Source organism: Endoryza foliicola (assembly GCF_050589245.1).
GTDB lineage: Bacteria > Bacteroidota > Bacteroidia > Chitinophagales > Chitinophagaceae > Endoryza > Endoryza foliicola.
Genome location: NZ_JBOBEW010000007.1, coordinates 57672 through 288357, shown reverse-complemented (window position 1 = coordinate 288357; position 230686 = coordinate 57672). Strand labels below are relative to the sequence as shown.

Genomic DNA, 230686 nt, shown 5'->3' with positions numbered 1-230686 from the left:
CATGATTTTACGTGTCATTCTTGCTTTAAGCATCTTCCAACTCATTTCTTGCTACGACGAAACCCCTCCAAAAAAGGAAAAAGGCAAAGAAGAAGCTTCTGATTTCGTTTTTCAAGAAGCCTTTGTTTCAGGATCTGATACCGGTGTAGTAGACCTTACCAATTTAACCGAAGCCAAAATTTCCACCCTTTTGTGTCAAGAGTGGAATCTCAAAAAAATTGAAGGCAGTTCCGATGAAAGCCAAGTTTGGACAAAGGACAATGAAAGAATCTTTCCGGGCTTTGTGTTTTTCCCCGATTCGATAGTGGTAGAAAACCCTCACGATAAAAAGAGAATTGGTACCTGGACGGCTGTCTCTTCTCCTGAAGGCGCAGAGCTGCAGTTGACATTTTCGGGTGGCGTAAAAAGAATCTTGCTTTTAAAGAATGTGACTGCTAAAACACTACTTATGCAGGAAGTTCAATCCGGAAAGGAGCCCAAAAAATGGATCATGGAAGCAACCGGAAAAGTGTTGCAAAATTATAAGGACAATCCTTTTTACCCTGATCATATCCAATGGATGTTTCGCCCAAAGAAGAAGGAATCGGATGCAGAATTGTTTAGCCGAGTAAGAGCCATGGTGTGGTTTTATGGACTCTACTATCGTTACAATATCAAAATGAATGCAGACGTGATTACTTACAAAGGCTTGCCTGAAGTGTTTGTTTGGTATAATAGAGGGATAGGACTCCCGGAAAAAGGACTTATTGAAACGAGCTTTGTAAACTGCTTCTATAATAAAGATCAGGCAAATAAGGCCTACGATTTTCTTAGAAAGTTGCTGGTAGATTACGAATACAAGTGGCCCAAGAAACAAAACGTGTGGCTTTACGCAACTCACGATGTATTAGGTCAAATGGTGCATAAAATCGACAGCCTACAGCGCTTTTAACTTTGCGATGGTGTCTATTTGATTTTCAGATTTGAAAACGGTGTTGCCGGCCACTAGTACATGTGCACCTGCAGCCAATATCTCTGCTGCATTGCCTAAAGTTACACCGCCGTCTATTTCAATTTTCACATTCAAACCACGATCGTCAATCATTTTTCTGAGTTGACGAATTTTGGTTAATGTATGTGGAATGAAACTCTGACCACCGAAACCGGGGTTTACGCTCATGATGCAAACAAGGTCAATATCAGCGAGAATGTCTTCTAATAAATTCACCGGTGTATGAGGGTTCAAAGCAACGCCTGCCTGCATGCCAAGACTCTTGATCTGTTGGATATTTCTATGTAAATGAGTGCAAGCTTCGTAGTGAACTGTTAAGATATCGGCACCTGCTTTTTTAAAAGCTTCTGCATATTTTTCAGGTTCCTCGATCATTAAATGCACATCGCACACTTTAGTAGTGGCTTTGCGAATGAACTCAATGATCATGGGGCCAAAACTGATATTCGGAACAAACCTGCCATCCATTACATCTAAATGATACCAGTCTGCTTCGCTTTTATTCAACATATCACAATCTGCTTGCAGATTCAAGAAGTTAGCTGATAATAGGGATGGTGCAATGATGGCCATAACAGTTCTAAAATTTTCGCAAAGGTAGGGGTAATTATTTCAAATTTTTAAGGCGCTCTTTTGCTTCATTGAAATCTTCATCTAAAGCAATGGCTCTTTGATAGTTAAGCTGAGCCTCTTCTTTTTGGTTTTGTGCTTCGTACACTCTCCCCATCCAAAAATAAGCGTCGGGGTTCGTGTTCGATACGGTTGCTGCTACTCTAAATGCATCGAGTGATTGCTCGTATTTTTTCTGGTCGAAATAGCACAATCCTTTTTCTAAATGAGCGTCTATAAAGGTCCAGTCGAGTTTAATGCAAGTCTCAAATTCTTTTAATGCAGCATCGCACTGTTTGTGGTCAGATAAATAGGTTCCTTTCAAGAAATGAGCATCTACCAATATAGAACTGCTGTCGTGGGCAATGATATCATCGCAAATAACCAAGGTTCTTGGATTTCCTTGATTTGAATAAATATTGGCAAGTGCTTGACCGGTAATGGCCAGCGGCTGTAAAAAATAAGACTGTTCCAGCGCGGCAATAGCAGCAGCCGTATCTTTTAAACGCATCAGAATGATGCCTTTTTCATAATAAGCCATGAAATTGCTGCTGTCTTTCGAAATAATAAGATCGTATTGTTCCAATGCCTCTTTCCGTTTTCCCATGATGGCATAAAGTTCACTGATGCGACGCGTGAATTCTTCGTTTTCAGGGAATTTTGCTTGGCAGTTTTTCAATAGTTCGAGTGCTTCACTCAACTTGTTAGTCAATATCAAATTGGAAGCATATTCTATGCCTACGGCATCTGTTTGAGACAATTCCCAAGCTTTCTTATAATCGGCTGTGGCCAATGCATGCATTTTGCTTTGAGACAAGAGCAAGGCACGATTGAGGTAATATTTGAAATTGTCGGGAAACTGCTTGATACTGTCTGTATACACTTTGTAAGGCATTTCGCCGAGGATTGAAGTGTCGGGTTTTTCTTCGTTTGAACAAGAGCTGAAAAATACAGCACTTGTAAGCGCCACCAGCAGGGTTGATAGAAGTAATCTGGATTTCATGCCGCAAATCTAATCGATTTTAGGGGAGCCTTGTGACAAAAAAATTACAATTCACCCTCATTTTAGAAATATCTTTGCAAATTATCGACCTAAATAAGTTAAATAAACTAGATATGACGAAAAAATGGGCCCTCATCCCTGTTTTGGGTATGCTGATCATCGCAGCCATGGCATTCAAGAAATCGACCGTTATTGCTCCCAACAAAGCTTCTTTTGCCGATACCCTTCAGTACCCTGAAGAAAAGCATTTCAAAAATCTACAGCAGCTCACTTTTGGTGGCGACAATGCCGAAGCCTATTTCAGCTTCGATAACAAATGGATCATCTTCCAAAAAACCAATCCAAAAGAAGGAATTACCTGTGATCAAATGTTTATCGGAAAGGTTCCCGCCTTCGGTGAAAAATTTGAATACAAATTGGTGAGCACCGGAAAAGGAAGAACTACTTGTGGTGCTTTTTTAAAAGATGGCAAGCATATCATTTATGCGTCTACCCATTTAGGTGGTTCCGATTGCCCTCCAACTCCGGATCGTTCAAAATATGGCAATAAGTACATTTGGCCTTTGTATGCCTCCTATGATATTTTCATGGCCGATTATAACGGTAAAATTGTAAAACAATTGACCAAATCGCCGGGTTACGATGCCGAAGCAACGATATCTCCCGACGGAAATAAAATGGTGTACACCAGTACCAAGGATGGGGATATTGAATTGTATGTTATGGACTTGAAATCAGGAAAGGAAAAAAGAATCACCAATCATTTAGGTTACGATGGTGGTGCATGGTTCAGTCCCGACGGAACAAAATTGATTTGGAGAGCTTCTAGTCCGAAAACAGATGCTGAAATCAAAGAATACAAAGATCTTTTGGCAGAAGATTTGGTTGCTCCAACCAATATGGAAGTGTGGATCGCGAATGCCGATGGAAGCAATGCAAAACAAGTTACTTCTTTTGGACAAGCCAATTGGGCGCCTGCTTACATGCCCGATAACAAACACATCATTTTTGCATCCAACCACGAATATAAAAGAGGATTTCCCTTCAATTTGTACATCATAAACGAAGATGGATCCGGTTTAACTAAAATTAGCCGGGATAAAGGGTTTGATGCCTTCCCCATGTTTAGCTATGATGGAAAGAAATTCATTTTCTGCAGCAATCGTAATAATGGTGGAACGAGAGATACGAATATATTCCTTGCTGATTGGGCGGAGTAATTATTAATTAATAATTAAGAATTAATAATTAATAATTGGGCACTGGAGGGAGTGTGTTGCTTGATAATGGGGTGCCTTGCAGTACGCGCTTGTCTAGCCTTGGAATGGAGGTCCCTGAGCGGAATCCGCAGCGAAGCGAAGGATGAAGTCGAAGGGCCGCTTTCAATGCAACCTTTTCACCGAAGAACTTGATCGTATTCCAGTTACTCAGCAATTCGAATCAATTAATAATTAATAATTGGGGCAGCTTGAAGTGGGGAGAGCAGAGAGGGAATCAGCCTAAGAAGGTCTTAGCAGATTAATTGTATAGAAATTTTGATAATGAACCTGAGGACCACCGCCGATTTATCGCGGTGGTCTTTTTTTTCAATTAATAATTAACAATTAATAATTGATAATTGGGGCAGCTTGAAGTGGGGAGAGCAAAGAAGGAATCAACCTACACGAAGTGGGGTTTAATTCTCAATTCTTAACTATTAATTCTTAATTCTCGCCTATCTTCGTAAAAACTCATCACTATGTATACAGGACTACTGCATTTACACAACCTACTTCGTTGGGTAATATTGATTTTGTTATTGATTAGTATGGTTCAAGCTTTTCAGAAAAGCGAGGGCTTGAAAAAAACTAGTTTGTTTTTATTGATTTCGGCACATATCACTTTATTGATTGGTCTTTATCAATGGGCCGTTGGTGGATTAGGCTGGGCTTTGTTCGAAGCAAATGGTGGCGCCGTTATGAAAGACAGTACCATGCGTTTCTGGGCAGTAGAACATCCTATTTCAATGATTGCAGGCATTGTTTGCATTACCATTGCTAGAGGTAAAGCCAAGAAAAGCAATTTCAAAGCTGCTTCAATTCTTTATGTAGTTGCATTACTATTGATTCTAGCTGCAGTTCCTTGGCCTTTTAGAGAAGTGGGAAGAGCTTGGTTTCCGGGAATGACGAACTAATTAATAATTAAGAATTAATAATTGGGGCAGCTTGAAATGAGGAGAGCCTTGGCCTTCGGCCAAACGTGTTGGAAGATAGCGAGCTAAGAACGAGCCGACAGACGAAAGGCATTTGAGATTAATTTCATAAAAATTTGGGTGAGGAACCCGAGGACCACCGTCGATTTGTCGCGGTGGTCTTTTTTTTCAATTAATAATTAATAATGGGGTTCACCGCAGAGCCCGCGAAGAGCGCAGAGAAGTCGCCAAGGTTTTCGTTGTGCATCTTTGCGTTCTTTGTTACGTTGTGGTAGCGTAAGCTGATCGAATTTTTTTCCTGTTCAAAAAAGAACTTTAAAATAACAAACCCTTTGCGCTCCTTTTTAACTTCTTCCTCTTTGCGAATTCCAAGCAGCGCAGCTGCTCAAAACTTAAAACTTAATAACTCAATAACTTCTCTTGTTATTCTTTCCAACTCAACGTATACCCATCGTTTTCAATTTCAAGAGCCTGTTTGGTTAACATCAGAGGACGGAAAGTGTCGACCATCACTGCCAATTCCTTTGTCTCTTTTGCACCAATGCTTTTCTCTACGGTTCCGGGATGTGGTCCATGTGGGATACCTGCCGGATGTAAAGTAATCATGCCGCGTGTAACGTGTTTGCGACTCATGAAATCACCATCAACATAATACAATACTTCATCGCTGTCAATATTACTATGATTGTAAGGTGCGGGTATGCCTTGCGGGTGATAATCATACATTCTTGGAACAAAAGAACACACTACAAAGGCATTCGTCTCAAAGGTTTGATGAATGGGAGGTGGCATGTGCACACGACCTGTAATGGGTTCGAAATCATGAATAGAAAAAATGTAAGGATAGCAACAACCATCCCAGCCTACTACATCAAACGGATGTGTTCCATAATGCAATCCATAGAGCCAACCTTTCTTTTTTGCTTTTATTAAGAAGTCGCCGGTTTGATCAAATGTTTCCAAATCTTGCGGTCCTCGCATATCACGTTCGCAATACGGCGAATGTTCCATGAGTTGCCCAAACTTGCTCATATAGCGTTTAGGATAACGGATTGGACTAAACGATTCTACAATGAACAATCTATTTGATTCCGTATTGAAGTGAATTTGATAAATAGTACCACGGGGTATCATGATATAATCGCCATAGCTGAAGGGCAATTGTCCGAATTGGGTTTTCACCACTCCCGAGCCTTCATGAACAAAAATGAGTTCATCGGCATCGGTATTTTTATAGAAATAGTCGGTTGTTGATTTTCGAGGTGCAGCCAATACAATATGACAATCATTGTTTACCAGTACAGCTTTGCGGCTCTCTAAGAAATCGTCTTCGGGCTTAATGTGAAAGCCTTCAAATGAGCGGTGTTGCAGCATGCGTTCTTCCGCTATTTCCGGCGCAACATTTTTAGAAGCTTCGGTTCTGATTATTTGAGTAGGAGGGTGACAGTGGTAGAGAAGTGAATAATCATCACTGAATCCTTCTGTGGAAACAAGTTGTTCACTGTACAAGGTTCCATCAGGTTTTCTGAACTGGGTATGACGTTTGTGAGGTATTTGACCTCGCTGAATATAATGTGGCATACAATCGGATTTTTACTTACAAGCAAGGGCAAGTTAATTAGTTAATTTGAGAATTATAGGATGGGGCTTGCTATATTATCGGGTGATGTTATCGTGCCGCCCCTGACAGGCTACGTAACTGGTTCAACGACGAAATATAGCCTAGTTTACGACAGATTCGCCGCGTTACCGCTGCGTTCGCTGCGCCGCCGCGGTTTAAAATTATACTAATTATTGTGCAAGCACCTAACGCCCAAAGCCTAACGCCTAAAGCCTAAAGCCCAAAGCCCAAAGCCTAAAGCCCAAAGCCTAACACCTAAAGCCTAAAACCCTATTTATCCTATCTTGCCTCCTCAAAATAGCTCACGTGAAAAGAATCGGTTTGCTTTCAGATACCCATCATCATATGGATGATCAAATACTCTCGTATCTAGAATCCTGCGATGAAATATGGCATGGTGGCGATTTTGGAACCATTGCAGTAGTAAAGCCATTGCTTTCATTAGGCAAGCCATTGCGCGGGGTATACGGCAATATCGACGGCGCTGATATCAGAAGCGAATTCCCCGAGAATCTCGTGTTTGAGCTGGAAGGAGTAAAAGTGCTCATGCGTCATATCGGAGGGTATCCGCCTCGTTACAATCCCGACACCAAGAAACTATTAAAAGAACACCAACCTAAGATCTTTATCGCCGGGCATTCCCACATTCTCAAAATCATTCACGACCCGGTAATAGATTGTCTGCACCTAAACCCGGGAGCAGCAGGTCACCAAGGCTGGCACACCCTGCGCACCATGATCCGCTTTTCAATTGATGCCGGGAACATTAAAGATGCGGAGGTGATTGAGTTGGGGAGGAGAGGGAGAGGAATTATTAATTAATAATTAATAATTAATAATTGAACATCCTGAATACAGGAACGAGGAGACGAGGATTAGAGGAAACGAGGAAGGGAGGAAATTCGGAGCAAGTGTCATGGCTGCGTTAACGCTGCGATCGCTGCGCCGCCGCGGTGAAAAAAGAAGGAAGAAGGAGAAGGCAGAAAGAACAGGAGGAGGAACAAGAGGAACTTCGCGACTCCTTTGCGTACTTAGCGCACGTTGCGGTGAAGGCCCTCGATGCTACCATTTCTCAAAAAACACCCCATTAACACGGCTTGCTGATTTTTTGATCAAAAAATCGTATATTCAGCTAAACAAAATGCCGTATGATCAAGTTTTCTAACATCAAGCCCGCAGACATTGTAATGGCCGAGTATGAAGGCCAAAAAATGATCGGAACTGTAACGGATCTGAACCGTGAAGACAAGCAAGTGTGTGTAGAAACGGCGGTTCAAGAATTCTGGTTCTCGCCCGATCAATTGCATCCCATCCCTTTAGACGAAACCCAGCTTCAAATGCTCGGATTTCAAAAACAACCCCAAGCCGACGGATCCACCAAGTATCTAAAAGACTCGTTTCGAATTATGGTACCTCCTGGGGGTGATTTTAGTAAAATGGACATTTGGTGGAGGGAAGACCGCCGTCATCTTACCTCAGCCATCGCAGTTCACGAGCTCCAAAATCATTATTACGACATGACCAAGGTGGAGTTAAATCCTTAAAATTCCGCATTTTAGCTTATTTTTGCCCCCGAAAGGGGGCTATTTTCCACAATTGCCTGAAAAATATCCCCATTTTTTTCGGAATTATGGGTGATAATCCTATCTTTGCGCTCCTTAAAAATCTATGGGTAAACAACCGTTAATCAAACAAGATGGTACAATTGTAGAGGCACTTTCGAACGCAATGTTCAAAGTGAAGCTCGAAAATGGTCACGAAATTTTGGCCACCATCTCAGGAAAAATGAGGATGAATTACATTAGAATTCTTCCCGGTGATAAAGTAGGAGTGGAGATGAGCCCGTACGATTTGAGTAGAGGAAGAATCATCTTCCGATACAAGTAAGGAACAACATTGTATTAGGTACCTGTTGGCTAAAACCAACACAAAGCATAAAAAATGAAAGTAAGAGCATCTATTAAAAAGCGCAGTGCTGATTGCAAGATTGTTCGTAGAAAGGGCAAGTTGTACATCATTAACAAAAAGAATCCTCGCTTCAAACAGCGTCAGGGATAAGCGCATGGCCATTGGCCAGTCAACTAATTAAACGATAAAACACAAATAAAGAATATGGCTCGTATTGCCGGTGTAGATTTACCAAAAAATAAGAGAGGCGAAATCGGTCTTACCTATATCTATGGTATTGGCCCAGCTACTGCTAAGTATATCTTAGAGAAATCTGGTATTGATGTAAATAAAAAAGTGAATCAGTGGAACGACGATGAGTTGAACGCTATTCGTAACATCATCACCAATGAGTTCAAAGTAGAAGGTCAGCTCCGTTCTGAAGTGCAAATGAGCATTAAGCGCTTGCTTGATATCGCTTGCTACCGTGGTTTACGTCACCGTAAAGGGTTACCTGTTCGTGGTCAACGTACCAAAACAAACAGCCGTACCCGTAAAGGAAAGCGTAAAACAGTTGCCGGTAAAAAGAAGGCTCCTAAGAAATAATAAGCTGGAAGGCTTAGTAACCGATGGATTTCTGTTAGCAGCGTAAGGGTTGTAAACAGGGTCTGGCGGATGCTAAGCATTCCCTTTTTATATACACCTGTTATTACTGAATCAATTGCGGATACCTTGGGTGTAGGTGGAGGGTTGATTCGGGTTCCTTAATAGGAATTATTTTTTACAAGACTACCTCAGTTTTAAAATGGCAAAAGCACAACAAAACAGCGCGAAAGCAGCTGCGAAGAAAAGAGTAGTGAAAGTGGACGCTTACGGAGATGTTCACGTGAACGCTACCTTCAACAACCTCATCATCAGCATTACTAACAAGAATGGTCAAGTGATCTCTTGGAGCAGTGCCGGTAAAATGGGTTTCAAAGGATCTAAGAAAAACACTCCTTACGCTGCACAGTTAGCAGCAGCAGATGCAGCTAAAGTTGCATTTGAAGCAGGAGTAAAGCGTGTAGACGTTTACGTGAAAGGCCCCGGCGCCGGTCGCGAAAGCTCTATCCGTTCAATTTCACAGTCTGGTATTGAAGTAGCAATGATCAAAGACGTTACTCCTTTACCTCACAACGGCTGTCGTCCTCCAAAGAAAAGAAGAGTTTAATGATAGAAGCAGTGACCGCAATGGCGGCTCACTGTTTTTTCTTTGACATACGGCTCATAATTGCCAGCAATCGCAGGCAGTTCATTTATAAAAAAGGTGACTGATTGATTTTTTACGATTTTTTACTGATCTGCTCACCGAACTAAAAAAAATCGAAATGAAATAAAGTTATGGCACGTTACACTGGTCCAAAAACACGTATCGCCCGTATTTTCGGCGAACCCATTTTAGGTAATGGTAAATACCTTACTAAGAACAGCAACCCTCCCGGTCAGCATGGCCCTTCTAAGAAGCGCAAGGCTCCAGGTGAGTACGCTATTCAGTTGAAAGAAAAGCAAAAAGCTAAATACACTTATGGTGTATTAGAGCGTCAGTTCCGCAAAATCTTCGAAGAAGCTGCACGTTTAAAAGGAGTAACAGGTGAAAACTTGATCAAACTCCTAGAAGGTCGTTTAGACAATACCGTTTATCGTTTAGGTATTGCTCCTTCTCGTCCCGCTGCCCGTCAGTTGGTTTCTCACAAACACATTACTGTAAACGGAGAAGTGGTGAACATCCCTTCTTTCCAGTTGAAACCAGGTGATATTATCAGTATTAAAGAAAAAGACAAGGCAAATACTTCTATCACAAGCGTGTTCCGTGGTAAGAACCAGAAATTTAGCTGGTTAGACTGGAACGAAGCTGAGATGAAAGGTACTTTCGTTGCATTCCCTGAAAGAGAGAGCGTTCCTGAAAACATTAAGGAGCAATTGATCGTGGAATTGTACAGCAAGTAATAGCCTGTTGGCCGAATTGTTCGGTATTACTATCATTCTTAAAAACTAAATCTGATATATGGGCATTTTAAACTTTCAGAAACCCGACAAAATTATCCTGCAAAAAGCAACGGATTTTGAAGCTCAATTCGAATTCCGCCCTCTTGAACCAGGATACGGTGTTACTATCGGCAACGCACTCCGTCGTGTATTGCTGAACTCTCTTGAAGGTTACGCTATTATCGGTATTCGCATTGAAGGTGTTGACCACGAGTTCGCTACCATCAAAGGCGTTACTGAAGATGTACTTGAAATCATCCTGAACTTGAAACAAGTTCGCTTCAAAAAGAAAGTGGATCAAGATGTTTCTCAGGAAAAGATCTCATTGAGCATCAAAAACAGAGCTGAATTCACAGCGGCCAATATTGGAGAAGCTACTCAAAGCTTCGATATTATGAACCCTGAGCTCCTTATCTGTACACTTGATACCTCTGCTAAATTAGATATCGAATTAACCGTTGCTAAAGGCCGTGGTTACGTATCAGCAGAAGACAATAAAGTTAAAGACGCTCCTTTTGGATACATTCCTACCGATTCTATTTTCACGCCAATTAAAAACGTGAAATACGCTATCGAGAATACCCGTGTGGAACAACGTACCGACTTCGAGAAACTCATCATGGAAGTTTCTACAGATGGTACCATCCACCCCGAAGAAGCTGTTAAACAAGCGAGCCGCATTTTGATCCAACACTTGATGATCATCACCGATGAAAACATCACTTTCGATTCTAAAGAAGATAAGAAAGAAGATGTGGTTGATGAACAAATGTTGCAATTGCGCAAGATCCTGAAAACTCCATTGGAAGATTTGGATCTGTCTGTTCGTGCGTTCAACTGTTTGAAAGCTGCGAAAATCAACAGCTTGAGCGAACTCGTTCAATACGAACAAGAAGACCTAATGAAATTCCGCAACTTCGGTCAAAAATCTTTGGCTGAAATTGAACAAGTATTGGCTGAAAGAGGCTTGCACTTCGGAATGGATTTGAGCAAATTGGGAGTAGATAAAGACGAACTGTAGTTAATTAATAATTAATAATTAATAATTGAAGGGCTCTGCCCTTCAGTTGAAATTTGAAAATGTAGATTGCAATTCCTGACACGGTGCAATCGAATAAAACTAAAAGTCATGCGTCACGGAGACAAAATCAACAACCTTAGCAGAACGGCTTCACACCGTAAAGCGTTGTTAACAAACCTCGCTATTGAGCTGATCGCTCACAAGCGTATCGTTACTACTTTAGCGAAAGCAAAAGCTTTGCGCGTATTCGTAGAACCCATCATTACAAAAGCTAAAGAAAACACCACTCACCAACGTCGTGTTGTATTTGGTTACTTGCAGAACAAAGAAGCAGTGAAAGAATTGTTTAGCACTGTTGCTGATAAAGTTGCAGGTCGTCCTGGTGGATATACTCGTATCATCAAATTGGGTCAACGTATGGGTGATAACGCCGAAACTGCGTTGATTGAATTGGTTGATTTCAACGAAATCTACGGTAAAGGAAAAGAAGAAGTTAAGGAAACTGCTAAGAAAACACGTCGTAGCCGCGCTCCTAAAAAAGCTGGTGCCGACGAAGCTGCTGAAACCCCTTCTACTGAAGAAAAATCAGCTGAATAATTCGATGTTGAATTCATTCAATATAAAAGGCCCCGAGTTTTTTACTTGGGGCTTTTTTTTGACTTTTTTAAAGCATTTCAACAAGGTTTTGCACCTTCCTGAACCTTGCTGTGAGAAACTGTTCTTTGTTAAATGGGCTCGCACCCCTAATTTCGCGAAGTTTTAAAATTATGCATATACAACAAGATCCTCCGCCTCCTGCCGTGCTTTTACTGGAAGACGGCACCGTTCACTACGGTACTGCGTTTGGTAAAATTGGAACGACTACCGGTGAAATCTGTTTTAATACCGGAATGACCGGTTACCAAGAAGTATTTACAGACCCTAGTTACTACGGTCAAATCATTATCATGAACAGCGTGCACATCGGGAACTACGGTGTGAAAGACACCGATGTTGAATCTGATTCTGTAAAGATCAGAGGGATGATTGGACGTAACCTAGAAGAGCAATTCAGCCGCAAAATGGCCAATGCTTCTTTGGAAACCTACCTCATTGCCAACAACATCGTTTGTATTGAAGGCGTAGATACCAGAGCCTTGGTAAGTCACGTGCGCGAAAAAGGCGCCATGAACTGCATCATTTCTTCTGAGATCTTGGATGTAGAAGAATTGAAGAAAGAACTGGCCAAATGTCCTTCAATGGAAGGCCTGGAGCTCGCTTCTGTAGTTACAACCAAAGAAGCTTATAATTTGGGAAACCCTGAGTCACCCATTCGCATTGCAGTGATGGATTTTGGAACCAAGCAACACATTCTTCAATGTATGGTTGACCGCGGCGCTTATTTGAAAGTATTCCCCGCTAAAACCAAATTGGAGACCTTGAAAGAATTCAATCCTGTTGGATACTTTATATCGAATGGTCCCGGCGATCCTTCTGTGATGGATTATGCGATCGATACCGTTAAAGCCATTTTAGGCGAGAATAAGCCCACTTTTGGCATCTGTTTAGGTCATCAGCTTATTGCTCTGGCAAGTGGCGTAGAAACGTTGAAATTGCACCACGGCCACCGCGGTTTGAACCACCCGGTTAAAAACCTCAAAACAGGATTGTGTGAAGTAACCACTCAGAACCACGGTTTTGGTGTAAATCCCGATTCTTTGAGCAAAGCCCCCGATGTGGAAGTAACCCATATCAACTTGAACGACGATTCTATCGAAGGTATTCGCTTGAAAAGCAAACCTGCGTTCTCAGTACAATACCACCCTGAGAGCACTCCGGGTCCGCACGATAGCCGTTACTTGTTCGATGATTTCATAACCATGATCAAGCAAACCTTGAATTAATCTATTCGCATCATAACTTTAAAGGCCGTTCTACCAAAGAATGGCCTTTTTTAATTAATAATTGAGGAATTAATAATTAATACTGGAGCAACAGTAGCGATTACAGATGAATGGCATGAAGAACGCATTGTTGATATTTTTAATGATTGTTTTAAGCTTTTCGGGAATGGGTCAAGCTTCAGACTCTTGGAAAACGGCCAGAGCTTTTTTGAGTGCCTACAAATCAGAAGTTCGGAATAGTACGCAGTTACGTGAAATGGGATTGAAGATCCAACAACTGAAAGATACGATGGACAGGGTAAGAGTGGCGTATTTGTGGGTCACGAACAATATTCGCTACGATTGTGAAGGAATGAAAGCAAAGAACTCAAGATGGGCGCTAGACAGTGTATTGAAGAATCGAAAGGCTGTTTGCGCTGGCTATGTAAATGTGTTTCGCAATCTCTGCACAGCTGCAGGAGTGGTTTGTGAAGATATTAGTGGGTTTGGCAGATCGGGATACGAAGATTTGGAATTGAAACTAGATACCGTAAAAACTAATCACACCTGGAACGCTTATCGCGATCAAGGCAAATGGTATTTGGTAGACATAACATGGGCAAGTGGATTTACGGATGATAGTTGCCGTGAGTTCAAAGCCAATAGGAACGATTGGTACTTCAATACCGATCCGGTCAAGTTTCGGTGGGACCATTACCCAACCGAACCCAATTGGCAGCTAACGGCAGATACACTTGCTTGGACCGTTTTCAAGCAGCTGCCTTTATTGAACGAGTTGATCACTGAAACCACTGTAGAAGAGTTTTATCCGGCTTCTATCGTGATCCGAAAGAAAATTGGAGACACCGTACAATTTAAAGTAAGAAGCAAAGAGTATTATCCCTTTGTAAAATTCAGCAGTAGAAAAAATCCCGATTTGAACGAAACGGTGGTTCCCTTTCAGAAGGACGATTGGTATACTGTTACCTATCGCATTCGAAAAGAAGGCAACTACGATTTGCAAGTAGACTTCGTTCCTCAACGCATCATTCCTACCGGAGCAGGAAGAACCTATGTGACGTATCCGGATTTGATTTATAAGGTGGAAGCGAGAGGAGAGTAATTAATAATTAATAGTTAATAATTAATAATGGAACAGCCGGGAGTAATTAATAATTAATTAAGTAATAATTAATAATGAAACAGCCGGGATACAAGAGGGAGGAGGGAGGATGGAAGATGAGAGAAAGAAGAGGGGCAGGAACAGGTGGAATACAGGAACGAGGATGAGAGGAGGCGAGGAAAGAGGAGATAAAGAGAAAGAAGAGGAGCAGGAACAGGGGGAATACAGGAACGAGGAAAGGAGGAGGCGAGGAAAGAGGAGATAGAGAGAAAGAAGAGGGGCAGGAACAGGGGGAATACAGGAACGAGGATGAGAGGAGGCGAGGAAAGAGGAGATAAAGAGAAAGAAGAGGAGCAGGAACAGGGGGAATACAGGAACGAGGAAAGGAGGAGGCGAGGAAAGAGGAGATAGAGAGAAAGAAGAGGGGCAGGAACAGGGGGAATACAGGAACGAGGATGAGAGGAGGCGAGGAAAGTGGAGATAAAGAGAAAGAAGAGGAGCAGGAACAGGGGGAATACAGGAACGAGGAAACGAGGAGACGAGGAAAGAGGAGATAGAGAGAAAGAAGAGGGGCAGGAACAGGGGGAATACAGGAACGAGGATGAGAGGAGGCGAGGAGGGAGGAGATAGAGAGAAAGAAGAGGGGCAGTAGCAGGGGGAATAAAGGAACGAGGAAAAGAGGAGACGTTGAAAGAACAAAAATAGAATAACTGCCTGCGCTGCGAAACCGCTGCGATCACTGCGCCGCTGCGGTGAATGAGAAAAATCGAGAATCGGGATGATGGAAAAGATGATGAATGCAACACAAGCATTCTTCGCGACCACTCTGCGCACTCCGCGCACTTCGCGGTGAACCCAAATCTGTCTCCCAAAAAGTAATTCCGTTTTTTATAGTACTTTCGACAACACAATCAAGAACACACAATGAAGATTGCAATTATCAATGGACCGAATTTGAACTTACTGGGTAAGCGAGAACCCGGCATCTATGGCGCTGAAAGTTTTGAGTCTTTTTTCGAAACCTTAAAAGCCAAGTTTCCTGCTATCGATTTTCATTATTACCAAAGCAATGTAGAGGGCGAATTGATCAACGAATTGCAACGTGTAGGATTCAGCTATGATGGCATTATTATGAATCCGGGTGGATATACCCATACCAGCGTCGCTATTGGCGATTGCATCGCCGCCATTACTACTCCGGTAATAGAAGTACATATCAGTAATGTACATGCGCGTGAAGATTTTCGCAAGCTTTCTCATGTATCAGCCAAAGCAAAGGGTACCATTGCAGGTTTGGGATTGAAGGGGTATGAGTTGGCGGTGATGGCGTTGGATAATTAATAATTAACAATTAATAATTAATAATGAAACAGCCGGCAGTCTACCTGATTAAATATCGGAGGCTAATCTGTGGGAATCTGTAATAATTTGTGTATTCTGTGGTCAAAAAAAGCCTAAAGCCCAATGCCTAATACACAGAACTCAATAACTCAAAACTTGATCTAAAGGGTATCTGTGGTGAAAAATAGGGGGGAGGGTTTTACTTTGGAAGCAGACAAATATTACATGTACTTTTTTTAATAATATTCTTACAATGACGAGGCCCGTTGCGCAGCAACGGGCCTCAATTCTTAATTCTTGACTCTTAATTTACGCTCCGCCGGTTCCTCCATCTCTCACTTTGATCTTCTTCTTTCCTTCATTTTTCTTTTCAAATTCCAGCACTTCTTTAGGCTTTACCGTTTCTTTTTTAGCAGCAGGTGGTGCTGCCGGAGCTGTTTGTGGGGTTTCCAATTTACCAAATTCATACTTTTCAGATCTTATTAAGCCACCATCTGAATTGTAATAACGCCAAATTCCATGTTTCAAAGAAGCCCCTTCATTTTTCACCACTACTTTTCTGTAGGAATCTAATTTATCCAAGTCTTCCACCATAATGGTGTCGTACTGTTTTTCAGGGTTAATGGCTATCCAACTTTGTTCAAGGCGAAGATCACCCATTGAACTAAAGTAGCGGCATACACCGTCTTTCATACCCCAACGGTAATTTTCAATGCCCACCAAATCGCCCATTAAGCTGAATAATTTCCACTCGCCCTCTTTTTTATCGTTCTTGTAATATCCCTCTTCTTCGTAGCCCGGTTCGCCCCTTACGGTCTCGTATCGATGGATCCAAGGACCCTGTTTTCTGCCCTGCATATCCACTCTATTCATGGTATCGCCACTGCTGTTGATCGTGAAGTCTTTCCATTGGCCGAAACCGCTCACGGAAATCAAGAGAAGAAAAGAAAAAATCAAGCGCATGTTTTGTAAGTTTATACAGTTAAAAACGAAATACCTTCCGTTTTATGATACCAAAATTACTGCAAAAGCCCTGCCGCCTTTCCATTTTAACAGGAATTCTAGGTTTGGCTTGTTTTTTCCCGACGTTTGCTCAAATTAAGCCCACATTAGCCGCAGATCGCATGAAAGCGCCTGCCCAACGTACTTTGTTGGAACACAAGTCGATGTTGAAAGAATCGAATTTTAAAAACATTGGACCGTCTATCCAAGGCGGTCGGGTAGTAGATCTCGAAGTAAATGCCGATGATCCTACAGAGTTCTATGTAGCCTATGCTACCGGTGGCTTGTGGTACACCAAAAACAATGGTCAAAGTTTGGTGCCCATTTTCGATTCTGAAGCCATCATGACCATTGGCGATATAGCCGTAAACTGGAAAACCCATACCATTTGGGTAGGTACCGGCGAAGTAAACAGCAGCCGTTCTTCTTATGCGGGAACGGGTGTTTATAAGAGCTCTAATAATGGTAAGACTTGGGAATTCCTTGGTCTTCCCGAAACACATCATATTGGAAAAGTATTGCTGGATCCCAACGACAACAATACTGCATGGGTGGCTGCTCTTGGCCATCTCTATTCGCCAAACAAAGAACGCGGGGTTTACAAAACCACTGATGGTGGCAAAACCTGGAAGCAAACACTTTCAGTTGATGATAACACAGGTGCCATCGATATTGATCTCAACCCATCGAATCCCAAGGAATTGTATGCTGCTATGTGGTACCGTACTCGTAGTGCCTGGAATTTTGTGGGAAGCGGCAAAACAAGTGGAATTTACAAGAGTACCGATGGTGGTGATTCATGGCAGTTGGCAACGGGTGCCGGCTCCGGATTTCCGAGCGGGGATGGTTTAGGCCGAATAGGTCTTGCCGTTTATCCCAAGAATCCCAATATCGTATTTGCAGTGCTCGATAATCAAACTCCTAAGCCGGCAACTACCGGTGCTGTGGCAGATACCAATTTTAAGGTGAGTGACTTTAAAAGCATTACAAAAGAACAATTCGCAGCACTCGATAATAAAAAGCTGGAGAGTTTTTTAAGAAAGAATCGCATGCCTGCAAAGTATACCGCAGCTTCTGTGAAAGAGTTGGTGGCTACCGACAAAGTGGCTCCCAATAGTTTGTATGTTTACTTGGATGTAGACGATGGATTTACCAATACAGGCATTTATGGATGTCAGGTTTACAAAAGTGAAGATGCCGGAAAAACCTGGAAACTCACACACGAGAAAGAGATCGGTATTTTCAGTACGTATGGATATTATTTCGCCAAGATCTTTGTTTCTCCTTACAATGAAAACAAACTTTGGATTGTTGGTGTTCCCTTGCAACTTTCTATTGACGGTGGTAAAACGTTTAAAAGCATTGACAAAGGAAACGTTCACTCCGATCACCATGCTGTATGGGTGAACCCTAAAAGAGATTCGCATGTAATCAATGGGAACGACGGTGGAGCTAATATTACCTATGACGATGGTGATACTTGGTTCAAAATAAATACGCCTCCTGTTGGACAATTCTATTCTGTTATTACTGATGATGCCAAACCTTACAATGTATATGGTGGTTTGCAAGATAACAATGTTTGGTACGGCCCTTCTACACACAAAGAAGACATTGGTTGGATCGACAACGGTGAATACTCTTACAAAGCACTAGTTGGGGGTGATGGTATGCAAGTTCAAGTGGATACCAGAGATAACACCACCGTATATGCGGGAAGTCAATTTGGTAACTATGTTCGAATGAACCGTGTTACACGCAGTGACATGAAGCGCATTCGCCCATCCCATGAATTAGGTGAAGCGCCTCTTCGATTCAATTGGGAAACGCCCATTCTACTGAGCAAGCACAATCAAGATGTATTTTACTACGGTACCAACAAGTTTCACCGTTCATTGAACAAAGCCGAAACTTTAGAAACTCTAAGCGGCGATCTTACCAACGGCAAGAAAGAAGGCAATGTACCTTTCGGTTCTACCACAAGTATTGCAGAATCTCCTTTGAAATTCGGCTTGTTGTATGTAGGTACCGATGATGGTAATATTCATATCTCGAAAGATGGTGGTTATACTTGGAACAAAATCAGTTCTAATTTACCACAAGGTTTATGGGTAAGCCATGTTCAACCTTCGCAGTACAAAGAAGGACGTGTGTTTGTAACATTGAACGGATACCGAAACGACCATTTCTTGCCTTATTTATTTGTAAGCGATGACTACGGTACCACTTGGAAGCAAATAGGAAAAGACCTGCCATTTGAGCCTTTGAATGTAGTGAAAGAAGATCCTAAACAAGAGAAGATATTATACGTAGGAAGTGATGGAGGATTGTATGTAAGCATTGATGGCGGTGCTGGCTTTATGGCCTGGAATGCCGGATTGCCAAAATCCATTCCTGTTCATGATATTGCTATCCAGGTTCGTGAGAATGATATTGTATTAGGTACCCACGGTAGAAGTTTGTTTGTATCGAAATTGACCGCAGTTCAAGAACTGTTGACCAACGCTGAATTGCACCAAAAAAAGCAAGCAGAGGTTGATAAAATGATTTCGGTTGCCAGTGGTGGCGCTGCAAAAGATTTGTTTAGTAGAGAAGGGATTGAGGTAGAATGTCCAACCATTGAACCTCCAAAGAAGAAGAAAAAATAAAGGCCGAGCAGCCTTCAAAGTCCCAAATTCGTCTTATAATGAGCGAAATTTGGGACTTTTTTTATGAAAGGAATCGTCGGTTTGTTTGTGGGGATCTTTGTTTTTAGTTTGGCGCAGGCACAAACCAAGAAGATTTCCGACATTAAAAAAGAATTGGAAGCGTCTGTCAATCCGCCTCTTTATGTAAAATCGGTTTTGAAGAAACGCTTTGTTTTAGATACCGTTCCCATCATTCGAATCGGTCACTTTAATGGATTACCCGATAGCTTGGCGTATCATGGCCAAATTCGAAAAGTATACGGTCCCTATGACAATGGCAAGATTTTGGTGCAAGTATTAGCGAAATTGCCCAATCAGTTTACGCGCATCAGTCAAATTTTTCTTGACACCACCGTGTTGAGTTATGCCTCGGTTGATTCAATTGGGAAATTGTTATTTACAGAATTGAAGGCCGGAAAAATTACGTTTGAAGAAGCGGCCACCAAATGGAGTATGGGTGGTGAAAATGCCACAAAAGGCGATTTAGGATGGGTGGCGCAAGGAGCTTTGATTCCAAAAATTGAACAAGCCATTAAAGGCAGACGGGTAGGAGATGTAGTGGCGTTGTGGACGAAGGCCGGGTTTCATATTATCAAAATCACCGGTGCGCCCAAACAAGATCATGGCTATGCTTTGTTAATGAGAATTTTTCTAAAATAAATAATATGAATATGCGAAAAATAACAATGCTTTTATCAGTTGTTCTATTAGCTGCATGTAGCAAGCCGGGTGATACGGGAAACAGCTGCTATTCAACGGGCCCCGTAACAAATTTGCTCACTGGTGCCAGCGGAACGGTTCGCTATTCCAGTGGTATTGGCAAGTGGACGGTTCAAGCGGCGGTAGCAGGAACCATTGATTCAGTAAATGTTTATATTCTTTGCTCTGATCCTGCGGCAAGTTTTCAAGTAGACGGGAAATCGGTGAAGGTTTCAGGCTCGGTGAAACGAAGTACGTACAAGCCATCGGCAGCTTTGGCCGGGGTGGGGTATTTGAGTTTGGAGTGGACGAGCATAGAGTAGTTATTAATTAAGAATTAAGAATTAATAATTGAACAGCCGGAACTAATTAATAATTAAGAATAAATAATTAATAATTGAACAGCCGGCAGTCAGGTTGAATTAATGGGAGAAGTAAACTTGAAATCGAAAGTTGAAGACAAATTGTAATTGTAAAAATCTTTGCGATTTCTTCGCGGTCTTGGCGGTCTTTGTTGTGAAAAATGTAATCTTAAAATTTCATTCACCGCATCGGAGTTATATATTACCAAAGCCATCTTCTCGAATTAAACCAAGTAGGTAGCCCCTATTTAATTGTATATAAAAGAAGAAGCCATCCCCAGGGATGGCTTCTTCTTTTAAAAAGACTATCGGGATTAGAATCCTTTTTTCTTTTCTTCTGCTTTTTGCATTGGGTTGATACCAGTTGATTGACCGCGTACCGCGCCTTGCTTCATTTTGAAAGCAGCGAATTTGCTAGGAGCCTTAATATCACCCCAACTATTGTTGTTGGTATTGATATCTGCTGTTTCCTTCATTGGATCCAACTTAATGCTCACTACTTCTTTATCTTTCATAAAGGTTTTGGTAACCTTACCTTCATTCAATCTCCAAACCTGAGCAGGAATGCGATCAACTTCGGTTGTACCATCTTTGAAAGTGAATTCAACGATGATTGGCATTACCAATCCACCTTTATTGCTGAAAGTGATTTCATAAAAGTGCTTACCACCAAGTTTCGCTTTTGCCTCTGCATCCAAAGGTTCAGTATTGCTACCTGGAACAGCTACTTCGTACTTAGTAGTATCATAAGCTTCCAATCCTCTGTTGTAACGATAGTAGAAATCTTGCAATGCAGTATCTACATCAGAAGCGAATTTGATGTTTTTATCTTCACGGTTACGGATCTTAGAAATATCATCAAAAGTGCTACCACCAGGCTTAGGCAAGCTTCTCATTTGCTTGCTTTCTCCCACTTGCTGAGGCTCTTTTGTAAGATCAGCAGTGAAATACTTTACTGTATCGATGGCCAAGTCACAAGCATCAGTTCCATAGAACCAACCTCTCCAGAACCAATCGAGGTCTTCGCCGCTTGCATCTTCCATAGTGCGGAACAAGTCGGCAGGTTCAGGATGTTTGAATGCCCATCTGCGTGCATATTCTTTGAACGCATAGTCGAACTGCTCACGACCCATGATGGTTTCGCGAAGAATGTTCAAACCGGTTGCAGGCTTTGTATAAGCGTTTGGACCGAAACCAACGATGTTTTCTGAATTCGACATAATGGGCTCCAATTGGTCTTTAGGAAGCTTCATATAGTCGGTGATAGTCCAAGCTGGTCCACCACGAGTAGGGAATTTGTTATCCCACAATTCTTCTGTAAGGTATTCAACGAAAGAGTTCAAGCCTTCGTCCATCCAGCTCCACTGACGCTCATCGCTGTTGATGATCATTGGGAAGAAGTTGTGACCCACTTCGTGAATAACAACACCCAACATTCCGTATTTCGTTGCTTCACTGTAAGAACCGTCTTTTTCTGTTCTACCGTAGTTAAAACAGATCATTGGGTATTCCATACCGTTGGCTGCTTCCACACTCTGAGCAACAGGGTATGGATAAGGAATGGTGAATTTTGAATAAGTTTTGATGGTATGTGCAACTGCTTTAGAAGAGAACTTACGGTACAAAGAATAGGCTTCTTTACCATAGTAGCTCATACACATAATTTTCTTTCCTTCAACCATTGCAGGGAAACCGTCCCATACAAATTTGCGGCTGCTGCCCCAAGCAAAGTCACGAACGTTATCGGCTTTGAAAACCCACGTTTTCTTAGCTTTTGATTTTTGACCTTCTGCTTTCTTTGCTTCATCCAAGGTAACGATCTCCATAGGCTCTTTTGCAGTTTGGGCTTTTTGCCAACGAGCAAATTGAGCAGGAGTCAATACTTGTTGATAGTTCTGACATTCTCCTGTAGCACCAATTACGTGGTCGGCAGGAACGGTCATTTGAACTTTGAAGTTTCCGAATGTAAGTGCAAATTCACCGCGACCAGTGAATTGGTGGTTTTGCCAACCCTGGAAATCGCTGTAAACGCACAAACGAGGATACCACTGAGTGATGGTAAACAAGTAGTTTCCATCTTCAGGGAAATATTCGTAACCACCACGACCACCTTGAGTCATGCGGTTTCCGATCTTGTAATTCCAGTCGATATTCAATACAAACTTTTGACCGGGCTTCAATGGTGTAGGTAATTCTACCCGCATCATTGTTTTGTTAACGGTGTATTTCAACGGCTTGTTCATTGCATCCGTAACCTTTGTAAGGTTTACACCGTAGCCATTATCAGACTTTGCTTCTTCGAAACGTTCCACCATTTGAGGAGTCATGTTTCTTGGCATCGACTGGCTGTTTTGATAGTTGGCGTTTTTAGTAGAACTGTGTTCGTTCTCGTCCACTTGTAACCACAAATAGTTCAGCACATCCGGAGAGTTGTTGAAATAAGTAATGGTTTCGCTTCCCTTCAACGTTAATTTTTCTTCGTCGAGTTCTGCTTTGATGTCGTAATCAGCCTTTTGCTGCCAGTACTTGGGACCGGGTGCACCGCTGGCCGTGCGGTATTCGTTGGGGGTAGGTAAAATACCGCCCAATTGTTCGAATTTGTTTCCATGGTTGGAACCCGGGTTGTTCTGGATGTTCTGCGCTCCAGCCCAAAGGGCATTCAACATTAGGAAACTTAAAAACACCTTTTTCATTGAATGATGATATTTATTAGGTTAAAAAGGAATACGTTCTAAAGCCATTTTCAGCGAGATTCCTAATACCGCTGAAGACAGGATCATGATCCAATCGCGGTGGGCTAATTTGATCTTCTTAACAAAGACCCAACTTACGCATAATAATGCAGCAACCACTACAATTTGACCAATTTCTAAACCGATATTGAAACCAATGAGGCCGGTGGCCAAACTTTGGTCTTTTGCTAGCATGAATCGAATGGTATTGGCAAACCCCATTCCGTGGATCAACCCAAAAACCAGCGCCAAAATGTAATTCCATTGAATTTTTGATTCCGGCGTTCGAGGCTTGATGATATTTGAAAGTGCAGTTAAAACAATGGTAACCGGAATGGCAAATTCAACCCAATTGTCTGGAAACCGAACAATGTCTAAAACGCTGAGAGCCAGTGTGAGTGAATGACCTATGGTAAAAGCAGTTACTAGTACCAATACTTTTTTCCAGTCGGCCCAAAGATATAAAGCAGCCAAAGCTGCGATAAATAGTTGGTGGTCGAGTGCATCAATGCTGATGATATGATGCCAACCTTCCAGCAAATAGAACCAAAAATCCTGCATAATCTATTTAACAAGCCTTTCAGAAAAAAATCCAGCGAATTCCTATAAAAGTCGTCAAAATAAACAAGAGATTTGTAACACAAAAATTTAGTTGTTCAATGGTTTTCACATTGTATAAAAGGTTAATGAGAGTTGGATTTCTCCTGTTTTTGGTAACTGCCGCCCTAAGCTTTGCCAAGGCTCCCCATCCGTTTTTTGTAAGTGTTACCGAAATGGAGCATAATGCCAAAGACAAAACCGTTGAAATAAGCTGTAAAGTATTCACCGACGATTTTGAAAAAGCCCTTACCAAAATGGCCAATCAAAAGGTGGATCTCTATCATCCTAAAGACAAAACCCAACTCGATAAATGGGTAACGCAATACATCCAAACTCACTTGAATATCATGCTAGATGGCAAAAAGATGCCGCTGCAGTTTGTGGGCTTTGAGATAGAAGACCAATCAACCATCAGTTATTTTCAAATTGATGGTGTGAGCGTCGCTCCCAAAAAAGTAGTTGTAGACAATACTATTTTCTACGATCAAATAGACAAGCAAATCCAAATTGTACATTGCTTGGTTGGAGGAAATAGAAAAAGCAGTCGGGTAGTATATCCTGAAGAAAGATTGGAGTTTTCTTTCTAAGAGAAACAATAATCATTTGAATCAATCGAACGACTAATCAACTAATTTATACTTAGTCTTCCATTGCTTCCATAATCTCACTGGAAGGAATCACCAATACTTTATCGATCCTTTGTGCGTCCATGTCAATGATTTCAATTTTGAAACCTTGCCATTCAAATTTATCACCTGTATGAGGAATGCGTTCTAGTTTATGTAGAATAAAACCGGCCAAGGTGTCAAATTCTTGTTCTCCTTCGTGCATCCATTCTGTTTTTTCAAAGCGACTTAAGAAGTCGTAAAATGGAATCTGCGCATCTACCAAATAAGAGCCGTCTTCTCGCTCCACAATCTCATAATCCTCCACATCTATTTGAGGTAGATCGCCCACAATGGCTTCTAGGATATCATTTAATGTGATCATTCCTTGAACGCTTCCGTATTCGTCTACAATGAAGCAGGCATGTAGTTTTCTCTCTTTAAACTTCTCTAGAAGTTTGTACGCAGTAATGTTTTCAGGCACAAAAAGAGGGGTTTTCATGTACTGCTTAAACGTTGTTAAATCATTAGTAACGTAGAGATCTTTCAACGAAACCACGCCTTTAATTTTATCGATGTCACCTTCGCAAATAGGATAAGCAGAGTGCGGTTCTTTGAGAATTTTTTCGCGGATGCTGTCTTCTGTATCGTCTTCATTGAACCAAATGATATCACTACGGTGCGTCATTAAGGAAGTAATGTTTCGATCTCCCAAATGGAACACGCGTTCAATGATCTCTTGTTCTGCCTCTTCAATAGTGCCCTGTTCCGTTCCTTCACTTATGATGGCTTTGATTTCTTCCTCGGTTACCTGATTGTCTTTTGCTTTTAAATTAAAGATGCTCACAATGAGGTGGGTCGATTTACTCAACAACCAGATGAATGGATAGGTAGCAATACTCACGATGCGCATAGGGGCCGCCATGAATTTTGCGATCCCTTCCGGATTGGAAAGTCCGATTCGTTTTGGAACCAGTTCTCCAAAAATCAATGAGAAATAGGTGATGGATACAACAATTATGGTGGTAGCGAGTGCATTGGCATATTCTGCAACGCCCGGGAAAGATTTAAAATAGGCAACGAGATCTGTTTTAATATTCTCTCCGGAGAAAATACCCGTTAAAATACCAATGAGCGTAATGCCAATTTGAACAGTGCTCAAAAATTTATCAGGATGTTCTGCTAATTTGAGCGCTTCTGCGGCTCTTTTGTCTCCTCTCGAGGCTTGTCCTTCCAGTCTGGCCTTTCGGGCCGAGACCACGGCAATTTCGGCCATTGAAAAGAGCCCGTTAAGCAAAATCAAACCAAATATTATAAAAATTTCCAACATGAATGAATGGGTATTAAGCTACTAATCTAAGACTTCCTACTTGTTTATCGAAGAGTTTCGAGATGAATAATCCAATAAAATAGCCCAAAAGGCCACCGCAAAGTACATCAAAAGGGTAGTGAACCCCAACATATACCTGGGTATAGGCTACTGAACCCGACCAAATAAAGAACAGTGGGGTCCATTTAGAATAGTATTTCAGTGTTTGGTGCAGAAAGCAAGCTTGAGCAAAATAACTCGTGGCGTGAGAAGAAGTGAAGCTCGAGCTTTGAGGACAATATTTAATGAAAAATCTCAATAAAATCGATACATCGGGATCCTGACAAGGCCGAACCCGCATCACCAATTGTTTGATGACCTGACTGCTAATGATATCGGATATTGCTGCGCATAATACCAGCGCTAATGCCCACCAGATCCACTTCTTCGGGTTGTTCATCCCCACAAAAACGATCAGGAACAAGTACATGGGTGCCCAGAAAAGCGGTTCTCTAAAAAAGGGCAAAATGGCGTCAAGCCACGAACTGCTCCAGTTCTGATTAATGTGTACAATCAGCCATTGATCAATGGGTTGAATCTGTTGCCAAAAAGTTAATAGCAGCGGTGCCGCAGGTAAATCCATAGCTGCAAAAATAATATACTTAATTTTATGATTATTTATTTTGCATGAAGCTTTTATTACCCCTTCCCAGAATGATTCGCTGGGTACTTTGGACGGCATTGGTTCTTTTAGTGTGGATGACCCTCCTTCGACTCGCTTTTTTCCTTTATTTCAATAATCAGGGCAATTCCGGAACGGCCATTTGGCAATCCTTTGTATTAGGATTGAGATTCGATTTAAGAGCCGTAAGCGTAATTGGGCTGGTAAGTCTAGTTTTTAGCGCGATTCCTTTTTTTAGTCCCTTTAAAAGCAAGACTCATTTGCGCATCTGGAATTTGAAAATGGGATTTATCTGTTTTGTATTCGTGTTGTTTTACTTCGTGGATCTAGCGCATTATGCTTATTTAAGCCAGCGAATGAACGCCACTGTGTTGAACTACCTTGCAGATGCCAATATTTCTGCAACCATGGTTTGGCAATCCTATCCCATCATTCGCATACTCTTGGTGTTGGTAGTGGCTACCTGGGCATTGAGTTGGGTATTACGAAAAGGATACAGAACAATCTATAATAGCCCCAAACAATCGGCAAAACCTGTTGCAATGGTGATGTTGGTGTTGTTAATGGCCGGCTTTAGTTTTGGTCGACTCAATCAGTACCCCTTGCGCTGGAGCGATGCGTTTGGTTTGGGGAGCGATTATCAAGCCAATTTGGCTTTGAACCCTTTTGAGTCGTTCTTTAATACGCTGAAATTTCGTTCAGTGAATTATGATGAAAAAACATTGGCTGCAGACCGAGCTTTTTTGAAGCCCTATTATGGTTGGGAAAACGGATACGAACGGATTCAAGGTTCCGATAGCGCAAAACTGGTTCACCCCAATATTGTAGTGGTGATCTGCGAAAGCTACAGCGCCTATAAAAGTTCGATGGTTGGAAACCCGTTGAACACTACTCCGTTTTTCGATAGTTTAAGCAAACAAGGCTGGTATTTTGATCGATGCTTCACGCCAACTTATGGAACAGCAAGAGGGGTTTGGGCTACGCTCACCGGACTACCGGATGTGGAATTGCAACAAACAGCCAGTAGAAACCCCGCAGCCGTGAATCAAAATGTGATCATGAATCAATTTAAGGGGTATGAGAAATATTATTTTATTGGTGGCAGTCCAAGTTGGGCCAATATAAGAGGTGTGTTGTCGAACAATATTGAAGGACTTCATTTGTATGAGGAAGAGAATTTAAAGAGCCCACGTTTAGATGTTTGGGGTATCAGTGATAAGAATTTGTTTTTGGAAGCCAATGGCATTTTATCAAAAGAACAAAAGCCTTTTATTGCAGTTATTCAAACAGCCGATAATCATCGTCCTTATTCGATCCCGGATGAAGACACACTTGAGTTTAAACGCAATCGTCCCTCCGAAGCTGAATTAGACGCGAATGGATTTAAAGATCAAGTAAACTATGAAAACAAGCTGAAAGAGTACAATGCATTTCGGTATACCGATTTTACATTTCAGAAATTTATTCAAGCAGCACAAAAAGAGGCTTATTTCAAGAATACCATTTTTGTGTTTGTAGGAGATCATGGCATTCCGGGTGATGTAGGCAAGCTATTGCCACAATCTTGGACTACACATCGCCTCACCTCTGAACATGTTCCTTTGCTTTTTTATGGGCCTGCATTCGTTCAGCCGAAGCGTGAGGCGCGCATGGCTTCACAAGTTGATTTAATGGCAACGGTGGCAGATTTGGCCGGAATGAAAGTACGTAATACTGGTTTGGGTAGAAGCCTGAAAGACAGTACCAAGGCTGATTTTGCGTTTATCTTCAATCCGGAAACACGTCAAATAGGCGTGGTTCGAAATGGTTATTTTTATCGCGAAACATTGAAAACAAATCAGTGGGAAATTGTTTCGGTTATTGATAATAGTAAGGCTCCCGACTCGGTATTGAATGGCAACGTGAAGAATGAATTACAACAGCTCACTCGTTCATTGTATAATACGGCTTCTTACTTGCTCACACATAATAAAAAATAAATCGTATATCCTTACTTGTTATTCGAAAATGCTGCTTCTGGAAAAGGAGGAGCATTTTTTATTCTTAGCCGGAAGATTTGATTTAAATCAGTTCAAGAATGGGAGTTACCAATAAAAAATGCGAAACGAACGACTGTTTTGGTGGATATTTTTTAGAGAAATGTTAATATCTATTTTCTTTTCAACATTTAACTGGCAAATTGGTTGTAGTGGACAATAAATAGTAGAAAATCCAGTTTTTCTTTTCTATTTTTCCGCTAATATTACACCGAATCCATCCTGTAAAATTCCAATCACCGGTTAAGGAGAAAGATAGCAGCACAATAGTAAGTATTAGATTTATTTGTTTAAACTGGGAACTGTGGCATTAATTAAAAGTATTTCAGGTATTAGAGGTACCATCGGTGGATCAACCGGCGACAATTTAACCCCTCTCGACATTGTAAAGTTTTCAGCAGCGTATGGCACATGGTTGTTACAAGCAGGTGCAGGTAAAACTGTAGTTATTGGACGTGATGGCCGTATTAGCGGTTCCATGGTTCAAGAACTGGTAGTGAATACCTTGCTAGGCTTGGGAATTGATGTAATTGATGCAGGTCTTAGCACTACTCCAACCGTTGAAATGGCAGTGATATGGGAAAAGGCAGCCGGTGGGATCATTATCACGGCAAGTCATAATCCAAAAGAATGGAATGCGTTAAAGTTATTGAATTCGAAAGGAGAATTCATCAATGCTGAAATCGGAAAACAAATTCTTGATTTAGCTGCAGCAGAAGCATTCAGTTTTCAAACAGTTGACAAATTAGGTACCTACACTAAGAAGGACGGGTACTTGCAGCAACATATTGATGCGGTATTGAATTATCCTTTAGTAGATGTTGAAATCATTCGTAAAAAAGGACTTAAAGTAGTAGTTGATGTGATCAATTCTACCGGTGCTATTTATGTGCCACCGTTATTGAAGGCATTGGGTGTAGAAGATGTTGTAGTACTGAATGCTGATGTAACCGGTAAATTCTCACACAACCCTGAACCACTACCTGAAAATCTAACTGAATTAAGTGCTGCTGTTAGAAACCACAAAGCACATTTGGGAATTGCAGTTGATCCGGATGTTGACCGTCTCTGTTTTGTTTGCGAAGATGGATCTATGTTCGGCGAAGAATATACATTGGTTGCAGTGGCAGATTATGTTTTGTCGAAGCGCCCTGGTAATACAGTAAGCAACATGAGTAGCACCAAGGCTTTGAAAGAGGTGACCTTGAAATACGGAGGAACTTATTCGCCTTCGGCTGTAGGAGAAGTGAATGTGGTGAATAGAATGAAAGAACTGAATGCGGTGATTGGAGGCGAAGGAAATGGAGGAATCATTGTACCGGATTTGCATTATGGAAGAGACGCATTGATTGGAATTGGATTGTTTTTAAGTGCATTGAGTTACCACAAGAATGGCATTAAAAGTTTCCGTGCAAAGTATCCCGACTATTTCATTTCAAAGAATAAGATTGAATTGGAGAAGGGGTTCGATTTGCCTTCCATATTCGAGAAGATCAAAGTGAAATACAAAAATCAACCTATCAATACTGAAGATGGTTTGAAGATTGAATTTGATACCGATTGGGTACACTTGCGTTCTTCGAATACAGAGCCCATCATCCGTATCTATGCAGAAAGTAGTTTTGAAACAACGGCGAATAATATTGCATTAAGATTGATGCAAGACATTCGGGAGTTTATGTAATTGAACCACAGCTTTATTTAGTTTAAATAGATAGATGAAAGCCCTGCGTATGCAGGGCTTTTTTATTGGTAGGCATAAGAAATGTTTTTAAGATTTTTAGAAAGCCGGTGTAGCGTTCAAAAGGTATCGAGTAATTGATAATCAGTAATTTAAATCTTGATTAGCGGCTTGCTTCAAGTACACTATCCGTACAATTCTTAATCTAAATTCTTAGTACCTTTGCCGCTCAATTAACACCACGGACATGACGCAAAGAATTTATCTTGACAATGCCGCAACCACACCGTTGGATCCCAAAGTGCTGGAGACAATGATGCCCTACTTAACAGAAAAATTTGGAAACCCTTCTTCTATTTATTCTTATGGTAGAGAAACACGTTTGGCAATTGAAACGGCACGTAAGTCGGTGGCTAAAATATTAGGGGCCCATCCCGCTGAAATTTTCTTTACTTCCGGTGGTACTGAAAGTTCAAATACAGCTATTACAGCCGCTGTACGTGATCTTGGATGCACTCATATCATTAGTTCGCCCATTGAACACCACGCTACCTTGTACACAGTGGAAGTTTTGCACAAAAGAGGCGAAGCGGCCCTTAGTTGGGTGAAAATTTTGCCTAACGGGCATGTAGACATGGAGGACTTAGAACTACTACTTGCGTCTACAGAAGAGAAAACCTTGGTAACCTTGATGCATGCTAATAATGAAATTGGTAACATGCTCGATATTCATGCAGTAGGGGAGCTTTGTAAGAAATACAATGCTATTTTCCATTCCGATACTGTTCAAACGGTTGGACATTTCCCCATTGATCTGCGCAACACTCCTGTCCATTTTGTAACAGGAGCCGGGCATAAATTTCATGGTCCAAAAGGAGTAGGTATTTTATACATCAACGAGAACGTGAAGATTCACCCGTATATCAATGGTGGAGGTCAGGAACGCAATATGCGCGCCGGAACGGAGAACCTTTATGGAATAGTAGGCTTTGCAAAGGCGTTGGAGATTGCAACAGCAGGATACGAGCAAGACAGTGCACACATGAATGGCTTAAAGCGCTATTTAATGGAACAACTTACAGCGGCAATTCCCGGTGTAGCATTCAACGGTGATCCTTTGGGAAGAAGTTTGTATACCGTATTGAGCGTGAGTTTCCCCAAAACAGAAAAGTCTGAAATGTTGTTATTCAACCTAGATATCAATGGAATTTGTGCCAGTGGTGGCAGTGCTTGTACCAGTGGCGCCGATCAAGGATCACATGTTATAAGAGCCATCAACAATAACCCCAATCAGGTAACCGTGCGTTTTTCATTTTGTAAGCATACAACAAAAGAAGAGCTAGACAAATTAGTAGCGGTTTTAAAAGAACAATTGTAAGTGCGATACAGTGGAGCATTCCTATAGGAACAGCACCGCATCCAACACTAATAAAAAAGCTCCGAGAACGAACTTCTCGGAGCTTTTCAATTATGTAAAGTTCGGTGTGTTTACTTAACTAGGATTTGACCTCTCACTTCGCCTACTGCATTCGCAGCAGTATGAATGTCGAAGTACAATGCGCCTCTCAATAAATCTTCTTCTTTTATAACCATACCATCAATGAGGAGGGTACCTGTTAGTGATCCTGCTACTGCTGTAGAGAATCCTGAAACAGTTTGAATGGTACTTCCTGAGGCACCTTTCAATGCAGGTCCGTGAACGTGCATAGCGGCTGGTGCACCGCTGAGTGAGTTCCAACTTACAGTGTAGGTTAAAACGCGGGTAGTACGGTTATAGACCAAATTCATGGAGCCATTACCAGCAACGGATTTTGAAGGAACTACTTGGTCACCTCCCATGGGAACAGCAGTTCCTTGGTACAAAGTGATACCCAAATCATTATTACATCCGGCAAGAAACAATGTAGCTGCAGCGATTGCAGTAGATAACAATCTCATAAGTTAGTTTTTAGCGATTCAAATATAGTGTGGATTTGGTAAAAACAGAAAAAAGAAAAGTTTATAAAATTCTTGTTGTAACTAATTGTAAATCATTGACATGTAAGGCATTTAAAAGAACGAGACTGTCTTACTTTATTAAATTCTTGATTTCTTGCAGTTTTAAAAGGGCTTCTACCGGCGTAAGTCGGTTGATATCGATGCCATCCAGTTTTTCTCTGATCTGTTGGAAGGTATCGGTATGAGCATCAAAAATGGAGAGTTGCATTTTTTGAGTGGTGATCTGTTGCACGGCCGCATCCGGAGCATCTTGACGAGCCGATTCTAGTTGCGCCAAAATTTCATTGGCTCGATTGATCAAGCTTGGTGGCATTCCAGCCATTTTCGCAACATGAATACCAAAGCTATGTGTACTGCCTCCGGGCGCTAGCTTGCGCAAGAAGATGACCTTATTGCCAATTTCCTTGTTTGTAATGTGGTAGTTCTTGATTCGTGGGAAACGGTGTTCCAATTCGTTCAATTCATGATAATGCGTTGCGAAAAGTGTTTTCGGTTGTGCTGTGCTGTTGTTTAAGAACTCAACAATACTCCAGGCAATGGAAATTCCGTCGTAGGTAGAAGTGCCCCTGCCAATTTCATCGAGCAAAATCAAGCTACGCTCCGTAATATTATTGATAATAGAAGCAGTTTCGTTCATTTCTACCATGAAGGTACTTTCACCACCACTGAGGTTGTCAGAAGCTCCTACGCGCGTAAAAATTTTGTCGGTAAGTGGAATGTATGCTTCGTCGGCAGGAACAAAGCTCCCCATATGCGCCATTAAAGTGATCAAAGCTGTTTGACGCAGTAGTGCGCTCTTACCACTCATATTTGGTCCGGTAAGAATGATGATCTGTTGTGATTCCCTATCTAAATAAATATCGTTCGAAACATAGGTTTCTCCGGCCGGTAAATGTTGTTCAATAACCGGATGGCGCGCCGCTTTGATGTTTAGAATGCCGTCGTCTTTTAGTACGGGTTGTTTGTATTTATGAATCAGCGCTATTTGGGCAAAGCAAGTAAGGCAATCTAAAATGGCAATTACATGGGCATTTACCTGAATAGGAGCGATGTATTCTTGAAGTTCTTGAACCAGTTCGTCAAACAGTCGAGTTTCAATTTGAAGGATCTTCTCTTCTGCACCGGTAATTTGTTCTTCGTATGTTTTTAATTCAGGTGTAATGTAGCGTTCCGCATTGGTGAGGGTCTGCTTTCGGATCCAATCGGCCGGTACTTTTGATTTATGCGAATTGGTGACTTCCAAGTAGTAGCCAAATACATTATTGTAGCTCACTTTGAGAGAACTGATGCCGGTTCTCTCAGCCTCGCGGGCTTGAATTTGAAGCAAGTATTCTTTGCCACCATGGGCAATTTTCCTTAATTGATCAAGGTCTTCGTTCACCCCTTCTTTTATTACCCCACCTTTTTGAACTGTTGTTGGAGCCGGATCAATTAGCTGTGCTACTATTTTGTCGCGAATGATGCCGCAAGCATTTAAAGAATCGGCCAAACGTTTTAAATACGAATTCGAGGCTTGTAAATTCTTAGTTCTAATTTGCTCGATCAATTGCAATCCTCTTGCGATCTGTAAGAGATCTCGAGGGGTCACTTTTTTTAAAGGTATTTTAGCAGCCAATCGTTCCAGATCACCGGTCGCTTTCATTTGTTGAATCAACTCAGTGCGGTCACCGGTTTCTTTAATGAAATGAGCTACTAAATTGAGGCGCTCTTCAATTTTATGCTGGTCTTTTAAGGGGAGTAATATCCATCTTTTCAACAAGCGTGCTCCCATGGGAGAAACCGTTTGGTCCATGCTTCTTAAAAGTGAGTATCCTTCTCCGTTACCAAGTGGTACTAATTCTAGATTGCGAATGGTAAACCGATCCATCCAGAGATAGTCGTCCTGATCCAACCTTTGTAAAGTGGTTAAATGCTGGAGGTTTGGATGTTCAGTATCTTTCAAGTAATGAAGAATGGCTCCCGAAGCGATGATTCCTCTCGAGAGGTTGTCGATTCCGAATCCCTTTAGGGAATGCGTTTGGAATTGTTTCAACAACGATTCGCGTGCAAAAGCTTCGTCGAAAATCCAAGAATCGAGTGTGTAGGTATAGAATTTATTCCCGAAATTTTCTTTGAAGTACTTTTGAAAGCTGCGTTGGTAAATTACTTCCGCAGGCTTCAGTGTTTGCAACAGTTTATCGATGTATTCAATGTTCCCTTCGGCAACAAAAAACTCACCTGTAGAGATGTCTAAAAATGAAATCCCATGTTTTCCTTCCTCGAAGTGAATGCCTGCTAAAAAATTATTGCTATTGTGTTCGAGGAGTTTGTCGTTAGAAGCCAAACCCGGAGTCACCATTTCGGTAACCCCTCTTTTTACGATCCCTTTGGCTTGTTTCGGATCTTCTAATTGATCACAAATGGCCACACGGAAGCCCGCTTTAACCAATTTGTGTAAATAGGTGTCGAGCGCATGATGCGGAAATCCGGCGAGTTCAGAACTGGCTGCAGCACCATTGTTTCTTTTGGTAAGGGTAATTCCTAGTACTTGAGAAGCATGAATGGCATCTTCTCCAAAAGTTTCATAGAAATCACCCACACGGAACAAAAGTATGGCATCGGGGTAGCGTTGTTTGATAGCCCGGTGTTGCTGCATTAAAGGTGTATCGTTGCCTGATTTCGCCATGGGTCGCAAAAATACGGGATGGTGGCATGACTTGATATACAAAAAGTTGTATGTGAAAAAAAAGGAACCAACGAATTAGTTGTAAGACCCGTATTCTTTAGGTAAATTGCCAACCTATCATTGCACTATGCCATCAAAACTCCTTATAGCCCTATTTTGCTGGGTTTCCTTATCTGTAAGCGCTCAGACCGTTAATTTAACCTCGTCTAATCTTCCGATTGTAGTTATTAACACCAATAATCAGTCAATTCCAAGTGAGCCTAAAATAACTGCCTCCATGGGTATCATTTACAATGGAGCCGGAGTTCGGAATAATATTTCAGATCCTTATAATCATTATAATGGAGCAATCGGAATTGAAGTGAGAGGCCAGTCTTCCCAATCCTTTCCGATGAAAAGTTATTCAATTGAGTTGCGCGATGCTTTGGGCAATTCTCAGGACCTGTCGATGTTAGATATGCCGAAAGAGTCTGATTGGGTATTGTATGCTCCGTTTACCGACAAAACCTTGATGCGAAATGTATTGGCCTACCATTTGTCGAGAAGTTTAGGTCATTGGGCAGCTAGAACCCGATTTGTAGAACTGATCGTTAACAACGACTATAAAGGAGTATATGTATTTGAAGAAAAAATAAAAAGGGTAAATGCCAGAGTAGGTGTTACAAAAATGAGTGCTTCCGATGTAAGCGGTGATGCAGTAACGGGCGGCTATATTTTCAGTCTCGACAAGCAACCCAACGGTTGGTTCTCAAAATATGCTACTCCAAATTCAAGTAATGGAGCCAAACGTCAATTCTCCTACATCTATCCCAAGCCGGGAGATATTGCCACGCAACAAATGGCGTATATAGAATCGGCGGTTGATAAATTCGAGAGTTCATTAGCTGCAGACAATTTCCAAGATCCGTACAATGGCGTTCGAAAATATGCAGACATTCCTTCGTTTATTGATTACTTGATTGTAAATGAAGTATCTCGAAATGTAGATGGATATCGGTTGAGTACCTATCTCCATAAAGATCGTGATAGCAAAAACCCTCGCATTATTGCCGGGCCAGTTTGGGATTATGATTTGGCTTTCCGAAATGCCGATTATTGCAGCGGTAGTAATGTGGAAGGATGGGCCTATATGTTCAATTATGTTTGTCCGGGTGATGGAGCCGGATTGATTCCTTTCTGGTGGCAGCGATTTATGCAACAAGACACGGCTTTTCAGGCGGCGCTTTATTGCAGATGGAAAGAAGTGAGAAAAACCCTTTTATCAAATGATCGCTTGTTTGCTGTGATTGACTCTGCTGTTAATGTGGTGAATGAAGCAAAAACGCGCCACTTTCAACGCTGGCCTATTTTGGGGACCTATGTTTGGCCCAACCCTCAGCCCATTGCCGGTTCCTATCCTCAAGAAATTGAGTATCTGAAATCGTGGTTGAATTCGAGATTGTACTGGTTGGATAATAATATGCCGAATACCGGAACTTGCTACGATTATCCGAAAGATATTCCTCAGAATATTTTGGTAACCATTGCTCCCAATCCGATGCCCAATACAGGCATCATGCAAGTAGCTTCTCGGTCGGCGCAAACCCTCGATTTTTCTGTAACAGATATGATGGGGCGTCAGATCATGCGCCAGCGGGTGTTATTGAATCCGGGATTGAACAATATTCGACTCGATGCTTTTAAATGGGCTAGAGGCGTTTATTTCATCCAAATGGTGACCAATAATGGCGATAAGGTTGCACGCAGAATAGTGCATTAATTGTGCGTTTATTGTAGTCGCATTTCAGCATCTCTAAATAGTTACTACCTTTGCCCCATGAGAAAATGGAGCATGGAAGAATTGGGTCGAAAATCGGTTGCGGATTTTAAAGCAGCCCCCAAACACCCCATTGTGGTAGTTCTGGATAATGTTCGAAGCATGCACAATGTGGGCAGTGTATTCAGAACCGCAGATGGTTTCTTAATTGAAGCCATTTATTTATGCGGTTATACTCCTCAACCTCCTCATCGCGATATTCATAAAACAGCCTTAGGAGCCACCGAAACGGTGAATTGGTCGTATGCACCTACTACACTGGAAGCCGTTCAAGAATTGAGAGCTGCCGGATACAAGGTTTGGGCAGTGGAGCAAGCTCAGAACAGCGTTTCACTTGAAAAATTCACCCTACAATGGACACCGGAACCTATTGCCATCGTAATGGGAAACGAAGTAACCGGTGTTGATGCCGAAGTAATGAAAATTGTAGACGGCTGCATCGAAATTCCACAGTTCGGGTCCAAGCATTCTTTCAATATTAGTATTGCCACCGGCATTGTTTTATGGGAACTGGTGAAGACCACCATCGTCGCTAAACTTCAACAACATTTGTAATATTCACAGCATGAGTGTAGTAAAGAATTATTTGAGTTTGATTAAGTTTTCGCATACCATTTTTGCGATGCCTTTTGCGTTAATTGGATTTAGTTTGGGGATCTATAAGTTGGCAACGATCAACCTCGATCTTTCACAAGACATAGGAATTGAAGATCTGCTTAACCGCAATCCATGGGTCTTATTGCTTTTGGTTGTACTGTGCATGGTATTTGCCAGAAGTGCTGCAATGGCTTTCAATCGCTACCTAGATCGTCAGTTTGATGCGAAGAATCCTAGAACGGCCATTCGAGAAATTCCGGCGGGGATATTGAAAGCGGATAGCGTGCTTTTGTTTACTATCTTTTGCGGTGTTGCGTTTGTTGCCACTACTTGGTTTATTAATCCACTTTGCTTTTATTTATCACCGGTAGCATTAGTAGTAGTCTTAGGTTACAGTTATACTAAGCGCTTTACGGCGCTCTGTCACCTTGTATTAGGCGTAGGGTTAAGTTTAGCGCCTATTGGTGCTTATTTAGCCGTAACCGGTGTGTTCGATTGGTTGCCCTTGCTGTTTTCATTTACGGTTATCTGTTGGGTGAGTGGCTTCGATATTATTTACGCATTGCAAGACGAAGAATTTGATAAGAACAATCAATTGCATTCAATACCGGCTGCTCTGGGTAAAGTGAGGGCGTTGATCGTGTCAAGATCACTGCACATGCTAAGTGCAGGTTTTGTAATTGGAGCGGGCCTATTGGGTGATTTCACCTTCATTTATTGGATAGGAGTGGCTGTGTTTGTTGGGATGTTGGTGTATCAACATAGCATTGTAAAGCCCACAGATTTGAGAAGAGTGAACATTGCATTCATGACAGCCAATGGAATTGCCAGCGTGGTATTTGCAGTATTTGTAATTGCCGATATCTTTTTTGGATAAATAGACACTATGCCCCGAATTGTAGCCATCGATTTTGGAAAAAAGCGTACCGGATTAGCGGTAACCGATCCATTGCAAATTATTGCAACCGGATTAACAACCGTGGCTACTCCCGAAGTATTGAAATTTTTGAAAGAATATACTTCCAAAGAAGAAGTATCGCTTTTTTTGGTGGGTGATCCCAAAAATTGGGATGAAACGGATACGGATGCAACGCCCTTAGTAGCGAATTTTTTACCAAAACTTAGGCGTCATTTTCCAAATATCCCTGTTCAAACTGCCGATGAACGCTATACCTCTAAAATGGCGCAGCAAGCGATGATAGACATGGGGTTGAAAAAAAAGCAGCGCCGTGAGAAGGGCTTAGTGGATGAAATTGCTGCTACCATACTGCTTCAAGAATACCTTCAAAGCCGGGGCTAGATTCGCCCGAAAATTCGTAATTTTGTGATCTATTTCAATTGATTCATACATGATTCTACCAATTGTAGCATATGGCGCTCCGGTATTGAGAGCAATGGCGAAAGATATATCTGCTGACTATGCAGATTTACCAAAGTTGATCGAGGACATGTGGGAGACCATGTATGCCAGTAACGGAGTAGGATTGGCCGCGCCTCAAATCAATCGAGCTATTCGCTTGTTTGTGGTAGACAGCACTCAGATTTTCGAGGGTATGGACGCATCAGAGTTAGCAGAACATCCGGATGCGCCCGGAATAAAAAGAGTGTTTATCAATGCCCATATCGAGAAACTCGATGGCGAATTGTGGAGTTACAACGAAGGCTGTTTGAGTATACCAAAAATTAGGGAAGATGTATGGAGAGAAGAGACAGTTCTGTTGCGATATTGTGATGAGAACTTTGTAGAGAAAACAGAACTATTTGAAGGAATCACAGCTAGAGTTATTCTACATGAATACGATCATATTGATGGCAAACTATTCATTGATCATTTGAAGCCCTTAAAGCGAAAACTTTTGAAAGGCAAACTCGATGATATTTCAAAAGGAAAGATTCGGGTGGATTACAAAATGATGTTCTCAAAATAATTGAATGCCGGTTTTATAACCGGCGTTTTTTTTAATAACACACATGCGACCTCTCCGAAGTTGTATGAATTTCTTTATCCAATTGTAAAGAAGTTAAGGTGCACTAGAATAAAATCTGAGTTATAAGTTTTAAGTTATTTAGTTTTTAAGTTATTGCATTGAGAAGATTTTCCCGCCTACCATAACGCCATTAGTATATATCGAATTTTAAGCCGAAACGCTGTGTATTGCCCCAAACTCAAAAACTAAATAACTAAATCACTAAAAAACTGTATCAAAAACGCCTCTTCTCTAACAACACATTTTGAGTTTCCTCTCTCGCTGCGGCTGCTTCGCAGCTTCGCTCGTTCGGAATGCTTTTTTCTTATTTATGAATTTTTTGTTCTAATAAAAAAGCCTGTCGTAATAGATTACAACAGGCTTTTCAAAAAATATAAAATTAAAAAACCCAAGGTTTATATTTAAAAGTATACAAATTTTCTTTTGAATATTACAACCTAACGCCTAACGCCTAATACCTAACGCCTAAGGCCCAAAGCCTAAAGCCTAATACCTAAGGCCTAAAGCCCAAAGCCTATTTCTTTTTCTTCTTAGGCTTTATGGTATAAATGAGATCAAACCCAACAATATTGAAAGTTCTGTTGTATGATTTCGCATAATCGGGGCGGTAGATGTAGAACACATCCAGCTTCGTTTTGGGGGCTATTTTAAATCGAAGGCCCAACTGGTTTCTTAAATTATCAACAAAATGACGACCACCGCTTTTCATGATGGGTTCTATGGAAGCAAAAGCCGCTACTTTTTTTGATAGTTCATATTTCGCCCCCAATCTCACCCTCCAGTAGAACTCGTCTTGAGTGGCTTTGTTCGCTTCGTCGAAATCTTGCAATTGATTTTGCAACAATACACGCACGCCCCAATCCCATTTCTTTTTTTCTTTTTCATATTCCGCTCCAAAAGTGTATCTGTGATAAGTACCCTTTTGAACCAAGGCTAGTCGGTATTCACCAACTAAATGAACAAATTTGGACACTTTTTTTTGCACACCGATGCTGATATAGGAACCATTATAAGTTTTGAGATTATTGTAAGTTCTTGCCTGATATTCGATATACGGAGTCCATTTTTTGGGTAGGTCAAATTTTAGCGTACCACCCATCCAGCCTTGCCAGTCTTTAGGGTCCGTTTTGGAAGTTTGAGCTATGAGTTGGCTCTGCAGTATAAAGAGTGCTGCTATGGTAAAAAGTTTTTTCATGTTGGTGCTTAGTTTTCGTAGTAGAAAATGGTGATTCTACAGCTGTCTTTTAAAAAGTCGATTTCAGTAATTTCAAATCGGTGAATGTTCAATCCGGTTCTGTTTTTCAGGTCATCGATCAATTCTTTTTCTTTTGCGCTATGAATATTTTGAATGGAATCGTATAAGATTGTTTTGGCACTTTCTCTTTTTCCAAACCAATTACTCTCCATCAGATACGTAATGACCAACATGATGAAACAGATCAGCACCAGATCAAAAGAAGCTGCTTTCGATACGGCTGTGATGAGCCCTAGAGCAATCGAAAGAAAGAGGTAAGTCATGTCTTTCGCTGAAATGCCTTCCGTTCTGTATCGCAACATTGAGAACACCGCAAAGAGACCAAATGCTGCTCCCGTACTCATTTGCACTTGGTTTAGAATATGCGAAATGAAAAAGATGATGATATTGAACAGCACAAAAGTGAGATAAAGATCGGAGCGCTGATAGGTTTTGTAATAGATACCTCTGATAAGGATGATTAAAGATATTAGATCGACCAATAATCGCAAGGCCAACCCATTTTCAAATTCGAAAAAGCTAGAAATATCAAGAAGCAGCATAAAGGTTTTTCAGTTTTAAAATTTTAGAATATAAGGGCTTGAATAGGTTGTGTTTTATTTGCGGATTTAAGGCAATTGTGCCTAGACAATATTTACTTAGCCCACCTTCTCTTTGTCCTAATTTTTTTAAATAAGGGAGCGAAACGGCCTCCATTTTTCCGGGAGCTTTCACTTCTACAATCATCAGTTCAGGAAAATGTATTTTTTGAACAGGATCGGAAGCCTCTAAGTTGAAGTCTAGCGTAACTTTTTCAGTTCCTGTTTTATGGATCAAGCTAATTCTTTGGTACGAAACATTGATTCTCGCCTGAAAAGTATGGGTATTAAAAATGCCATTTGATTCAAAGAAATTTGTATGCACTCCAAGATCCATTGGCAATTCTTCCACCTGTAATCTTGATTTGCTTGTTTTGCCTTTTGCGTTTTTCCATTTTACCTCCAACATCGAAGTAGCCGTTTCAACATAGTTGCGGTATCTTATTTTGAAGCGATGGGCTTTTTGACGTTGATGTTCATGGTAGGTGAACAAATTCGGCGTATCGAAATAGGTGGTTTGATAGGTAAAAAATCTATGGTTGTTGATTGCCAATATCTCGTATTCGTTCTTCAACAGATCGAGCAATTCTTCCATGATAAAGGTTGGGCAGGTGAATTTATAATCCATTCTCGACTGCAGTAATGCAGACTGATTGATCTTCTCCAGGTTGCATGCGGCGAACTCGGAATGTAAATATGGCAAGATATGGTTCAAGGCTATTAGTAACTTTCTTATGCGCTAGGCAGGGAAATTACTCAATTTATTGCGCAAAATCAAGCAATTGCATAGTAGGAATGATAATAATTTGATTTTAAGATTTTGAACGAGGGTAAAATGATAAAACCTTATATTTGAATGCTATTAATTTTCTATATGACCACTGAGGAATTTCAACAGCTACAAGACGAAGTTTATGCAAAACTCAATGAAGGGTTGAATCCTCATTTGTACTACCACAAGGTGGAGCATACAATGGATGTGATGGAGCAAAGCTTGAGAATAGCCATTGCTGAAGGTATTACGGATGCGCACGATTTACTTTTGTTAAAAGTGGCCTGTTTGTTTCATGATACCGGATTCTTGGTAGCTTACAAAGGTCACGAACAAGCATCCTGTGAAATTCTAAGAAAGCGGATGCTCAACAATCCTTTCAGTGAAGAAGATATTCAGAAGATGGAAGGAATGATCATGAGCACACGTATCCCTCAATCGCCCAAAACCTTATTGGAAAAAGTGATATGTGATGCCGATTTGGACTATTTGGGCCGTGAAGATTTTCCAATTATCAGTAAACGATTGTGCGATGAATTGATGGCTCTGGGAAGAATAAAAACTCCTGAAGAGTTTGATCAAATACAGATCTCCTTTTTTGAAGCTCACGAATATTGGACGTTGACTTCTCTTAGCGAACGCGCGCCAGTGAAATGGATCTATTTACAGCAATTGAAGCAAGTATAATTCTAGCATGAGTAAGCGAAGTTTTTGGCTGCGGCTTTTTAATGTTTATCCGAGCGAGTGGTGGGTTGTTAAGCGACTGTACCTGTTGCTTTTTTTACAAGGGGCCGGCGCAGCTTTCTTTTTTACCTCCGGTTTTGCGCAATTTCTTGAAAAGCACCCCGTAACCGATTTGGCATATGTGTTTATGTTATCGGCGGTGATGTTATGGGTGGTTGGATATTTTTATGCTAAGTTCGAGCACAAGCTTTCTTTTCGGCAGTTCAATATTACTGTGTTATTGTTTATGACAATCAGTATGTTGCTGTTAAGAATCGGAAATTTCTACTACGATAATTATTGGTATTACTATATTCTGCTAGGTTGGTTCAATGTTTTGTACATGCTCAATAATTTGAGCTTCTGGGGTATTGCGGCTACGCTTTTTGATCTTCGACAAAGTAAGCGTTTGTTTGCTGTAATAAGTGCAGGAGATATACCCGCAAAGTTCGTGGGGTATACATTGGCCTCGATCTTTGTGAGTTATACCGGAACACAGAACCTCTTGTTCCTTGGATCACTATTTATGTTCGGTGCTTTTATACTGTTTGAAAGAGTGGAGCGAAGTGGTCGATTGCATGCTGCACATCATCATCAAAACCACCATGAGCATCATCACAATAATCACCATGCAGCTCCGAAACCTTTATCGCGCCTCGTTTCTGATTTTACGACCAATAGTTATATCCGTGGCATTGCCATCGTTTCTGTTATGGCTGGTGCGAGCATTTTACTGATCAACTATGGTTTTTATGCAGAAGTAAAAAAAGCTTTTCACGACGATGTGGCGCTGGCCAAATTTATTGCACTGTTTTTTGCAGCCCTACGCGTATTCGCTTTATTTACAAAGATGGTTTTTGCTAGTAGACTCACTTCAAAATTGGGAATTCTGTCAACACTATTGATTACTCCCATTGCCATGCTAATTCTTGTTGCAGCTACCATTTTTGCCGGATGGTTTAGTACCAGCGAAACCATCATGTTTTACTTATTTGGTGTGATTGCCATTTTGGTTGAAGTTCTGAGAACTTCGTTCAGTGCACCGGTTTTGCTTACATTGATGCAGCCATTGGGAACTTTTGAGAGATTGCGCGCTCATAACATTGTAAAAGGAATCATGGATCCTTTTGCTTCATTGTTTTGTGGTCTTTTTTTGTTAACCCTCTTGTTTTTACATCAAAAAATTGGGTTACTCCCCATTTCTTACATGCTGATTGTTTTGGGTGTTGTATGGGTTATTGCCTTGTTCTCCGTTAACAAGCAATACGTTTTACTACTCTTGCATACCATCAGTACGCGTTTCTTCAGCAACGAATCGTTTGAATTGAGAAATGAGCAACTCATGAAAGAGATCTTGCTGAAAATGAATCATGCATCTGATTTAGAAATTCTCAGCATGCTTAGAATGATTATTTCGAATAGCCAACAGATATCTGAATCCATCGTTTTAAAGTTATTGCACCATCCAAGTGAAAAAGTACAGTTAGAAAGTATTCGATTGATTCGTCAGTTCCGTCTCCTAAGCATGTTGGTTTTAGTAAAAGAACGATTGAATGAAGAGTTGAGTCCGGAAATTAAGAAAGAAGCTGTATTTACGCTTGCAGCATTGACCGATCGTTACGACGCAGTACAAACCTATATTGACGCTACTGATCCCGAAATCAAGAAGGCAGCTATTACCGGTTCTTTAATAAGCTTTTCGATAGCGGTACACGGTAGGGCTGAAGCCTGGGTTGATCAAACGCTTAAAGATCATCCTGAAAAGGCGCTGGAATTGCTGGATCTATTGAATACAGTTAAGGACGAATACGGTTACCCTAGTTATGGTCAGTTCCTGAACAGCGAAGATCCTGCGGTTGTGAATGCGGCTTTGCGTTCCATTGGAAAAGCAGTTCATGCTGATGTTCTTTCGGAGGCAGCAAACTTATTTGAATACAATACCAAATTGGTGTCTCAAGCTTTTTTACAAGCGGGCTCAAAGTCATTGATTGAAATAGCTGCTTTATTAAAAAGAGAAGATTTGTCGGTTGATAAAAAGGACCAATTGATCAGTATTTGCGGGAAACTAAATGACCCTGCAGCAGTGGGGGCGGTTTTAATGCCGTTTATGGAAGAACATCCTTATTACACTTTGCCAATTGTGAAGTCTCTTCACCGGGTGAAATATAGATGTACTCATGCCGAGCGTCCGGTTTTGGAAGCCGTGGCCAAACGTTATCAGTCATATGTGGTAGAACTGTATGCAATGTGGAGTGAAATCATCCCGGAACATGATATTGATGGTATGATGCAAAGAGCAATGTCGGCAGAAGTAGACAGTATTCGTGATATGCTGTTACAATTGTTTGAAATGATGTACGAACCTTCTAAAATTCGGGAAGCGAAATATGCGATTTTCTCCAATCAGAAAGAGCGTATTGCCAATGGTTTGGAGCTGATTGAGATAACAGTTAGAAAGGATATAGGAATTTTATTTTCACAACTTTTTGAGCCTCAAGATATTCGTCAAAAGGTTCAGTTCTTAAAGATCCACTTGTCGAAGAATCCGAAACAGGGTCTGAATCATTTAGTGAACAGCGTATTACAAGAAGTACCGATGGATTATATGGACTGGACTAAAGCTTGCTCTCTGTTCATTGGTGCAAAAAGGAGCTATGAAATTGAAAAATCCTACCTTTATAAGTACAGTCAGGTTGAAAATCCTGTGTTGAAAGAAACGGCCGTTTTTGCAATGAAGAACAGTAATAATTGAGTCATGTCTGAACAACCAATAGACCGCCTACTCCTCGTCGAAAAAGTATTGATGTTGAAGTCCTTGAGTATTTTCAAGGACACACCCGAGCCTGTTTTGGCTGATTTAGCGCCTTTGTTATTGGAAGTGGAATTTGAAGCAGGGGTTTCTATTTTTGAAGAAGGTGCGAGGGGCGATTGTATGTATATCATCTATAAGGGTTCAGTACGAATTCACAAGGGAACTCAAGAACTGGCAGTGCTACCCGAAAAGGAGGTTTTCGGAGAGCTAAGCCTGTTGGATACCGAATCTCGGAGCGCCAGTGCTACAGCGCAAACAGACTGTATTCTATTTCGAATTGATCAAGAGCCTTTTTACGAATTAGTGGAAACCAGACCCGAAGTGATGAAAGGATTCGTAAAGATTCTCTGTCAACGACTTAGAGCACAAAATGCACGGTCTATTGGCAAGTAATCGAGAATTGACATAAATCAAATTCCCTCTTCGCATACTCAAAGTATAGTAGGAGATCGTGTATTTGAAGATTTAATGTTCAAATACGCTTAGAATCCGTATTTTAGCATATCCTAGATTCCTACGAAATACTTCTTTGTACTATTCTAACAACGCTAGTCTGTCAAACAACCAAGTCTGAGAATTCAAATCCTTTGTAAAGTCGGTCACTCGATCTCCCGATCCATTAACTAATGCTTTATGAGTTATTCTTTTAAACTGTCTTTAAAAGCAGTTCTTGCTTTTTGTGTATCATTTGTTGCATTTATAGGTAATGCTCAAACTCCCACAACTATTTCGCAGTATGTAATTTTTGGCGGCAATAGCAATTGCCCTAACGGAGTAGGACAGACGCCTTGTTCTAGTCCGGGCTGTGGCGTGTTGATCAATTCTTCTTCCGTAATCAATGGCGGTATCATAGGTTCTTACAATACCATTCGTACCTACGGATCCGTGCAATTGAATTCTTCTGTTATGGCCGGTGGATTGATCCAGTTTTCCAGCAATAACAAACTGAATGGGAATTTATATGCATCAAACCTCATTAATACCACAGGAGTATTGGTGAGTGCTAGCACATCTACCACTATAACAGGAAACTGGAATGTAAAAGGTAATACTACTGTTGGAAGTTCTTCTACTTTTACCGGTTTCATTACACATCCTTCCGGTACTACGTATACAGGACCTAATCCTACTACCGGTAACATCACAGGAACGCCAAGCTTATTGGGATTTCCTTCTTTGCCTGCTGTAACTACATTCCCGGCTGCAGGAACAACAAACATAACATCTACCAGAACCATTACACCTGGTTCCTATGGCACTTTGGCATTGTCGGGTAATAAAACACTTACATTTTCAGGCCCCGGAGTTTATGTGTTCAAATCAATCAAGAACAGTGGTGGTACTAACAATATCGTTTTTGACTTTAAGAATGCTGCCACAGGTGATATCATTATTTATGTTCATGGCGATGTGGTATTGAATAAAGTGAGTACTTCTCTTACCAACGGTGGTGCTGCATCTAGAATATTATTAGAAACGCATGGTAATGGTGTAGAATGCGACGACGATCATACTGCAGCCTTTTATATTGCAAATGGTTCTAGTTCAAACAGTGCTTCTAAATGGATTGGATCTGTTTGGGCACCTTATGCGGCCATTCGTATTGGGAACAGTAGCGGAAATACTACTATTATCGGTGCGCTTTGGAGTGCTACTCAAGTAGCTTTACAAAATGGGGTAAGTGTGGCTTTCAGCCCTTATGTGTTCTGTATTCCTCCTGTTGTCAATGCAGGGCCGAATAAAGAAATTTCATGTGAACAACCAACTGTTGTCTTACAAGGCGCTAGCTCTATTGCAGGAACATATGAATGGACAGCATTAGATGTGCCTGGTTCCATTCTCTCTGGAACCAATACCTTGAGTCCAACCGTTAACGCAGCTGGCAGATATGTGTTGAATGTAACAGTTGCGGGAGGTTGCAGTAGTTCTGATACCGTATTGGTAACGGAGAAATCTTGTATTTTACCTTATTATCCGCCACCTGCCGGAGGTAAAATTGTTAATTTGATTGGTGCTGAATTGAACTCGCTGTATGAGAATTTCGGGTTGGTTACCGATACTGCCAAAACAATTTTTATCATTAAAGGAGACAGTGTTTATATTGAAGTGGTGCCCTTGGCATCCAAGTATGGAGAATTGTTGACATTACTAAAAACTGCTCCATACGGACTGGATAAGATTATAAACGAAAATACCGGAACAACCTTAATTGGATTGTACCCTATTCGAAATTTAAGAAAGCTCGATAGTTTAACAACGCTCATCGATTATGTGCGTCCACTTTTCCCAGGAGTGGGTAAACAAGGGATCGCTACTACCGGTGGTGATGCCGTTATGAGAACCAATATTGTACGCGGTGGATACAACTTGAGTGGTGACAGCGTAAAAGTAGGGGTGATCTCCGATAGTTACAATACTTTGCCGGGTGATCCGGCTCAAACGGATGTGGCCAACGGCGATTTGCCCGGAACAGGTAACCTTGTGAATGGTGAGCCTGTTGCAGTGCTTTTAGATTATCCATTTGGGCAGCGTACCGACGAAGGAAGAGCCATGCTTCAAATTGTTCATGATATCGCTCCTAAAGCCAAGCTGGCCTTTAGAACCGGATTTATCAGTCCTTCCGATATGGCCCTTGGTATTCGTCAATTGCGAGACGCAGGTTGTGATGTGATTGTAGATGATGTAACCTTTATTACAGAACCCTTTTTCCGTGACGGAGTAGTTGCAGGAGCTGTAAATGAAGTAAGCGGTCAAGGTGTAACGTATGTTACGGCGGCCGGTAATTTTGGAAACAAGAGTTATGAAGGCGTGTTCAATGCAACAACACCTCCTTCGGGTTACAACGGTACAGCTCATAATTTTGGCGGAGGAGATATTTATCAGAACATCTCACTAACTCCAGGTACATACACTATTGTATTGCAATGGGAAGATGGGTTCTATTCGCTCGATCAAGGAACCGGCGCACAAACGGATTTGGATATTTTCTTAACCAATAACAATGGCGCTACCTTATTTGGGTTCAACCGAAACAATATTGGTGGTGACCCCGTTGAAGTACTGCCGTTTACCGTAACATCTCCTACAACCACAAATATTTTGATCACAAGAGCGAACGGCACCGGCAATGTTCGTTTCAAATACATTGTATTCAGAGGCGAGGCGGTAATCAACGAGTATCAATCAGGTGGTGCTACTATTGTAGGACATGCGAATGCAGCCGGCGCCATTACGGTTGGTGCAGTTCGATACACAAGAACCCCCGATTATGGCTATGCGAACCCCATGGCTGAATTGTTCTCTTCCTATGGCGGCGTCAACATCAACAACCAGTCAAGAAACAAACCCGATATTACTGCTCCTAACGGAGTAAATACTTCGGTAAACTTTGGAGCATTGGATGTGGAAGCCGACGGTATACCTAATTTCTTCGGTACCTCAGCGGCTGCACCACATACTGCCGGAGCGGCAGCACTAATGATTCAAGCAAAAAAACGTTATTATGGAACAGGATTCGCGCCTGATAGCATTCGTGCTTTGTTGAAAGCTACCGCTATTGATATGAATACACCCGGCTTTGATGTAATGAGTGGAAGCGGGTTGATTCAGTTAGATTCGGCTTTATCGAAATTTGCTTCAGCAAAACCGGAATTGATTCGTTTGGAAATTCCAAATGGCGCTACGCCCGGAGCTACTCCTTTAACCGTAACGGTAAAAGGAAATTATATCAGCGATAGCACAAAAGTATTGTTCAGAGGAAATCCGGTAACCACTACTATTGTGAATGATACTACTGCATTGGCACAAATTCCGGCCTTTACAGGTAACCCTACAATTCAAGCGTTTACGCCCTCTCAAACACCATCGGGCAAAGACGGAGGTATTTCAAATAGTGTCACCTTCTATGATATTGTGAAGAAGAATATTGTGATAAAGGCAGATAACAAGTCGAAAAAATACGGCGAGAAGTTACCCCAGTTTACGGCTAAAGTAACTGTTGACGGGGTGCTCATCGACTCAACTAATTTAACCTTGAAAGACCTCGGAATTGATTCCATCTATTTCCGAACAACAGCCACCAGTACGAGCAATGTTAACAATTATGTGATCATGCCGTCGCTTCGAACATTTAATCCGGAAGATCCTACCGATGCAGGTTATCTTGAATTGTATAACTATGACTCTGTGGGCGGTGTGTTACAGATCAAGAAAATGCCGCTTGTAATCAATCCGAGAGATACACAACTGGTGTACGGTCAAAAAATCGGCAACATTCAATTCAACTATCTCTATGGTGATTCTGCCATCGCTAACGACGAAAAAGCAGGCTTCCTGTCAAATTTAAAAGCCTTGCATGCAGCCAATTTGATTGATACTGCAGTAGCTTTTGTAGACGATCAAGTAGCGATCAACGGCAGGCTATTAACGGCTGCTGATATCAATTCAATGGCCGCCATTACCAGTATCAAGTCGGTTGTGAACATTAAATCCGTGGTAAATATTAAATCGGTGGTAAATGGAGTACCGGTATATGATACTACTAGACTACTCGAAATTTCGCCGAATTCAATCTTTAAATACCAGCAAGACTCTTCTTCTGCAACCTTGATCAATGGCAATGCAGTTGTGAATATCAAGTCTGTGGTAAATGGACAGGCTCTTGTAAACATTAAGTCGGTCGTAAATACTACGGCAATAGTGAACAGTAGTTCTGTATCGGATACCAGCAATGCGAATGTAATTGTGATCATAGATGAAGAGGATGTGAATACAGATCCTTCTTCTGTGATCTTGAGTCCGCTCAAAGCAATTAACATGATTACAGGCTTTACTGCCGGAACGCACTACATTGTTCCCGGAGCCTTGATTTCAGAGAACTTCGATATCAGTTATGGACTTGGAAACTTAGTGGTAACCAAGGCCAGTTTATCGATCAAAGCCAATTCGCAAACAGTGGCTTTAGGAAGCGCCGTTCAACCCTATAGTTCAATAGTGAGTGGATATCAAAGTGGTGACGATTCTTTGAAAGTGTTTGCTGCTCCGATGCAATATCAAATAAAAGCCAGCAATGGTGCCATTATCAGCACAACACCGGTACCTGCAGGAACTTATAGTATTGTACCGGTTCCAAGTTTTAAACAACCGGAGAACTATACTTCTGTAGTTGAAAATGGAACATTGGTGGTAAGCGCTGCGGCATTGAATGTTAAGGCCGACAACAAATGGATGAACCGTGGTGATGCCTTGCCTGCCTTCACTTCAACCATCACAGGCTTTGTAAGTGGAGTGAACAATACGGTGGTTTCCGGACCTACCTATAGTTTATTGCCGGCTGTATGTATCAATCCGGGTGTATATACCATTCGTCCTTCTAATCTTCTATTAGCGGCACCGGGCAACTATATCATTGGTTATACTGATGGGCTGTTGTATGTGAATCCAAAAGGATACGATGCCAATCCGGTAACCGTAGGTCTTACTTGCGTTGAAAAAGTGACCAACCACCCAAGTGGATACGGATATATTGCACATTTCTACTATAACAACTGTAATAGCACGCCGGTATATGTGCCTATTGGAACGAATAATTCTATGACTAGTACCGCTGCATTTGGAGGAACGCAACCGGTATTGTTTAATCCGGGTAGAGGAACATTCGATATCTTCTTTAACGGTACTACTGTAAAATGGACCTTGAGAACCTACGATTGCAATACGTTGGTGGCGAAATCGGTATCTGCAAGCAGTACTTCGTTGAAATGTACAGCGTCAATGATTACAACAGGAGAGGGTGCTGTTCGTTCAACAACTACTGAGGAGGTACCTGTGGTAAGTACTAAATTCAGTACCTATCCGAATCCGGTGAAGCAAACAGTAATCATCACTTTTGCCGATGCGCTTGGTGTTGAGAAGAAAGTAACAGCTGTTTACGATGTTTTAGGAAGAAAGCAAGCGATTGTTTTGGATAAGAAGACGAGTTCCAATACTTTAGCACTCGATTTGAGTGGCTTGAAATCGGGCTGGTATGTGTTGAAAATTCAAGTAGGTGATTCGGTGATGACCACCAAAGTACTGAAAGAGTAGGAGCCGACAGATCGTTTGATGAATTTATGAAACCATTATTCGTTACAACACTGCTTACGTTGACCTGTCTTTTTTCTGTGAAGGCACAGAATATTGACAGCTTAAAAACAGCAATAAATGCAATGGCGCCAGATACCAATAAGGTAATGGCGCTTTTGCAATTAAGTAAGGAGTACTTAAATATAGAGCCAAAGGATGCTATTCCATTTGCCGCTCAGGCTCGTGATTTATCATCTTCCTTATCGTTTTCAAAAGGAGCAGCATTGGCCTACAAGTATATAGGCATCGCCTATTATCAGCAAAGTCAATATATTGAAGCTTTGGAGAATTGGCGACAATCTTTGTCTTATTATGAATCACTGAAAGATCTCACTGGGATAGCTAATATTCAAAGTAATATTGGAGCCATATATCAGAACCAGGGCAACGAATCAAAGGCTTTAGAATACCTTTTCAATTCTTTACGAAACGCTGAACAAGCCGGCGATGAATTTCGAATAGCTTCTGCATTGATAAATATTGGAAGTGTATACCAACACAAAGCTGCCACCTATGATAAGGCAGTTCAATATTATCAACGTGCGCTTCCAATGAGTGAAAAATTGGAAGACAATGATCAAATTGGAACCATTGCCGGAAACATCGGTGAAATTTTTTTAGAGCGTGGTAGAACCGATTCTGCCCTTTATTATTTGAAGCGTGCCGAGAAAGCATTTGAAAACACGGTGGATATTGCCAGTGTGTTGATCAATATTGGAAGAGTATACGAAAACATAAAAAACTACTCCATCGCCCTTCAGTATTATCAAGAAGCCAATAATGCAGCGGTAAAGCTGGATTCAAAGCTTTATGAAACGCGCGCCCAAAAAAGTTTGGGTGCCGTGTATTTTGCCACAAACAATCAGAAGCAAGCATTAGTGGCATATCACCAAGCAGAAAAATTGGCGAATAGTATCAGCTCGAGTTTTGAGCTTAAAGACATCTACAAAGGGTTGGCCAATACCTATGCCCGTCAAAAGAGTTTTGAACAAGCGTATAAATATCAGAATCTGTTACTAGATATTAAGGATACGATTTACAACAAAGAATTGGACATCAAATTGTCGAATTACGAGTTCAATTTTGAAATTGAGAAAAAGCAAAGTCAAATCGATTTGTTGGAGAAAGATCGGGTATTGAAAGAGTTGGACATTCGTCGTCAAAAATTTGCGAAGTATGCATTCATGGCCGGTATTGGTTTGGTATTGATCATTACCGTCATCATTTATCGAAACTATCGAAACAAGGTAAAAGTGAATATTCTCTTGGATAGTCAGAAAGCACAAATTGAAACCTTGTTATTGAACATTTTGCCCGGGGAAGTAGCGAAGGAATTACAACAGGAGGGTCATGCTACACCGCGTTTCTATGAGAAGGTTTCTGTGTTGTTTACCGATTTCAAAGGATTCACTACAATTGCCGACTCCTTGTCGCCACAACAAGTGGTAGCTGAGTTGAACGACTTCTTCTTTGCTTTCGATGAAATAACGGAACGACATGGTATTGAAAAGATCAAAACCATTGGAGACTCGTATATGTGTGCCGGCGGTATTCCTGTAAGTTCAGAAGATCATCCGATTCGTATTGTTAGAGCGGCTCTTGAGATTCAGAAATGTATGATTGAAAAGAACCGCCAACGGGTAGCCAAAGGATTAGATGCATGGGAGATGCGAATAGGGGTTCACGTGGGACCTATTGTGGCAGGAGTGGTAGGTAAGAATAAGTACGCGTACGATATTTGGGGAACCACGGTAAACATTGCCAGTAGAATGGAAAGCAATGGTGCCCCTGGTCAGGTGAACATATCCGAGTCTACCTACGAACTAGTAAAGCATGAATTCATCTGTACGTACAGAGGTAAAATATCAGCCAAAAACATCGGCGAAATTGATATGTATTTTGTTTCCGGAACTAGGGACGGGTCTTCGTTGTCATAATTCCAATCATCATTATTAAGGCGCAAAGCAAAATTACTTGAATGATCAATGATTGATTCATAATCGGTATCGCTTGGGCAGGAGTAATTGATACAAATAGCAAAACAGTGATCAGTCCTCTTGGGGCAATAAATGCCAAAGGATGCAGAGGAAGTTTCGAAATCTTAAGTTGGATAACCCTGATCACCAGAATAGCTGCTACTATCGCAACTGCCCAGCCAATGGTTGCTGTGTTGAGAACTTCTTCTGCTTTTATTAAATAGCCAAAGACAAGGAAAAACAAGGAGCGAATCAAAAAAGTGAATTCAATGGTAATCTCATGGAATTTGTGAACCTCCTTTTCTAAATTATCCGGATCGAATTTATTGATAAAGGAGTAGCGCTTCAATTCATCCAAATTTCCCAGGAACAATCCGAATATCAGTATGAAGATCAACGCCGGTAAATGGTAGGCTTTCGCGATGGTATAAATTAAAATCACCATAAATATAATAGGCAGGAACTTAATATGGTGATTAATGCGCTTGAAAAGAAATGCCAATAATAATGTAGCGATCAAGGAGATGACAACGATCGCAATCAGTTGCAAAAAGAATTCTCCTACCGAAGCTGCGTTGATCATTTCATTCAAGGCAAAAAAATTGAATATGATCACGCCAATAATGTCTGATAAACTACTTTCAAATGTGATGAATTCTTTCGCTTGTTTTGAAAGATTGCGAACGGTTGGAATGGCAATAGCGCTGCTGATAATGCAAAGCGGCAGGGCATTGGTAATACAATCTTTTAGCGGATAACCGGAGTACAAATGAAATGCATAAGCAATTCCACCTCCTAATAAAATAATGGGAATCAAGCTGCCCCAAATAGATTTTCTTACTATACTAAGCTTCTCTTTGTTAAGTTGCAATTCAAGCGCGCCTTCCATCACAATTAAGATCAATCCAACGGTGCCAAGTAAAGGGAGTGTGTCTGAAAGATCAGGGACAGTTATATTCAGAAATTTGGTCAACTCTTTTAAACCATATCCAACAAGTAGTAATAATATGACTGTTGGAATTTTTGTTTTAGGAGCCGTAATGTCAAATAGGTAGGCAACTAAAACGAGACAGCAAAAAGTAATGATAATGGCACTGGTCACAAATAAAAGAGTTGGTTGGCCCTAAAAGTACAAAAATCAAGCCGAGCGGTATCTACATTTCTTAGTTCTTAATGAAAACAGGGCCTAACTGAATTCGGTATTCTGAATCTGTTAATCGATAGGGAATTCCATCTGGCCATTTTTTCAGATAGATGTGAAACTGTTTACCTAGAGGGTCAGACTCTTGATAAACCAGCCATTTGCCGTCTTCACTCCAACTGTGCCATCCTACTGAATTTGTCGTAATGAAGAGTTGCTTTTCTGCCGTTCCATCGGGGCTGATACGGTATATTTTAGTAAGATCTTTTTGTTGACTTACATAACTGATAAATTCACCCGATGGATGCCATTTAGGAGCACCAACTGTAAAGCCTTCCTTTATTTTGGCTTTGGTACTGGTATCGTGGAAGGTTAACTGTTGAATTTTTTTAGTAGAAAGATCATAGCGATACAATTCCGTTTCGGAATAAGGCGAAGGCTTTGCCTTTCTCCCAACAAATGCAAGAGCGTTTTTAGATGGTGACAAGGTTGGTTCCGTTACATGCATTCCGGGTAAAACAAGCCATTCGCGGTATTTTCCGGTTTTAATATTCATCGCTACTAAGACGGATCTTTGAATGTTAGTGGGACGAGTGGCAACTAACAATGTATCTGGCGATAGTTGGCAAATAGGGCCATCGTAGATTTCTAAGGGAGAAATTAGACGTGACTGCAAATTGTTTTTGTTCCATTCAAACAATTGGAAAACGCCTTTCGTATGTTGAAAGTCACTAGCATAGAAAATACATGAATCATTGCTAGCATATGCAAAAGCCATGTCCTTGTTTTGAAGGATCGTACGATTGTTTTGACCATCCATACTTACCAAACGAATGTCCCAATTTGAACCAGTGCTATCGGGTTGAAAAACCGTGTACACTATTTGATAAGGAAGTTTATAAGATTGGGCCCCCGCAAAAAAATGCGCCAAAAATAGTACTGAAAATAGGGCTAGAATCGACTTCCTTCTCATACATCAATATACGAGGGGTAAATTCAAATAGATGGTATTAGAGTTGCATCGCCCATTTGATCCAATCTACGGTTCCGGCGGGTACGCGATTTTTGGGTTGAATTCCGCCAGCATCAATGGGTGCTGTGTCGGTCCAATTCGACTTTGTAATAGGTATGTGTACCGAAAACTTTGAGTAGGGCAAATCAGTACCATTACTCATGCCTTCATAGTCCATCATCCCAAAAGTATTGGTGCCCGCAATGATCGTTTTCTTGCTTTGTTTCGAAAGTTGTAAAAAGTACTCTGTGGAACTTCCGCAAAACTCATCAACAAGTAATATTACTTTCTTAATAGTATTGGCCGGTTGATCATTGGGGAAGAAGGCTCCGGGTATTTGATAGAAACCGGATTGCATTTTTTGAAGCGTATCAAAAGCAATTTGGTACTGACGAAGGATCGACTCGGGAAAGTATTTCTTGTACTCATCAGGAACCGGACCTTTGGCGAAGGGTTCAATTTCCGGGAGTTTTTTGGCTAGGTTCGACTTCGTTATTCTTAAAGATGCCAAAGGTTGATAGATATCAGATGTTTGAATATAAGGCAGAATGCTAACCCACCCGGTACTGCCCCCGCTATTTCCTCTCAGATCGATAATGAGTTTTTCTGATTTGCGAATTGCGGCGTCGTTTTCAGCCGCCACTTGAGCTATCTTTGCATCAGTATTGGAGAAAGTGCCAATTTTAAAATACCCGGTTTGTGCATTCAACTGTTCGAAGTAAACCGGCTTATCGAATCCTTTCCATTGCGCAAAGTCCTTCTTTTCTTTTTTTGTCAACAAGGTTGAATCGGCTCTCGCCCAGCAATTGAAATCCCAGAACTGCAATAAATTGCCATATAGCTTTACAGGCGTTGAAGTACTGGTTCTATTGTTGTAGTCGAGTGCATACCATTTTCCATTCTTGGCAAACAACGTGAAGTAGACGAATCCTGCGGGATATGCATCAGCCGTTCCTTCTAGTTTGTAGCCGATGTAGTTGTTTCCTTTTTTCTCAATACCAATGGTTAGATTTTTATCGGGGTTGACCCAAGTGCCTTCAAATCCTTTTTTTAAGGAAGCTTGTTGGAAATAGGTATTCGACTTTGGGTGAACTACCACGCTATCAATATCGGTTACATCGTAATAAGTAATGTAAAAATGTTTGTCTTTGAAGAACTGAACGTAGGCTGCAAGTATATCGAAGCAAGTTTTATAGCGAGCGACCGCTTTCGATTTTACAAGAAGTGTTTGTTTTAAGTTCGTGTAACCGGCTTTGTTGACAGCAGTTTTAGAAGGGAAACCTGCGTAATTGGTTTCAGTTTCTTTGATCAGTGCGGTTAAATTTTCATAGCAATCGCAAGTTTGAGCCCTTAAAACTAATGCGGCAAAAAGTGCAATGAAAAGAAAGGTTAGTTTTTTTAAAGCAGCAATCATAAAAAAAGGTTTGTTCGGTATGAAAATATACGAACAAACCTTTCTTATTGTTACACTTAGTTGATAAAACTATTCAAATTAATTATTTTTTAAGGTGTAGTGCTATTGAAATAAAGGATCTCAAACGTTTCATGACATACCAGTTAATGAGCGATGAAGCTTTATAAAAGTGTACTCTTTTATCCAAGCGACTCCTCCGACCGATGTTTTGAGTGGGTCCCACGAGGTCCCTGAGCGCTCCGAAGGAGCAGTCGAAGGGTCGAAGTGGGGGCCACGAAAAATATCGAATGTTTAAGAAAAAAATGAGGGGTCATTCCGAACGACTGAGTTTGCAAAGCAAACGAAGGAGAGAGGAACCTCGGAACGGGTTTTGTGGAAAGAATCTGATTTCGAGGCATTGACGCTTCATGCTATTAGTTGCTAGGTTATTGAGTAATTTAGTTGTTTAGTTTTAAAGTTGCTTCACCATTGACTCATGGCGCTCTTGTTCGCGCAAGAATGCAAAAGCACAAGTTACAGCCAGTATCTTGTTCAAAGCCCCAAACTCAAAAACTAAACAACTCAAAAACTCACCAACGAGTTTAGTGAAAAAAAACTGCTTCAAAAGCGCCTCTTCCATAATAACGCGTTTTGAGGTCCCTCTCTCGCTGCGACTGCTTCGCAGCCTCGCTCGTTCGGGATGACACGATTTTTTTAATAACAACCCAGATTTCTCGCATCCTTCTTCAGGCCTGTGGCCTTGCGAAGCATGCTCGAAATGGCTTCGAACATAGTTTTTGGCAGAGATGGACGAATGGTACTTTAAAATGAAATCATTTTAACTATAAAAGAAGTATGCAACAAATCAAATGTAGGATAAAGCAATCTTGCTTATTGATACCACCGGTTTTTCTTGATTAGCCAATAGCAAAACCTGTTATTTTTTAATAACACGCTCGGCCACTCCTTCAAACGTTATTTTAACAGGCTTAATAAGTCCATTTTCATCGAATTCCATTTTTTCCATACAGGTTTCTCTAGAATTGCCGTCTTTTTCAGTGAGGGGTCTTCTGTGATACACAATGTACCATTCATCGGTATTTGGAATATTGATCACTGAATGATGTCCTGCGCCGGTGGCTACTTTGGGATCTTGTTGCAAAATCTTCCCAATTCTTTTAAAAGGGCCAAAAGGAGAGTCTGCTACAGCATAAGCTACACTGTAATCGGGACCGGTCCAACCGCCTTCCGACCACATAAAATAATACTTCCCATTACGCATGAACATAAAAGGACCTTCTACATAGCCTTCGGGAGTAATTTCCTTAAACAGGGTGTCTTTACTAAACGGAATAATAGATTTGAAATCGGGGGCTAATTTGCCAATATTGCAGTGACGCCAACCTCCATAAATAATGTAATAGCTTCCATCTTTATCACGAAATACAAATTGATCGATGGGTTGCGCACCATTGTAGAATTTATCGATCAGTGGTTTGCCTAAGTAGTCTTTATAAGGTCCTTCCGGTTTGTTTGATACCGCAATGCCAATGCCTCCTTTCTCTTGGTCACTTTGAATGTCGTTGGCGCTGAAAAATAGAAAATACTGCTTTTCTTTCTGCACAATGGCCGGTGCCCACATAGCTCTCCATGCCCATTTTATAGCTGCTGTGTCTACAATGTGTTCGTGTTTTTTCCAAGTCACTAGGTCTTTCGAGCTGAAGGCGTCTAAAAATACTTGCTTTGTATAAGGGGCTGAAAAAGTAGGAAAAATATAATACTGCTGGTTGAAAATAGCTGCTTCAGGGTCGGCATACCAACCGGGGAATAAAGGGTTGCCCGATTTTTTCTGAGCGAATGCTGCAATCGAGAGAGTTGTAAACGCGAGCGCAAATAACAGTTTTTTCATGAGCAACTAGTTAAGTTTTTAGTGTTGAGTTTAAAGTTCTTAGTTAAAAGTATCGAGTTTAGTTCATATTTAAAATCACATACTATTTATTCGATCTCAGGGTGTTTAAGAAGTATAAAAATTAGAGCGTTGCAATTTCGGCTGCAATATTCGATCTGGCCTGCTTTTCAAATTTGTCATAGAAATAAGAAGTGTGATAAATGCGTGGCTTTTCGAGAAACGCTTGTAACACTTTTTTGCGTCCCGGTTTGTATAGAAAATCGGGATACAGGGCATATTCTTTTCTGACAGCATGTTTGTAACGGATGTAAATGGATGCTTCTGCACCGAGAATGGCCATATCGGCATCTGTAAATAAGTTGATGCTTTCGTCATGGCTGTAGTCGTGCGTTTTTGTTTTTCTAATGGCGCTATCTATCCATTCAAGATGTGCTGATGCTACCGCATATCTTTTCAAAAAAGCAATGGCTGCTTCGGCACTTAATTCTTCGTTGTGATTCCCGGGAACTTTATAAATGTAATCATGAAATGCTAGAGCGAATAAAAGTGCTTCTTTACTTTTGAAATTAGTAAGCACAGGAACCAGCTGTTGGTAGCAAGCTTCTAAATGTTGAAAGGTATGATAATGTCTTTTCTTACTGACGTATTCTTTTTCTAGAAGGGCCCATACATGATCAGGCGGATCAATCTGCCAACTTTCTGCAGCATCTATCAATGCCTCTTTGAAATGCATTTCAAACATTAAGGAATGATTTCAATTTTATGTCCCATAGATTGCAGCGTTTCTTCAATTAAATAGTAAGGGATTTCGTGATGGGCAATTCGCAATACACAATCGATATCTGCTAAGTCGAAATTGATTTGTGCACCGGGAATTCTTTTTTCAAGAATACCAACTATTAGTGCTGCATCTGAATGAAGACGTACTGTAGTTTTAAATATTTCAATGGTAAGGTTGTCGGTCATAATACGAAGTTATGATATTGTAATATCCATTGTACACCATAGGGGTCAGTAAAACTTCCCACACAAGTTTGTTCATCGGGTGAGTGGGGAGGAGCGTGCTGGGTTCCATGTTTAGACATAGATTGGTAACGTTCTAGTAACTCCGCTTTTGATTGAAAAGAAAGTAGCAAACTGATATTTGTTCCTTTGATGTAGATCTTTTCATCGAGTAAGTCGGTTCCAAAGATTGTCCAAGTATCAAGGACTAGTTTCCCTTGAACTACTTTTTCTCTGAATTGATCTGGAAACTGGCTTGATTCTTTCTGATCAGCTAATACTTGAATGCTCAAGCTTCCTCCCAATTCAGCATGATAGAACTGCAATGCTTCCTTGCAATTGCCGTTGAAATTTAAGTATACTTGAAGGCCATTCATCCGGCTGCTTCTTCCAATTCTTTCAAATCAAATTTTCGCATTTTCATGAAAGCTTTGGCAACTTTCCCGGCATTTGGACCGGTCATCCATTCACCCAATTTTGAAGGAACTACTTGCCAACTCAAGCCAAACTTATCTTTTAGCCATCCACAATTCGATGGCTTTCCGCCTTCTACTAATTTGTTCCAATAGTAATCGATCTCCTCTTGAGTGTCACATGTAATAACGAGGGATACACATTCACTCAAGGTGAAATAGGGGCCTCCGTTTAAGATGAGTAATTCATAACCCGAGATCTTCATTTTTGCCGTCATCAATGTTCCTTCCGGTAAGTGCATTCCTGCTCCGTAATAACTTTTTTGTTCAATGAGTGTTTCAGGAAAAACTTCGCAATAAAAATCTGCGGCTTCTGCACCATTTTGATTGAACCAAAGGCATGGATAAATGTGTGGTGATTTGAATTTCATGGCTATACTATATTAATGAGATTCAATATATGTTTTAAAGGAGTTGAGAATGGCCTGCCATCCTGCCTCTTGCATTTCAACGGGGTTTATTGTTTCCGGATCGAAAGTCTCAGTAATAAATGTTTCGTCTCCGGTTTCATCAAAACTTACGGAACAGGTTCTTCCATCTTCCATCGTATAAGCAAACATTTCATTGGGAACTACTTTCGTATAGGTGCCTCCGAAATCAAATGAGAAAGACCCGTCCTTTGCAGCCATGGTGGTTGAAAACTTACCGCCTTCTCTGAGATCATTACTGGCTTTTGGAGCGTGCCAATCGGCACTAGCCTGACACCATTGAGTGATGTGTTCCGGCAAAGAAAAATAGTCCCAGGCTTTCTTTAACGGGGCGTTTACAAGTACGCTAACTGTAATTGGAGTTGACATATTTTGAAAATTAATGTTCTAATTTAATGCAAACCTAGCCGAAAAAATTTGAACAATATATGTGTGGAAACGACAAAGGAAGGGTGGTTTGCGACAGAATTTGTACATTTATTGATGATAAAAATTGCCATTTTAGTTCCGGAGAGTTGCGTAATGCAAGCAATTGCAGACCCACGCTACCTTTTCAGCGCCGTGAATCAATTCTTACAAGCTCAAGGCAGAGATGCCATTTTTGATGTGAAGTTAGTAGGTGCAGCTCCTCAAGTGGCACTTCAGTTTGGTTCATTTATCGTACAAACCGAAAAGTTATTATCAGATTCTGCTACGTACGATTTGGTAATCATTCCGGCGCTTTTTGGAAACATGCGCGAAGCCATTAAGTTGAATGAAAGAATGGTGCCTTGGATCCAGGCACAACATGAAAAAGGCTCTTCTGTGGCTTCTTTGTGCGTTGGAGCGTTTTTACTAGGAGCCACCGGATTATTGAATGGAAAAAAATGCTCCACCCATTGGGGCTTCTACCAAGAATTTAGAGAGTTGTACCCCGAAGTAACTATTGTAGATGGATCCATTATTACGGAAGAGGGATCTGTTTATTCGAGCGGCGGCGCAAATTCCTATTGGAATCTTTTGTTGTATTTGGTAGAGAAGTATGTGGGTAGAGATTTGGCCATTCTCGCTTCTAAATATTTCGCAATCGACATTGATCGCGACAGTCAAGCTGCTTTCGCTTTGTTTCAAGGCCAGAAAGATCATGGTGATGCTGCGGTATTAGAAGCACAACAAATTATTGAGAAAAATGTAGGAGAAAAATTAAGTGTTGATGAATTAGCCGATAAAGTAGCCATCGGAAGAAGAAGTTTTGAAAGAAGGTTTAAGGCTGCTACCAATAATTCGGTGTTGGAATACATGCAACGCGTGCGAATAGAATCGGCGAAACGACAATTTGAATCTTCGCGAAAGAACATTAATGAAGTAATGTATGAAGTAGGCTATACCGATACCAAGGCTTTTCGAACTACCTTCAAAAAAATAACCGGACTAACGCCGGTTGAATATCGAAACAAGTATGCACAAGCATAAAAAAAGCGGTGAATTTCTTCACCGCTTTTTTCTTACATATAACTTTCCATCGGTTCGCAAGTACAGATCAAATTGCGGTCGCCGTGGGTGTTGTTGATTCTTGAAACTGTTGGCCAGAATTTGTTTTGACGTACATAAGCCAGCGGATACGCCGCTTGTTCTCTGCTATATGAATACGTCCATTCATTGGCAGCTACAATGAACTGCGTATGAGGTGCATTCTTCAATGGATTGTCTTTTTTATCAGAACTTCCATTTTCAATAGCTGCGATTTCTTTTCTGATTTCCAACATCGCATCACAAAAACGATCGAGCTCTGCTTTGTCTTCACTTTCAGTAGGCTCAATCATAATGGTTCCCGGAACAGGGAAGCTCATAGTTGGAGCGTGGAAACCATAGTCCATCAAACGTTTGGCCACATCTTCTGCTTCAATACCTGCCGTGTTTTTGAAAGGACGTAGGTCTACAATGAACTCGTGTGCACAAGTTCCATTACTGCCTGTATAGAGAATGTCGAAATCGTTTTGCAAACGCGCTTTCATGTAGTTGGCATTCAAGATCGCGTATTCGGTTGCCATTTTAACGCCTTCTGACCCTAATAAACGGATGTAGGCGTAACTGATCAACAGAATTGAAGCAGAACCGAATGGAGCCGCACTTACTGCGCCTTGTGGTTTACCAACCGTTCCATCGCCATATATAACGTGACCTGCCAAATGTGGAGCTAAATGCTTTCTAACACAAATGGGGCCCATGCCGGGACCACCACCGCCGTGCGGAATCGCGAAAGTTTTGTGCAAGTTCAAGTGACAAACATCGGCACCAATTAAACCGGGTGATGTTAACCCCACTTGTGCATTCATGTTAGCACCGTCCATATACACTTGGCCACCGTATTGGTGAACGATATCGCAAATTTCTTTTACACTTTCTTCGAAAACGCCATAGGTACTTGGATAGGTGATCATGGTACCTGCAAGCGTTTCAGCATATTGAGCTGCTTTTGCTTTGAAATCTTCTACATCTATGTATCCGTTTTCCAAGGCTTTTACTACAACTACTTTCATTCCCGCCATAACCGCACTCGCCGGATTGGTTCCGTGAGCAGAAATGGGGATCAAAACAACGGTGCGTTGTGTGTCGCCATTAGCTAAGTGGAAATTGCGAATGGCAAGCAAGCCTGCATATTCACCTTGTGCGCCACTGTTAGGTTGCAAACTGCAAGCATCGAAACCTGTAACGGTGCAGAGATACTCGCTCAATAAAGAGGCCATTTGTTTGTACCCTTCAGTTTGGTTAGAAGGTGCAAACGGATGGATCTTGCTCCATTCAGGCCAGCTCAATGGCATCATTTCAGTAGCTGCGTTCAGTTTCATGGTACAGCTACCCAATGAAATCATGGAGGTATTTAAGGAAAGGTCTTTGTTTTCAAGTTGCTTGATATAACGCATCATCTGACTTTCACTGCGGTGTGAGTTGAACACAGGGTGCGTAAGGAATTCAGAAGTGCGGGTGAGGTTTGAAGGAATGTGAACCAACGAAGAATCGTAGTTGATATCGAATGCAACAGGGTTCACCTCGTTTTCAAAACAATTGATCACATCAAACAAGTCGCTGGTACCGGTGGTTTCATCTAGTGAAATACCAACTAAGTTTTTACCAACATAACGTAGGTTAATGTGTTGACGCTCTGCTTTGTCTTTGATGATACTGTTGTCAGCTACTTTTACTGTAATGGTATCGAAGAAAGAATTCGACACCAATTCAAAACCGCGCGATTTTAAACTATCAGCAACGGTTTGCGTAAGCAGGGCTACTCTTTTCGCGATGGCTTTCAATCCGTCGGGGCCATGAAATACTGCATACATCGCAGCCATATTAGCTAAAAGGGCTTGCGCTGTGCAGATATTTGAAGTTGCTTTTTCGCGTTTAATGTGTTGCTCACGAGTTTGAAGGGCCATGCGGAGTGCGCGTTGACCTTTTGCGTCGATGCTCACACCAATGATACGACCCGGAATAGAGCGTTTGAATTCATCTTTGGTGCTGAAAAATGCAGCGTGTGGTCCACCGAAACCTAAGGGAATGCCGAAGCGTTGAGAAGATCCCAAAGCTACATCGGCACCCAATTCACCGGGGGAAGTTAATAATGTAAGCGCTAATAAATCAGTAGCCATTGCTACGTAAGCGCCAACTCCATGCACTTTATCGATAAATGAACGGTAATCTTCAATTGAACCTGCGGCATTGGGGTATTGTACCAAGGCGCCGAAATAAGTAGCGTCGATGGTAGCAGTTTTATAATCACCAATTACCACTTCAATATCGAGTGGTTGCGCACGGGTGATCACCACGTCGATGGTTTGCGGGAAAGTCTGTTCATCTACAAAGAATTTTGGAGCAGTAACCACGTCTGTCTTATTCACTTGGTGGAAGAAAAGGTTCATGGCTTCTGCTGCTGCCGTTGCTTCATCGAGAAGAGAAGCGTTGGCAATGGGGAGTCCGGTTAAATCGCTCACCATAGTTTGGTAGTTCAACAGGCTCTCTAATCGGCCTTGAGAGATCTCAGCTTGATAGGGAGTGTATTGAGTGTACCAACCTGGATTTTCGAAAATATTGCGAAGAATAACTGAGGGGGTAAAGGTATCGTAATACCCTTGACCGATATAGGTTTTATAGATCTTGTTCTGCTGAGAAAGGTCTTTGAGGTGTTGTAACAAAGCCGCTTCGCTCATGGCACCGGGAATGGCCAAAGCATCCTTTTTTTGAATGGCGGTTGGTACGGTTTTTTTGATCAACGCGTCTACCGAGGTTTCACCAATGGTTTTAAGCATAGCTGCTTCAGAACCGATGGTGCCGATATGACGACCTAAAAATTCGTTGGACTGTTGTTGAAATAGGTTCATTTTTAAAGCTTTAGTACAGAACTGAATGTTGACTTTGATGCGGGCCAAAACAGGAACTTTGGCGCGCAAATTTACCGCTTTATTTTGGCACTAACAGCCATTTGTTTAAGGAGTGCAAAAAATGAGGAAAAGAAGGAGAAGGAGAAAGAACAGGAGGAGGGAGAGGGGGGAGAAAGGAAAGAGGAGACGAGGATAAGAGGAGACGAGGATGAGAGGAGACGAGGATGAGAGGAGACGAGGAGGGAGGAAGGAGGAGGGAGGAAGGAGGCGGCTTTTGCGGGAAGGGAGGAAATACAGAGAGGCTGCCAGCGCCGCGATCGCTGCAGTGAAAAATCTATTAATAATTGTAAAGCCGGGAGAACAGGAGGAAGAAAGGAAAGAGGAGAATGGGAGGGTTGGAGTAGTGAATTGGTTGGTGTGATAATTTGAGAATGACATTCCGTGCAAGACCTAAAGCCTAAAGCCTAAAGCCCAAAGCCTAATGCCTAACACCTAAACCACAATACCCACCACTTAAAACAAAAAAAGGCCCCTCAGGGCCAATTTTTCAAAAGATTCAACAAAACTATTTTGGTGCTGTTAGTTCATCCCAAGCGGCAGTAAGTGGACGAGCCAGTCCATCTCCCGACCATTCTGTTTTAAAAGGAAGGGTGGTGGTTTTAATGAATTCTTCCTTGGTTTTACCGGCTTTGATCTCTTTGTCGGTAAAATCCAATACACCATTCAAATATTCACCAAACTTGCTCAGATCTTCGTGCGTTCCCAGAATTTGGTACCCTTCGGCGCTGTGACCAAACACATAGCGCGTTTTCTTGTCCAATTTCTTTTTAGTTTTCTCCAGTACTGTGATCCAATTTTTCATATTGGCGCCTGCGGAGCGGTCAACAAACGGATGGCGGCGATTGAAACACAGATCTCCCATATGGGCAATATTTGAATCTTCGAAATGAACTACACTATCGCCATTGGTATGTCCCGCACCAAAATAATACAGGCACATTCTTTCGCCACCAATGTCTTCGCACCAGGTTTCGCGGTAGGTGCGATCGGGATACAATTGTTTGTCTTCCGATTTTTGTGCGGCAGCCGCGGCCTTTTGATTCACTAATGAATTTTCGTGGGCCAAAACGTGCTTAACTAAGCCCTTGTAAGAAATGTTTCCGCCAGTATGATCGCCATGATGATGGGTGTTTACTAATAATGCGAATCCTTGGTTGCGTTTTTTCAACTCTTCAATCAAATGATTACTTTGATCGGGGAATTGGGAATCTACAACCACTATTCCGTCGGCAGTGAAGTTGAACAAGATGGTTCCTCCTCGCTCCGTAAACACTCCGATGTTTTCAGTTAACATTTGAATTTTCCATGCAGGCTGTTGAAATAAATTGGCGATCAGCTCTTGCTTGGCAAGGGTGAGCGCACCGGCAGTTAGTAGACCGGATCTTAAAAAGAGACGACGGTTCATGGTGGTAGAATTTTAGGCTATTATTACAATGAAAAGACTCATTTGTTTTTTTCAGCAGCCAATAGTCCTTCTAGCACATAATACGTAATCGGACAGAAACTTGCATTCTTTAGCGTTAAGGCGGGTCGTCTGAAGATTACATCTTCATCGGTATACGGAAAACGTTGGCAATCACTAGGCCGCTGATCGTAGATGCTGCAATAATTATCGCTTCCTAAAAATGGACAAGGGCTCGATTTTACTACATAATCCCCTTCTTTATCTAGTACGAGGTAGGTTTCAATAAAGATGCTTTCTTTCATCTTTAAGTACTTACTTATTCGCTTGATGTCGGGTGTTTTAAACCGAGGAGAATAGTTTTTGCAACACGCTGCACAAGACAAGCAGTCAACTTTCTCGAATGCTTCTTCGTGCAAATCGGGCAATTGCTTCAAAATCACATTGCGGTTGGTTCTCTCCAAATACTGTTTGTATTGTTTCGAATGCTCCGCCGATTTCTTCTCCCAGTTTTTCAATCGATCCGACACTGTTCAATGAATAATTAAGGATTAAAAATTAAGCAAAAAACTTGACATGTGAAAAAGAATCTTAAAGTGAGGCTGTGATGCCTTTAATTCAGATGGTTTTGTCAATAATTAAGTTCTTTCAGTCCTTTTGCTTTATACCAAGTTACGATTGTTACAATGATGGTCATACATCCACCAAATAGTACAGAGGGAACAGTTCCCATAGCAGATGCAGCTACTCCACTTTCAAATTGACCCAATTCATTGCTACTATTGATAAAGATAGAATTCACACTCGATACTCTGCCTCTCATTTCATCAGGAACAAAGAGTTGAAATATTGTTCCGCGTATGATCACACTTACTCCGTCAAAAATGCCACTTGCAAACAGCGCGAAGAAACTTAACCAAAACGACCTTGAAAATGCAAATACAATAATGCACACGCCAAACCATGCTACTACTTGAAACAACAATTTGCCTTGATGTTTTTTCAATGGTTTTGCCGTTAACCATGCAATGGCAACAAAATTTCCAATATAAGTGGCCGAAATCAACCACCCCAATCCTTCCGGTCCAACATGTAAGATGTCTTTTGCAAATACCGGCAACAAGGCTGTGGCACCACCAAACAACACAGCGAACATATCTAAACTCATGGCGCCCATCAATGCTTTTTGATTCCAAACAAAATGCAATCCTTCTTTTACACTGTCCCATGTTTTCTTATTACCGGGGTTCCAAACAATTTCCTTTGGTTTAATTAAGCTGAAGAGTAACAAACCTGCCAAAACAAAAGAGCCGCCGATAATGTATGAAACGGTAATGCTGGTATAGCCCAACAACAAACCTGCAAGCGCTGGTCCGGCAACTGCTGCTACCAACCATCCCATGCTGTTAACAGACGCAGCCCTTACTAAATTTTCCGTTGGCACCAATTGCGCTAGAAATGCATTGAAGGCCGGTCCGCTGTAGGCTCTAATAATTCCGGTTCCAAAAATGCAGGTATAGATTAGCCATGAGAATAAACTTGGACTAATCTGTGAACTGATGGAAGGTGCCGTTAATATCAGTAGTAAGATTTCGACTAGAAAATAGGCTGCTAAACATATGACCAAGAGGTTTCTTTTGTTACTGCGATCCACTCTTACACCCGCCGGTAAAGCCAACAAAACCGCAGGGATCACTTCGCTTAATCCAAGCATTCCCAATGCCAACTTACTGCCGGTTTTTTCATACAAGATCCAGCCGAGTAGAACGGGGTTCATGCGCATTCCCGCAATGAATAAGGCGCGTCCAAACAGAAACCATGTAAATTCATAATTGATAATGGGAAAGAGTTTCTTTTTTAGTTCGCTTGCGTCACTCATGGTAATGTAAGATAATGCTGTCCGTGATCGTAGTCTTTTTCCAAGGCTTCGATTATGATGTCCAAATGCTTTTTATTGGTCAAAAAATCGGCATTCGAAGCATCCACGAACAACGTTTTTATATTGTGTTGCTTGATATAGTTGGTATAGGTTTGTTGAATATTGAACAAGTATTCATCCGGTATACTCTGTTCGTAAGGTCTTTGGCGTTTCTTGATGTTTTGCTGCAGTTTTTGAACCGGTGCATGTAAATAGATCAGGATTTCAGGTTGCGCCAATTGAGTGTGAATGATTTCAAACAATTTTTGATACAATCTGAATTCTTCATCCGGCAAATTCACTTTAGCAAATAGCAAACATTTGGTGAACAGATAGTCGGAAATGGTTACTTGCTGAAAAAGATCCTTGGTATGGATCAATTCTTTCAACTGTTTGTAACGCTCTGCCATGAAAAAGAGTTCGAGCGGAAAGGCGAATTGTTTAGGGTTTTCATAAAATTTGGGCAAGAAAGGATTGTCGGCAAATTCTTCCAAAACCAATCGGGCGTTGAAATGTCTTGCCAACAAGTGCGAAAGTGTCGTTTTCCCGGCACCAATATTTCCTTCAATCGTAATAAAATGATACTTCATACTTCATCCACGCTATAGCAGTTCCTAAATCCGGTTGCAAATTACCAAATTCGGTTGGTGTGAGGGCCAGTGGGGGTGGCGTGTGGAAAAGAAGAGTAAATAATTAATAAGTAATAATTAATAATTAATAATGGAACGGCCGGCGAGATCAAGAAAGAACAGGGAGAGGAACAGGGGGAGGGAGGAGGCACGGGGATTCGCTGCGTTGCCGCCGCGGACTTGTCCTGAGCGGTTCCTGAGCTTGTCGAAGGGCGGGCCGAAGGCACAGTCGAAGGACGCTGCGCCGCTGCGGTGAGAAAACGTGAAAAGCCAGAAGAATCGAGACAGCCTATTCTGTTTCTAATTTTCGGGCTTGAAGGGGGTCACTGCAATGGTCTAAAAGTTCCTGCATGCTTTGTTGAAGTACAGGATGAATGAAATGAGGTGCTATTTCAACCATTGGTAACAGTGCAAACCGACGGTTTTGAACTTCCGGATGGGGGATGGATAACTGTGGCAAATGGTAGATTTCTGCATTAAAAAACAGGATATCGATATCAATGATACGAGGGCCGTATTTTTCTTCCCGAATTCGCCCCATATCCAGCTCAATTTGAAGCAAACAGGTCAATAATTCAGGGGCTTCCAGCGGGGTGTCAATTTCAAGTGCCTGATTGAAGAAATTGGGCTGATCGGTCTTCCCCCAAGCAGCCGTTTCGTATAAGGATGAGAGTGTCTTTACCATTCCGGCGCGTTTTTCGATCCATTCCACCGCTTGTTCCATGTTTTTCAGTCGATCGCCGGTATTACCGCCTATCAGAAGATATGCTTTATTCATAATTTACCTACCTTACAGACCTCAAATATCATTGAATTTTGTAATAAACAGGAGATATAAATGAATAGCTTTTTGAAAATATTTCTAGCTACCCTCACAGCCATTTTAGTGGTGGTACTAATCGGGATCTTATTTTTGATTGGAACTGTTTCAAGTTTGGGTTCAAAACCGAAAGAACCGATTGGTGTAAATGCCGTTCTTACAATCGATTTGGCGCAAACTTTTCAAGAGCGTGTGAAAGACGATCCTTTTGGAAAATTAGAATCAGGCGAGTCGTACGACAATCCCTCTCAATTTCAATTGGTGCAATTGATTCGTCATGCTGCAACAGATCCGGCTGTAAAAGGTATTTATTTGAAAGCAGGTGCAAACGGCAATGGATTTGGAACCAGTGAAGACATTCGCGAAGCCCTTCAGTACTTTAAAAAATCAGGAAAGTTTATTTATGCCTATGCCGATGTAATAACACAAGGTGCTTATTTTATAGCCAGTGTTTCAGATAAAGTTTACACCAATCCGCAAGGCGGCCTCGACTGGCGCGGCTATTCCATGAACTATTTTTTCATGAAAGGCTTGCTCGATAAAATGGAAATTGAACCTCAAATTTTCTATGCAGGTCAGTTCAAGAGCGCTACAGAACCTTTTCGTACGAATCAGATGACGGAACCCAACCGTTTGCAAAGCAACGTATTGGTAAATGACCTCTACAATCATTTCTTGGCTTTGGTATCGGCGTCTCGAAACGTAGACACTGCCACTCTTCGGAGCTTGGCTGTGAACCATTCTATCGAAAACGCCGCAGATGCGGTAAAATACAAACTCATCGACGGTGCTAAATACGATGATGAAGTTCGTGCTGAAATCAAAGGAAAGGTAGAGGCTTCAACCATTCAATCGATCAATTTTGTCCCCATCGGAAAATACCTCGAGAATACTTCGATCACTGAAGTAAAATCGAAAGATCGCATTGCTGTTATTTTTGCAGAAGGAGATATCATTGATGGCAAAGCACAGGAAGATGCCATCGGCGGAGATTCGTATCGCAATTTGATCCGCAAAGCGCGGTTAGACGATCAAGTGAAAGCCATTGTGTTGAGAATGAATTCGGGTGGAGGTAGCGCTATGGCCAGTGAAGTAATGTGGCGTGAGTTAACACTTGCAAAGAAATCAAAACCGGTTATTGTAAGCTTCGGTGATGTGGCAGCTTCAGGTGGTTACTATTCAACGTGTACAGCGGATAGTATTTTCGCACAGCCCAACACTATTACGGGTTCTATAGGAGTTTTCAGCATCGTTCCAAATTTGGCTTCTTTCTTCAATAACAAATTAGGAGTAACCTTCGATGGCGTGAAAACAGCGCCCGATGCCGATGCTATGGCTACTTATAAGCCATTGACGCCAATGCAAAAAGCTTGGCTACAAAGAAGTGTAGACAGTATTTATCAAACTTTTTTGGCTCGCGTGGCAGAAGGACGTCACCGAAGCAAAGCAGAAATTGATTCAATCGGTCAAGGCCGCGTTTGGAGTGGCTCAAGAGCTATTGAGTTGGGACTGGTAGATAGAATTGGTGGTTTGAATGAAGCCATTGCTTGTGCTGCTCGGATGGCGAAAATTAGCGAGTATGGATTGCGTACGTATCCTGAACCTACCAAATTTTTTGAAAAGTTATTTGGCTCTTACAAAGAAGAAACGAAGTTGAAGTGGATGAAAGAAGAAATGGGGGCAGAGGCTTTTCAATGGTACCGCTCTGCGCAATACTTAAAAAACTCAATGGGGAAGGCTCAGGCAAAAATGGCGTTTGATGTGGTGGTGGAGTAGGAGGAGAGGAGACGAGGATGAGAGGAACGAGGAGACGAGGAAGCGGAAGAAAGAACAGGGAGAGGAATAGGGGGAATAGGATGCGAGGAAACGAGGATAAGAGGAACGAGGAGCGTGAGTTTTAAATAGTTATTTGGTAATTGTGACGAAGGACCGCCGTCGATTTATCGCGGCGGAGTTTGAAGTGGGTATGAGTTGTAGCAACGCGATTTATCGCGTTGGATTTGGTATGGAAACGAGGAATGAAGATAGAACAATTAGCGAGCTAACGACCCTGTAGAGGTCGTACATCAGTAGAAAAGGTCATTGTGTTCATGATTTGATAAAGATTTATAAATAACAATTGGGTAAATTGTGACCCTATTTAATACATTATAGAATGGCTTCTTACAGCAATATTCGGGGTATGTTGGCGATCACCAAAGCCAGTTTACGTACCGTTTTTCGTAGTCCGCAGGCAGTTTTTTTCAGTTTGTTCTTCCCAATTGTGTTGATCACAATTTTCGGATCTATAGGAAAGGGAGGAGGAGTTTCTGTGGATGTTGCTTTCAGTCCCAGAACAGATTCTACCAATGCAGTATATGCGGCCATTAGTTCAGTTCCAGTATTGAATATCGAAAAGGCCGATACTGCTGAATTAATGGATCGTTTGCGCAAAGGAAGAATTGCCGCGATGATTGAAGTGAAGAAAAAAGCAGGTGCAGCCAATCAATACGATGTTCATTTAATTACCAGCTCGGCAAGTCAGCGCGATATTCCTGTGCTGCAATCTATTCTGAGAGATGTGATCAGTTCTGTTAACGCACAGATGAATCCTGATATGACGAATTATGCAACCGTGAGCAGTGAGATCATTCCAGGTCGTCCTTACAAACAAATTGATTTCTACTTGCCCGGCATGCTCGGATTTTCTTTGATTGGCGCGGCCGTATTTGGTGTAGCTTTTGTGTTGTACTCACTTCGTGAAACCTTGGTGTTAAAACGAATGTATACAACACCCATTAAGCGTGGATATATAATATTAGGGGAGAGTTTGGCTAGAATCATTTTTCAATTGCTGACGGCTGTTGTGATCATCGCATTTGGAAAATTCGCCTATGGCTTTACTTTGGCCCATGGTTGGATCACGTTTGTTGAATTAATGGTATTGTGCTTTCTAGGATTATTGGTGTTTATGGGATTTGGTTTTTTCATCAGCAGTATTGCCAAAAATCAGAACGTGATTCCCATTTATGCCAACCTTTTTATGTTCCCACAATACTTCTTGTCAGGAACTTTCTTCCCGAAAAGTTTATTACCGTCGTTTTTGCAATCAATCATCAAGTTTTTACCCCTTACGGCGCTGAACGATTCAATGCGGAACGTAAGTTTTGAAGGAGCCCATTTAATAGATTGTGGTCAACAAATTGCTATTTTAATTGTTTGGGCTGTATTGATCTATGGATTGGCTGCCAGAAGTTTTAAATGGGAGTAATCTTTTAAGATAGTTTATGCGTATTATTAAATTAGGATTCATTAGTTTGTTAGCACTTGGATTGCTAATCACCTTGCTTTCATTGTTATTACCTTCGCATGTTCGCATTTCAAGGGCCATTACCATTAATAGAGATGCAAGTGCGGTTCGCAAACAAGTAATGGACATCAAACAATGGGCAAACTGGAACGCTTTATTACAGCAGAAAGATTTGAAAAATGGAGAATTCCGAGAAGATGGTTTTAGTTCTGATGAAATGAAGGTTCAGTTAATCGCGAAAGATTCGAATAGAATTGAAACGGAATGGACTCGCAACGGGCAAGATAAAATTATAGGGGTGTTGGAATTAACGCCCTCGGAAGGAGCAACCGTGGTGCAGTGGTATTTCGATTTTCATTTGAAATGGTATCCTTGGGAAAAATTTGGAAGCATTATTTTCGATGGACAAATTGGTCCTCCCATGCAAAAGTCTTTAGATCAACTCGACATGATTGTTCAATAATAAAAACAAAATACATATGAAAAAAGTACTGTTATTAATGACCTTAGCGGTTGGCGTATTTGCCTCTTGTTCTCAAGCACAAAGTCCCAAAGCTGAAGCAGCTTCCGGCGATGTAAAAGTGAAATATGGTCAGCCTTCTAAAAAAGGACGCGAAATCTTTGGTGCCTTGGTTCCTTTCGGACAAGTTTGGAGAACCGGTGCGAATGAAGCTACTGAAATCACTTTTGCAAAGGATACAAAATTTGGTGGACAAGCTATCAAAGCCGGAACTTATTCTTTGTTTTCTATTCCCACAGAATCTGAGTGGACCATCATTTTGAACAGTGAATTGAAGCAATGGGGTTCTTTTGGTTATGAAAAAATCAAAGCGAAAGATGTATTGAAAGTAAAAGTTCCTGTAAAGAAATTAAGTGCCAGTGTTGAAAAATTGACCTTCCGTTTTGAAGGAAGCAATTTGATTATTGAGTGGGACACTACGCAGGTATCGGTGAGAGTAGGATAATTAAAAATTAATAGTTAAGAATTAATAATTAATAATGAAACAGCCGAGTTAATTAATAATTAAGAATTAATAATTAATAGTGGAACGGCCGGCAGTTAGGTTGAGTGATGAAGAGTTTTTGAGTTATTAATTTTTGAATAATTTATTTCGAATTTTTGTGCCGCCGCGATTGATCGTGGCGGTATTTTTTTGGAATAGGTTAGAAGGTTGAAGACTTTTTCTTTCTACACAGTAAAGCCCGTGAAGCCTTACGGCTTACTCAAGGACCAGTGCAGGGTTTAACGTTGCGAACCTTTGCGTTCTTTGTTTCTTTGCGGTAGCGTAAACTGAATGGAATACAGTGTTCACAGCAGTGTCCGCGAACTGCCGCAAAGACATAGCAGAGTTCCCTCTCTGTATTTCCTCAGTCCTCCCTCTTCTTTTTGTATTTCCTCGTTCCTCGTCTCCTTACATCCTCCCTCCTGTATTCCGGCTGTTCAATTATTAATTATTAATTCCTAATTATTAATTATCTCCCTCCTTTTTCCCGCTAAAAGCAGCATTTATCCACAAGTGATTGTCAATAAACACGACAAATACCGCATAATTTTTAAACTTTTTGCGGTTTTTTGCGTTTTTGTTCCGAATTTGGGCGAGGAAATCACCTAAACTAACTGTTGGCATGCTGAAAAAGGAGCGTCAAAACTACATTCTGCATCAGATCAACCTGCACAACAAAGTGTTGACTGCAGATCTTTGTGCAGCCATCGATGTGTCGGAAGACACTATTCGGCGCGACCTCCAAGAACTGTCAGACGAAGGCCGACTGTTTAAAGTGCACGGCGGTGCTCTTTCCCTCTCATTTCATTCTTCTTTTCGGAGCTCCAATATTTACGCCGCGAATGAAAAGCGCGTGATTGCTTCCAAAGCCGTACAACTAATTAAAGACGGGATGTATGTAATGACCACCGGTGGCTCTACCATTCTGGAAATGATCCGAATGTTACCCGAGCAACTCACCGCAACGTTCATCACTACCAGTATTCCGGCAGCAGTTGAATACTTGCAACATCCTAATATCAAATTGATTCAAATTGGAGACATCGTTTCCAAACAAGCACAAATGGCTGTGGGCGGACAAGCGATTCGGCAAATTCGCCAAATTCAAGCCGATCTCTGTATCCTCGGTACCAATGCAATTGACTCACAAAAAGGTATAACTGATAGTGATTGGGAAGTAGTACAAGTGAAGCAAGCTATGATAGAATCGAGCGAGAAAGTAATGAGTGTTGCCATTGCCGAAAAGTTAGACACTGTTCAACGCATCAATGTATGCGAAGCAAAAGATATTGATTTCCTGATCACTGAAAAGCCATCAAATGATCTATCCTTGATTCCTTATGCAAAAGCCGGAATAACGGTTTATTAAAAACTTTAATAATTAGCAATGTTTACAAAATCCATTCAGTCACCAAAACTTCGCGCCGTTCTGAGAGTATCCATGATACTGCTCTTGAACTTTGTGCTTACGGCGGCAGCCTTTGCACAAGTGCGCATTTCCGGGAAAGTGGTGGGCAAAGACAATAAGCCCATTGCCGGAGCATCAGTAACCATTAAGAACACCACATTTGGTACTTCTACAGAAGCCAATGGTTCTTACACATTGAACGCAGAATTGAAGGCCGGAACTTATACTATTGAGTTCTCAGGCGTAGGTTTCAAGGCTTACAGTCAATCGCTACAAATTGGATCAGGCGCCAGTTACACAGTAGATGCGCAATTGAGTGCCGATGCGTTGAATTTAGATGAAGTGGTAGTAACGGGTACTTCTGCCGGAACTACACGTCGTCAATTAGGTAACTACATCAGTTCTGTAAAGGCCGACCAACTTACCAAGGGAGCTTCAGGAAACGTATTGCAAGCCTTGCAAGGTAAAACAGCCGGTGCGCAGATCATTCAAAACAGTGGAGACCCAGCAGGTGGGATATCTGTTCGCTTGCGTGGTATCAGTACAATTTACAGTTCATCGGAGCCTCTTTACATTGTGGATGGGGTAATTGTGAGCAACGCTACCAATCGTGTTACCAATACTCAAAGTGGTTACGACGGAGGTAGATTTGTAGGAACCATCGGTACCAACCGTTTGGCCGATATCAACCCTGCCGATATTGAGCGAATTGAAGTGTTAAACGGAGCCGCTGCTGCAGCGATCTACGGTTCACGTGCCAATGCCGGTGTTATCCAAATTTTCACCAAACGCGGAACCAGCGGAACCCCCACTGTAAACTTCTCTTCTAGCGTAATGGTGAACCAATTGCGCAAGCAAGTTAAAATCAATGAAGCTCCTACGAAGTTTGGAGGATCACCTGATGTTCAAACGCAAGACATCCTTACTCCGGCTTTAACGAATACTACCAATGTAACGCGTTACAATTACTGGGATTATATTTTCAGAACTGGAATTGGTACCGACAATAACATCTCAGTTTCAGGTGGTGCTGCTAAAACGAAATATTATTTATCAGGTTCTTATTTCTCCAATCAAGGTATTGTGGAAGGAACCGATTTCAAACGTTTCAGCTTCCGCTCAAACATTGAACAAACCATCAACAATTGGTTAACTGCCAGCATGGGATTGAACTATGTGAACAGTACTTCTAATGAAAAACCTGATGGTAACTCATTCTTCTCACCAATGAACGGTGTAACCATCTTAGGTAACTTCCATGATATCTGGACACGCGATGCATTGGGTAATATCAAAGCTGTAGGTGAAAGAGGTCGTGTTAATCCCGTTTCTATCATTGAGGATGTAAAGCAACGTTCCAGCACCAACCGTGTAATTTCAAGCTTCTCTTTGAAAGCAAAACCAATGAAGGGCTTGACTATCGACTATACAATGGGTATTGATAACTTTTCACAGCAAGGTACAACCTATATTCCTCCATTTGCATACAACGTGAATACCGCTTTCTGGGGTGGTGGTGCCAGCTTGGATCCAACCTTGAACGGTTATGCAAGTGCTGCTGTGAGCAACTATTTTCAAATCAACAATGAGTTGAATGCAACTTATCAGAAAGAGTTGACGAAAAATATTGCGTCTACTACTCAAGTAGGTTATTCTCAACAATACGAGCGCTCAACCTTCTCACTCGTACAAGGTAGAGGATTGGCTCCTTTCATTGAAACTGTAAACGGTGCGTCTACTATTTTGGCGGGTGCAGATCAGAGAGGAGAATTGAGCATTTCCGGTGGATACCTCCAACAGAATTTCCGTTATAAGAATCAATTGTTCTTAACCGGAGCTGTTCGTGTGGATGGATCATCTGTATTTGCAAAAGAAGAAAGAAACCAAACCTATTTCAAAGTAAGCGGTAGCTATTTGTTGAGCGAGACAGAATATTGGAAGAAACTTCCAATCTCTTCTTGGTTCGATCAACTGAAACTACGTGCAGCGTATGGTCAATCGGGTAACCTTACCGGCATCGGTGCCTACGATCGTTTCAACGCGTATTCTTCAATTGCGTTTGTTGGAAGAACAAGTTTCACCTCAAGTACTATTTTGGCCAATACTCAAATGCGCCCTGAACGCCAAGGTGAGTTGGAAATTGGTACTGATATGAGTTTCTTCAATAACCGCCTCGGATTAACTTTTAACTACTATCAGAAGAAAGTAACCGATTTGTTATTCGACCGCGTAATTGCTCCATCCAATGGTTTTAGCAGCCGTCTCGATAACTTCGGTAGCTTGGAGAACAAGGGTATTGAATTGGTATTAACCGGTTCACCTGTTCGTAATAAGAACTTCAACTGGGATGTAACTTTCATTTACAACCAGAACAGAAATAAAGTATTGAATTTAGGTTCTTCGCTTGCTCAATTCTCTACCAACGCGGGTGCGCCTATTGCCTTGTTACCCGGAGAAGCGGTAGGGGTATTCTACGGAACATTCTTTGCACGTGATGCAAATGGTGGTCAAATAAAGAGCACTGCTGGGATCCCTTTAACAGAAAGAGGAACACAAACAACGGCTGCTTCTTACACTACTTCTCGTGATGCCAACGGATTGCCTACCGGTACTGTATTAAGAAAAATCATCGGTGATCCAAATCCGAAATTCACCGGTTCATTTGTGAACGAGTTGAGTTACAAAAAACTGAACTTGAGAGCACAGGTTGATTTTGTTCAAGGAGTGGATGTATTCAATGCCGACTGGAGAACCCGTCAAGGTGTTGGTAACGGTGAAGTGGCTGAACAAGAACACAAGGGATTGTTGCCTCGCGGTTATATTTCCGGTGTGTATGCTATTGAAGAATGGCGTATCGATGATGGTTCTTTCGTGAAACTAAGAGAGTTGTCGTTGGGATACAATGTAGGTCGCATCAAAGGCTTCGGTGATTTGAATCTTAGTTTGAGCGGTAGAAACTTAATATCATGGGACAACTACAAAGGATTTGATCCTGAGGTAAATGCTGCAGGTCAGAGTACTTTGTTAAGAGGGATTGATTTCGGTGCAGTACCCATCCCACGCACTTTTGCATTCACTGTAAGAGCTAAATTCTAAGACCATTTAAATTTTAGACAAATGAAAAAATCATTCATAAATATTGCACAAGGGTTGGTGTTGGTTGCATTGATTGCTACTACGCCTTCTTGTAAGAAAGATTATACGGATCCTTCTCGTGCAACTGAAGATAAAATTTTCACAACGCCTACAGGTTTAACCGGAGTAACGGTTGGCTTACAGCGTGTTTATTCTTTAGGCAGAGGAAGTTCCTTCTACAATTCGGTTTCCATTGATGCTTTGGTAACCAAGCAAGTAAAAGTATTGAATGCCGGTAACCTAGCTGAAGCCCAATTGGAAACAGGCGGTGTAACTGTTGACGGAACAAACACCATGCTGTTAGGTCTTTGGACTACCAGTAACAAAATCATTTATGATGCCGATAAGGTAATTGCCAATGCAAAAAACCTTACCGATAAAGGATATGCTTCCGGCTTAATTGGGCACGCCACTATTTTCAAAGCCTTGAGCTTGGGCAATATGGCGAATTTCTGGACGCATGTTCCGGATGGCAATGGCGACAAAGTAAACTTTATCACTGCTACTGATGCGTACAATAGAGCCATCACTGCAATTGACGAAGCGTTGGCTGCCATCAGTGCTACTGCTATTTCATCTGCCTTTACGGCAAATATTCCGGCAGGCCTTGATATTCCCAATACTTTAAGAGCATTGAAGGCGCGCTATGCTTTGTATGCAGGAAAATATGCAGATGCTCTTGCTGCCGCGAATTCAGTTGACCTAACAAAGAAATCTACCTTGAATTTCGATGCAGCCAATTTGAATACCATTTTCGAAACTTGTGCTTCTAACTTTAACGTATACCAATCTATTGATTCTACATTAGGGTTACCTGCAGGTATTCAACCAGATTTAGCAGATAAACGCACTTCTTTTTATGTTGGATTGAGTGGTGCTGCTGCATGGCGCTGGGTGATTAAAGGATTTGGTGGAACCAGTACCGCAGCCTTCCCTGTTTATTTACCGGGTGAAGTAACCTTGATTAAAGCGGAAGCCTATGTTCGTCAGTCGAGTCCCGACTTAACGAGTGCATTAACCGAAGTGAACAAGGTTGTGACTAAAACGGCTGCTGCTGATCCTTTGGGTGTGGGTGCTGCCTTGCCGGCACTAACGGGCCCTTATACAGCAGATCAATTATTGACTGAAATTTACAAACAGCGTTGTATTGAGATGTACATGAGCGGACAAAAATTGGTAGACATGCGTCGTTTTGGTAGAGCTACTACCGAGCGTACCAGAAGTTTGATGCCTTTCCCTTTCCGTGAACGTGATAACAATCCGAATACTCCGGCTGATCCAACTTTCTAATATTTGGGTTAAGGATGATCTATAGAAATGGCCGGTCCTTTTTTGGAACGGCCATTCTTCTTTAAAACGTTGGAGTTGAATATTATTTGCTTGCAATACCTTTTAAAAGTATGTAAATGCGAGAACAATTGATCAAGGACAGTTGGAAACTAAATGCTGCTCCTTGGAATAAATTGATTGAAGAGAATGCGTTGGAGTCGAGACGGCTGGTAACCAATCAGGCGATTATTGACGCTGTGATGCAAACCACTCCCAAACAAGTATTGGATATTGGTTGTGGTGAAGGTTGGCTCTGTAGGGCCTTACACGATCGTGGTGTTATCTGCACGGGTATTGATTTTGTGCCCGATTTGATCATTGAAGCCGTTAAGAAAAAGGGCGCCATGTATTTATTGGCGAGCTATGAAGAAATTGCGAGTGGGGGAATATTGCTGCCTTTCTCATACGATACCATTGTGATCAATTTTGCATTGATAGGCGAGGAGAGTGCAAAAAATTTGGTTCACTATCTACCAAAATTATTAAGAGATGGTGGGAGCTTGGTGATACAAACCTTGCACAGTTATTCTCGTCAACAAGCCGGAGACGATATCAGTGGATGGAAACAAGGTTCTTGGGATGGCTTAGGCGATTCTTTTGTGAAGCCATATGAATGGTATTATAGAACCTTGGCCGATTGGCAACATCTCTTTAGTAGTGCAGGATTTAAAAATCTTGAGATCATTGAACCGAAGCACCCTGTTAGTGGAGTGCCGATGAGTTATATTTTTAGTATGAAGAAATAGGAGGTGTTCACCGCCAAGAGCGCGAAGAGCGCCAAGGAGTCGCAAAGTCTTTTACTTTTTTTGACCACAGATATCCGAATTAGTAGAAATTCTCACAGATTAGCCTCCGAATTTCAATCAGCCGATTTTTATTTTCACCGCGGCAGCGCAGCGGCCGCAGCGATAACGCAGCGCTAGCAGTCTCTCTGTATTGGCTCGCTTCCTCGTTCCTCGCTTCCTCGTTCCTCGCTTCCTCGTTCCTCGCTTCCTCGTCTCCTCATTCCTGTATTCCGGCTGTTTCATTATTAATTATTAATTCTTAATTATTAATTACTCCCCTCTCTATCTTTGCCTCATGAATTTATCGCAGAGAGACAGAGCCGTGATATGGCATCCATTTACGCCCCAAAAGCAAATGCCTGATCCTATTGCCGTGGTAAAAGGGGCCGGAGAATTTTTGTACGATGATCAGGGAAATGAATACATTGACGCTATTAGTAGCTGGTGGGTCACTTTGCACGGTCATGCTCACCCTAAAATTGCTGAAGCCCTTTATAAACAAGCGAGTACTATTGAGCAAGTTATCTTCGCAGGATTTACTCACGAGCCCGCCGTTCAATTGGCAGAGAACTTATTACCCTTACTTCCCGGCACTTTTCATAAAATTTTTTATAGCGACAATGGCTCCACCTCTACAGAAGTAGCCATTAAGATGAGTTTGCAGTATTGGTGGAATGTGAATAAGGAGGGAGGAACGAGGAATGAGGAGGGAGGATCGAAGAAAGATCCAGTCTCGAAAGGCGCAGCCGATTCGGGAGGGGAGAGGAACGAGGAAGAAAGAGGAAGGAGAACGAAAGTGTTGGCTTTCAACAACAGTTATCATGGCGATACTTTTGGTGCCATGAGTGTGAGCGATCGTTCGGTGTTTACCCTAGCGTTTCAAGAGAAATTATTTGAAGTAGTATTCATTGATCCGCCAAAGAAAGGGGACTCATTGCCGGATCTGAATTGGAAGGAATTCGCTTGTTTTATTTACGAACCCTTGGTTCAAGGAGCAGGCTGCATGCAGTTTTATGAGAAAGACGGTTTGAATGCCCTTCTTTCCAAATGTAAAGAGCATCAAGTGATTTGTATCGCCGATGAAGTGATGACGGGGTTTCACAGAACAGGAAAACTATTTGCCTCCGAATACTTAGCTCATACGCCTGATATTATTTGTTTGAGCAAGGGATTGACTGGTGGAACCATGGCGCTGGGAGTGACGGCATGTGTAGAGCGCATTTATCAAGCATTTGTGACGGATGATAAGTTGAAGACTTTCTTCCATGGACATTCTTTCACTGCCAATCCACTTGCCTGCACGGCAGCGGTTACCAGTTTGGAATTGTTGCAAGACAGCGATTGTGTTGCTCGCATCGAGCGCATCTGCAAAGCCAATACAGAATTCATTTCATCAATTAAATCGGATGAAGCGTTTGTTCATACTAAGAACCATCGACAATTGGGAACCATTCTCGCTTTTGAAATTACTTCCGGGAAAGACGAATACTTGAATAGCATTGGTACGACCATTACAAAACTGGCTTTGGAGAAAGGAGTGTTTATCCGTCCGCTGGGAAATACAGTGTATATCATGCCGCCGTATTGCATTAGTGAGGAGAGTTTGAAGAAAGTGTATGAGGTATTGAGGGAAGTGGTGAGGAGTGTTCGGTGAGGTAGAGTGGTAAGAGGTGAGTTGTTGAGGCTTGTGCGGCTTCGCTGAAGAGTGCTTCACCGCAAAGTCCGCAAAGAGCCCTTCGACTTGGCCTTCGGCCAGCTCAGGGACCTCGCAGAGAATTCGCTGAGTATTTCGTTGCGAACCGTTGCGTACTTTGTTTCTTTGCGGTATAATAAACTGATTGAAAATTTTTAGTGTTTTTTTACCGCAGCGGCCGCAGCGGCAACGCAGCGAAACCCCGTGCCTCCGAGCCTCCGTGGTTCTGTATTTCCTCGTTCCTCGTCTCCTCTTATCCTCGCTCCTGTTTCGCTGCTGTTCAATTATTAATTATTACTTATTAATTATTAATTATTCTGGCCCGAATCTTGCCTTATCCCCATCGAAACACATTAGAACAACATACTAAGGGTAAGCTTCTATGCGTTATACCTCAAATCCAACGATCAAAATGAAAAACATCGACAAAATCTTCCTACTCGCTACCGTACTCGGATACGTACTTGTGTATGGAATTATCGCCCTCATCGCCTAATCCCTTTATGTAATATTCCTCGCTAGTGCATCCAGCAATAAACCATGCTGTATGACTAGACTGTACGCCCTGGCATTTTGCCTACTCCCCTTTTTGGCTCAAGCTCAAGCTAAAAAGCCCCTTCCCGTAGATTCTAAAATCGAAAAAGTTACTGTTTTCCTGAAAGGTGCCGTTATTGAACGCAGCGCCAAACCGGTGTTAACTGCGGGAACTTCAACCATTGTTATAGGGGGTTTGTCGCCCAAAGTCGACAAACAAAGCATTCAAGTAAAAGCCGATCAAAAGATCACCATTCTTTCCGTAGTACATCAATTGAATTTTCTTAAGGAACAAGAAGCTCGCGAAGAAATTACCGCTATTGAAACACAGAAAAAAGCGATTCAAGAAAAGATGCAGTTGACCATTACTCAAACCAATGTTTTCAAACAAGAGGAAAGCTTGATCATCAAGAATCAGCAAATCAAAGGAGAACAATCCACTTTAAAGGCAACGGAATTAAAGGAAGCGGCCGATTTTCAGCGTCAACGACTCACTGAAATCTATACAAAACTCAGTGAATTGGAAAGAGAGCAACAAAGCTATCTTCAACAGTCTGCCAAACTAGATGCGCAACTAAATGCTGTGAACGACAAAAAGAACAAAGCCACCAGCGAAGTGCTTATCACCATCCAAACAAAAGAACCCATTAGTTCACCGCTCACCCTTACCTATTTGGTGAAAGAAGCTTCCTGGTATCCCACGTATGATATTCGACTCACCGATATAGCCCACCCACTCGATTTCAACTACAAAGCCAATATTAGTCAAAACAGTGGCGAAGATTGGAAAGAAGTGAAACTCTTGTTATCCACCGGCAATCCCAGTGAAGACGGCACCAAGCCCTCCCTACTGCCTTGGTATTTGAGATACAGCGCACCGGTACCAGTAGGAATGATCCTACCCAATAATGGATCCATGAGCAATACCTCTTATGGAAGAATAACGGATGAAACGGGAATGCCAATTATTGGCGCAACTGTATCAATCAAAGGAACTAAAATAGCCACCTCTACTAACAAAGATGGATTCTATTATTTGCAAAACAGTGATCCAAATGCTACCCTAATTGTAAGTTTTGTCGGCTTTGAAACAGCAGAAATCAAAGCCGGATCAAGTATGACAACTTTGGCATTGTCGATGTCAGCAAGCAGATTAGACGAAGTAGTAGTCATAGGCTATTCGTCTTCCGGAAACAGTGATGGATCATCTTATTCCAACAACTATTCTGAAGTGAAAAGGAAGAAAACTCCATCAGCGGTCAGCACAACACTTCTTTACCAACCTACATCAACCGTTTACGAAATTTCACAACCCTATTCTGTTCCCAACGATGGCAAACAATATACGGTTGACATCGATGCCTTTGATATTGACGCACAATATGAATACTACGCGGCGCCAAAAATAGAATCGGCTGCATTTTTAACAGCTAGAATCATCAATTGGCAAGAATTGAACTTGTTACCGGGCGAAGCCAGCTTGTATGTAGAAGGAACTTTTATAGGGAAATCTTTCTTGGATCTTTTTAACGCAAGCGACACACTCAGCTTAAGTTTGGGAAGAGACAAAGGCGTTCAAGTAAAAAGAACCTTACTGAAAGAAAGCAGTCAAAAACGTTTTCTCGGCTCCAATAAAATTGACAGCAGGACCTATGAAATAATGGTTCGCAATAACAAGAACGTAGCTATTAATATTGTGGTGGAAGATCAATTCCCAATCAGCCCTTCCAAAGAAATAGAAGTAGACAACACCAAAGCCACCGAAGCTGAGAAAGACAATGACACGCAAAAACTCACATGGCGTATGACCCTTGCTCCGAAAGAAGATAAAAAGCAAACCTTGAGTTATACGGTGAAATATCCGAAGGAGAAGAATGTGAGAATCGACTGAGAACAATTAATAATTGAACAGCAGCGAAGCAGGAACGAGGATAAGAGGAGACGAGGAACGAGGAAATACAGAGAAGGAAGAGGGGGAAGAACAGGGGGAATACAGGAACGAGGAATGGTAGTGACACTGCCTGCGCTGCGAAAACGCTGCGGGCTTGTCCTGAGCGGTCCCTGAGCTTGTCGAAGGGCGGGCCGGAGGCACAGTCGAAGGACGCTGCGCCGCCGCGGTTAAATAGAAGGGAGGACGTAGGATAAAGGATGTAGGAAATACAGAGGCACGGGGATTCTGTAGAAAAAGAAACCGCAATTTCAGCCACAAAAAAGTCCCGGCCGAAGGCCGGGACTTATATAACTTAATAACTTAAAAACTTAAAACTCACAACTCCCTATGCTACCGCCTTGTTCACCAAAGCAGCTGCTTCGCTCAACAAGATGGCGCTTTGAACTTTCAAGCCGCTTTCTTCGATGAGTTTTTTCGCTTCCTCAGCATTGGTTCCTTGCAAACGAACGATGATGGGTACAGGAATATCACCGATTGATTTGTAAGCATCAATAACCCCTTGTGCAACACGGTCGCAACGAACAATACCACCGAAGATATTGATGAGGATCGCCTTTACTTTAGGGTCTTTTAAAATGATGCGGAAACCGGCTTCTACAGTAGTTGCGTTAGCAGTACCACCTACGTCTAGGAAGTTCGCAGGCTCACCACCACTCAGTTTGATCATATCCATGGTAGCCATTGCCAAACCGGCACCGTTTACCATACAACCCACGTTACCATCGAGTTTTACGAAGTTGAGGTTGAATTTACCGGCTTCTACTTCAGTAGGATCTTCTTCAGTAATATCGCGGAGTTCAGCGAGGTCGGCATGACGAATGAGGGCGTTGTCGTCCAAATTCATTTTACAGTCAACCGCAATGATTTTTTCGTCACTTGTTTTGAAGAGAGGGTTGATTTCAAGCATTGCGCAATCCAAACCAACATATGCATTGTACAAATTGGTTACGAATTTCACGCAGTTCTTGAAAGCTTCGCCGCTCAAACCGAGGTTGAAAGCGATTTTACGCGCTTGGAACCCTTGAAGCGGGCCACCGGGGTGTACCCACTCTTTGAAGATTTTTTCAGGAGTATCATGAGCTACATCTTCGATATTCATACCACCCTCAGTGCTGTACATGATCACATTCTGACCTTTTGAGCGATCGAGGAGGATTGATAAATAGAATTCTTTTACGTCGTTGGGGCCAGGATAGTAAACGTCTTGAGCTACCAATACTTTGTTTACCAATTTACCTGCGGGACCTGTTTGGATGGTCACCAAAGTGCCACCTAAGATATTACCTGCAATGCGTTTGATATCATCGGCTGATTTACCTACGGCAACCCCGCGCTGATCGGTACCTTGGATGGTTCCTTTACCGCGACCACCGGCATGGATCTGAGCCTTTACTACCGCAAAATTGTTGTTGTATTTCGCCTTCAAATCTTCGTAAGCTGCTACTGCTTTGTCGGCAGAGTCTACAGGTACACCTTCTTGAACGGGAACATTGTATTTCTTGAGTAATTCCTTAGCCTGATATTCGTGCAGGTTCATAGTTAATTGTGTTTGTGCGAAATTACTATGATTTGGGCAAAATAAAAATAGGAAAATAGGAAGCGAGGAACGAGGAAATACTGAGAAAGAACAGGTAGAGGAACAGGGGGAGTATAGGAAGGAGGAGGGAAGATGGAGGAGACGAGGAGAAACTAATTAATAATTAACAAGTAATAATTAATAATGGAACAGCAGCGAAGCAGGAGCGAGGAAGAGAGGAGACGAGGAACGAGGAAATACAGAACCACGGGGACTCGGAGGCACGGGGAGTCGCTGCGTTATCGCTGCGACCGCTGCGCCGCCGCGGTGAAATAAGAGGGAATACAGGATACAAGGGGGATGCAAATCCCTCAGGTTCTTTACCAACTTTGCTGTGAACTAATTTTAATTCCACCTATTTTTGCTTCATGAAACTAGACGTCCTCGCTATCGGCGTGCACCCCGATGATGTGGAGCTCGGATGCTCCGGATTATTGCTTATTGAAGCCAACCGTGGAATGAAAACCGGTATCCTCGATCTCACTCAAGGTGAGTTAGGAACCCGCGGTACCGTTGAAACAAGGTATGCAGAAGCTGCCGCCGCCGCAGCTATTTTAAAAGTGCTGGTTCGAGAAAATCTTAAAATGAGAGATGGTTTCTTCAAAAATGACGAAGAACACCAGTTATTATTAATAAAATACATACGTAAATACCAGCCTGAAGTAGTGATCGCCAATGTGTTGAAAGATCGTCACCCCGACCATGGTCGTGCCGGAAACATGATTGCCGATGCTTGTTTCTTATCGGGATTGGCAAAAATTGAGACTTTTAACGATGATGGAACTCCTCAGGAGAAATGGCGTCCTAAAATGGTATTGCATTATTTGCAAGACTGGTATCACGAACCCGATCTTATTGTAGATATTAGTGATGTGTTTGAAGAGCGCATGAAATCGATTCAGGCTTATACTACACAATTCCATACTGCCGCATCTGATGGCACCGGTCCTCAAACTTATATATCGAGTCCCGATTTCTTAGACAGTGTGATTGCTCGTTCGCGTATGCTGGGCAAGCGTATTGGAGTAAAATATGGGGAAGGATTTATTACAGAAAAGAAAATTGGCATTAAGAATTTGGATTCTTTGGTATTGGTGGAAACTTAGGAAGTTTTTGTTGAATTCCTGATTCTCGGTTCACTGCAACGTAGCGAAGACGTCAAAGCCCTCCGTTGTACTCAGGGATCGTTCGCAGAACTAACACCTAAAACCAGGTAGCCGGCCGTTTTAATTCTTAATTCTTAATTGGTCAACTGATTTCAATCATCTTTCTTAAACAAACTGTGCACTATATTTGCATCTTCCTTATCTTTATAAAACACTTTAAAATCAGCTCTTTATAACATTCGTTAGTGTAATCAACTAGAGTATGCTAATGATTTCACAAATCCCGCTAAGGACTTATGTTTTCAGCTGCTGCTGAAATACAATAGAGTACCTTTGCGTTTTATTTAAGTATCATAAGTTAAATTAATGTCTACAGTTAAGTTCGCCAATGTCCCTCATTCCTTCCACGCGGAATTGAAAAAACGTATCTCCAATTATTTTGAAGAAGTAGGAGCTTCTCAAACAGGAAATTACCAGTTGTTTTTGAAAGCCATTGTATTGATGATCGGCTTTGTGGCAGTATATGTGCATCTTGTGTTCTTCACTCCAAATGTGTTCTTTCAAGTTGTTGAAAGCATCATCTTAGGAATTCTTGTTGCTGCCATCGGTTTCAATGTAATGCATGATGGAGCACACGGAAGTTTTAGCAAATACAAGTGGGTGAATGTAATCGCCGCTTTTTCATTGAATATTTTAGGTGGTAACAGCTTTATGTGGAACGTAAAGCACAATGTGATTCACCACGCCTATACCAATGTTGATGGATTGGATGACGACATCGATATCCAACCTTGGATGCGCATGAGTTCTACTCAGCGTCGTTTGAAAATGCACAAATACCAACACTTGTACTTCTGGTTATTGTATTCGTTGTTGTATGTGTTGTGGATTTTCGTACTCGATTATCAGAAGTACTTCAAAGGGAAAATTGGAAGTATGCCTTTGAAGAAAATGACCTTAAACGATCACCTCATTTTCTGGGGCTTCAAATTGTTCCATTTATTCCTCTTCGTTGGGTTACCCATTTATATGGTTGGATTTACGAGTTGGTTGATCAGCTTTTTGATTTTCACATTAGTTGCGGGATTCGTGCTTAGCATTGTGTTCCAATTGGCACACACTGTAGAGCATACATCGTTTCCTGTGCCCGATGTAGAAACCAATAAGTTAGATGATGAGTGGGCAGTACACCAATTGAAAACAACTGCCAATTTCGCAACCAATAATAAATTAGTAAGTTGGTTTGTAGGAGGCTTGAATTTTCAAATTGAGCACCACTTGTTCCCTAAAATTTCGCACATACATTACCCTGCTATCAGCAAAATTATCAAGCAAGCTTGCCAGGAGTATGGAATTGCATACATCGAATACCCTCGTGTTCGTTATGCAGTTGCTTCTCACGTAGCGTTTTTGAAGCAGATGGGAAGAGCGTGAGATAATTAATAATTAATAGTTAAGAATTAATAATTGGATCCCGGCTTAGGCCGGGATTTTTTTGTTACTAATGTGATATTTGTGTGTTTAATCACAGTTGCAGCAGGAGATATTGAATCACGTTAGTTTTGGGAATCAGTTTTAAACTCCTCCAATTCTCTATAAAACTCCATGGCTTTTAATACCGATTTACCTCCGGAAGCGGCGATCATATTTCTGAACCATTTTTTGTCAAGGTTTTCAATAGTGTGGTTTTTATAGAGCCAGTAGGAGAGGTAGGTAAATCCCCCCGTCATTGCAATTTGAAAAATGAGATAGCCGATACTTACTTCTTGAGGAAACCAACTGCTACTCAGATAGAAAGTAGTATAGAATGGGAATTGCAAGCACATGATTTTTGCGTGCTTTACAATGGAGAATTGCAATTTTGTAAGTTTAGATTGTATTTCAGCAATCGGTCCATTGTAATCGATTTCACTCGCCCAAGCCAAATGCTTAATATAATCATACAACGCCTTTAGGTTGATGAGAAAAATGGCCGTTACTGAAACAAGGAAATAAAGTTTGGTTGGACTGTAGTGAAGCATGCAGTAAAAAAGAACGATGCCCAATAGTCCAAGATAGAAAGCGGCAGCAATGATTCCTGTTAGCTTCAAGCGAATGAGCGACCGCATGGCTGCAGCCGCTTTTTGATTCGTGATTTCTCTTAAAAGTTTTTTATTTATAGCCAGAGACTGCTCTATTTTTTCGTAATGATTTTTCCAGAGTAATACAAAGTTTGTTTCTTCCATATTAAAAGGCGTTTATTCGTTCAAATCGTTGTTTTAAGTGGTTTTTAAGTCGTCCTAATTTCGTTCCCACATTGGTTTCTGAAATACCTAGAATGTCTGCAATTTCTCGGTAGGGCTTGTCTTCTAAATAGAGCAATAGCAGCGCTTTGTCTAATTCTCTCAACTCATAAATGAATTGTTGTAGCAACTGGTATTGTTGACTCTGCTCGAAGTTTGGAGCTGTTATAGGTGGCTCCACAAGAATCGGATCAATAGTGCTGATGTGTTTATTGCGAACTTTATCTTTTCTATAGTGGGTTATAGCGGTATTCAATGATATCCTATAAATCCAGGTGGAAAGCTTGAATTCAGGATTGTAGGTGGGGAAGCCTTGCCAAAGTCTTAAGACCATTTCCTGATACAAATCAGAACGGTCTTCCGCTTCTTTGCAATAGCTGTTGGCAATTTTGTAGAGAATACCTTTATGGTTTTCAATAAGTTCGATAAAAATGGAGTGTTGTTCCATGCGTTTCAATCCTGATAAATGTATGCCTGCTGAATTTCTGTTTGATAGTTATACGCACTCATGGCAGTTTTATCACAGTGGATCAAAAAAATCATGTATTGGAATACCCCTTTACAATTTCAGCAAGTATTCAGATGGGTGTTAATTCAGTGGCTTCACAAGCTCTATTTCTCCATTCACCAATTTAAATACTGCATTGATGATGGGTGCGTTTCCGTAAGATGGATCGTTCCAAGTTTTGGCATGTACATCAAGAAAGATCGCTCTGATTTCTTCTTCTTCGAAAGCATTGGTAACCATCATACCTCTTCTTCTAGGTATGGATACCATGAGATGATCGCCTCCCAATTTGTTTTGAAGGGCTTTCATGAATGGTTTATCTAGGATTTTTTCCGCACAAAAATCTTTGCCATCTATAATACAGACTTTTCCCGGAACCACTTCGTTTAAGGCTACTTCATAAGCAGCTAAATTTTGATAGGCACCTGAAATGGCTACTTGTATATCTTCATTAGTGTTAAAATCAGTTCCATTTAAAAAGACAAAATTTTGAGGAGCATCGTATCCGAAGCCAATTACCAAAAGTGGGTTTTCAGCATCCCCTACTAATACTTGACAAATGGCGTCGGCTTTAATTCCTATCCAATCTCCGGGTTTGAGTATTGGATATACTTTCAATTTGCCCGACTTTACGCTTTCAATGTCTGCATTGATTCCGGCATTTTGAGCCTTGTCTGTAATAGGATTGAGCTCAGGATCAGGAGTAGATTTGTTGGAGCCAAAAAGTTTCTTAAGAAAGCTCATAATAAGTCTATGATTGTTTCAAAGTATAATTTTTGTTTCAATGATAACCGGGCGCTTTTAGGCCTCCTTGATTTCTTCGCTCTTTTTGTGTGCATCTATACCTTTCTTCCCTTTTCTTAATGCCATCGTAAACTGAAATAAGGCAAGCAGTACATAAGTGACGGGTAAGGCTTTCTTTCCAACATGAAAAAACTCATAGGCTACTATTAGTGATAAGATACCCTCAATTACAAAGAATACCCCATCTACCCAGGGGAGTTTTTCTTCAATCTTTTGATGGAGTGCCGCGATCAAAAGGAATATTAGACCTGCTATACCAAACAATAGGTAAGAGCCATGACCCGATTCGTACTTTTCATAGGCATGAATTAATATTACAATGCCGGCACCAATGTGTGCAAATTTTTTCCGCTTTTCTCGATTCTTGAAAAAGAAGGACATAGTAGCTTAATTAGTGTTGAAAAATACCGAATTCCCTAAAAGAAAGCGTGCTTTTTCTTTCACTAAATATATGTTATTAAGGGGAAAGCGCAATAGCGCTCAAAACCAAAGGGGAATAATTGCCTTGATAAAATGAATTTTCACTCAAATGAAATACTTCGAGATCTAGTTTCGGCTACTATATGCTTGCCACTTTCGATCCATTGAGTCGTTGTATCCTTCAACTTCCCAGTCAGTGATTTTGAAGCAGTCATCGCCAATTTTGCGATCGATATAAATATCCGGATGGGAATTGAAAAGCGCGTGAAATACAGTAGTGTGTGGTATGCTGTTGTATTGAACAGATATATTCTTTAATGTTTGTTGGTAAATGATAGCCGGAATAAATTGATAGCCCGAAAATCGTTCTTCAATCAGTTTACAGATAAGGTGGAAGGAATCGTTGAAGCCGTTTTCCGGAGATACTACTAAGTAGTTGGTAGCTTGAAACTGGTCGTTGCGAACGGTATGGATAATGGTTTTATCTTGTCCAATTACAGTGTAATACGGCCCGAGTAGGCTTACGGTAAAATGTAGTTCTTTAATGCGCGTTAAATTATCTTGTTTTGATTTTTCAATGATCAAATTGGCGCTGTACGAGGGTTCTTGACCGTAAGTAGAACCGATCACTGCTTTTTTAGATTGTACTTTCACTTCATTTTCAAAACTTACCCAAGTTTCTTGGTAGCACTGTTCATTATGCACAGCTGCCGCCACCAAGTCTGTCATTTCTTTTAGTCCTTGAAAGCGGACGTATTCCGCATCATCTATTGCCAATCCAATTGGGTAGAAATAGCGAATGGTGTTTTCAATGGATTGAAATCGATAACGTTCGGGGTTAAAGCGTAACATATAGGAATAAGGTTTAAGGGACTGTTCGATATATCTTAATTTTTTGTAATCAGTCAATCGATTGTGTAGACTGCTAAATTAGAATGGGAGGGGGAGAAAAAATAGAGTATTTATACGGGGAGGGCAATTAAGAGTTAAGAGTTAAGAATTAAGAATGGAACAGCAGCGAAACAGGAGCGAGGATAAGAGGAGACGAGGATCGAGGAAATGCAGCAAGGGAACAGGGAGAAGAACAGGGGGGAATACAGGAACAAGGATGCGAGGAGAAGAGGTACGAGGAAATACAGAACCACGGAGGCACAGAGGCACGGGGATTCGCTGCGTTGCCGCTGCGGGCTTGTCCTGAGCGGTTCCTGAGCATATCGAAGGGCGGGCCGAAGGCACAGTCGAATGACGCTGCGCCGCCGCGGTAAAGCTGCTTTAAATTTCGGGTTGTAATCTGTGAGAATCTGTACTAATCTGTGTATTCCGTGGTCAAAAAAACCTAAAGCCCAAAGCCTAACACCTAAAGCCTACTCCCTACTCCCCAACAGCCCTCGCTTTAAAGTTCTTGTTTCTCAATAAGTAAATACGCCAAGTGGAATTTTCAGTGGGTGGACTAAAAGCAGTGATTAACTCAAACCCATTTTTGGCGATAAAGTTTAGTGCTTCCATAGGTGAGGCAAAGTCGATGTACTTTCCATCACTATCGCGCAAAGCAGCTTCTTTGGGAGCAAGGCTAAAGCCTGTGACTTGACCATAATCGATCAATATATTTTTCTTACTACTGAAAGCCTTCGGTATCACGGTCATTTCAACATATTCAGCCTGTATTTCTCGGAGAGGAATATTGTTGACGGATTGAGAACGGAGAGTAGAAAACAAACTACAGATTACGAAAAGTAGAAATAGCTTTTTCATACAGGCGTTTTTAGTGTGGTAATGATTACTAAGTTATTCAAGAGATGCTTCGAAAAAAATTGGCGGAGAGTGGTTTAACAATTGTTTAAGCGGGGAGAGTTTTAAACGCAGAGTTGGCGGAGACGCAGAGGGTTTTTAAGACGCAGAGTTGGTAGAGTCGCGGAGTAACGCAGAGGAATTTTTGCGTATCTCTTTCCCTCCTTCACTTTGCGATGAATTGGGTTCACCGCAAAGTCAGCAAAGACCGCTAAGGAGTCGCAAAGTAAGTTTTCTATTCTTCTCCGCGTCTCTCTTTCTTTCTTTCACTTTGCGATGAAAAGCAAACACGTATAAATTCCTATTGCTTTTTATCAAACACCCACACATTGTGATGATTGTTTGCTTTACTTTTCATTACCTCATCAGCCACCAATTCGTTTTCATTTTCTCCGTAATGATACCTTACTACATTTGAGAATCCTTTTCTCCAAAGTGTAGCCAACAGGCTCTTTTCTTCTTTCTCTAATTTTCCTTTGAACAATATTTTAATATGTCGAGTGCGTCCGTCAGCTGTCATCTTGAATCGAATCTTTTTACTTTTTTCTCCGAAATAGTGAATACGGGTTAAGGTGAGTTGATCTCCTTTCTGTTCGATGATAAAAGTACTGCCGGTAAAGCCTTCCCCTTGGTGTTCCAGTTTGCTTTTTGATAAGTTGAGCACCCAAGTGCCATTCAAATTGGGGACTTGAGTAAAACTCTTTTGCGCGAGTAACATTAGCAAGAACACGATTAAGTGTTTAGAAAGAGTTAGTGTTTTTTTCATGAGCAATTGTTTAGGTGCAGTGAATGTATCATGTTTTTTGGAGCGATGACATGTTTGAAATGGTAGCGAACTGTTAAAAATGTGTTTTGTTTTTGAGGGGAGGAGCTCGAAGGGGGAAGTCACGAGTTTTTTTAGACGCAGAGTAGACAGAGACACAGAGCAACGCAGAGGGATTTCTTTGTGCAACTCTTTCCCTCCTTCACTTTGCGATGAATTGGGTTCACCGCAAAGTCCGCAAAGACCGCTAAGAAGTCGCAAAATAAGTTTTCTATTCTTCTCCGCGTACCTCTTTCCCTCCTTCACTTTGCGATGAATTGGGATCACCGCAGAGTCCGCAAAGACCGCAAAGATGCCGCAAAGTTTCTTCGCTTTTTTTTGACCACGGATAGCAGAAATTAAAACAGATTATCACAGATTACAACCCGAAATTTAAAGCAGATTTACCGCGGCGGCGCAGCGTCCTTCGACTGTGCCTTCGGCCCGCTCTTCGACAAGCTCAGGAACCGCTCAGGACAAGCCCGCAGCGGCAACGCAGCGAATCCCCGAGCCTTTGAGCCTCCGTGGTTCTGTATTTCCTCGTCTCCTCGCATCTTCGTTCCTGTATTCCCCCCTGTTCCTCTACCTGTTCTTTCTCATCTTCCTCCCTCCTCTACTCCGGCACAAACAACCCCTTCCGCATCGCATATACCACAATACCCGCCATATTCTTTACTTCCATTTTTTCTTGAATGCGTTCGCGGTAGCCTTCTACGGTGCGGGTGCTGATATCAAGTTTTGAGGCGATTTCTTTGCTGGAGTATTCCTGGCATATTAGGGTGATGATCTCTTTCTCTCTTGGAGTAAAGGTCACCGATTTGTTTTTACGGAATGGATTGGGCTTGTTCTTTAAAATGATATGCGTGAGCTTTTCGTGTGTTTGTTTACAATAGTAATTTTCACCTTTGTACACGGCTTGGATGGCCTCATACACTTCGTTCTTTGAGGCGTTTTTAATTAGATAGCTTTTTGCACCCGATTCAACCATATCGGTGATGAGGTTTTCACTGTCGTACATCGTGAGTGCAATGATACCAACATGGGGGTAGTGTTCGGAAATTTGTCGAGCCGTTTGAACGCCATCTAATATTGGCATCTTCACATCTACAAATACTACATCAGGTTTTAGAAGCGGAATTAATTCAAGCAGTTCTTTTCCATTGGAAGCTTGTCCTACCAATTTAATGTCTTTGAATTTTCCGATCATCACATCAAAGCCTTCTCGAACCAGTTCATGGTCGTCGGCGATCATTACGCGAATAGGATGGAGGTTCATGAGTTCAAAGGTATGGTGAAAAGATAATGCGTACCTTTTTTCAATTCGGTTTCTAAGAATACTTGGCCTTTGAGGATGTCCATTCTACTGAGTAGGTTTCTCATCCCTAGTCCTTGCTGCGGCTTGTTTTGATCCCATTCGAAGCCAATACCATCGTCCCATGTTTCAATCAAGAACGATTTTTCATTGTGTGTTAATGTTATGGTGAAGTTTTTGGCTTGGGAGTGCTTAAAGGTATTGTGGATCACTTCCTGAAGCACCCGAAAACAATGCAGCGTTTTTTCGTTGGAGAGATTGGGGACTTCGGTTTTGGCTAGGGTTAGCGTAAGCTGTTCCGGTTTTCGAAGTTCTGCTAGGAATTCATTCAGGGCTTCTACCAATCCCTTTCTCAGCAAAGTATCAGGGAAGAGATTCTTTGAAATAGTTCGAACCTGACCTATGCCTTTGTCGAGCAAGTAAAGCGCTTTGATCATTTCATCTTTATCGGGGCCCTCCTGCAGATCCATGCTGGATACACGAAATTTGATCGACGTTAGAATGGGGCCGAGATCGTCGTGAAGGTCAGACGACACACGTTGACGCTCGTTTTCGAGTGTCTTGATTTCCGCGTCTATTTTAGAAAGAAAGAATTCTTTTACTTTCTTGTGTTGTCGGTACATTACAATTACAAACGTCAATAGAATAGCGCCGACTAGGAAGGCCGTTACGAGAACGGCATTGTAAAATTGTGTTTCTTGGGCATCCATAAAATCGCTAAGGCAAATAAGGTGTTTGAAAATATGTTCACGTATTGAAGCACTTCGTACAAATGAAAAAATAGGTTATTGGAGATGTTTAGTTTTATCAATACAAAGAATTCAAAAATTGCTTTGTATACTCCGAAGATAATCAAACCGCTACATATTATAAATGTTGAATCTTTTAAGAGCGAGCCTCTCACTTGAAATTTTAGGCTTCCTATTTTTTCAATGGATAAAAAAAAGATTACTGTCCAATTGACGACTCTACATAGGGAATTGAATTGATCAATCTTGTGTAAATAAAAGTTATCGATCGTCCACGTAATAACAACAATTACCGCCAATAGGGCGTAAGGTTTTTTGTTCTTTTTAAATACATTCCAGTAATAGAATATTATTAAATAAAGCAACACTTCCACCAACACATATATATTTGCGATGATTGCATTGCTCCACTTGTTTACTGTTATTATCCACTGACTGATTGATTCAACAAATAAAGCGAAAACACATAGAGATACGAACCATCTGTTCGCGATGGCGAGCGATTTGTATTTGATGCAACCAATAACAGCGGCCGGAATAGTTGAGAATCCGGCCACTGTTACTAAAAGAAAAATGTCCATTTTAAGAGATTAAGCTACAGCCGGGTGGCGGGCAAACAGGTGGGCATCTCGTTGCATCCTCACCAATTACGCCATCTCCATCTTCCACGCATTCATTTTCATTGATGATGGAAGAAGGAAGAATGTCGGCTCCCGAGCTATTATACCCTACTAATATAGCATGAATGCTCAAATCTTCTTTCATGCCATAATAAATTCTTAGACCGACACAGTCGGTTTGGACCATAATACGATCCACAATGGAGCGCTCGAAAGATTCTGCGGTGCAGAAAACGGTACCGGCTGAAATGTCGGACCTTAAAATGTTGCTTTTTTCATTTTGAAAACGATTGATCAGTTCTTTTGCTACTGCTAAACTGATCTCATGTGCATTGCCTTGACCATTGGTTGTCATGTTACTGGATTTATGGGTTTAGAATAGACCTCTAAAATGTTTATTCAACCCTAAATCCACCATCCGTATTATTCCCTAAGCCTACCCCGAATTTTTCCCCTTGATGAAAACACCTACTCCCCCTGTTCAATATACTTGATCGGCATAAGGTTTATTGAAGCAAGAACGGGAAGTAGGTGAAAAGGAATGCAATTGGTGCAAGGTAGGGGAGAGGTGAGATTTGGAGTAGGGTATTTATACGGGGAAGGGGAATTAATAATTAAATAAGTAATAATTAATAATGAAACAGCTCGAGTAATTAATAATTAATAAGTAATAATTAATAATGAAACAGCCGGCAGTCAGGCTGATTGAACTTCAGTCCATCTGTCCCGTGAGGAATCAAATGGGAAGAGGCGATAGCCTATACTGGAAACGAGCAAAAGTGGAAAAGTGGAACAAGGAATTACGGAGCGACTGCCAACGCTGCGTTACCGCTGCGGACGCTGCGCCGCTGCGGTAAAAATTGGGAAATAACATTTGACCAGAAGGCCGTCAGGTTGATCGAATTTCGGAGTCTAATCTGTGAGAATCTGTTTTAATCCGAGGAATCTGTGGTTAAAACATTCATTTGCAGAAAACAGTATCATTCCTCTATTTTTTCTTTAGCTTCAAAATTAGCCAACTAGTTCCCTCTACCGCAACGAAACAAAGAACGCAAAGAATCGCAACGTTCTTCCCTTGCTCTTAAGGTTCCCTTCATCCCACTTTTTTTCATACTTTTGCAGAAATTTTACCCCATGTCTAAAGTCCAAATCGGCCTTGTGCAAATGACTTGTTCTGCTGATAAAGAGGCGAATTTAAATAAGGCTATTGAGAAAACACGTGAAGCGGCGGCGAAAGGCGCGCAGATCGTGTGTTTGCAAGAACTTTTTACATCACTTTATTTCTGCGATGTGGAAGATTATGAGAATTTTAAACTGGCAGAAGCGATTCCGGGTGCATCAACCGACAAATTGAGCGCCCTGGCCAAAGAACTGGGTGTGGTGATCATCGCCTCCCTGTTTGAAAAAAGAGCGCAAGGACTGTATCACAATACTACCGCTGTATTGGACGCCGATGGTACCTACCTCGGTAAATACCGCAAAATGCATATCCCCGACGATCCCGCTTATTACGAGAAGTTCTACTTCACCCCGGGCGACCTCGGTTACAAAGTATTCAAAACCGCTTTCGGAACCATCGGTATCCTCATTTGCTGGGATCAATGGTATCCTGAAGCTTCACGCATCACCGCTTTAATGGGTGCTGAAATTCTCTTTTATCCAACCGCTATTGGCTGGGCTACTTCGCAAGATGAAGCCACCAATACCGAACAATACAATGCTTGGCAAACCATCCAACGCTCACATGCCGTTGCGAACGGCGTGCACGTAGTGAGCGTGAACCGCGTTGGTTTGGAACAAAATGGTGCCATGAAATTCTGGGGTGGTTCCTTCGTAGCCAATCCATTCGGAACCTTATTGTACAAAGCCTCTCACGATCAAGAAGAAGTGACTGTGGTGGAGATCGATATCACCAAAACAGATCGCTACCGCACCCATTGGCCGTTTTTGAGAGATCGTAGAATCGATTCTTACGGTCCAATTACCAAACGTTATATCGACGAAAGCTAATTTCAACTCTAACAACTGAACTGTGCAAACATTTTTCATACATCGTTTCTTCGCTCCTGAAAGTTTTGGTGGTGGTAAAACACCGCGTGAATTGGGTTATGCCTTTCCGGCTGAATTTGCGCGCCACCGCGCCACCTGGCTGAGCTGGCCGCACAAAGAAGCAAGCTGGCCCGATAAAATTCATACCATCTTCCCTTACTACGCTCAATTCATTAAAGAGTTGACAAAAAGTGAGCGCGTGTGCATCAACGTTATTGACGGCGCCATGAAGAGTTTTGCAACGGGACATTTGGTAGAAGCCGGAGTGGACCTCTCGAAAGTGGATTTCTTTTTTCATCCCACCAACGATGCTTGGTGCCGCGATCACGGTCCGGCTTTCCTTATCAATGAAAAGGCAGAACAGCGCAAGATCATTTTAGACTGGGATTACAATGCCTGGGGCGGGAAATATCCTCCGCACGATTTAGACGATAATATTCCTACACTTGTTGGACAAGCCTTGAACTTACCCGTGGTTTATCCGGGTATCATCATGGAAGGTGGATCTGTTGAGTTTAACGGAGCCGGAACAGTGATGACTTCAACGGCTTGTTTGTTGAACCCTAATAGAAACCCGCATTTGAATCAAGCGCAGATCGAGCAGTTCTTGTGCGATTACTATGGTCAGCAACAAGTGCTGTGGGTAGAGGAAGGTATTATTGGAGATGACACGGATGGACATATCGATGATACGGTACGTTTTACCAATGAAGATACTGTGATCACTGTGGTGGAAGAAGATAAGAACGATGAGAATTATGAATTGCTGCAAACCAATTTGAAGCAGTTGAAAGCCATGCGACTTCATAATGGAAAGGCATTGAATATTGTTGAATTGCCGATGCCGGATGCGGTTGTTTGGGAAGACCAACGCTTGCCGGCTTCTTATGCAAATTTCTATATTGCGAATCATGCAGTGATTGTGCCAACGTTCAGATCTAAGAAAGACGACAAGGCTTTGCAAATTATTCAGAGTTGTTTCCCGGATAGAACAGTGGTGGGGATTGATTCAACGGAGATTATCTGGGGTTTGGGAAGTTTTCATTGCTTGAGTCAGCAGGAACCGGAGTAAATTAAGGAGTAAGAATTAAGAATTAATAATGAAGCGGGCTGATGGCTCGCTTTTTTTGTATACAAAGAGATACTTCTCTTTTTCTTTTTTGACCACGGATAGCACAGATTAAAACAGATAAACACAGATTAGAGCACAAGTATTTAATTTTGCTGATTGAACAAGAGTCTCTAATCTGTGTAAATCGGCTGCTAAAATCTGTGTTATCCGTGGTCAAAAGGTCTAATGCCTAAGGCCTAATGCCTAAAACACAGAACTCAAAAACTTAAAACTTGATCTAAAGGCTATCTGTAGTGAGAATTTTAAGACTAGCGTTTAACAAATCTTCACAAACACCTCTCTCCCCATTCTCGGCTTAATAGAATTATAACAAGGAGCTATTTCAACGAACATAAAGAATCGAGTGAAAAGCGCTTGGTATTCGGATTGATGTCCACCGAATGGAGGTCCGCCCGGGAAATCGGTATTGAAAAGTACGCCCACTAATTTGCCCTTCGGAGCCAGGAGGGTTTTCATTTTAAGCGCATAGTCTTGACGAAGTGAAGGGTCTAAAGCGCAGAAGAAAGTTTGTTCTAAAATTAGATCAAAGGATCCGGTGAATTCAAGGAAATTGGCATTCACAACTTTTAATCCTTTCTCAATTGCTTGGGTGTTTGAAGATATCAGCTTGTCGCATACTTCTTTTGAGATATCCACTACCGTTACATCGGTAAATCCTTTCTCAATTAAATACAATGCTTCGTAACTGTTTCCACCACCGGGAATCAGAATCCGAATGTTTTTATCGGTCAATTGATCGATGTATTCTTTCAAGGGATCGCTCACGGATCCAATATCCCATCCGGTTTCTTTGTTTTTATAGCGTTCATCCCAGTAATTGGCGTCGAGTGTTGGCATGGGGGAGTTTTGGGGTAAAGATAGGGAAGAATGAGACGCAGAGTTGTTTTTGGACGCAGAGTGGGCGGAGGCGCCGAGGAACGCAGAGAGATTTTTTTTGGACGCAGAGATGGCGGAGTCGCTGAGCTACGCAGAGGAATTACGTTGCGTACCGTTACGTGGTCCCTGAGCCAACCGGAGGTTGAGTCGAAGGGCGTTGTTACGTTGCGGTAGAGTAAACTGATTGGAATACAGGATTCACCGCAGAGTCCGCGAAGAGCGCGAAGAAGTCGCAGAGAGGGTTTTTCGTTGCGTACCGTTGCGTTCGTTGAGTCTTTGCGGTAGAGGGAAAAGATTGAAGAATTAGGGTTCACCGCAGAGTCCGCGAAGAGCGCAAAGAAGTCGCAAAGCAGGTATTTAATTCTTTTCCGCGTCTCTCTTTCTCTCCTTCTCTCTGCGATGAATAAGAGGAACGCGGAGATACAGAGGTTTATGATAAATAGGATTCAACAAGTATACTACCAAAACGTATAATTAAAATCCTCTCCGGAAACCGCTTTCGTATCAACATCAATAAACCTATCCGGTTTAAGACTCATCTTCAAAACTATTTTTACAATCAAGCCCTTTGCATCGTACGTAAAATACCTAGACATACCATTCTCTACAACAATCGATTCAATGCGCCCCATTTCATCATAATTGTAAATCACCTCTCCGCAATTCTCCTCAGCATTGAAATAAGTACAAATTTCATTAGTAGGCAAAATGCTATGTTGATTTAAAGTATGGCGTTTTTGCTTTTACTTCCCTCCTTTATAAATAGCTAAGGCGATGGTAGCTCCGGCAATTATAATTGCTCCCGAACTTATATATGTATGTCTTGTTTCTCCGTAACTACTAAATCCATTTACTAACACGCCAAAACCAATTACCAGAATGGCTAAAAACAAGTAGGGGAGTAATTTAGATATCATAGAAAGGTAGTTTTAATAAAGTTAAGAAAAAAAATGGGCTAGGTATTGTGTTTGAAATGAGGGTTCACCGCGGAGTCCGCGGAGAGCGCAAAGAAGTCGCAAAGAGTTTTTGGTAGTTCTCCGCGTCTCTCTTTCTCTCCTTCTCTCCGCGATGAATAAGGTTCACCGCAGAGTCCGCAAAGACCGCTAAGAAATCGCAGAGAGTTGTTTCTTTGTTTAATGAAGTAAATTATACAGAAAATGTGCCACAGCTCTCCAACCACTCGTATCAAAGAGAAAAATCTCTACAATATTCTCAAGAATGATAAACAAGCCTCCATACAACAAAGCGGGGTGTATCTTTTTATTCTTCAACCAATCCCAGATAAAAGCCACAATAATCAAACTATCGGCCAACACCACTGCAAACCAAATATCCGGTCTTTCAATACTAGGGAAGTAGTGCCTCCAACGGAACCAAGCGGGCCAGAGCAGCACAATGGTAGCCAACAGCATGAACCGTTTATGCGCTTGAGGTTTTTTTCGATAGACGATGCCCAAACCAACAAGACTCAAAAACATCGTTGCCGAGGTAATAGAACCAACAATTGAAGAGATGGCAATTTCTCCAAAACCTTCAGCCAGTTCTCGTTCAATTTGAAAAAGAATGGCGGGGATGATTGAAATGGCTGCTCCTAATGCTATAATTGTAGACCATTTACCGAGGTGTATATGCAGCTTGTATTGTCTCTCTTGAATGAACAGGCTCTGTATTAAAAAAATAGCAGCCCAACTAAACGCGAATGCAGCATGTAGAAAAATAGTCGAAGGCCAGGATTTTGAACCAATAAGAAGAGGGATAACAAATGTTCTTGTGAAACCAACAACAATACCGAAAAGCCCGATAAGTGCAATAACGGTGAAGAAGGAGGACTTTTTTATTCGTTGTTTGTCCATGAGTTTGTTTTGGTTAATACGGGCCAGTAAGAACCGTCATTGGTTCGATAGAGGGAAAATAGTGAAATTTTGGGAGAAATGGGGGGAGGTGTGGTTTAGACGCAGAGTAAGCAGAGACGCAGTGGAACGCAGAGGGATTTTAGAATTCTTCTCCGCGTATCTCTTTCCCTCCTTCTCTCCGCGATGAATGAGAAGAACGCAAAGAGGGCAGAGGCGCTGGGCCACGCAGAGGTTACTCATTGCGCGACTGCGAAGTATTTTCAATTTAAGTATACATATGTATCAACACTTCCTTACTCAAGGTATTAAATCTTACAATTCAAACAGCTGTATAAGTTTTAGTCTAACACTGCGTTCTACTAGCACCCACAATCTTCAAATTCTCAAAATCCACCCTGTAAAGTCCATACGCATCACCATCAATCTGTCCATTTTGGTTGGATACATAGTCGTACAAAAGCGATAAAGAAAAGCCATCAGAGTTGTTGTCGTCAGGTTTTCCGTTGTAATAGAGCGCATTTCTGAACACCATTTTCCAGGTTTTTGCTGCTGTTGAATCGACTCCAAAGAAAGCTTTCCCTATTTCCGCAATGACTGGGATGCCGTTTTGAGCTAGTTGCTCCAACCGACCGGCGACACCGATAAACTGAATAAACTCACCAAAATGGATCCAGTCAACCTCTTTTTCCTTGTGAATTGCAAAGTCGATCTCAATTTCTATATGGGTATGGTGTAATAGGGTAGTGGACTGCCAACAGTTGGCGGCTTCGTTGAATGTGAGTTCGATAGATTGGTTGGCGGTATTGATTGTTTTGGTCATTTTGTTACTAGTGAAAGACTTTGCAGTGCGGTTTAATAGGTTATTGCGGTCCGTTCATTGAATTGTTTGATGAATTTACAACTTTATCAAGTAGTCTTGTTATTGAAGGACTTGTACGAGTTTTTACCATACCTATATTTCTGTAAGGCTTTATGGTTTCTTTGCTTGTCTCCATTTATAGATGGCCTCATTGAAAAAATGGCTTATTTCATCTTTTGTGCCATTTACAGACACTTTGAAGGAACTGCCATTATTTCTTTCGATGCTCATATATGGGCTATAGGTTGCGCCGGCGTAATAGATGGTGTCGATTTTTGCAATGTCTCTATAAAACGCGAATTGAATCTTGTTTTTTGATTGATCATGCTCGTCTAACCAATAGCTTGCTATACGTTTGTCTGTATAGAAATTACCTGCAACACTATTCTTGAACTCTGAATAAAACTGAAACAAGCGCTCATTCTGGTCAAGTAGTTTCAACGAACGTAAACGGTCAATATCGTTTTTGCTTAAAGTATCTGCTGTTTCAATTTTGTTACCGCAGCCAATACTACAAAGAATGAGAAGGATTGGTATTAAGAATTTTATCATTTGTTAAAATATGTGGGTTTGGGATAGTTTAAATTGGTTGCTTTCAAAAGCCATAGATAGGCGTTCATAGGAGCTCAAGGAATTTTAGCACAGCACTAGCACAATATGCAAATAGAGATTCGAAAGATCAGTTTCGCGCCTCTGTCGCCACAAACCGACCTACAATGTTGTGTGCATTATTTAATGAAATTACTAGATGCGTAGTGACGGCAACTCTCCTTTATAAACTTTTGAAGCCTTAGTTCTAAAATCAATTAATGCTTTTTTATTTAAAGTAATTACATGTTTTCGTACTCTATAACACTTGCCATTTGACAAATCAACTTTCAGATTATTTTCTAAATTATGTGCATGGGGGCTAGATGGAAAGGGGTCTGCGTCATATCTGTGAATAATCCAAATTAGACCACCAGTCTTAATCTTGACTTTACGCTTGAAAATCAGGTCCTCTGAGATGATATTTTGTTGTGTTTCAACCAGATTTTTGAGCGTACTAAAATCAAACCCGTTCAGTAATAATATCGCATCTTCAAATGTGATATTGGTTTCCCATAAATCACCTCTCCATTCGTACTTTTCTTTATCCGACAATAGAATATAAAGAGCATCTTCAATATCCGTATTTGGGATAAAATTCTCTAGTTTTTCCGAATAGTGTTGACTTAGTTTGTCATAAAATCTGATGAGTTCCTCAATTTCCATAGTTATTTACTAATGTTCAGATATGCTGGTCAAAATTGCGTACAACGGTTTGCCACTTTGCGAAGGCGGGGATTTTCAGTACTAAACTTCATAAGATGCAAAGAGCTCGAATTGAGCACTTCACTGTCATAGAAGCTCGGAACCCCCGGTTTTGCCAAACGGCTGTTATAGTCTGACGTTCCTTGTATGTCGTGATTTACAAACATTTTTATGTTCTCCGTTAGTGTCATTTATCGAGAGCTTTATAGTCTAGCTGATGTGTCGTGTGCTTAACTTATTAAAAGTGGGAAAAAATATTTTGAAATTCATTCTTGGGTCGGTGAGGTGGAAGCTCTTTTGCTTTTTTTAGTCTTTGCGTTGGCTTATGCAAATTACAAATGTGCTTACACCTGTGCGACATTCTTATGTTAGAAAATGCTCTTCGTCATCTAATAACTCTCTCTTAATTGTTTTCTCTGTATAGTCAAGCATTCCGATTGCCCAATCTTTTACTCTTGGTATTTTGTGATTAACTAATTCTTCCAATAATTTCTTTTGAGTTGTAAAGTAAGGGATTCTTGAACCAACTGTTCCGAATGTTCCCATGTTTGATGATAGCTGTCTTAAAAGTTTTTCATTGTCGCCAAATTCGTCAATGATTGATTTTGAAAATGGATGCCATTTGATTTCTTTGTTTTCGTTTATACTCAAAGGCATCATGTGTGCAATTCTTTCAGGTGCAATTTCAGGATGTTGTCTGCACCAATCTAAAATAATTTTGTTTCCTTCTGGATTGCGAAAAGCAATTCCTTCTCTGCCTCCAAGATAACCGTTTCTTGTTCCTATCATGTGTTTCAAGTGGAAGAAAGTCATGTAGTCGCCAATAATGCCTTCTCCAAAATATGTCCATGTGGTATCAAAGTATTTGTCAAAGAGAAGGAAAATTACATTACTAATGTTAGTATCAAATGAATAGTTGAAATGAGCTTGTGAGCAGAATTCTATAATTTGTTTTGTGATTGCAATTGCAAATTCTTTGTCGTCATCCATTGTAAGCAGTTTAGCTACAGCGTCAGACCAATGATAACTGTCTTTGCTACCTGTATTCTCGTTATCATTAGTCATGTTACCACTTGCAATTAAGGTTTTGAAAAGCCCTTTGTTTGCTTGCCATTTCTCCTCACTGCTATAGCAAAACATATAAAGCAAAGACAAAGCAGTCCATTTACCAGCGTTACCGTATTTGCTAATTCTACCGCAAAGTCGTTTAACTTCTTCGTTTGATAGTTTATCCAATGCTCTACCGTATTGAAAATTTTTAAACTGATGAATTGGATAACCGTATTTATCAATTAGCAAAAACAGTTTCTCAATGTCCTTTAATGTTGCATTTATTATTCTTGTTAAGTAAAAAGTATGCTGTCTTAAATCATCGTCAGCAATAAATCTGTCAATTGTCTTTTCAAATAACTCTCTGTCTGCTGCGCCGAAAAGAAAACCGGCTATAAATTCAGGATTTTGATTCTCCTTTTTTACATTCTTCAACTTTTGAATTGCGGTGTCAATAAGGTTTTTTTTGTCGACCGATAGTTCTCCTATTTTAGTTCCAAAATTGAACCCTTGCCTTTGCTCGCCTTCTAACAAATCTTGTAAATGTTCTATCCATGGAATATTTTCAGTAACAATCTTTTTGGCAAATGCTTCTGCATTTAACTTTGGTTTATCAATGTAATGGTCGTCTGCATCTTTTTCATACGAATACCATTCAGGTTTTGTGACTTTAAGTAACAACTGATTTTTAATATCCGTAGGAGTCAGTTCAACTATTAGTGTAGTAATTTCATCTGCAATTTCTTTTGGTAAGTGGTTTTCAAAACCTAAAGTTAATCTTAGATTGTTTAACGCTTCTGTCCATAAGTTTCCTTTATATTTTACAACCTCTCGAATGGAGTTTGCCATGAGTTTGTAATTGCCATCACGAATTAATGTTCTAATTGAAGTAGCAATTATTTCTTTTGCAAGATTTGAATGTAAATTGTCTGAACAAGCTAATTGAGTAAGTAAATTAAGTAGCTGAATCCAGTATTCAGATATTTCTTTCCAAGTTGGTCGGTAATCCTCAAGAGGGGCACTGCTGCCTTGCTTCTCTGCTCCTCCCATTCTTATGAAGTGGTCATTCATCAATCCTCTTCCCATTGCAAAAATTGCAATTTGAGTATAGTCATCATCATGCTTTTCAAGTCCCCATTTTATTACCTCCAATCTTTCAACCAAAGAAGCTTCAGTTCCTGAAAGATAAAGTTGAAACAACTGTCTGAATTGATTGGTTGAATTATTCCCCCAAGTTTCGTTTTCTGAAACAGCGAATGAGTAAAGAATCTTTGAAGCAGTATTGAAAGTTTCTTTTCTAAAACAGAGTTTCTCTAGTGCCCAAACAAGGTTTCTTCTTCCTTCATCGATTTTCAGAATTTCTTCTTTAGACATTTTACCAAACGAAAACTCTAACGCTTTTGCAGTAGCAATTGGATTCACTTCAACAACATAGCGGAAGAGTAGTGAACCCAATGAAGAATTAAGCACTTCCGCTGTTCCAAAAGGGCTTTTTGGACCCCATAATTGATTTACGATTTCCTTTGCTTTATCCAACTGGTCTAATTCAGCCAATCTTTCTACCAATCGTTTTCCTAACTCGTCATTTGTTAATTCAGAAAGCATTCCTTTTATGTAATCGTGAGGCGTTTCTTTCCACCATTGTGCTGCAAGATTAATTGCAAGAGGCATTGGTTTAACCATTATTCGTGTCCCTCTTTGCTCAATAATATTTGTCTTTTTATATTTTAAGCAAACCTTATAAAAATCTTTGATTGCGACTTCTTTTCCTCCTATGGTTCCACAGATTTTACTTCTTACATAATCTGTTTGCTTATTTAGAAATTCTCTCTCCTCAGGGTTTAGTACACTAACAAGATTGTCATCAACAAAACCGAAACTTGACAAAACGGAACAAGCTTTAATCACTTCGTATTCAAATTCGCTTTCACTATTTCTTCCGAAGATTAGTTTCTTCAAAAAGTCATCGGGAAGTTGGCTGTTTAATTTATCAAAACCTTCTGCACTAACAGAATCTGAGAACAGAATTGCCATTTGCGGGTAACCTTCTGATTGGTTTGAAAGAAACTCTTTGTCAGTTTTTGTTAAAGTATCACCAAACTTTTCGTCAACTATTTTTTGAACGATGTCTCTTTGATTTTTCCTGTCTATTTTTATTACTGACCTTTCATTTGTTTCTGAAGAAAAGTCAATTGTAATTAATTTGAAATTGCCGGATGATTTGACTAAACCTGAAATTGTATTGTGTGAATTTTCATCGCAATTATCAATTACAAGAATTCCGGATTGGTGGTTACGGTAAGACAAGATATAGCCGGTGATACTTTCCAAACTTCCCATACCCATATCATAGTAAACAAGTTGTGATTGCTGTGCTTTGATTTCAGGTTCACTTGCATTTTCCCTAAAGGTCTCTAAAATCATTCTTGTTTTACCTAAACCTGAATGTCCAATTACTCTGACAACCTTGTCTCTTTTTAATTCGGTTCTTATCTGCTTAATATTGTTCAGAAGAATATCATTCGTTTGAAACGGAGTCGCTGAACCAATCATGTCCTTTTCCCATTCATCCCAAGTTCTAAAGTTGTGAGGTCTGGTAATACCATTGCATGCTTGAATAAAATTTACAGCAGCCACATTTTCATTAACCCAATCTTTTATTTTGTTAGCATCATAAACTAAAATTTGAAATGTTGCATGATTTGCATAATTGGCTGCTTGAATTGCTCTTCTAAATTCAGCAACTCTATCAGCTACTTGCGTTGTGTTTAGGTCCTGACTTGTAAATAATATGTAGCACCCATTATTAATTACAACATCTTCAACTTGCGATTTTAATTTTCGTGGTTGCCCTGCTATTGCCGTTTCAAGGATTTCTTCAAAGCAATTCGCTGGTGTTAAATTGGTCGCCTTGTTCTGAAAGATTGAAAGTTTGTTTTTTAGCCATTTTGTTTCTAAAGGATTTCCTGTCCACTCAATTCTTCCGTCTTCACCACCATCTGCAACAGTGATTTTTTGCGGAACTAAAATAGTCCAACCTTCCAGCGAATTTTTTTCCGCCTCTATTCTTAAAAGATTATGAAGTAACTCAGAAAGTTGCTCGGCTGAAAGATGGTTTATATGGTCTATTGTTATTTCGTTTATTGAATACATTTCTTAATGATTTATCTAAACGTTAATTTCGGTTGTTTAGGAAAAATTGGCTCTTTTGGTTTTGCCTGTGTGTCGGCTTGTGCGGTTTAGGCAAAATCAAATGTGCCGGTGTGTGAGTGGCAGAGTTTCAAAATATATTTTGAGGTAAGAAAAAAAATAGAACACGAAGCGTTGGGCTGTCGTGTAGGAAAAAAGTCCGCTGTTAAGTTTGTATTTTGTTCTGTCATTTCGATAATTGTGTTTTAGTTTATTGGTCGTTATTTCATCCAATACACTTGCCTTTAACTCGTAAATACATGTTTCTCCAAGTAAATTTATTACACAACTGAGTTATTGGTTCCTAGATAAATAGTGGTAAACAGAATATATTGTTTATTAGTACAATTCACATTCCCCTCCCCACACTTCGTGCCTCTCACTCACAACTCGTCATCGCAACTGATTCACTTTCAATTGCCGATGAAATCATTAATAGAAACGGGATTTACCGGCGGAAAGGCATACCGGTCTTAAAAGAGAAGGATATTCGCTTTGAGGACTCGGTTTAATGTGTTACTAATTTACGGAAAAATACAACAGAAACAGGTACCACTATGTGGGTATTTCTACGGGTATCGCGGAGACGCTAAGTGGAATACAGAGACGCAGAGAGTGGATCGCGGAGGCGCTGAGGGAATTGCGGAGATGCAGAGTGGAGACGCTGAGAGAAGGACGGAGGCGCAGAGATGGGGACGCAGGGAGGGAGAATCGGAGATAAAGTGAGAGTGCAGAGAGGGAGGGCTGGGGTGCAGGGAATAGCGATGCGTACCGTTGCGACCTTTGTGTCGTTGCGGTAGGGGGAAAAGACAGTACAAGAAAGAGAGTCGTAAGAAGTTAGCAGCTAACAGGTATCAGTTTTTATCTTTTCTTCTCAGTTCAATGAAATTCAGGATCACTTGCTTCCGGGTTAGAAAGATAAACCCGATGACCAATTGCCCGATATACGTAAAAAGGGTAGGGTAGTCGAAATCCGGTATGGGAAAATTTCTATTCTTTAGTTCAATGTATTGAAGCCATTTGTAAAGAAGTTTGATAGTTGGCGGTAAGGCCAAGGCAATGGTGACCATTCCTGCAATGATGATGGCCATGGATAAAAGAATGGAGCGATGTATATTGAAGCTTAAGTCTTCCCTCAATCCGGCCGTTAGTTTCAATTTATTTATAATATCATCTGTTTTGAATATCAGCAGATATACCAAGGCTGCATTTAATCCCCAAAATAGCAAAGTCACGACCAACTGGAAGAAGGCAATATCCCTGTTCACCTGTAGAAGTGATGTCAATAAGTTTAGTATATCAAATAGCCCAAAGAGCAGATCTTTAATTAGGAAAATGCCGAGCATTTTGAGGAGGATGTTGAAAAGTTCTTGGGGTTTCATGGTTGTGAATTGAAGTGTTGGTTTAGGGAATGGGGCTGTTCAAGTCCTGCCAATTAATGGTAGGTGTTTTCTAATTATGTCTGTTAGAGCCGGTTAATTTTTTGTGGGTTGCTTGTTACATTGTGTATTTGCGAAGGGAGAGAATTTATTGATTATCCGACCCGTAATATGGCCTAAGGCGAGACCCGTTTGAAAATATATTGTTGAGGTAATGAACTAAAGTTAAAAATTAAACATCGATCCCACACCACTACTGATATTTGTACAAAGCTTATATTACAGTGCTCAGTTCTGCTTTTGCAATCACTCTTGTTGGCTGATGTTTTATTCACCAAATATATCTTCACGTGTTAAGCCTAAATCCTTTGCGGCTTCAATTAAATATTTATATACATTGGTTTCACCAGGTAAAAGATGCCTTGCGCCGCCCCAAAATATCTTAATTGCATCTTCTCCCTCTTTTGTCTTAGAAGCATTTTCAAAAGCTACTTGCAAATTCTTGAATTCTGTATGGTTACTAAGATTTACTGCTATAGGATCACTGGGTATTTCTGAAGATTTCATAATCGTTATAAGCTTTTCATCAGCATCTCCATAGCCATATTGATTAGCTAAGTCAGATATAACACCGTCATGACCTGCGCCTAGATCGACTTTCCCATCATATACAGCCTTAGCTGCTAATTCATGACCTCCCCAAAACTCGAGTCTATTAAATGTACTAAGAATATTTAATCCTTTTTTCTTTAATTCAAATGCCGGAATGATGAAATTAGAAGTAGAAAATGGCGTTCCAAATCCAATTGATTTTCCCTTTATTCTCTTTTGATAATCTATTTTGGGGAGGTTGAAAATGTCCTTTTTAAATCCAGTTTTTTTGTTTACATATACTTGTGCAAAATATGTTTTTCCCCAAACATCATTAATTTTCCTTTCAACGATTGAACAAGCGTTAACTGAAGGGTTTACTTCATTAGCATAAATAAAACCAAGTGGATTCATGAAAGCTATTTGGCAATCTCCTGTGATGATGGCTTTCATTTGTTGCGGTACTTCTAAGGCGGGAAGAAGTTCAATTGTGACTTTATCTGATGCGATTTTCGCTAACTCTTCTTCTGTCTTTCTTAGCAGAATATTAATGTTGGCATGGATAATTTTAGCGTCAATATTCTGAGTTATCCAAGGGTAGTATGACGCTTTATATGTTAACGGCATAGCTGATGTTTATTTTGAGGAATAGAAGTTTTTTTTAGTTTTTAGTTGTGAACTATCTGATAGAAATGATGTTAATGGTAAAAAATCGAATTCTATTACGTCACCCACATTAGCCATATAGCTATCTATTCCTACTTGCGCCAAATTTCCATTTACATAAAATAACCAATAATCATTCGGTTCATTTGGGTTGTCATATATTTTGTCAATCATCACAACAAGATATCCTAGATAATCTTGTCCGAAATAACCGAAGTATTGTACTGCAAAGTCAAATTGTCTGCCAGCTTTCTTTTCTTGGTCATAGGCAATTTCCAATGCTTCTTGAATATTCATGTCTGTTCGCCATGGAATTTCTATTTCCTTGGATTTGTCCTTGATTTTTAGTGTTACTATGTTCATAATTTTAGAATTTGTAGTATCGTTTTAAATATCAGTCAATACTAGTATATAGACCTTCACATCAAATTGTAGTACAATAAAGTATTTGGTTCGTATTCGGTTAGTGATGTTCAGAAAATATTGTTTACTAGTGCAATTGACATTCCATTTCTCACGCTTTACTATTTCAATTCCTAATAATAATTGTATAGTTCTAGCAATAGAAGCCCCAAACTCAATAAATAAAACTTAGCCTCCAGAGAGAGTAAAGAAAAACGCGGTTTTTTGTGAAGATTTGGATAAGGTTCCGCAGCACGTATCTTGATACAATGAATTTAGGAAGAAATCTAACACAAACAATAAAATAGCTATATGTTTTTTTACGGTAACAGCCACCGTAAAACTACGGGAGTAGATTTCGACTAAGGTAAGTAGGTAGGAGAGCTAATTGGTGAATTGGTTGATGTGGGAATTTGGGGGCGGCTGATAGCAGAGAAGGTTGGTGATTGGTGTAAAGAACTTAAGAACTAAAAAACTGAAAACTTATAACTCAACACTTTCCCCCACAAAAAAGCCCGTCCTTGCGAACGGGCTCATCTCAAAAGCTAATCTTTTATTCATGAATCGCCACAATGGGAATATGACTGTGATAAGCCAATTTCTTCGTGGTGCTCGATTTAAATAGTGATCCCAAGAAACCGTGCTTCTTCGGAATGGTGATGATGAAGTCGATTTCTTTGTCTTTCGCAAATGTGTCGATGGCTTCAATGAAATCGTACATGCGGATGAACGCATAGTCCGGATTGAACTCGGCAAAGTATTGGTCTACTTTTTCTTTTTCTGCCTTGTACTCTGGAGTAAGATCTACATAGTGCTCTACGTCCACATTAATAATGTACAATTTCGGATTGAAGATGCGCAACAACTTGCGGATCGGTTCTACCGGAATGGTAGTGGCTACGTCTTTGAAATCGCAGGTGATACCCACTTCCTTGATTTCAGTGAAGTTGGCATCGGGAGGGATGATCATTACAGGAACGTTTCCTTCAGCCGCTAATTTCAAGGTATTGCTGCCAATGAACACCTGCTCCAATTTGGTAGCACCGGTGATGCCCATGATGATGAGGTCAATATCGTGGTGACGCGCATAGCGGTCAATGTTTTCAACAAGGGTATCGCCCTGCTCTGCTACATAGGTAACAGCAACATCTGATAAGGCATTGAGTTCTTCTTTCACGTGCTCAAAAGCAGTGTCGAGCACAATTTTACGGTCGTTGTCGTCTTCAGTTAAGATCGAACCGTCGGCTCCGGCAGTTACGGAGTCGTACACATAGTAAAGGATGAGTTGAGTGTCGGCTTTCCCGTTCAACATCTGAGCAGCATACTTTGCCGCATTTTTAGAGGTGTCGGAAAAGTCGATGGGAACCAGAAATTTCTTCATTATTCGGAGTTTTGTGTAAGATACAACGTTCGAGGAAATTGGAGGAGGATTTAAGGGGAAATTCTTTGGAGGGGGGGCACCGCAGAGATCGCAAAGCGCGCAAAGGGGTCGCAGAGTTTTCTATTTATACTTTTTCACCGCGGCGGCGCAGCGGACGCAGCGGTAACGCAGCGCTGGCGGTCACCCTGTATTTCCTAGATCAGGATTTACAGGATTAAAGGATTGACAGGATGGTTGATTCAAACTCTGCCCCCCCCTTCTTTTTGTATCTCCTCCTTCCTCTATCCTGTATTCCCCCTGTTCTTCCTCCTGTTCTTTCTTTATATTATCCTCGCTTCCTCGTCTCCTCGTTCCTCTCCTCCCTGTTCTTTCTTTCCCTTTTCCTCGTACTTTTGAATCATCTCATCAACACTAATAGATTGTATGAAAAAGACCCTCCTCGCCTTGTTTCTCCTAATCACCCTTTCTTCCCAAGCCCAGGAACCCGCCCTTATTCCTCAACCCGTTTCCCTCGAAAAACGCGGTTCCAGCTTTGAATTGAACAAATTCACGCAAATAGAAGTGTCGGAGAAAAATCCCGATCTGGTGCGCATGGCACGGTTTCTTTCGCAACACTTACTTACAAAAACAGGGTTTCAAATACGCGTGATCCTCGCAGGAGAACCCAAAGACAATAAAGGCACTACCATCAGTCTTTCCCTCAACCGCAAGGAAGACGCCGCCATTGGCGAGGAAGGCTATACCCTCGAAGCGTCCGGTTCTTATTCCATTATTCGCGCCAATAAGCCCGCCGGATTGTTTTATGGTATTCAAACTTTTTTACAACTGTTCCCGAAGGATATTGAAAGTGTGGAGATGGTAAAGAAAGATTACTGGACTTGTCCCGGCGTGCGCATCACCGACTATCCCCGCTTTGGATGGCGCGGATTGATGCTCGATGTATCGCGTCATTTCTTTACAAAAGAAGAAGTGAAGCGTTTCATTGATGATATGGTGAAATACAAGTACAATGTATTGCACTGGCATTTAACGGATGATCAAGGCTGGAGAATTGAGATCAAGAGTTTGCCCAAACTCACGTCTGTAGGCGCTTGGCGCGTGCCGCGTGTGGGCCGCGTGAGTTATGTTACGCCTCCCAAACCCGATGAACCCCGCACCTATGGCGGTTTCTATACACAAGACGATATCAAAGAAATTGTTCAATACGCCAAAGACCGCTTTGTAAATGTATTGCCCGAGATCGATGTGCCCGGTCATAGTTTGGCCATGGTAGCTGCCTATCCCGAGTTGAACGGTACCCCCGGTACCTATCAAGTGAACTCTTTGGAGAAATTCATGAACTGGCATTCCGGTGGATTCGATGCATTGGTAGACAATACCCTCAATCCTGCCAACGATACCGTTTACCAATACCTCGATAAAATTTTCGGTGAAGTAGCGCAATTGTTTCCTTTTGAATACATCCACATGGGTGGCGACGAGTGCGCGAAAAATTTCTGGGCACAGAATGCGTCTATTAAAAAATTAATGGAGAAAGAAAATTTGAAAGACTTGCATGAAGTGCAAAGCTATTTTGTGAAGCGACTTGGAGGCATCATCCAAAAGCACGGCAAGAAAATGATTGGTTGGGATGAGATTTTGGAAGGTGGATTGGCAGAAGGCGCGGCTGTAATGAGTTGGAGAGGCGATAAGGGAGGCATTGAAGCGGCCAAGTTGAAGCATCCGGTAGTGATGACGCCCAATCAGTTTGTATACCTCGATTTCAATCAAGGTGAAGCTTGGTTAGAACCGCCTATTTATGCCAATCTGCGCATGAAGAAGACGTATCAGTTTGAACCGGTGCCCGATGGTGTGGATCCAAAATTCATTTTAGGAGGACAAGGTAATTTATGGACAGAGCAAGTACCCGGTTTGCGTTCGGCGCAATACATGGTATGGCCGAGAGCATTTGCCATTGCGGAGAAATTGTGGAGTCCAAAGAATGCAAAAGACTACAATCAATTTGTGAAGCGGGTAGAAGTTCATTTCGAGCGATTGGATGCTGCGCAAACCAAACATGCCAATACCATTTACGATCCAATTATTGTAGCGAAGAAGGGTGAGAACGATAAAGTGATGATTGAACTCTCGAGTGAAATTGAAGGACTCGATATTTACTACAGCTTCGACGAAACCCATCCCGATAATTTCTATCCCAAGTATACGGCACCGGTAGCCATTCCCTTAGATGCCATTAACTTAAAAGTAGTCGCCTACAGAAGTGGTAAACCAGTGAGCAGGCAAATTGATATTCCGGTAACGGAGTTGAAGAGAAGAGCGGGGGTGAAGTGAGGAGATAGGAGGGAGGAGGGAGGAAGCGAAGAGGGAGGAAATACAAAGAAAGAACAGGAGGAAGAACAGGAGGAGATACAGAGTGCCGGACAGCGCTGCGTTTCCGCTGCGAACTTGTCCTGAGCAGGCCGACGGCCTAGTCGAAGGACGCTGCGCCGCTGCGGTGAACAAATATTTATTTGACCACAGATTCGCACAAATTATGACCGATTTACACAGATTAGAGGCTGAATATTCTGTCAAACGCTACGAATAACGGACTCTAATCTGTGCAATCCGAAATTAAAAATCAGAGTTATCTGTGGTTTGAAAATACTTCGCGATACCTCTGCGTTCTTGGCGCTCTCTGCGGTGAACAAACTCTTTCCCTCTAATCCACTTCATACACAATCCCCGCCTTTCTTCTCACCTCATCCATCACTTCCATCAACTCCACACTGTCTTTCCAGGTCATCACCGGACTTTCCACTAGCCCCGCTCTCAAACAGTCATTCACATGCGCAATTTCATACGAATATCCCCAACCAATACTCTTCTCAATAGGAATGATGGTTTCACTGTCTACTCTCCCCGGATAATACGCAAAAGTGGTAGAAGGCTCATAGAATCTTGTCTTCAATCGAATACGCCCTTGTGTACCTGAAATATCCGCCTCAGTAGCTAAATTGGTAGAGAAGGAACTCAGTAGTTGCGCGATCGCTCCTTTTTTATACTTGAATACCATCGAACATTGCTCATCCACACCCGTACTCGCAGCTGTCATGCTCGCTTCAATGGTATCGGGCTTTCCAAGTACCGACATTGCAAAAAAGATATTATAGATCCCTATGTCTAACAAGCTGCCTCCGCCTAATTTCGGATCGTACATGCGTGCAGGCGTGGGTACCGGTGTCGCAAAACCGAAATTGATGAGCACGTTTTTCAACTCACCCAATTTTCCTTCTCTTATAAATTCCATCAACTTCTTATAGTGAGGCAGAAACTTCGACCACAAGGCTTCCATCAAAAACACTTTTTCTTCTTTCGCTACTTCAATCATTTCCTTTACCTGACGTGTATTCAACGCAAAGGCTTTTTCGCACAACACATGCTTCCCATGTTTCATGCATAAGATTGCATGCTCGTGGTGAAATCCATGCGGTGTGGCTATATAAATTACATCCACTTCAGGATGCGATACCAAGGCCTCATAACTGCCCAATATGTGTTTGGAAGGGAATTCCGCAGCAAAAGCAGCTGCCGTTGCGTAGTCGCGCGAGGCCACTGCCGTTAATTCCGATCCTGATACCAATGCCAAGTCTGCTGCAAATTTTCGCGCTATCTTACCGCAGCCCAATATGCCCCATCGAATGGTCTTCATACTATTTTTTTAGAAAGATACAACCTTCTCAAATTACCTCCTCGTCTACTCGAAATAGAAGCGGTTCATTTCAGGCAAGCGCGCTGCAATATTTTCTTGAAATGGCACGTTTTTAGCTGAATTTCAGCGACTTCACCTTAATTTTGCACACCTAAAAAGTCGAAACAGATATCAAATGAAGCAAACCATCGCCAGCGCAGCTATTACCTGCGTTCTTACCGCCAGCAGCTTACTTTCTTTTAGCTGCAACAATGCCAACGAAACCGCAAAAGACCTTACCGCAAAAAAAGACACTGTACCTACCGCAGCACCGGCAACCGTTAATCCGGCCGTTGGAACCCTTACTCCGGTTGACACAGCGAAGTACACGCAATTACAAAAGTATTTGGCCAACGGCGATTCTTCCGGTCGCTGGCCCGTTAAACATGAATTTCCCGCAGCAGGTGCCATTCTTCCTTTCAACAGAATTTTAGCCTACTATGGTAATCTCTATTCTACCCGCATGGGTGTTTTGGGCGAATATGCAGAACCCAAAATGTTGGAAATGCTTCAAGGAGAAGTGAAGAAATGGCAAGCCGCAGATACTACCGTGAAAGTGATTCCTGCCTTGCATTATATTGCCGTAACTGCTCAAGGTAGTCCGGGCGATGGCGGCAAATACCGTTTGCGCATGCCGGCCAAGGAGATCGACAAAGTGTTGAAAATGGCCGAAAAAATCAATGCCCTTGTATTCATCGATATTCAAGTGGGATTGAGCACCCTCGAACAAGAAGTGCCTTTATTGGAGAAATACCTCAAAATGCCAAACGTGCATTTCGGTATCGACCCCGAGTTTTCTATGAAAGGCGGTCAAGCTCCCGGTAAAGTAGTGGGTACATTTGATGCTGCCGATATTAACTATGTAGCAGATTACCTCGCAAAGCTTGTAAAAGCCAATAACCTTCCTCCTAAAATTCTAGTGGTGCACCGCTTCACACGTAAAATGGTGACCAATTCTCAAAGCATCAAATTGCGTCCGGAAGTACAAATTGTTATGGACATGGATGGTTGGGGCCACCAAGCGCGTAAGATCAATACCTACCGCCAATTCATTTACCCCGAACCCGTACAGTTCACCGGTTTCAAACTCTTCTACAAAAACGATTTAAAAGAAGCGAACAGTCACGTGATGAGTCCGGAAGAAGTGTTGAAGCTGAAACCGAAGCCGATTTATATTCAGTATCAGTAGGGATTAGGTTTTTAGGCCTTAGGTTATTAGGCCTTAGCTATCGGCTATAAAATGATTAAATCATTAAGTACATGAGTTATTCAGGTTGTATTATTTACTTCTTGAATAGCTCATTATTTTTTAACTTTAAAATGAAGCAAACGAAGAAAGGATAAAATGCAGTCTAATGTAAATAACAGGCTTTAAAAAAAGTCGGACTCACAAAGGGTTCCTAAGGCCTAACACCCTAAAGCCTAATGCCCAACAACCTAAAGCCTAACAACCTAAAGCCTAAGGCCCAACGCCTAAGGCCTAACGCCTAACACCCTATTTGGCTTTCTGTACCAAAAAATACCCCACCAAACACAGCACCACCACCAACACAATTGCAATAATAGCGAGGGTATTGTCGGGGAGTTTGCGTTTTTCGCGGCGTGATTTTTTGGATTGGATGTATTTGCCAAGGTCTTTGTGGAGATCGGTTACATATTGTTCCATATTGCGGGTGTTCTCGAATTGCTCGAGACCCTCCATGGCATCGTTGGCAAACTCATTGTCGGCCATCCAACGTTCCACTTCATGCTTCTCCGACTCGGGCAATTTTCCGCTCAAATAATCCATGAGCTTCTGATTGTCGATGTCTTTGTTGCTATTGGATAATATGTTTAATAAGTCCTTGTTCATGGTCTTTTAGCGACCGGCTAATTTTTTCTCTAATAATAATTTCAAATTTCGTTTGCCATTCTGAATATGGCTTTTTACCTGCATCATCGAGAAGCCGGTGGTTTCGGCTACTTCTTGATACGATTTCTTCTCCAGATAGAACAAAGTTACGCATTGTTGCTGCTCCGGATTCAGTTCTTTCAAACTGGCTTCCATGAGCTCCAGTTGACGGTCCTTCTCCACATGTACCTGCTTGCTCGCTTCTTCTTCGGGAACTTCGTTCATGTGATCCTTCCATTCGGTAGCGATCTTGCCTTGTCGGTCGCGAATTTTCATCAAGCAATGATTCTTCGCTACCATGTATACCCAGCTCTTGAAATAATCTACTTTGTACTTGTGCAGTTCGGTGATGCATTTCAAAAACACTTGCTGCACACAGTCTCTCGCCTCTTCTTCGTTCTTCATATACTTCATACAAACCCCCAATAGAAGCAAGGTATAGCGATGAAGCAAATGCCCCAGCCATTGGTTGTCTTTTGAAGCATAAAACTTCTCCAGCAGTTCCTGATCGGTTATATGTGAAAGATGATCGGGCTTCACGTTTTAGAGTAACTGTTTCAATGCTAAGATGCAAAAAGGGAAAAATTGCACAGATTTCACCACACTATTTTCCCCGATTAATAAGGTAATTGGTTACTCATTTAATGACGGAAATTCTCTTTGTACAAAGCAATGGCATCTTCAATAATTTTAAACGCTACGCCTTTGTCTTGAAAATTATCGATCTCAACTTTTTTATTTTCCAATACTTTGTACTGCTCGAAATAGTTGCGCAATTCATTGATGAAATGCGGAGGTAAATCGTCAACCGAAGTCATGTGATTCACCGAAGGATCGTGAGTGGCTACTGCAATGATCTTATCATCCATTTGACCGCTGTCGATCATCTGCATGTTCCCGATCACTGTTGCTTCAACCAAACAAAGTGGTTGAATGGATTGAGAACAAAATACGAGGATGTCAAGCGGATCACCGTCTTGCCCCAATGTTTGCGGAATGAAACCGTAGTTGATAGGGTAGTGGAAAGAAGAATAGATCACGCGGTCGAGTTTCAATAAACCGGTGGTTTTGTCTACTTCATATTTAGCGCGACTTCCTTGCGGAATTTCAATAACGGCGGTTACTTCTTTTGGAGCGGCGGCACCGTAATGAGCGCCATGCCAGGGGTGTAATACTGTAATCATTTTAATAGAATAATTCGGTTTATGAAACGGTGAGCTTACATTTTTATTACAGACTTGAGGTCTACCATCCATTGTCCTTCTTTTTTCACGATGCGAAGGGTGGTGGTGTCTTTCGCGTTCGCACTTTGATAATAGCGGAATGTAGAAGTGCTATCATCGAGTGTCTTGCGTTCGATGATGCGGATGCTGGCTTCTTTATATTCAGAGCGAACACCGGCCGGTTGGTTGCGGTAGTTTTGCTCTTGTTGTTTGATGAGGAGTTCGTTGGTGGAGTCTTTGAGAAGGAAGAAATTGGCTTTCTCGAAATCGCCGTCCAAGGCTGCTCTTACAAACTCACGACCCGCGTCTACATCGTTTTCCGCAGGCACCAATGCGTGCTTTCCTTCACCACAGGCAGCAAAGCCTGCCATTAAAGCGATATATATGATTTTTTTCATGTTTAGAATTTGGACAAAAATACGTGTTAATAAGGATTTTGCTGGTAAAGCGGGTATTACTTTATAAAACCCTTGTGATAATTGCGTTATTACAAGATATCTAAAATTCAAATAGTTTACTCTACCGCAACGGAGCACCGGTCGCTACGTTTACGCAACGAAAAAGTCCCGCCGAAGCGGGACTCTGTATTCATTTGGCGAATCAACTAATTCACCAATCAACTAATTAACCAGCGTCTTTGTCTCTATCATACGCCTTAATAATCGCTTTTACCAATCGGTGGCGCACTACGTCTTCTTCGTTCAATTCAATGTGAGCGATGCCGTCGATGTTGCGGAGAATGCGGGTTGCTTTGTCCAAGCCACTGCGTTGGTTTTTGGGTAAGTCTACCTGCGTTAAGTCACCGGTGATGATGGCTTTCGCATTTGCACCAATACGGGTCAAGAACATTTTGATTTGAAGATCGGTAGCGTTTTGTGCTTCATCCAAAATGATAAAGGCATTGTCCAAGGTTCTACCACGCATGTAGGCCAGCGGCGCAATTTCAATTACGCGTGTGCTCATGTAGTATCCCAGTTTATCAGCCGGAATCATATCATCCAAGGCATCGTAAAGCGGACGTAAATAAGGATCGATCTTTTCCTTCAAATCGCCCGGTAAGAAACCCAAGCTCTCGCCGGCTTCTACTGCCGGACGGGTTAAGATGATCTTCTTTACGGCCTTGTTCTTCAAAGCGCGTACTGCCAATGCAACGGCTGTATAGGTTTTACCGGTACCGGCCGGACCTATGGCGAATACGATATCGTTCTTGTCGGCTTTGCTCACCAATAATTTTTGGTTGGCAGTGCGCGCACGAACGGTTTTGCCATTGGGACCGAATACGAGTATTTCATTTGGATTGCGTTCTACAAAATTGTCGACGGTTTCTGCATCATCGCCGCCGAGAATTTGTTCGAAGTAATTTTCACTCATGTGGCCATTGCGCTGCAGGTATTGAACAATCAGTTCAATCTTTTCCCGGGCTGTACCAATTTGTTCGGGTGAACCACTTAATTTGAGTTGAGTTCCTCGAGAGAGAATTTTTAGCAGGGGGAATTTTTTCTTGAGGATGTCGAGTTTGCCATTGTTAACGCCGAAAAATTCGATGGGGTTAACGGTTTCAAGGTTGATAATTGTTTCAGTCAAATCACAAGGTTTTTATTTCACAAATAGCTTACTGACTAAATGACGAGCAAAGGACCGAAATGTTTGCTAAAGCAATATTAAATCGGTGTTAACCAAATTTAAATTTTCGTTTTTGGAATACAAGGGGTGTTTTTTCCACAGTTTGTGGGAAATCTGAGGTAGGCATCTCAAGAATAGTGGTTTACCACTTATAGCCGTTAGATCAAGTATTGAGTCGTTTATTTTGCTAGTTTTTGAACCGCAGCGGCGCAGCGATCGCAGCGGTTTCGCAGCGACAAAGGCCAGGAACCCATGCGTTCTTTTTTTGACCACAGATTCTGTAGATTAAAACAGATTCCCACAGATTAGCCTCCGATATTCAATCAACCTGACTGCCGGCTGTTCAATTCTTAATTCTTAATTCTTAACTCTTAATTACTGTTGCATTACTCGCTGCTGCACACTCTTACTCCCATCTTCATTACTTAGTTTCAATAACAGCAAACCTTTGCCTGCAGCTTCCAATCCTGAGATGGGGATTACTTGATAACCCGATTGCAATTGAACACGTTGTTGTTTTATCAACTGCCCATTTCCGTTATATATTTGAATGAGGCCGGTTTCGTTGGCAGTCCAATTCACAGCCATGTTGAATCCACCCGAGAACGGATTGGGATACGCATTTACTTTTATTTGAGCCGACAAATCCGAACTAATTCGAATGATTCTCGAATAGAATACTATACCTGCACTGGTAGTTTCTTTTAAGCGATAAAAGGAAGTTCCTGAATAGGGACTTGCATCAACAGCTTTGTAAGTGGCTCGCGCGTCAATTGTAAAAGGAGCAATACCCGGAACGGTATTCCAATCTCTTCCATTATTGCTGCGCTCTACTGCTACAGTGCCTGTATTGGGAGCAGCGGCTGTTTGCCATTGCAATTGAACTTGGTTTTGTTGGTAGGTTCCACTAAAAGCTGTAAAGCTCAACGGCAAACTGATAGCACGTTGAAAAGAGATATTGCCAATTGCAATTGCTTGTAGTCGGGGATTGTTACGAACATTGGCAGAGTTTACGTTGCCATAGGTAATAACAACCGAGGTTACAATATTGGATCCGAAATCAACAATTACGGTTCCATTTTGAGCCGGACTCCCTTGTGCTAAACTGCTTACATTACCCCCTCCTGAACCTGAATTGGCAGTTGCTGTATTTCCGGTAATGTTTACGATGGAAGCAGCCGGATTCCATTCAGTTAATGTGGGTACAAGGGCGCCGGAAGGGCCTACACCGGTTACGGTTACTTGGTCTTGATAATCGTAAGGAGTACCACCGCCCGGAAAATCGATGTCGGCAATCGAAAAAGTTAAATTGGTAACAGACGATGAGAAGGTAAACGTAGTAACCGAAGACGAGGTTTTGTTTCCCAAATCTTGGTCAATTTCAATTGCGTCTGTTGATCCCTGTACCTGGAAATCGGCGCCGTTGCTATTGTTGTTGTTTACTCGGGGATAGGGCGACTGAAGTGATCCCGATCCTGAGATCGCAATCGAAAAAGTGAAATTGACGATGGATCCCCCCACACCAAGGGCTGTTGCACCGGTGGTAGGAGCTGAAAGGACAGGAGAGAAAGAACTTCCCCAGTCCATAGTATAGGTTTGAGCTGTTGCACTGCCTGCAAGAAAAAGGGCCAATGACAGACAAAATGAGTAGAAATAGCGCTTCATAAGATTCTTGTTTATCTAAATTCCGGTATAAGTGGAATTATGTACGGATAGATAAACTAAAAACCCTATGTGTTTAGTATGTATAAAAGGATGAAATCCTTTGTTAATAAGCGATTTAACCCATTTTTAAGGTCTGATCCAGTGGTTTTTGGGTAGAATCCTTTGGATTATTGTGCCTTATCAAGAATCTTGATCAGGCTCAATAACATGCGCTTCGATGATCTGGTGAAATTGTGATTCCTGTTTTAGCACCCAATTGGGAACGGTCTCCGGATTTGAAATTTTCCATTCGCCGTCTTTTTCCACTTTCATCATAATTCGATTGCCTTTATCGTCGCTCACATCTACTGTATAGGTTGGTAAGATTCCGTTGCCTACTCTTCTGAAGTTGAATTCTTTTAACCGTCCGTCTACTTTCAACAAACGTGTGAATTGCACGTTTCTTTGATATTGAATTTGCATATGTACCCCTTTGCTTTTGTACTATCAATTTTGATGCTAAACTTTAGAAATCAGGGATTTGTTGAAAAAAAATGAAGAAGATGAATAATTAATAATTAACAATTAATAATTAATAATGAAACAGCCATGGTGAAGGAACGAGGATGCGAGGAATTAAAGAAAAAGTATGTTTACCAATACAATAAATGATTGTGACTAAGTAGCGCCGTCGATTTATAGCGTTGAATGAAAATGAAACACGTAGAAAGAACAAAAAGACGGGGTAGCGCTGCGTTGCCGCTGCGTTCGCTGCGCCCCTGCGGTAAGGGTAATGTAACTAAATTGCGAATATATCTTTCCTCGCCTCCTCGTTCCTTACCTCCCCCTCTTCTTCTTCTTGTTCTTTCTCTGTATTTTCCTCGTTCCTCGCCTCTTCTCATCCTCGCCTCCTCTCTTCCTCCTCTTATTTCCTTATCTTCAACCTCCTTAATCAAACACACATGACAACCCAAGTACGATTGAAAGCCCTGACAATTTGCCTACTTCTTTTTACCTCAATTGGCAGCGCTTCTGCCCAACTTCGACTGCCTGCCTTATTTGCAGATGGTATGGTACTGCAACAAAAAGATTCGGTTCAATTCTGGGGATGGGCAGGTCCCGGTGAAACCGTAACTATTAAGCCGTCTTGGACTTCACAGGTATATACTGCTAAATCTTCTTACATGTCGCAGTGGATTACCAAAGTTAAAACACCTGAAGCCGGAGGACCTTATACTATTGAAATCAATAGTCGCAACACAATTATTTTAAAAGATGTATTGATTGGAGAAGTGTGGGTTTGTTCCGGTCAATCAAATATGGAATGGAGTTATTACAATGGAGTTTCAGATATGAACGATCAATTCGCTCTTCCTCCTAATAAAAACATCCGCTTGTTTCACATCAACAAAGTGGGTTCTAATACGCCTCAAGATGATGTGAAAGCTTCTTGGACCATCACCGATTCAAACACTATGAAGGGATTTAGTGCTGTAGGATATTTCTTCGGTAAGAAATTGCAAGAGCAATTGAATGTGCCCATTGGATTGATCGGATCTGCTTGGGGCGGTACTCCTGCAGATACTTGGACGCCTTCCCCCATAATAGAAAATAACCCGGTTTTCAAAGCCGATAACGACAAATTGAATCAGTTGGATTGGTGGCCTGTTCGTCCGGCACAAGCGTACAATGGAATGATCGCACCCATTTCAAAGTATGGCATTGCCGGAGTTATTTGGTATCAAGGTGAAAGCAATGTAGGCAATCATGCCAATTACCGCCAATTGTTCACTACCATGATTGATGCATGGAGAGCTTCTTTCAAAAACGAAATGCCTTTTTACTTTGTGCAAATAGCGCCGTTTAATTATGGACCAGGCGAAGATGCTGCGCATTTACGTCAAGCACAAACAGCCTCTATGACTCATCCAAAAACCGGGATGGTAGTAGTAAACGATTTGGTAGATACGGTGAGCGATATACATCCGAAACGCAAACGTCCGGTAGGGGAGCGCCTTGCGGCTTGGGCCTTAGCGAATACCTATGGAAAACAAGGAATCGTTTACAGAAGTCCTGAGTTTAAATCGGCTACAAAACTCAAAGGAAAAGTAACAGTAGAATTTGATTTTATTGGGTCGGGCATCCAATCTTCTACTCCAAAAATTACCGGTTTTTATTTAGCAGGAGCTGATGGTGTTTGGCAACCCGCTGATGCAGTGATCAAAGACAATAAAGTAATTCTTAGTTCTAAATTGGTGAAAGATCCAACACAAGTTCATTATTTGTATGGAAATGCTTTATTGGGTTCTGTGCAATCGAAAGATGGATTGCCTTTGAATGCATTTAAAGCTTCGATCTCGAATTAATATTTTTGGAATAAATTTTTTATGGCGCCGTGAAATTCATGGCGCCATTTTATTTTTTACTTTACCGCAAAGAAACAAAGAACGCAAAGGTACGCAACGAAATACCTTTGCGCCTCTTCTACCTCTACGTCTAAAAAAAATCTCTCTGCGTTCCTCTGCGTCTCAATCTCCTCTGCGTCTAAAAAATCTCTCTGCGTTCCTCTGCGCCTCTTCTACCTCTGCGACTTCCTCCAAAAAAAAGCGTGATGAAATATTCACCACGCTCTCTATCTATGATCCGTTCGCGAAAATTAGAGTTATTTTTTACCGCAGCGGCGCAGCGTACGCAGCGTTTTCGCAGCGCTTTCTCCTCTTCTTCGCATCCTCGTTCCTGCGCCTTGGCTGTTTCATTATTAATTCTTAATTCTTAATTCTTAATTATTGATTAGTTTCCCCCTCTTCCTCTACCTCTTCTTTCTCCCTGATCGTTTCCACCACCGCGTTGTCCTTGGTCATTACCGCCACCTCTTTGTCCTTGGTTCCAACCACCGTTGTTACCACCACCACGCTGACCTTCAGATCCACCACCTCTCTGGCCACCTTCGAAGCCGCGTTGGGGGCGTTCTACCGGACCGGCTTCTCTTCCACCACCGAAACTACCGCCGCGTTGTCCTTGTCCCCAACCACCACGTTGACCTTGATCATTGCCGCCTCTTTGTCCTTGATCATTTCCGCCACCGCGTTGACCTTGGTTCCAGCCGCCATTGTTTCCACCACCACGTTGACCTTGATTCCATCCACCGTTGTTACCACCGCCTTCATTTCTTCTTTCATCTCTACCGTCACGTCTTTCAAAATCACGACCATCGCGTCTATCATCGTCACGTCTTTCGTAACCGCGACCTTCTCTTCTGTCATCGTCTCTGCGGTCATTACCTCTATAGTCTCTTCTATCATTGTTGCCATAGCCTCGGTTACCATATCGATTGTTATTATCGTAACCGCCACCTCGGTAATCTCTGTTTCCATAAGCGTACCCTCTAGGTTCGTTACGGAAACGGAAATCATTATTTCTGCCTGGACCGTATCTGCGATTATCAAAGTATCTTACTTCTATCGGGCGACCACAATAACGCTGTGCATCATAACGGTTAGGACCATAGCAATAATTATAAGAGCGATAATTGTAATAGTTGTTTACTACACGCACACCTCTGAAAATAGAGATATTCAAATTGAAAGGAGCGCAATAGTTACGGAAACTTCTATCGTAGATATAACCACGATTACAGAAGGTCCAGCGATCTGTACCAATCATTCCAATACTGATATTGAACGAAGCACCGAACCCTAACGGAGCCCAACCATAATAATCTCCGCCCTCACTCCAGGCCACCCAAGCAGGAGCCCATTCATAGCCGGGGATCCACATCCATCCACCATAATAAGGGTCGTATTCCCAGCGGCCGTAGTGGAAAGGAGCCCAACCCCAATTGTAATCCGAAACCCATTCCCAACCGTAATCGGTATAATCCCAATAACCATTGCTATAATAAGGACGGAAATTAGGTTCGTTGTAAATCCACACTTCGCCAAAGCGAGGGTGCATCATCCACCTACCATAAGGTGAAAGTTCGCTTCGGAACAATCCAATGTTAACCGAAACTTGCTGTGCCTTCGCTTCACTTGTGAAGCCGGCTAGCGATAAAAAGCTGAACAATCCTAATATCCAAAGTGTAGACCTTTTCATGTGTTTCATATTAAATGTGAACAATCGTGTTTCACTTATTTCTATCCAAATAGACGGCCAATAATTGTGAAAGATTGTTAAGGGAGCGTGAAAGTGAGAGTAATTAGGAATTAATAATTAACAATTAATAATTAATAATTGAACAGCGGAGTACAGGAACGAGGAGAAGAGGAGACGAGGAGAAGAGGAAAGACAGAGAAAGAACATGAAGAGGAAGAGGGGGGAACGCCGCGAAAGCGCTGCGTGCGCTGCGCCGCTGCGGTAAAATGGAATTATAATAAACATTAGCCAACCGGAATAAAGGAACGTGGATGATAGAAACCTTTGCGACAGCTTTGCGGTCTTTGCGATCGTTGCGGTGAAGTTCCGCTTCGGTAAGAATAAATATAAGAATTAAGCGTATGGCCTTCCTCGCTCCTCGCTTCCTCTTATCCTCTTTCCTCATTTCCCTTTTTCTCGTAACTTTCCCCTATGAAAAAGATCCAACTACTAACTGCACTTTCTTGCATTGCATTGACTGTATTTTCACAGCCAACTCAAAAGCCACCCTTGCACGGAAAGCATTGGATGGCTATTACCGGAAAGCCTTTAGCAGCAACTGCAGGCTCCATGATTTTTCAAAAAGGAGGCAATGCCGTTGACGCCGCTTGCGCCATGCTCGCATCTACTTGCACCATGTGGGACGTATTGAGCTGGGGCGGAGAAACGCAGGCCTTGATCTATAATCCCAAGACGAAAAAAGTAACAGCAATCAACGCTATGGGTGTGGCACCTACCGGCGCTACGGTTGATTTTTTTAAATCGAAAGGTTACGAATTTCCACCGGAATACGGTCCCTTGGCTGCTACAACGCCCGGTACTCCCGGAGGACTATGTTTCATGCTGGCCCGATACGGTAAACTGAGTTTGAAAGAAGTATTAGCACCTGCCATGCAACTGGCACAAGGATACCCTATAGAAGCACAAACCGCCAATAGCATGGAACGCGGAAAAGACCGCATTAAGCAATGGCCTTATAGCAAAGCTGTTTTTCTTCCGCATTTAGGAGAGAAGAGAGAAGCCCCTGAAGCCGGTGAAATTTTTGTACAAAGCGATTTGTACAACACTTTGAAGAAAATGGTGGATGCAGAACAAGAAGCACTGAAAAAGGGTAAAACCAGAGAGGCTGCTATTATGGCTGCTTACGACCGATTTTACAAAGGTGATATTGCCAAAGAATTTGTGCGGGGTTGCCAAGAACAAGGTGGCTTAATTACTTTACAAGATCTGGCAAATTGGAAGCCCATTGAAGAAGCCCCCATGCAAGTTAACTACAAAGGCATTGATGTTTATAAGTTGCAACAGTGGACGCAAGGTCCCTCCATGCTGCAAGCCTTGAATATTCTCGAGAATTTTGATTTGAAGAAAATGGGCTATAACAGTCCGGAATACATTCACACTGTTTATCAATCGATGAGTTTGGCATTCGCAGACCGCGATTTTTACTACGGCGATTCTTACAAGGCACCCGAAGAACCCATGAAAGGATTGCTCAGCAAAGAATACGCAAAACAAAGAGCCGCTTCTGTTTTAAAAGATCAGAATGATCCGAATATCGGTCCGGGTGATCCCTATCCATTCGAAGGGAAAACAAATCCTTACATAGAAATTTTACAGAAAAGAGGATTTCAAACAGGAGCGAACAGCCGAAATTTTGTTCCTTCTCACGATTCAACCATTGCAAAAATTGATCAAGCTTATATGGAACGTTTGTGGGCAGGCACTACTTCGGTAGAAGCTGCAGACGAAGAAGGTTGGGTGGTTTCAATAACTCCGAGTGGTGGTTGGTTACCCGCTTGTATTGCGGGCAGAACGGGAGTAGGAATGAGCCAACGCATGCAAAGTTTTGTTTTGGATGCCAACTTGAATCCATTCAATGTAGTAGAGCCCGGAAAACGTCCGCGTGTTACCTTAACTCCATCATTGGCATTGAAAGACGGTAAGCCATTCTTGAGTTTTGCTGTGCAAGGAGGCGATACGCAAGATCAAAACTTATTGCAATTCTTTTTAAACATCGTTGAATTCGGGATGACGGTTCAACAAGCAACAGAAGCCGCCAATATCAATACCAATCAATTGTGGTTAAGTTTGGGTGGTTCCAAAGCTGCCGATCGAATGCCAAGAGCCGGACAATTGCTTTTATCATCCAAAACACCGGAAGCTACTCGGGAAGCATTGAAGAAGATGGGATATAAATTGAGTTTTGAAGAAAGAACAAGTGGTCCTATCAATGCTATTTATTTCGATTGGAAACATGGAAGTTTTTGGGGCGGTAGTTCGAATCATGGGGAAGATTATGGAATTGGATGGTAGATTTAGAGTTTTAAGTTATTTAGTTTTGAGTTTTTGAGTTTTGCGCAGCTTCGCTGCTTGGCGAGTTCACCGCGGAGACCGCCAAGAGCGCGGAGATGTCGCGAAGGTTTTTTGAAACCACAGATAACTTCAGATTTTAAATATAGATACCACAGATTAGAGTCTGTTATTCGTAGTGTATAACAGAATACTCAGCCCCTAATCTGTGGTAAATCTGTCATAATTTGTGCGGATCCGTGGTCAAAAAAAATATTCCCCGCAAACATAGGAGCGCGCAGAGACCGCGGAGAAGTCGCAGCGTTTTTCGTTGCGAACCGTTGTGACCTTTGATTCTTTGCGGTAATGGGAAAAGAAGGGGAGGGAGTTGTGAGTTATTAAGTTTTAAGTTTTTTAGTTTTGGGTTTTTGAGTTATCTGTTTTAAAATGATCCTTCGGTAAACAACAATTAATCAATCAGTGTAACAAACGAAAATGAATATACACCGACTTTCGAATCCTTATTCACTGGCTTGGACGGCACAAGAGGCAATTGATGAATGGATGGGCCAGAGATCGAACCCGTTGATATGTGTGGCATCGGGTTCCTCGCCCGAGGCCTTGTACCAGCGTTGGGTAGATGCCTATAGAAACGGCGAACAACGGTATCAAAAATGGAATTATGTTGGTTTGGACGAATGGTGGGGTTTGGGAAAAGATGATGCCGGCAGCTGCGCCGATTTCTTATTAGAAAAAGTTTTCAGTCCGCTTCAACTCAACACCGATCAATACACGTATTTTAATGGCAAAGCCACGGATCCAAATGAAGAGTGTGCCAGAATAGAACAATATGTGAAAGCGAAAGGAGGAATTCATCTGGCGGTACTGGGGTTGGGAATGAACGGCCATATTGGTTTGAACGAACCGGGATCTACCATTACCGATCGAACACGCACCACCGCCCTCTCACAAACTACAATAGATGTAGCACAGAAATACTTCACCATTCCTACAATGCTTTCTACCGGAATAACACTCGGCATAGCCAATTTATTGGAAGCAGAACACCTTGTTATTCTGGTTCAAGGAAAGCACAAAGCACCGATCGTAAAAGAATGGCTTACGGGTGCATTTAATGAAAACCTTCCTGCTAGCCTACTTATGCATCATGAAAATTTACATGTGTTTTTAGATCAAGAAGCTGCATCGTTGATTTAAAATATGCCTTAACTTTAGTTATGGCGAAGCCGGAAAATAAGAAGTGGATTTGGGTGGTATTGGCAATCTTTTTGCTGATATTAACCAGGTTCATACTTTTTAAAAAATCGCCCGGTTATTACAAAGCTTATTTTTCCAATGAGTATTCTATTAAAACATTGAAAGAAGGCTGGCGTCAAGCAAATGTAAAACCATTTGCTACACTTACTTTGTTGGCAAAAAGCAAGCGTTTGACCACTTCTTACAAGATCGATAATATAGCGGGTAATGTGTTGGGATTTGTGCCGGTAGCTTTTTTGCTTTCCTTGCTCTTTAGCGGCAGGGGCCTCGCTTTGCGCGTTATTGGTATTACTTTTCTGATTAGTCTCTTTTTTGAATTGATTCAATTGTTTTCAGGTTTGGGCTCTTTTGATGTAGATGATTTGTTTTTGAATTCCATCGGAGGAGCGCTTGGCGCATGGATCTATTATGTATTCACGCCTAGTGAAAATCAAACCATTTCTTATTCTTCGATGTCTGTTCAATGATTACTTGAATGGGTTATATTTTCGGTTAAAGCTCCGCGTTATATAGTGTCTTTGGCTGCTCCTTTTGAGTTGCCGGGTAGTAGTTTATTATAGCAAGTTTCATTTTTTAGGGGTCTTATTCTACTTGATCGAAATCAAGTCTAAACTAAATACCTACAAGGAACCCATTATTTTATTCAGAAGTATTTGTATTTCATTGATGTATAGAGATAGGATTGGTGTGTTAATCAGTACTTTTTAATATTATTGTTAGGTAGTCTTATGAAGAAGATTATCTTTTTAAAGTTTTCAATAATGGAATTTTGATGTTGAAACAAAGAGATAGGAGTAAGCTATGAAAAAGTCCATGACGATCAATGCCAGCAAATTAGGTCGATCTTTCGATTCTAATCTGATTGCCTCCTTTGATGGAACGGTGAGCTATCTAAGCAAATCGGCTAAAGACTTATTTGAAAAATTAGCCATCACCGGTCTTCATTCACTCGGTGCAATTTTCAAACAAGTGGTTGATGAAGACGGAAGGGAATTGAAAGAAGCTGACTTACCTCATCATCAAATTATTTCGGGCAAAGAAAAAAAAGCACAGAAACTAATTGGATTTTCCTGTACTGGAAAAGAGATTCAATGGTTCAATGTTCAAGCGGAAGCTCGCTATTCGAAATTGGGATTGCCACCATCGCTTACACTTTATTTTATAAAGGATGAGAATTATCGCTTACCTGTTGCCAATTTTCCGGGCATTACCCAGGCTGATTTCTTGGAATACATCGATGAAGGCTATATTCTGGTAGATCAAGAATGGTGCGTTCAATATTTCAACCGCAAGGCAAGCGAATTCGCTTTTTCTGTTCTTAAAACCTATTTTAAAAGCGGTGTTTGCATTCTCGATTACACACCTCCGGAATTGCACAATGACCTACTTGAGCGTTTAAAAGCAGCTTTAAAAGGAGAAACCATACACAGTCAAAGTAAGATCAAACTCGATGATCAAACAATTTACTACGATTTATCGTACATGCCTTACTTCACCAATGGAAAGGCTACCGGTGTGATCATTCGGATGAAAGACGTTACCCAACATGCGCTCTTGAAAAAGGAATTGGATGAATCGAACGAACGGTTTTTGGCCGCAGCAGTAGCCAGTTACGATCTGATCTGGGAACGCGATTTTGAAGAGGATAAATATCATTTTCCCAGTGGTCATTCAAAAATATTTGGATATGATGTTTCTGAAGTAGATCGTGTTGAAATATTCTTAAATAAAGTAATTCATCCCGACGATAGAGTGATGCTTGTTGAGTTTTTAAAGACTTGTTACGAAAAAAAGACACAAGAAATCAACTATCCATTGTTACGGTATGTAACAAAAGAGGGTGAAACTCGGTATGTAAAGGCTCGATCATTTATCAACTATAACAGAGCCGGAAAACCCAAAAAAAGTATTGGATTCTTGCATGATATTACTGATTCCTATGTAGCAGAAAAAGAATTAAGAACCAGTAACGAACGATATGAGTTAGCCACAAAGGCAAGTTTGGATGTGATTTTTGAATTGGATTTTAAAACAGATCTGTTCACTTTCAGCGAAGCATTTAGTCGTTTGTTTGGGTACAATCATTTAGAGAAATGGTCACGCGAACGATTCTTTACCGAAGTCATTCATCACGACGATCGAATGAAAGTACGTCAGTTTTCCCAGTCTTGTTTTGATCAGCAACGGGTAATGTTTCAATATATTCCACATCGGTATTGGAAAATAAACGGCGACATAAGTTATGTTCAAGTGCATGCGTATGTTACCTACGATGCGGATGGACAAACTCAAAAGATGGTAGGTATCGTTCGTGATATTACAGAACAACACCTTCTTACCCTCTACCTGCAGAAAGCCATCGAGCGGTACGATTTGGTTGCAAAAGCTACTTCTGACATACTTTGGGAATGGGAACTGGAGAACGATAAGATCAAATTCTGGAACGAAGAATTGGGCAAACGATTTGGATATTCCGATTATTCAGAAGTGAGCCCCGATTGGTATTTTGAAAAAGTACACCCCGATGATATTGATCGGTTGCGGAAATCTATTGACCGCTCATTGTACAACATGCTAGAAAGCCATACCTGCCAATACAGATTACGCGACGCCAGCGGACGTTACCGAGAAGTACTCGACCGATCGTATGTTGTGTACAACGAAAATGGCGAACCTGCTCGTATAGCCGGTGCCATTCAAGACATCAGCGAAATCAAGTTGCTTGAGCAAAGAATTATAGAGGAAACTTTGACCTATCAGAAGAAGCTGAATGAGATAGCTATTTATACCTAGGAAAAAGAGCGTGAAACCTTTGGTAAAGAGCTGCACGATAATATCAATCAGTTGCTGGCGATTTCATTGTTGTACTTATCGATGGGAAAATCAGATGAAGGGCAGCGCCTCGAAATGATCGACAAAACAACAGAAACCATAAAGAACGTGATACAAGAGATCCGTAATTTATCGAAACGAATGATCTCGCCGGTATTGGATGTAGGATTGGAAGAAGCCTTGCAATCGCTCTGCACCGATACTTCTACATTAACCCGAATCCCGGTTCGATTCTCAAAAGATCATTTTGAATACAAAGGATTGCCGGCCGATATGCAACTCATGTTGTACAGAGTTTTGCAAGAGCAAATCAATAATATCATTAAACACGCGCACGCTTCTGAAGTAAACGTGAAATTAGGAGTAGCCAATAACACCTTGCTTCTTTCAATTCATGATAATGGACGAGGCTTCAATATTGATAATAAGTCGAAAGGCGTGGGAATGCGAAACATGAAAAGCAGGGTTGAAGCGTATCAGGGTTGTTTTGAGGTAAAATCTTCAGTAGGTAAAGGAACTGAGGTAGTAATTAAGATACCGGTGTGAGTACAGGAACGAGGAGACGAGGATGAGAGGAAAGACAGAGAAAGAAGAGGGGGAGGAGCAGGGGGGGATGGTTAATAATTAAGAAGTAATAATTAATAATGGAACAGCCAGGGTAATTAATAATTAATAATTAATAATGAAACAGCAGGAATACAGGAACGAGGAGACGAGGATGAGAGGAAAGACAGAGAAAGAAGAGGGGGAGGAACAGGGGGGGATGGTTAATAATTAAGAAGTAATAATTAATAATGGAACAGCCAGGGTAATTAATAATTAATAATTAATAATGAAACAGCAGGAATACAGGAACGAGGAGACGAGGAAACACAGAAACGCCGCGTTATCGCTGCGACCGCAGCGCCGCCGCGGTAAAAAACCTTAAGCCCAACGCCTTAAGCCTAACATCTAAATCCTAAAGCCTAACACCTAAAGCCTAACGCCTAACACCCAACACCTAATTCTTAATCGACAACGCTCCCGACGGGCATTTCGCCACCGTAGCCTTGATCTCTTCAGTACTTCCGCCATCCATTGTAATCCAAGGACTTTCTTTCGGCTTGAAAACCGTTGGTAAGTTGCGCACGCAATTGCCGGAGTGAATGCATTTGCCCGATTGCCATACCACCGTGATCTCTCCGTTGGTATATTCTTTAACGATGTTTTTCTTGTCCATACCTACAATTTACTGTTTTTAATTCACTAATCAACAAATTCACCAATCAACTAATTAACCACGTCTTGCCATTCTTTCATTCTCTTGAAAGTAGCATTGGCAAAGGGACAAAGCGGTACAATTTTCAGTCCTTTTTCTCTCGCCATCATCACGGCTTTTTCAACCAATTGTTTCCCTACACCCAAACCCTTCAATGATTCATCCACTTCCGTATGATCAATAATGATTTTGGTAGCACCGGCCCACACATAAGTCATTTCGGCTACTTGTATTCCATGCTGCTCCACATAGAAAGCACCTTTTTTGCCATCGTCTTTATGCAAGATTTCCATAATTCGCGTCGGTTGGTATGAGAATTTTGTTTTCGAGAATTTTTGATACCGGACATTTACCGGCAATCACGAGCAGTCGGTCGCGTGTTTCTGCATTTACTTCTCCAAAATCAATATGTCGCTCAATGGTAGTGGTAATGGCACCGCTCACATTTGATTGTTCCATATTCAATCGCACTTTTATAGTGGGGATATTCCATCCTTTTCGATCGATGTACATGCGCAAGGTCGAAAGGGTACAACCCGCCAATGCCGCCAACAGTGTGGTATAGGGGTCGGGTCCGCGATCCTTTCCATTGATGTCTGTAGGCTCATCCATAATTAAAGTACCCGCTCTCCACTGAATGCTGCAGAGATAAAGATCTGTTCCAATTGAACCGGTAATGTCTTCTTTGAGTAGATTCATAGTACGAAGGTAAGATGAATTAATAATTGAGAATTAATAATTAAGAATGAGACAGCCGGGGTAATTAATAATTAAGAATTAATAATTAATAATGAAACAGCCGAGAAGTAGGAACGAGGATATGAGGAGGCGAGGAGAGAGGAAATACAGAGACTGCTAGCGCTGCGGTTCCGCTTGTGCAAAAAAATCAAATACACGCTATTGTAACTATTCGTGTAATGGTAATAGATAGATTTTAAAACATTCGGATTGTTATCTTGTCTTTGAACACCCAATGCTAACATCATTGCCGCGCTATCCTCCTGTTCTTCTTCCTGTTCTTTCTCTTTCAATTCCCTAAAACAAAAAAAGCCGTCACATCTCTGTAACGACTTTCTCAATTCTTGTACCCGGGACGGGAGTTGAACCCGTACGGCCATTGCTGGCCACTGGATTTTAAGTCCAGCGCGTCTACCAATTCCGCCACCCAGGTATCAGACAAAAAAAGGCGTGTGAAATCACACACCTTCTTCATCTTGAGCGGAAGACCGGGCTCGAACCGGCCACCCCAACCTTGGCAAGGTTGTGCTCTACCAAATGAGCTACTTCCGCTTGAATTCCAAAAGAACTTCTTTATTGCTTTGGGGATGCAAATGTAGGAATTATAGAATTCCTGCAAAATTTATCTCCTACTTTTTTTAAAATTATTTGTACTGTGGAGTGTACTGAGTGCTGCTCTGAATTTCCACTTCAGGTTTTCCCTTGTAACGCTTAGAATACAAACTATACGCACATCCAAACGTAAAGGCAATCAAGCATAATACCTGTAAATAAAACAAGAATACGGAAGAATTGACCCAACTGTGTTTGAAGTCTTTTTCTTGTGGATTAATTTCAGCGTGTTGATCCATAACAAGTTATTTGAGACGCAAAAATAAGTAATGCCTCCCATAATTCATTACTTATTTTTAACAATTTGATCGAATTTTTCTTTCTTCTTCAACAGCGCCGCATATACCATCGATCCCCTCCAATATCCTTTCCAATTCCGTTGATTCTTAACGGGTAACAAAGCTCCGGGTCTCCCCTTAAGCAACCATACCACATAGTCTTTATGCGCCTTCGCCACCGCCCACCAATAGCCTCTATCGCCTTTCAATAAAGCCCTGTAGGCAGCCGCCGTATCCAGTCCAAACCGCACCGGCATCCGCCACCATTTTTCACTCGCCGGCCAGTTTTTACTTAACATGTACAAACTGTTCCTAAAATTCAAATACACTTTTCTGCTATTGCCCTTCGGCAAGGTTCCCCCACCAACATGGTATACCACACTTTGCGGACAAGACCATACTTCATAGCCCTTCCACTGCATTCTCCAACACAAATCAATTTCCTCTTGATGCGCAAAAAAACTGGCATCAAAACCACCCATCTCCCAATAAACCTTGGCTCTTATAAACAAACTGGCTCCCGTGGCCCAAAACACCGGAATGGCATCATTGTACTGACCTTCGTCTTTTTCACAGAGCTCCAACACGCGTCCACGTGCAAATGCATAGCCCCAATGATCCAAATAACCACCCGCCGCTCCGGCATATTCAAAATGGTCTTTTTGATGAAAGGAGAGAATCTTGGGCGCACAAGCCGCTCGTTTTTCATCTGCTTCCAGCAAAGCTACCATGGGTTCGATCCAATTCGTTTCTACTTCTACGTCTGAATTCAAGAGAATATAGTAGTCTGCAGTTACCTGCTTCAATCCTTCATTGTAGCCTCCCGCAAATCCATAATTGTGATCGTTGATCACAACCCTTACCTGCGGATACTGCTCGCGCAAATAAGCCACCGATGTATCGGTAGAGGCATTGTCGATCACCACTACTTCCTTGTTCTCATAAGAAGAAGCCAATACCGAAGGCAGAAACTGCTCCAGGAAATGCACACCGTTCCAGTTCAATATCACAATGGCTACGCGAGGCTTGGCCATACTTTCAAGGATTTATTTTCGTTTTTAATTCAGCAAAGGAACGGTTTTTATAAATTCGAAGCATGATTCAACCTCTTTTTAACTGGAGAACAGGATTGGCCATTATAGCCATCGCTATTGTTAGTGGTACCATTCTCTATTCAACAGTACTGGCTAAAAAGATCGCAGCAGAAGAACGACAAAAAGCAGAGCAATGGGCCGAAGCAGGTAAATTGTTGGTGTCCGATACCAGCGGCATCTCCACGCCACTCGTGAGTTTGATCATCACCGGTAACAATACCTTGCCCATTATTTGGACAGATGAAAACGACCGCATCGTTCAATTCGCCAACCTCGATTCTGCATCTGTGGCTTCTGATACCAATTATGTGCGAAAGCAATTAGAAGAGTTCAAAACGCTCAATCCACCGATCGTTTGGGAAGATCCAGGCAACCCCGATCACATCAATCGATACTATTATGGTCATACTTCCTTGTTGAATCAAGTGCGCTATTATCCCTATGTGCAATTGTTTTTGGTAGCCTTGTTCATCATCATTACGGTTACTGCTTTAACCACCAATTTCCGTTCAACGCAGAATCAGGTTTGGGCGGGAATGGCGAAAGAAACAGCGCATCAAATGGGTACGCCCTTGAGTTCATTGGAGGGTTGGGTAGAGATGTTGAAAGAATCGGGCGCCGATCCAATGATGGTGGCCGAAATGTCGAAAGATGTGGACCGTTTGCGATTGGTTTCCGATCGTTTTGGTAAAATAGGCAGCATACCTAATTTGGAAGAACGGGAAGTTTCCGGTTTGGTGGTAGGAATGCAAGATTATATTAAGAAAAGAGCCCCAGGCAAAGTGCAGTTCATCCTCGATTTTCCCGATAAAGAATACATCGCCCCGGTTTCTGCGCCTTTGTTCGATTGGGTGATTGAAAACTTGCTCAAAAATGCCCTCGATGCCATGGAAGGGAAGGGGGCTATCACCATCACCATGGAAAACACCCATAATAGTGTGATCATTGATGTTTCCGACACCGGAAAAGGCATTCCTCGTTCTCAGTTCAATACGGTATTCAAGCCCGGATTTACAACGAAAAAACGTGGTTGGGGACTGGGTTTGAGCCTCTGCAAACGCATCATTGAACAATACCACAAAGGTCAACTCTTTGTAAAAACTTCAGAAATTGGAAAAGGAACCACTTTTCGTGTGATTTTAAATAAATAGTTATTATTTTTGCCGCCCCTTCGGTAAGAAAGGGTGATTGCCCAGGTGTTGAAATTGGTAGACAAGCCACTTTGAGGTGGTGGTGTCCGAAAGGGCGTGCTGGTTCGAATCCAGTCCTGGGCACAGAAGAGAGAGAGCATTCAATGAATGCTCTTTTTTTTATGGTAGAAATTTATCCATCAGAAGGCGTGCTCTATCCATTTTTAAGGGGTTGTTATTGTTGCAGCTTTGCACTATCAAAATCATAACAACAATGAAAAAATTTAATGTTCCTACCAGAGAACAAGTAGCCCCCGCAAACCAAGCAATTTTTGACAACTTACACAAAGCGCTCGGATTCGTCCCCAATTTGTATGCAACCATCGCCTATTCTGAAAATGGATTGGGCAGATACCTCGCTTATCAAAATGCAAAAACAACTTTATCTAATAAAGAAAAAGAAGCCGTGAATTTGGTGGTAAGTGAAGTGAATAACTGTTTGTATTGCAAAAGTGCCCATACTTTGATTGGAAAAATGAATGGGTTTACAGATGCTCAACTTGAAAACATTCGCCGCGAAAAAGCCGATCAGCCAAAATTGGATGCCTTGGTGAAATTAGCTGCCGCTATCACTCGAAATCGCGGTAATGTTGATGCGCTCTTAGTGGATGCATTCTATGCACAAGGTTATACAGATGAAAATCTTGTTGATCTGATTTTACAAATTAGCGACAAAACGGCGATGAATTACCTGCACAACCTAACACAAATTCCGGTTGATTTTCCGCTCGCTCCACCATTATCATAATTGAATCAATAAAAATGAATGCAGAAGTGATTCTAAAAAAAGCTTCTGCTTTCGTTTTTATGGAAAATTGTCCATCAAGTATAGGAATTCGTCCATTGTCATCACATTATTCGTTCACTACTTTTACTTTTTAATCATGAGCATAGAAATCAAACATCCCATTCCTCCCTTCACACTAGAAACGGCCGTTCAAAAAGTTCAGATGGCTGAAGACCTGTGGAATACGAAGGATCCCGAGCAAGTAAGCAAAGCATATACCTTGGATACGGAATGGAGAAATCGAACCAGTTTTATCAATGGAAGGGCTGAAGTGAAAGCCTTCTTACACTTGAAATGGGAAAAGGAACTCAATTATCGATTAAAAAAAGAGCTTTGGGGTTTTCGAGAAAATAGAATGGCCGTTCGATTTGAATACGAGTACCATTCTATTGAAGGACAATGGTTCCGTGCCTATGGCATTGAAACATGGGAGTTTGATGAAAATGGATTGATGCGAAAGCGCTACGCCAGCATCAACGATTTAGCAATTGAAGAAAAAGACAGGAAATTTAAATCATCTTGAAATGAATATGAACAACACAAAAGAAACAACACCCATCGTATTAGTTGATGAATGTGGCGACAGCCTCTGGGATGCTGTTCTAGAGCAACATGACTTAATAGGTTGATTACTCATTAATTCAATGGAAATGGAATAACTTGCGTAGATTATTGAACGTGAGAATAAAGAAAATTTGAAATGAAAGAATTGAAACGTGTAGTGATTACCGGCTTGGGTGCCATCACTCCTTTAGGAAATAATGTTGATGAATTTTGGGAGAATATTGTAGCGGGAAAAAGTGGTGTAGCTCAAATCACAAAATTTGATACAACGGCATTTAAAACAAAATTTGCTGCGGAAGTTAAAGGGTTCGATCCTTCTAAATACTTTGAAAAGAATGAAGCTCGTAAGTACGATCTTTTCACTCAGTACGCCGTTGCCGCTGCCGAACAAGCAATCAAACATGCAGGGCTCGACTTTAGCACTATTGATACAAATAAGGTAGGCGTTATTTGGGGCTCTGGAAATGGAGGCATAATCACCTTTCAGGATCAATTGGAGGAATTTTTTAAGAACAACAAACAACCTCGTTTCAACCCTTATTTTATTCCCAAGATAATTGCGGATATCCCATCGGGAGTTATTTCAATTCGACATGGATTGCGCGGATTGAATTTCTCTACAATTTCGGCTTGTGCTTCATCTACAACTGCATTGATCGATGCATTTAATTACATTCGATTGGGAAAGGCAGACATCGTTATTGCAGGTGGATCTGAAGCGGCAATTAATGAGAGTGGAATAGGTGGATTCAATGCATCGAAAGCATTGAGCACTCACAATGAAAATCCTCAAAAGGCGTCAAGACCATTTGATGTAAGTCGCGATGGGTTTGTGATGGGCGAAGGAGGTGGAGCCATGATTGTGGAGAGTTTGGAAAGTGCTTTAAGAAGAAACGCTCCCATTATTGCTGAATTTATCGGCGGTGGAATGGCGGCCGATGCCTATCATTTAACAGGCACGCATCCGGAAGGAGAGGGTGCTTATCTTGGAATGTTGGATGCAATGTCTGATGCCAATATCCATCCAGATCAAATAGATTATATCAATGCCCATGCAACTTCTACGCCCTTAGGTGATGAAAGTGAATTGCGTGCTGTTCAGCGAGTATTTGGAAACCGAAAAGATTTGCATGTGAGCGGCACTAAATCAATGACCGGTCACTTACTCGGTGCTGCCGGAGCTTTAGAAGCCATCATAACCGTGAAAGCATTGCTTCATAACATCGTTCCTCCAACCATTAATACGGAAGTTGTAGATGAACAGTGGAGCAATACATTCAACTTAACACTCGGTAAGGCACAGCCTAAGAATATTAACTTTGCCATGAGTAATACATTTGGCTTCGGCGGACATATTGCATCTGTATTGTTTAAAAAGTATCAAGGCTAAAGAGAATTAAATAAATTGTAATTGCAGGCTAATGATGAATCAATCAAATTATACCTTGATTAATCCTCAAACCGGAGACCTGGCTTTTCGATATGGAATAGTAGAAGACGCAAACAGCTTTGAAGAAATCCAGCGAAATCCCTTCTTCTCTTTGATTTGGGTAAAAAAAGGAAAAGGGAAAGTAATGGCCGACTTTGCAAGTTATGAATTTGGAGAGAATACACTGTTTGCCTTTGCTCCCTATCAGCCCTTTTCGATTCAATCCGATGAGGCGCTTTCAGGACTGGTCATAAATTTTCATTCCGAGTTTTTTTGTATCTACAAACATCATAAAGAAGTTTCTTGTAACGGCGTTTTGTATAACAATATTTACAGCCCTCCTTTTGTAACCGTTGATTCGGGCACCGAACAAACGCTCGACATGATTTCTTTACAAATAAAAACTGAAATTCAAAACACTGATTTGGCGCAGTATGAATTACTCGTTTCTTATTTGAAGATTTTTCTGATTACTGCTGCACGACTCAAAATGCAACAACAAGAACTCGTTCCAAACGACACAGCTACAGTTAAAGAACCCTTTTTATTGCAAAAATTAAAAGATGCTATTGAAGAACACTTTCGTTCCAAGCACAGTCCTTCTGAGTATGCAGAACTCCTTTACATTTCCCCCAAAGCTTTAGCCAAAATCACCAAAACGCATTTTCATAAAACACTGAGCGCTGTTATCAATGAACGAATCATCATTGAAGCGAAAAGAGAACTTTATTTAACAAATAAAACAGTGAAAGAGATAGCTCATGAACTTGGTTATGAAGATGAATACTATTTCAGTAGGTTTTTTAAAGTCAATGCAATGGTTTCTCCACAAACATATCGCGACACAGTAGGGTTTGCAAAAGCAGTTTAGAACAAATAAAATTAAGTTATACTATTAAGCTGCGCTAGAGCGATTTGACTTGCGCGAAAAATTTCATATTCTGATTTGATATTTATCAATATAGTTGTTTTTATTCTAATGCAATTACAGTCTTTTCAAATTGCATTTTGGGAACTCCAGTTTCATTTTGGGAATTAATCTTTTTTTAATTCTTGCCTAAATCATTGCATTTCAGAAGTTTAATAAATTGGCACGCAGATCGTAGTCTATGTGTTCAATAGTAGTCAAAAATAAAGAATACACTTATTCCGTTTTTGGCGCAGTTGAACCCAAACTATGAAAGAAATGAAAAAAAGTACGCTTAAAATTAGCTTTCGTATCCAAGCATTGGTTTTGGCAACGGTAATTTCAAATTCGGTTTTTGCACAATATTCACCGGGTGGAATTGGACGAGGTAGTTTGTTCGTTTGGTTGAATGCTCAGAATACAAGCTCACTTACGGTGGATGGATCGAACAGGGTTTCACAATGGTCCGATTTAAGTGGTAAGAACAATCACTTCACGCAATCTACTACTGCCAGCCGTCCGGTTTATGGTGCTGCCACAGGGCCAGGTAGTCGTCCCGCATTAACTTTTACATCCTCTTCTTCTCAACATCTTGGCAATACTGCATTACCCAATACACTTAGTTTCACTAGTGGCGTGAGTTCATTTGCAGTTGCGAATTTTGCATCTACCGGCAACTGGGAAAGAATTTACGACTTCGGTAACGGTGCGGCGAGTAACAATATTTGGATGGGACGGTATGGGAATACCACCAACTTCTGCTTCGAGGGCTGGGCCGGAAGTACGGGAGCCCAGGCATACACTACCGGTGGACCGGTTTCGAACGGTACCAATTTTATTTACGAGGCTGTTCAGGCAAGTGGATCAGCAGGAGCCAATACCGCTGTTACCATGGTGCGCAATGGAACCACTCAAGCCAGCAGCGGAGCTCTTGGATCTTCTAGAACGTATATTACCAATGCAGTGGCAAGAACAAGCAACTTTATTGGAAGAAGTAACTGGGCGGCGGATACCTACTTTAATGGTACCATGTCGGAAGTATTAGTATTCAATACAGCATTGAATACTACTCAACGTGTTCTTGTAGAAAACTATTTGGGTGCCGAATGGGGACTAACAGTAGGTACCTCACGTTTCACACCTCCTACTTCAACTACTTTCAATCAGAATTTAATTGGCATTGGTTACACCAGTTCAACGGATAACTTTGTAAACAATGCAACCGGCTCCGGTGGTTCCACAGATGGAATGGGTTTTCAAAGCGCTACTAATTCCGGTGGGTTCTTGAATACAGCAGGCTATATCATGGCGGCACATAACAATCAAGCAAACACGGTTCTCACCAACCAAACAATTACAGGGGTGCCACCAAGCGGAATCAGCCGTTTCAACCGTTCTTGGTATGTTGACAAAACCGGTGGAAACAATGCCGGTACTGTTACTATCAAATTCGACTTCAATAATTACAATGGGTCTACCTTGCCGGGTGGGGCTGTGAGTTATGGAATTTTGTACAATGCTACCAATGGTAGTTTCACTTCGGGAACCAATGTGCTGTTATCAAATAATTATACTATTTCAGGTACTACCATAAGTTTTGCATTAACCGCGTCAAACGTAGCAGACGGATATTATACGCTTGTATGGAGCAACTCATTTGTGTTGCCGATCACGTTCGAATCTTTCCAAGTGTCGCTAAACAATAACAACGAGGCTGTATTGAACTGGAAAGCTGATAACGATGGATCAAGCCCGTATAAGTTTTTGGTAGAGCGTGCCGATTTCAACGGTAGTTTTTCGACCATCGGTGAAGTTGCCGGCGCTACTTTAACCGGTTCAAACAGTTACAGCTTTACCGACAAACAAACACCATCTGGTACTTCGCTCTATCGTATTAAATTGGTGCAAGAAGATGGTTATACTGCTTATACAGCTATTGTTCGAATCAATAATACATCGGGGGGCACAGACCCACTAGTGGTTACTTATAAAACAGCCTCCAATCAAGTTCACTTGAGTTCAACCATCCTTCGTGGGAATGTGAATCTTCAAGTAATGTCGGCGAATGGACAGAAAGTATTTGAGAGAAATCTAAGTTTGAATGGAAGTGCCGATGTTGACCTTGGTAATATGCAAACCGGAGTTTACTTTTTGAAATTGCAGATCGGGCAAACGAATACTGTTCGAAAAATTTACAAGAATTAACCGGAGATCATTACTAACTACTTGAAAAGGCTGTTGAATATCAACAGCCTTTTTCTTTTAATATGATTGATGCTTAAGCTAAACTGACTTTCAATTCTTCCACTTATCTTTAAATACTTAAAATTCGGTGCATGTTTATATTGAAACTGACGACAAAGCAAAAAATGCTGATAACCGCCCTCTGTTTTGGCGTGGCTTTCTATGGCTTTATGATCAAACTGCCGTCTCGGTTTCACCACTACGACAAAGAGCTTCACAGCCTTTTCTATTTCGGAGCGGCTGCTTTTCTCAATTTTCTTTTTGTTGGGAAGAAATGGTGGGCACATGTGTTGGTTTTTATCGGTTTGTTTTTAATGGGGGTTGGAATTGAATGGGCACAAGAATTTTCCAATGGAATTACCGGTTCGCGCATTCACGGCCGTTTCGATCCTGAAGATGTTAAAGCGAATACACAGGGTTTGGTCATTTTTTCTGTTTTGTGGTTAGTAGGAATAGGCATCAATGCGCTGGTTCGGTCGAATGAAAAAGAGCCCACTCAAGAAACTGTCAAACAGCCAATGAAACCTATCGCGTCTGTTTCATTGCAATCAGATTTGAGCCGGCAATTCGGGGCTGCTTTAAAGATGGTAGAAAATGCCATCGTCTTTTGCCCTGATCATATGTGGGATACTCCTCGCAATTACTGGTATCAGGCCTACCATGTTTTATTCTTCGCCGATTACTACTTGTCGAAAGACCCCGCGAATTTCCAACCGCCTTTTCCATTTGATAGCTCCGAGTTCGAAGATCGAATGCCGAACAGAGTGTATACGAAAGCTGAATTACTTCACTATATGGCCCATTGCAGGGCTCAATTCCTTCGTTTTATTCCGGAAGTGAAACATCAAGGTATTCAATCTCGATGGATCAACAGTTCCAAAACGATGGACTATAGTTATGTTGAAATAGTGCTCTACAACATGCGTCATTTGCAACACCATGCAGCTCAAATGAATTTAATATTGAGAGAAGAAGGGGCGGACGTACCAGATTGGGTGTTTCAATCTGATATTCGCTAATACCAGCAAGGGGAATGGCGCAATGCCCCATCTTATTTTTTCAATTCAATCCGGCACTCATGGTTCTTTGGTTTGGAGGGAGGTAATTAATTTTCTAAAAAAGCCATGTTCCTCTGTTACTTTTTCCATTGAACCTACACTATTCTGTAAACAACACCAATTGAAACCGGATAAACAGCAATTTTTACAACTGATAAAAGAGCATGAACTCTTGATTTTCAAGGTCTGCCGAATTTACGGGCATACCGATCATGAACGCCAAGACCTTTATCAGGAGATCATGATTCAACTTTGGAAGGGGTTTGAAAGCTTTCGAGGCGAAGCCAAATTTACTACTTGGATGTATCGGGTGGCAGTATACACAGCTATTTCGGGCATTCGAAAAACCAAAAACTCCAAAGTAGAGTATAGAGATCCCACGCAAATTCCGGAACCCTCATTTCATCCCGATGATGGAAAAGAAAGGGAACAACAACTGGCCGCTTTATACGATGCCATCAAAACTCTCGATGAAATCAGTAAAGCCATTGTGATGTTGTATTTAGACGATAAGTCGTACCAAGAAATGGAAGACATTCTCGGTATTAACGAAGCTCATTTACGCGTAAAGATGTCAAGAATAAAAGAACGATTAAAAAAACTTACAAAAAATTAAAAACATGGAACTCGATATTTTTAAAAAAGAATGGAACAATCAAAGTTCTGAAGAATTAAAGCCTTCGAAAAATGAAGCGGAAGTTTTCCTTAACAATCAAAGCTATGGTCCTGTAGCTTCTTTGCGAACCAAATTTTTAAACCAGTTATTGATTTTCCCGGTGGCAATGGTAGTATTGGGATACGATCTTTATGTGAAACCCGAATTATGGAAGAGTGCTGAATTCGGAATTTTTAGCTTAGCGCTCCTTTTATTAGGAGTTTATTTTGGAATCAATTTTCTGATTGTGGGAAAGCTACAGCAGTACAATGCTTCCGTAAAAGCTTCTATGCTTCGTGATGTAAAGCGCATTGAAAACGGGTTGATCTGGTTTCAAGTAGTGCACGCCGTTTTGATGATTGCAATGATAGTTGTGGTAGAGGCTAGATTGGATGCAGTGATGAACCTTGAATTAAGAGACTGGTACCTTGTTCATCCGTTTTTACGTGGGTTAGCTTATGTTGGTATACTGGTATTAGTGCTTTATTTAGGTAGAAAGCGAATGCTTCGAACCTACGGAACACACCTTAACTTTCTGAAAGCGGCCATAGAAAAGATGGAAGCTTAAGAAAATGAGAGCAGGCTGAGCCCATTGGTTCAGTCTGCCCTTACAAAGCTTTAATTGTTATATTTCCAATATAGGCACCAATAGCTGTTGCATTGTTTGTTTGATTCTTAAATTGAAAGTAATTGAATACTTGATCTGATCTCAATTGACAATTATTGCACCCGCCTCCGTAACCAAGCTTGAAATCGCCTGTTGTTGCTAGTTTGTTTCCGTTCACAAAGAGTTCAAGCCCCCCATTGATAATCTTCAACTCCACGTGAATTTTTCGTTTCCTATTGGTAAAGTTGAGTAGTGGTTTTTTGATAAAAGCACCTTCCAATCCATTTTCACTATTAACAGCAGGACTGGTAGAAAGAGCCACTAATAATTCTCCGCTGTAATTATTGTTGTTATAATCCGATTCATCTCCTGCTGTAAACGACAAAGAATAGGTAAAGCCATTTCCGTTTTTCCGAGCGGTACCATCTTCATTCAATTCCCAACTACTTAATAGTAAATTCACTTTAGCACCTGTTCTTTCCGAGAAAGCATCTGTAGCAAGATCGAATTCAAAACTGAAATTTTTGGGTAATGGTTTCTTTACGCCAGTTGGAGTAATAGGGTTATTGTATCCCAATTTGATCCAGTTTCCAGCTAGGCCATTGATCTGAGCAACACTATGATGTTCACCGTATGTTCTGAAATACCAATTGCGTGGTTTATTTCCCACCATTGCATCACTCAAATCATCGCTAAACCAAGCCCCATTTTTGGTAGTAGCACTCGGCAAACTTGATACTACTCCTTTCTTGTTTCTGTATGCATTCAATCGCTGGGTCAAATCTTCTTCATTTAGTGGACGGTATTCCTTTCCTTTAACCTTAATGGTATCATAGAAATAATTATAAATGTAGTCATAGTTAATGTGCTCGGTCATGCTACGGTACATTTCATACAGTTGGTTACCGTCTTCTTTGCGCTCATAAGGATACCAAGCTGCGATCCACTGCGGTATTGGAGACTGACATTTAATCATAGTTTCTTCTAACAGCTTGTAAACCGGAAAAATAGCATTCCGTTCTTTTTGGGAAGAGCTGATCTCAAAAGGATTCGTACCATTTGAAAAATCGCCTATGAAACTAGGTTGCATGTTTCGTAAAACTGCCGGTTCGGTTAAACGAGACTGGTATTTTTCCTTATACTTGAAAATGTTCTGTTTATAGCCTTCATATTCCTTCACTACATATTCGTAGGCCGACTCTCTTGATTTTTGATCTGCCGCAGAAGATCCCGGCCACTGGGAGTCAATTCGATCTTTTCTATTTTTCAATTGCTTTTCGTAAGAGGCTGAAGCCATATCAAGGTATTCGCCAATAGTAACAGGTAGAAAAGGAAGCCGGTTTTCAGGACCAATAAAAACAGCCTGTAATTCATTGCTCCGTGTGAAAAAGGTTTTACTGGCGGGTGCTTGTTTTAGTGCCAGATCTTTTCTTTTAGTAGGTTCCGATGTATAACCATCCGCTGGCCAGGTGAAATAATATGATTTAGATACTTCATTGAAATATTCAATAGGATAGGAGCCCGGGATCGCATTTGCTTGAATGCCAAATGGCGTATTCTCTTCTGAAATTGGCTTGAATTGCTTTTTTTCATCCAGCCACATTGGATCAAAACTTACATTCCATACCATAAAATAGACCCCAAAAACATTCTTGAAGTTTTGTCGCCTGTAAGTTCCCAGTCCACCAACAGGTTGATACGACTTTTTCATCCAAGAAACTATTTGATCATCAATTGCTACGCGCTTTTTATAAACAGGGTCAGTACTAGGTTTTAGGAGATTGTCAAATCGTTGCGTAGTCCACCATCCAACTACACTGTCTTGAATTCTTCGTTCATTATCAACTTGTGCAAAAGCGCTATCATTCGTACTCATTAGAATTAGTAGGTAAATACTAAGATGGAATTTCTTAATGAAAGAGGAGTTGATGTAGTAGCGTATGGTGCGCATGAATGGTCTGATTTTAGAAGTGTCACTGTATCACCATCATCACATTACAAATCTAAGTTACGGTGTCCATTTAATGCTTCAAAATAAGTCTAGAGTGGCAAGTTGATTGCCTGAAGATTGGATTTTTTTCAATTGAATAAAGATGCTCCTTTTTTCTCTTTGTACAACCTGAAGCACTCATTTCTTCGATTTATAACCGGATAAAAGAACGGTAACATTATTTATTTATGGCTTAATTGTTAAGTGATTGAAAACTAACACCGTAAATAGTGATTATTTTATCAATTAATGAATATTTGCATGTTCTTCCGAGCAAGGGCTTTAGAACCACACACTACAATTTAAATTAACAAGTAATGAAAAAGACGTTTTTAGTAACGTCGTTTTCAAGGTATATCACTCTGAGTATACTGATAGTTTGCGCCAATACCAGTGCATACGCTCAGTCCGATTCCGGTGTGGTAGTTCCTGAATACGATCTTCATATGTATAAGCAAGACAGTCTGTATTTTTCTGCCCCCCATCTTTTTAAACAGATTGCATATACACCCTCCAACATCTGGCAAATCGCCAAAGCTCCCTTTCAAAAGCGCAACTTACCTGCTTTAGCCGCCGTGGCCGTTTCAACCGGAGTTTTAATTGCCGAAGATCAAAACATTATCAATGGGGTCAGGCATTTTAGTGATCAAATAGGGCTGAGTCCTAACACCAATTACCACATAGCGTTTCAAGTTGGAGATACAAAAATCATTAAGATCCCCAAAAATCTAAACACCGGATTGTATCAATTAGGAGAAGGAGGCACCAGCATGATCCTCGCTGGCGGCATGGCTGTGTACGGTGCTATTTCAAAAGATAGGAGAGCAATGGCTACTGCAATTGATCTTACTGAAACCTTCGTTACGATGGGGCTTACCACTCAAATTCTAAAGCGCATGACCGGCAGAGAGAGTCCCTTTGTGTCAACAAAATCAGGTGGTGCCTGGCGACCCTTTCCTTCTTTTAAAGAATATCAAACTAATACCAGCAACTACGACGGATTTCCTTCCGGTCACCTGTCAACCTTAATGGCTACTATAACAGTACTTTCCTACAATTATCCTGAAAAGAAATGGATCAAACCTGTTGGTTATTCCATCATGAGTCTTAGTGCCTGGGCCATGATGAATACGGAAGTGCATTGGGCGGGTGATTATCCGCTTGCATTAGCCATAGGTTATTTGTCGGGGAGAATAACCACCATGCGTCACCGCGTAAAACCTGAACAAAAAGTAAAATCATATTTGTAGTCCAAGTAAAGCACATATGAAAAAGTCACAATTTATAGTAAGCCTATTGCTTTTGATAGCATCAACTCAGACTTTCGCTCAAGATACTGCAATAGTCGATTCTAAATCTGATTCAAATACTGCGCATATAGAACAGAAGTCGATACACATAACTGGTCGTTCCTTTATTTTGCCGGCAATAATGTTTGGCTATGGAGTAAGTGCGATTAAAATTCAAGCGCTCAAAGATTTAAACAATAGTATCAAAGAAGAAATGGTTTGGGAAAATCCCCATCCAAAGCAACACGCCGATAACTTTTGTCAGTTCACACCCGCAATTCTTACTGTTGCTTTATCAGGTTTTGGAGTGAAGGCTGAGCACAAGCCACTTGAACAAGTGGTGTTATTCGGATTAACTAATGTAGTGTTGAACACGACCGTTACTTCTATCAAACGAATTTCGCATCAACAGCGCCCCGACAGCTCGTCCTACGAGTCGTTTCCTAGTGGTCACACTGCTGAGGGGTTTGCAGGCGCAGAAATGATGCGATTGGAATTTCAACATCAAAATCCGCTCTTAGCTTATTCAGGTTATCTATTTGCCGCCGCCACCGGCTATCTCCGTATCTATAATAACAAGCATTGGTTCAGTGATGTGGTGGCCGGGGCAGGAGTCGGGATCGCATCAACTCGATTCACTTATTGGGTTTATCCAAAACTAAAAAAATGGGTGTTCAAAAAATCTTCCTCAAAAAACATTATTTTACCAACTTATAAAAACGGAGCAGTAGGATTGTGTTTTCAATCCAAATTTTAATATTACAAGCGCGAACTTAAAATGCTCTTAAATCATAATTTTTATCATATCCTCTTACCCCTAAAATATGCCGGTTTGCCACATATCCGAAAATGTAGTTTGTTTTTTGTAGACTTTTTCTAAACTTGTGATTTAATATAATTTAATGAGGATAGGTTCGTTTTTTCTAAGCGTTTTAGTACTCTTTTTTTTACTATTTATTTCCTCCGATATTAGAGCTCAAATTGCAGTGTATAAAATACGCCTGATCGACCTAAAATCGAATCAACCTGTATCGGATTTCACCCTGTTAAATAAGTCCAATTTTCAATTGGTGAACAGTGAACAAGGTGTCGCATTTATAAAAGCGATATCCTCTGATACTCTTGAACTGACTGCCTTTGGATACGAATCACAGCAATTGATCGCTTCAAAGTTGACGACTCAAAAAATCAATCTGATCTACCTTTCACCCAGTAACATTAGCTTGAAGGCAGTGAGTGTGGTGGGAACCTTGAATAAGTCCGTTTTCCGAACCATTTCCGATTTAGACATTCATACCCGTCCAATTGCCAATTCGCAAGAAGTGCTGCGCATTGTTCCCGGACTATTTATTGGTCAACATGCCGGTGGTGGTAAGGCAGAGCAATTGTTTCTTCGAGGTTTTGATGTTGATCACGGTACCGATGTGAGCATTACAGTAGATGGAATGCCGGTGAATATGGTCAGTCATGCGCATGGTCAAGGCTATGCCGACCTCCATTTTTTAATTCCCGAAATGATTGACCGCGTGAACTTCGGAAAGGGGCCTTACACTGCTGAAAAAGGAAATCTAACTACAGCAGGCTTTGTGGATTTTAAAACCAAAGACCTGCTTGAAAACAATTTTGTGAAAATTGAAGGCGGACAATTCAACACAGGAAGAATTGCGGCAGGAGTAAATTTAATTTCCGAGAAAAAGCGAAGCGCCGAGCACAATCTTTTAGTAGCCGGCGAACTTTCCTATACCGATGGTTATTTTGATGTACCGCAGTATTTTAGTCGATTTAACGGAATTGTAAAGTATACCAAACGAATATCCGAATCATCCACTATTCATTTACAGGCCACCGGTTTCAAAAGTAAATGGGATGCTTCTGGGCAAATTCCTGATCGTGCTGTGGCAGCGGGATTGATTGGTTTTTATGGAGCCATTGATTCTACCGAAGGTGGTGCTACTGGACGTTACAATGTTTCAGCCGGCGTTAAAACCGATTTCAAAAATGGTGCTCATTGGCAAAACCAATTGTATTATTCAAAATATAAATTCGAACTATATTCCAATTTCACCTTCTTTAAAAACGATCCTGTGAATGGAGATCAGATTCGCCAGAAAGAAGATCGTACCATTCTCGGCTGGAATTCTAATTTTCAAACCAAATTGAATCGATTGCTTTCCAACGCGTATTTTAAAGCAGGGTTTTTTGCAAGAGTAGATTATGTAAATGATATAGAACTATCACATACCAAACTCAAAGAAATAACCCTCAATCGAATAAGGCTTGGTGATGTACATGAAACAAATTCAGGAGCCTATGCTTCCTTGAATTCAAGCCTTGGTTCGAAATGGGAAGCCACCGCAGGACTTCGCTTCGACTATTTCACCAACTATTATTTTGATAAACTAGTAGATACTTCCGGTAGAGCCTCAAATGCAATTTTTTCTCCGAAGTTTCAATTACAATACACTGCAAATAAGCAAACCAAGTTCTATTTATACCTCGGGCGCGGGTTTCATAGTAATGATACTAGAGTAACAGTAGTGGAAAAGCGAAAAGCATTGCCGGCTGCTTATGGAGTTGATCTGGGAATGGTTACGAAAATTGGCCCCAAACTCTTGATTCAAACTGCCGTTTGGTATTTGATGCTTGATCAAGAATTCATTTATGTAGGCGATGAAGGAGTAGTTGAAGCGGGAGGCAAAACAAAACGTATTGGATTCGATTTGTCGGCCCGTTATGAACTCGCCAAGAACTTGTTTGCTGAATTTGATATGAACCTGGCCAAACCTCGGTCTTTAGACGTACCGAAAGCGGAGTCCTACATTCCGTTGGCGCCAATTATTACAAGTACTGGAGGATTTACCTATAAAGCGACCAATAAATGGAACGGGAGTTTCCGTTATCGATACATGGGCGATAGACCTGCTGATGAATTCAATCAAGTGATCGCCAAAGGTTATTTTGTAGCCGACCTGCTAGTAAACTATACGCAAGAAAAATGGGATATTGGACTTTCTGTACAAAACCTTTTCAATACTAAATGGAAGGAAACACAATTCAACACGGAGAGTAAATTATACAATGAAGTTACTCCCGTAACGGAGATTCATTTTACTCCGGGCACCCCATTGTTTGCCAAATTGATGTTTACTGTTTATTTTAAATAAGAAGAGTGTTGTTCTGAAAAAACTCAAAGAACAACACTCAGTCAATTTAAGTGCTTTGATCAATTTAAGTCAGAGCAACGAGGTATCATAGAAATTAACTTAGGTAAGTTTGAACTTCACCAATGCTTTCGACAGCAGTAATGTGCAAAAAGCTATACCGGTAAATGTGATGATTGTGTTCATAGGATGGAGGGTTATTACGTCAAACAAAGAACTTATGAAGTTGTTTTTTCCTGAGATTCTTTGCACCAACCAACCTGATGCTGCAATACTAGCTATTACACCACCGGCAATTCTAAATTCATTCTGACTACTTGAGTAGCAGAATAAAAAGATTGCAGGAATACAGAGTAGTACAATTAAAAGCTGCATCACTTCGATCCCCAAATTGAAGCCAAATAAACTTAAGGCAAGTGTTCCTCCATCCAACTTCAGTTCTGTTAATGTGGAAGCGAAAGCTGCGCCGTGAATAAGCCCGAAGATTCCTGCGATGAGTTTCTCTTTTTCAGGAAAGATGGGTTTGATGGCATGAACTGCTGTTACAAGTATGGAAATGGCAATTAAGATCTCAATTGGCTGTTGCGGAAAACTCAATACCTGAAATGCACAAAGTATCAATGTGATAGAGTGACCTATTGTAAATGCTGTAACAATTCGAACGATGTTTTTCAAACTATACGAAGGCCCTCCAAATCCCACCCATTTGCCTTCAAAAGAAACAAAACAAGCGGCAATCAATAATGTCAAAAGAAACAAAAGGTGGTCCGTACCTTCTTTAATGTGACTCATTCCTAGTTGAAACATGTTCCCAAATCCTTTCCACCAGCTGCCTTTTTCTATCTTCACTTGTAATGGGAAGATCTTGCCTGTTGGAATGTCGAGAGAAATGACGCCTACCTCTTTCACGTTCGAGGCGTCAATTGCGTTGCTCCAATCCTGATCAATGGAAAACAAAATGGAATGATTGGGTATTTGATGTATGATCAAATCCGATTTGATCTCAAAATTCCGCAAGCTTTCTTTGTTAGAAGGAGTCAATAACAAAGAAGCAGTAAACTCTTTATAGTTGCCTACAATTGAATCGCTGGTTTCTGAACGATAGATGGTGTCAAATTGAATGTCCCAAATTGAATGAAGCGGGTCTTGAACAGTAAAATGACTTAAATAATAATTTGCAATTTCCTTTTTTGAATGTTCATTTGATAAATCGATCTTTTTGCCAAATGCTATTTCCAAATCGTCAACAGGAGTATTCAACTCTATTCGAAGTTGTGTTGAACCAACATGAATGCCTCCTTTTGAATTCGGCATGGGATGTGCAAAAACCTGCACCCATCCTATGATGAGTGCAGGAATTAGAAATCCGAGCCTTAAAAACTTATTTTGTACCTGCATAGTCTGATACTCTATCTCTCCAAATTGAATGGTAGTGAACTCCACTTAAAATAATACCTCCTTGTACGCTGAATTCGATCCAAACATGCGGACCATCTATTCGGATATAATCGTTTTTGGTTGACATAGCAGTTGTGCCACTATAGGTCACATATGTATTGTCGAGTTCCGAAGTATACAAAGCAAGTATCGTTGCCGCTTCCGCATCACTGATATCGTTTACATAGGTCTTAATGGCATTTAAAACCAATGTCTTCTTATCAGAACTCAACGTTCCTACTTGAAGTCCTGTGTAAGTTGTAGGGAATTGCCAGTCTTTTCCGGGTGCTAAAATCAAGTCTGTATAAGTTGAGCTTGATTTTGCTGTACTGAGCTCACTGCTACTCAAGCTCGCTAAAATTGCCACAAACGCGTCTTTTTCTTGGTTAATTGGGGCATATGTTGCACCATTCCAAGTAAAAGAAAGAGGCTCCACTGCAGCGAAATGTGGTGTTGCTGCAACAAGAGAACCTGCACTATATGTATTGGCTACTGTTTTGTGATGCCCGGTCATCATGATCTCGAATTTTCCGGTGGTAGAAGGCGTTCCGAAAAATGCGATATAATAGTTGCCTGAACCATAGGAGCTTCCTCCGCCCACAGAATAAAGATAATCATCGGCATACCATAATTGCTGTACTTCATCCCAGCCTTCGTTGGCTGTACTTTGACCACTCATAGCTTTTACCAAGGCTTTGAATGCCGTTAATTGTGCGGTGCTCATTGATCCCGTGCTTATTCCCAAACGCGCCGACATGGCGGCTGGTAAATTAGACCAAGTTTTGATATTACTAAATGTGTAATCAAGTTGAACAGCACTCAACTGAGAAGAGCTTAAAGTTGCCTTGAATGCTTCAGCTAAGCACACGATTTGAGATACGCCCGATAAAGCGTCACAGGAACTTGTAGTAGTGGAGGAACTTACTGTTACGCTCAGTGTACATGTTTGTCCGCCAAAACTTAACGCAAAACTGGCGGTGCCTGCACCACTGGCCGTTCCCGAAATAGAATAACTTATACTTCCTGCCCCACTGGCTAATGTTCCCGCGCTTAAAGTAGCCGTTAAACCGGTTATTCCTGTAGAAGAAATGCCTGAACCTGCACTATAGGCAGCCCCATTACCTCCGGTATAAGGTACCGAAACGGTTCCTGAAAATGCGGTGCCCGCCGTAATGGTACCTGAAACGGTGGCTGAAGAACAATTGAGTGCGGTGATACTAGCACTGCTCGTTCCACTGCTGGTGGAACTGGTATCTTTTTTACAAGCTACCAGGATAATTACAAGTATAGAAAGGATACTTGCGCCTGTAAGGAGTCTCTTAATCATAGTACATTTTTTGCGTGAATGAGGGCAGTTGCCTGCGTGTCATTCTAATGGATGCAAAAAACGGACAATGGTTTAGCTTAAAAATGTGATATGTGGTGAACACCTTTAATTTAGGGGTGAACCATAGGCCTTTAGCTTTTATTTAAGAAATCCTTTTAAATCAGCCTCATAGCTCTTTCCAAAGGGGAGTTCAATAGTACCTATTTTTACATATTTTGTGCCGATATAGTTGATCTTGCTTTTTGATACGATGTAAGACTTATGGATCCGGAAGAATTGCTGGGTTGGAAGATCGTTTAAAATTGCTTTCAGGGTATTTCTCGATAAAACGAAGTTTCCATCTTCCAAATGAATTTTAATATAATTATCGAGCCCTTCAATGTATAATATATCTTGGATAGGTACTTGAACTAGACCCAAATCTGCTTTGATTGTTAACAAGCCTCCCAAAGCAGAATTCAACTTCAATAATTCAGATTGTTTTTGGGCTTTTTCTACAGCTTTCAAAAAGCGATCGAAAGAAAAAGGTTTTAACAAATAATCAATAGCTGAAAGTTCGTAGCCATCCAATGCAAATTCACTGTAAGAAGTGGTTAAAATAAGCAAAGGCTTTACTGTAAGCGATCTGAAAAAATCTAAGCCATTTACTGATGGCATGTTGATGTCGAGAAACATCAAGTCGACTGCTTCCGCTCTTAAATGTGAAGCCGCCATACTACTATTGGTAAATCCTTGTATCGATTCAATTAGGGGTACTTTCTTGCAGAATGATTCAATGATTTGAATTGCCAGTGGTTCATCGTCTAATGCAATTGCTTTCATGATGCAAGTTTTAGCGTTAACTGAAGTTGAAAGTATGCTGCATTGTCCTCAATTTTCAACGTATGGCTATTCGGATACAAATGGGCCAGTCGCTGCAAGGTATTGTTCACGCCAATGCCTCCTGAAATTACCGATCTAGTAGTGTATTTGTTGTTGAAGGTGGTCAAAGTTAGGAGGCCCTCTTTTTCTTCGATTGAAATTCGAATCGGATTACTATTCGCGTCGTTATTGATGCCATGCTTGAAGCAGTTTTCAATAAACGAGATCAAAATCATAGGAGCTATTTTTAGCTGCTCTCGTTCAATCGAAATTGTATGTTCAATTTTGGCGGTATCGCCAAGCCTGATTTCTTGGAACGCGAGGTAATTGTTTATATATTCAATTTCATTTCTCAAAGAAATGCTGCTTTCATTCGCTGTTTTCATCGAATAACGCAATATTTCAGATAGCTCATGTATGGCCTTTGCTGTTTTTTCACTACCTGTTAAACTCAACGAGTATACCGAGTTCATAGCATTGAACAAGAAATGCGGATTGATCTGATTTTTTAATAACAGCAATTCAGCTTGTAATTTCTCTTCATGCAATTGAGCTACATGTTCTCTAGCTTTAAAGAGTAAGGAAAGAAATACGGCACTGAATATTGAAAACAAATGCCTTCTTACTTCATCAAAGGCAAAGAGCCAACCACTTTTTTGCTTTGGTATAGAAAAATTGGCTTCCTCTAATCGCTCTAGCTCACTTTTTTGAATCATTCCTTGATCCATCAAATTACTGCCCGCCAAATGGGGAATCGATAATAGTAGAAACAAGGTAGCAGCCGATAAAGCGATGTAAATAACGTATTTCTTGGTATAGAAGAATTGTGGAATGTAGAGGTAATAATTCAGATAAAAGAAGCCATACAAAAGCGTATTTGCCACAGTGTTTTGTACAAAGGGCCGGGTTAATTGAAATAGGTGCTCACCGGGAGGTCTCACAAAAGCGATCAATGGTACCACCAAAAAAAGGAAGAATACAAACAAATGCAACAGGCCATTTCGATATCGTGCGGTAGATGAATTCATGTTTTTACTGTGTAGCTAATGGTTAACTAAGATACACAATAAGTCAGATGCCGAATTCGTGCTTTCAGTGGGGCCTCCTTCCCTCTATCAACAAAAAAATCCCAACTTTCGTCGGGATTCCTTAATTCTTAACTCTTAATTCTTAATTTGTATTACTCCCAGTACTTATAATTGTACTCCACCTTTCCAATCAACACCTTGCTCTTAGAATAACAAGCGTCCAAAGCCTTCAGTCCGTCTTCATCATAGCTATAATACCATTTTTGATAGTCCCCATCTTCCTGAACTACCATGAATGTGGCCAACTGACCTTTTTCATTGTATTCCATCACATAGTCAGGTAACAGTCTTTTTGCTGCAATATTATAGCGCACTACATCCGTAAGGCGCTTTGCATCGTCGTAATAGTAGTAGTAGGTAGGTAGGGGCTTGCCCTTTTGGGTGCTTCTTTCCTCAATGATGTTTCCCTTTTCGTCCTTAATGAAAGTTACAACGGTGGTGTCTTTATCGTTTTTTACTTTCAACATTTTAACCGGCGAACCGTCGGTTCCATAGCTCCACAAATGTTCTTCCTTGATCTTAAAATCACCTGCAGATACTGTAATGTTTAAGATTCTAGCCAATTTCCCACCGGCATTGTATTCGTAGGTTACCGTGGTTTTGGAACCATCGGTAGTGTCAAATGACTTGATCAATTGTGCATTGCTGTTGTAATATCCTACGCTGTAAGTAGGAGCGCCTAGGGGAGTAGAAGTAGTGGTGGCCACTTCTGTACTGGCTTTGTTTACCATTTGATTGCTCGAGAATCCTTCAATAGGCTTGCCTTCGCCATCAAAACTGATAAACTCAATGGAATGAACCTTCTCTTTTTTGAATATAGAATGCTTCTGATTGGCAGCCTCTACGGTAAGTAGATCCTTGTATAAAAACTGAGCCGAACTGCTGAAAACGATCAAAGCGCTTGCCGCCAATACCAACAAATGTTTCATTGAATTGAATTTTAACGTGTTCTAGAACGCAATATAATGCGTTTTAATACCAGAAACTGCCTAAAATTTTCCCCGAATCCTTAATTTTAAGAAAATTTACACGGTGTCCCACTCCAAACAAAGAGTCGAAAAAAACTGCTTGAACTGCGGCACAGAAGTGCAAGGCCATTTTTGCCAAAACTGCGGACAAGAAAACATTGAACCCAAAGAAACCCTTTGGTCCCTTATCAGTCATTTCTTTAGCGATATCACTCACTTCGATGGGAAGTTTTTCAAGACCTTGAAAACAATGATACGCAAACCCGGATTCCTCCCGAAAGAATACATGGCCGGGCGCAGAGCCACCTACCTGCATCCCATCCGTATGTATGTTTTTTCTTCTTTCGTCTTTTTTCTGGTCTTCTTCAACCTCGAATCCGTTCACAAACTCATCGAATCCGATAAAGTGGGAACACAAGGACTCAATTCCGGTAAAATTGACCGCTTCGAAAAAGAAGCTCTTTTTACAGTGGAAAATCAGAAAGACAGTCAGTTTGTAACAGCCTCCATGGAACGGTTTCGGAAAATTGTGAAGAACTATGGCGATACCAGTCAAGTAGTTCGACCCTTCCAATTCGATCTTCCCAAGCCAAAAAATGATACTACAACAGGAACAAAACCTTATCGGTACAAGAATGGCGACTCAACTGTATTAACGAGTTCATCGGTTGATTCTTCTCCAAAATCCAAAAAGGATACAAGTGAAAAAGACGACAGCAATGTTGTTAGATTCAATCGATTGACCGATGACGATGAATTCAAAAACAAAGCAGAATACGATTCAGCTCAAAAGGCACTTCCTGAAGACAAGCGCGATAGCTGGTTTGAACGTCAAATGCGATACAAAAACTTTCAAATCGACGAAAAATACAAAGGAGATGATGCAGCTTTCATAAACGCCCTCATCGATAAATTTCTCCATAAAATACCGGCAATGCTATTCGTTTCCTTGCCCCTCTATGCCTTCTTTTTGTGGCTGATGTACAGGCGTAAACACAAGGAATACTATTTTGCCGACCATGGGATGTTCCTCATCTACCTCTATATCTATACTTTCCTGTTTCTACTCGTTTTATTGGGTATTCAATACTTAAGAGACAAGCTGGATTGGACTTGGCTGAATTGGGTAATGGGCCTCTATATTTTGTATGGCCTTTATTACACCTACAGATGTTTTAGAAATTTCTATGGACAAAGCAGATCGAAAACACTGGTGAAGTTCATTATTCTCAATATTCTGGCCATCTTCACTTTGATGTTATTGTTCACAATTTTCTTCGGCTGGACCGTATTCCAGGCATAAACTATGACTACCAAACAAGCAGCTATAAGCGAAGCTTTTCTTAAAATGGTGACTATAATGGACGAGCTTAGGGAACAATGCCCCTGGGATCGCAAGCAAACCATTCATACGCTTCGACCCCTCAGCATAGAAGAACTCTATGAACTGGCAGATGCTATCACCGATTCCGATTGGAAAGGGATCAAAGAAGAATTAGGCGATCTATTTCTTCATCTGCTTTTTTACGCAAAAATAGGCGAGGAGCAAGGGCAGTTTACCCTTACGGAAGTGTTGGATGGAATTGCTGCAAAATTGATTCATCGGCACCCTCATATTTACGGCGATGTTAAAGTGAACAATGAAGAAGATGTAAAGAGAAACTGGGAACAGTTAAAGCTAAAAGAAGGGAAAAAATCGATCTTAAGTGGTGTTCCGAAATCACTCCCCGCCGTGGTTAAAGCCACTCGATTGCAAGAAAAAGCCAAACAAATTGGCTTTGAATGGGATACCAAAGAACAGGTTTGGGAAAAGGTAGAAGAAGAAATGGGTGAATTGAAAGAATCTGTTAGTGAGGGCGATCCCAATAAGATTCAAGAGGAGTTTGGTGATTTAATGTTCTCTTTGATCAATTATGCACGGTTTTTGCAGATTGATGCAGAGAATTCATTAGAGTTGACCAATAAAAAGTTCATGACTCGATTCATGGGTATGGAAGAACTGGCCAAAGCCGAGGGAAAAAAGCTCGAAGAAATGAGTTTGACCGAAATGGATGAATTGTGGAATCGTATGAAAAAAATAAAATAGATCGAGTTGAAGCAAGCATTAAAAAAATGGGCACAAACCAATTTGTACCTGTTGCTCTTGGCAACGGTCTTTTTTATACTTGCTTTTGTTTGGAATCGCTTCTTGGGAAGTAACAGCACGGCTTCTTACTACACCAATGAAATCGAAAAAAACATTCAAAAAAAAGAGAAGCACTTTCAATCCCTTAATAAAGACACGGCGCTCATTGCTGCTCTTGTAAACTCCAATTATTCACAAGATACCCTTACCGATCTATTAGAAGACAAATTGGGTTATGGATTCTTCATTTATGATGAGTCCTACACCGGTGAACCGGTTTTGCGTTTCTGGAATACCCAATCGGCACTACCTCCGCTAAACCTAATGCAAGAGTCGGATGTAAGCAGAATGGTGACTTTGAAAAATGGACAATATGTTCATGTTAGCAAACAACTCAATTTAAAGGGGAAACGGTATGCTATTGAAGCCATCATTCCCGTATTGCACAAATACTTTGTAGAAGTAGAAAATCTGCAAACAGAATTCGAAGATTTCCCTGATGCCTTGCGATATGTGCAGTATTCAACACAACCTACAGTTCATAAGGTCAACAGCTCTTTCGGTAATACGTTGTTTTATTTACAGCCCATCAATGAAAACCAACACAAAGCCGATCCATTATTGATAGTATTGGTATTGCTCGGCTTCTTCTTCTTAAGCTGGTTTGTACATCAGTTGGCTCATAAAATAGCTGTTAAACTAGGGTGGTGGAAAGGTGCGCTGGTACTTGTTGCAGCTATCATTATGATTCGATTGGTCATCTATTTTATTCCGTCTCTCCTCGACTTACGTCAATTCGAACTTTTTGATCCCGCTATCTATAGTTCCAGTTATTTACTCGGATCGCTCGGTGATTTGCTCATCAATGTTGTGCTCTTTTATTGGGTAGCATTTTTTATCAATCGAAGAATTCCGCGCTTCTTTTCTGAAAACAAACAGCCTTCTTGGTTAAATTGGCTACTGGTTGCAGCATTAACCATAGTATTGGTGGTTTCCACTCTTTTGTTTGCGCGAGTAATTCAATCGATTGTAGCAGATGCGAAAATTTCCTTTAATGTTACCAATGTTTTTAGCCTCAATATATACTCAGCAGTAGCCTTTGGAACCTTGGCAACGCTTGGACTGGCCTATTTTCTAATGTCTCAAGTGCTGTTGAGATACATTCAGTATTTCAGCAATGGGGTGTCTTATATCAACTACATCGTTATAGGAGCGGTTGGACTTTTAATTCTCACTTTCTCTGGCAACTCCGATTTAATGGAGCTAAACCTAATGACCCTACTTTGGTTGGTGGTGTTTGTTTGGTTAATGCAACGTGAGTATTTTGCCGGATTAAGCAGCAGCTTTCAAGTGGCAGATGTTTTGTTTTGGTTGTTTGTATTCTCTATGTCTATCTCCACTATTATTTTCGGAGAAAACAGGAAAATTGAATTTGAACAACGCAAACGATTTGCTGAAAAACTTTCCCTTCAAGCCGACCCTTCGAATGAACGATTGCTGAGTATCGCATTTACCTATTTAGACAATGATTTTCTCGCCCACAACTACCTTCGTTTCCGAGACAAATCGACCAACCTGTTTTTGAAAGATAGCATCCTCAACGTCAATTTTAGCCCATACCTTAACTTATTCGATGCTCGAATGTACATGTTTGAAGCAGGGGCGAATCCGCAATCGATGTACAACGAGGATCCCATTTCATACGATACCCTGAACACCATCTATAATGTTCAAGGGAAACCTACTTCAATTGCCGACCTTCGCTATTTTGAACAAAGCTTCGATCAATATTCATATATTTTCAAAAGAGAAATTCGCTCTACTGAGGACAGTGCAACCCTGGGTTATTGCTTCATCATCGCCGATCCTAGGAAATATAAACGAGACGCTTTGGTACCGGAGTTATTTCGCCAGGCGAGGGAATACATGATGCCTGAAAATACAGGTATTTATAGCTACGCCATATATTCCGATTATAAACTACTCGATTATTACAATGAATACGGATTTCCGTCAACTTTAGAAGGAGTAAGGTTGCCAAGAACAGAGTTCGAAACCAGAAAGAACGGAGATTACGAAGAATTGTGGTACCGTAAGAGTTCCGATAAAATTGTGGTGATTGCGAAAAAAGGAAATGCTTTTATTGAGTCCATTACCTTGTTTGCATACCTATTCAGTACGTTCCTGGTGCTTATTGCACTTTATTGGATGGCTGCAGTGGTGATCCGAAGTCGATTCCGTTGGTCCGTGTTTAAAAAGCATTTTCAGTTCAGCATCAAATCTCAAATTCACAGCACCATCCTATTGGTGAGTTTGCTTTCCTTCATTGTAATTGGTGCAGCTACCATTGTGTTCTTTATCAATCGCTACAACCGGAACAATCAAGAGCGATTGAGCAGAACGATGCAAATCATGATCAAATCGGTTGAAAACAAGCTAAAACAATACAATACTTTCAACGACGGACTTGCATTGTACGAAGCCGGTGTGAACGAAGAATTGGCTAAACTCATGGAGGAAACCTCCGAGATCCATGGTACCGATATCAACCTCTACGATCCTCAAGGTACCCTTAGAGTTACGTCGAGGCCTCTGATCTATAATAAAGGCGTTTTAAGCGATAAAATGAACCCCGATGCTTATTACAGTCTACACGTAATGAGCGCTATCCAAACGGTGAAGCAAGAGCGAATGGGAAAGGTAGACTTTCTTAGCATCTACAATCCGGTTCGCACGGCAGATGGGACCATTTTCGCTTATCTGAATGTGCCAAGTTATAGCTCACAAGGTGAATTGAAACAAGAAATCTCGAATTTCTTAGTAACCCTGATCAACTTGAATGCCTTTATCTTTTTAATTGCCGGTGCAATAGCGCTCTTCATCACAAATAGAATCACGTATTCGTTCACGTTGATTGGTCAGAAAATGCGTGATATCAACCTGAGCAAAGAAAACCAGGAAATTGATTGGACAAGAAACGATGAAATTGGGGAATTGGTTATTGAGTACAATAAGATGGTGCAAAAATTGGAAGAAAGTGCCGCTGCCTTGGCGAAGAGTGAGAGGGAAGGGGCTTGGCGACAAATGGCCCGTCAAGTAGCTCATGAAATCAAGAATCCTCTTACACCTATGAAATTAAGTATTCAATACCTACAAAAAGCAATCGACAATAATTCTCCTAACGTGAAAGAGATGACCACCAATGTTGCCAAAACCTTGGTAGAGCAGATCGATCACTTATCAAAAATAGCGTCCGACTTCTCTCAGTTCGCGAATATTGGGAATCCCAAAAATGAAGTGTTTGATTTGCATGAAATCTTCCAATCGCTCAGTGCGCTTTACAGTGCTACAGAAACTACAGAATTCAAATGGCAGCCCATTTCACAGCGAGTGATCGTATTTGCCGATAAAACGCAACTAAATCGTTTGTTCACTAACTTATTGCAGAATGCTGTGGAAGCGGCTTCTTCTCGCGATTTGAAAAAAATCACCATCCGCGAATCAATCAAAGATGCGCATATCATCATAGAAGTAGAAGACAATGGCGAAGGTATTCCTGCCCATACCCGCGACCGTATTTTCACCCCTAACTTCACTACTAAAACTTCAGGTACCGGCCTCGGACTTGCCATGAGTAAAGGCATTGTTGAGAACGCTCAAGGCTCCATTTGGTTTGAAACCCATGAGGGCGAGGGAACCGTGTTCTTTGTAAAATTGCCGATTGTAAGAACGAAGGAATAGTAAGAAGTTGTTGAGTTTTTCTGTTTTTTAGTTTTTGAGTTTGCGGCTTCGCCGCTTTTCTAAATACATGTCACAAAGTTGCACAGAGTTAAAGAAGGAGCTCAAAGAAGTTATAAGTGATAAGTTTTTGAGTTTTGTTCCATGATAATGGCTTGTATATTATAAAAAAAGCCTAATGCCTAACTCCCAAAGCCTAATGCCTAACACCTAACACCTAGTACACAGAACTCACAATCACTTTCTTCTCCCCAAAAACTCCTCCAACTGCACTCTCGTCATACTACTCAAGTTCTGTTCTTTGGTCAATCCTCCTTTCTGAGCGGCCAGTACGCCGTACAAGCAGTCTTGATAGCCTTCAATGGCGTGGGCATCCGGATCAATGGAAATGAATACGCCTTTTTCTGTGGCATAAGGGATCCAACTCCAATCAATGTCCAGTCGTCGAGGGTGGGCATTTAATTCAATCACCACATTGTATTCAGCACAAGCATCAATAATGGTTTTGTGATCAACAGGGTAGCCGCTTCTACTGAGCAACAATCTGCCCGTCATGTGTCCAAGTATAGTAGTGTATTTATTCTGAATAGCAGAAAGCAAACGCATCATAGCTTTCTCTTCACTCATTTTTAAGTTGCTGTGAACAGATGCAATTACCAAGTCGAAGGTGGAAAGTATTTCATCGCGGTAATCCATGCTACCGTCGCCAAGAATGTCACATTCAATGCTTTTGAATATTTTAAAGGGTGCCAATTCTTTGTTGAGTCGGTCCACTTCTTTGTGTTGTTCTTTTATTTTTTCTTCCGATAGTCCTCCCGCATAAGCAGCAGCCTTACTATGGTCGCTGATTACAAGGTATTCATAGCCTTGTTCTATACAGGCTTTTGCCATTTCTTCAATGCTGTTCATGCCGTCGCTCCAAGTACTGTGCGAGTGAATGATGCCCTTGATATCGCCCGGTTGTATTAAAGTTGGTGTAGGAGTATCAATAAAATGCGCATCGTTTCTGAGTATAGGAAGAATAGGGGAGATGCCTGCTTTCTTGAACAAGTCTTCTTCGCTGTTAAATTCCTGCTCTTTTACAATGGGGAAGCGCTTTTCAAAAGCTTGGTGAAACGCTTCATGACCGCTGGTTGCAAACAATACTGATCCGAAATTTGAAACAGCACTGTAGAGTTTCAACTTCAACCCTATTTTTAATTTATATAAAATAAAGGTGTCGGTTTCTTCTACTATTTCAGGAGGTTGTGCTGTTTGAAAGACCGGTTTTATTTTATCGATACCTGCTGCAATTACAAAACTCAATTCATCCATTGTAAGGTCTTGGTTGCGATACGCGCCAGTAACGGCTACTTTATCTGCGCCAAAACTCTTCTTCAAATATGCTTCAATGTTCGGATACCAAGCAGTTACTTCTGCGTATAAGAAACTGCCTTGGTGTTGCAGATAGAATTCAATGCCTTCTTGGATGTTCTTCTGTGTTTTTTCTCCAAAGCCTTTGAACATGGAAAGACGGTTCTCATTGCAAGCATACAAGAGTTCTCCGATGGATTCGATTTCCATCTCTTTCCAAATGGTGGCAATTTTTTTGGGGCCTAGCCCTTTTATTGAAAGCATCTCCAATACGCCCGGTGGCGTTTGGGAAATAAGTTCTTGCAAAGCCGACAGACTGCCGGTTTCAAGGATCTCCATTATTTTCTTTGCGGCAGATGCTCCAATACCCCGAGTAGAAGCCATATCACTTTCGCTCATCTGTGCCAATGGCTGCGGAAGTTTTTCTATGGTAAAAGCGGCGGCCCCGTAGGAGCGTGATTTGAAGGAGTCGCCTCCATGAATATCGGTGAGTTTACTCAGAAGCGAGAATTGGTCGGCAATGGCGTAGTTATCGAGCGACATGAATCGGATACTTTAAATGCAAGATAAAAATAAAAGTCCCCCACAATGTGGAGGACTTTAGTATTTTCAGCTGAAGTGCGAAGATTACTTCTTCTTAGCAGCTTTCTTAACAGCTTTTTTAGCGGCCTTTTTAGGAGCAGCTTTCTTTGCAGCTTTTTTAGGAGCGGCTTTCTTAGCAGCTTTCTTAGGAGCAGCTTTCTTTGCAGCCTTTTTAGGAGCAGCTTTCTTAGTTGCCATTGTTTGAAAATTTAACGGTTAGTAAATAGAATTTAACAGTGGTAAAAATAAACACTAAATTCAAACCGTCAAAAATTTTTTCACATTTTGTGAAAAAATTTTTTATTGTGCAGCTAAAACGCTTACTACCGTCTTATCGTTCTTGGTTTTCTTAAACTCCACAACGCCGTCTGTTAACGCAAACAACGTATAATCTTTACCTACTCCAACGTTTTTACCAGGATGATATACAGTACCACGTTGACGAACGATGATATTGCCGGAAATAGCAGGTTGACCACCATAGATCTTAACTCCAAGACGTTTGCTCTGTGAGTCGCGGCCGTTCTTTACACTACCTTCCCCTTTCTTATGTGCCATGATTTACGATTTTTTAAGTTGGACGAAGTCGCAATTAAGCGATCTCAGTTACTTTGATTTTAGTATAATGAGTACGGTGACCGTGCTTCTTACGGAAACCTTTTCTTCTCTTTTGTTTATAAGCAATAACCTTATCACCTTGAACCTGATCCAGGATCTCAGCTTTAACTACCGCTTTAACTTGGGTGCCTACTGATAACTTGCCATCAGCATCAACCAGTAATACTTCAGCAAATTCTACTTTATCGCCGGCATTCCCACTTACGCGAGGAACGTATAAAGTCTGATCTTTTTCAACTTTAAATTGCTGACCGGCCACTTTAATTACTGCAAACATGATTTTCCAAAAATTAGGACGGCAAAGGTAAGATTTTCCAAGACATAATGCAGTTTCCTTTCAACTTTTTTTTGAAGAGTTTCCCCCACCTCTGAATTTCGCCAAATTTCGGGGTTTTCCACCACTTATACCCGAATCGCCCCTTCCACGGTTTTTCATTGATTTTTAACAGGTTCGAACCGATGGCAGTATTCCCTTTTTAGGGTAGATTTGCCTTTCAAAGCCCGAATAGAGGATTATGAAATTCAAATCACTTCTCGCCAAGCCCTTCGCCGGCTATATATATAAAGGTGTAAAAAAAGATATGGAAAATGCCCTGGCCGACCAGGACCGTATCTTTAAAGACCTCATCAAAACAGCCAAAATTACAGAGTTTGGGAAAGATCATAAGTTCGATCAAATATCTCAATACGCTGATTTTCAACAAGCTGTGCCCGTGCGCGATTACGAACAATTCAAGCCTTACATCGAGCGCATCAAAGAGGGAAAGCACAATGTATTATGGAAGGGGAAACCCATCTATTTTGCCAAAACTTCAGGTACAACCAGCGGCGTAAAATACATCCCCATTTCCAAAGAATCGATCTCAAATCATATCAACACCGCCCGTAATGCCTTGCTCTGCCACATCGCAGAAACAGGGAACAACAAGTTTACCGACGGGAAAATGATCTTTTTATCCGGTTCTCCAGTACTCGACAGAGTAGGTGGCATCCCTACCGGACGCCTCAGTGGAATCGTTAACCACCATGTACCCGGCTATCTCCGTACCAATCAGCTTCCTTCTTATGAAACAAATTGCATCGAAGAATGGGAGTCGAAACTAGATCGAATCATCGACGAAACCATGAAACAAGACATGCGCCTGATCAGCGGCATTCCACCTTGGATGCAAATGTATTTCGATCGACTCATAGAACGAACCGGTAAAAAAGCAGCAGCACTGTTCCCGAATCTTTCAGTAATCGTTCACGGAGGTGTGAATTTTGAACCCTACAAAGCACGATTGTTTGATACCATCGGAAAATTTATTCCACACGTAGAAACTTTTCCTGCTTCAGAGGGTTTTATTGCTTTTCAAGACAGTCAAGAAGCCGAAGGTTTGCTGCTTAATACCAATAGTGGTATTTTCTTTGAATTCATCCCCACTTCGGAAGTATTCAATGAAAACCCGCGCCGCTTGAAATTGCACGAAGTAAAAGTGGGAGAGAACTATGCGCTCGTGATTAATAACAATGCAGGATTGTGGGGCTACAGTATTGGCGACACCGTACGTTTTGTTTCTACCAACCCCTACCGCTTGGTGGTAAGTGGAAGAATAAAACATTTTATATCAGCTTTTGGAGAGCATGTAATTGGTGAAGAAGTAGAATACAGTTTGATGAAAGCCGCTACAGAACAAGGTATCAAGATCACTGAATTCACGGTAGCACCAATGATTCAACAGGGCAAGGGCAAAAGCTTTCATGAATGGTTCATTGAATTCGAAAATGAACCCGAGAACATCGAAGCTTTTGCGAATCAAGTAAACGAAAACCTCCGTGCTAAGAACATTTACTACGATGATCTCATTACCGGAAATATTTTATTACCGCTTCAAATTAGATCCGTTCGTAAAAATGGATTCATCGATTATATGAAATCCATTGGCAAACTGGGTGGTCAAAACAAAGTACCCCGACTCAGTAACGACCGAAAAATTGCAGAGCAATTGGAAAATTATATCGGCTAAGTCTTGACTTTTATTATTTTAGTTGTTTAGTAAGTACCATCCATGGCAAAAACATTACCGGTAAAAAGAATAGGAATTTTTGGTTCCACAGGATCCATCGGCACCCAAGCGCTCGATGTAATTCGCGCCAATAAACATATGTTCAGTGCGGAAGTGCTCACCGCACAATCGAACGATGAACTTCTTGTGAAACAAGCGTTGGAGTTCAATCCCAACATTGTAGTAATTGGAGAGGAAAAGAAATACAACAAGGTGAAAGCTGCCTTGGCCAATACTGATATCAAAGTTTTTTGTGGTGAAAAAGCATTGGAAGACGTAGCATCAATGGATGTGTACGATATGATGTTGGCAGCTATTGTTGGTTTCGCCGGATTACGTCCAACACTAAATGCCATCAATGCCGGAAAAGCGGTAGGATTGGCAAACAAAGAAACCTTGGTGGTGGCAGGGGATATAGTAATGCAATTGGCCGTTGAGAAAAGAGTGCCCATTATTCCGGTTGATTCAGAGCATTCGGCAATTTTCCAATGTTTGGTGGGTGAAACACTCAATAGAATTGAAAAAGTAATTCTCACGGCTTCAGGTGGGCCTTTTTTAGGAAAGAAGCCGAATTTCTTGGTAAATGTAAAGCGCGACCATGCATTACAACATCCGAATTGGAGCATGGGAGCTAAAATATCCATCGATTCGGCCACCCTTATGAACAAAGGCTTAGAAATGATTGAAGCCAAATGGCTGTTTAATTTGGAGCCCGATCAAGTACAAGTTGTGGTGCATCCCCAGAGCATCATTCACAGTATGGTGCAATTTGAAGATGGTAGCATCAAAGCGCAAATGGGCCTGCCTGATATGAAATTACCCATCCAATACGCGATGGCCTTTCCTCAACGGATACCCAATAATTTTCCGAGATACGACTTTAAAAAGCCCGGGCAGCTCACTTTTGAAGAGCCTGATACGAAGACCTTCCGCAATTTAGCCTTGGCTACCGACGCCCTTTACAAAGGCGGAAACGTGCCTTGTGTGCTCAACGCAGCCAACGAAATCGCAGTTTTTGCCTTTTTGAGGAACAGAATCGGGTTTCTAGATATGACCGACCTTATAGAAAGAACCATGAATCAAGTGCCTTTTGTGGCAAAACCCACGCTGGAAGAATATTTTGAAAGCGATGCCGAGGCACGTAATTTTGCTGCATCCATCATTAAACTGTAGCCCTAAACTAAAAAACATTTTTATACGTTTATGTAGTGCCTGACCCCTCTGAAAAGTGCGAGATTGAGGGCAGTGCTAAAACATTCATTTACAACTCATGATTCAATTAGCGATCGACTGGTCTGTAGTAGGTATCAAAGCTGGCCAATTAATTTTAAGCCTCTCTATATTAGTAGTGCTCCATGAATTGGGTCATTTCCTTCCTGCAAAATGGTTCAAGTGCCGTGTTGAAAAATTCTATCTCTTTTTTGATCCTTATTTCTCTCTCTTCAAGAAAAAAATAGGCGAAACAGAATACGGAATCGGTTGGCTTCCTTTGGGAGGTTATGTGAAAATTTCCGGGATGATCGACGAAAGTATGGACAAAGAGCAACTGAAAAAACCGGCCGAAGCATGGGAGTTCAGAAGCAAACCTGCTTGGCAACGTTTGATCATCATGATTGGAGGTGTTACGGTAAATCTCTTACTCGGGTTCATTCTTTTTGCAATGATCTTGTTTGTTTGGGGTGAAGAAGTGCTGCCATCCAAAAACTTGAAATACGGTATCTATGTCGATAGCCTCGGGCAAAAAGTGGGATTGAAAGACGGTGATATGATCTTAGAAGTAGGGGGCAAAGAATTACCAAATTTCTTCAAGCTATCAAATGAAGTAATTCTCAACGAAGCAAAATCAATAACGATCTTAAGAAACGGTCAGAAAATAAACTTACCGATTCCGGAAGGTACGATACGTCAGTTGATCTCTCGTAAAGGTGATCCATTGGCCTATCCAAAATATCCTGCCTTTGTTGATTCGGTTTCTCCTGAAATAAACATCGTAGAAGGCACCTTCCGTAAAAACGACCAAATAATTGGTTTCAATGGCGCGTCAATTGATTCTTATGCTGAATTGTTAGATAAGAAAAGACAGTTTAAAGATACGGTTGTGTCATTGCAGATATTGAGAAACGGTACTGATACCCTTATAACTAAGGTGAAACTCAAAGAATCTAGCATTGGCTTTATGCCTAAGAAGGCAAGCAATTTCTTAAAGTTTGATACCATTACCTATACCTTTTTCGAATCAATTCCGGCAGGGGTGAAAAAAGGATGGAGTACATTGGTAGCGAATGTCCAAAACTTTAAGATGCTCTTCACTTCTAAAGAAGTGAAAGCAAGTGAAAGCTTGGGAAGCTTCCTGAGTATTGGTAATATGTTCGATGCAAACTGGGATTGGGAACGCTTTTGGAGCATGACCGCCCTGTTAAGCATTGTACTCGCTTTCATGAATATTCTTCCGATCCCCGCACTCGACGGCGGACACGTTATATTCACGCTCTACGAAATGATCAGCGGCCGTAAGCCTAGCGACAAGTTCATGGAATACGCACAAATGGTGGGTATGGTGCTCTTGTTAGGATTGATGGCTTATGCCTTGGGGCTTGATTTTTGGAGATTGTTTAAGTAGCTCTTAGGCTTTGAGTCGTTTCATTTGCAATCAGTGTTGGTTTCAATGATTTAAAAGGCATTGGGCTTTAGGCCTTAGGCTTTGGGCTGTTTCACTTACAATTCAGGTTGGTTTCAATGTTGAGAAAGGTATTAGGCTTTAGGCCTTAGGCTTTGAGTCGTTTTATTTGCAATCAGTGTTGGTTTCAATGTTTAAAAAGTCATTAGGCTTTGGGTCGTTTCACTTACAATTCAGGTTGGTTTCATTGTTGAAAAAGGCATTGGGCTTTAGGCCTCAGGCATTGGGGCATTTCACTTGCAATTCAGGCCCATTACAATGTTTAACAATATCTAACGCCTAAAACCTAAAGCCTAACACCTAAAGCCTAAAACCCAACACCTAACCTAATATTCACTATCTTTGCATCCCGCTGGGGGTGTATTGGTTTCGACAGCGTAGATCTTTGAAGGTGTAAGCATGCCGTGCGTTGGGTAATTAGCACGTAAATCTGAATACTCAAACCATAAATGGCAATACTCAGTATGCCATGGCTGCCTAATCAGTGATTAGATAGTCATTTGGGCCGCGTTGAGCAGGTTGATCTGTTACCAAGCTCCGCCGCCGACTTAAAAAACAAAACAGGTTGCTGCTAGTGAAGGCTGTGACCCTAGCAAAAGACTCATTCAGCTAAGAAGGTAGTTGGTTCGTTCGGTTCCTGCTTCTTTCCGACAATTAATTCCGAAATAAGCATGTAGAAAGCTTTTGGGGAATATGTTTGGACAGGGGTTCGAGTCCCCTCACCTCCACAAATAGATAAAGTAGTAAAAAACTAAAAATTTACAAAGGGCCCTTCATTGAAGGGCCCTTTTTTTGTTAAAGTAGTTCATCGAAACGGCGCAGCAGTCCTTCAACTCAACCTCAGGAACCTCGCAATGAATTCACATAGACTCTTATTTACTTCCCCTTTCTTTCTTTTTTCACCGCAGCGGCGCAGCGATCGCAGCGTTTTCGCAGCGCTGGTAGTTTCTCCTTCTTTCATCGTTTCCTCTTCTCCTCTTTCCCCTTCTTCATTCAACCCGATAAATCGCGTTGCTACAAATCGATCTTTTTGAAAGTCCGCCGCGATAAATCGACGGCAGTCCTCAAGTACACTCATTTCGTCTATTCATAAACATGTTCTTCTACCTGTTTTTCATTGCCACATTCACCAATTCTCCTCCTCGTCTCCTCGCTTCCTCGCATCCTCGTTTCCTCTTCTCCTCGTTCCTGTTTTCCCGGCTGTTCAATTATTAATTATTACTTATTAATTATTACTTATTAATTATTAATTACTCCCGGCTGTTCCATTATTAATTATTAATTCCTTAATTATTAATTAAAAAGAGGGGTCCGAAGAATCGGACCCCGTGTTTCCTTAACTCAACTATTATAACTGTTTGCAGTTATGAATCGTTGGAAATGAACTAACGTCTCTCTTAACTTGCTTTACGTAGTTAGTAAAGCAGCTCGTTTTGCTTTTCTTTTCGAATAAGCCTTCATAATATGGTGCACTGTGAAAGTGGTTATTAATCCTATTACAATATTTACAAAAACACCTACCATAATCAGTACCCCTAATCGAATCTTATCTCGATTGTCTGATTTCCATACAGTACGCCATTTTACAGTTCTCAAAACCTGAATGGATACAAATAATAAGAGCCCCGCAAAAACTGCTACAGGCACGTGAATCAAATAAGGCGCTACGAGCACCGCAACAACCGTAGTAAACACCAACTTTGAAACAAGTAAAACCGGTGTCGCAACGCCTTCTTTGATTTTTATGGAATCACTATTCATGATTCCTGAAACAGGCCCTCCACCAATAATCGGACTCAATATTTGAGTGAAGCCCATTCCTGTAAAAGCTCCCCTTGGGATATTGGAATTGGATGCATTGAGTTCAAAAAGAGCTACTACCGTGATCGAACAACTCAGATACACGAGTTGGGTAATTTGATGAAAATTCCATTCTAAGGACATGGGTTCGAAAAAGACAGGTAAAAGGGATACCGTGTTTCCCCAAACTTCACCCCAGGTTACAATATTTTTTTCACCAAGTATCGTAAGTGACAATACTGTTCCGGCTATCATACCGCCAAAACTAGCAGGAATGAGAGTCCTGAAATTCGACAATGCCATTGCTGCAAAAACCGTTACAGCGGTTATATAAACACTCCAATCGTTCACTTTGTGAATTTGATGAACGGCTTTGTACAAATGAGCGATCCAACCTGTTGAGAAAAATGCAGAGGATTCAAAACTGGAAATACCCAAAATTGGATTCAGTATCAATCCCCATATACTTATTACTACTACAATGGAAAATCCTGTTTTAAAGGTTGCCGGCAAACCGTCAAAGAACTTCTTTAAATCAAATATGCTAAATAGCAATACCAAGAGCCCACTGATTAAGGCAGCAGCTACCCATATGGTATAGTCGCTATCCCGGAATGGATTGGCGCCGGTAACCTCTGTTGCAAAGAATCCTGCCAATATTGGAACCAAGGCAAGGCTGTATCCCATGCGGTTTATGCCAAAAATAGCTCCACTCAATACTGACAACAGTAACCCTATCAATCCAACTTCCGGCCGAAATCCCATGGCCATCGCCACAGCAGCAGCAATCGGTAACTGCGAAAGCGATAACCGAAACGATTGCTTGAGCGTGGTTGGAACTTGACTAAGTTGGTGTTGATATTTTGAATACTTCTTCTTATGTAAGAAAAGATTCTTCATTATCTTGTAACCTCCACTTTATCTGCTGACTGATGCTCGCCATCAATCGTTGCTGTCGACTGTTGAATGAATCCTGTTCTTTGAATGGTTTCAATCAATTGTATCGGCAATGCGGCTTTTCTTAAATTTTTGATTAACCACCTGTGTTGAGCACTTGTTGACAAGGTCCCTGTTGGTAGCATTATCATGTCCACTTTGTTGCCTTCACAGAAATTAGCCAACGCCGCCCTGTTCCAGCCTCTAAACACATCTACAGTAAACTCTTGTATTTTGTTCTCGTGAACATTTTTTATGATATCCAATTCCTCTCGAAATTCTTGATCCAAATATTTACGGATTCTACGGCTCTTACTTTCGAACAACAGAGAGAAAATAGACTCTTCTGTTTGTGACGAAAACACCAGTCGAATTTTCACCGGTTCATCTATTTGCGTTAAACACGAATGGATGAAATTCAATGATTGGTGATTAAAATCGAAAGGAATCAATACCGTTTTGTATCCCATAACTTTTTATTGAGAATACAAAATTCCTACCCCGATATTAGAGTGGCTTTAGAAATAGATTAGGATTTGATTAGAATTATTGTGGAATTTTGGCAATAGGGAGTTTGATATGAACTAAACTGCCCTTATTTTCTTGAGAATCAATCACTAACTCGCCTTTGTGCAAGTGAATGATATTGCGGGTAAGTGGCAGCCCAATGCCGTATCCTTCAAATCTTTTGGCGTTTTTAGCTTTAAAAAAGGGATCGTAAATATAGGGTAGGTCCTCCACCGGAATGCCAATTCCGGTATCAATTACCTTGATGTTTACATACTGGTCGCTAGAAGCTACACTTACTGTAACTATTTGGTAATTCGAATATTTACATGCATTGTTTATGATATTGCCCAAGGCCACCAGTAACAATTGGCGATTCCCGTTTACTTTCAATTTGAAAGAATTCTCCGGAAGGAAATTGAAGTCTAGATTAATACGTGCCTTTGGATGTAATTTTTCAATGGCTGTTGCTGCTTCTAACACCAAATCGTCGCATCGTAAAATCGTTAAATCAATCGCACGATTGTTGTAACCAATTTGTGCCAACAGTAAAAGCGACTGAGTAATGGTGTTAATTCGTTCTGCGTGCGTAAGAATAGAGGTCAACGCCTCCTTGTATTCTTCTTGAGTACGGTCTTTTTTCAACGTTATTTCCGCCTCTCCAATTATGGCAGTTAATGGCGTTCCGTATTCGTGGGAGGCGTTGCTGATAAAATTGTTCTGGCTTTGAAAAGCTGTTTCTAGTCTGCTTAATAAGTCATTGAATGTAGCAATCAAAGCATCTATTTCAGGACTGTTTTTTTCTTTCTCCAAGCGTTCATGAATATTCTCGGTGCTAATGGCCTTTACCTTATTGGTTACCTTTGTAATTGGATCGAAGATGTTCTTTGTGAAGTAATAGAAGAGCAATGTTACTACAAGAGCCATAATAATGATGATGCCAACTAGTAAATAGCGAATGAATTTCAAATGATTTTCAGCGTAATAATTTTCTGCCGATAGAATAACCAAGTAGGTTTTTCCATGCTGCACATATTTCAAGGCCTCGAAAAATACGGTGTTTCGCTGATACCGATTCTTTCCGTTTTTTCCAGCCAATTGAATAAAAGAAGAGGGGAGTTCTAACTGTTTGATAATAGATTTGCCACTATCGCTGTTTACCTCAACAATATGAAACGCTTCATTATTGAGTGTTTCTAGATATTTTTCACGAAGCCTTTGATAAGTTTCCGACTCCTTTCCTTCCACTTCGAAATAGTAATCGCCCGTGATGCGGGCCCTTGTTTCCAATCGCTTGTAAAAATCAGTGTAAGAATAGTTCTTAATAAAATAATACGTGGCCACCGCCAATAGTGAAATAATCAACGTACTGGCTGCAATAATTACCCACGCTAGTTTACTGGTTGTTTTCATGCTTATCGTATGGTGTAACCCATCCCTACTACAGTTTGAATCAGCTTGTTTTCAAATTTCGAATCTACTTTCTTCCTCAAATAGTTGATGTACACATCTACTACATTGGTATTTAAGTTGAAATCAATTTCCCATGCCATTTCTAAAAGCTCCGGACGAGAAACCACCCTTCCTTTGTTTTTTGCTAATGCCATCAACAGTCGATATTCGGTTACCGTAAGAGTTAACTTTTCTCCGCTTCTCGTAACTGTTTTCGCATCGTCATCGATGATCAAATCTTCAATTACAATATTTTTCGATTCTTTTTGAAGTACTTGATTGATAATTTGATTCCTTCTCAATTGCGCTCTTATCCTAGCTAACAACTCGTTAAACTTGAAGGGTTTAACAATATAGTCGTCGCCTCCACTGTTCAGCCCAAGTGCAATATTGTCGCTGCTTCCCAATGCTGTTAGAAAGATAATGGGAGTGAGTATATTCTGTTCTCTTAGAATTTTACAAATTTCAATGCCGCTTTTATCAGGTAGTAGAATATCTAGTATTATCAAGTCGAAGCTTTGTTGCTGGGCCATATCCAAAGCAGTAGTTCCGTCAAATGCTACCGTTAACTCAAAGTCTTCCTCCGATAGCCCCTTGTTTAACATCGACACTAAACTCGTTTCATCTTCAACTAGTAATATCTTTGGCATTTCGTTAATGTTTTCAAAATCAGGCGAATACATGCATTGCTTAACTGAGGTAAATATCGTAATTTCCACTCAGAATCCATTAAGGGCAGTAAACAAAGGCCCTGAATAGTAAAACCTTCATTCTATGAAAAAGGTTCTCTTACCTTTTAATATCGTGGTCTTAGTTCTATTGATGGCCTGTTCAAAAAAGAGTGCCAACCCCGATAGTCGTCATTTCTATATGGGTACTACTCCTTGGCCTGCCGACTTCACCGTTGCAGAAGTGGATACGGCGTATAAATTTATCAATACAAAATGTGACTTGGTTTCCCACCATTTCGACGAAGGAATCCCTTACGAAGAGGCGTATACAAATAAGAATTGGCCATCGGCACTCAATACCGATTTACTTACGCGAATCACTAAAGTCAATCCCGGAAAAAAAGTATTGTTAAGTGTAGCCCCCCTGAATTTGTCGCGCAAAAGTAAAGCCGATTACTATGCAACATCTACCATGTCCGATAGCATAAAAAATGTATGGAGAAAGCTTCCGATCAACGATCCTAAGGTAGTGGCGGCTTATGTTAACTATATCGGCTATCTCGCTAATAACCTGCAACCCAGTTTTATCAATTATGGAGTGGAATCCAATTCGCATGAATGGAACAGCGATTCTTTTCGAATCTACAAATCGTTTGTACAACAGGTTTATGATCAGTTAAAATCAAGATTCCCCAATACACCAATATTCCTGAGTTTTATGGTAAGCGAAGCGCCTGCTATGTTAGACAATGCGATACAATTGGTGCCTTATACTGATTATTTTACATTAAGTGCCTACCCATACACCAATGCCAGTTCTACCGCCGATGGCAATACCGATCCTGCAAAATTTCCGGCCGATTATTTCGAGCGTTTTCTAGTGCATTCCGCCGGTAAGCCAATCGCTTTTGCTGAAACTTCTTTTATAGCAGAGCCCTTGAAAATACCCTCTTTTCTGCTCGACAAGCAAGGAAATGAAGCTTGGCAAGCAGCCTATTTAGAGAAAGTAATTGGGATTCTAGAGAAAAACAACGGCGTGTTTTTGGTGTGGTTTTGCTCAAAAGACTACGATGCAGGTACAGCAACAATTAAATCCATGGGGCTGTTTCAAGATTTATTTCTGGTTTGGCAAGATACCGGGTTGAAAGATCAAACCGGGAGAGAAAGAGAAGCTTTTCGTGTGTGGAGTACTTGGTATGCGAAGTACAAACTATAGCTACTTGTATTACTCGAGGCTTTGAACTAACTTTCCAAATCAATTGACCCCAAATGAAACCTTTTGCTATGGTAGTTCCGGTACTTGTAATGGCGCTATTTAGTTGTTGCCAACGGGAAGTAAATGAATCAATCGATGGATTGATCTACGACACCGTTCCTACAGCACATACCGTTACACCTATGATTCAAGAAGCTTCAGGAATTGCCGATAGCAAAGCCAATCCGGGTTATATATGGGTTCAAGAAGACAGTGGTACACCACCGGAACTCATTCTCCTCGCAAAAGACGGAACGGTGAAAAAGCGTATTTATGTAAAAGGAGCCGAAAACAGAGATTGGGAAGACATGGCCCTCGTTGGTAATACCATTTATATCGGAGAAATAGGAGATAACAATGCCGTTCACGGAACCTATTATTTCTACTTGATGGAAGAGCCCTTGGCAACTGCAGACACGGTTTACAATGTTACAAAAATTGCCTTTACCTATCCCGATGGCAATCATGATGCAGAAGCTTTCATCGTAGACCCAACAACCAAAGACATCTATATTATTTCTAAACGCGACAATCCTTCCATCGTTTACAAACTTAGTTATCCATATCAACCTACACAAGTAGTCACTAAAATTGGCACCCTTGGTTACGGAGGAGTGGTAAGTGCAGCTTTGGCACCAGATAAAAATACAATTTTGGTAAAAACCTATTTCGGTTTGAATCAATTTGTACGACCTACGGGTAAATCACTTGGCGATGCCTTACTTTCTCAACCCAAAGGCATTTCCTATAAAATTGAGCCTCAGGGTGAAGCCGTTAGTTTCGCCCTCGATGGCAGTGGTTTTTACACCCTCAGCGAAAAAGGATTCAGCAATGCTGTGATCTTGTATTTCTATAAGAAGAAATAAGTTTCAGATAGCTGGCTGTTTAAATTCACCACTTCGTTTGACCTATCTCATAAAACTGGCACCATGTTCCAAACTAGCTTTGGCTAAAACGAATAAACATGGAAACCTTAAAAGTTGCAGTGCCATTAAATCAATTACACTTCGAACACAGTTTGTGGAGTAATGAGTTGTCTTTTTACAAAGACGAATTGAAATTGTTGAACAATTACTTAGAAGAAATTGCTTCAAAGAATACCAAACACGATGTTATGGTAGAAGTAGAGCAGTTCCAAAACAGGTTCATTCGACAAAAAGAAGTACTCGATACCCTTTTACACGACATCAATGAACACGAACAATTAGTGCTTCATGCATTTCAAAATCTGAATCCTATTCAGGCTACTAAATCAAAATTTGAGGATCATGCGGCTCTCCGAGAGTCAATAGATACCTTCAAAAAGCTCTATGCCGAGTTGAAGTTGGAATTCTTCAAGTTTTTGAACCGGAGAATGTAATGGGGATAGGCTTTGGTTTTTTAGGCCTTAGGCTTTAGGTGGGCATTATTTGGTGCGAACTTAGACTACTGTTCGATAGCTGATGACAACAAAACAGTGGTAGAACTGCTAAAACTGGAATGAAATTCTCAGCCGGAAATGGCTACATAAAAGCGAAAAGACCAGAACGATAGTTCCCCCACTTATTTAGCTTCTTCCACAATTTCGTTCATTCGAATGCCCATATGACTTTCATCATAAGTGCAGTCGCCGTTTTTGATCAAAATTACTTGGGGAGACTCGTGGTGAACAGCGAACAATTCTGCCACTTTATTGGAAATATTGCGGTATTGAAGCAAGTCGAGGTAGTAGAAATCAATGCTTTCTGGGCCTGTTGATTGATCTAATCTGCTTTTAGCCACGCTACTGATGCTGCAGCGGGTGCTGTGTTTAAAAATGACTTGTGGTTTTGTAGTCGATTTTACTTTGATATCTTCCAATTGCGCTTCGGTAGTAAGCGGAATCCAATTTACTGCCATGTTCTATTTTTTTGCTGGGCAAAATTACGAAGCTTTCTATTTTTTCAGTTACTATAAAGGGAAACAAAAACGTCCCGTTGCAAAAATGCAGCGGGACGTTCATTTATAACCGTCCTTGAAATATCTTATAAAAATTAATATCCGGTATAACCTTTGTGTGCATAGCAACCGTTTCCACGGCCACCTCTAGCTGAAACGCAAGAAGTTACGGTAACAACTGCTACGATAGCAATCACGATAAGTACGAATGTTCTTTTCATTTTGTGGTATTTATATAGTTTGAAATAAGCCTGATGAAATAGGAATCTCGGAACTCACCAGGTAGTTCAAAGGAGCGGATGAAAAGAATTTCTAGAGGGATTGGAAAAAGGATGATGTAAAATAAATACATCCTTTCGATAAATGCAAGTACCATGCCTATTTTAAAGGTATTTTCACAACTAAAATTGCGCATTTCAACCCCTTATGAGGGGTTAAAACAACCTTAAAATACTGTATTTCAATATTTTTCGACCAAAAGGGCATCAGCGCTTATATCCCTTCGCTATTTAATTTGTACATTTGCCGAGCTGGAAATTGTATTCAAACCTTTTCCTTTTTTAAAAATAACTCTGCCTAATGTTGAAACTCAACAGGCCAATGGCCATAATCGACCTGGAAACTACAGGCGTGAATCTTGGAAGCGATCGTATTGTTGAAATTGCAATCGTAAAAATTGGAACCGATGGTTCAAAAATTGTAAAGCGCAAGCTCATCAATCCGGAAATGCCGATCCCAACGGCAGCATCGGATGTGCACGGGATCAGTGATGAAATGGTGAAAGATGCACCCACGTTCAAACAAGTAGCAAATGAAATAAAGCAGTTCATTGAGAATTGCGATTTGGCCGGATACAATTCTAATCGATTCGACATTCCATTGTTGGCAGAAGAATTCCTTAGATCTGGATTAGAGTTCGATGTTAGAAATCGTCGCATGCTCGATGTACAACGCATTTTCCATTTGATGGAGCAACGGACTCTCAGCGCTGCTTATAAATTTTATTGCAATAAAAGCCTCGAAGATGCTCATAGTGCGGAAGCGGATGCAACTGCCACTTGGGAGGTTTTCTTGGCACAATTGGAAAAATATCCTCAACTCGGCGATTCACTCGAAAGCGTGTTGAAAGTAATTGGCGAAGAGGCAATCGTTGATTTTGCTCGCCGCTTTACTTTCGAAAATGGGGTAGAAGTCTTCAACTTCGGAAAGCACAAAGGACGCCCGGTTGCCGATGTGTTGAAATCGGAGCCTCAATACTATGATTGGATGATGAAGGGCGATTTCCCGCTTCATACCAAACAAAAACTCACAGAGATCCTCAATAGAACATTATTAAAGAAAGGATAACAGTTCAATAGGCTTCGGTTCCTAATGAATCCATTAATTTAGTTCGAATCTTTTGGAAAAATTAGTCATCATACCAACGTACAACGAAAAGGAGAATATAGCCGCTATTTTGGAGGCCATATTTCAACTGAATCAAGGTTTCCATGTGTTGGTAATCGACGATGGCTCGCCCGATGGCACCGCCGCTATTGTTACCTCCATGATGAACAATTACCAAGGGCAATTGTTCCTCGAACAAAGAACGGGTAAACTCGGATTGGGAACCGCTTACATCCACGGTTTCAAATGGGCCTTAGCTCGGAATTACCAATTCATCTTCGAAATGGATGCCGATTTTTCCCACAACCCCAAAGATTTAGACCGACTTTACCAAGCCTGTAAAACAGGCGGAGCAGATGTGGCCATCGGTTCTCGCTATGTAAAAGGAGGCGGAACAGTAAACTGGCCTTGGGATCGAATTTTCTTGTCGAAAGGCGGCTCATTGTATACACGCATCATTACCTGGATGCCTGTTCGAGATACTACCGCCGGTTTTGTTTGTTATAAGAATCAAGTGCTCGAAACCATTAACCTCGATGAAATTACTTTTTTAGGTTATGCCTTCCAGATAGAAATGAAATTCGCCTCTTGGAAACTCGGCTTTACTATAAAGGAAGTTCCAATCATTTTCGAAGACCGTAAATTCGGGGCTTCTAAAATGCACAAAGGAATTGTGAAGGAAGGGATCCTGGGTGTGCTTCGATTGCGTTGGCACAGTTTGTTCAAAGACTACCGCAATCGTGTAAAGAAAGTGGCCCCTAGCTCCTAATCCTTTCCTGCCTCTTGAAACAAGCCCCAAACTGCTATGCGAAAATCTTTCATCCAACTTCATATTGCCGTGCTCTTAGCCGGAATAACCGGAATTCTTGGTCGACTCATCACCTTGAATGAAGCACTCTTAGTAGGATACCGCCTCTTGATCGCCTCTGTTACCATGTGGATACTGTTTTCGCTCACGAAAAGTTTGCAATCCATTTCAGCAAAAGATAAGATCAAGATTCTAGGCATCGGTTTTCTGGCAGCACTTCATTGGATCAGTTTCTTTGGTGCTATTAAATATTCGAATGTATCTGTTGCCTTGGTTTGCTTTTCAGCAGTTGGATTTTTTACCGCCGTTTTAGAACCGCTCCTTGTGGGAAGAAAGTTTGTGTGGATCGAAGTGTTCTTTGGACTTCTAGTAATGGCGGGCATCTATATCATTTTTCATTTCGATCCTTCGTTAAAAACCGGGATTGCTTTTGGAATCATATCTGCCTTTCTAGGCGCCCTTTTCCCGATTTTTAATAGTCAACTCATGCAACGCATGAATGCTCCCACACTAATGACTTGGGAGCTGTCAGGCGGATTTTTAGCCGTTATGTTAGTGTTGCCCGCATACCTCTATTTCTACCCGGCAGCCTATTATTTGCCTACAACAAGCGATTGGGGTTGGCTACTCGTGCTCTCTTGGCTTTGTTCCGTGTGGGCTTTTCAATTGTCTGCTAATGCTCTTAAGAAAATTTCTGCTTTTACTGTAAACCTTTCTTATAACTTGGAACCTGTGTATGGCATCATACTGGCATTTCTCATATTTCAAGAAAACAAGCTATTGGGAACTGAATTCTACATCGGCCTTGCCCTTATCATTTTCGCTGTAATTGCACAAACTTGGCGTGTATATAAACAGCATAAACCTAGTTCCGGAAACTAGTTGTTTAATTTGAACTTTTCTTCCCAATGGTTCATAATTGTTAGGCTTTAGGCAATAGGCTTTAGGTTTTAGGCCTTGGGTTTTAGAACCAAGTTTTGAGTACTAAGTTCTAAGTTTTGCGCTGGCAGTCTCTCCGTATTTCCTCGTTCCTCGTTCCTCGTCTCCTCCATCCTCCCTCCTGTATTCCCGGCTGTTCCATTATTAATTATTAATTATTAATTCTTAATTATTAATTACTTTGCCATTCATCAAATCTTTCCCCTTCCATCTCTCAATCCGCTGTTCAGCCCTTAACTTTAAGCACCAAAATTGAGAAACATGAGAAAAATTCAGGTCTTATTCCTGTTCATGGCTATTGCACTTACAGCCATGTCACAGAAAAAGCCGCTCGATCACAGCGTTTATGATGGCTGGAAATCACTAGGCGAGCGTCAAATTTCCAACAACGGACAATACGCAGTGTATTCCATTAATCCACAAGAAGGAGATGGTATGCTTGTGATCCAATCACTGGAGAATACCTATAAAAAAGAAGTGCCACGCGGCTATGGAGCTTTTATTAGCCCCGATAGCCGTTTTGTAGTGTTTCGAATACGTCCTTTGTTCAAGGATACCCGAGATGCACGCATAAAGAAAAAGCGTCCTGACGATATGCCGAAAGATACGCTGGCAATTGTTGAACTAGGAAAAGACAGTGTGTTGAAAATTGCTCGTGTAAAATCTTTCAAAACTCCGGCAAAAGGAGAAGGAAACTGGATCGCCTATTTGAATGAAAAATCATTGCCTGAAGCTCCTAAGCCTCGCGTAGCACCCGATTCAGCAACGCAATTGAACAACCTTACTAAAATGGCCGACAGCCTAATACGTGTAGCTGATAGTTTAAGAGCAAAAGCACTCGAAGCAAAAACAAAAGGAATCAGTGTACTGGCACCTGCTAAAAAAGATCGCCCGGCTACGCCTAAAACTCCGGAAGATCCTTTTGAAGAAGGCACAGAACTGGTGTTGCGCAATTTGAAAACAGCAGAGGAAAAGAAATACAAATTAGTAACAGATTACCTCTTCGATGAACAAGGATCAACTTTACTGATTGAAACCAGTAAGAAAACCGGCGACAGTACTATACAGGCTTCCGTAGTATTGATTAATACTTCAGATTTCAAAGCCGATACTATTTTCAAGAAATTCAATGATGCGAAGAATTATGCATTCGATGATGCGGGCAAGCAAGTTGTGTTTGTAGCTGAACGAGACAGTGCTGCCAAAGCTTTACAGAAATTCTACAAGCTTATCTACTTTGAAAAGGGTATGAAAGAAGCTGTTGTAAAAGCCGATCGTTCCACCACTGGCGTTCGCAATGGCTTCACCGTAAGCCCTGATTTCAACAATCAATTCAGTAAAGACGGATCTAAACTTTACTTTGGATGGGCGAACATTCGCAAGCCGAAAGACACAACCCTAGTCGATTTTGAAACTGCCCGATTAGACGTTTGGCATTACAACGACGATAACTTACAGCCTCAACAATTACTGCAAGTTCAAGCTGATTTGAGAAGAAGTCAATTGGCGGTTTTCAATAAAGGAGCAGCGTCGTTTGTATGGTTAGGAAACAGCGATGATGATTTTGTACAGACTGTAAATCAGGGTAATGCTGATTATGTGCTTGCTGCTACATCAAAAGGTTATCGCATAGCCGATCAGTGGCAAGGTTTCAGCAAAATGTCTGCTTATATAGTAAGTACCAAAGATGGTAGCAGAAAAAAAATAGCTGATACCATTCGTGGTCAATACAGCGCATCGCCTTCAGGTAAGTATGTATTCTGGTACAACTGGCTGAACAAAACCTATTTCGCATACAATGTTCAAACCGGAAAAACTGCGGCCATTTCGAAAGGAGTAAAAGCTCCTATTTGGGATGAAGAAGACGATCATCCCGATGATCCACCACCACACGGTGTTGCAGGTTGGTTAGCAAATGATGAAATGGTATATATCTATGATAAGTACGACATCTGGGGGTTGGATCCAGAAGGAATCAAACCACCCGTGAACATTACCATGGGAGTTGGAAGAAAGAATAAAATGGAACTGCGTTACAATAGAACCAATCCTGAAGAACGTTTCCTAGAAAATGGTCAAGAATTGTTGCTTAGAGCATTCAATACCGTTGACAAAAAGTCGGGCATCTATACTTTGAAACTGGGGTCCAATGCGCTTCCTTTTGAGAAGTTCATGCAAGAAGTAAGTGTGATGACAGTTACCAAAGCCAAAAACGCAACTACATATTTGGTTCAGAAGTCTACAATTAAATCGGCTGAATTATATGCTAGTAAAGAATTGGCAGGTTTCTCGCAACTTACAAATATCGCGGCACAGCAAGATTCCTACAATTGGCTAACAGCGGAACTCATCAAATGGAAAATGTTCGATGGTAAAGAAGCGGAAGGTTTGGTGTTCAAACCGGAGAACTTCGACCCGAAGAAAAAATATCCGGTGATCTATTATTTCTACGAAAGAGATGCAGACGGTTTGTACAATTACCGTGCACCCGCGCCTTCAGCTTCAACAGTGAACATTCCTTATTTCGTTAGTAATGGATACATTGTTGTAGATCCCAATATTTACTACAAAAACGGTGAGCCCGGAGAAAGTGCCTATAACAGTGTTGTTTCTTGTGCAAAGTACATGGCGAAATTGCCTTATGTAGACAGTACAAAAATGGCTATTCAAGGGCAAAGTTGGGGTGGATATCAGGTAGCCTACCTTGTTACAAGAACTAAAATGTTTGCAGCAGCCGGTGCCGGAGCACCCGTGGCAAACATGACTAGTGCCTACGGTGGAATTCGATGGGGAAGTGGCTTGAACCGCCAATTCCAATACGAACGAACTCAAAGTCGTATCGGTGCTACTTTATGGCAAAGAAGAGATTTGTATTTGAAAAACTCTCCTTTATTTGCAGCTGATAAAGTGACTACTCCATTGTTAATCATGCACAACGATAAAGACGGTGCAGTTCCTTGGTACCAAGGGATTGAATACTTCACTGCTTTACGCAGATTGAATAAAAAAGTGTGGTTACTACAATACAATGATGAAGATCACAACTTGGTTGAGAGAAGAAACAGAAAAGACTTGTCTGTTCGTTTAGGACAATTTTTCGACTATCACTTAAAAGGTGCAAAACCTGCTAAATGGTTGACCGATGGCGTTCCTGCTATTGATAAAGGAATAGATTGGGGATTAGAAGTAAATGAATAATAGAAAAAGGCTGTCGCGAACTATTCCGACAGCCTTTTTTCTTATGAAAAGCGGGTTAGCTCATGATATAACGTACCAAACTTCTTTTTGCAATGGGCAGCAAGGTTTCGTCGATTGGGAATTGAAGTTCAGTTTCAATGGTATACACAGCCGGATTAGGAAGGTCTTTGTGCTCTTTAATCAAATTCAACTTCACTCCTTCATAGGTATTTACAAAGCTTCTTCGATAATCGCCCATGTACTCCGTTTTCATGGTACGATAACGTTCTTGTTGCTTTTCAATAATATTCAAGCGATAGCGGTAGATACGCGTGGTGAGTTGCTCACCGCTGCTTAAAAAGAAATACCCTTCATTCGATTCAATGGGTACTAAGCCAATGGGATAGATGTTTAGCTTGTCTTCAACGAATTCATAAATTTCAGTACCACTAGTGATCGTGTATTTCATCCTATTAGAAGCATATTGAATGATTTCTTCAAGCTCCTGCATCAATTCATCATCTGTAACCAATTGTTCATACAAGAGTTCTAATTTTTGCAATTGAATGCCTGTAAAACGCTTTGGAAACTGGTCTTGAAGAAAGCGTTTGTTTTCGCGAAAAGAGACAAGATTGTTGTAATGAAAAATGAGATCTGCCAATTGAGGATAAAGTTTATTCTCATTGAAATGTTCCGAGATCTCTTTCAGATAGGCGAGAAGGGTATACTTCTTCAGCTCAAAATCGATATACCCGTCGGCAAACCAGGTTTCAGATAATGTTTTCATAACCGAAGATTTTCTATTCTGAATTTACAAAAAATCTTTCAATCAAAATACCGCTGTTCAATTTTTAAACGCGTCGGGATCATTTTTTAGTATTTTTAACGAAATCAAATACCATGCGTCTAGTAGTAAAATTGTTGTTAGTAGTGTTAGTGTTCGCTACTTCTTGCACCCATACTATTTATGTTGTTAGGCATGCTGAGAAAGTTGCTTCAAATGATCCGGATCCTTCATTGACAGAATTAGGAAGCATTCGTGCCGATGCTTTAAGAGACAGCTTGAGCAGCAAGAAAATACAAATCATTTATTCAACCAATACCAATCGTACGAGATCTACCGCAATTCCTACCGCTCTTTTTTTCAAGGATAGTATCAGAATTTATGGTCCACGACCCGATTCATTGTTCTATAATTCTCTTCTACAAAACAAAAAAAATACGCTTGTTATTGGGCATAGTAATACGATTGATGATATTGTAAATGGGGTGATGGGGAAAAAAGTGGTTCCCGGTGATTTTAAAGATTGGGAATACGACAACCTATTCATTATTCGAGTGAGAGGGAAAAAGAAGACTTTTGTTGCGAAGAAGTATGGACCGCGGATAATTAATAATTAAGAATTAATAATTAATAATGGAACAGCCGGGAGTAATTAATAATTAATAAGTAATAATTAATAATGGAATAGCCTGGATAATTAATAATTAAGAATTAATAATTAATAATGAAACAGCCGGGAGAACAGGAATCAAGGATAAGAGGAGACGAGGAGGGCGGAAATTCGGAGAGACTGCCAGCGCTTCGAAAACGCTGCGATCGCTGCGCCGCTGCGGTAAAGAAGCACTCCAAATATTCAGTCTTTTCCCTCTACCGCAAAGAAACAAAGTACGCAACGGTTCGCAACGAAAAACTTAGCGAATTCTCTGCGCTCCGCGGTGAAAAAAAACTAGAAAATCATCAATCTCCGGCAATGCAAAGCATAAAAAAAGTCCTTCACTATGAAGGACTTTTCTATTTCAAATTAAATTTCTCGATTGGGATCAAACGCCTCCAATTCTTTGGCCACCGCCGTTAAGAAAGAAGCTCCAAGAGATCCGTCAATGATTCTATGATCATAACTCATGCTCAAATACATCATATGACGAATTGCAATGGAATCTCCTTGTTCCGTTTCAACTACCATCGGACGTTTTTTAATGGCACCAACAGCTAAAATAGCAACCTGAGGTTGATTGATAATAGGAGTGCCCATTAAACTTCCGAAAGTTCCCACATTGGTCAAGGTAAAAGTACCTCCGGTAGTATCATCCGGTTTCAGTTTATTATTTCTTGCAGCATTTGCCAAATTGTTTACTTGTTTGGTCAAACCTAACAAATTCAATTGATCTGCATTTTTGATAACTGGAACAATCAAATTTCCACTTGGAAGTGCGGTTGCCATTCCAATATTGATATCTTTCTTCACCAAAATACGTTCACCATCTATCGAGCTATTCATCAATGGAAACTTCTTGATACATTTTACGATGGCCTCAACGAACAAAGGCGTGAAAGTGATTTTTTCATTTTCTCTTTTCTCAAAACTCTTTTTCACCTTCTCTCTCCACAATACTAAATTGGTAACATCGGCTTCAGTAAAACTGGTAACGTGTGGACTTGTGTGCTTGCTGTCTACCATGTGTTTGGCGATCAACTTGCGCATTCTGTCCATTTCAATGATCTCAACATTACCAGACGATGCAATTGAAACGGGAGTTGAGGGAGTAGTAGCCGCAGCAACAACAGTTGCAGCAGGCTTTGGTGTTTCGGTAGCCACAGCTTTTGGTGCAGCAGGTGTATAACTGCCTCCATTTTTCTTAGCGGCTACATATTCTAGAATATCTTTTTTGGTAACCCGACCTTCGTTGCCCGAGCCTGCAATTTGCTCTAGTTCCGACATTGAAATGCCTTCGCTTGTAGCAATATTCAATACCAGTGGAGAATAGAATCGTGCTCCATTTGAAATCGCTGCGGGTCTAGCCGTTTCTACCAATACCGGTGCTTCTACAACAGGCGCTGCTGTTACAACTGACGCAGCAGGTTTTTCAGCAACTACCGATGCAACCGGTTTCGTTTCAGCCGCACCATTGGAACCCTCTGTTCTTATTTTAGCAATTACGGTTCCTACAGGAACAACATCATTTACATTGAACAAAACCGACTCTATAACGCCGGCAGCCGTAGAGGGAACTTCACTGTCTACTTTATCGGTCGCGATTTCCAGTATGGTTTCATCCATCTTTACAGCATCACCGGGCTGCTTCACCCATTTAAGGATGGTAGCTTCCATGATGCTTTCGCCCATTTTCGGCATTATCAAGTCAACAACTGCCATATGCGTTTAAAAATACGAGTTAAAAAATAGGGTTGAAGCCGATCGGTTCACAGAAATGCTCAAATTATGGGTCTTCTCAAAAACTATCAACTGTTAGTTAAATAACACAGCATCAATGATTTAAGCCTGTAATTCAGTACCAGCAAGCAACTTTACGGGTACAAAGGTAATAAATTGATTTTAAACTAACTAGCTATTCGATAGGATGAACTTTCGCATCATGTTCAATGCATTTGTAGCCGTTAGTTGCATGTTTCGATCGCGGTCGAAGCGGAAATGAAAACAATGCGTTTCAATTTTATCCTTATTGCCCACAGCCACCCAAACGGTACCCACCGGCTTGTCGAGCGATCCACCACTAGGGCCCATAATTCCTGAAGTAGCCAACGCATAGTTCGTTTTCAAAGTATCTAAGGCTCCTCGAACCATTTGCACTACCGTCTCCTTGCTAACAGCACCTTTCTGCTCTAAAGTATCTGCTGTTACACCCAATACTTCTTCTTTTACTTCATTCGCGTAGCTAACGATGCTCCCTTTGTAATAGGCGCTTGATCCTGACCTGCTAGTAAGCAGGTGAGCAATGTAACCGCCCGTGCAACTTTCTGCTGTAGCGATGGTTTGCTTTTTTTCAATCAATATTTTTCCGATAACAGCTTCTAGTGGAAGGTCTTCGTTGATGACCATTACATCCTGAACTTCTTGTTGGAGCATATCGAAACAAGCATCCAATTCGGCGATCGTTTTTGCATCGTTTCCACTGGCAGTTAACCGAAGCTTTACCATTCCATAATTAGGCAAATAGGCAAGTTTGATATTTGAAGGGAGGTTTTTTTCAAAATCTTGAATGCGTTCTGCTAAAAAAGATTCTCCAATACCGGCTGTCAAGAGCGTTCTATGGACGATAGGTAGTAACTCAAATTTTTCATGAAGTTGCGGCAGCACATAATGATGCATCATCCCTTTCATTTCATGAGGCACGCCGGGCATCGATACAAAATACTTTGTTTTGTGAGAGCCATCTTTTACTTGTACCTCTTTTTCAAACCACATTCCCGGAGCAGTGCCTCTTTTGTTCACAATGGGGGTACACACATCAGGAACTTCCGCCTGTTTTAGGTTGCGTTCAATTAAAGGTCGCTTCAATATTGTTTCGAAAATGTGTTTTACATTTTGAAGCGATTCTTCGTGTACAACCAATTTTCCGCCAAAATAGTGGCAAAGCAAAGGCTTCGTAATATCATCTGCCGTTGGCCCAAGCCCACCCGTAATGAGTACTACATCGGAAAGTTGACTTTCTTCATCGAGCGCTTGCCAAATATCTTTCCAAACATCACCGATGGCAACTCTTCGGTGTACCCATATGCCAATTTTATTCAATTCCTGTGCCATCCAGGCACTGTTAGTATCGATGGTTTGGCCGATCAGCAATTCGTCGCCAATAGTAATAATAGTAGCTAAAACAGGTCCTCTATTCATGGTTCACTTTTTTAGAATACAAAGGTAGGGGCTTCAAGGTTTAGCCTGAAGATTTCAGGAGTTGAGATTCATCATTTGAAAATGGCTCTTTTTTTAGTATATTTTAAGTTCCCCGAGTTTAGCTGTTTCCTTGCTATTTTGTTTGCGGAAAAACTTAGTCTATTTTTTTGACTGTAAATCAGCAAAATTGTTTAACATTGTCGCTATGTAAGTGATTGGCAACCCTTTAGGGAGTAAATCACAGTTTACAGAACAATTGGTGAACCAAATAAAGGCTGCTCATGTCAAAGCAAAATTTTAAGAGCCACGCACGATATGTTCCGTTGTGGCATTTTGTAACTTCTTTTGCGATCCTCGCGTTACTGATTGGAAGCATCGTGAATTTTGTGAAATCAACTGAAGACAACGCGTATTCGGCTTCTTTACTAATTTTAGTGTCGCTTATCTTAGTCTCTATATTTTGGTATGCGCGCAGGTTTGCGCTTGTAGCCCAAGACAGAGCCATCAGAGCAGAAGAAAATTTACGCCACTATATTCTTACCGGCAAACCATTGAGTCGGCAATTAAGAACCAGTCAAATCATTGCACTTCGCTTCGCCCCGGATGAAGAGTTTGTAGAATTGGCGCAACGTGCGGTAAACGAGAAAATGCGCAGTAAGGCCATTAAAAAGGCCATTAAAAATTGGAAAGCAGATCATCATCGAGCATAAAAAAAGGAGCAAAAGCTCCTTTTTTACGTAATAGGTTATTTTGTGCAACTTTACTGTTGTACGTTTTCTCCCCTTTAGTTGGTTTCCTCAATTAAAATAGGTTGCCATCACTTCCATCAATTCTCTCGGCATCGTGGTTTTTTCTCTGGTATCGGCTTGTAAAAAATACAGCACCACTTTACCGGAAGTAAGCAATTTGCCTTTTTCGTTGTACACTTCTTGAAAGAATTCGATTCTGTGATCAACGGGTAGTTCCTTCAAAATCGTTTTCACAGTCAGCAATTCATCGTAATGTGCCGGGCGAATAAACTTTGCCGACCATTCTACAATGGGCATGATAATGCCCATCGCTTCCATCGACTTATAAGTAAATCCAAGTTTGCGAATGGCTTCCGCTCTGCCTACTTCAAAATACTGAGCGTAGTTGCCATGATACACTACATTCATTTGATCGGTCTCCGCATAGCGAACCCGAACTTCTGTTGTTGCTTCAAACATCTCAAATAATTAATTTAGAATCGTATTAGTGACCCATCGCTGCATCTACACTGTATTTCCCGGGTCCCACAATCATAATTACCATATAAACTACCCCATAAATAAGGGCCATTTCACTTTCGGAAAAAGCTTTGCCTTTATTTAACATAAAAAGAATAACACCCATCGTAATCAACAATGGAATCAAAGCCAATCGAGTAAACAAGCCTAAGAGCAATAAAATAGAGCAGAACAATTCTGCAAACAAAACCAAAATTAAACTCCATTCCGAACCTATACCAAAAGGATCGTAAAAGGATTGAGAACGGCTGCTGTACTGCATTAGCTTGGGTACGCCATGATTGATGAACATCGTAAAACCGAAAACACCTCGCAATAAAAGAAGCGCAATATTAAATCCTGTATCAGTGTAAGCAGTGGTAAGAATTTTTTTCATTCAGTTGGATTTCAGCAAAAATACAAAATGTGTTTTTGTGAAGTGTATACAAAAGAATTGTTAATTGATGCACTTATCCACACCTGTTTGGAACGATGTTTGGTTACCTTTGGAATAATAGGAAACTTTAACCCACCTTAAGGACTTAGGAATGAAAAAAATAACCGTAATTCTCGCTTTCTTAGGATGCGGCTTGACTGGATTAAAAGCACAGGAGACGAAAATCCTATTGGATCCCCAAGCCAATTTTCAGCAAGCAAAAGAATACTATCAGCGTGAGCAATATAGCTTGGCCTATCCGCTTTTTCGCGACCTCGAATTATCGCAGCGCGAAACCGATCGCAGTAACCAGGCTCTGAACTATATCGAAATCAAATACTATAGTATCGTTTGCGGATTGAAGCAAAATGAACGAGGTGCAGCCGACAAAGCCACCGATTTCATTAGCTTGGAGGAGAATGATGCCCGCGTTCAAATGATGAGTTTTCATTTGGCTGAATACTATTTTCGCCAACAAGCTTTCACTAAATCGATTGAACTCTACGAAAAAGCTTCCATCGAACACCTGAGTAACAAAGAAATTGCAGAAAAGAAGTTCCATCAAGGGTATGGATATTTCACGGTTCAACAATACGACAAAGCCAAGCCTTTATTGGATGCTATTCGTCAAATGAAATCGGATCCAAACTATGAAGATGCCAACTACTACTATGGCTTCATTGCTTTTTATAGCAAGAATTATAAGGATGCCTTAGAGTCGTTTTTGGTAGTCGATAACCATCAAACTTACGGCACGGTTGCTCCTTATTATATCTCTGTGATTTATTTTATGCAGGGCGATCAAAAGAAAGCATTCGATTATGCTGAAGCAAAACTGAAGCGTGGCAATTTGGTTTATGAAAAGGAAATGCAACAATTGGTGGGTCATGGCTATTTCATGCAGAAAGAATATGCAAAGGCGCTTCCATTCCTAGAGAGTTATGTTGCAAAAGCTGAAAAACTACAACGTGAAGATATTTATGAGCTGGCGTATTGTCAATATCAGGCTCAGAGCTATTCAAAAGCAGTAGAAGGATTTAAGAAATTAGGTGGCAAAGAAGATTCACTGGCTCAAAGTGCTATGTATTTGTTGGGCGATTCTTACCTCAAACTAGGACAAAAAGCCAATGCCAGAAACGCCTTTTTGTTTTGCTCTGTAAATAGCAGTAACGAACAACAACGCGAAGTTTCCATGTACAATTATGCGAAGTTGTCGTTCGAATTAGGGTATCAAGACATTGCCATCTCTGAACTTCAGAAATTCCAACAACTCTATCCTAATTCTAGCTATACTGCGGAAGCACTTGAACTTCAGGTAAACTTATTGGCGAATTCCAATAACTATAAAGATGCCCTCGCCTTAATTGAAGGCATTAAAAATCCCACGCCACTGGCCAAGAAATCATATCCTAGAATTTATTATGGTAGAGCAACAGAGTTGATCAATGATGGCATGTTGGTTTCTGCCAATGAACTTTTGACTAGAGCCGAGTCACATCCCGATAATGCATCTGTTCTCCCTTTGGTTCAATTCTGGAAAGGTGAAATAGCCTATCGAACCGGGAAAATTGATGATGCCATTCGATATTATTTTGAATACCTGAAATCGGGCATGGTAAACGGTGAAGTGAATCCGGCCAATGCTAAATACAATCTAGGCTATTGTTTTCTGAAAAAAGAAAATTACAAGCAGGCCCAAGGATTCTTTGAACCCTTGGCGGGCACTCCTAAAATCAATTCTCCTTCAATGGAACAGGATGCTTATTTGAGAATTGCGGATTGTTATTACATGAACCGCGATTACAAGAAAGCGAAGTCAATGTATGATAAAGTGCTCGATTTTTCTTGGCCGGCAAGCGATTATGCTACCTTCCAAAATGCCATGATTGCGGGGATCTCTAGTTCCAAAGAAAAAATCAATTTGCTCAATGGAATTTCCCGGAAATATCCGACCAGTAGTTTGATTCCGGATGCTAATATGGAGATTGCTAGCAGCTATTTATCCAATGAACAGTTCAGAGAAGCCATACCATACCTAAAGAATGTTTTGACCGATCCAAATGGCTCTTTAAAACCAAAAGCTTATCTCCGTTTGGGAATTGCCTATTACAATGTTGACAATAATGCAGATGCCCTGAAACAATACAGTACCCTGCTGCAACAGTATCCCAATTCTCCCGAAGCCGAGGAAGCTTTGGAGAATGCAAAAGTGATTTATGTTGAAGAAGGAAAATCAACAGAGTATGTAAACTTTGCTCGCAATATGGGCAAAGAAGTGAGCAATACGCAAGAAGAAGAATTAGCCTATAACGAGGCGGAAGTACAATTCAATAATGGCAATTTTCCAACCGCTGCTAAGAAGTTTGAAGACTACTTGGCCAAATACCCAAATGGAAAATACTCCTTGGAGGCTTTGTATTATAAGAGTGAGATCTACTTCAATCAAAAAGATTGGGCGAAAGCTTCCGCAGGTTATGAAGCCTTAGGCGATCGTGCCCCCAATAAATTTGCAGAAAAATCTTTACTTACAGCAGCTCGGTTGAATTTCTTTGACTTGAAGAACTATGAGAAAGCAGAGAAATACTTTGGTTTGCTAAAAGAATTCGGGTCCACCCAAGAAAATAAAATGGAAGCCATGCGCGGGCTGCTGAGAAGTCAGTTTCAATTGAAAAAATGGACTGAAGCAACGGCCAATGCACAGGAACTCTTGGCACAAAAGAATGTTGGAACCGACGACCGCGTGTTAGCTAATTTGGCAGTAGCTCGATCTTACCAAGCTTCCGGTAACTATACCGACGCTATTACAGCTTATCGCAACGTTGCCTCTTTGAGTAAGGCTGCCTATGGTGCCGAAGCGCGCTATGAAATCGCCAACTGTCAATTCATTCAAAATCGTTTGGGTGATGCTGAGAAAGCAGCATTCGAAACCATTAATAAATCGGGCTCCTATGAAGAATGGGTAACCAGAGCCTATTTACTGCTTGGTGATATTTACATGAAACAAAAAGACTATTTCAATGCGAAGGCTACCTATAAGAGTGTAGTGGACAATGCCAAAATCGAATCCATTCGATTGGAAGCAGAACGCAAGTTGTCTGAAGCTACTGCTGCTGATGCAAATGGAAATTCAGGAAACCGCTAAACCATTGTAGAACCTTAGAATTATCAGTATGAACTATTCAATAAAGTCAACCTTACTCGTTAGTTTAATGCTTTGCGGAGCTATTATAAGTGTTCACGCGCAAGATACTTCCAAAAAGAAAAGCATTGACATTACCTCTACTTTTAAACCTGTTTTGAGAGAGGCGGCAAAAATTAATTTCAATGCGGCACCACCTCAAACAGATAGTAATAAAACTGCCTTAAAATATTCAGTTCCCAATCAGCAATTATCATTCAATTATCAACCTGCAGAACTAAAGCCGGTGGCGTTGGCTGTAGATACTTCCAATAAATGGGAATCTAGTAATTTTATTAAAGTAGGAGTGGGGAATGTGCACCTGCCTTTCGTAAAAGCAGGCTTTAGCTTTGGAGATGGGGTGCGTTCGAATTACAATTTATTTGCTCAGCACTACAATTCAAAAGGAAGCCTCCCATTTCAGAAACACAGTTTAACCAGTGTTGGCGCCGAAGCTTCTTACATGAATCTGAAACACAGAGAGTGGTCCGGTAATCTGGGCTTTGCCAGCGATAACTATTACTTATATGGATATCGACCCACTACCTTGGTGTTCACTAAAGACCAATTGAAGCAACGCTTTCAAACCATTTCAGGAAAAGTTGTATTTAGAAACACGATTCCTACTGAATATGGTTTGAATTACCGTCCTTCTTTATCTGTAAATGTTTTCAATGATCAGCACAGTTTAAAGGCGAACGAAAGCAATACGGTGTTAGATCTTCCATTAGAAAAGACCTTCGGTCAGTCTTTCGCTTTCGATTTAGGTGCTACTGCCGATTTAACCAGCTACACCAAGAAAACCGTTTCAGGCAAAACCACAGTTCAGAATAACTTATTTTATATTTCACCGGCTGTAATTTTCAAAACGCCTAATGTTTTTGTTCATGCCGGCATTCGTCCCTCTTGGGACAACAAAGTGTTTACTATGTTGCCTAATGTAATGGCCGATTTCAGTACCACCGATCAACGTTTTGTGTTTCAACTAGGTTGGATTGGATATTACAACAAAGGATCTTATCAACGTTTTTATGGAATAAATCCTTGGCTAGCCCAGCCCGATTCACTCCTAAACACCCGCGTACAGGAACGCTATGCCGGATTCAAAGGGACAATCAAAAACTTTACGTATTCAGCGAAAGTTGGCTTCCAACAATACCGAAATATGCCTTTGTTTGTAAATGATGCCGTTGACGGTAAAACTTTTGTGGTTCGTTATGAATCGAAAATGGAAGTACTTCAATTGCATGGAGAAGTTGGCTACACCCGTGGGGAACAGTTCTCCGTTACTTCTAGTTTGAATTTTAACCAGTTTACCAAGCTGCAAAAAGAAGCGAACGCATGGGGGATGTTGCCAATTGAATTCAATACCAATTTAAGATGGCAACTGATGAAGGACCTATGGTTGAAAACAGATGTTTTTATGTTCAACGGAGCAAGATATAGAGCCGCCAATGGTGATTCATTCAAAGGCGACGGTGCGGTTGATTTGAATTTGGGTTCAGAATTTAGAATCACTAAAAACTTTAATCTTTGGGTGCAGTTCAATAACGTATTTAACAACAAATACGAGCGATGGAATCAGTACGAAGCCTATGGATTCAACTTCCTGGGTGGTATTACCTACTCCTTCAATCAAAAGCCTGTGAAAAAGTAACCTAAAAGCTGGGATAACTTCTTTTTTCGGTTCCTGTAATTTTGTGTTGTTTCGCAGAAGATTATGATAGCACTTCTATTACAATACCTGCGTCAAAAACAACAATTGCCCATACCGGGTATTGGCAGCATTGTAGTAGAACGCGTACCTGCTCAGACCGATTTTGTGAACAAACAAATACTTCCACCAAGCTATCATTTACGGTTCGATAAATATTTCGATTCGCCGGATAAGGACTTTTTTTCTTTCCTGGCAGCTCACTCTAATTTGGCCGACTTTGAAGTGATGAAATGGTACAACGAATGGGCGTATGAGCTGAGGGCTAATATCAAACCTCAAATAGGACATACGGTGGAAGGATTAGGATCGTTCACCAAAGATGAATCCGGAGATATTCAATTCAAACCGGCTTTCAATTTAGTGCCTTTCTTACGCCCGGTTGTTGCAGAACGGATCATTCAAAGCAATGCAACACATACCGTACTTGTTGGTAATACCTCTAAAGAATACACCACAGAGGAGATCATGAACATGCCTCCATCTGATAGTGATAGTAAAGAAGTCAATTGGCAACGGATTGCTTGGATATTGGCCTTGATTGCACTCGTTTTCTTACTATGGCATCTGTTCAATCCAACCGGTAACCCAAGTCCAACGGGTATCCGATACTAAGCCCTGTTATTTCCCCTTATTTATGTTTCTTTGCATTCTATGAGCAATCGCATTCATTATATTTCTTGTCCTGCTTGTGCAGCAACCAATCTGTCATTGGCCCTAAAAGCTAAAGATTATACAGTTTCCGGAGAGGTGTTTGAAATTTACGAGTGCGCCAACTGTCAGTTGCGTTTCACTCAAGATGTTCCTGATGCAGCCGCCATTGGACCCTACTACCAATCTGATAGCTACATTTCTCACACCAATACCAACAAAGGGTTGGTCAATAAGCTGTATCATAGAGTTAGAAGCATTACGCTCAATCAGAAGGCGAAATTGATTGAAGCAACATCTAAGAAGTCGACCGGTACTTTGCTCGATATTGGCTCCGGCACCGGAGCATTTGCGGCCCATATGAAAATCAAAGGTTGGCGTGTTACCGGTTTGGAACCAGATGCATCAGCCAGAAGCATTGCTGCTGCCACTAATAAGATTCAACTACTGGAATCAGGAGAATTATTTCAGTTGCCGGCAGGTTCTTTTGACATTATTACGATGTGGCATGTATTGGAACATGTGCACGACTTGGATGCATATTTAGCTCAGATCAAAAAATTACTTGCTCCCGGTGGATGGTTGTTAGTTGCGGTTCCCAATTATACTTCTTTTGATGCAGGCCACTATGGTGAATATTGGGCGGCCTATGATGTGCCGCGTCACTTGTATCATTTTTCTCCCGAATCAATGAAGGAGTTGACCAAGCGTTTTCAAATGATAGTAAAAGATATCAAACCAATGTGGTTCGATAGTTTTTACGTGAGTTTGTTGAGCGAAAAATATCAATTCAAAAAAAGCAGCCTCTTGAAAGGAGGCTGGGTGGGACTTCTATCGAACTACCATGCTTTCAAAAAGAAAAACACCTGTAGTTCACAAATATATTTGATTCAAAATCATTAAACTGACGCTGCTTTTTAAGCATTGAAATTCAATATTATTAAAACTTGATTTCGAAAGCGGTTGGCCATTTTTTTCCGGTAACCAAGAAATTTCCCGTTTGCGGGTCACGCGCTATTCCGTTCAATTCAAATTCATCTTCACCATTTGGATAAATTTCGTTTATCAAAGCAGTGAGGTCAAGTTTACCAACTACTTTTCCTGTTTTGGCTTCAATTTTTAAGATGAAAGGAGTTTGCCATCTGTTCGCATAAATATAGCCATCCACATATTCCAACTCATTGATGTTTCCTATTGGTTCTGAATTATCGGTTACTGATACAGTGTAGGCAACCTGAAGCGTTTCCGGATTCAAAAACAAAAGCGTATTCGAACCATCACTCATAATTAGGTGCGTAGAATCGTGTGTGAGTCCCCAACCTTGTTGACTGGGAATTTCGAATGTTTTTAATTGTTTGAAGGTCTTAGCGTCGTATACGAAACCGGTTTTAGAGGTCCAGGTGAGTTGATAGAGTTTGCCGTTAAAGAAAGTAATGCCTTCTCCAAAATACTTTGATTTGTCGATGCTAACCTTGGTAGTCACTTTTCCGGTTTTCCGGTCAACGATTCCGAATGCTGAAGGGTAGGGGCTGCTGTCCATATTGCCGCCGGAGCTTTCAAATAATTGATTTTCATGAAATTCTAATCCTTCTGTGAAATAGGCGGTATCATGGGGATGTCTGGCAACAATACTATAACTGATCACAGGGGCATAATTGGAAGCAATAGCCGGCGTTTCAGGTGAAGCGGGTGTTCCGGGTGTTCCGGGTGTTTCGTTGCAACCCGCTAGCGTTGCGAGTACCAAGCTACTGAAAATGAACGGTTTAATCATTTTGTAAGTGATTGAAAATCAAAGTTAAATCTATTTCAACGGCTTCAAAAGCAAATTATGGATAAATTTTAGTGAAGATATTTTGATTTACTAGCTTTTTTTTATTGTTTTATGCTCGCTTATCGTCTGAACACCGCCCTATTTTGATCTCACCCTATACATTGGCGGCTCATCTATAAGTCCCCACATTCGTATTTCCCCTTTAGAACTGTATTTCACAGCATTACCTCTTATTGTCCAAAAATCTGTTTAACCACCATTCAATCCACTTTGGAACACATGTTCCTATGCTGTCCCGTGAATCATTCCGATTCATCCATTCCTGTTGAAGAAACAAACCACACCTATGTAACCGCCACAAAAAGAAGCAGTTACAATGAAACAAGTTTGTTTATTAATCTTCGTATCGGTATTGAAGGCAACCGGGCTATTGGCTCAAACTTCCTGTGCCACTGCGGAGTATTATCAAATAGCAATAAAAGCGGATCCCTCCTTGGTGGGTAAAGCAACCTACGCTCGGGGAACCGCAACATCCATAGCATTGGATCAAACAACCACCAATGGCAGCGTTTCGAACGCAGCTCTTTCTATTATTAAGATTCCGGTGGTAGTGCACGTATTGTACAATACCGACGCACAGAACATTTCCGACGATCAGATCAAATCACAGATTGTAGCGTTGAATCAGGCATTCAGACATCAGCATGCCGATACCGGAATGGTTCAAGCCATGTTTAAATCCTTAGTAGCAGACACTTATATTGAATTCGAACTCGCATCTACCACTCCAAAAGGGTATGCTACTTCAGGCATCACTCGCAAAAAAACATCTAATGCTACTTTCGGAATGGATGATAAGATTAAGTTTAGTAGCCAAGGTGGTGAAGACGGCTGGGACAGTGAGCACTATTTGAATATTTGGGTTGGAAACTTGGTTGGCGGTGTGAATGGATATTCAAGTGTGTTGGGTGGCGATAAATTGAAAGATGGGATTGTACTCAATATTTCGGCTTTTGGTGTAGGGGGCTCAGCGGCTTCTCCAACCAACAAAGGAAGAACAGCCGTGCATGAAGTAGGGCATTGGTTGGGATTGAAACATATTTGGGGAGATTATTATTGTGGTACCGACGAAGTAGACGATACGCCTCAGCAATCAGCAGCTACCAGAGGTTGTGCATCAGGAACTGTAACCAACACTTGTAATGGTGTAACCAATGCCATTATGTACAATAATTACATGGACTTAACCTACGATGCTTGTACCAATATGTTCACCATTGGTCAGCGTACAAAGATGAGAGCCTTGTTTGCAGAAGGAGGTTTGAGAAACAAAATGTTGCAAACATCTGCATTGTCTGGATCAACGACCGTAGAACCGATTCAAACAGTTAGTTTAAGTACTTCTGTAAAGCTTTATCCTAATCCAACCAAATCGCAACTAACCATTGAGGTAAGTGGGATTGATTTTTCTTCTGGAACTATTGCTTCTATTTACAACACCATGGGGCAATTGGTACAGCAGGTAACTATTCGATCGCAGATTACTGCTGTAAATTTGGTGGCTACCAAACCAGGTATGTATGTGATCAAGTTTGCCAAACAGCCCAATTCTTACAAGTTTGTGGTGAATTAAAACCGGCTTTTTATTTGTGGAATAATAAAGGGGGATAGTGTTACTATCCCCCTTATTGTTATGTTCAACGATGAACGATTATAAGTGAATGGCTTCGCCGTATGCAACTTCAATAGCATCTTTCACACTTTCACTGATTGTTGGGTGCGGATGAATGCTATTCAATACTTCATGGTAAGTAGTTTCTAACTTGCGAGCGGTTACAGTTTGAGCAATGATTTCAGTTACATTGTAACCAATCATGTGAGTACCCAACCACTCACCGTATTTCGCATCGAAAATTACTTTCACGAAACCTTCTGTATGTCCGGCAGCAGAAGCTTTACCCGAAGCACTTAAAGGGAATTTACCTACTTTAATTTCATATCCCGCTTCTTTTGCTTGCTTTTCAGTGAAACCTACTGAAGCAATCTCAGGCACACAATAAGTACAACCCGGAACATTGCCATAATCCAATGCCTCAGGAGCATGGTGGTATTTTTTCTCGTTGTATCCAATTGCTTCTACGCAAATGATGGCTTCTTTGCTAGCAACGTGCGCAAGAGCTTGTCCCGGAGCGCAATCACCAATGGCATAGATGCCCGGAATATTTGTTTGATAGTATTTGTCTACTACTAAGCGACCTTTTTCAGTTTTGATACCGTTTTCTTCTAATCCAATTCCTTCGATGTTGGCAACAACACCCGCAGCGCTCAACAACACATCAGCCTCAAGAGTAACATTACCGTTAGCTGTTTTAACAGTGGCTTTTACTCCTGTACCCGAAGTATCTACAGCAGTTACTTCTGCATTGGTCATGATGTCGATACCGTATTTCTTATAGGTCTTCTCCAATTCTTTAGAGATGTCTTCATCTTCTACCGGAACAATGCGCGGCATGAATTCAACAATGGTAACTTTTGTACCCATACTGTTGTAGAAATATGCAAACTCAACTCCAATTGCACCGCTTCCAACCACGATCATCGACTTTGGTTGTTGTGGCATTACCATTGCTTCACGGTAACCAATGATCTTCTTTCCGTCGATAGGCATCGCAGGAAGTTGACGCGCACGTGCACCTGTTGCAATGATGATATGTTTACCTTCAACCACTTCTTTGGTTCCGTCGGCTTTTGTAACTTCAATTTGACCCTTGGTTTTGATCTTGCCAAAACCCATGATCACATCGATTTTATTTTTCTTCATCAAAAACTGAACACCTTTGCTCATTTTATCGGCAACACCACGACTGCGCTTCACTACAGACTCAAACTGAGGCTGTCCACTCGCTTCAATACCATACTCTTTCGCGTGTTTAATATATTCAAAAACCTGCGCACTCTTCAACAATGCTTTGGTAGGAATACAACCCCAGTTAAGGCAAATTCCACCCAGGCTTTCTTTTTCAATAATAGCAACTTTGAAACCGAGTTGAGACGCACGGATCGCTGCTACATATCCGCCGGGGCCACTGCCCAATACAACTACATCGTAGGCCATAGTTCGAATGAATTTTAATTTTTTGCGCAAAAATTGCAGCTGCGAAGCTAACACAGAATGGGTAAATTGTCAAAACAAGTTAGGCAGACCCGTCCAGCGGTCTTTTCGCTTGATTGTTAATGAATTGAAGGGGAATTCTGTTGGCAATTCTGATCGGCATACATCAATGCAAAAATCATGTGGAGCGAGCAGTCCATTTTCATTAAACCCCATCACTTAAAACCTAACGCCCAACACCTAAAGCCCAAAGCCTAATGCCTAACGCCTAACGCCCAAAGCCTAATTCCCTACCTAATAATCGTCACCGATCCGGTAAGTTTAGGCTCATTGTTTGTCCGTAAATCAATAACGTAGTAGTAAACGCCCACAGGAAGCGGCTTTCCGTTGCTCGTGCCATCCCAAGGTTTGGGGTATCCCGAACTGGTGTATACCACTTGCCCATAACGGTTCATCACCTGGGTCACCGATTCAGGGAAGAATTCAAGTGGTTCTATGACCCAGGTATCGTTGATGCCATCCCCATTGGGGGAGAAGATATTTGGGATCAGTACTTTGTCGTATACTTTCACAAAAACAGTATCGATATCTTCACCACACCCTAAATTAGAAACCGCATGTAGGTAATAGAATTGACTTTGAGGCGGATTCACTTTTGTAACCAAACGATCGGGTTGATCGATGTTTTGCAAGGGCGTCCAGAAATAGCGAATATCATTACCGGCAATTTTTCCGGTAATGGTAGCCGGAAAACCTATACGGGTTTTGCGGTCAGGTCCTGCATCTGCAATGGGTTTACGCCAGATATTTACGCGAACACTTGCTGTATCAAAACAACCATATTCGTTAAATATAATGAGCTTATAAACGGTAGTATCGTTGGGTTTTGCAATGGGATTGGGAATGGTATCATTGCTTAGGGTGGCCGCCGGCGACCAACTATACCTCGTTCCCCCCGAAGCCCGCAATTGAACGGATCCGCCTTCGCAAACTGACTGAGTGGGACCCACTGTAACATGAGCGGCAGGGTAAATGATAAGGTTCGTAGAATCCTCATCAGCACACCCATTATAGTCAGTAACTTTTACTTTATACCAACCCGTATTGGTAAACTGTACGTTTTTTAATTCCGGTCCTTGTACGTTGGATGTAAATCCTGAAGGACCGGTCCAACTATAAAAACTTCCTCCAGCCGCATACAAACCTATTGTAGAACCATAACATCCGAATACATAATTGGTAACTTGAGCATCGGGCTGTGATACTACAACGGTGATATCGTTCGATGCCAATCGGCACGATATATTGTTCAAATTGGGGCCGTCGGCCACCAACATTCTATAAGTATATTGACCAATATCGCTCGGGGGGCGCAAATATTGATTCGAATTGGCACTGGGAATATCGGTCCAAGTAGTGCCACCATTCATACTAATTTGCCATTGATAATTTGGATTTGCATACACTCCCGGAGTAACATCGGCTTTCAAGACATAGGACTTATTGGCACTTTTACAGGCCACTATAAAGCTCGTGTCTGCAGCTGCAACTGTTGCTGTGATTTTTGCTCCGCAGGGTCTAAATGTGATATCATCTAGGGCTAAATCATTTCCACAACCACCGGGCGCATTGTTGCGTAACCGAATTACAACTTCAGGTGTGCCGGGCGGGGAAACGAAAAATGCGCCGTATTGTCGCCAAAATGCCGGGTTTTCTGCTGGAAGATCTCCCGAGTTAACCGTGGTGAGTACCGTTCCTGTAACGGTCTCCACACTAAAAGTGAGATTCGGACGAATGCCATTGCTTCCGCATGCCTCCGGTTTTAGTACATTTTTAACCCAAGCTGCAAATTCATAGTTGGTATTTGGGCAAAGCCCGCGAATGGTATCTACGTAAAAATCGCCCGGTGTAGCAGAGGCATTCACTAACATATAATATCCGTTTGCATCATTGGGTGTGTGATCACCGGCAAGGGTATGCCACGATTGTCCAAAACAAGCAAACGATAAGTTCTGAAGACTGTATTGTCCATCATTTGGACAAGAGGAAGGAGTATATGCATAGGTAGTAACACCGGGAGGTAAGGCAGGGCCCGCACCGGAACCGGCTCCAAAAGTGATATGTACAACCGGATCACCCAAACTTCCTGAACACAATTGTGCATTCGCAGAAACTCCGGCTATCAATAGCAGTATGAACAGGAAAGGCGCTGTTTTCATTAGTTACACTCCGTAATTCGACATTTCAAAAATAACCATTTGGCACCTAACAGCGGTTAGGTTTCCTTATCTTTGCCCACTTATTTAACAATACGTATCTTTTTCATTATAAGTTTTGTATATGTCAACCTTAACAGCTCAACTTCAGGAAACAACCGCCTTTATTAAAGGTATTTACCCTCATACGCCCGTTGCCGGAATAGTGTTGGGAAGTGGACTAGGTAATTTTGCAAATGAAATAGATATTGAAGCTGAGATTGATTACAAGGACATTCCACATTTCCCTGTTTCAACAGTAGAAGGGCATAAAGGCAAGTTGATTTTTGGAATCTTAGAAGGAAAGAAAGTTGTGGCCATGGCCGGACGCTTTCACTTTTACGAAGGGTACACAAGTCAGGCAGTTACGTATCCCATTCGAGTAATGAAGTTTTTGGGAATTCAAACACTCCTACTATCGAATGCGGCAGGTGGTGTAAATCCTGATTTTAGAGTAGGTGATATCATGATCATTAACGATCATATTAGTTTTGGTACCGCAAACCCTTTAATTGGTAAAAATGAAGAAAGCATGGGGCCTCGTTTTCCCGATATGACCGAGCCCTATAGCCACAAATTAATAAACATTGCAAAAACCGTAGCTGTTTCAAACAATATTAGTGTGAAAGAAGGGATCTATTTTGTTGTAACAGGCCCAACTTTTGAAACAAAAGCTGAATACCGAATGATCCACAAGTTAGGCGCTGATGCAGTGGGCATGAGCACGGTACAAGAAACGATTGTAGCTGCACACATGGGATTGCCAGTTTTTGCGATGAGTGTAATTACGGACATGGGATTGGGCGATCATGAAAAAATTACACACGAAGAAGTTTTGATTGCAGCGAAGGCCGCTGAACCTAAATTGGCCACTATTTTTAAGGGGATCGTTGCATCCTTATAATTGATTTAACGAACTTATAAACCCAAGCCAGCGGCTGAATGCGTATTTTTGATTTTTGCAAAAAGATTCTATTGAAGAACATTCACGTACTTATTGGAATATTCTTTTTTGCAGTGGCTTCTTTGCCGCTGCATTCTTTTGCTCAAATAAGAGGATTGCAAGGAGCCGCAGGCAGAGTAGGGAATTTTGGAAGAGGGGCTACCTCCGGTAAGGCAGATAGTTTGCAACACCGCACAGGAATGGAAGATTCGATAACCATCAAATTCCGATATTTCGATTCCAGCAAAATGACGGTTTTTGATTCCAGTATCATCGATTTTACACGAAGAGTTCCTCAAAAATGGACACAGGTCAATTTGGGCAACTCTGGTACTGCAACCGAAGAACGGTTTTTTAGCCCCTTGTACAAAGCTGGATGGGATCATGGTTTTCATTCTTTCGATGTATATAATTTTACGCTTGATCAAACAAGGTTTTATAATACCACACGCCCCTACACTGAATTAAATTACTTACTGGGAAGTGTATCTGAACAAATGATTGGTATTTTGCATACTCAGAATATCAAGCCCAATTGGAATGCTGCTTTTCAATATCGACTGATCAATTCACCGGGAACCTTTCAAAATCAGAATTCAAATCATAACAACTATCGGTTCACTTCTTGGTATCAATCGCCCAATAAACGCTATCAAAACTTTTTAGTACTCTTAGGGAATAAGTTGATGGTAGGGGAGAACGGTGGTATTAAAACAGATGAAAACTATTTAGACAGTAGTTCTTATCTCGACAATCGTTTTGTGATTCCTACTAAAATTGGAGCAACAAGTTCCGGTGCTCGTAATTTTTTTACAACAAATATTCCAACCGGGTCCTATTATACCAATGCTACCTATTTGTTCAGGCAACAATACGATTTAGGTCAAAAAGATTCAATTGAGGTTAACGACTCTACCACCATTCGATTGTTTTACCCCCGTTTGCGTTGGGAGCATACCATTTCATACAATACCTATAATTACAGATTTACAGACATAGCTGCCGACAGCGCTTATTATAAAAATACGTTCAATATTGATGTGGCATCGGGTACTACAAAAGTTTTTCGGAGAGATATGTGGAAAGAGTTATTGAATGATGTTTCTATCTATCAATTTCCGGATGCAAAAAACTCATTGCAGTTTTTTAAAGTTGGGGCTAGCTTTCAAACCTTACAAGGGAATTTCGATACAGGCTTAGTAACCAAATCGTTCACCAATATTTGGCTGCACGGCGAGTACCGTAATAAAACGCGTAATAAAAAATGGGACATTTTCGCAAAAGGCGCGTTTTACCTCAGTGGCTTTAATTCAGGCGATTACAATGCTCAAGTGAATTTGCAAAGATTGGTTTCTGATAAGTTTGGTTATGTAACACTTGCATTCGAAAATGTGAATAGAACACCCTCCTATACATTCGAAGGCATGAGCAGTTTCTATCTGTCATCAACTGTTCAAACCTTCAATAAAGAGAACCACACTAAGTTTTATGCTGCAATTGATCGTCCAAAGAAACGATTGAAATTATTTGCACAATACCAATTGCTGAATAATTATACTTATTTCAAAAACTATTTTGAAGCTGCACAAGAGACCGGTTTGTTTACCGTGTTACAAGCAGGAGTGGAGAAAGACTTCAAACTGGGTAAGAAAGGATGGCATTGGAGAACTTGGATCCTTTTACAACAGAAAGCCGGCAATGCGGAAGTGAATTTACCCTTGATTAGCACCCGCAACCAATTTGCATACGATGGAAACTTAGGATATAAGAACTTAAACTTGAGCGCGGGACTTGAGTTCCGTTATTTTACAGCTTACAAAGCCAACAACTACTCACCGGTTTTGGGGCAGTTTTTCTATCAAAACACAGAGACCATCAAAATGCGTTTGCCCGAAGTTACAGGCTTTGTTCATTTCCGCATTCGGAGCTTCACCTTCTATATTCGTTTCGAGAACTTGAATGCGCTGAACCCCGCCACGGGCACTTTCACCAAAAACAATATCCTCTTAGGCAGTTACCCAAGCCCCGGAATGCTCATTAAAATAGGTGTTTTCTGGAGCTTCGTGAACTAATAATCCAAGCAAGTTAACCAAGGAAATTGCACTAAACTTAATCTAAACCATCAGTTCTCAATACTTTAAATTTCTTCCTCGCCTCCTCCTTCCTCCCTCCTCCATCTTTGTATTTCCTCGCTCCTCGCTCCCCGTCTCCTCGTTCCTCTTCTCCTCGTTTCCTCTTCTCCTCTTTTTCCTATTTGTTAAAATCAACCCCCACCCATTTGAACTCTGCCAATTTGTACTAATTTTGCCTTGAAATGAAAAAAGCCCTGCTTTCCATATTGGCCGTTTTGTACCTCACCATCACCAGTGGATTGGTAGTGAATTGGCATTATTGCATGGGCCGATTAGCATCCATCGACTACGGCGCTTACGAAAACAAAGTTTGTGGTAAGTGTGGGATGAAAGACAAAAAGGGTTGTTGCGAAACAGAACACCAATTCTTGAAAGTTGACGATGCACATCAGTTAGTAAAACTTCAATTCGAGTTCAACGCATTTGCTATTGAAGCGCCAAAATACGCGGCGCTTACACAACAATACATTCCTCAAGCAGATCAGTTTATAACGTATCAATCCCATGCACCACCTAATTTGGAGCTAAATAAACTGTATCGTTCCATTAATGTTTTTAGAATTTAGTAGAGACTGTTCAATCGAAACAGCCTCACTATTATTTATTATTCTAAAAACATTTTATATGAAAATCTTAAGTTTTGTAATCACATTATCATTCTTCTTCGTAAGCAACTCTTTCGCACAAAAGTCTGAAACCATTCCTGTGTCAGGAAATTGTGGCATGTGCAAAAACACCATTGAGAAAGCAGCAAAGTCAGCCGGTGCAACAACCGCCACTTGGGATAAAAACACTAAGAAGCTTAATGTAACTTATAGCGCAAGCACTAATGCGGAAAAAATCCAGAAAGCTGTTGCAGCAGCTGGATACGATACCCGCGATTTTAAAGCAAACGATGCCGCTTACGAAAAGTTGCCTTCTTGCTGCCATTACGATCGTTCCGGCAATGCATCTAAAGCGGATGCCAAGCACGATAATCACGAAGCTCATGACGCCAGTAAATGCACAAAAGAGAATTGCAAAGAGTGCGGTGATCATGCAAAAACTGCTTCATGTTGCGCCGATGGTAAATGCACCGACAAATGTGAAAAAGTAGACGGTAAGTGCAAAGACATGGCCGCCTGCAAAGACAAATCTTGCTGCAAATCTTAATTCAAACCTCCTAAACATTATAGGATGAAAAAAAGAATAGGGAGTATCGGCTTTATGCTGATACTCTTCTTCCATTTGCATGCGCAGCAAGCAAAAGACTCCACTGTTCATTTTTGGGTGAATGGCCTTTGCGATATGTGTAAAGACCGAATCGAAAATGCAGTGAAGAAAAAAGGCGTGTCTGTTGCAACATGGGATGAAAACACAAAAGAAATCACAATCAGTTACGATCCTTCTAAAATCAAACTGATTCATTTACATCAATGGATTGCCAATGTTGGTCACGATACCAAGCTTAGAACAGCAACCACCACCATGTACAATAGTTTGCCTGAATGCTGTAAGTACCGCGATATGGATAAAGCTACACACGACGGTGAAGCCGAATCGGGCCATAATGATCACGCAGGTGATCAACCAAGTATTGTTAAAGGGGTGGTACTAAAAGAAACCGGTAAAGGTGCATTTGTTCCGCTCTTAGGAGCAACGGTACAATGGATCGAAAGTAAAGAAACGGTTTTGACCGACTCTAACGGGGTTTTTAAAATACCCATGCTTGGAGTTGGAAAAGAATTGGTGATCAGTTATACAGGATTAAAATCTGACACCTTGGTTATTACAGATGCGAAAGATCTGAAAATGGTAGTGGTGTCGGGAACAATGTTGAAGCAAGTTGAAGTAACGGCCCGTCAACGTTCCTTGTACAGTTCCAGTGCCAGTATCATGCGAACACAAGTGATATCGGAACGAGAACTGTTCAAAGCCGCTTGTTGCAACTTAAGTGAGAGCTTTGAAACCAATCCTTCTGTAGAGGCAAACTACAACGATGCCATCACAGGAACCAAGCAAATTCAAATGCTGGGTCTTAGTGGAGTATACTCGCAACTTACCGTAGAAAGCATGCCTGGTCCGCGTGGATTGGCTACCGCATCCGGACTCGGGTTTATTCCCGGGCCTTGGGTTGAATCGATTCAAATAAGCAAAGGTGTGGGATCTGTTGTTAACGGTTTTGAGAGCATTACAGGACAAATTAATGTAGAATTGAAGAAGCCGGAAAAGGCAGAACGACTTTTTGCAAACGCCTATGTGAATGATATGGGGAAAGCCGATTTCAATCTCGACTTGGCTCATAAAATTTCCGGTAAATGGTCTACTGCTTTACTCTTGCATCATAATTTCATGAACAATACCATGGCTGATGCAAATAAAGATGGATTTCGAGATATTCCTACCGGTTATACTTCTACATTTCAGAATCGCTGGAAATTCGATAACGGAAAAGGATGGATGGCACAATTTGGTGTGAAAGGTTTGTGGGATGATAAAACAGGAGGGATGACCGATTTCAATCCTAAAACTGATCAATACTCTACACATCATTACGGTTTTGGAATCAATACCGTTCGTTGGGAAGGATTCAGTAAACTAGGATATGTATTTCCCGAGAAGAAATACAAGAGTATTGGCTTGCAAGTAGCGTACAACTATCACAATCAAGGAAGTTATTTCGGTCAAACACGTTACGATGCCAAACAAAACGGACTCTATTCCAATTTGATTTACCAATCTATAATTGGAAATACCAACCATAAGTTTAGAACCGGGCTCTCTGCTTCTTCCGACAAATTCGAAGAATTCTTCAGAAGTACTCCCTACAACAGAACAGAAAACATTGCCGGTGCATTCTTTGAGTACACCTACTCTTACTTAAATGAGTTCAATGTTGTGGCTGGAATACGCGCCGATCATCATTCTATTTACGGAACATTTTACACACCCCGTTTGCATGTTCGATATGAACCGGTAAAGGGATCAGTGTTAAGAGTAGCAACAGGAGCAGGAAGAAGAACCGTCAATGTATTTGCAGAAAATATGGGCGCGATGGCATCGAGCAGAACTTGGTTAACGAACGGGTTATATCCCTTTCAGCAAGAGAAAGCATGGAATACCGGTTTTACGTTTGATCAAAGTTTTCAATTGTTTCAGCGCAATGCCAGTTTCAGTGCTGATTACTATTACACCCAATTCAAGGATCAAGTTGTGGTGGATATGGAAAACCCGACCCTTCTTCAGTTTTATCAGTTAAGAGGTAAGTCTTATTCTCATAGTGCGCAAGTTGAATTGTCATTTGAGCCATTGCCCAAATTGGAAATGCGGTTGGCTTATCGTTGGGTGGATGTAAAAACGACGTACAACAGTGGATTATTGGAGAAACCTTTGGTGGCCAGAGACCGAGCCTTCGCCAACATTGCGTATGAATGGAAGCGTTGGAAGATCGATGCTACCGCCAATAGAGTAGGGCAGAAACGGATCCCGTATAGCAGTAGTCCCGAAGCTACACAAGAGCGCTCACCGGCCTATGTTATTTTCAATGCGCAGCTAACACATGCTATTGGAAAGAAAAAAACGTTCGATTTATATATAGGTGGAGAAAACCTATCCAACTATTTTCAAAAGAACAGCGTCTTAAGTGCAGCCGACCCCTTTGGCCCCAATTTCGATGCGTCCTTGGTTTGGGGTCCGGTGTATGGAAGAATGTTTTATGCGGGGTTCAGATATAAGATCAAGTGAATTAATAATTAAGAATGAATAATTAAGAATTAATAATGAGTGGTTTAGAGGCGAATTTTTCCGGTTTATCAGGAACTACGGCCCAAAGCCTAAAGCCTAAAGCCTAACGCCCAACACCCCAACTCAACATATTATCCCTCTGAAACTACTAATCTCCCCTCGCCATTGCGAGGGGATTCTTATTATCAGCCCAACCCCAAACCCCAAAGCCAAACGCCCAAAGCCCAATACCTAAAGCCTAATACCCAACCCCATTTTCCCCACTCACCATTAGTGTCTTCTCAAATAAAAACGTATATTTGTCTAAATATTAATTTAGACATATCTAAAAATTGAGGCATTTTCTTTTCATATTATTCATGGCATTCATTGTAAAAGGGGCCGCACAGTCAGTAAAAGTGATTGATAGTGCAGATGCCAAGCCTATTCCTCATGCTACTGTTTCGTTGGGTAGGGATGGGGTGAAGACTTCTGAACAAGGAATTGCTTCTAGTAATTCGTGGTTGGGTAAGGAACTGCGTATCAGTGCGGTTGGTTATGCAACAAAATTCTTGCGCATTGAAGCAGGAGAGAACTTAGTTGCACTAGTAAAGCAACCTACAGCCCTTGATCCGGTTGTGGTATCGGGAACATTAAAACCGGTACTCCGATCTAAAAGCCCCATTGCTGTTTCTTTGATCTCCGGTACCCAATTCAAAAAAATTGCAAGCAATACGGTTTTTGATGCCTTGCAATTGGTAAATGGTGTTCGGCCACAAGTAAATTGTAACGTTTGCAATACGGGAGACATCCGTATTAACGGGATGGATGGCCCCTATACCTTGGTACTCATCGACGGTATGCCGCTAATCAGCAGCTTGGGGGCTGTTTATGGACTGACTAATATTCCTGCCTCTTTGGTAGATCGAATAGAATTGGTAAAAGGTCCGGCTTCCTCTCTATACGGATCAGAGGCAATGGGGGGAGTGATCAATATCATCACGAAAACAGCAGCTAAAGCGCCAAAACTATTTACTGAACTAAATTCAAATTCTTGGGGTGAAACTTCATTGGAATGGGCAGTAAAAACCAAACTTTCGACGAACCTGAATTTGCTAACAGGAATGAATACCTTCTTATTCAATAATCGAATTGATAAGAATGGAGATGGCTTTACAGATTTAAGTCAACAAAAAAGAGCAGCCGTATTTACAAAGTTAAATGGTTTGAAATCGCAATTCTTGGTACGTTACATGTACGAAGACAGATGGGGTGGGCAAACCAATTGGTCAAAAACTTGGCGAGGGTCTGATAGCATATATGCTGAAAGCATTTACACTTCTCGATTGGAAGTATTGGGAGATCATCAATTTTCAACCAAACTTCCTTTAAAGCTTTCCGGGTCTTATGTAATGCATAAGCAAAATTCATTTTACGGTACCACATCATTTATCGCTTCGCAGCAAACAGGATTTCTTCAATTAGTAAGTAATAAAACTGGTAAGCGTTTCGACTACTTATTGGGTACAGCTGTGAGGTTCAATGGATATGACGACAACACTTTACTTACTAAAGATAGCAGCACCGGCAAATCGATACCTACCCAAGACTTCATCCCGGGTGCATTTGCACAATTGGAATGGCGGCCGACTGAAGCCCTTACACTTTTAGCAGGTGCTCGAATGGATTATCATCCGGTTCATGGATGGGTGTTTACTCCACGTTTTGCGGGAAAGTGGAACATCAATGAGTTGAACACCGTTCGGTTTTCAACCGGAATGGGTTTTAGAACGGTGCAAGTTTTTACAGAAGATCATGCGGCACTTACCGGTGCGCGAAAAGTGGAATTTAAAGAAGCCTTGAAGCCTGAACGCTCCACCAATATTTCTCTTCAATACACCAAAACCTGGAGTACGAACTGGGGTTGGTGGGAGTGGGAATCCAATTTTTGGTATTCCATATTCAGTAATAAAATCATTCCTGATTACACAACCGATGCGAATAAAATCATCTATGCAAATAATCAAGAGGGTGTTTATTCAAAAGGAATCTCAACGAGTCTGGAAACAGCTCCCATACCTGAATTGAGATTTAATATGGGAGTAACCCTTCAGGATATTTACCAGAACAAAAATGATAGAAGGGAGCGATTGATGTTTACTGAAGCTTGGAGTGTGAATGCCGGACTGAGCTATTATCTCAACAAGCAGTTCACGTTCGATTATTCTTGCTGGGGATATGGAGGCATGCGATTGCCTTTACAAAATAACTTAGATCCAAGGCCTGCCTATTCAAAGCCTTATTCGATTCACAATATTCAGATAAGTTATAAGGCAAGAAAAGGTGTTGAGTTTTACTCAGGCATTCGAAATCTGTTCAATTGGACCCCTGCTATAGAAACTCCCTTCCTTATCGCCCGTGCCAATGACCCTTTTGATAAGCAAGTTTCATGGGATCCCGGCGGCCAGCCACTTGCTACCCCTAACAATCCCTATGCACTTACCTTCGATCCCAATTACGTCTTTGCTCCAAATCAAGGTGTCAGAATATACGCAGGTTGCAGAATAAGTATCAATTAAAAAGTGAGCGAACGATTTTTTATTCCGCTATATACATTGCGTAACTTCCTCAACTTTTTCCTTTGCGTCTCATTCCGCAGCGAAGCTGCGCCTAAAGCCTAAAGCCTAGCGCCTAAAGCCTAAAGCCTAGCGCCTAACCCCCGCTGCCTACAAATATTGTCATTTTCCAAAATTCCTCGTACCTTCGGGGTAATGCGGAAAGCGCTTGGCATATTCTTTCTAGTAATTTACTCCTTCTCATTCTCTGAGTTTCATCAGTTAATGAAGATTCCCGCATTCATTCAACACTACACCCAGCATTCGAAAAATGACCCTTCTCTCTCGGTTTTGGATTTTATCAAAATTCACTACAAAGGTATTTTCGAGGTGGACGATGATTACCAACAAGACCAACAGTTACCGTTCAGAAGTTCAGATTGCATGGTCTACTCCGTAAGTATTTGTGAAGCTCCCGTACTCTTTTTTGAGGTGAGCCCAAACCCTCCAGTTATACAGAAACAAATCTTCCCACACGATGAAAGCGCCGAGCATTTGGCATGCTTGCGTGATGTTTTCCAACCTCCAAGACTAGCCTAATACCATATTGATTCATCGTATTTTCTTTTTAGGCTAAATAAATTTTCATGTTAAATAGAATAATTCGCTTTTCCATCGCGAACAAGCTGATTATTGGTATTCTAGTGCTTGCATTAGTTGGGCTCGGTATTTATGATTTACAACGACTACCCATTGATGCGGTGCCCGATATTACCAATAACCAAGTTCAGATCATAACCGTTTCCCCCTCTCAAGCAGCTCCGGAAGTAGAGCGATTGATTACATTTCCCATCGAGCAATCGGTGGCAAGTGTGCCGGGCATCAAAGAGATGCGTTCTTTCTCTCGTTTCGGATTAAGCTTAGTAACCGTTGTATTTGATGATGCCACAGATGTGTATTGGGCTCGTCAACAAGTCACCGAAAAACTGAACCAAGTAAAAGATCAAATTCCGGCAGATGCAGGCAAACCGGAACTGGCACCTGTTACCACGGGCCTTGGTGAGATTTTTCAGTACGCTGTACGTCCGAAAAAAGGATACGAAGGCAAGTACAGTGCCATGGACCTTCGAACCATACAAGATTGGATCGTACGTCGACAACTCTTGGGAACTCCCGGAGTAGCTGACGTGAGTAGCTTCGGCGGTTTCTTGAAACAATACGAAGTAGCAGTTTCTCCCGACAAACTCAAAAGCATGGGCGTGAACATCAAAGATGTTTTCAATGCCTTGCAAGGGAACAATCAAAATACAGGTGGTGCTTACATTGAAAAGGGTCCCAATATTCTATACATCCGAACAGAAGGCTTGGCCAAAAGCATGGCCGATATCGGAAGTATTTTCGTGAAGCATACCACTAATGGTATTCCTGTTTTTGTAAGAGATGTTGCCGAAGTAAAACTAGGTACCGCTGTACGTTATGGGGCCATGTGTTTCAACGACCAAGGTGAAGTAGCCGGCGCGGTTGTAATGATGTTGAAGGGAGCGAATTCTTCTAAAGTAATTAAAGATGTAAAAGACCGCATAACCCAAATCGAAAAAACACTGCCTGAAGGCGTTACCATTGAACCGTTTTTGGATCGCACTAAAATGGTTAACAATGCTATTGGTACAGTAAAGCAAAACTTGCTAGAAGGCGCTTTGATTGTGATTTTCGTTTTGGTGCTTTTCTTAGGTAATATAAGAGCCGGTTTAATTGTGGCTTCCGTTATTCCCTTGGCAATGCTCTTTGCAATCATCATGATGAATTTATTTGGCGTATCCGGAAACCTGATGAGTTTGGGGGCGCTCGATTTTGGATTGATCGTAGACGGTGCCGTAATCATTGTAGAAGCAGTGATGCACCGACTCTATCACAGTAAACAATTCTCCGATATAACTAGGGTTTCCCAAGAAACGATGAATGCTGAAGTAGAGCACTCTTCCGGAAAAATGATGAACGCTGCCGTATTTGGACAAATCATCATTCTCATTGTGTACCTACCTATTCTTACCTTGGTAGGTATTGAAGGAAAAATGTTCAAGCCCATGGCTCAAACGGTTTCCTTCGCATTAATTGGCGCCTTTATATTATCTCTTACCTATATTCCGATGATTAGTTCTTTGGTGCTTAATAAAAAGATTAATCATAAGGCAACTTGGGCCGACAAAATGATGACGGCCTTGGAAAAATGGTACACCCCGTTATTAAAATTCGTCCTAAAAAATCCTAAAACCTTTATTGGATCAGCCGCAGTATTACTCGCAGTGAGTATTTGGGTGATGACAACCCTTGGAGGCGAGTTCATTCCCAAATTAGAAGAAGGCGATTTTGCCGTTGATACTAGACTACTTACGGGTAGTTCCCTTACCAATACCATTGAAGTAACACAAAAAACAGCGCATATACTTTTAACTCGCTTCCCAGAAGTGAAAAAAGTTGTTACCAAGATCGGTTCGGGGGAAATTCCAACCGATCCCATGCCTGTAGATGCATCTGATATGATGGTAATTTTGAAAGACAAGCATGAATGGACTTCAGCCAAAACATTCGATGAACTCGCAACAAAAATGAGCACTGCTTTGGAAGAAGTACCCGGAGTAACCGTGGGTTTTCAGTTCCCTGTTCAAATGCGCTTTAATGAGTTAATGACCGGAGCTCGACAAGACGTAGTTTGTAAAATATTTGGAGAAGATCTTGATTCCTTATCGAAATACGCCGGTGCATTAGGTGAAATGATTAAAAAAGTTGATGGTACTGCCGATTTATATGTTGAAGCAGTTACCGGCCTGCCACAAATAGTGGTTGATTACAATCGTGAGGCAATGTCTCGTTTCCAATTGTCCATCACCGATGTCAATCAAATTGTAAAAGCAGCTTTCGCTGGGGAATCTGCTGGAATGATTTATGAAAATGAGCGACGTTTTAATTTAGTTGTTCGGGTAAAAAGCAACGAACGCAAGTCGTTGGATGATATTCGTCAATTACTGATTCCTACGCCAACCGGTTTGCAGATTCCTTTGAGTGAAGTAGCCGATATTCAAATTAAAGACGGACCTAACCAAATTCAACGAGAAGAAGCAAAGCGACGAATTGTTGTAGGATTCAATGTTAGAGGAAGAGATGTAGCATCAATTGTTTCAGAACTTCAAAAGAAAGTGGATGCAAATTTGAAGATGAGTCCCGGCTATTATGTAACCTACGGAGGCCAATTTGAGAATTTGGTTCAAGCAAAAGCACGTTTGTCGATAGCTTTACCGGTGGCCCTCTTGCTTATTTTTATCATGTTGTATTTTGCATTCGGGAATTTCAAATACGGCCTACTCATATTTTCTGCCATTCCGCTTTCAGCGATCGGTGGAATCTTTGCTCTGGTATTTCGTTCTATGCCATTCAGCATTTCAGCAGGTATTGGTTTTATTGCCCTATTTGGTGTAGCAGTGTTGAACGGTATTGTATTGATTTCCGAGTTCAATCGAATGAAAAAACAAGGTATTCAAGATCTGAACTACATTGTTTTGGAGGGAACCAAACTTCGCCTACGTCCTGTATTGATGACTGCTGCAGTAGCTTCACTTGGATTCTTGCCCATGGCCCTCAGCAATGGCGCCGGTGCCGAAGTACAGAGGCCTTTAGCAACGGTTGTAATTGGAGGACTTATTACGGCAACCATTCTTACACTTCTTCTATTACCATTGCTTTATACTTTAATAGAAAAGAAGCATTTTCATATGAAAGCCGATAAAACAATCGCCACAATACTTGTTTTGTTTTTGACTTTGCCTTCTTTCGCTCAAGAACAAAAACTGAGTTTGGATTCAGTTGTTGCTAGAATAGAACGAGAAAACATTCAATTGAAGAGTATTCAACAACAAGCTGCCTATTGGAATGAACTAAGTAAACATGTTTTTGAAACAGCTCCTACCCAACTGGGGCTGGAATACGGAAACATCAACAGTGCATTTTCAGATACGCGCTTTTTTGTGAATCAGACCTTTCAAGCGCCGGCTGTGTACAATCGACAAAAACGTTTGTACGAATCGCAGTTCAATCTTACCAAGGCTGATGAAGCGTTGGCACTTCATGCCATTAAAAAAGAGGCATCATTGGTTTTTTATCAATTGGTGGACCTCGAAGAAAGAATGAAATTGATCGTACAGCTCGATTCTTTGTATTCAAATATCTTGAAGGCTTCTTCTCTTCGTTACAAAACAGGTGAAACCAATTTGTTGGAAAAGGCCAATGCTGAAGTTGCTTTGCAGCAATTAAGATTGCAAGCTTCTCAGTTGCAAACTGATTTCAAGAAAGCGCAATTGCAATTGAAATACTTGATGCATGCGAACTATGTGGTACAACCCGAGTATAGTAAAGCAGTTTATCCAACCGCAGTATCAATTGAGTGGAATGGCTCCCATCCTTTAATTGCACGACAAGAACAACAAATTGCCTTGTTGAAGTCGCAACAAAAAGCTGAATCTTCTCTGTTACTGCCGCAGTTTTCGCTAGGTTACAGTAACCTTTCTATCAAAGGTTGGCAAAGCCCCGATGGAATCAATCAGAAGTACTACAGTGCCTCCAATCGGTTCAATATTGCCTCCGTAGGAGTAGGACTTCCCTTGTTTACAAAAGCAACACGAACGAAAATTGCTGCTACCAATCGCTTGATTGAAGGAGCAGTTTATCAAAGGCAATTGCTTGATAGTGCTCGAAGTACTCAATATCAACAGGTGTTTCAGCAATATGTGCAATCCAATTCGGAGATTCAGTATTACGAATCTTCCGGATTGAAACAAGCTGATCTGTTGTTAAAAACGGCTCAAATTGCTTTTCAGCAAGGAGATATTGGATATGCCGAATGGGCTTTGCACATGCAACAAGCCCTTCAGATAAAAGTTGGATATATCAATGCTTTGTCGTTGAACAATCAACAAAAAATAGAATTGAATTATTTAAACGGAATGAAATAACATGAAATACTTACAATACATAGTTTGCGTATCAATATTTGCTGCTTGCGGAGGAGCCGATACTAAAAAGGATGCAACAGCCGATACCAAAAAAGATATCAGTGTTGAGACCGTCTCTTTGACTGAGATACAGCTCAAAAATGCCGGAATTGAAGCTGGGGTACTCACCAATCAAACCATCAATGAAGAAATAAAGTTGAATGGAACCGTGGATGTACCACCTCAGAACATCGTGTCTGTAAGCTTTCCAATGGGTGGATACTTGAAATCGACGAAATTACTGCCGGGGTTACATGTGAATAAAGGAGAAGCCATTGCGGTTATGGAGGATCAAGGTCTTATTCAATTGCAGCAGGATTATTTATCAGGGTTAGTGAAATTGAATATGACAGAATTGGAATTGACTCGTCAAAAGGAATTGAGAGCTGGCGAAGTAAATGCAGCAAAAGTGTATCAGCTGGCAAAAGCAGATTACGAGGCCACGCAAATAATGGTGAAAGGTTTGAGTGAGAAGCTGAAACTTATTGGCATCAATCCTGATAATTTGTCGTCTCAAAACCTAACGCGCTCTGTGCCGATCTATTCACCGATCAATGGATTTGTAGCTAAAGTAAATGTGAACATTGGTAAGTTTGTAAATCCATCGGATGTGTTGTTTGAATTGATCGACCCGAACGATATTCACGCTGCCTTAACGGTTTTTGAAAAGGACATTGCAAAGATCGCAATGGGGCAAAAAGTGAAAATTGTATTCGCAGATGAACCCAACAAAGTATACGACGGGGAAGTAATCCTTATTTCCAGAAACATTGATGAAAACAGAAGTGGGATCATTCATTGTCATTTTGAAACAAAGCCCAAGCAATTATTGCCCGGCATGTTCTTGAACGCACGAGTGATGGTTAACAATGTTAAGGCACTAACAATACCTGAAGAAGGGGTGGTGCGCTTTGGAAATCAGGAATATGTTTTTGAGGCTCTCAGTAACACGAATTTCAAAATGATTCCTGTGACTACGGGAGTACATGAAAACGGCTTCGTAGCCATCACAGCAGAAGGGCTCAATGAGTCAAAGCAGTATGTTCGAAAAAATGCTTACGCTATTTTAAGTAAGATGAAGAATACTTCAGATGAATAGATTTCGATTTTGGTGGATAGTGTTGTGGCTAATGTCATTTAACCTAGTATCGGCACAAGCCGATACTACGGTTTATGCGTTGAAAACGAAATCGCCCTCGGTTGTGAATACTAATGCTCGCAAATGGCCGCATTATCTCTCAGGCGGGCTTATCGCATTGGGAGTGTGGGGGACTGTAGATAGCTCAATTATTAACAAACACCGTATTTCATTTCAAGGCAAACTTGAGAATCAAGGATGGCACAAACAAATCGATAACATTGGTACTGTATTGCCTGCTGCTATGGTGTATGGACTTGAGTGGGTAGGAGTAAAGCCTAAAACGGATTTTGCCAACCGATCTGTTATTTTAGCCAAAGCGGAAGCTATGATGTTGATCTCGGTTTTTGCGATCAAGCACTGGTCGAATGTAGAAAGGCCCGATGGAAGCAACTTTCAGTCTTTCCCTTCAGGGCATACGGCTCAGGCTTTCTTAAGCGCACATTTCTTTCACAAAGAGTTTGGTTACAAAAGTATTTGGTATTCCATTGGTGGCTACGCAGTAGCATCAGCAGTAGGCGTGATGCGCGTTGCTCACAACCGACATTGGATCACGGATGTAATGACCGGCGCAGGCCTTGGTATTCTTTCTACAGAAATTGCATATAGAACGCACCGTTATCGATGGAAGAAAAATTTTCAGTTTACGGTACTCCCTTCGTATGAACGTAAAATAACAAGCTTGACTGCGTGGGTTCGATTCTGATAGCTGTTATTTGTAATCTTCTCTTACAGGTGTAAAAACATCTATCACCACACAATCCATCGGTGCAAACGCTTCATGAGGAGTATTGGAGGGAATTACATAGTAATCGCCTTCTTTCAAGGAAACTTCTACGCCCCCTATTTTCATGTCCAATTGACCTTTTACAATATAAGTGATCTGCTCATTGATGTGATGATGCAATCCGAGTACACTCCCTTTTTCAATGGATACATAGCCTACTGTAGCATCGGTTCCGTGAATATAATTGCCGAGAATGCCCTGGCTCAGTAACTTGGCGGGAATTTGATTGATTGATGGCATGTGGTCTTTTTTTAAAATAAAAAAACCCTGACGGCCGAAGCGGACAGGGTCACGATCTTTTTATAGGAATATGAACCAATGCGGTTCTGTGTGTTTCAGTGCATCAAAGATAAGTGATGAACCTGCATTGATTCTGTTTAATTATCAACAATTATTCGTTAAATGTTATTAAGCAGTTTTGGTTGCTTTCTCAATTCCCTTCACAATAACATAATAAGCAATACCGGCTCCAAAAAGAATCATCCAAATCATATTTTCTTCCCAATTCCAATTGAAGTTCTGCGTTTCAACTGAAATGAATAACAAGAAAACAATATTCAAAAGCATAATACCGGTTTTCTCTTGCTTCAATCCTTTCCAAAGATTCATACAATTCGAGAATGGCTTCCATTTGCCGAAGCTAGGTAAGATTGCCGGAGTCTTTTCAGTCCATTCATCATAAGCAGGCTGAAACTTAGATGCCAAATACGCCTCTTCTGCTAAAATGATCCGCTCATAATATACGATGTAGAACAAAACAAAGGATACAATGAACCACAAGTGATACGTGAGCATACCAACGCCTAACCACATAAAGAAATTTCCGATGTACAATGGATGGCGGCAAATGGAATAAATACCGGTGGTGTTTAAACTGTCTGCAACCTGACCGGCTGATATATTTCTACCGGATGTGTTTTTATCAGCTCTGGCAACGGTAACAAAGCGAATAACCAGTCCGAAAATAGAAACAGCGTAACAGAGATAGTGATACCATTCATTTTCACTGCCGCTGGTGTCGATGAATTTTTGGTCGCTGAAATACTTTACTGCTAAGGCAGGAATTAGGATTAAAACAGGAAGCCAGCCCCGATGCTTGAATAGAATGTTGCCATCGGAGACCATTTGATTCTGAAGTCTCATGTTGTGTAGTTGTAGTGTGTTCCTAAATTTAAGAATGTTTCAGCAATGAGACATTAAGAAATGATGAAAGTTTAAAGATATAAAAAACCCTGTAGTATTTTACTACAGGGTTTTCTTACTATTCTTCAACGCATTTATGCGTTTCTATTGATACAGTTCAAATCTTCGTACGACTGCTCCAAACGTTTGATAAAGGTTTCTTCTCCTTTTCTCAACCATACACGAGGGTCATAGTACTTCTTGTTGGGCTTTTCAGCACCTTCTGGGTTGCCTAATTGTCCTTGCAAATAAGCTTCATTCTTCTTGTAGTAGTTCAACACTCCTTCCCAAAATGCCCATTGCAAATCGGTATCGATATTCATTTTGATAGCACCATAGCCAATTGCTTCGCGAATCTGATGTTGCGGAGAACCGCTACCACCGTGGAATACAAAGTAAACGGGTTTTTCACCGGTGCCAAATGTTTTTTGAATGTGCAATTGAGAATTGTGAAGAATTTCCGGACGCAATTGTACGTTACCGGGGCTGTATACACCGTGAACGTTTCCGAAAGCGGCTGCTACTGTAAACAGGTTGCCAACTTTTTTCAAACGCTCATAGGAATAGGCAACATCGGCTGGTTGAGTATACAATTTGGAATTTTCAACATCGGAATTGTCCACTCCATCTTCTTCACCGCCTGTTACACCCAATTCAATTTCAATACTCATTCCCAATGGAGCCATTCTTTTGAAATACTCCACTGAAATCTCAATGTTTTCTTCAATTGGTTCTTCGCTCAGATCCAACATGTGGCTGCTGAACAAGGGAATACCTTTTTCTTTCTTGTGTTGTTCACCTGCATCAATTAAAGCGCTGATCCAAGGCAACCATTTTTTGGCAGCATGGTCAGTATGCAATACCACGGGAACTCCATAGTATTTGGCAACATTGTGAATATGTAAGGCTCCGGAAATTGCTCCGGAAATATTCGCTTGTAATGATTCATTAGGCATTCCTTTACCGGCAATAAACTGGGCACCACCGTTCGAAAACTGAACAATGATAGGAGAGTTTACTTTGGCTGCTGCTTCCAAGGCTGCATTAATGGTGTCGGTACCAGTAGTGTTTACGGCAGGAATGGCAAATTGATTGTCTTTAGCGTCGTTGTAGAGTGCTTCCAGCTCTTCGCCAAATAGCACCCCGGCTTTGTACTTTTTCATTGTGTTTTTTAAATTACTCTTTTTCGGGTTTTGTTATAAATGGTTCCCTCCAAAGCAAGCAAAAAGGGTGATTACGGACCGCTAAGGTAAGGCTTCCTGCCTTTTTTGCGAAAAAAAAGCCGATAACGTTCGTTTGTTAAGTAGGGGTTTGCACTAACAATTTCTTAATCTGCCGACTTACTCATGATTTTTTGCGCCAATAGCAGGTTCTTACGAAGGGTTTGTTTCAGTTGTAGTTTCACAATTTGACCCATCGACTGACATTTCAGAAACAAGGGTTGATGGTGGTATTCGGCCAATTCTTTCCTCAAAGAAGCCACTTTTTCAGGAGGAGAGAGTTCGTCCTTTACCATGATGTTCAACAAATCCATTAGGCGAAACCTCGAACTGGCTACTCTTAAGGCCATCATGGTACGTTCTTCGGTTTGGTATTGCTCAATCGAGTCTTTATTCAGGTGCTTTAGAGATAAGTCTACGAAAGCTTTGTTTTCTTTAAAAAATTGAGGCAGGTACAAACTCTTTCTTCCCTCATAGCTTTGTTGGTCAAAATCGATGCTTCGTATGCGGTATTGATAGTCTTCAATATCGGGTGTAATATCTATTACGAAGTTGTAGCTTCTCATATCACCTAGTAAACGAACAAAACAACGCTCATTGAATTTTACAAACTCTTTTGCCAATCGAATGCGATTGTTAAAAGGTTGATCCATCATGTTTTCAATAAACGAATCACCAGGAATCCCAGGGATGTGCTCTTCTACTAAAGTTTGGTAGTAAGTGAAATAAGTAATCCGGTTCGGCGAAAGAATATGTTCCAATTCCAATCCATAAACCCTGCTGGCATCGGCTATTTTAATGTAGTAGTGATCGTAGTTGTCGTTGTATTTGTTTACGATACGAATTCTAAATGGCTGTGAATTTCCGAAACTGCAAAAGTCAACACGTGCTACATCCAAATGTTTGGTATAACTCAAGTCACCCTCTGTTTTTAGGATCGCATAAATGGTCACCAATCCTTCTCTCAGAAACTCCCATTGTGGGGTATCGTACAACACTGTTTCCCAGTGCGTGTCTTTGCCATTTTTATCTTTAAGTGGAACTGAATAAGTAAAACGCAGTAAATCTCTATACATGACCGGAAGCTTCACCTCACGGCCATGCGTTTTTAAATAACCCCTTAGTTGATCGTTGATTTGATAGATCGCTTTTCTTCTGGAGGGTTTCTCCGGATCTTTTCCCGGATTTTGTGCTATTTCAATAAAGTCCATACGTAGCTTGAAGTTACATCATCGCAATTGCTCAAACAAACTTAAAAAGTAGGCAGGAGCGTTCGCCAGTCGCGATCCATACCAACTAAAATACTCGCCATCCACTAACATTACTTTCGCATTTGGAAGCATTGATTTGAAATAAGCAAGGTGTTTTTCTTTGAATGGGTAGGGTTCTGAAGACAAGAATATGAAATCAGGTTTTGCTTCTATCAATTCTTGTTCGGTAATAACCGGATAGCGTTGTTGAAGAAAGAAGCAATTTCGAATCCCGATATGATGCAGCATTTCATCAATAAACGTAGAACTGCCAACCACCATCATCGGTTCATTCCAGATGAAATAAGCCACAGATTCTTCTTGAAATATCCGGCTGCAGATTTGAAATTCTTTTTGAATTGATGCAATGATGCTTGTAGCCTTATCAGCGGTTTTAGTGATGTTACCTATTTGTTCAATCATCTTCACCGCATCTCCCAATCCGTTAATATCACTGATCCAAACCGGATAGCGTTCACTTAGGTATTCAATTCCGCCTTGCTCATTTTCTTCTTTATTGCCAATAATAAGATCGGGTTGTAGAGCATCAATGATGTTGTAATGATACTGCTTCGTTCCGCCTACTCTGGTTTTAGATCGAAACCATTCACTAGGATGGATACAGAATTTGGTAATGCCCACCACACGATCACCTAAGCCCAAATCTGCCAACAATTCTGTTTGCGAAGGAACGAGTGAAACTATCCGTTGCGGCGTTTCAGGAATCATCACTTCTCGATTCATTTGATCGATGTAAAGCGGCATGGAATTTTTTAGGCGAAGATAGAGAGGGAATTAATAATTAATAATGAAGAATTAATAATGAAACAGCCGGCAGTCAGGTTGATTGAATATAGAGGGCTAATCTGTGTCAATCTGCTTTAATCTGAGCTATCCGTGGTAAAAAAAGCTCTCATTGATTTCAGTCATCAGATTTTTAGATCTTTTTACTTTACCGCAAAGAAACAAAGATCGCAAAGGTTCGCAACGAAAAACGCTGCGCTGCCGTGGTGAACCACTCCGAAATTCAGAGACTAATCTGTGTCAATCTGCTTTAATCTGAGCTATCCGTGGTAAAAAGCTCTCATTTATTTCAGTCGTCAATTTTTTAGATCTTTTTACTTTACCGCAAAGAAACAAAGATCGCAAAGGTTCGCAACGAAAAACGCTGCGCTGCCGTGGTGAACCACTCCGAAATTCAGAGACTAATCTGTGTCAATCTGCTTTAATCTGAGCTATCCGTGGTAAAAAGCTCTCATTTATTTCAGTCGTCAATTTTTTAGATCTTTTTACTTTACCGCAAAGAAACAAAGATCGCAAAGGTTCGCAACGAAAAACGCTGCGCTGCCGTGGTGAACCACTCCGAAATTCAGAGACTAATCTGTGTCAATCTGCTTTAATCTGAGCTATCCGTGGTAAAAAGCTCTCATTTATTTCAGTCGTCAATTTTTTAGATCTTTTTACTTTACCGCAAAGAAACAAAGATCGCAAAGGTTCGCAACGAAAAACGCTGCGCTGCCGTGGTGAACCACTCCGAAATTCAGAGACTAATCTGTGTCAATCTGCTTTAATCTGAGCTATCCGTGGTCAAAAAATACTTCGCGACTTCTTCGCGCAGAACTTAATAACTTAAAACTTAACAACTCAAAACTTAATCTAACGGGAATCAGACGTTAAAAAAGAAGAAGGAGAAATACTGTGTCGTATTAATCGATTTGCGGACAACTCAACCCCGGGCGGGGTTTCACATTGGTAGCCACTGTCTTTCTAGTTCGCAAGTGTAACTGTCCGGCTGCGCCTGCTGCGAGAATTAGGATTCTCGAAGCAGGTATTGGATGCAGACGGTTCTTACACACAGGAATTGGAACTCCGTGGTTAATCTCAGACGTTGGATTTTACTTGTGGTTTGACAAGGATATAATGTAACTAGTGTAACCTTGGTTCTTCTAGGACAAATGATTCTAAAAACTGAGGACTTGGATCTTGGATTTTGTGGTTTTCCCAGGACTTACTGGATCTTCAACTGGAAATTGTGAACTCGTAACGGATATGGATTGTGATATTGGATCGAAAAAAAGAAAGTTGATTGATATTGGATTTTTTTGGTTTTTCGGACAATTGGAATTTCTTGGTCTTTCTCTTGGATATTTGGATAGATTGATATCATATCAATCAACTTCTGACACAAAAGTACAGTGCTTTCATTCCCTACGCAAGAGCAGAATTGCTCAATTATTCGCATACAGTATTTCCCGCTCCATACGTTGAAATACGCCTTGAAAACTAGTATTACTGCGTAAAAATGATGCGTAGTTTTACGATTGCGGAATCGAGCTAAAAAACAAAAGCCGCTCCGGGAGCGGCTTTTGAAATAGGCATATGCAAATTCACTTATCGTTGTTTTGCTTGAATGACGTCGTATTTTGTTACAATGTGGTAATTCCCCGCTTCGTCTTTTGCAAGTACTGCACCGATATCCTTGGTTATCATATTGCTTAAGCGCTCTACCGGAGTTTCAAAATCAACTACCGGATAAGCTGCTTCTGTAACTTCTCCTACTGTAGTGGCTTTAATATCAATTCCTTTCAATAGGGCATTGAATAATCCGCTTTCACTGATCGATCCAATGATCTCAGAACCATTGGTTACGGGAATATTCTCAATGTTGAATTTCTTCATCAAGTCTACAGCACTCTGAACTGTATCGGTTGTAGTTACCGTCAATAACTTTTGTTTCGCTCCTCTGCTGGCAACAATGTCTTTGAATGTTTTCACATCCAAAAATCCTCTTTCAATCATCCATTGATCATTGTAGATCTTCGCCACATATCTGCTTCCATGATCATGGAAAATACATACGACAACATCGCTTGGTTTCAATTGATCTTTCAATTGCATCAATCCTTGCAAACAACTTCCGGCACTGTAACCGCAAAACAATCCTTCTTCCTTGGCTAATCTACGTGCCATTACAGCCCCGTCTTTATCCGTTACTTGTTCGAAGTGATCAATCACACTCATATCGTAGTTCTGCGGAACAAAATCTTCTCCAAATCCTTCACTGATATAAGGGTGTACTTCATTCATATCAATTTCGCCTGTTCTAAAGTACTTAGTTAACAAAGAGCCATAAACATCAATCGCCCAAATTTTTATGTTTGGATTTTTTTCTTTCAAATACATCGCTGTTCCGGTTATCGTTCCACCGGTTCCTGCAGTACATACGAGGTGTGTAATCTTTCCATCGGTTTGGTTCCAGATCTCAGGACCGGTGGTTTCATAATGCGCCAATCGATTCGCCAAATTATCGTACTGATTAAAATGAAACGAATTGGGAATTTCTTTCGCGAGTCGTTTCGCCACACTGTAATAACTGGCAGGATCTTCAGGCATTACGTTGGTTGGACAAACAATTACTTCTGCACCTACCGCTTTTAAAATATCAGCCTTCTCTTTCGATTGTTTATCAGTGGTCACAAATATAGATTTGTACCCTTTCACAACGGCAGCTAAAGCCAGACCCATTCCTGTATTTCCACTGGTGCATTCAATGATAGTGCCTCCGGGTTTTAACAATCCCTTCTCTTCGGCCACTTCTACCATTTTTAATGCCATACGATCTTTAATACTGTTCCCGGGGTTGAAATAATCCACTTTGGCAAGAATAAGACCCGGTAAGTCCTTCGTGATCTTGTTAAGCTTGATCAACGGGGTGTTACCGATCGTCTCTAAAATGTTATTTTTGATATCCATAGACATGATTTGCGTTGCAAAACTACAACTTTAAGCCCTCATGCGTTGTTAAACTAATGTCAGAAATGGACAAATTACCC

General features: G+C 41.2%; 199 protein-coding genes, 3 tRNA genes, 1 other RNA gene and 1 pseudogene (1 of these 204 running past the window's edge). 105 read left to right on the top strand and 99 right to left on the bottom strand.

The window, feature by feature from the left end:
- Window position 1 precedes the first annotated feature (1 nt).
- Window positions 2–931, top strand: a complete 930-nt coding sequence (locus ACQ2HE_RS16720) for a hypothetical protein (RefSeq protein ID WP_430896544.1) — start codon at window positions 2–4, stop codon at window positions 929–931.
- Here ACQ2HE_RS16720 and rpe read toward each other — a convergent pair.
- Window positions 917–1564, bottom strand: a complete 648-nt coding sequence (gene rpe, locus ACQ2HE_RS16715; protein WP_430896546.1) for a ribulose-phosphate 3-epimerase — start codon at window positions 1562–1564, stop codon at window positions 917–919. The genes ACQ2HE_RS16720 and rpe overlap by 15 nt on opposite strands.
- A gap of 34 nt (window positions 1565–1598) precedes the next feature.
- Window positions 1599–2603, bottom strand: coding sequence for a tetratricopeptide repeat protein (locus ACQ2HE_RS16710; protein ID WP_430896548.1), 1005 nt, complete (start codon window positions 2601–2603; stop codon window positions 1599–1601).
- A 113-nt stretch (window positions 2604–2716) separates the two neighbouring features.
- Between ACQ2HE_RS16710 and ACQ2HE_RS16705 the strand changes: the two genes are divergently transcribed.
- Together ACQ2HE_RS16705 and ACQ2HE_RS16700 are read left to right on the top strand one after the other, a co-directional pair.
- On the top strand, window positions 2717–3823 hold the full coding sequence (locus ACQ2HE_RS16705; RefSeq protein ID WP_430896550.1) for a TolB family protein: 1107 nt from the start codon (window positions 2717–2719) through the stop codon (window positions 3821–3823).
- Between the two features lie 518 nt (window positions 3824–4341).
- A complete protein-coding gene (locus tag ACQ2HE_RS16700) occupies window positions 4342–4776 on the top strand; it encodes a hypothetical protein (protein WP_430896552.1) in 435 nt (144 codons plus the stop codon).
- A gap of 441 nt (window positions 4777–5217) precedes the next feature.
- Here ACQ2HE_RS16700 and ACQ2HE_RS16695 read toward each other — a convergent pair whose 3' ends face one another.
- Window positions 5218–6375, bottom strand: a complete 1158-nt coding sequence (locus ACQ2HE_RS16695) for a homogentisate 1,2-dioxygenase (RefSeq protein WP_430896554.1) — start codon at window positions 6373–6375, stop codon at window positions 5218–5220.
- 346 nt (window positions 6376–6721) lie between these two features.
- Between ACQ2HE_RS16695 and ACQ2HE_RS16690 the strand changes: the two genes are divergently transcribed.
- The 13 genes from ACQ2HE_RS16690 to aroQ all read left to right on the top strand — a co-directional run bounded on the left by ACQ2HE_RS16690 (window position 6722) and on the right by aroQ (window position 15674).
- Window positions 6722–7237: a metallophosphoesterase family protein gene (locus tag ACQ2HE_RS16690; protein ID WP_430896556.1), complete on the top strand. Its 516-nt coding sequence runs from the start codon at window positions 6722–6724 to the stop codon at window positions 7235–7237.
- Between the two features lie 326 nt (window positions 7238–7563).
- On the top strand, window positions 7564–7959 hold the full coding sequence (locus tag ACQ2HE_RS16685; RefSeq protein ID WP_430896558.1) for a hypothetical protein: 396 nt from the start codon (window positions 7564–7566) through the stop codon (window positions 7957–7959).
- Between the two features lie 124 nt (window positions 7960–8083).
- Window positions 8084–8302, top strand: a complete 219-nt coding sequence (gene infA / locus ACQ2HE_RS16680; protein WP_430896560.1) for a translation initiation factor IF-1 — start codon at window positions 8084–8086, stop codon at window positions 8300–8302.
- Between the two features lie 54 nt (window positions 8303–8356).
- Window positions 8357–8473 (top strand): type B 50S ribosomal protein L36, encoded by a 117-nt coding sequence (ykgO, locus tag ACQ2HE_RS16675; protein WP_071836964.1) that lies wholly within the window; start codon window positions 8357–8359, stop codon window positions 8471–8473.
- A gap of 54 nt (window positions 8474–8527) precedes the next feature.
- Complete coding sequence (rpsM, locus tag ACQ2HE_RS16670) at window positions 8528–8908, top strand: 30S ribosomal protein S13 (RefSeq protein WP_430896563.1); 381 nt, start codon at window positions 8528–8530, stop codon at window positions 8906–8908.
- Between the two features lie 199 nt (window positions 8909–9107).
- The gene (gene rpsK / locus ACQ2HE_RS16665) at window positions 9108–9512 is read left to right on the top strand and encodes a 30S ribosomal protein S11 (protein WP_430896565.1); all 405 of its coding nucleotides are present in this window, start codon (window positions 9108–9110) and stop codon (window positions 9510–9512) included.
- Between the two features lie 170 nt (window positions 9513–9682).
- Entirely contained in the window at window positions 9683–10288 is a 606-nt protein-coding gene (rpsD, locus tag ACQ2HE_RS16660; protein ID WP_430896567.1) for a 30S ribosomal protein S4, read from the top strand.
- Between the two features lie 58 nt (window positions 10289–10346).
- Window positions 10347–11348: a DNA-directed RNA polymerase subunit alpha gene (locus ACQ2HE_RS16655; RefSeq protein ID WP_430896569.1), complete on the top strand. Its 1002-nt coding sequence runs from the start codon at window positions 10347–10349 to the stop codon at window positions 11346–11348.
- 108 nt (window positions 11349–11456) lie between these two features.
- Window positions 11457–11945: a 50S ribosomal protein L17 gene (gene rplQ / locus ACQ2HE_RS16650; RefSeq protein WP_430896571.1), complete on the top strand. Its 489-nt coding sequence runs from the start codon at window positions 11457–11459 to the stop codon at window positions 11943–11945.
- A 170-nt stretch (window positions 11946–12115) separates the two neighbouring features.
- Window positions 12116–13231, top strand: coding sequence for a glutamine-hydrolyzing carbamoyl-phosphate synthase small subunit (gene carA / locus ACQ2HE_RS16645; RefSeq protein ID WP_430896573.1), 1116 nt, complete (start codon window positions 12116–12118; stop codon window positions 13229–13231).
- Between the two features lie 115 nt (window positions 13232–13346).
- On the top strand, window positions 13347–14333 hold the full coding sequence (locus ACQ2HE_RS16640) for a transglutaminase domain-containing protein (RefSeq protein WP_430896575.1): 987 nt from the start codon (window positions 13347–13349) through the stop codon (window positions 14331–14333).
- 109 nt (window positions 14334–14442) lie between these two features.
- Entirely contained in the window at window positions 14443–14598 is a 156-nt protein-coding gene (locus ACQ2HE_RS16635) for a hypothetical protein (protein WP_430902474.1), read from the top strand.
- 659 nt (window positions 14599–15257) lie between these two features.
- Window positions 15258–15674, top strand: a complete 417-nt coding sequence (aroQ, locus tag ACQ2HE_RS16630; RefSeq protein WP_430896577.1) for a type II 3-dehydroquinate dehydratase — start codon at window positions 15258–15260, stop codon at window positions 15672–15674.
- 309 nt (window positions 15675–15983) lie between these two features.
- Here the strand turns inward: aroQ and ACQ2HE_RS16625 are convergent, their stop codons facing one another.
- Window positions 15984–16637, bottom strand: coding sequence for a toxin-antitoxin system YwqK family antitoxin (locus ACQ2HE_RS16625; RefSeq protein ID WP_430896579.1), 654 nt, complete (start codon window positions 16635–16637; stop codon window positions 15984–15986).
- Between the two features lie 161 nt (window positions 16638–16798).
- On the opposite strand from ACQ2HE_RS16625, the gene ACQ2HE_RS16620 reads away from it, so the two are divergent.
- The 3 genes from ACQ2HE_RS16620 (at window position 16799) to ACQ2HE_RS16610 (ending at window position 20385) form a co-directional block, all read left to right on the top strand.
- On the top strand, window positions 16799–19324 hold the full coding sequence (locus tag ACQ2HE_RS16620; RefSeq protein ID WP_430902473.1) for a WD40/YVTN/BNR-like repeat-containing protein: 2526 nt from the start codon (window positions 16799–16801) through the stop codon (window positions 19322–19324).
- A gap of 63 nt (window positions 19325–19387) precedes the next feature.
- Entirely contained in the window at window positions 19388–20023 is a 636-nt protein-coding gene (locus ACQ2HE_RS16615) for a peptidylprolyl isomerase (protein WP_430896583.1), read from the top strand.
- An 11-nt stretch (window positions 20024–20034) separates the two neighbouring features.
- Window positions 20035–20385: a hypothetical protein gene (locus ACQ2HE_RS16610; RefSeq protein ID WP_430896585.1), complete on the top strand. Its 351-nt coding sequence runs from the start codon at window positions 20035–20037 to the stop codon at window positions 20383–20385.
- Window positions 20386–20738: 353 nt separating this feature from the next.
- Here the strand turns inward: ACQ2HE_RS16610 and ACQ2HE_RS16605 are convergent, their stop codons facing one another.
- Both ACQ2HE_RS16605 and ACQ2HE_RS16600 read right to left on the bottom strand, forming a co-directional pair.
- A complete protein-coding gene (locus ACQ2HE_RS16605; protein ID WP_430896587.1) occupies window positions 20739–23117 on the bottom strand; it encodes a M1 family metallopeptidase in 2379 nt (792 codons plus the stop codon).
- A 21-nt stretch (window positions 23118–23138) separates the two neighbouring features.
- Window positions 23139–23717, bottom strand: coding sequence for a HupE/UreJ family protein (locus tag ACQ2HE_RS16600; RefSeq protein WP_430896589.1), 579 nt, complete (start codon window positions 23715–23717; stop codon window positions 23139–23141).
- A 98-nt stretch (window positions 23718–23815) separates the two neighbouring features.
- On the opposite strand from ACQ2HE_RS16600, the gene ACQ2HE_RS16595 reads away from it, so the two are divergent.
- The gene (locus ACQ2HE_RS16595) at window positions 23816–24343 is read left to right on the top strand and encodes a DUF6702 family protein (RefSeq protein WP_430896591.1); all 528 of its coding nucleotides are present in this window, start codon (window positions 23816–23818) and stop codon (window positions 24341–24343) included.
- A gap of 52 nt (window positions 24344–24395) precedes the next feature.
- Here the strand turns inward: ACQ2HE_RS16595 and ACQ2HE_RS16590 are convergent, their stop codons facing one another.
- Both ACQ2HE_RS16590 and ACQ2HE_RS16585 read right to left on the bottom strand, forming a co-directional pair.
- Window positions 24396–25691, bottom strand: a complete 1296-nt coding sequence (locus ACQ2HE_RS16590) for a hemolysin family protein (protein ID WP_430896593.1) — start codon at window positions 25689–25691, stop codon at window positions 24396–24398.
- Window positions 25692–25704: 13 nt separating this feature from the next.
- Window positions 25705–26313 (bottom strand): phosphatase PAP2 family protein, encoded by a 609-nt coding sequence (locus ACQ2HE_RS16585; RefSeq protein WP_430896594.1) that lies wholly within the window; start codon window positions 26311–26313, stop codon window positions 25705–25707.
- A 44-nt stretch (window positions 26314–26357) separates the two neighbouring features.
- Here ACQ2HE_RS16585 and ACQ2HE_RS16580 point away from each other — a divergent pair, with 44 nt between their 5' ends.
- From ACQ2HE_RS16580 to ACQ2HE_RS16570, 3 genes are all read left to right on the top strand, one after another.
- Window positions 26358–28331, top strand: coding sequence for an LTA synthase family protein (locus tag ACQ2HE_RS16580; protein WP_430896596.1), 1974 nt, complete (start codon window positions 26358–26360; stop codon window positions 28329–28331).
- A gap of 361 nt (window positions 28332–28692) precedes the next feature.
- Window positions 28693–30072, top strand: coding sequence for a phosphoglucosamine mutase (gene glmM / locus ACQ2HE_RS16575; protein WP_430896598.1), 1380 nt, complete (start codon window positions 28693–28695; stop codon window positions 30070–30072).
- Between the two features lie 244 nt (window positions 30073–30316).
- Window positions 30317–31447 (top strand): cysteine desulfurase family protein, encoded by a 1131-nt coding sequence (locus ACQ2HE_RS16570; protein ID WP_430896600.1) that lies wholly within the window; start codon window positions 30317–30319, stop codon window positions 31445–31447.
- A 110-nt stretch (window positions 31448–31557) separates the two neighbouring features.
- On the opposite strand, the gene ACQ2HE_RS16565 is transcribed toward ACQ2HE_RS16570, so the two are convergent.
- Both ACQ2HE_RS16565 and mutS read right to left on the bottom strand, forming a co-directional pair.
- Window positions 31558–32007, bottom strand: coding sequence for a CHRD domain-containing protein (locus ACQ2HE_RS16565; protein WP_430896602.1), 450 nt, complete (start codon window positions 32005–32007; stop codon window positions 31558–31560).
- Window positions 32008–32137: 130 nt separating this feature from the next.
- Window positions 32138–34732 carry a DNA mismatch repair protein MutS gene (mutS, locus tag ACQ2HE_RS16560; RefSeq protein ID WP_430896604.1) on the bottom strand — a complete coding sequence of 865 codons (2595 nt, stop codon included), beginning with the start codon at window positions 34730–34732 and terminating at the stop codon, window positions 32138–32140.
- A gap of 277 nt (window positions 34733–35009) precedes the next feature.
- Between mutS and ACQ2HE_RS16555 the strand changes: the two genes are divergently transcribed.
- Genes ACQ2HE_RS16555 through def form a run of 5 tightly spaced genes read left to right on the top strand, consistent with a single transcriptional unit; the run spans window position 35010 to window position 39073 of the window.
- Window positions 35010–36491, top strand: a complete 1482-nt coding sequence (locus ACQ2HE_RS16555; RefSeq protein ID WP_430896606.1) for a CotH kinase family protein — start codon at window positions 35010–35012, stop codon at window positions 36489–36491.
- 57 nt (window positions 36492–36548) lie between these two features.
- Complete coding sequence (locus ACQ2HE_RS16550; protein ID WP_430896608.1) at window positions 36549–37103, top strand: RNA methyltransferase; 555 nt, start codon at window positions 36549–36551, stop codon at window positions 37101–37103.
- 10 nt (window positions 37104–37113) lie between these two features.
- Window positions 37114–38022 (top strand): UbiA-like polyprenyltransferase, encoded by a 909-nt coding sequence (locus ACQ2HE_RS16545; protein ID WP_430896610.1) that lies wholly within the window; start codon window positions 37114–37116, stop codon window positions 38020–38022.
- A gap of 9 nt (window positions 38023–38031) precedes the next feature.
- A complete protein-coding gene (ruvX, locus tag ACQ2HE_RS16540) occupies window positions 38032–38445 on the top strand; it encodes a Holliday junction resolvase RuvX (protein ID WP_430896612.1) in 414 nt (137 codons plus the stop codon).
- A gap of 49 nt (window positions 38446–38494) precedes the next feature.
- On the top strand, window positions 38495–39073 hold the full coding sequence (gene def / locus ACQ2HE_RS16535) for a peptide deformylase (RefSeq protein ID WP_430896614.1): 579 nt from the start codon (window positions 38495–38497) through the stop codon (window positions 39071–39073).
- A 574-nt stretch (window positions 39074–39647) separates the two neighbouring features.
- Here the strand turns inward: def and ACQ2HE_RS16530 are convergent.
- Genes ACQ2HE_RS16530 through ACQ2HE_RS16520 form a run of 3 tightly spaced genes read right to left on the bottom strand, consistent with a single transcriptional unit; the run spans window position 39648 to window position 41681 of the window.
- Window positions 39648–40328, bottom strand: coding sequence for a DUF2490 domain-containing protein (locus tag ACQ2HE_RS16530; RefSeq protein ID WP_430896616.1), 681 nt, complete (start codon window positions 40326–40328; stop codon window positions 39648–39650).
- An 8-nt stretch (window positions 40329–40336) separates the two neighbouring features.
- Complete coding sequence (locus ACQ2HE_RS16525; RefSeq protein ID WP_430896618.1) at window positions 40337–40930, bottom strand: DUF4956 domain-containing protein; 594 nt, start codon at window positions 40928–40930, stop codon at window positions 40337–40339.
- A complete protein-coding gene (locus tag ACQ2HE_RS16520; RefSeq protein WP_430896620.1) occupies window positions 40917–41681 on the bottom strand; it encodes a polyphosphate polymerase domain-containing protein in 765 nt (254 codons plus the stop codon). Before ACQ2HE_RS16520 ends, ACQ2HE_RS16525 begins: the two co-directional genes overlap by 14 nt.
- Window positions 41682–41840: 159 nt before the next feature.
- Here ACQ2HE_RS16520 and ACQ2HE_RS16515 point away from each other — a divergent pair, with 159 nt between their 5' ends.
- The 5 genes from ACQ2HE_RS16515 to ACQ2HE_RS16495 all read left to right on the top strand — a co-directional run bounded on the left by ACQ2HE_RS16515 (window position 41841) and on the right by ACQ2HE_RS16495 (window position 53333).
- On the top strand, window positions 41841–42425 hold the full coding sequence (locus tag ACQ2HE_RS16515) for an HD domain-containing protein (protein WP_430896622.1): 585 nt from the start codon (window positions 41841–41843) through the stop codon (window positions 42423–42425).
- A 7-nt stretch (window positions 42426–42432) separates the two neighbouring features.
- Window positions 42433–45213 (top strand): hypothetical protein, encoded by a 2781-nt coding sequence (locus ACQ2HE_RS16510; protein WP_430896624.1) that lies wholly within the window; start codon window positions 42433–42435, stop codon window positions 45211–45213.
- Between the two features lie 3 nt (window positions 45214–45216).
- A complete protein-coding gene (locus ACQ2HE_RS16505) occupies window positions 45217–45666 on the top strand; it encodes a cyclic nucleotide-binding domain-containing protein (RefSeq protein ID WP_430896626.1) in 450 nt (149 codons plus the stop codon).
- Window positions 45667–45906: 240 nt separating this feature from the next.
- Window positions 45907–51357, top strand: coding sequence for an MBG domain-containing protein (locus ACQ2HE_RS16500; RefSeq protein ID WP_430896628.1), 5451 nt, complete (start codon window positions 45907–45909; stop codon window positions 51355–51357).
- A gap of 26 nt (window positions 51358–51383) precedes the next feature.
- The gene (locus ACQ2HE_RS16495; RefSeq protein WP_430896630.1) at window positions 51384–53333 is read left to right on the top strand and encodes an adenylate/guanylate cyclase domain-containing protein; all 1950 of its coding nucleotides are present in this window, start codon (window positions 51384–51386) and stop codon (window positions 53331–53333) included.
- Here ACQ2HE_RS16495 and ACQ2HE_RS16490 read toward each other — a convergent pair.
- From ACQ2HE_RS16490 to ACQ2HE_RS16445, 10 genes are all read right to left on the bottom strand, one after another.
- On the bottom strand, window positions 53308–54474 hold the full coding sequence (locus ACQ2HE_RS16490; RefSeq protein WP_430896632.1) for a cation:proton antiporter: 1167 nt from the start codon (window positions 54472–54474) through the stop codon (window positions 53308–53310). The genes ACQ2HE_RS16495 and ACQ2HE_RS16490 overlap by 26 nt on opposite strands.
- A gap of 61 nt (window positions 54475–54535) precedes the next feature.
- Window positions 54536–55486, bottom strand: a complete 951-nt coding sequence (locus ACQ2HE_RS16485; RefSeq protein WP_430896634.1) for a TolB family protein — start codon at window positions 55484–55486, stop codon at window positions 54536–54538.
- Between the two features lie 37 nt (window positions 55487–55523).
- On the bottom strand, window positions 55524–56939 hold the full coding sequence (locus ACQ2HE_RS16480; protein WP_430896636.1) for a S41 family peptidase: 1416 nt from the start codon (window positions 56937–56939) through the stop codon (window positions 55524–55526).
- 451 nt (window positions 56940–57390) lie between these two features.
- The gene (locus ACQ2HE_RS16475; protein WP_430896638.1) at window positions 57391–57558 is read right to left on the bottom strand and encodes a hypothetical protein; all 168 of its coding nucleotides are present in this window, start codon (window positions 57556–57558) and stop codon (window positions 57391–57393) included.
- A gap of 297 nt (window positions 57559–57855) precedes the next feature.
- A complete protein-coding gene (locus ACQ2HE_RS16470) occupies window positions 57856–58827 on the bottom strand; it encodes a glycoside hydrolase family 43 protein (protein ID WP_430896640.1) in 972 nt (323 codons plus the stop codon).
- 121 nt (window positions 58828–58948) lie between these two features.
- Window positions 58949–59569, bottom strand: coding sequence for an HD domain-containing protein (locus ACQ2HE_RS16465; protein ID WP_430896642.1), 621 nt, complete (start codon window positions 59567–59569; stop codon window positions 58949–58951).
- Complete coding sequence (locus ACQ2HE_RS16460; RefSeq protein ID WP_430896644.1) at window positions 59569–59793, bottom strand: hypothetical protein; 225 nt, start codon at window positions 59791–59793, stop codon at window positions 59569–59571. Before ACQ2HE_RS16460 ends, ACQ2HE_RS16465 begins: the two co-directional genes overlap by 1 nt.
- Complete coding sequence (locus ACQ2HE_RS16455) at window positions 59790–60206, bottom strand: VOC family protein (RefSeq protein WP_430896646.1); 417 nt, start codon at window positions 60204–60206, stop codon at window positions 59790–59792. Before ACQ2HE_RS16455 ends, ACQ2HE_RS16460 begins: the two co-directional genes overlap by 4 nt.
- On the bottom strand, window positions 60203–60673 hold the full coding sequence (locus tag ACQ2HE_RS16450) for a VOC family protein (RefSeq protein ID WP_430896648.1): 471 nt from the start codon (window positions 60671–60673) through the stop codon (window positions 60203–60205). The genes ACQ2HE_RS16455 and ACQ2HE_RS16450 overlap by 4 nt, the downstream gene beginning before the upstream one ends.
- A 12-nt stretch (window positions 60674–60685) precedes the next feature.
- Complete coding sequence (locus ACQ2HE_RS16445; RefSeq protein WP_430896650.1) at window positions 60686–61099, bottom strand: SRPBCC family protein; 414 nt, start codon at window positions 61097–61099, stop codon at window positions 60686–60688.
- 63 nt (window positions 61100–61162) lie between these two features.
- Between ACQ2HE_RS16445 and ACQ2HE_RS16440 the strand changes: the two genes are divergently transcribed.
- Window positions 61163–62182 carry a GlxA family transcriptional regulator gene (locus ACQ2HE_RS16440; RefSeq protein ID WP_430896652.1) on the top strand — a complete coding sequence of 340 codons (1020 nt, stop codon included), beginning with the start codon at window positions 61163–61165 and terminating at the stop codon, window positions 62180–62182.
- Between the two features lie 32 nt (window positions 62183–62214).
- On the opposite strand, the gene gcvP is transcribed toward ACQ2HE_RS16440, so the two are convergent.
- A complete protein-coding gene (gene gcvP, locus ACQ2HE_RS16435; RefSeq protein WP_430896654.1) occupies window positions 62215–65085 on the bottom strand; it encodes an aminomethyl-transferring glycine dehydrogenase in 2871 nt (956 codons plus the stop codon).
- A gap of 84 nt (window positions 65086–65169) precedes the next feature.
- On the opposite strand from gcvP, the gene ACQ2HE_RS16430 reads away from it, so the two are divergent.
- Both ACQ2HE_RS16430 and ACQ2HE_RS16425 read left to right on the top strand, forming a co-directional pair.
- On the top strand, window positions 65170–65313 hold the full coding sequence (locus tag ACQ2HE_RS16430) for a hypothetical protein (protein ID WP_430896656.1): 144 nt from the start codon (window positions 65170–65172) through the stop codon (window positions 65311–65313).
- A complete protein-coding gene (locus ACQ2HE_RS16425) occupies window positions 65294–65506 on the top strand; it encodes a hypothetical protein (RefSeq protein ID WP_430896658.1) in 213 nt (70 codons plus the stop codon). Before ACQ2HE_RS16430 ends, ACQ2HE_RS16425 begins: the two co-directional genes overlap by 20 nt.
- A gap of 144 nt (window positions 65507–65650) precedes the next feature.
- Here ACQ2HE_RS16425 and ACQ2HE_RS16420 read toward each other — a convergent pair whose 3' ends face one another.
- The 5 genes from ACQ2HE_RS16420 to folK all read right to left on the bottom strand — a co-directional run bounded on the left by ACQ2HE_RS16420 (window position 65651) and on the right by folK (window position 69872).
- Window positions 65651–66550 carry an MBL fold metallo-hydrolase gene (locus ACQ2HE_RS16420; protein WP_430896660.1) on the bottom strand — a complete coding sequence of 300 codons (900 nt, stop codon included), beginning with the start codon at window positions 66548–66550 and terminating at the stop codon, window positions 65651–65653.
- Between the two features lie 38 nt (window positions 66551–66588).
- Window positions 66589–67077 (bottom strand): YkgJ family cysteine cluster protein, encoded by a 489-nt coding sequence (locus ACQ2HE_RS16415; RefSeq protein WP_430896662.1) that lies wholly within the window; start codon window positions 67075–67077, stop codon window positions 66589–66591.
- A gap of 101 nt (window positions 67078–67178) precedes the next feature.
- The gene (locus ACQ2HE_RS16410; protein ID WP_430896664.1) at window positions 67179–68426 is read right to left on the bottom strand and encodes an MFS transporter; all 1248 of its coding nucleotides are present in this window, start codon (window positions 68424–68426) and stop codon (window positions 67179–67181) included.
- On the bottom strand, window positions 68423–69055 hold the full coding sequence (locus ACQ2HE_RS16405; protein ID WP_430896666.1) for a deoxynucleoside kinase: 633 nt from the start codon (window positions 69053–69055) through the stop codon (window positions 68423–68425). The genes ACQ2HE_RS16410 and ACQ2HE_RS16405 overlap by 4 nt, the downstream gene beginning before the upstream one ends.
- A 328-nt stretch (window positions 69056–69383) precedes the next feature.
- Window positions 69384–69872, bottom strand: coding sequence for a 2-amino-4-hydroxy-6-hydroxymethyldihydropteridine diphosphokinase (gene folK / locus ACQ2HE_RS16400; RefSeq protein ID WP_430896668.1), 489 nt, complete (start codon window positions 69870–69872; stop codon window positions 69384–69386).
- A gap of 60 nt (window positions 69873–69932) precedes the next feature.
- Between folK and sppA the strand changes: the two genes are divergently transcribed.
- The 10 genes from sppA (at window position 69933) to ACQ2HE_RS16350 (ending at window position 84982) form a co-directional block, all read left to right on the top strand.
- Window positions 69933–71690, top strand: coding sequence for a signal peptide peptidase SppA (gene sppA / locus ACQ2HE_RS16395; protein ID WP_430896670.1), 1758 nt, complete (start codon window positions 69933–69935; stop codon window positions 71688–71690).
- A gap of 379 nt (window positions 71691–72069) precedes the next feature.
- Window positions 72070–73164 carry an ABC transporter permease gene (locus tag ACQ2HE_RS16390; RefSeq protein ID WP_430896672.1) on the top strand — a complete coding sequence of 365 codons (1095 nt, stop codon included), beginning with the start codon at window positions 72070–72072 and terminating at the stop codon, window positions 73162–73164.
- 16 nt (window positions 73165–73180) lie between these two features.
- Complete coding sequence (locus ACQ2HE_RS16385; RefSeq protein WP_430896674.1) at window positions 73181–73666, top strand: SRPBCC family protein; 486 nt, start codon at window positions 73181–73183, stop codon at window positions 73664–73666.
- A gap of 16 nt (window positions 73667–73682) precedes the next feature.
- A complete protein-coding gene (locus ACQ2HE_RS16380; protein WP_430896676.1) occupies window positions 73683–74168 on the top strand; it encodes a DUF2911 domain-containing protein in 486 nt (161 codons plus the stop codon).
- 661 nt (window positions 74169–74829) lie between these two features.
- Window positions 74830–75576 carry a DeoR/GlpR family DNA-binding transcription regulator gene (locus ACQ2HE_RS16375; protein WP_430896678.1) on the top strand — a complete coding sequence of 249 codons (747 nt, stop codon included), beginning with the start codon at window positions 74830–74832 and terminating at the stop codon, window positions 75574–75576.
- Window positions 75577–75594: 18 nt separating this feature from the next.
- Complete coding sequence (locus ACQ2HE_RS16370) at window positions 75595–78711, top strand: SusC/RagA family TonB-linked outer membrane protein (protein WP_430896680.1); 3117 nt, start codon at window positions 75595–75597, stop codon at window positions 78709–78711.
- A gap of 21 nt (window positions 78712–78732) precedes the next feature.
- Window positions 78733–80040 carry a RagB/SusD family nutrient uptake outer membrane protein gene (locus ACQ2HE_RS16365; RefSeq protein ID WP_430896682.1) on the top strand — a complete coding sequence of 436 codons (1308 nt, stop codon included), beginning with the start codon at window positions 78733–78735 and terminating at the stop codon, window positions 80038–80040.
- A gap of 116 nt (window positions 80041–80156) precedes the next feature.
- On the top strand, window positions 80157–80825 hold the full coding sequence (locus ACQ2HE_RS16360; protein WP_430896684.1) for a class I SAM-dependent methyltransferase: 669 nt from the start codon (window positions 80157–80159) through the stop codon (window positions 80823–80825).
- Between the two features lie 334 nt (window positions 80826–81159).
- Window positions 81160–82518 carry an aspartate aminotransferase family protein gene (locus ACQ2HE_RS16355; protein ID WP_430896686.1) on the top strand — a complete coding sequence of 453 codons (1359 nt, stop codon included), beginning with the start codon at window positions 81160–81162 and terminating at the stop codon, window positions 82516–82518.
- Between the two features lie 586 nt (window positions 82519–83104).
- Complete coding sequence (locus ACQ2HE_RS16350; RefSeq protein ID WP_430896688.1) at window positions 83105–84982, top strand: DUF4139 domain-containing protein; 1878 nt, start codon at window positions 83105–83107, stop codon at window positions 84980–84982.
- A gap of 385 nt (window positions 84983–85367) precedes the next feature.
- Here the strand turns inward: ACQ2HE_RS16350 and sucC are convergent, their stop codons facing one another.
- Window positions 85368–86579, bottom strand: a complete 1212-nt coding sequence (gene sucC, locus ACQ2HE_RS16345) for an ADP-forming succinate--CoA ligase subunit beta (RefSeq protein WP_430896690.1) — start codon at window positions 86577–86579, stop codon at window positions 85368–85370.
- A gap of 407 nt (window positions 86580–86986) precedes the next feature.
- On the opposite strand from sucC, the gene bshB1 reads away from it, so the two are divergent.
- Window positions 86987–87724 carry a bacillithiol biosynthesis deacetylase BshB1 gene (gene bshB1, locus ACQ2HE_RS16340; RefSeq protein WP_430896692.1) on the top strand — a complete coding sequence of 246 codons (738 nt, stop codon included), beginning with the start codon at window positions 86987–86989 and terminating at the stop codon, window positions 87722–87724.
- 366 nt (window positions 87725–88090) lie between these two features.
- Window positions 88091–89158 (top strand): fatty acid desaturase family protein, encoded by a 1068-nt coding sequence (locus ACQ2HE_RS16335; protein WP_430896694.1) that lies wholly within the window; start codon window positions 88091–88093, stop codon window positions 89156–89158.
- A 122-nt stretch (window positions 89159–89280) separates the two neighbouring features.
- Here ACQ2HE_RS16335 and ACQ2HE_RS16330 read toward each other — a convergent pair whose 3' ends face one another.
- The 11 genes from ACQ2HE_RS16330 to ACQ2HE_RS16280 form a co-directional block, all read right to left on the bottom strand.
- On the bottom strand, window positions 89281–89949 hold the full coding sequence (locus tag ACQ2HE_RS16330; RefSeq protein ID WP_430896696.1) for a hypothetical protein: 669 nt from the start codon (window positions 89947–89949) through the stop codon (window positions 89281–89283).
- A 1-nt stretch (window position 89950) separates the two neighbouring features.
- Window positions 89951–90454, bottom strand: a complete 504-nt coding sequence (locus tag ACQ2HE_RS16325) for an RNA polymerase sigma factor (protein WP_430897008.1) — start codon at window positions 90452–90454, stop codon at window positions 89951–89953.
- Window positions 90455–90595: 141 nt separating this feature from the next.
- Window positions 90596–91258, bottom strand: coding sequence for a hypothetical protein (locus ACQ2HE_RS16320; RefSeq protein ID WP_430896698.1), 663 nt, complete (start codon window positions 91256–91258; stop codon window positions 90596–90598).
- A 57-nt stretch (window positions 91259–91315) separates the two neighbouring features.
- Entirely contained in the window at window positions 91316–91699 is a 384-nt protein-coding gene (locus tag ACQ2HE_RS16315) for a hypothetical protein (protein ID WP_430896700.1), read from the bottom strand.
- Window positions 91700–91864: 165 nt separating this feature from the next.
- A complete protein-coding gene (locus ACQ2HE_RS16310; protein WP_430896702.1) occupies window positions 91865–92590 on the bottom strand; it encodes a hypothetical protein in 726 nt (241 codons plus the stop codon).
- A gap of 519 nt (window positions 92591–93109) precedes the next feature.
- Window positions 93110–93490, bottom strand: a complete 381-nt coding sequence (locus tag ACQ2HE_RS16305; protein WP_430896704.1) for a hypothetical protein — start codon at window positions 93488–93490, stop codon at window positions 93110–93112.
- A 337-nt stretch (window positions 93491–93827) separates the two neighbouring features.
- Window positions 93828–94292, bottom strand: coding sequence for a hypothetical protein (locus ACQ2HE_RS16300; protein ID WP_430896706.1), 465 nt, complete (start codon window positions 94290–94292; stop codon window positions 93828–93830).
- A gap of 649 nt (window positions 94293–94941) precedes the next feature.
- On the bottom strand, window positions 94942–95604 hold the full coding sequence (locus tag ACQ2HE_RS16295) for a response regulator (RefSeq protein WP_430896708.1): 663 nt from the start codon (window positions 95602–95604) through the stop codon (window positions 94942–94944).
- The gene (locus tag ACQ2HE_RS16290; RefSeq protein WP_430896710.1) at window positions 95601–96350 is read right to left on the bottom strand and encodes a sensor histidine kinase; all 750 of its coding nucleotides are present in this window, start codon (window positions 96348–96350) and stop codon (window positions 95601–95603) included. Before ACQ2HE_RS16290 ends, ACQ2HE_RS16295 begins: the two co-directional genes overlap by 4 nt.
- Window positions 96308–96970 carry a hypothetical protein gene (locus tag ACQ2HE_RS16285; protein ID WP_430896712.1) on the bottom strand — a complete coding sequence of 221 codons (663 nt, stop codon included), beginning with the start codon at window positions 96968–96970 and terminating at the stop codon, window positions 96308–96310. The genes ACQ2HE_RS16290 and ACQ2HE_RS16285 overlap by 43 nt, the downstream gene beginning before the upstream one ends.
- A 1-nt stretch (window position 96971) precedes the next feature.
- Window positions 96972–97364, bottom strand: a complete 393-nt coding sequence (locus ACQ2HE_RS16280; protein ID WP_430896714.1) for a hypothetical protein — start codon at window positions 97362–97364, stop codon at window positions 96972–96974.
- 779 nt (window positions 97365–98143) lie between these two features.
- On the opposite strand from ACQ2HE_RS16280, the gene ACQ2HE_RS16275 reads away from it, so the two are divergent.
- Window positions 98144–99019, top strand: coding sequence for a carbon-nitrogen hydrolase (locus ACQ2HE_RS16275; protein ID WP_430896716.1), 876 nt, complete (start codon window positions 98144–98146; stop codon window positions 99017–99019).
- Window positions 99020–99041: 22 nt separating this feature from the next.
- Entirely contained in the window at window positions 99042–100130 is a 1089-nt protein-coding gene (locus ACQ2HE_RS16270; RefSeq protein ID WP_430896718.1) for an agmatine deiminase family protein, read from the top strand.
- Between the two features lie 315 nt (window positions 100131–100445).
- Here the strand turns inward: ACQ2HE_RS16270 and ACQ2HE_RS16265 are convergent, their stop codons facing one another.
- The 12 genes from ACQ2HE_RS16265 to ACQ2HE_RS16210 all read right to left on the bottom strand — a co-directional run bounded on the left by ACQ2HE_RS16265 (window position 100446) and on the right by ACQ2HE_RS16210 (window position 113729).
- Window positions 100446–101027, bottom strand: coding sequence for a methyltransferase domain-containing protein (locus ACQ2HE_RS16265; protein WP_430896720.1), 582 nt, complete (start codon window positions 101025–101027; stop codon window positions 100446–100448).
- 497 nt (window positions 101028–101524) lie between these two features.
- On the bottom strand, window positions 101525–101773 hold the full coding sequence (locus tag ACQ2HE_RS16260; protein ID WP_430896722.1) for a hypothetical protein: 249 nt from the start codon (window positions 101771–101773) through the stop codon (window positions 101525–101527).
- A 36-nt stretch (window positions 101774–101809) separates the two neighbouring features.
- On the bottom strand, window positions 101810–101983 hold the full coding sequence (locus ACQ2HE_RS16255; protein WP_430896724.1) for a hypothetical protein: 174 nt from the start codon (window positions 101981–101983) through the stop codon (window positions 101810–101812).
- Between the two features lie 216 nt (window positions 101984–102199).
- The gene (locus ACQ2HE_RS16250; RefSeq protein ID WP_430896726.1) at window positions 102200–102919 is read right to left on the bottom strand and encodes a hypothetical protein; all 720 of its coding nucleotides are present in this window, start codon (window positions 102917–102919) and stop codon (window positions 102200–102202) included.
- Window positions 102920–103262: 343 nt separating this feature from the next.
- Entirely contained in the window at window positions 103263–103739 is a 477-nt protein-coding gene (locus ACQ2HE_RS16245; protein ID WP_430896728.1) for a hypothetical protein, read from the bottom strand.
- 150 nt (window positions 103740–103889) lie between these two features.
- A complete protein-coding gene (locus ACQ2HE_RS16240; protein ID WP_430896730.1) occupies window positions 103890–104330 on the bottom strand; it encodes a hypothetical protein in 441 nt (146 codons plus the stop codon).
- A 192-nt stretch (window positions 104331–104522) separates the two neighbouring features.
- Window positions 104523–105032 (bottom strand): hypothetical protein, encoded by a 510-nt coding sequence (locus ACQ2HE_RS16235; protein WP_430896732.1) that lies wholly within the window; start codon window positions 105030–105032, stop codon window positions 104523–104525.
- A 402-nt stretch (window positions 105033–105434) separates the two neighbouring features.
- On the bottom strand, window positions 105435–109274 hold the full coding sequence (locus ACQ2HE_RS16230; RefSeq protein ID WP_430896734.1) for a hypothetical protein: 3840 nt from the start codon (window positions 109272–109274) through the stop codon (window positions 105435–105437).
- Between the two features lie 890 nt (window positions 109275–110164).
- A complete protein-coding gene (locus ACQ2HE_RS16225) occupies window positions 110165–110692 on the bottom strand; it encodes a hypothetical protein (protein ID WP_430896736.1) in 528 nt (175 codons plus the stop codon).
- 324 nt (window positions 110693–111016) lie between these two features.
- Window positions 111017–111907, bottom strand: coding sequence for a phosphate/phosphite/phosphonate ABC transporter substrate-binding protein (locus tag ACQ2HE_RS16220; protein WP_430896738.1), 891 nt, complete (start codon window positions 111905–111907; stop codon window positions 111017–111019).
- A gap of 9 nt (window positions 111908–111916) precedes the next feature.
- Window positions 111917–112309, bottom strand: coding sequence for a DUF4430 domain-containing protein (locus ACQ2HE_RS16215; protein WP_430896740.1), 393 nt, complete (start codon window positions 112307–112309; stop codon window positions 111917–111919).
- Window positions 112310–112901: 592 nt separating this feature from the next.
- Window positions 112902–113729, bottom strand: coding sequence for a universal stress protein (locus ACQ2HE_RS16210; protein WP_430896742.1), 828 nt, complete (start codon window positions 113727–113729; stop codon window positions 112902–112904).
- Window positions 113730–114152: 423 nt separating this feature from the next.
- Here ACQ2HE_RS16210 and ACQ2HE_RS16205 point away from each other — a divergent pair, with 423 nt between their 5' ends.
- Entirely contained in the window at window positions 114153–116060 is a 1908-nt protein-coding gene (locus ACQ2HE_RS16205; RefSeq protein WP_430896744.1) for a beta-N-acetylhexosaminidase, read from the top strand.
- 370 nt (window positions 116061–116430) lie between these two features.
- On the opposite strand, the gene ACQ2HE_RS16200 is transcribed toward ACQ2HE_RS16205, so the two are convergent.
- A complete protein-coding gene (locus ACQ2HE_RS16200) occupies window positions 116431–117420 on the bottom strand; it encodes a Gfo/Idh/MocA family protein (RefSeq protein ID WP_430896746.1) in 990 nt (329 codons plus the stop codon).
- Between the two features lie 175 nt (window positions 117421–117595).
- On the opposite strand from ACQ2HE_RS16200, the gene ACQ2HE_RS16195 reads away from it, so the two are divergent.
- Window positions 117596–118648 carry a hypothetical protein gene (locus tag ACQ2HE_RS16195; RefSeq protein ID WP_430896748.1) on the top strand — a complete coding sequence of 351 codons (1053 nt, stop codon included), beginning with the start codon at window positions 117596–117598 and terminating at the stop codon, window positions 118646–118648.
- A gap of 306 nt (window positions 118649–118954) precedes the next feature.
- Here the strand turns inward: ACQ2HE_RS16195 and ACQ2HE_RS16190 are convergent, their stop codons facing one another.
- From ACQ2HE_RS16190 to ACQ2HE_RS16160, 7 genes are all read right to left on the bottom strand, one after another.
- Window positions 118955–119311, bottom strand: a complete 357-nt coding sequence (locus ACQ2HE_RS16190) for a hypothetical protein (protein ID WP_430896750.1) — start codon at window positions 119309–119311, stop codon at window positions 118955–118957.
- A 6-nt stretch (window positions 119312–119317) separates the two neighbouring features.
- On the bottom strand, window positions 119318–119890 hold the full coding sequence (locus tag ACQ2HE_RS16185; RefSeq protein WP_430896752.1) for an RNA polymerase sigma factor: 573 nt from the start codon (window positions 119888–119890) through the stop codon (window positions 119318–119320).
- A 101-nt stretch (window positions 119891–119991) separates the two neighbouring features.
- A complete protein-coding gene (locus ACQ2HE_RS16180) occupies window positions 119992–120534 on the bottom strand; it encodes an inorganic diphosphatase (protein WP_430896754.1) in 543 nt (180 codons plus the stop codon).
- Between the two features lie 35 nt (window positions 120535–120569).
- Window positions 120570–120971: a hypothetical protein gene (locus ACQ2HE_RS16175; RefSeq protein ID WP_430896756.1), complete on the bottom strand. Its 402-nt coding sequence runs from the start codon at window positions 120969–120971 to the stop codon at window positions 120570–120572.
- Between the two features lie 226 nt (window positions 120972–121197).
- Entirely contained in the window at window positions 121198–122157 is a 960-nt protein-coding gene (locus ACQ2HE_RS16170; RefSeq protein ID WP_430896758.1) for a PhoH family protein, read from the bottom strand.
- A gap of 414 nt (window positions 122158–122571) precedes the next feature.
- Window positions 122572–123861 (bottom strand): T9SS type A sorting domain-containing protein, encoded by a 1290-nt coding sequence (locus tag ACQ2HE_RS16165; RefSeq protein ID WP_430896760.1) that lies wholly within the window; start codon window positions 123859–123861, stop codon window positions 122572–122574.
- A 180-nt stretch (window positions 123862–124041) separates the two neighbouring features.
- Entirely contained in the window at window positions 124042–124323 is a 282-nt protein-coding gene (locus ACQ2HE_RS16160) for a hypothetical protein (RefSeq protein WP_430896762.1), read from the bottom strand.
- 479 nt (window positions 124324–124802) lie between these two features.
- On the opposite strand from ACQ2HE_RS16160, the gene ACQ2HE_RS16155 reads away from it, so the two are divergent.
- The gene (locus ACQ2HE_RS16155; RefSeq protein ID WP_430896764.1) at window positions 124803–126206 is read left to right on the top strand and encodes a sialate O-acetylesterase; all 1404 of its coding nucleotides are present in this window, start codon (window positions 124803–124805) and stop codon (window positions 126204–126206) included.
- Between the two features lie 424 nt (window positions 126207–126630).
- Here ACQ2HE_RS16155 and ACQ2HE_RS16150 read toward each other — a convergent pair whose 3' ends face one another.
- The gene (locus ACQ2HE_RS16150; protein WP_430896766.1) at window positions 126631–127935 is read right to left on the bottom strand and encodes a DUF6600 domain-containing protein; all 1305 of its coding nucleotides are present in this window, start codon (window positions 127933–127935) and stop codon (window positions 126631–126633) included.
- A gap of 471 nt (window positions 127936–128406) precedes the next feature.
- Here ACQ2HE_RS16150 and ACQ2HE_RS16145 point away from each other — a divergent pair, with 471 nt between their 5' ends.
- The 6 genes and pseudogenes from ACQ2HE_RS16145 to ACQ2HE_RS16120 all read left to right on the top strand — a co-directional run bounded on the left by ACQ2HE_RS16145 (window position 128407) and on the right by ACQ2HE_RS16120 (window position 134919).
- Window positions 128407–130287, top strand: coding sequence for a gamma-glutamyltransferase family protein (locus ACQ2HE_RS16145; protein WP_430896768.1), 1881 nt, complete (start codon window positions 128407–128409; stop codon window positions 130285–130287).
- A 471-nt stretch (window positions 130288–130758) separates the two neighbouring features.
- Complete coding sequence (locus ACQ2HE_RS16140) at window positions 130759–131481, top strand: 6-phosphogluconolactonase (protein ID WP_430896770.1); 723 nt, start codon at window positions 130759–130761, stop codon at window positions 131479–131481.
- A gap of 20 nt (window positions 131482–131501) precedes the next feature.
- Window positions 131502–132008, top strand: coding sequence for a VanZ family protein (locus ACQ2HE_RS16135; RefSeq protein ID WP_430896772.1), 507 nt, complete (start codon window positions 131502–131504; stop codon window positions 132006–132008).
- A 334-nt stretch (window positions 132009–132342) separates the two neighbouring features.
- On the top strand, window positions 132343–134334 hold the full coding sequence (locus ACQ2HE_RS16130; RefSeq protein ID WP_430896774.1) for a PAS domain-containing protein: 1992 nt from the start codon (window positions 132343–132345) through the stop codon (window positions 134332–134334).
- 18 nt (window positions 134335–134352) lie between these two features.
- Window positions 134353–134505 (top strand): annotated as a pseudogene (locus ACQ2HE_RS16125) (hypothetical protein); the annotation flags it as partial.
- Between the two features lie 9 nt (window positions 134506–134514).
- Window positions 134515–134919 (top strand): sensor histidine kinase, encoded by a 405-nt coding sequence (locus ACQ2HE_RS16120; protein WP_430897010.1) that lies wholly within the window; start codon window positions 134515–134517, stop codon window positions 134917–134919.
- Between the two features lie 454 nt (window positions 134920–135373).
- Here the strand turns inward: ACQ2HE_RS16120 and ACQ2HE_RS16115 are convergent, their stop codons facing one another.
- The 7 genes from ACQ2HE_RS16115 to ACQ2HE_RS16085 form a co-directional block, all read right to left on the bottom strand.
- A complete protein-coding gene (locus ACQ2HE_RS16115; protein ID WP_430896776.1) occupies window positions 135374–135592 on the bottom strand; it encodes a (4Fe-4S)-binding protein in 219 nt (72 codons plus the stop codon).
- Between the two features lie 50 nt (window positions 135593–135642).
- Window positions 135643–135924, bottom strand: coding sequence for a GNAT family N-acetyltransferase (locus ACQ2HE_RS16110; protein WP_430896778.1), 282 nt, complete (start codon window positions 135922–135924; stop codon window positions 135643–135645).
- On the bottom strand, window positions 135908–136330 hold the full coding sequence (locus tag ACQ2HE_RS16105) for an OsmC family protein (protein WP_430896781.1): 423 nt from the start codon (window positions 136328–136330) through the stop codon (window positions 135908–135910). Before ACQ2HE_RS16105 ends, ACQ2HE_RS16110 begins: the two co-directional genes overlap by 17 nt.
- Before the next feature lie 386 nt (window positions 136331–136716).
- Window positions 136717–136802, bottom strand: a tRNA-Leu gene (locus tag ACQ2HE_RS16100).
- Between the two features lie 46 nt (window positions 136803–136848).
- Window positions 136849–136921 (bottom strand) — tRNA-Gly (locus tag ACQ2HE_RS16095).
- A gap of 92 nt (window positions 136922–137013) precedes the next feature.
- Window positions 137014–137220, bottom strand: coding sequence for a hypothetical protein (locus tag ACQ2HE_RS16090; protein ID WP_430896783.1), 207 nt, complete (start codon window positions 137218–137220; stop codon window positions 137014–137016).
- 47 nt (window positions 137221–137267) lie between these two features.
- On the bottom strand, window positions 137268–138293 hold the full coding sequence (locus tag ACQ2HE_RS16085) for a glycosyltransferase family 2 protein (RefSeq protein WP_430896784.1): 1026 nt from the start codon (window positions 138291–138293) through the stop codon (window positions 137268–137270).
- A 62-nt stretch (window positions 138294–138355) separates the two neighbouring features.
- On the opposite strand from ACQ2HE_RS16085, the gene ACQ2HE_RS16080 reads away from it, so the two are divergent.
- From ACQ2HE_RS16080 to ACQ2HE_RS16035, 10 genes are all read left to right on the top strand, one after another.
- The gene (locus ACQ2HE_RS16080) at window positions 138356–139504 is read left to right on the top strand and encodes a sensor histidine kinase (protein ID WP_430896786.1); all 1149 of its coding nucleotides are present in this window, start codon (window positions 138356–138358) and stop codon (window positions 139502–139504) included.
- Window positions 139505–139543: 39 nt separating this feature from the next.
- Window positions 139544–139627, top strand: a tRNA-Leu gene (locus tag ACQ2HE_RS16075).
- A gap of 130 nt (window positions 139628–139757) precedes the next feature.
- Window positions 139758–140291, top strand: a complete 534-nt coding sequence (locus ACQ2HE_RS16070; protein WP_430896788.1) for a carboxymuconolactone decarboxylase family protein — start codon at window positions 139758–139760, stop codon at window positions 140289–140291.
- Window positions 140292–140427: 136 nt separating this feature from the next.
- On the top strand, window positions 140428–140853 hold the full coding sequence (locus ACQ2HE_RS16065; RefSeq protein WP_430896790.1) for a DUF1348 family protein: 426 nt from the start codon (window positions 140428–140430) through the stop codon (window positions 140851–140853).
- 177 nt (window positions 140854–141030) lie between these two features.
- Window positions 141031–142284 carry a beta-ketoacyl-ACP synthase II gene (gene fabF / locus ACQ2HE_RS16060; protein ID WP_430896792.1) on the top strand — a complete coding sequence of 418 codons (1254 nt, stop codon included), beginning with the start codon at window positions 141031–141033 and terminating at the stop codon, window positions 142282–142284.
- Window positions 142285–142315: 31 nt separating this feature from the next.
- Window positions 142316–143194: a helix-turn-helix domain-containing protein gene (locus ACQ2HE_RS16055; RefSeq protein WP_430896794.1), complete on the top strand. Its 879-nt coding sequence runs from the start codon at window positions 142316–142318 to the stop codon at window positions 143192–143194.
- A gap of 315 nt (window positions 143195–143509) precedes the next feature.
- Complete coding sequence (locus tag ACQ2HE_RS16050; RefSeq protein ID WP_430902472.1) at window positions 143510–145435, top strand: LamG-like jellyroll fold domain-containing protein; 1926 nt, start codon at window positions 143510–143512, stop codon at window positions 145433–145435.
- 131 nt (window positions 145436–145566) lie between these two features.
- Entirely contained in the window at window positions 145567–146493 is a 927-nt protein-coding gene (locus tag ACQ2HE_RS16045; protein WP_430896798.1) for a hypothetical protein, read from the top strand.
- Window positions 146494–146653: 160 nt separating this feature from the next.
- On the top strand, window positions 146654–147148 hold the full coding sequence (locus tag ACQ2HE_RS16040; RefSeq protein WP_430896800.1) for an RNA polymerase sigma factor: 495 nt from the start codon (window positions 146654–146656) through the stop codon (window positions 147146–147148).
- 4 nt (window positions 147149–147152) lie between these two features.
- Window positions 147153–147755, top strand: coding sequence for a hypothetical protein (locus ACQ2HE_RS16035; RefSeq protein WP_430896802.1), 603 nt, complete (start codon window positions 147153–147155; stop codon window positions 147753–147755).
- Window positions 147756–147795: 40 nt separating this feature from the next.
- Here ACQ2HE_RS16035 and ACQ2HE_RS16030 read toward each other — a convergent pair whose 3' ends face one another.
- Window positions 147796–149745 carry a hypothetical protein gene (locus ACQ2HE_RS16030; protein WP_430896804.1) on the bottom strand — a complete coding sequence of 650 codons (1950 nt, stop codon included), beginning with the start codon at window positions 149743–149745 and terminating at the stop codon, window positions 147796–147798.
- 356 nt (window positions 149746–150101) lie between these two features.
- Here ACQ2HE_RS16030 and ACQ2HE_RS16025 point away from each other — a divergent pair, with 356 nt between their 5' ends.
- The 3 genes from ACQ2HE_RS16025 to ACQ2HE_RS16015 all read left to right on the top strand — a co-directional run bounded on the left by ACQ2HE_RS16025 (window position 150102) and on the right by ACQ2HE_RS16015 (window position 154237).
- The gene (locus tag ACQ2HE_RS16025) at window positions 150102–151034 is read left to right on the top strand and encodes a phosphatase PAP2 family protein (RefSeq protein WP_430896806.1); all 933 of its coding nucleotides are present in this window, start codon (window positions 150102–150104) and stop codon (window positions 151032–151034) included.
- A gap of 16 nt (window positions 151035–151050) precedes the next feature.
- The gene (locus tag ACQ2HE_RS16020; protein WP_430896808.1) at window positions 151051–151830 is read left to right on the top strand and encodes a phosphatase PAP2 family protein; all 780 of its coding nucleotides are present in this window, start codon (window positions 151051–151053) and stop codon (window positions 151828–151830) included.
- 229 nt (window positions 151831–152059) lie between these two features.
- Complete coding sequence (locus ACQ2HE_RS16015; protein ID WP_430896810.1) at window positions 152060–154237, top strand: TonB-dependent receptor; 2178 nt, start codon at window positions 152060–152062, stop codon at window positions 154235–154237.
- A 99-nt stretch (window positions 154238–154336) separates the two neighbouring features.
- On the opposite strand, the gene ACQ2HE_RS16010 is transcribed toward ACQ2HE_RS16015, so the two are convergent.
- The 5 genes from ACQ2HE_RS16010 to ACQ2HE_RS15990 all read right to left on the bottom strand — a co-directional run bounded on the left by ACQ2HE_RS16010 (window position 154337) and on the right by ACQ2HE_RS15990 (window position 159876).
- On the bottom strand, window positions 154337–155632 hold the full coding sequence (locus tag ACQ2HE_RS16010) for a HupE/UreJ family protein (RefSeq protein ID WP_430896812.1): 1296 nt from the start codon (window positions 155630–155632) through the stop codon (window positions 154337–154339).
- The gene (locus ACQ2HE_RS16005) at window positions 155616–156998 is read right to left on the bottom strand and encodes a DUF3500 domain-containing protein (RefSeq protein WP_430896814.1); all 1383 of its coding nucleotides are present in this window, start codon (window positions 156996–156998) and stop codon (window positions 155616–155618) included. The genes ACQ2HE_RS16010 and ACQ2HE_RS16005 overlap by 17 nt, the downstream gene beginning before the upstream one ends.
- A 138-nt stretch (window positions 156999–157136) precedes the next feature.
- Window positions 157137–157820 (bottom strand): LytR/AlgR family response regulator transcription factor, encoded by a 684-nt coding sequence (locus ACQ2HE_RS16000; RefSeq protein ID WP_430896816.1) that lies wholly within the window; start codon window positions 157818–157820, stop codon window positions 157137–157139.
- Window positions 157817–158887 (bottom strand): sensor histidine kinase, encoded by a 1071-nt coding sequence (locus tag ACQ2HE_RS15995; protein WP_430896818.1) that lies wholly within the window; start codon window positions 158885–158887, stop codon window positions 157817–157819. The genes ACQ2HE_RS16000 and ACQ2HE_RS15995 overlap by 4 nt, the downstream gene beginning before the upstream one ends.
- Before the next feature lie 152 nt (window positions 158888–159039).
- Window positions 159040–159876: a hypothetical protein gene (locus ACQ2HE_RS15990; RefSeq protein ID WP_430896820.1), complete on the bottom strand. Its 837-nt coding sequence runs from the start codon at window positions 159874–159876 to the stop codon at window positions 159040–159042.
- 103 nt (window positions 159877–159979) lie between these two features.
- On the opposite strand from ACQ2HE_RS15990, the gene ACQ2HE_RS15985 reads away from it, so the two are divergent.
- From ACQ2HE_RS15985 to ACQ2HE_RS15975, 3 genes are read left to right on the top strand one after another with little or no spacing between them, the layout of a single operon-like run.
- Window positions 159980–161218: a DUF3667 domain-containing protein gene (locus ACQ2HE_RS15985; RefSeq protein ID WP_430902471.1), complete on the top strand. Its 1239-nt coding sequence runs from the start codon at window positions 159980–159982 to the stop codon at window positions 161216–161218.
- A 3-nt stretch (window positions 161219–161221) separates the two neighbouring features.
- Complete coding sequence (gene mazG, locus ACQ2HE_RS15980; protein ID WP_430896822.1) at window positions 161222–162001, top strand: nucleoside triphosphate pyrophosphohydrolase; 780 nt, start codon at window positions 161222–161224, stop codon at window positions 161999–162001.
- 6 nt (window positions 162002–162007) lie between these two features.
- Complete coding sequence (locus ACQ2HE_RS15975) at window positions 162008–165781, top strand: sensor histidine kinase (protein ID WP_430896824.1); 3774 nt, start codon at window positions 162008–162010, stop codon at window positions 165779–165781.
- 234 nt (window positions 165782–166015) lie between these two features.
- On the opposite strand, the gene ACQ2HE_RS15970 is transcribed toward ACQ2HE_RS15975, so the two are convergent.
- The 4 genes from ACQ2HE_RS15970 to rplU all read right to left on the bottom strand — a co-directional run bounded on the left by ACQ2HE_RS15970 (window position 166016) and on the right by rplU (window position 168608).
- On the bottom strand, window positions 166016–167674 hold the full coding sequence (locus ACQ2HE_RS15970; protein WP_430896826.1) for a helix-hairpin-helix domain-containing protein: 1659 nt from the start codon (window positions 167672–167674) through the stop codon (window positions 166016–166018).
- 84 nt (window positions 167675–167758) lie between these two features.
- On the bottom strand, window positions 167759–167911 hold the full coding sequence (locus ACQ2HE_RS15965) for a hypothetical protein (protein WP_430896828.1): 153 nt from the start codon (window positions 167909–167911) through the stop codon (window positions 167759–167761).
- A 102-nt stretch (window positions 167912–168013) separates the two neighbouring features.
- On the bottom strand, window positions 168014–168271 hold the full coding sequence (rpmA, locus tag ACQ2HE_RS15960) for a 50S ribosomal protein L27 (RefSeq protein WP_430896830.1): 258 nt from the start codon (window positions 168269–168271) through the stop codon (window positions 168014–168016).
- Window positions 168272–168305: 34 nt separating this feature from the next.
- A complete protein-coding gene (rplU, locus tag ACQ2HE_RS15955) occupies window positions 168306–168608 on the bottom strand; it encodes a 50S ribosomal protein L21 (RefSeq protein WP_430896832.1) in 303 nt (100 codons plus the stop codon).
- Window positions 168609–168846: 238 nt separating this feature from the next.
- Here rplU and ACQ2HE_RS15950 point away from each other — a divergent pair, with 238 nt between their 5' ends.
- From ACQ2HE_RS15950 to ssrA, 4 genes are all read left to right on the top strand, one after another.
- Window positions 168847–170340: a GH3 auxin-responsive promoter family protein gene (locus ACQ2HE_RS15950; protein ID WP_430896834.1), complete on the top strand. Its 1494-nt coding sequence runs from the start codon at window positions 168847–168849 to the stop codon at window positions 170338–170340.
- Window positions 170341–170382: 42 nt separating this feature from the next.
- Entirely contained in the window at window positions 170383–171552 is a 1170-nt protein-coding gene (locus ACQ2HE_RS15945) for a 1-deoxy-D-xylulose-5-phosphate reductoisomerase (RefSeq protein ID WP_430896836.1), read from the top strand.
- Between the two features lie 97 nt (window positions 171553–171649).
- Window positions 171650–172999: an RIP metalloprotease RseP gene (gene rseP, locus ACQ2HE_RS15940; RefSeq protein WP_430896838.1), complete on the top strand. Its 1350-nt coding sequence runs from the start codon at window positions 171650–171652 to the stop codon at window positions 172997–172999.
- A 411-nt stretch (window positions 173000–173410) separates the two neighbouring features.
- Window positions 173411–173787, top strand: a transfer-messenger RNA (tmRNA) gene (gene ssrA, locus ACQ2HE_RS15935).
- A gap of 676 nt (window positions 173788–174463) precedes the next feature.
- On the opposite strand, the gene ACQ2HE_RS15930 is transcribed toward ssrA, so the two are convergent.
- The 4 genes from ACQ2HE_RS15930 to ACQ2HE_RS15915 form a co-directional block, all read right to left on the bottom strand.
- Window positions 174464–175756: a SulP family inorganic anion transporter gene (locus ACQ2HE_RS15930; protein WP_430896839.1), complete on the bottom strand. Its 1293-nt coding sequence runs from the start codon at window positions 175754–175756 to the stop codon at window positions 174464–174466.
- Complete coding sequence (locus tag ACQ2HE_RS15925; RefSeq protein WP_430896840.1) at window positions 175756–176262, bottom strand: hypothetical protein; 507 nt, start codon at window positions 176260–176262, stop codon at window positions 175756–175758. Before ACQ2HE_RS15925 ends, ACQ2HE_RS15930 begins: the two co-directional genes overlap by 1 nt.
- Window positions 176263–176338: 76 nt before the next feature.
- Window positions 176339–177712, bottom strand: a complete 1374-nt coding sequence (locus ACQ2HE_RS15920; protein ID WP_430896842.1) for a sensor histidine kinase — start codon at window positions 177710–177712, stop codon at window positions 176339–176341.
- 2 nt (window positions 177713–177714) lie between these two features.
- On the bottom strand, window positions 177715–178401 hold the full coding sequence (locus ACQ2HE_RS15915) for a response regulator transcription factor (RefSeq protein ID WP_430896844.1): 687 nt from the start codon (window positions 178399–178401) through the stop codon (window positions 177715–177717).
- 124 nt (window positions 178402–178525) lie between these two features.
- On the opposite strand from ACQ2HE_RS15915, the gene ACQ2HE_RS15910 reads away from it, so the two are divergent.
- The 3 genes from ACQ2HE_RS15910 (at window position 178526) to ACQ2HE_RS15900 (ending at window position 181037) form a co-directional block, all read left to right on the top strand.
- Window positions 178526–179638 (top strand): hypothetical protein, encoded by a 1113-nt coding sequence (locus ACQ2HE_RS15910; RefSeq protein ID WP_430896846.1) that lies wholly within the window; start codon window positions 178526–178528, stop codon window positions 179636–179638.
- A 53-nt stretch (window positions 179639–179691) separates the two neighbouring features.
- The gene (locus ACQ2HE_RS15905) at window positions 179692–180543 is read left to right on the top strand and encodes a hypothetical protein (RefSeq protein ID WP_430896848.1); all 852 of its coding nucleotides are present in this window, start codon (window positions 179692–179694) and stop codon (window positions 180541–180543) included.
- A 98-nt stretch (window positions 180544–180641) separates the two neighbouring features.
- The gene (locus ACQ2HE_RS15900; RefSeq protein ID WP_430896850.1) at window positions 180642–181037 is read left to right on the top strand and encodes a hypothetical protein; all 396 of its coding nucleotides are present in this window, start codon (window positions 180642–180644) and stop codon (window positions 181035–181037) included.
- 182 nt (window positions 181038–181219) lie between these two features.
- Here ACQ2HE_RS15900 and ytxJ read toward each other — a convergent pair whose 3' ends face one another.
- A complete protein-coding gene (gene ytxJ / locus ACQ2HE_RS15895; RefSeq protein ID WP_430896852.1) occupies window positions 181220–181555 on the bottom strand; it encodes a bacillithiol system redox-active protein YtxJ in 336 nt (111 codons plus the stop codon).
- Window positions 181556–181689: 134 nt separating this feature from the next.
- Entirely contained in the window at window positions 181690–181815 is a 126-nt protein-coding gene (locus tag ACQ2HE_RS15890) for a hypothetical protein (RefSeq protein WP_430896854.1), read from the bottom strand.
- Between the two features lie 358 nt (window positions 181816–182173).
- Here ACQ2HE_RS15890 and ACQ2HE_RS15885 point away from each other — a divergent pair, with 358 nt between their 5' ends.
- From ACQ2HE_RS15885 to ACQ2HE_RS15870, 4 genes are all read left to right on the top strand, one after another.
- On the top strand, window positions 182174–182941 hold the full coding sequence (locus tag ACQ2HE_RS15885) for an exonuclease domain-containing protein (RefSeq protein ID WP_430896856.1): 768 nt from the start codon (window positions 182174–182176) through the stop codon (window positions 182939–182941).
- Between the two features lie 52 nt (window positions 182942–182993).
- Window positions 182994–183749 (top strand): polyprenol monophosphomannose synthase, encoded by a 756-nt coding sequence (locus tag ACQ2HE_RS15880; RefSeq protein ID WP_430896858.1) that lies wholly within the window; start codon window positions 182994–182996, stop codon window positions 183747–183749.
- 36 nt (window positions 183750–183785) lie between these two features.
- A complete protein-coding gene (locus tag ACQ2HE_RS15875; RefSeq protein WP_430896860.1) occupies window positions 183786–184670 on the top strand; it encodes a DMT family transporter in 885 nt (294 codons plus the stop codon).
- Window positions 184671–184988: 318 nt separating this feature from the next.
- Window positions 184989–187925 (top strand): alpha/beta hydrolase family protein, encoded by a 2937-nt coding sequence (locus tag ACQ2HE_RS15870; RefSeq protein ID WP_430896862.1) that lies wholly within the window; start codon window positions 184989–184991, stop codon window positions 187923–187925.
- 55 nt (window positions 187926–187980) lie between these two features.
- On the opposite strand, the gene ACQ2HE_RS15865 is transcribed toward ACQ2HE_RS15870, so the two are convergent.
- Entirely contained in the window at window positions 187981–188691 is a 711-nt protein-coding gene (locus ACQ2HE_RS15865) for a hypothetical protein (RefSeq protein WP_430896864.1), read from the bottom strand.
- Window positions 188692–188804: 113 nt separating this feature from the next.
- Here ACQ2HE_RS15865 and ACQ2HE_RS15860 point away from each other — a divergent pair, with 113 nt between their 5' ends.
- Complete coding sequence (locus ACQ2HE_RS15860) at window positions 188805–189305, top strand: histidine phosphatase family protein (protein WP_430896866.1); 501 nt, start codon at window positions 188805–188807, stop codon at window positions 189303–189305.
- Window positions 189306–189412: 107 nt separating this feature from the next.
- Window positions 189413–189763, top strand: a complete 351-nt coding sequence (locus ACQ2HE_RS15855) for a hypothetical protein (protein WP_430896868.1) — start codon at window positions 189413–189415, stop codon at window positions 189761–189763.
- On the opposite strand, the gene ACQ2HE_RS15850 is transcribed toward ACQ2HE_RS15855, so the two are convergent.
- Both ACQ2HE_RS15850 and ACQ2HE_RS15845 read right to left on the bottom strand, forming a co-directional pair.
- On the bottom strand, window positions 189710–191062 hold the full coding sequence (locus ACQ2HE_RS15850; protein WP_430896870.1) for a dihydrolipoamide acetyltransferase family protein: 1353 nt from the start codon (window positions 191060–191062) through the stop codon (window positions 189710–189712). The two genes, ACQ2HE_RS15855 and ACQ2HE_RS15850, sit on opposite strands and share 54 nt — an antisense overlap.
- Window positions 191063–191251: 189 nt before the next feature.
- On the bottom strand, window positions 191252–192538 hold the full coding sequence (locus ACQ2HE_RS15845) for a CinA family nicotinamide mononucleotide deamidase-related protein (RefSeq protein ID WP_430896872.1): 1287 nt from the start codon (window positions 192536–192538) through the stop codon (window positions 191252–191254).
- Window positions 192539–192819: 281 nt separating this feature from the next.
- On the opposite strand from ACQ2HE_RS15845, the gene ACQ2HE_RS15840 reads away from it, so the two are divergent.
- Window positions 192820–193248 carry a DUF6526 family protein gene (locus ACQ2HE_RS15840; protein ID WP_430896874.1) on the top strand — a complete coding sequence of 143 codons (429 nt, stop codon included), beginning with the start codon at window positions 192820–192822 and terminating at the stop codon, window positions 193246–193248.
- An 87-nt stretch (window positions 193249–193335) separates the two neighbouring features.
- Here ACQ2HE_RS15840 and ACQ2HE_RS15835 read toward each other — a convergent pair whose 3' ends face one another.
- A complete protein-coding gene (locus ACQ2HE_RS15835; RefSeq protein WP_430896876.1) occupies window positions 193336–193746 on the bottom strand; it encodes an acyl-CoA thioesterase in 411 nt (136 codons plus the stop codon).
- Between the two features lie 25 nt (window positions 193747–193771).
- Complete coding sequence (locus tag ACQ2HE_RS15830; RefSeq protein WP_430896878.1) at window positions 193772–194182, bottom strand: DoxX family protein; 411 nt, start codon at window positions 194180–194182, stop codon at window positions 193772–193774.
- Window positions 194183–194333: 151 nt separating this feature from the next.
- Here ACQ2HE_RS15830 and ACQ2HE_RS15825 point away from each other — a divergent pair, with 151 nt between their 5' ends.
- From ACQ2HE_RS15825 to ACQ2HE_RS15810, 4 genes are all read left to right on the top strand, one after another.
- A complete protein-coding gene (locus ACQ2HE_RS15825; RefSeq protein WP_430896880.1) occupies window positions 194334–197363 on the top strand; it encodes a tetratricopeptide repeat protein in 3030 nt (1009 codons plus the stop codon).
- A 28-nt stretch (window positions 197364–197391) separates the two neighbouring features.
- Window positions 197392–199056: a TonB-dependent receptor gene (locus ACQ2HE_RS15820; protein WP_430896882.1), complete on the top strand. Its 1665-nt coding sequence runs from the start codon at window positions 197392–197394 to the stop codon at window positions 199054–199056.
- 63 nt (window positions 199057–199119) lie between these two features.
- Window positions 199120–199728 carry a hypothetical protein gene (locus tag ACQ2HE_RS15815; protein WP_430896884.1) on the top strand — a complete coding sequence of 203 codons (609 nt, stop codon included), beginning with the start codon at window positions 199120–199122 and terminating at the stop codon, window positions 199726–199728.
- Between the two features lie 39 nt (window positions 199729–199767).
- Window positions 199768–200667, top strand: a complete 900-nt coding sequence (locus tag ACQ2HE_RS15810; RefSeq protein WP_430896886.1) for a class I SAM-dependent methyltransferase — start codon at window positions 199768–199770, stop codon at window positions 200665–200667.
- A gap of 37 nt (window positions 200668–200704) precedes the next feature.
- On the opposite strand, the gene ACQ2HE_RS15805 is transcribed toward ACQ2HE_RS15810, so the two are convergent.
- On the bottom strand, window positions 200705–201535 hold the full coding sequence (locus ACQ2HE_RS15805; RefSeq protein WP_430896887.1) for a glutaminyl-peptide cyclotransferase: 831 nt from the start codon (window positions 201533–201535) through the stop codon (window positions 200705–200707).
- A 376-nt stretch (window positions 201536–201911) separates the two neighbouring features.
- Between ACQ2HE_RS15805 and ACQ2HE_RS15800 the strand changes: the two genes are divergently transcribed.
- Window positions 201912–203168: a M43 family zinc metalloprotease gene (locus ACQ2HE_RS15800; RefSeq protein ID WP_430896889.1), complete on the top strand. Its 1257-nt coding sequence runs from the start codon at window positions 201912–201914 to the stop codon at window positions 203166–203168.
- Between the two features lie 78 nt (window positions 203169–203246).
- Here ACQ2HE_RS15800 and lpdA read toward each other — a convergent pair whose 3' ends face one another.
- Both lpdA and ACQ2HE_RS15790 read right to left on the bottom strand, forming a co-directional pair.
- Window positions 203247–204650, bottom strand: coding sequence for a dihydrolipoyl dehydrogenase (gene lpdA / locus ACQ2HE_RS15795; protein ID WP_430896891.1), 1404 nt, complete (start codon window positions 204648–204650; stop codon window positions 203247–203249).
- Window positions 204651–204937: 287 nt separating this feature from the next.
- Window positions 204938–206866, bottom strand: a complete 1929-nt coding sequence (locus tag ACQ2HE_RS15790) for a gliding motility-associated C-terminal domain-containing protein (protein WP_430896893.1) — start codon at window positions 206864–206866, stop codon at window positions 204938–204940.
- Between the two features lie 121 nt (window positions 206867–206987).
- On the opposite strand from ACQ2HE_RS15790, the gene ACQ2HE_RS15785 reads away from it, so the two are divergent.
- From ACQ2HE_RS15785 to ACQ2HE_RS15740, 10 genes are all read left to right on the top strand, one after another.
- The gene (locus ACQ2HE_RS15785) at window positions 206988–207806 is read left to right on the top strand and encodes a purine-nucleoside phosphorylase (protein ID WP_430896895.1); all 819 of its coding nucleotides are present in this window, start codon (window positions 206988–206990) and stop codon (window positions 207804–207806) included.
- Between the two features lie 71 nt (window positions 207807–207877).
- Entirely contained in the window at window positions 207878–209917 is a 2040-nt protein-coding gene (locus tag ACQ2HE_RS15780) for a putative porin (protein ID WP_430896897.1), read from the top strand.
- 242 nt (window positions 209918–210159) lie between these two features.
- Window positions 210160–210543 (top strand): HYC_CC_PP family protein, encoded by a 384-nt coding sequence (locus ACQ2HE_RS15775; RefSeq protein ID WP_430896899.1) that lies wholly within the window; start codon window positions 210160–210162, stop codon window positions 210541–210543.
- A 58-nt stretch (window positions 210544–210601) separates the two neighbouring features.
- Window positions 210602–211129 carry a heavy-metal-associated domain-containing protein gene (locus ACQ2HE_RS15770; RefSeq protein ID WP_430896901.1) on the top strand — a complete coding sequence of 176 codons (528 nt, stop codon included), beginning with the start codon at window positions 210602–210604 and terminating at the stop codon, window positions 211127–211129.
- 24 nt (window positions 211130–211153) lie between these two features.
- On the top strand, window positions 211154–213700 hold the full coding sequence (locus tag ACQ2HE_RS15765) for a TonB-dependent receptor domain-containing protein (protein ID WP_430896903.1): 2547 nt from the start codon (window positions 211154–211156) through the stop codon (window positions 213698–213700).
- A 359-nt stretch (window positions 213701–214059) separates the two neighbouring features.
- Window positions 214060–216258, top strand: coding sequence for a TonB-dependent receptor (locus ACQ2HE_RS15760; protein ID WP_430896905.1), 2199 nt, complete (start codon window positions 214060–214062; stop codon window positions 216256–216258).
- Window positions 216259–216519: 261 nt separating this feature from the next.
- A complete protein-coding gene (locus tag ACQ2HE_RS15755; protein WP_430896907.1) occupies window positions 216520–216834 on the top strand; it encodes a hypothetical protein in 315 nt (104 codons plus the stop codon).
- Between the two features lie 47 nt (window positions 216835–216881).
- A complete protein-coding gene (locus ACQ2HE_RS15750) occupies window positions 216882–221237 on the top strand; it encodes a CusA/CzcA family heavy metal efflux RND transporter (RefSeq protein WP_430896908.1) in 4356 nt (1451 codons plus the stop codon).
- 1 nt (window position 221238) lies between these two features.
- Entirely contained in the window at window positions 221239–222375 is a 1137-nt protein-coding gene (locus tag ACQ2HE_RS15745) for an efflux RND transporter periplasmic adaptor subunit (RefSeq protein WP_430896910.1), read from the top strand.
- A gap of 31 nt (window positions 222376–222406) precedes the next feature.
- Window positions 222407–223120 (top strand): phosphatase PAP2 family protein, encoded by a 714-nt coding sequence (locus ACQ2HE_RS15740; protein ID WP_430896912.1) that lies wholly within the window; start codon window positions 222407–222409, stop codon window positions 223118–223120.
- A gap of 6 nt (window positions 223121–223126) precedes the next feature.
- Here the strand turns inward: ACQ2HE_RS15740 and ACQ2HE_RS15735 are convergent, their stop codons facing one another.
- The 6 genes from ACQ2HE_RS15735 to ACQ2HE_RS15710 form a co-directional block, all read right to left on the bottom strand.
- Window positions 223127–223441: a cupin domain-containing protein gene (locus tag ACQ2HE_RS15735; protein ID WP_430896914.1), complete on the bottom strand. Its 315-nt coding sequence runs from the start codon at window positions 223439–223441 to the stop codon at window positions 223127–223129.
- A gap of 168 nt (window positions 223442–223609) precedes the next feature.
- Window positions 223610–224344 (bottom strand): methyltransferase family protein, encoded by a 735-nt coding sequence (locus tag ACQ2HE_RS15730; RefSeq protein ID WP_430896916.1) that lies wholly within the window; start codon window positions 224342–224344, stop codon window positions 223610–223612.
- A 134-nt stretch (window positions 224345–224478) separates the two neighbouring features.
- On the bottom strand, window positions 224479–225546 hold the full coding sequence (fbaA, locus tag ACQ2HE_RS15725; RefSeq protein ID WP_430896918.1) for a class II fructose-bisphosphate aldolase: 1068 nt from the start codon (window positions 225544–225546) through the stop codon (window positions 224479–224481).
- A gap of 164 nt (window positions 225547–225710) precedes the next feature.
- Window positions 225711–226814, bottom strand: coding sequence for a hypothetical protein (locus ACQ2HE_RS15720; RefSeq protein ID WP_430896920.1), 1104 nt, complete (start codon window positions 226812–226814; stop codon window positions 225711–225713).
- Window positions 226815–226832: 18 nt separating this feature from the next.
- Window positions 226833–227618, bottom strand: a complete 786-nt coding sequence (locus ACQ2HE_RS15715; RefSeq protein ID WP_430896922.1) for an ABC transporter substrate-binding protein — start codon at window positions 227616–227618, stop codon at window positions 226833–226835.
- A 1626-nt stretch (window positions 227619–229244) separates the two neighbouring features.
- Complete coding sequence (locus ACQ2HE_RS15710) at window positions 229245–230606, bottom strand: pyridoxal-phosphate dependent enzyme (RefSeq protein WP_430896924.1); 1362 nt, start codon at window positions 230604–230606, stop codon at window positions 229245–229247.
- Between the two features lie 65 nt (window positions 230607–230671).
- Between ACQ2HE_RS15710 and ACQ2HE_RS15705 the strand changes: the two genes are divergently transcribed.
- Window positions 230672–230686, top strand: the beginning of a protein-coding gene (locus ACQ2HE_RS15705) for an alpha/beta fold hydrolase (protein WP_430896926.1). The gene runs 669 nt beyond the window's last position; the window shows 15 of its 684 coding nt (coding positions 1–15); the start codon lies at window positions 230672–230674; its stop codon lies off the right edge, out of view.

Excerpts from the sequence above, each read along its gene's own strand:
- ACQ2HE_RS15765 (WP_430896903.1), top strand. The coding sequence starts at position 211,154 with ATGAAAAAAAGAATAGGGAGTATCGGCTTTATGCTGATACTCTTCTTC.
- ACQ2HE_RS15840 (WP_430896874.1), top strand. The coding sequence starts at position 192,820 with ATGTCAAAGCAAAATTTTAAGAGCCACGCACGATATGTTCCGTTGTGG.
- ACQ2HE_RS16310 (WP_430896702.1), bottom strand. The coding sequence starts at position 92,590 with ATGTTACGCTTTAACCCCGAACGTTATCGATTTCAATCCATTGAAAAC.
- ACQ2HE_RS16610 (WP_430896585.1), top strand. The coding sequence starts at position 20,035 with ATGCGAAAAATAACAATGCTTTTATCAGTTGTTCTATTAGCTGCATGT.
- ACQ2HE_RS15790 (WP_430896893.1), bottom strand. The coding sequence starts at position 206,866 with ATGAAAACAGCGCCTTTCCTGTTCATACTGCTATTGATAGCCGGAGTT.
- ACQ2HE_RS16595 (WP_430896591.1), top strand. The coding sequence starts at position 23,816 with ATGGTTTTCACATTGTATAAAAGGTTAATGAGAGTTGGATTTCTCCTG.
- ACQ2HE_RS16285 (WP_430896712.1), bottom strand. The coding sequence starts at position 96,970 with ATGGACATTTTTCTTTTAGTAACAGTGGCCGGATTCTCAACTATTCCG.
- ACQ2HE_RS16020 (WP_430896808.1), top strand. The coding sequence starts at position 151,051 with ATGAAAAAGTCACAATTTATAGTAAGCCTATTGCTTTTGATAGCATCA.
- ACQ2HE_RS16160 (WP_430896762.1), bottom strand. The coding sequence starts at position 124,323 with ATGCAAATTCAATATCAAAGAAACGTGCAATTCACACGTTTGTTGAAA.
- rplQ (WP_430896571.1), top strand. The coding sequence starts at position 11,457 with ATGCGTCACGGAGACAAAATCAACAACCTTAGCAGAACGGCTTCACAC.
- ACQ2HE_RS16205 (WP_430896744.1), top strand. The coding sequence starts at position 114,153 with ATGAAAAAGACCCTCCTCGCCTTGTTTCTCCTAATCACCCTTTCTTCC.
- ACQ2HE_RS15750 (WP_430896908.1), top strand. The coding sequence starts at position 216,882 with ATGTTAAATAGAATAATTCGCTTTTCCATCGCGAACAAGCTGATTATT.
- ACQ2HE_RS15885 (WP_430896856.1), top strand. The coding sequence starts at position 182,174 with ATGTTGAAACTCAACAGGCCAATGGCCATAATCGACCTGGAAACTACA.
- ACQ2HE_RS16120 (WP_430897010.1), top strand. The coding sequence starts at position 134,515 with ATGATCTCGCCGGTATTGGATGTAGGATTGGAAGAAGCCTTGCAATCG.
- ACQ2HE_RS16530 (WP_430896616.1), bottom strand. The coding sequence starts at position 40,328 with ATGAAAAAACTTTTTACCATAGCAGCACTCTTTATACTGCAGAGCCAA.
- ACQ2HE_RS16505 (WP_430896626.1), top strand. The coding sequence starts at position 45,217 with ATGTCTGAACAACCAATAGACCGCCTACTCCTCGTCGAAAAAGTATTG.
- ACQ2HE_RS16605 (WP_430896587.1), bottom strand. The coding sequence starts at position 23,117 with ATGAAAAAGGTGTTTTTAAGTTTCCTAATGTTGAATGCCCTTTGGGCT.
- ACQ2HE_RS16005 (WP_430896814.1), bottom strand. The coding sequence starts at position 156,998 with ATGATTAAGAGACTCCTTACAGGCGCAAGTATCCTTTCTATACTTGTA.
- ACQ2HE_RS16025 (WP_430896806.1), top strand. The coding sequence starts at position 150,102 with ATGAAAAAGACGTTTTTAGTAACGTCGTTTTCAAGGTATATCACTCTG.
- ACQ2HE_RS16000 (WP_430896816.1), bottom strand. The coding sequence starts at position 157,820 with ATGAAAGCAATTGCATTAGACGATGAACCACTGGCAATTCAAATCATT.
- ACQ2HE_RS16175 (WP_430896756.1), bottom strand. The coding sequence starts at position 120,971 with ATGAAAAAAATCATATATATCGCTTTAATGGCAGGCTTTGCTGCCTGT.
- fbaA (WP_430896918.1), bottom strand. The coding sequence starts at position 225,546 with ATGAAAAAGTACAAAGCCGGGGTGCTATTTGGCGAAGAGCTGGAAGCA.
- rpsD (WP_430896567.1), top strand. The coding sequence starts at position 9,683 with ATGGCACGTTACACTGGTCCAAAAACACGTATCGCCCGTATTTTCGGC.
- gcvP (WP_430896654.1), bottom strand. The coding sequence starts at position 65,085 with ATGAACCTATTTCAACAACAGTCCAACGAATTTTTAGGTCGTCATATC.
- ACQ2HE_RS16510 (WP_430896624.1), top strand. The coding sequence starts at position 42,433 with ATGAGTAAGCGAAGTTTTTGGCTGCGGCTTTTTAATGTTTATCCGAGC.
- ACQ2HE_RS16265 (WP_430896720.1), bottom strand. The coding sequence starts at position 101,027 with ATGCCAACACTCGACGCCAATTACTGGGATGAACGCTATAAAAACAAA.
- ACQ2HE_RS16420 (WP_430896660.1), bottom strand. The coding sequence starts at position 66,550 with ATGAACCGTCGTCTCTTTTTAAGATCCGGTCTACTAACTGCCGGTGCG.
- ACQ2HE_RS16565 (WP_430896602.1), bottom strand. The coding sequence starts at position 32,007 with ATGAGATTGTTATCTACTGCAATCGCTGCAGCTACATTGTTTCTTGCC.
- ACQ2HE_RS16050 (WP_430902472.1), top strand. The coding sequence starts at position 143,510 with ATGAAAAAAAGTACGCTTAAAATTAGCTTTCGTATCCAAGCATTGGTT.
- ACQ2HE_RS16225 (WP_430896736.1), bottom strand. The coding sequence starts at position 110,692 with ATGAAACCCCAAGAACTTTTCAACATCCTCCTCAAAATGCTCGGCATT.
- ACQ2HE_RS16410 (WP_430896664.1), bottom strand. The coding sequence starts at position 68,426 with ATGAGTGACGCAAGCGAACTAAAAAAGAAACTCTTTCCCATTATCAAT.
- ACQ2HE_RS16140 (WP_430896770.1), top strand. The coding sequence starts at position 130,759 with ATGAATATACACCGACTTTCGAATCCTTATTCACTGGCTTGGACGGCA.
- ACQ2HE_RS16155 (WP_430896764.1), top strand. The coding sequence starts at position 124,803 with ATGACAACCCAAGTACGATTGAAAGCCCTGACAATTTGCCTACTTCTT.
- ACQ2HE_RS16385 (WP_430896674.1), top strand. The coding sequence starts at position 73,181 with ATGCGTATTATTAAATTAGGATTCATTAGTTTGTTAGCACTTGGATTG.
- ACQ2HE_RS16250 (WP_430896726.1), bottom strand. The coding sequence starts at position 102,919 with ATGGACAAACAACGAATAAAAAAGTCCTCCTTCTTCACCGTTATTGCA.
- ACQ2HE_RS16550 (WP_430896608.1), top strand. The coding sequence starts at position 36,549 with ATGAGAAAATGGAGCATGGAAGAATTGGGTCGAAAATCGGTTGCGGAT.
- ACQ2HE_RS16180 (WP_430896754.1), bottom strand. The coding sequence starts at position 120,534 with ATGATTACAGTATTACACCCCTGGCATGGCGCTCATTACGGTGCCGCC.
- ACQ2HE_RS16600 (WP_430896589.1), bottom strand. The coding sequence starts at position 23,717 with ATGCAGGATTTTTGGTTCTATTTGCTGGAAGGTTGGCATCATATCATC.
- carA (WP_430896573.1), top strand. The coding sequence starts at position 12,116 with ATGCATATACAACAAGATCCTCCGCCTCCTGCCGTGCTTTTACTGGAA.
- ACQ2HE_RS16245 (WP_430896728.1), bottom strand. The coding sequence starts at position 103,739 with ATGACCAAAACAATCAATACCGCCAACCAATCTATCGAACTCACATTC.
- ACQ2HE_RS16615 (WP_430896583.1), top strand. The coding sequence starts at position 19,388 with ATGAAAGGAATCGTCGGTTTGTTTGTGGGGATCTTTGTTTTTAGTTTG.
- ACQ2HE_RS16370 (WP_430896680.1), top strand. The coding sequence starts at position 75,595 with ATGTTTACAAAATCCATTCAGTCACCAAAACTTCGCGCCGTTCTGAGA.
- ACQ2HE_RS16215 (WP_430896740.1), bottom strand. The coding sequence starts at position 112,309 with ATGAACATAGTAACACTAAAAATCAAGGACAAATCCAAGGAAATAGAA.
- ACQ2HE_RS16720 (WP_430896544.1), top strand. The coding sequence starts at position 2 with ATGATTTTACGTGTCATTCTTGCTTTAAGCATCTTCCAACTCATTTCT.
- ACQ2HE_RS16365 (WP_430896682.1), top strand. The coding sequence starts at position 78,733 with ATGAAAAAATCATTCATAAATATTGCACAAGGGTTGGTGTTGGTTGCA.
- ACQ2HE_RS16330 (WP_430896696.1), bottom strand. The coding sequence starts at position 89,949 with ATGGAAGAAACAAACTTTGTATTACTCTGGAAAAATCATTACGAAAAA.
- ACQ2HE_RS15900 (WP_430896850.1), top strand. The coding sequence starts at position 180,642 with ATGGAAACCTTAAAAGTTGCAGTGCCATTAAATCAATTACACTTCGAA.
- ACQ2HE_RS16700 (WP_430896552.1), top strand. The coding sequence starts at position 4,342 with ATGTATACAGGACTACTGCATTTACACAACCTACTTCGTTGGGTAATA.
- ACQ2HE_RS15710 (WP_430896924.1), bottom strand. The coding sequence starts at position 230,606 with ATGGATATCAAAAATAACATTTTAGAGACGATCGGTAACACCCCGTTG.
- ACQ2HE_RS16470 (WP_430896640.1), bottom strand. The coding sequence starts at position 58,827 with ATGAAAAAACTGTTATTTGCGCTCGCGTTTACAACTCTCTCGATTGCA.
- ACQ2HE_RS16460 (WP_430896644.1), bottom strand. The coding sequence starts at position 59,793 with ATGACCGACAACCTTACCATTGAAATATTTAAAACTACAGTACGTCTT.
- mutS (WP_430896604.1), bottom strand. The coding sequence starts at position 34,732 with ATGGCGAAATCAGGCAACGATACACCTTTAATGCAGCAACACCGGGCT.
- ACQ2HE_RS16065 (WP_430896790.1), top strand. The coding sequence starts at position 140,428 with ATGAGCATAGAAATCAAACATCCCATTCCTCCCTTCACACTAGAAACG.
- ACQ2HE_RS16235 (WP_430896732.1), bottom strand. The coding sequence starts at position 105,032 with ATGGAAATTGAGGAACTCATCAGATTTTATGACAAACTAAGTCAACAC.
- def (WP_430896614.1), top strand. The coding sequence starts at position 38,495 with ATGATTCTACCAATTGTAGCATATGGCGCTCCGGTATTGAGAGCAATG.
- ACQ2HE_RS16480 (WP_430896636.1), bottom strand. The coding sequence starts at position 56,939 with ATGATTGCTGCTTTAAAAAAACTAACCTTTCTTTTCATTGCACTTTTT.
- ACQ2HE_RS15870 (WP_430896862.1), top strand. The coding sequence starts at position 184,989 with ATGAGAAAAATTCAGGTCTTATTCCTGTTCATGGCTATTGCACTTACA.
- ACQ2HE_RS16105 (WP_430896781.1), bottom strand. The coding sequence starts at position 136,330 with ATGAATCTACTCAAAGAAGACATTACCGGTTCAATTGGAACAGATCTT.
- ACQ2HE_RS16445 (WP_430896650.1), bottom strand. The coding sequence starts at position 61,099 with ATGTCAACTCCAATTACAGTTAGCGTACTTGTAAACGCCCCGTTAAAG.
- ACQ2HE_RS15965 (WP_430896828.1), bottom strand. The coding sequence starts at position 167,911 with ATGGCAACTAAGAAAGCTGCTCCTAAAAAGGCTGCAAAGAAAGCTGCT.
- ACQ2HE_RS15930 (WP_430896839.1), bottom strand. The coding sequence starts at position 175,756 with ATGAAGAATCTTTTCTTACATAAGAAGAAGTATTCAAAATATCAACAC.
- ACQ2HE_RS15925 (WP_430896840.1), bottom strand. The coding sequence starts at position 176,262 with ATGGGATACAAAACGGTATTGATTCCTTTCGATTTTAATCACCAATCA.
- fabF (WP_430896792.1), top strand. The coding sequence starts at position 141,031 with ATGAAAGAATTGAAACGTGTAGTGATTACCGGCTTGGGTGCCATCACT.
- ACQ2HE_RS16390 (WP_430896672.1), top strand. The coding sequence starts at position 72,070 with ATGGCTTCTTACAGCAATATTCGGGGTATGTTGGCGATCACCAAAGCC.
- ACQ2HE_RS16380 (WP_430896676.1), top strand. The coding sequence starts at position 73,683 with ATGAAAAAAGTACTGTTATTAATGACCTTAGCGGTTGGCGTATTTGCC.
- ACQ2HE_RS16705 (WP_430896550.1), top strand. The coding sequence starts at position 2,717 with ATGACGAAAAAATGGGCCCTCATCCCTGTTTTGGGTATGCTGATCATC.
- ACQ2HE_RS16275 (WP_430896716.1), top strand. The coding sequence starts at position 98,144 with ATGTCTAAAGTCCAAATCGGCCTTGTGCAAATGACTTGTTCTGCTGAT.
- folK (WP_430896668.1), bottom strand. The coding sequence starts at position 69,872 with ATGAATAAAGCATATCTTCTGATAGGCGGTAATACCGGCGATCGACTG.
- aroQ (WP_430896577.1), top strand. The coding sequence starts at position 15,258 with ATGAAGATTGCAATTATCAATGGACCGAATTTGAACTTACTGGGTAAG.
- rpsK (WP_430896565.1), top strand. The coding sequence starts at position 9,108 with ATGGCAAAAGCACAACAAAACAGCGCGAAAGCAGCTGCGAAGAAAAGA.
- ACQ2HE_RS15875 (WP_430896860.1), top strand. The coding sequence starts at position 183,786 with ATGCGAAAATCTTTCATCCAACTTCATATTGCCGTGCTCTTAGCCGGA.
- ACQ2HE_RS15740 (WP_430896912.1), top strand. The coding sequence starts at position 222,407 with ATGTCATTTAACCTAGTATCGGCACAAGCCGATACTACGGTTTATGCG.
- ACQ2HE_RS15825 (WP_430896880.1), top strand. The coding sequence starts at position 194,334 with ATGAAAAAAATAACCGTAATTCTCGCTTTCTTAGGATGCGGCTTGACT.
- ACQ2HE_RS16325 (WP_430897008.1), bottom strand. The coding sequence starts at position 90,454 with ATGGAACAACACTCCATTTTTATCGAACTTATTGAAAACCATAAAGGT.
- ACQ2HE_RS16045 (WP_430896798.1), top strand. The coding sequence starts at position 145,567 with ATGTTTATATTGAAACTGACGACAAAGCAAAAAATGCTGATAACCGCC.
- ACQ2HE_RS16165 (WP_430896760.1), bottom strand. The coding sequence starts at position 123,861 with ATGAAGCGCTATTTCTACTCATTTTGTCTGTCATTGGCCCTTTTTCTT.
- ACQ2HE_RS15715 (WP_430896922.1), bottom strand. The coding sequence starts at position 227,618 with ATGCCGCTTTACATCGATCAAATGAATCGAGAAGTGATGATTCCTGAA.
- ACQ2HE_RS15850 (WP_430896870.1), bottom strand. The coding sequence starts at position 191,062 with ATGGCAGTTGTTGACTTGATAATGCCGAAAATGGGCGAAAGCATCATG.
- ACQ2HE_RS16090 (WP_430896783.1), bottom strand. The coding sequence starts at position 137,220 with ATGGATCAACACGCTGAAATTAATCCACAAGAAAAAGACTTCAAACAC.
- ACQ2HE_RS16555 (WP_430896606.1), top strand. The coding sequence starts at position 35,010 with ATGGGTATCATTTACAATGGAGCCGGAGTTCGGAATAATATTTCAGAT.
- infA (WP_430896560.1), top strand. The coding sequence starts at position 8,084 with ATGGGTAAACAACCGTTAATCAAACAAGATGGTACAATTGTAGAGGCA.
- ACQ2HE_RS16570 (WP_430896600.1), top strand. The coding sequence starts at position 30,317 with ATGACGCAAAGAATTTATCTTGACAATGCCGCAACCACACCGTTGGAT.
- ACQ2HE_RS15745 (WP_430896910.1), top strand. The coding sequence starts at position 221,239 with ATGAAATACTTACAATACATAGTTTGCGTATCAATATTTGCTGCTTGC.
- ykgO (WP_071836964.1), top strand. The coding sequence starts at position 8,357 with ATGAAAGTAAGAGCATCTATTAAAAAGCGCAGTGCTGATTGCAAGATT.
- ACQ2HE_RS15915 (WP_430896844.1), bottom strand. The coding sequence starts at position 178,401 with ATGCCAAAGATATTACTAGTTGAAGATGAAACGAGTTTAGTGTCGATG.
- ACQ2HE_RS16590 (WP_430896593.1), bottom strand. The coding sequence starts at position 25,691 with ATGTTGGAAATTTTTATAATATTTGGTTTGATTTTGCTTAACGGGCTC.
- ACQ2HE_RS16710 (WP_430896548.1), bottom strand. The coding sequence starts at position 2,603 with ATGAAATCCAGATTACTTCTATCAACCCTGCTGGTGGCGCTTACAAGT.
- ACQ2HE_RS16485 (WP_430896634.1), bottom strand. The coding sequence starts at position 55,486 with ATGAGAAGGAAGTCGATTCTAGCCCTATTTTCAGTACTATTTTTGGCG.
- ACQ2HE_RS16585 (WP_430896594.1), bottom strand. The coding sequence starts at position 26,313 with ATGGATTTACCTGCGGCACCGCTGCTATTAACTTTTTGGCAACAGATT.
- ACQ2HE_RS15805 (WP_430896887.1), bottom strand. The coding sequence starts at position 201,535 with ATGATTAAACCGTTCATTTTCAGTAGCTTGGTACTCGCAACGCTAGCG.
- ACQ2HE_RS15815 (WP_430896884.1), top strand. The coding sequence starts at position 199,120 with ATGATAGCACTTCTATTACAATACCTGCGTCAAAAACAACAATTGCCC.
- ACQ2HE_RS16085 (WP_430896784.1), bottom strand. The coding sequence starts at position 138,293 with ATGGCCAAGCCTCGCGTAGCCATTGTGATATTGAACTGGAACGGTGTG.
- ACQ2HE_RS16130 (WP_430896774.1), top strand. The coding sequence starts at position 132,343 with ATGAAAAAGTCCATGACGATCAATGCCAGCAAATTAGGTCGATCTTTC.
- sucC (WP_430896690.1), bottom strand. The coding sequence starts at position 86,579 with ATGAACCTGCACGAATATCAGGCTAAGGAATTACTCAAGAAATACAAT.
- ACQ2HE_RS16500 (WP_430896628.1), top strand. The coding sequence starts at position 45,907 with ATGAGTTATTCTTTTAAACTGTCTTTAAAAGCAGTTCTTGCTTTTTGT.
- ACQ2HE_RS16405 (WP_430896666.1), bottom strand. The coding sequence starts at position 69,055 with ATGAAGTATCATTTTATTACGATTGAAGGAAATATTGGTGCCGGGAAA.
- ACQ2HE_RS16200 (WP_430896746.1), bottom strand. The coding sequence starts at position 117,420 with ATGAAGACCATTCGATGGGGCATATTGGGCTGCGGTAAGATAGCGCGA.
- ACQ2HE_RS15995 (WP_430896818.1), bottom strand. The coding sequence starts at position 158,887 with ATGAATTCATCTACCGCACGATATCGAAATGGCCTGTTGCATTTGTTT.
- ACQ2HE_RS15820 (WP_430896882.1), top strand. The coding sequence starts at position 197,392 with ATGAACTATTCAATAAAGTCAACCTTACTCGTTAGTTTAATGCTTTGC.
- rseP (WP_430896838.1), top strand. The coding sequence starts at position 171,650 with ATGATTCAATTAGCGATCGACTGGTCTGTAGTAGGTATCAAAGCTGGC.
- ruvX (WP_430896612.1), top strand. The coding sequence starts at position 38,032 with ATGCCCCGAATTGTAGCCATCGATTTTGGAAAAAAGCGTACCGGATTA.
- rplU (WP_430896832.1), bottom strand. The coding sequence starts at position 168,608 with ATGTTTGCAGTAATTAAAGTGGCCGGTCAGCAATTTAAAGTTGAAAAA.
- ACQ2HE_RS16300 (WP_430896706.1), bottom strand. The coding sequence starts at position 94,292 with ATGAAAAAAACACTAACTCTTTCTAAACACTTAATCGTGTTCTTGCTA.
- ACQ2HE_RS15890 (WP_430896854.1), bottom strand. The coding sequence starts at position 181,815 with ATGAAAAGAACATTCGTACTTATCGTGATTGCTATCGTAGCAGTTGTT.
- ACQ2HE_RS15830 (WP_430896878.1), bottom strand. The coding sequence starts at position 194,182 with ATGAAAAAAATTCTTACCACTGCTTACACTGATACAGGATTTAATATT.
- ACQ2HE_RS15970 (WP_430896826.1), bottom strand. The coding sequence starts at position 167,674 with ATGTCGCTCGATAACTACGCCATTGCCGACCAATTCTCGCTTCTGAGT.
- ACQ2HE_RS16295 (WP_430896708.1), bottom strand. The coding sequence starts at position 95,604 with ATGAACCTCCATCCTATTCGCGTAATGATCGCCGACGACCATGAACTG.
- ACQ2HE_RS16220 (WP_430896738.1), bottom strand. The coding sequence starts at position 111,907 with ATGCCGTTAACATATAAAGCGTCATACTACCCTTGGATAACTCAGAAT.
- ACQ2HE_RS16210 (WP_430896742.1), bottom strand. The coding sequence starts at position 113,729 with ATGAAGAAATTTCTGGTTCCCATCGACTTTTCCGACACCTCTAAAAAT.
- ACQ2HE_RS15760 (WP_430896905.1), top strand. The coding sequence starts at position 214,060 with ATGGCATTCATTGTAAAAGGGGCCGCACAGTCAGTAAAAGTGATTGAT.
- bshB1 (WP_430896692.1), top strand. The coding sequence starts at position 86,987 with ATGAAACTAGACGTCCTCGCTATCGGCGTGCACCCCGATGATGTGGAG.
- ACQ2HE_RS16010 (WP_430896812.1), bottom strand. The coding sequence starts at position 155,632 with ATGCAGGTACAAAATAAGTTTTTAAGGCTCGGATTTCTAATTCCTGCA.
- ACQ2HE_RS15720 (WP_430896920.1), bottom strand. The coding sequence starts at position 226,814 with ATGGACTTTATTGAAATAGCACAAAATCCGGGAAAAGATCCGGAGAAA.
- ACQ2HE_RS16070 (WP_430896788.1), top strand. The coding sequence starts at position 139,758 with ATGAAAAAATTTAATGTTCCTACCAGAGAACAAGTAGCCCCCGCAAAC.
- ACQ2HE_RS16620 (WP_430902473.1), top strand. The coding sequence starts at position 16,799 with ATGAAAGCGCCTGCCCAACGTACTTTGTTGGAACACAAGTCGATGTTG.
- ACQ2HE_RS15810 (WP_430896886.1), top strand. The coding sequence starts at position 199,768 with ATGAGCAATCGCATTCATTATATTTCTTGTCCTGCTTGTGCAGCAACC.
- ACQ2HE_RS16290 (WP_430896710.1), bottom strand. The coding sequence starts at position 96,350 with ATGGATGCCCAAGAAACACAATTTTACAATGCCGTTCTCGTAACGGCC.
- ACQ2HE_RS15920 (WP_430896842.1), bottom strand. The coding sequence starts at position 177,712 with ATGAAAACAACCAGTAAACTAGCGTGGGTAATTATTGCAGCCAGTACG.
- rpe (WP_430896546.1), bottom strand. The coding sequence starts at position 1,564 with ATGGCCATCATTGCACCATCCCTATTATCAGCTAACTTCTTGAATCTG.
- ACQ2HE_RS15800 (WP_430896889.1), top strand. The coding sequence starts at position 201,912 with ATGAAACAAGTTTGTTTATTAATCTTCGTATCGGTATTGAAGGCAACC.
- ACQ2HE_RS15950 (WP_430896834.1), top strand. The coding sequence starts at position 168,847 with ATGAAATTCAAATCACTTCTCGCCAAGCCCTTCGCCGGCTATATATAT.
- ACQ2HE_RS15785 (WP_430896895.1), top strand. The coding sequence starts at position 206,988 with ATGTCAACCTTAACAGCTCAACTTCAGGAAACAACCGCCTTTATTAAA.
- ACQ2HE_RS16355 (WP_430896686.1), top strand. The coding sequence starts at position 81,160 with ATGAATTTATCGCAGAGAGACAGAGCCGTGATATGGCATCCATTTACG.
- ACQ2HE_RS16240 (WP_430896730.1), bottom strand. The coding sequence starts at position 104,330 with ATGATAAAATTCTTAATACCAATCCTTCTCATTCTTTGTAGTATTGGC.
- ytxJ (WP_430896852.1), bottom strand. The coding sequence starts at position 181,555 with ATGGCAGTAAATTGGATTCCGCTTACTACCGAAGCGCAATTGGAAGAT.
- ACQ2HE_RS16150 (WP_430896766.1), bottom strand. The coding sequence starts at position 127,935 with ATGAAAAGGTCTACACTTTGGATATTAGGATTGTTCAGCTTTTTATCG.
- ACQ2HE_RS15945 (WP_430896836.1), top strand. The coding sequence starts at position 170,383 with ATGGCAAAAACATTACCGGTAAAAAGAATAGGAATTTTTGGTTCCACA.
- ACQ2HE_RS16360 (WP_430896684.1), top strand. The coding sequence starts at position 80,157 with ATGCGAGAACAATTGATCAAGGACAGTTGGAAACTAAATGCTGCTCCT.
- ACQ2HE_RS16280 (WP_430896714.1), bottom strand. The coding sequence starts at position 97,364 with ATGACAACCAATGGTCAAGGCAATGCACATGAGATCAGTTTAGCAGTA.
- lpdA (WP_430896891.1), bottom strand. The coding sequence starts at position 204,650 with ATGGCCTACGATGTAGTTGTATTGGGCAGTGGCCCCGGCGGATATGTA.
- ACQ2HE_RS16030 (WP_430896804.1), bottom strand. The coding sequence starts at position 149,745 with ATGCGCACCATACGCTACTACATCAACTCCTCTTTCATTAAGAAATTC.
- ACQ2HE_RS16685 (WP_430896558.1), top strand. The coding sequence starts at position 7,564 with ATGATCAAGTTTTCTAACATCAAGCCCGCAGACATTGTAATGGCCGAG.
- ACQ2HE_RS16495 (WP_430896630.1), top strand. The coding sequence starts at position 51,384 with ATGAAACCATTATTCGTTACAACACTGCTTACGTTGACCTGTCTTTTT.
- ACQ2HE_RS16230 (WP_430896734.1), bottom strand. The coding sequence starts at position 109,274 with ATGTATTCAATAAACGAAATAACAATAGACCATATAAACCATCTTTCA.
- rpmA (WP_430896830.1), bottom strand. The coding sequence starts at position 168,271 with ATGGCACATAAGAAAGGGGAAGGTAGTGTAAAGAACGGCCGCGACTCA.
- rpsM (WP_430896563.1), top strand. The coding sequence starts at position 8,528 with ATGGCTCGTATTGCCGGTGTAGATTTACCAAAAAATAAGAGAGGCGAA.
- ACQ2HE_RS16375 (WP_430896678.1), top strand. The coding sequence starts at position 74,830 with ATGCTGAAAAAGGAGCGTCAAAACTACATTCTGCATCAGATCAACCTG.
- ACQ2HE_RS16255 (WP_430896724.1), bottom strand. The coding sequence starts at position 101,983 with ATGATATCTAAATTACTCCCCTACTTGTTTTTAGCCATTCTGGTAATT.
- ACQ2HE_RS16640 (WP_430896575.1), top strand. The coding sequence starts at position 13,347 with ATGAAGAACGCATTGTTGATATTTTTAATGATTGTTTTAAGCTTTTCG.
- ACQ2HE_RS16190 (WP_430896750.1), bottom strand. The coding sequence starts at position 119,311 with ATGAACAAGGACTTATTAAACATATTATCCAATAGCAACAAAGACATC.
- ACQ2HE_RS15775 (WP_430896899.1), top strand. The coding sequence starts at position 210,160 with ATGAAAAAAGCCCTGCTTTCCATATTGGCCGTTTTGTACCTCACCATC.
- ACQ2HE_RS15770 (WP_430896901.1), top strand. The coding sequence starts at position 210,602 with ATGAAAATCTTAAGTTTTGTAATCACATTATCATTCTTCTTCGTAAGC.
- ACQ2HE_RS15755 (WP_430896907.1), top strand. The coding sequence starts at position 216,520 with ATGAAGATTCCCGCATTCATTCAACACTACACCCAGCATTCGAAAAAT.
- ACQ2HE_RS16515 (WP_430896622.1), top strand. The coding sequence starts at position 41,841 with ATGACCACTGAGGAATTTCAACAGCTACAAGACGAAGTTTATGCAAAA.
- ACQ2HE_RS16305 (WP_430896704.1), bottom strand. The coding sequence starts at position 93,490 with ATGAAAAAGCTATTTCTACTTTTCGTAATCTGTAGTTTGTTTTCTACT.
- mazG (WP_430896822.1), top strand. The coding sequence starts at position 161,222 with ATGACTACCAAACAAGCAGCTATAAGCGAAGCTTTTCTTAAAATGGTG.
- ACQ2HE_RS16580 (WP_430896596.1), top strand. The coding sequence starts at position 26,358 with ATGAAGCTTTTATTACCCCTTCCCAGAATGATTCGCTGGGTACTTTGG.
- ACQ2HE_RS15860 (WP_430896866.1), top strand. The coding sequence starts at position 188,805 with ATGCGTCTAGTAGTAAAATTGTTGTTAGTAGTGTTAGTGTTCGCTACT.
- ACQ2HE_RS15835 (WP_430896876.1), bottom strand. The coding sequence starts at position 193,746 with ATGTTTGAAGCAACAACAGAAGTTCGGGTTCGCTATGCGGAGACCGAT.
- ACQ2HE_RS16195 (WP_430896748.1), top strand. The coding sequence starts at position 117,596 with ATGAAGCAAACCATCGCCAGCGCAGCTATTACCTGCGTTCTTACCGCC.
- ACQ2HE_RS16455 (WP_430896646.1), bottom strand. The coding sequence starts at position 60,206 with ATGAATGGCCTTCAAGTATACTTAAATTTCAACGGCAATTGCAAGGAA.
- ACQ2HE_RS16135 (WP_430896772.1), top strand. The coding sequence starts at position 131,502 with ATGGCGAAGCCGGAAAATAAGAAGTGGATTTGGGTGGTATTGGCAATC.
- ACQ2HE_RS16655 (WP_430896569.1), top strand. The coding sequence starts at position 10,347 with ATGGGCATTTTAAACTTTCAGAAACCCGACAAAATTATCCTGCAAAAA.
- ACQ2HE_RS16450 (WP_430896648.1), bottom strand. The coding sequence starts at position 60,673 with ATGAAATTCAAATCACCACACATTTATCCATGCCTTTGGTTCAATCAA.
- ACQ2HE_RS16625 (WP_430896579.1), bottom strand. The coding sequence starts at position 16,637 with ATGCGCTTGATTTTTTCTTTTCTTCTCTTGATTTCCGTGAGCGGTTTC.
- ACQ2HE_RS16035 (WP_430896802.1), top strand. The coding sequence starts at position 147,153 with ATGGAACTCGATATTTTTAAAAAAGAATGGAACAATCAAAGTTCTGAA.
- ACQ2HE_RS15845 (WP_430896872.1), bottom strand. The coding sequence starts at position 192,538 with ATGAATAGAGGACCTGTTTTAGCTACTATTATTACTATTGGCGACGAA.
- ACQ2HE_RS16695 (WP_430896554.1), bottom strand. The coding sequence starts at position 6,375 with ATGCCACATTATATTCAGCGAGGTCAAATACCTCACAAACGTCATACC.
- ACQ2HE_RS16315 (WP_430896700.1), bottom strand. The coding sequence starts at position 91,699 with ATGTCCTTCTTTTTCAAGAATCGAGAAAAGCGGAAAAAATTTGCACAC.
- ACQ2HE_RS16320 (WP_430896698.1), bottom strand. The coding sequence starts at position 91,258 with ATGAGCTTTCTTAAGAAACTTTTTGGCTCCAACAAATCTACTCCTGAT.
- ACQ2HE_RS16475 (WP_430896638.1), bottom strand. The coding sequence starts at position 57,558 with ATGGAAGAGGCGCTTTTGAAGCAGTTTTTTTTCACTAAACTCGTTGGT.
- ACQ2HE_RS15735 (WP_430896914.1), bottom strand. The coding sequence starts at position 223,441 with ATGCCATCAATCAATCAAATTCCCGCCAAGTTACTGAGCCAGGGCATT.
- ACQ2HE_RS16465 (WP_430896642.1), bottom strand. The coding sequence starts at position 59,569 with ATGTTTGAAATGCATTTCAAAGAGGCATTGATAGATGCTGCAGAAAGT.
- ACQ2HE_RS15910 (WP_430896846.1), top strand. The coding sequence starts at position 178,526 with ATGAAAAAGGTTCTCTTACCTTTTAATATCGTGGTCTTAGTTCTATTG.
- ACQ2HE_RS16110 (WP_430896778.1), bottom strand. The coding sequence starts at position 135,924 with ATGGAAATCTTGCATAAAGACGATGGCAAAAAAGGTGCTTTCTATGTG.
- ACQ2HE_RS16055 (WP_430896794.1), top strand. The coding sequence starts at position 142,316 with ATGATGAATCAATCAAATTATACCTTGATTAATCCTCAAACCGGAGAC.
- ACQ2HE_RS16635 (WP_430902474.1), top strand. The coding sequence starts at position 14,443 with ATGGAAGATGAGAGAAAGAAGAGGGGCAGGAACAGGTGGAATACAGGA.
- ACQ2HE_RS16350 (WP_430896688.1), top strand. The coding sequence starts at position 83,105 with ATGACTAGACTGTACGCCCTGGCATTTTGCCTACTCCCCTTTTTGGCT.
- ACQ2HE_RS16080 (WP_430896786.1), top strand. The coding sequence starts at position 138,356 with ATGATTCAACCTCTTTTTAACTGGAGAACAGGATTGGCCATTATAGCC.
- ACQ2HE_RS16425 (WP_430896658.1), top strand. The coding sequence starts at position 65,294 with ATGAGAGGAGACGAGGATGAGAGGAGACGAGGAGGGAGGAAGGAGGAG.
- sppA (WP_430896670.1), top strand. The coding sequence starts at position 69,933 with ATGAATAGCTTTTTGAAAATATTTCTAGCTACCCTCACAGCCATTTTA.
- ACQ2HE_RS15855 (WP_430896868.1), top strand. The coding sequence starts at position 189,413 with ATGAAACAGCCGGGAGAACAGGAATCAAGGATAAGAGGAGACGAGGAG.
- ACQ2HE_RS16335 (WP_430896694.1), top strand. The coding sequence starts at position 88,091 with ATGTCTACAGTTAAGTTCGCCAATGTCCCTCATTCCTTCCACGCGGAA.
- ACQ2HE_RS16115 (WP_430896776.1), bottom strand. The coding sequence starts at position 135,592 with ATGGACAAGAAAAACATCGTTAAAGAATATACCAACGGAGAGATCACG.
- ACQ2HE_RS16525 (WP_430896618.1), bottom strand. The coding sequence starts at position 40,930 with ATGCTGCTTCTTGATATTTCTAGCTTTTTCGAATTTGAAAATGGGTTG.
- ACQ2HE_RS15905 (WP_430896848.1), top strand. The coding sequence starts at position 179,692 with ATGAAACCTTTTGCTATGGTAGTTCCGGTACTTGTAATGGCGCTATTT.
- ACQ2HE_RS16145 (WP_430896768.1), top strand. The coding sequence starts at position 128,407 with ATGAAAAAGATCCAACTACTAACTGCACTTTCTTGCATTGCATTGACT.
- ACQ2HE_RS16545 (WP_430896610.1), top strand. The coding sequence starts at position 37,114 with ATGAGTGTAGTAAAGAATTATTTGAGTTTGATTAAGTTTTCGCATACC.
- ACQ2HE_RS15730 (WP_430896916.1), bottom strand. The coding sequence starts at position 224,344 with ATGAGACTTCAGAATCAAATGGTCTCCGATGGCAACATTCTATTCAAG.
- ACQ2HE_RS15990 (WP_430896820.1), bottom strand. The coding sequence starts at position 159,876 with ATGAAACATTTGTTGGTATTGGCGGCAAGCGCTTTGATCGTTTTCAGC.
- ACQ2HE_RS15865 (WP_430896864.1), bottom strand. The coding sequence starts at position 188,691 with ATGAAAACATTATCTGAAACCTGGTTTGCCGACGGGTATATCGATTTT.